This window comes from Bacillus sp. FSL M8-0071 (assembly GCF_037975455.1).
GTDB lineage: Bacteria > Bacillota > Bacilli > Bacillales > Bacillaceae > Bacillus > Bacillus subtilis.
In genome coordinates this window covers 2658609-2886075 of record NZ_CP150256.1, presented here as the reverse complement: position 1 = coordinate 2886075, position 227467 = coordinate 2658609, and the positions used below count along the sequence as shown (strand labels likewise).

At 44.2% G+C, this 227467-nt stretch carries 250 protein-coding genes, 1 tRNA gene, 3 pseudogenes, 1 riboswitch and 4 other annotated features (2 of these 259 only partly in view); of the genes and pseudogenes, 216 read left to right on the top strand and 38 right to left on the bottom strand.

What is annotated here, in order from left to right; all coding sequences use genetic code 11:
* Positions 1–330 carry the end of a metal-dependent hydrolase gene (locus MKX71_RS14995; protein WP_003245964.1) on the top strand. Its footprint begins 354 nt before the window's first position, so the window shows 330 of its 684 coding nt (coding positions 355–684); its start codon lies beyond the left edge, outside the window; its stop codon occupies positions 328–330.
* 50 nt (positions 331–380) lie between these two features.
* On the opposite strand, the gene ytlI is transcribed toward MKX71_RS14995, so the two are convergent.
* Positions 381–1307 (bottom strand): LysR family transcriptional regulator YtlI, encoded by a 927-nt coding sequence (gene ytlI / locus MKX71_RS14990; protein ID WP_151262371.1) that lies wholly within the window; start codon positions 1305–1307, stop codon positions 381–383.
* A 152-nt stretch (positions 1308–1459) separates the two neighbouring features.
* Here ytlI and snaA point away from each other — a divergent pair, with 152 nt between their 5' ends.
* From snaA to MKX71_RS14925, 13 genes are all read left to right on the top strand, one after another.
* The gene (snaA, locus tag MKX71_RS14985) at positions 1460–1996 is read left to right on the top strand and encodes an N-acetyltransferase SnaA (RefSeq protein ID WP_015251464.1); all 537 of its coding nucleotides are present in this window, start codon (positions 1460–1462) and stop codon (positions 1994–1996) included.
* 13 nt (positions 1997–2009) lie between these two features.
* A complete protein-coding gene (gene tcyJ, locus MKX71_RS14980; protein WP_339231274.1) occupies positions 2010–2819 on the top strand; it encodes a sulfur-containing amino acid ABC transporter substrate-binding protein TcyJ in 810 nt (269 codons plus the stop codon).
* Between the two features lie 13 nt (positions 2820–2832).
* Complete coding sequence (gene tcyK, locus MKX71_RS14975; RefSeq protein ID WP_029726404.1) at positions 2833–3645, top strand: sulfur-containing amino acid ABC transporter substrate-binding protein TcyK; 813 nt, start codon at positions 2833–2835, stop codon at positions 3643–3645.
* A 21-nt stretch (positions 3646–3666) separates the two neighbouring features.
* The gene (gene tcyL / locus MKX71_RS14970; protein ID WP_004399112.1) at positions 3667–4386 is read left to right on the top strand and encodes a sulfur-containing amino acid ABC transporter permease TcyL; all 720 of its coding nucleotides are present in this window, start codon (positions 3667–3669) and stop codon (positions 4384–4386) included.
* A 29-nt stretch (positions 4387–4415) separates the two neighbouring features.
* Positions 4416–5123, top strand: a complete 708-nt coding sequence (gene tcyM, locus MKX71_RS14965; RefSeq protein WP_019712895.1) for a sulfur-containing amino acid ABC transporter permease TcyM — start codon at positions 4416–4418, stop codon at positions 5121–5123.
* Positions 5120–5899 (top strand): sulfur-containing amino-acid ABC transporter ATP-binding protein TcyN, encoded by a 780-nt coding sequence (gene tcyN / locus MKX71_RS14960; protein WP_004398701.1) that lies wholly within the window; start codon positions 5120–5122, stop codon positions 5897–5899. Before tcyM ends, tcyN begins: the two co-directional genes overlap by 4 nt.
* Entirely contained in the window at positions 5896–6900 is a 1005-nt protein-coding gene (locus MKX71_RS14955; protein WP_339231273.1) for an LLM class flavin-dependent oxidoreductase, read from the top strand. Before tcyN ends, MKX71_RS14955 begins: the two co-directional genes overlap by 4 nt.
* Positions 6901–6914: 14 nt before the next feature.
* Positions 6915–7196 carry a glutaredoxin family protein gene (locus tag MKX71_RS14950; protein WP_076458255.1) on the top strand — a complete coding sequence of 94 codons (282 nt, stop codon included), beginning with the start codon at positions 6915–6917 and terminating at the stop codon, positions 7194–7196.
* Positions 7193–8521, top strand: a complete 1329-nt coding sequence (locus MKX71_RS14945) for an LLM class flavin-dependent oxidoreductase (protein WP_004398733.1) — start codon at positions 7193–7195, stop codon at positions 8519–8521. Before MKX71_RS14950 ends, MKX71_RS14945 begins: the two co-directional genes overlap by 4 nt.
* Before the next feature lie 46 nt (positions 8522–8567).
* The gene (ribR, locus tag MKX71_RS14940) at positions 8568–9260 is read left to right on the top strand and encodes a riboflavin kinase (RefSeq protein WP_220396782.1); all 693 of its coding nucleotides are present in this window, start codon (positions 8568–8570) and stop codon (positions 9258–9260) included.
* A 17-nt stretch (positions 9261–9277) separates the two neighbouring features.
* Positions 9278–10528, top strand: a complete 1251-nt coding sequence (gene sndA / locus MKX71_RS14935) for an S-alkyl-N-acetyl-metabolite deacetylase SndA (protein WP_282915604.1) — start codon at positions 9278–9280, stop codon at positions 10526–10528.
* A gap of 18 nt (positions 10529–10546) precedes the next feature.
* Positions 10547–11449, top strand: a complete 903-nt coding sequence (locus MKX71_RS14930) for a sulfite exporter TauE/SafE family protein (protein WP_339231272.1) — start codon at positions 10547–10549, stop codon at positions 11447–11449.
* Between the two features lie 175 nt (positions 11450–11624).
* A complete protein-coding gene (locus tag MKX71_RS14925) occupies positions 11625–12944 on the top strand; it encodes a CBS domain-containing protein (RefSeq protein WP_004398641.1) in 1320 nt (439 codons plus the stop codon).
* Between the two features lie 18 nt (positions 12945–12962).
* Here MKX71_RS14925 and MKX71_RS14920 read toward each other — a convergent pair whose 3' ends face one another.
* Positions 12963–13265, bottom strand: coding sequence for a YtpI family protein (locus MKX71_RS14920; RefSeq protein ID WP_033884129.1), 303 nt, complete (start codon positions 13263–13265; stop codon positions 12963–12965).
* Positions 13266–13395: 130 nt separating this feature from the next.
* Here MKX71_RS14920 and nrnA point away from each other — a divergent pair, with 130 nt between their 5' ends.
* Positions 13396–14337 carry a bifunctional oligoribonuclease/PAP phosphatase NrnA gene (gene nrnA / locus MKX71_RS14915; protein ID WP_004398971.1) on the top strand — a complete coding sequence of 314 codons (942 nt, stop codon included), beginning with the start codon at positions 13396–13398 and terminating at the stop codon, positions 14335–14337.
* Positions 14338–14354: 17 nt separating this feature from the next.
* Here nrnA and MKX71_RS14910 read toward each other — a convergent pair whose 3' ends face one another.
* The 3 genes from MKX71_RS14910 to ytrH form a co-directional block, all read right to left on the bottom strand.
* Entirely contained in the window at positions 14355–14546 is a 192-nt protein-coding gene (locus tag MKX71_RS14910; protein ID WP_003229407.1) for a hypothetical protein, read from the bottom strand.
* 101 nt (positions 14547–14647) lie between these two features.
* On the bottom strand, positions 14648–15151 hold the full coding sequence (ytrI, locus tag MKX71_RS14905; protein WP_003229408.1) for a sporulation membrane protein YtrI: 504 nt from the start codon (positions 15149–15151) through the stop codon (positions 14648–14650).
* On the bottom strand, positions 15148–15489 hold the full coding sequence (ytrH, locus tag MKX71_RS14900) for a sporulation membrane protein YtrH (protein WP_003229410.1): 342 nt from the start codon (positions 15487–15489) through the stop codon (positions 15148–15150). Before ytrH ends, ytrI begins: the two co-directional genes overlap by 4 nt.
* 139 nt (positions 15490–15628) lie before the next feature.
* Between ytrH and dnaE the strand changes: the two genes are divergently transcribed.
* The 7 genes from dnaE to MKX71_RS14865 all read left to right on the top strand — a co-directional run bounded on the left by dnaE (position 15629) and on the right by MKX71_RS14865 (position 25933).
* Positions 15629–18976, top strand: a complete 3348-nt coding sequence (dnaE, locus tag MKX71_RS14895) for a DNA polymerase III subunit alpha (RefSeq protein WP_339231270.1) — start codon at positions 15629–15631, stop codon at positions 18974–18976.
* 136 nt (positions 18977–19112) lie between these two features.
* Complete coding sequence (maeB, locus tag MKX71_RS14890) at positions 19113–20345, top strand: NADP-dependent malic enzyme (RefSeq protein ID WP_014664951.1); 1233 nt, start codon at positions 19113–19115, stop codon at positions 20343–20345.
* 334 nt (positions 20346–20679) lie between these two features.
* Complete coding sequence (gene accD / locus MKX71_RS14885) at positions 20680–21552, top strand: acetyl-CoA carboxylase, carboxyltransferase subunit beta (protein WP_003223544.1); 873 nt, start codon at positions 20680–20682, stop codon at positions 21550–21552.
* Complete coding sequence (accA, locus tag MKX71_RS14880; protein ID WP_003229417.1) at positions 21537–22514, top strand: acetyl-CoA carboxylase carboxyl transferase subunit alpha; 978 nt, start codon at positions 21537–21539, stop codon at positions 22512–22514. Before accD ends, accA begins: the two co-directional genes overlap by 16 nt.
* A 183-nt stretch (positions 22515–22697) precedes the next feature.
* Positions 22698–23657, top strand: a complete 960-nt coding sequence (gene pfkA, locus MKX71_RS14875) for a 6-phosphofructokinase (RefSeq protein ID WP_003237788.1) — start codon at positions 22698–22700, stop codon at positions 23655–23657.
* Between the two features lie 42 nt (positions 23658–23699).
* A complete protein-coding gene (gene pyk, locus MKX71_RS14870) occupies positions 23700–25457 on the top strand; it encodes a pyruvate kinase (protein WP_004398560.1) in 1758 nt (585 codons plus the stop codon).
* Between the two features lie 92 nt (positions 25458–25549).
* Positions 25550–25933 carry an FxsA family protein gene (locus tag MKX71_RS14865; protein WP_015251477.1) on the top strand — a complete coding sequence of 128 codons (384 nt, stop codon included), beginning with the start codon at positions 25550–25552 and terminating at the stop codon, positions 25931–25933.
* 32 nt (positions 25934–25965) lie between these two features.
* On the opposite strand, the gene ytvI is transcribed toward MKX71_RS14865, so the two are convergent.
* Entirely contained in the window at positions 25966–27081 is a 1116-nt protein-coding gene (ytvI, locus tag MKX71_RS14860) for a sporulation integral membrane protein YtvI (RefSeq protein WP_004399115.1), read from the bottom strand.
* A 96-nt stretch (positions 27082–27177) separates the two neighbouring features.
* On the opposite strand from ytvI, the gene MKX71_RS14855 reads away from it, so the two are divergent.
* From MKX71_RS14855 to coaE, 10 genes and pseudogenes are all read left to right on the top strand, one after another.
* Positions 27178–27642 carry a DUF441 domain-containing protein gene (locus tag MKX71_RS14855; RefSeq protein ID WP_015251478.1) on the top strand — a complete coding sequence of 155 codons (465 nt, stop codon included), beginning with the start codon at positions 27178–27180 and terminating at the stop codon, positions 27640–27642.
* A gap of 334 nt (positions 27643–27976) precedes the next feature.
* Positions 27977–29095, top strand: coding sequence for a citrate synthase (gene citZ / locus MKX71_RS14850; protein WP_004398810.1), 1119 nt, complete (start codon positions 27977–27979; stop codon positions 29093–29095).
* A gap of 164 nt (positions 29096–29259) precedes the next feature.
* The gene (gene icd / locus MKX71_RS14845; RefSeq protein ID WP_014477637.1) at positions 29260–30531 is read left to right on the top strand and encodes an NADP-dependent isocitrate dehydrogenase; all 1272 of its coding nucleotides are present in this window, start codon (positions 29260–29262) and stop codon (positions 30529–30531) included.
* Positions 30532–30574: 43 nt separating this feature from the next.
* Positions 30575–31513, top strand: a complete 939-nt coding sequence (gene mdh / locus MKX71_RS14840; protein ID WP_003237775.1) for a malate dehydrogenase — start codon at positions 30575–30577, stop codon at positions 31511–31513.
* Between the two features lie 211 nt (positions 31514–31724).
* The gene (gene phoP / locus MKX71_RS14835; RefSeq protein WP_003229442.1) at positions 31725–32447 is read left to right on the top strand and encodes a two-component system response regulator PhoP; all 723 of its coding nucleotides are present in this window, start codon (positions 31725–31727) and stop codon (positions 32445–32447) included.
* Positions 32440–34179: a sensory box histidine kinase PhoR gene (phoR, locus tag MKX71_RS14830; RefSeq protein WP_163189526.1), complete on the top strand. Its 1740-nt coding sequence runs from the start codon at positions 32440–32442 to the stop codon at positions 34177–34179. Before phoP ends, phoR begins: the two co-directional genes overlap by 8 nt.
* A gap of 243 nt (positions 34180–34422) precedes the next feature.
* On the top strand, positions 34423–37065 hold the full coding sequence (gene polA / locus MKX71_RS14825) for a DNA polymerase I (RefSeq protein ID WP_339231268.1): 2643 nt from the start codon (positions 34423–34425) through the stop codon (positions 37063–37065).
* 22 nt (positions 37066–37087) lie between these two features.
* Complete coding sequence (gene mutM, locus MKX71_RS14820) at positions 37088–37918, top strand: DNA-formamidopyrimidine glycosylase (protein ID WP_134818964.1); 831 nt, start codon at positions 37088–37090, stop codon at positions 37916–37918.
* A 148-nt stretch (positions 37919–38066) separates the two neighbouring features.
* Positions 38067–38717: pseudogene (gene ytaF, locus MKX71_RS14815) on the top strand (sporulation membrane protein YtaF); the annotation flags it as partial.
* A 15-nt stretch (positions 38718–38732) separates the two neighbouring features.
* Positions 38733–39326, top strand: coding sequence for a dephospho-CoA kinase (gene coaE, locus MKX71_RS14810; protein ID WP_167408350.1), 594 nt, complete (start codon positions 38733–38735; stop codon positions 39324–39326).
* A 41-nt stretch (positions 39327–39367) separates the two neighbouring features.
* Here coaE and ytbE read toward each other — a convergent pair whose 3' ends face one another.
* Together ytbE and MKX71_RS14800 are read right to left on the bottom strand one after the other, a co-directional pair.
* Positions 39368–40210, bottom strand: a complete 843-nt coding sequence (gene ytbE / locus MKX71_RS14805; RefSeq protein WP_003229455.1) for an aldo/keto reductase YtbE — start codon at positions 40208–40210, stop codon at positions 39368–39370.
* Positions 40211–40233: 23 nt separating this feature from the next.
* The gene (locus tag MKX71_RS14800; protein WP_015251485.1) at positions 40234–41421 is read right to left on the bottom strand and encodes an MFS transporter; all 1188 of its coding nucleotides are present in this window, start codon (positions 41419–41421) and stop codon (positions 40234–40236) included.
* 183 nt (positions 41422–41604) lie between these two features.
* Between MKX71_RS14800 and MKX71_RS14795 the strand changes: the two genes are divergently transcribed.
* From MKX71_RS14795 to thrS, 9 genes are all read left to right on the top strand, one after another.
* Positions 41605–41985: a winged helix-turn-helix transcriptional regulator gene (locus tag MKX71_RS14795; RefSeq protein ID WP_003229458.1), complete on the top strand. Its 381-nt coding sequence runs from the start codon at positions 41605–41607 to the stop codon at positions 41983–41985.
* A 205-nt stretch (positions 41986–42190) separates the two neighbouring features.
* The gene (locus MKX71_RS14790) at positions 42191–43213 is read left to right on the top strand and encodes a glyceraldehyde-3-phosphate dehydrogenase (protein WP_003229459.1); all 1023 of its coding nucleotides are present in this window, start codon (positions 42191–42193) and stop codon (positions 43211–43213) included.
* Between the two features lie 238 nt (positions 43214–43451).
* Positions 43452–43832, top strand: coding sequence for an adenosylmethionine decarboxylase (speD, locus tag MKX71_RS14785; protein WP_003223584.1), 381 nt, complete (start codon positions 43452–43454; stop codon positions 43830–43832).
* Between the two features lie 273 nt (positions 43833–44105).
* Positions 44106–44564 (top strand): transcriptional regulator NrdR, encoded by a 459-nt coding sequence (gene nrdR / locus MKX71_RS14780; protein ID WP_003223586.1) that lies wholly within the window; start codon positions 44106–44108, stop codon positions 44562–44564.
* Between the two features lie 114 nt (positions 44565–44678).
* Positions 44679–46097, top strand: coding sequence for a replication initiation membrane attachment protein DnaB (dnaB, locus tag MKX71_RS14775; RefSeq protein WP_124058832.1), 1419 nt, complete (start codon positions 44679–44681; stop codon positions 46095–46097).
* Between the two features lie 27 nt (positions 46098–46124).
* Positions 46125–47060 (top strand): primosomal protein DnaI, encoded by a 936-nt coding sequence (gene dnaI / locus MKX71_RS14770; RefSeq protein WP_014480531.1) that lies wholly within the window; start codon positions 46125–46127, stop codon positions 47058–47060.
* Positions 47061–47093: 33 nt separating this feature from the next.
* On the top strand, positions 47094–47735 hold the full coding sequence (locus MKX71_RS14765; protein WP_032726573.1) for a TVP38/TMEM64 family protein: 642 nt from the start codon (positions 47094–47096) through the stop codon (positions 47733–47735).
* Positions 47736–47813: 78 nt separating this feature from the next.
* A complete protein-coding gene (ytxC, locus tag MKX71_RS14760; RefSeq protein WP_021480288.1) occupies positions 47814–48659 on the top strand; it encodes a putative sporulation protein YtxC in 846 nt (281 codons plus the stop codon).
* 394 nt (positions 48660–49053) lie between these two features.
* Positions 49054–50985: a threonine--tRNA ligase gene (thrS, locus tag MKX71_RS14755; protein ID WP_014480529.1), complete on the top strand. Its 1932-nt coding sequence runs from the start codon at positions 49054–49056 to the stop codon at positions 50983–50985.
* Positions 50986–51023: 38 nt separating this feature from the next.
* On the opposite strand, the gene MKX71_RS14750 is transcribed toward thrS, so the two are convergent.
* Entirely contained in the window at positions 51024–51806 is a 783-nt protein-coding gene (locus tag MKX71_RS14750; RefSeq protein ID WP_339231267.1) for an HAD family hydrolase, read from the bottom strand.
* A 166-nt stretch (positions 51807–51972) separates the two neighbouring features.
* Between MKX71_RS14750 and lytS the strand changes: the two genes are divergently transcribed.
* The 4 genes from lytS (at position 51973) to lrgB (ending at position 55747) form a co-directional block, all read left to right on the top strand.
* A complete protein-coding gene (lytS, locus tag MKX71_RS14745) occupies positions 51973–53754 on the top strand; it encodes a two-component system sensor histidine kinase LytS (RefSeq protein ID WP_033884115.1) in 1782 nt (593 codons plus the stop codon).
* Positions 53732–54457, top strand: a complete 726-nt coding sequence (lytT, locus tag MKX71_RS14740; protein ID WP_019712907.1) for a two-component system response regulator LytT — start codon at positions 53732–53734, stop codon at positions 54455–54457. The genes lytS and lytT overlap by 23 nt, the downstream gene beginning before the upstream one ends.
* Positions 54458–54589: 132 nt before the next feature.
* The gene (gene lrgA / locus MKX71_RS14735) at positions 54590–55030 is read left to right on the top strand and encodes an antiholin-like murein hydrolase modulator LrgA (RefSeq protein WP_014477620.1); all 441 of its coding nucleotides are present in this window, start codon (positions 54590–54592) and stop codon (positions 55028–55030) included.
* A gap of 21 nt (positions 55031–55051) precedes the next feature.
* Complete coding sequence (gene lrgB / locus MKX71_RS14730) at positions 55052–55747, top strand: antiholin-like protein LrgB (protein ID WP_033884113.1); 696 nt, start codon at positions 55052–55054, stop codon at positions 55745–55747.
* 31 nt (positions 55748–55778) lie between these two features.
* On the opposite strand, the gene MKX71_RS14725 is transcribed toward lrgB, so the two are convergent.
* Complete coding sequence (locus MKX71_RS14725) at positions 55779–56441, bottom strand: hypothetical protein (RefSeq protein WP_339231266.1); 663 nt, start codon at positions 56439–56441, stop codon at positions 55779–55781.
* A gap of 255 nt (positions 56442–56696) precedes the next feature.
* Positions 56697–56827, top strand: a sequence feature (ribosomal protein L20 leader region).
* Positions 56828–56885: 58 nt separating this feature from the next.
* Here MKX71_RS14725 and infC point away from each other — a divergent pair.
* Genes infC through MKX71_RS14705 form a run of 4 tightly spaced genes read left to right on the top strand, consistent with a single transcriptional unit; the run spans position 56886 to position 58337 of the window.
* Positions 56886–57407, top strand: a complete 522-nt coding sequence (gene infC, locus MKX71_RS14720) for a translation initiation factor IF-3 (RefSeq protein WP_010886591.1) — start codon at positions 56886–56888, stop codon at positions 57405–57407.
* Positions 57408–57419: 12 nt separating this feature from the next.
* Complete coding sequence (rpmI, locus tag MKX71_RS14715) at positions 57420–57620, top strand: 50S ribosomal protein L35 (RefSeq protein ID WP_003222418.1); 201 nt, start codon at positions 57420–57422, stop codon at positions 57618–57620.
* A 31-nt stretch (positions 57621–57651) separates the two neighbouring features.
* Positions 57652–58011: a 50S ribosomal protein L20 gene (gene rplT, locus MKX71_RS14710; protein WP_003222420.1), complete on the top strand. Its 360-nt coding sequence runs from the start codon at positions 57652–57654 to the stop codon at positions 58009–58011.
* Positions 58012–58067: 56 nt separating this feature from the next.
* Positions 58068–58337: a DUF1294 domain-containing protein gene (locus tag MKX71_RS14705; protein ID WP_003229490.1), complete on the top strand. Its 270-nt coding sequence runs from the start codon at positions 58068–58070 to the stop codon at positions 58335–58337.
* A gap of 15 nt (positions 58338–58352) precedes the next feature.
* Here MKX71_RS14705 and ysdB read toward each other — a convergent pair whose 3' ends face one another.
* Positions 58353–58745, bottom strand: coding sequence for a sigma W pathway protein YsdB (gene ysdB, locus MKX71_RS14700; RefSeq protein ID WP_003229493.1), 393 nt, complete (start codon positions 58743–58745; stop codon positions 58353–58355).
* Between the two features lie 183 nt (positions 58746–58928).
* On the opposite strand from ysdB, the gene MKX71_RS14695 reads away from it, so the two are divergent.
* The 14 genes from MKX71_RS14695 to MKX71_RS14630 all read left to right on the top strand — a co-directional run bounded on the left by MKX71_RS14695 (position 58929) and on the right by MKX71_RS14630 (position 74267).
* On the top strand, positions 58929–60014 hold the full coding sequence (locus MKX71_RS14695) for a M42 family metallopeptidase (RefSeq protein ID WP_003229495.1): 1086 nt from the start codon (positions 58929–58931) through the stop codon (positions 60012–60014).
* 195 nt (positions 60015–60209) lie between these two features.
* Positions 60210–61181 carry an arabinan endo-1,5-alpha-L-arabinosidase AbnA gene (gene abnA / locus MKX71_RS14690; RefSeq protein ID WP_339231265.1) on the top strand — a complete coding sequence of 324 codons (972 nt, stop codon included), beginning with the start codon at positions 60210–60212 and terminating at the stop codon, positions 61179–61181.
* 177 nt (positions 61182–61358) lie between these two features.
* Positions 61359–62849 carry an L-arabinose isomerase gene (araA, locus tag MKX71_RS14685; protein WP_041851079.1) on the top strand — a complete coding sequence of 497 codons (1491 nt, stop codon included), beginning with the start codon at positions 61359–61361 and terminating at the stop codon, positions 62847–62849.
* 13 nt (positions 62850–62862) lie between these two features.
* Positions 62863–64545, top strand: coding sequence for a ribulokinase (araB, locus tag MKX71_RS14680; protein WP_080529649.1), 1683 nt, complete (start codon positions 62863–62865; stop codon positions 64543–64545).
* A gap of 16 nt (positions 64546–64561) precedes the next feature.
* Complete coding sequence (gene araD, locus MKX71_RS14675) at positions 64562–65251, top strand: L-ribulose-5-phosphate 4-epimerase (RefSeq protein WP_003229501.1); 690 nt, start codon at positions 64562–64564, stop codon at positions 65249–65251.
* Positions 65229–66047, top strand: a complete 819-nt coding sequence (gene araL / locus MKX71_RS14670; protein WP_339232048.1) for a sugar-phosphatase AraL — start codon at positions 65229–65231, stop codon at positions 66045–66047. Before araD ends, araL begins: the two co-directional genes overlap by 23 nt.
* The gene (gene egsA, locus MKX71_RS14665) at positions 66044–67228 is read left to right on the top strand and encodes a sn-glycerol-1-phosphate dehydrogenase (protein WP_339231263.1); all 1185 of its coding nucleotides are present in this window, start codon (positions 66044–66046) and stop codon (positions 67226–67228) included. The genes araL and egsA overlap by 4 nt, the downstream gene beginning before the upstream one ends.
* Before the next feature lie 30 nt (positions 67229–67258).
* Entirely contained in the window at positions 67259–68560 is a 1302-nt protein-coding gene (locus MKX71_RS14660; protein WP_069322808.1) for an ABC transporter substrate-binding protein, read from the top strand.
* 35 nt (positions 68561–68595) lie between these two features.
* Positions 68596–69537 (top strand): sugar ABC transporter permease, encoded by a 942-nt coding sequence (locus MKX71_RS14655; RefSeq protein ID WP_003229507.1) that lies wholly within the window; start codon positions 68596–68598, stop codon positions 69535–69537.
* A complete protein-coding gene (araQ, locus tag MKX71_RS14650; protein WP_014480513.1) occupies positions 69538–70383 on the top strand; it encodes an arabinose ABC transporter permease AraQ in 846 nt (281 codons plus the stop codon).
* A gap of 18 nt (positions 70384–70401) precedes the next feature.
* Positions 70402–71904: an alpha-L-arabinofuranosidase AbfA gene (gene abfA / locus MKX71_RS14645; protein ID WP_069322806.1), complete on the top strand. Its 1503-nt coding sequence runs from the start codon at positions 70402–70404 to the stop codon at positions 71902–71904.
* Positions 71905–72056: 152 nt separating this feature from the next.
* Positions 72057–73853: a carbon starvation protein CstA gene (gene cstA / locus MKX71_RS14640; protein WP_014477607.1), complete on the top strand. Its 1797-nt coding sequence runs from the start codon at positions 72057–72059 to the stop codon at positions 73851–73853.
* The gene (locus MKX71_RS14635; RefSeq protein WP_100506469.1) at positions 73796–73984 is read left to right on the top strand and encodes a hypothetical protein; all 189 of its coding nucleotides are present in this window, start codon (positions 73796–73798) and stop codon (positions 73982–73984) included. Before cstA ends, MKX71_RS14635 begins: the two co-directional genes overlap by 58 nt.
* Complete coding sequence (locus MKX71_RS14630) at positions 73899–74267, top strand: VOC family protein (protein WP_339232047.1); 369 nt, start codon at positions 73899–73901, stop codon at positions 74265–74267. Before MKX71_RS14635 ends, MKX71_RS14630 begins: the two co-directional genes overlap by 86 nt.
* 38 nt (positions 74268–74305) lie before the next feature.
* Here the strand turns inward: MKX71_RS14630 and MKX71_RS14625 are convergent, their stop codons facing one another.
* The 4 genes from MKX71_RS14625 to sspI all read right to left on the bottom strand — a co-directional run bounded on the left by MKX71_RS14625 (position 74306) and on the right by sspI (position 78542).
* On the bottom strand, positions 74306–75640 hold the full coding sequence (locus tag MKX71_RS14625) for a (Fe-S)-binding protein (RefSeq protein ID WP_224912968.1): 1335 nt from the start codon (positions 75638–75640) through the stop codon (positions 74306–74308).
* Positions 75637–77049 (bottom strand): glycolate oxidase subunit GlcD, encoded by a 1413-nt coding sequence (gene glcD, locus MKX71_RS14620; protein ID WP_339231261.1) that lies wholly within the window; start codon positions 77047–77049, stop codon positions 75637–75639. The genes MKX71_RS14625 and glcD overlap by 4 nt, the downstream gene beginning before the upstream one ends.
* A 102-nt stretch (positions 77050–77151) precedes the next feature.
* Complete coding sequence (locus MKX71_RS14615) at positions 77152–78258, bottom strand: CdaR family transcriptional regulator (RefSeq protein WP_339231260.1); 1107 nt, start codon at positions 78256–78258, stop codon at positions 77152–77154.
* Positions 78259–78326: 68 nt separating this feature from the next.
* Complete coding sequence (gene sspI / locus MKX71_RS14610) at positions 78327–78542, bottom strand: small acid-soluble spore protein SspI (protein ID WP_003229525.1); 216 nt, start codon at positions 78540–78542, stop codon at positions 78327–78329.
* Between the two features lie 118 nt (positions 78543–78660).
* Here sspI and MKX71_RS14605 point away from each other — a divergent pair, with 118 nt between their 5' ends.
* Entirely contained in the window at positions 78661–79407 is a 747-nt protein-coding gene (locus tag MKX71_RS14605) for an RNA methyltransferase (protein WP_003246182.1), read from the top strand.
* Positions 79408–79473: 66 nt separating this feature from the next.
* Here MKX71_RS14605 and MKX71_RS14600 read toward each other — a convergent pair whose 3' ends face one another.
* Positions 79474–79680: a hypothetical protein gene (locus MKX71_RS14600; RefSeq protein WP_339231259.1), complete on the bottom strand. Its 207-nt coding sequence runs from the start codon at positions 79678–79680 to the stop codon at positions 79474–79476.
* Positions 79681–79761: 81 nt separating this feature from the next.
* On the opposite strand from MKX71_RS14600, the gene pheS reads away from it, so the two are divergent.
* Together pheS and pheT are read left to right on the top strand one after the other, a co-directional pair.
* A complete protein-coding gene (pheS, locus tag MKX71_RS14595) occupies positions 79762–80796 on the top strand; it encodes a phenylalanine--tRNA ligase subunit alpha (protein WP_003229529.1) in 1035 nt (344 codons plus the stop codon).
* 15 nt (positions 80797–80811) lie between these two features.
* Positions 80812–83226 (top strand): phenylalanine--tRNA ligase subunit beta, encoded by a 2415-nt coding sequence (gene pheT, locus MKX71_RS14590; protein WP_339231258.1) that lies wholly within the window; start codon positions 80812–80814, stop codon positions 83224–83226.
* 35 nt (positions 83227–83261) lie between these two features.
* Here pheT and rnhC read toward each other — a convergent pair whose 3' ends face one another.
* Positions 83262–84200 carry a ribonuclease HIII gene (rnhC, locus tag MKX71_RS14585; protein WP_015251512.1) on the bottom strand — a complete coding sequence of 313 codons (939 nt, stop codon included), beginning with the start codon at positions 84198–84200 and terminating at the stop codon, positions 83262–83264.
* A 133-nt stretch (positions 84201–84333) separates the two neighbouring features.
* Between rnhC and zapA the strand changes: the two genes are divergently transcribed.
* From zapA to MKX71_RS14515, 14 genes are all read left to right on the top strand, one after another.
* The gene (gene zapA, locus MKX71_RS14580) at positions 84334–84591 is read left to right on the top strand and encodes a cell division protein ZapA (protein WP_003229534.1); all 258 of its coding nucleotides are present in this window, start codon (positions 84334–84336) and stop codon (positions 84589–84591) included.
* 6 nt (positions 84592–84597) lie between these two features.
* Complete coding sequence (locus MKX71_RS14575; protein WP_003229537.1) at positions 84598–85131, top strand: CvpA family protein; 534 nt, start codon at positions 84598–84600, stop codon at positions 85129–85131.
* Between the two features lie 73 nt (positions 85132–85204).
* Positions 85205–86917 (top strand): DNA polymerase/3'-5' exonuclease PolX, encoded by a 1713-nt coding sequence (gene polX / locus MKX71_RS14570; RefSeq protein ID WP_003229538.1) that lies wholly within the window; start codon positions 85205–85207, stop codon positions 86915–86917.
* A gap of 20 nt (positions 86918–86937) precedes the next feature.
* Positions 86938–89295: an endonuclease MutS2 gene (locus MKX71_RS14565; protein ID WP_339231257.1), complete on the top strand. Its 2358-nt coding sequence runs from the start codon at positions 86938–86940 to the stop codon at positions 89293–89295.
* 14 nt (positions 89296–89309) lie between these two features.
* Positions 89310–89714 carry a DUF350 domain-containing protein gene (locus MKX71_RS14560; protein ID WP_003237674.1) on the top strand — a complete coding sequence of 135 codons (405 nt, stop codon included), beginning with the start codon at positions 89310–89312 and terminating at the stop codon, positions 89712–89714.
* 189 nt (positions 89715–89903) lie between these two features.
* The gene (gene lcfA / locus MKX71_RS14555) at positions 89904–91586 is read left to right on the top strand and encodes a long-chain-fatty-acid--CoA ligase LcfA (RefSeq protein ID WP_015251514.1); all 1683 of its coding nucleotides are present in this window, start codon (positions 89904–89906) and stop codon (positions 91584–91586) included.
* Between the two features lie 104 nt (positions 91587–91690).
* A complete protein-coding gene (gene fadR / locus MKX71_RS14550) occupies positions 91691–92275 on the top strand; it encodes a fatty acid metabolism transcriptional regulator FadR (RefSeq protein WP_015251515.1) in 585 nt (194 codons plus the stop codon).
* A gap of 14 nt (positions 92276–92289) precedes the next feature.
* On the top strand, positions 92290–93066 hold the full coding sequence (locus tag MKX71_RS14545; RefSeq protein ID WP_003229549.1) for an enoyl-CoA hydratase: 777 nt from the start codon (positions 92290–92292) through the stop codon (positions 93064–93066).
* 14 nt (positions 93067–93080) lie between these two features.
* Positions 93081–93854: an electron transfer flavoprotein subunit beta gene (etfB, locus tag MKX71_RS14540; protein WP_004398765.1), complete on the top strand. Its 774-nt coding sequence runs from the start codon at positions 93081–93083 to the stop codon at positions 93852–93854.
* A gap of 35 nt (positions 93855–93889) precedes the next feature.
* Positions 93890–94867: an electron transfer flavoprotein subunit alpha gene (etfA, locus tag MKX71_RS14535; protein WP_230488316.1), complete on the top strand. Its 978-nt coding sequence runs from the start codon at positions 93890–93892 to the stop codon at positions 94865–94867.
* Positions 94868–95081: 214 nt separating this feature from the next.
* A complete protein-coding gene (gene abfB, locus MKX71_RS14530) occupies positions 95082–96569 on the top strand; it encodes an alpha-L-arabinofuranosidase AbfB (RefSeq protein ID WP_015483534.1) in 1488 nt (495 codons plus the stop codon).
* Between the two features lie 322 nt (positions 96570–96891).
* On the top strand, positions 96892–97206 hold the full coding sequence (gene trxA / locus MKX71_RS14525) for a thioredoxin (protein WP_003222500.1): 315 nt from the start codon (positions 96892–96894) through the stop codon (positions 97204–97206).
* 135 nt (positions 97207–97341) lie between these two features.
* Positions 97342–99114, top strand: coding sequence for an excinuclease ABC subunit UvrC (gene uvrC, locus MKX71_RS14520; RefSeq protein WP_131227805.1), 1773 nt, complete (start codon positions 97342–97344; stop codon positions 99112–99114).
* Positions 99115–99178: 64 nt separating this feature from the next.
* Positions 99179–99358, top strand: a riboswitch (Lysine riboswitch).
* Between the two features lie 125 nt (positions 99359–99483).
* Positions 99484–100710 (top strand): aspartate kinase, encoded by a 1227-nt coding sequence (locus MKX71_RS14515; protein ID WP_003229564.1) that lies wholly within the window; start codon positions 99484–99486, stop codon positions 100708–100710.
* A gap of 43 nt (positions 100711–100753) precedes the next feature.
* On the opposite strand, the gene MKX71_RS14510 is transcribed toward MKX71_RS14515, so the two are convergent.
* Positions 100754–101200 (bottom strand): YslB family protein, encoded by a 447-nt coding sequence (locus MKX71_RS14510; protein WP_003222508.1) that lies wholly within the window; start codon positions 101198–101200, stop codon positions 100754–100756.
* A gap of 292 nt (positions 101201–101492) precedes the next feature.
* On the opposite strand from MKX71_RS14510, the gene sdhC reads away from it, so the two are divergent.
* From sdhC to MKX71_RS14485, 5 genes are all read left to right on the top strand, one after another.
* Positions 101493–102101 carry a succinate dehydrogenase cytochrome B558 gene (gene sdhC / locus MKX71_RS14505; protein WP_003222512.1) on the top strand — a complete coding sequence of 203 codons (609 nt, stop codon included), beginning with the start codon at positions 101493–101495 and terminating at the stop codon, positions 102099–102101.
* 33 nt (positions 102102–102134) lie between these two features.
* Positions 102135–103895: a succinate dehydrogenase flavoprotein subunit gene (gene sdhA, locus MKX71_RS14500; protein WP_015714474.1), complete on the top strand. Its 1761-nt coding sequence runs from the start codon at positions 102135–102137 to the stop codon at positions 103893–103895.
* A gap of 2 nt (positions 103896–103897) precedes the next feature.
* Complete coding sequence (gene sdhB, locus MKX71_RS14495) at positions 103898–104659, top strand: succinate dehydrogenase iron-sulfur subunit (protein WP_003229569.1); 762 nt, start codon at positions 103898–103900, stop codon at positions 104657–104659.
* A gap of 59 nt (positions 104660–104718) precedes the next feature.
* Positions 104719–105162, top strand: coding sequence for a thioesterase family protein (locus tag MKX71_RS14490; RefSeq protein WP_015251520.1), 444 nt, complete (start codon positions 104719–104721; stop codon positions 105160–105162).
* Positions 105163–105277: 115 nt separating this feature from the next.
* Complete coding sequence (locus MKX71_RS14485; RefSeq protein WP_063335833.1) at positions 105278–105460, top strand: LuxR C-terminal-related transcriptional regulator; 183 nt, start codon at positions 105278–105280, stop codon at positions 105458–105460.
* A gap of 11 nt (positions 105461–105471) precedes the next feature.
* On the opposite strand, the gene MKX71_RS14480 is transcribed toward MKX71_RS14485, so the two are convergent.
* The 3 genes from MKX71_RS14480 to MKX71_RS14470 all read right to left on the bottom strand — a co-directional run bounded on the left by MKX71_RS14480 (position 105472) and on the right by MKX71_RS14470 (position 107791).
* Complete coding sequence (locus MKX71_RS14480) at positions 105472–105948, bottom strand: ImmA/IrrE family metallo-endopeptidase (protein ID WP_041339338.1); 477 nt, start codon at positions 105946–105948, stop codon at positions 105472–105474.
* A 138-nt stretch (positions 105949–106086) separates the two neighbouring features.
* A complete protein-coding gene (locus tag MKX71_RS14475) occupies positions 106087–107124 on the bottom strand; it encodes a hypothetical protein (RefSeq protein ID WP_041339340.1) in 1038 nt (345 codons plus the stop codon).
* 283 nt (positions 107125–107407) lie between these two features.
* Positions 107408–107791, bottom strand: coding sequence for a helix-turn-helix transcriptional regulator (locus tag MKX71_RS14470; protein WP_041339342.1), 384 nt, complete (start codon positions 107789–107791; stop codon positions 107408–107410).
* 172 nt (positions 107792–107963) lie between these two features.
* Between MKX71_RS14470 and MKX71_RS14465 the strand changes: the two genes are divergently transcribed.
* From MKX71_RS14465 to MKX71_RS14175, 59 genes are all read left to right on the top strand, one after another.
* Positions 107964–108215, top strand: a complete 252-nt coding sequence (locus MKX71_RS14465) for a helix-turn-helix transcriptional regulator (RefSeq protein ID WP_339231256.1) — start codon at positions 107964–107966, stop codon at positions 108213–108215.
* A gap of 53 nt (positions 108216–108268) precedes the next feature.
* Complete coding sequence (locus tag MKX71_RS14460) at positions 108269–108409, top strand: hypothetical protein (RefSeq protein WP_017696669.1); 141 nt, start codon at positions 108269–108271, stop codon at positions 108407–108409.
* 46 nt (positions 108410–108455) lie between these two features.
* On the top strand, positions 108456–109184 hold the full coding sequence (locus MKX71_RS14455; RefSeq protein ID WP_339231255.1) for a phage regulatory protein/antirepressor Ant: 729 nt from the start codon (positions 108456–108458) through the stop codon (positions 109182–109184).
* Between the two features lie 56 nt (positions 109185–109240).
* On the top strand, positions 109241–109810 hold the full coding sequence (locus MKX71_RS14450) for a helix-turn-helix transcriptional regulator (RefSeq protein WP_041339348.1): 570 nt from the start codon (positions 109241–109243) through the stop codon (positions 109808–109810).
* Positions 109807–110064, top strand: coding sequence for a YqaH family protein (locus MKX71_RS14445; RefSeq protein ID WP_041339350.1), 258 nt, complete (start codon positions 109807–109809; stop codon positions 110062–110064). Before MKX71_RS14450 ends, MKX71_RS14445 begins: the two co-directional genes overlap by 4 nt.
* Before the next feature lie 129 nt (positions 110065–110193).
* Positions 110194–110394, top strand: coding sequence for a hypothetical protein (locus MKX71_RS14440; RefSeq protein ID WP_041339353.1), 201 nt, complete (start codon positions 110194–110196; stop codon positions 110392–110394).
* 102 nt (positions 110395–110496) lie between these two features.
* The gene (locus MKX71_RS14435) at positions 110497–110685 is read left to right on the top strand and encodes a hypothetical protein (protein ID WP_017697385.1); all 189 of its coding nucleotides are present in this window, start codon (positions 110497–110499) and stop codon (positions 110683–110685) included.
* Positions 110685–111635, top strand: coding sequence for a YqaJ viral recombinase family protein (locus tag MKX71_RS14430; protein ID WP_172480863.1), 951 nt, complete (start codon positions 110685–110687; stop codon positions 111633–111635). Before MKX71_RS14435 ends, MKX71_RS14430 begins: the two co-directional genes overlap by 1 nt.
* A 2-nt stretch (positions 111636–111637) precedes the next feature.
* A complete protein-coding gene (locus tag MKX71_RS14425; protein ID WP_339231253.1) occupies positions 111638–112480 on the top strand; it encodes a recombinase RecT in 843 nt (280 codons plus the stop codon).
* Positions 112481–112644: 164 nt separating this feature from the next.
* Positions 112645–113337, top strand: a complete 693-nt coding sequence (locus MKX71_RS14420) for a DnaD domain protein (protein ID WP_339231252.1) — start codon at positions 112645–112647, stop codon at positions 113335–113337.
* Positions 113222–114160, top strand: coding sequence for an ATP-binding protein (locus tag MKX71_RS14415; protein ID WP_339231251.1), 939 nt, complete (start codon positions 113222–113224; stop codon positions 114158–114160). Before MKX71_RS14420 ends, MKX71_RS14415 begins: the two co-directional genes overlap by 116 nt.
* Positions 114157–114300 carry a hypothetical protein gene (locus tag MKX71_RS14410; RefSeq protein ID WP_041339368.1) on the top strand — a complete coding sequence of 48 codons (144 nt, stop codon included), beginning with the start codon at positions 114157–114159 and terminating at the stop codon, positions 114298–114300. Before MKX71_RS14415 ends, MKX71_RS14410 begins: the two co-directional genes overlap by 4 nt.
* A 93-nt stretch (positions 114301–114393) precedes the next feature.
* A complete protein-coding gene (locus MKX71_RS14405) occupies positions 114394–114780 on the top strand; it encodes a YopX family protein (RefSeq protein WP_339231250.1) in 387 nt (128 codons plus the stop codon).
* Positions 114767–115225, top strand: a complete 459-nt coding sequence (locus MKX71_RS14400) for a DUF1064 domain-containing protein (RefSeq protein ID WP_017697392.1) — start codon at positions 114767–114769, stop codon at positions 115223–115225. The genes MKX71_RS14405 and MKX71_RS14400 overlap by 14 nt, the downstream gene beginning before the upstream one ends.
* A gap of 119 nt (positions 115226–115344) precedes the next feature.
* Entirely contained in the window at positions 115345–115512 is a 168-nt protein-coding gene (locus MKX71_RS14395) for a hypothetical protein (RefSeq protein WP_268475332.1), read from the top strand.
* Between the two features lie 81 nt (positions 115513–115593).
* Positions 115594–115797, top strand: a complete 204-nt coding sequence (locus tag MKX71_RS14390) for an XtrA/YqaO family protein (protein WP_069703708.1) — start codon at positions 115594–115596, stop codon at positions 115795–115797.
* A gap of 35 nt (positions 115798–115832) precedes the next feature.
* The gene (locus MKX71_RS14385) at positions 115833–116117 is read left to right on the top strand and encodes a hypothetical protein (protein ID WP_339231249.1); all 285 of its coding nucleotides are present in this window, start codon (positions 115833–115835) and stop codon (positions 116115–116117) included.
* Entirely contained in the window at positions 116114–116641 is a 528-nt protein-coding gene (locus MKX71_RS14380) for a hypothetical protein (protein ID WP_174229449.1), read from the top strand. Before MKX71_RS14385 ends, MKX71_RS14380 begins: the two co-directional genes overlap by 4 nt.
* Positions 116638–116895, top strand: a complete 258-nt coding sequence (locus MKX71_RS14375; protein WP_199680930.1) for a hypothetical protein — start codon at positions 116638–116640, stop codon at positions 116893–116895. Before MKX71_RS14380 ends, MKX71_RS14375 begins: the two co-directional genes overlap by 4 nt.
* A gap of 3 nt (positions 116896–116898) precedes the next feature.
* Entirely contained in the window at positions 116899–117723 is an 825-nt protein-coding gene (locus MKX71_RS14370) for a DNA adenine methylase (RefSeq protein ID WP_339231248.1), read from the top strand.
* Positions 117724–117832: 109 nt separating this feature from the next.
* On the top strand, positions 117833–118408 hold the full coding sequence (locus tag MKX71_RS14365) for a dUTP diphosphatase (protein ID WP_339231247.1): 576 nt from the start codon (positions 117833–117835) through the stop codon (positions 118406–118408).
* The gene (locus tag MKX71_RS14360; protein WP_282894190.1) at positions 118408–118794 is read left to right on the top strand and encodes a YopX family protein; all 387 of its coding nucleotides are present in this window, start codon (positions 118408–118410) and stop codon (positions 118792–118794) included. Before MKX71_RS14365 ends, MKX71_RS14360 begins: the two co-directional genes overlap by 1 nt.
* On the top strand, positions 118791–118979 hold the full coding sequence (locus MKX71_RS14355; RefSeq protein ID WP_169058009.1) for a hypothetical protein: 189 nt from the start codon (positions 118791–118793) through the stop codon (positions 118977–118979). The genes MKX71_RS14360 and MKX71_RS14355 overlap by 4 nt, the downstream gene beginning before the upstream one ends.
* A gap of 197 nt (positions 118980–119176) precedes the next feature.
* Positions 119177–119347 carry a hypothetical protein gene (locus MKX71_RS14350; protein ID WP_015715374.1) on the top strand — a complete coding sequence of 57 codons (171 nt, stop codon included), beginning with the start codon at positions 119177–119179 and terminating at the stop codon, positions 119345–119347.
* A 92-nt stretch (positions 119348–119439) separates the two neighbouring features.
* Positions 119440–119568 carry a hypothetical protein gene (locus tag MKX71_RS14345; RefSeq protein WP_015715375.1) on the top strand — a complete coding sequence of 43 codons (129 nt, stop codon included), beginning with the start codon at positions 119440–119442 and terminating at the stop codon, positions 119566–119568.
* 13 nt (positions 119569–119581) lie between these two features.
* A complete protein-coding gene (locus MKX71_RS14340; RefSeq protein WP_159377047.1) occupies positions 119582–120097 on the top strand; it encodes a sigma-70 family RNA polymerase sigma factor in 516 nt (171 codons plus the stop codon).
* A 125-nt stretch (positions 120098–120222) separates the two neighbouring features.
* A complete protein-coding gene (locus tag MKX71_RS14335; RefSeq protein WP_015715377.1) occupies positions 120223–120366 on the top strand; it encodes a hypothetical protein in 144 nt (47 codons plus the stop codon).
* Between the two features lie 238 nt (positions 120367–120604).
* Complete coding sequence (locus MKX71_RS14330) at positions 120605–120817, top strand: transcriptional regulator (RefSeq protein WP_015715379.1); 213 nt, start codon at positions 120605–120607, stop codon at positions 120815–120817.
* 139 nt (positions 120818–120956) lie between these two features.
* The gene (locus MKX71_RS14325) at positions 120957–121220 is read left to right on the top strand and encodes a hypothetical protein (RefSeq protein ID WP_144527329.1); all 264 of its coding nucleotides are present in this window, start codon (positions 120957–120959) and stop codon (positions 121218–121220) included.
* Positions 121221–121472: 252 nt separating this feature from the next.
* Positions 121473–121703, top strand: coding sequence for a hypothetical protein (locus MKX71_RS14320; RefSeq protein WP_032722294.1), 231 nt, complete (start codon positions 121473–121475; stop codon positions 121701–121703).
* A gap of 45 nt (positions 121704–121748) precedes the next feature.
* Entirely contained in the window at positions 121749–122507 is a 759-nt protein-coding gene (gene terS, locus MKX71_RS14315) for a phage terminase small subunit (RefSeq protein WP_212036221.1), read from the top strand.
* Entirely contained in the window at positions 122497–123705 is a 1209-nt protein-coding gene (locus tag MKX71_RS14310) for a PBSX family phage terminase large subunit (protein ID WP_163136160.1), read from the top strand. The genes terS and MKX71_RS14310 overlap by 11 nt, the downstream gene beginning before the upstream one ends.
* A gap of 4 nt (positions 123706–123709) precedes the next feature.
* Entirely contained in the window at positions 123710–125095 is a 1386-nt protein-coding gene (locus tag MKX71_RS14305; protein WP_213397246.1) for a phage portal protein, read from the top strand.
* A gap of 10 nt (positions 125096–125105) precedes the next feature.
* On the top strand, positions 125106–125345 hold the full coding sequence (locus tag MKX71_RS14300; protein WP_159377043.1) for a hypothetical protein: 240 nt from the start codon (positions 125106–125108) through the stop codon (positions 125343–125345).
* 97 nt (positions 125346–125442) lie between these two features.
* On the top strand, positions 125443–126024 hold the full coding sequence (locus MKX71_RS14295; RefSeq protein ID WP_043856989.1) for a DUF4355 domain-containing protein: 582 nt from the start codon (positions 125443–125445) through the stop codon (positions 126022–126024).
* An 11-nt stretch (positions 126025–126035) separates the two neighbouring features.
* Entirely contained in the window at positions 126036–126977 is a 942-nt protein-coding gene (locus MKX71_RS14290) for a phage major capsid protein (RefSeq protein ID WP_017696635.1), read from the top strand.
* A 29-nt stretch (positions 126978–127006) separates the two neighbouring features.
* Entirely contained in the window at positions 127007–127135 is a 129-nt protein-coding gene (locus MKX71_RS14285) for a hypothetical protein (RefSeq protein WP_306373091.1), read from the top strand.
* Positions 127136–127146: 11 nt separating this feature from the next.
* Positions 127147–128025 carry a phage minor head protein gene (locus MKX71_RS14280; protein WP_137200888.1) on the top strand — a complete coding sequence of 293 codons (879 nt, stop codon included), beginning with the start codon at positions 127147–127149 and terminating at the stop codon, positions 128023–128025.
* Between the two features lie 14 nt (positions 128026–128039).
* Complete coding sequence (locus MKX71_RS14275) at positions 128040–128375, top strand: phage head-tail connector protein (protein WP_043856986.1); 336 nt, start codon at positions 128040–128042, stop codon at positions 128373–128375.
* 4 nt (positions 128376–128379) lie between these two features.
* Complete coding sequence (locus MKX71_RS14270) at positions 128380–128883, top strand: hypothetical protein (RefSeq protein ID WP_085186912.1); 504 nt, start codon at positions 128380–128382, stop codon at positions 128881–128883.
* The gene (locus MKX71_RS14265) at positions 128883–129272 is read left to right on the top strand and encodes a hypothetical protein (protein WP_032722285.1); all 390 of its coding nucleotides are present in this window, start codon (positions 128883–128885) and stop codon (positions 129270–129272) included. The genes MKX71_RS14270 and MKX71_RS14265 overlap by 1 nt, the downstream gene beginning before the upstream one ends.
* On the top strand, positions 129229–129699 hold the full coding sequence (locus MKX71_RS14260; RefSeq protein WP_032722284.1) for a hypothetical protein: 471 nt from the start codon (positions 129229–129231) through the stop codon (positions 129697–129699). Before MKX71_RS14265 ends, MKX71_RS14260 begins: the two co-directional genes overlap by 44 nt.
* Before the next feature lie 5 nt (positions 129700–129704).
* Positions 129705–130736: a DUF3383 family protein gene (locus MKX71_RS14255; RefSeq protein ID WP_137200884.1), complete on the top strand. Its 1032-nt coding sequence runs from the start codon at positions 129705–129707 to the stop codon at positions 130734–130736.
* A 14-nt stretch (positions 130737–130750) separates the two neighbouring features.
* A complete protein-coding gene (locus MKX71_RS14250; RefSeq protein WP_015715395.1) occupies positions 130751–131146 on the top strand; it encodes a hypothetical protein in 396 nt (131 codons plus the stop codon).
* A gap of 97 nt (positions 131147–131243) precedes the next feature.
* Positions 131244–131540, top strand: coding sequence for a hypothetical protein (locus tag MKX71_RS14245; protein ID WP_017696627.1), 297 nt, complete (start codon positions 131244–131246; stop codon positions 131538–131540).
* A 158-nt stretch (positions 131541–131698) separates the two neighbouring features.
* Positions 131699–136357: a transglycosylase SLT domain-containing protein gene (locus tag MKX71_RS14240; RefSeq protein WP_339231245.1), complete on the top strand. Its 4659-nt coding sequence runs from the start codon at positions 131699–131701 to the stop codon at positions 136355–136357.
* A complete protein-coding gene (locus MKX71_RS14235; protein ID WP_015715399.1) occupies positions 136358–136912 on the top strand; it encodes a LysM domain-containing protein in 555 nt (184 codons plus the stop codon).
* Between the two features lie 13 nt (positions 136913–136925).
* Positions 136926–137282 (top strand): hypothetical protein, encoded by a 357-nt coding sequence (locus MKX71_RS14230; RefSeq protein WP_032722280.1) that lies wholly within the window; start codon positions 136926–136928, stop codon positions 137280–137282.
* A complete protein-coding gene (locus MKX71_RS14225; protein ID WP_015715401.1) occupies positions 137269–138234 on the top strand; it encodes a hypothetical protein in 966 nt (321 codons plus the stop codon). Before MKX71_RS14230 ends, MKX71_RS14225 begins: the two co-directional genes overlap by 14 nt.
* Positions 138234–138581: a Gp138 family membrane-puncturing spike protein gene (locus tag MKX71_RS14220; RefSeq protein WP_041339442.1), complete on the top strand. Its 348-nt coding sequence runs from the start codon at positions 138234–138236 to the stop codon at positions 138579–138581. The genes MKX71_RS14225 and MKX71_RS14220 overlap by 1 nt, the downstream gene beginning before the upstream one ends.
* Positions 138578–138934: a hypothetical protein gene (locus MKX71_RS14215; protein WP_015715403.1), complete on the top strand. Its 357-nt coding sequence runs from the start codon at positions 138578–138580 to the stop codon at positions 138932–138934. The genes MKX71_RS14220 and MKX71_RS14215 overlap by 4 nt, the downstream gene beginning before the upstream one ends.
* Positions 138918–140102, top strand: coding sequence for a baseplate J/gp47 family protein (locus MKX71_RS14210; RefSeq protein ID WP_339231244.1), 1185 nt, complete (start codon positions 138918–138920; stop codon positions 140100–140102). Before MKX71_RS14215 ends, MKX71_RS14210 begins: the two co-directional genes overlap by 17 nt.
* A complete protein-coding gene (locus MKX71_RS14205; RefSeq protein ID WP_015715405.1) occupies positions 140099–140728 on the top strand; it encodes a hypothetical protein in 630 nt (209 codons plus the stop codon). The genes MKX71_RS14210 and MKX71_RS14205 overlap by 4 nt, the downstream gene beginning before the upstream one ends.
* A gap of 12 nt (positions 140729–140740) precedes the next feature.
* Entirely contained in the window at positions 140741–142351 is a 1611-nt protein-coding gene (locus MKX71_RS14200) for a pyocin knob domain-containing protein (protein ID WP_252498712.1), read from the top strand.
* Between the two features lie 17 nt (positions 142352–142368).
* A complete protein-coding gene (locus MKX71_RS14195) occupies positions 142369–142830 on the top strand; it encodes a hypothetical protein (protein ID WP_134975239.1) in 462 nt (153 codons plus the stop codon).
* A complete protein-coding gene (locus tag MKX71_RS14190) occupies positions 142820–143014 on the top strand; it encodes an XkdX family protein (RefSeq protein WP_268285474.1) in 195 nt (64 codons plus the stop codon). The genes MKX71_RS14195 and MKX71_RS14190 overlap by 11 nt, the downstream gene beginning before the upstream one ends.
* A 39-nt stretch (positions 143015–143053) precedes the next feature.
* On the top strand, positions 143054–143476 hold the full coding sequence (locus MKX71_RS14185) for a holin family protein (RefSeq protein WP_339231242.1): 423 nt from the start codon (positions 143054–143056) through the stop codon (positions 143474–143476).
* 46 nt (positions 143477–143522) lie between these two features.
* On the top strand, positions 143523–144350 hold the full coding sequence (locus MKX71_RS14180) for an N-acetylmuramoyl-L-alanine amidase (protein ID WP_339231240.1): 828 nt from the start codon (positions 143523–143525) through the stop codon (positions 144348–144350).
* Positions 144351–144450: 100 nt separating this feature from the next.
* A complete protein-coding gene (locus MKX71_RS14175) occupies positions 144451–144645 on the top strand; it encodes a hypothetical protein (protein ID WP_339231239.1) in 195 nt (64 codons plus the stop codon).
* Here MKX71_RS14175 and MKX71_RS14170 read toward each other — a convergent pair.
* The gene (locus tag MKX71_RS14170) at positions 144633–145571 is read right to left on the bottom strand and encodes a hypothetical protein (protein WP_213400013.1); all 939 of its coding nucleotides are present in this window, start codon (positions 145569–145571) and stop codon (positions 144633–144635) included. The genes MKX71_RS14175 and MKX71_RS14170 overlap by 13 nt on opposite strands.
* Before the next feature lie 137 nt (positions 145572–145708).
* A complete protein-coding gene (locus MKX71_RS14165) occupies positions 145709–146044 on the bottom strand; it encodes a YolD-like family protein (protein ID WP_339231236.1) in 336 nt (111 codons plus the stop codon).
* A 132-nt stretch (positions 146045–146176) separates the two neighbouring features.
* On the opposite strand from MKX71_RS14165, the gene MKX71_RS14160 reads away from it, so the two are divergent.
* The 9 genes and pseudogenes from MKX71_RS14160 to MKX71_RS14120 all read left to right on the top strand — a co-directional run bounded on the left by MKX71_RS14160 (position 146177) and on the right by MKX71_RS14120 (position 152728).
* Positions 146177–147700 (top strand): recombinase family protein, encoded by a 1524-nt coding sequence (locus MKX71_RS14160; RefSeq protein WP_041339462.1) that lies wholly within the window; start codon positions 146177–146179, stop codon positions 147698–147700.
* A gap of 31 nt (positions 147701–147731) precedes the next feature.
* Positions 147732–147818 (top strand): annotated as a pseudogene (gerE, locus tag MKX71_RS14155) (spore germination transcription factor GerE); the annotation flags it as partial.
* Between the two features lie 243 nt (positions 147819–148061).
* Positions 148062–148502 (top strand): MarR family transcriptional regulator, encoded by a 441-nt coding sequence (locus MKX71_RS14150; protein ID WP_003229573.1) that lies wholly within the window; start codon positions 148062–148064, stop codon positions 148500–148502.
* Positions 148503–148509: 7 nt separating this feature from the next.
* Positions 148510–149328 carry a glutamate racemase gene (gene racE, locus MKX71_RS14145; RefSeq protein ID WP_015251521.1) on the top strand — a complete coding sequence of 273 codons (819 nt, stop codon included), beginning with the start codon at positions 148510–148512 and terminating at the stop codon, positions 149326–149328.
* Positions 149329–149442: 114 nt separating this feature from the next.
* On the top strand, positions 149443–150543 hold the full coding sequence (gene gerM / locus MKX71_RS14140; RefSeq protein ID WP_161476816.1) for a spore germination protein GerM: 1101 nt from the start codon (positions 149443–149445) through the stop codon (positions 150541–150543).
* 110 nt (positions 150544–150653) lie between these two features.
* A complete protein-coding gene (gene rph / locus MKX71_RS14135; RefSeq protein ID WP_019712911.1) occupies positions 150654–151391 on the top strand; it encodes a ribonuclease PH in 738 nt (245 codons plus the stop codon).
* A gap of 12 nt (positions 151392–151403) precedes the next feature.
* A complete protein-coding gene (locus MKX71_RS14130; RefSeq protein WP_015251523.1) occupies positions 151404–152000 on the top strand; it encodes an XTP/dITP diphosphatase in 597 nt (198 codons plus the stop codon).
* 15 nt (positions 152001–152015) lie between these two features.
* Positions 152016–152525 (top strand): metallophosphoesterase, encoded by a 510-nt coding sequence (locus tag MKX71_RS14125; protein ID WP_339231234.1) that lies wholly within the window; start codon positions 152016–152018, stop codon positions 152523–152525.
* Between the two features lie 129 nt (positions 152526–152654).
* Positions 152655–152728, top strand: a tRNA-Arg gene (locus MKX71_RS14120).
* Positions 152729–152792: 64 nt separating this feature from the next.
* On the opposite strand, the gene MKX71_RS14115 is transcribed toward MKX71_RS14120, so the two are convergent.
* The 3 genes from MKX71_RS14115 to cotQ form a co-directional block, all read right to left on the bottom strand.
* Positions 152793–153614, bottom strand: a complete 822-nt coding sequence (locus MKX71_RS14115; protein ID WP_339231233.1) for a YsnF/AvaK domain-containing protein — start codon at positions 153612–153614, stop codon at positions 152793–152795.
* A gap of 183 nt (positions 153615–153797) precedes the next feature.
* Positions 153798–154253, bottom strand: a complete 456-nt coding sequence (locus MKX71_RS14110) for a GNAT family N-acetyltransferase (RefSeq protein WP_106073640.1) — start codon at positions 154251–154253, stop codon at positions 153798–153800.
* A 168-nt stretch (positions 154254–154421) separates the two neighbouring features.
* Positions 154422–154757, bottom strand: coding sequence for an inner spore coat protein CotQ (gene cotQ / locus MKX71_RS14105; RefSeq protein ID WP_015714470.1), 336 nt, complete (start codon positions 154755–154757; stop codon positions 154422–154424).
* Positions 154758–155202: 445 nt separating this feature from the next.
* Positions 155203–155449 (top strand) — a binding site (T-box leader).
* A gap of 121 nt (positions 155450–155570) precedes the next feature.
* Between cotQ and ilvB the strand changes: the two genes are divergently transcribed.
* The 13 genes from ilvB to yihA all read left to right on the top strand — a co-directional run bounded on the left by ilvB (position 155571) and on the right by yihA (position 172661).
* The gene (ilvB, locus tag MKX71_RS14100; protein ID WP_085187359.1) at positions 155571–157295 is read left to right on the top strand and encodes an acetolactate synthase large subunit; all 1725 of its coding nucleotides are present in this window, start codon (positions 155571–155573) and stop codon (positions 157293–157295) included.
* Positions 157292–157810 carry an acetolactate synthase small subunit gene (gene ilvN / locus MKX71_RS14095; protein ID WP_004399096.1) on the top strand — a complete coding sequence of 173 codons (519 nt, stop codon included), beginning with the start codon at positions 157292–157294 and terminating at the stop codon, positions 157808–157810. Before ilvB ends, ilvN begins: the two co-directional genes overlap by 4 nt.
* Before the next feature lie 23 nt (positions 157811–157833).
* Positions 157834–158862 carry a ketol-acid reductoisomerase gene (gene ilvC, locus MKX71_RS14090; RefSeq protein WP_003222549.1) on the top strand — a complete coding sequence of 343 codons (1029 nt, stop codon included), beginning with the start codon at positions 157834–157836 and terminating at the stop codon, positions 158860–158862.
* The gene (locus MKX71_RS14085; protein ID WP_033882922.1) at positions 158849–160405 is read left to right on the top strand and encodes a 2-isopropylmalate synthase; all 1557 of its coding nucleotides are present in this window, start codon (positions 158849–158851) and stop codon (positions 160403–160405) included. The genes ilvC and MKX71_RS14085 overlap by 14 nt, the downstream gene beginning before the upstream one ends.
* A gap of 20 nt (positions 160406–160425) precedes the next feature.
* Positions 160426–161523: a 3-isopropylmalate dehydrogenase gene (leuB, locus tag MKX71_RS14080; protein ID WP_014477570.1), complete on the top strand. Its 1098-nt coding sequence runs from the start codon at positions 160426–160428 to the stop codon at positions 161521–161523.
* Between the two features lie 49 nt (positions 161524–161572).
* Positions 161573–162991 (top strand): 3-isopropylmalate dehydratase large subunit, encoded by a 1419-nt coding sequence (gene leuC / locus MKX71_RS14075; protein WP_339231230.1) that lies wholly within the window; start codon positions 161573–161575, stop codon positions 162989–162991.
* Between the two features lie 12 nt (positions 162992–163003).
* The gene (leuD, locus tag MKX71_RS14070) at positions 163004–163603 is read left to right on the top strand and encodes a 3-isopropylmalate dehydratase small subunit (protein WP_029318194.1); all 600 of its coding nucleotides are present in this window, start codon (positions 163004–163006) and stop codon (positions 163601–163603) included.
* Positions 163604–163721: 118 nt separating this feature from the next.
* A complete protein-coding gene (ddcA, locus tag MKX71_RS14065) occupies positions 163722–164726 on the top strand; it encodes a DNA damage checkpoint antagonist DdcA (RefSeq protein ID WP_015483530.1) in 1005 nt (334 codons plus the stop codon).
* A 227-nt stretch (positions 164727–164953) separates the two neighbouring features.
* Complete coding sequence (gene tig / locus MKX71_RS14060; RefSeq protein WP_014480469.1) at positions 164954–166228, top strand: trigger factor; 1275 nt, start codon at positions 164954–164956, stop codon at positions 166226–166228.
* 271 nt (positions 166229–166499) lie between these two features.
* Complete coding sequence (gene clpX, locus MKX71_RS14055) at positions 166500–167762, top strand: ATP-dependent protease ATP-binding subunit ClpX (RefSeq protein ID WP_003229613.1); 1263 nt, start codon at positions 166500–166502, stop codon at positions 167760–167762.
* 151 nt (positions 167763–167913) lie between these two features.
* Positions 167914–169572, top strand: a complete 1659-nt coding sequence (gene lonB / locus MKX71_RS14050) for an ATP-dependent protease LonB (protein WP_004398923.1) — start codon at positions 167914–167916, stop codon at positions 169570–169572.
* Between the two features lie 180 nt (positions 169573–169752).
* Positions 169753–172077 (top strand): endopeptidase La, encoded by a 2325-nt coding sequence (gene lon / locus MKX71_RS14045; RefSeq protein ID WP_003229618.1) that lies wholly within the window; start codon positions 169753–169755, stop codon positions 172075–172077.
* Positions 172074–172661 (top strand): ribosome biogenesis GTP-binding protein YihA/YsxC, encoded by a 588-nt coding sequence (gene yihA / locus MKX71_RS14040; protein ID WP_003229621.1) that lies wholly within the window; start codon positions 172074–172076, stop codon positions 172659–172661. The genes lon and yihA overlap by 4 nt, the downstream gene beginning before the upstream one ends.
* Before the next feature lie 21 nt (positions 172662–172682).
* On the opposite strand, the gene MKX71_RS14035 is transcribed toward yihA, so the two are convergent.
* Positions 172683–173180, bottom strand: coding sequence for a hypothetical protein (locus tag MKX71_RS14035; RefSeq protein ID WP_003229624.1), 498 nt, complete (start codon positions 173178–173180; stop codon positions 172683–172685).
* 228 nt (positions 173181–173408) lie between these two features.
* Between MKX71_RS14035 and hemA the strand changes: the two genes are divergently transcribed.
* The 8 genes from hemA (at position 173409) to cotN (ending at position 182578) form a co-directional block, all read left to right on the top strand.
* Positions 173409–174776, top strand: a complete 1368-nt coding sequence (gene hemA, locus MKX71_RS14030; protein ID WP_004399038.1) for a glutamyl-tRNA reductase — start codon at positions 173409–173411, stop codon at positions 174774–174776.
* Between the two features lie 7 nt (positions 174777–174783).
* A complete protein-coding gene (locus MKX71_RS14025) occupies positions 174784–175614 on the top strand; it encodes a cytochrome c biogenesis protein (protein WP_003222575.1) in 831 nt (276 codons plus the stop codon).
* 32 nt (positions 175615–175646) lie between these two features.
* Positions 175647–176591: a hydroxymethylbilane synthase gene (hemC, locus tag MKX71_RS14020; protein ID WP_010886587.1), complete on the top strand. Its 945-nt coding sequence runs from the start codon at positions 175647–175649 to the stop codon at positions 176589–176591.
* Positions 176581–177369: a uroporphyrinogen-III synthase gene (hemD, locus tag MKX71_RS14015; protein ID WP_042975049.1), complete on the top strand. Its 789-nt coding sequence runs from the start codon at positions 176581–176583 to the stop codon at positions 177367–177369. The genes hemC and hemD overlap by 11 nt, the downstream gene beginning before the upstream one ends.
* The gene (gene hemB, locus MKX71_RS14010) at positions 177366–178340 is read left to right on the top strand and encodes a porphobilinogen synthase (RefSeq protein ID WP_339231229.1); all 975 of its coding nucleotides are present in this window, start codon (positions 177366–177368) and stop codon (positions 178338–178340) included. The genes hemD and hemB overlap by 4 nt, the downstream gene beginning before the upstream one ends.
* 29 nt (positions 178341–178369) lie before the next feature.
* The gene (hemL, locus tag MKX71_RS14005; protein ID WP_033882929.1) at positions 178370–179662 is read left to right on the top strand and encodes a glutamate-1-semialdehyde 2,1-aminomutase; all 1293 of its coding nucleotides are present in this window, start codon (positions 178370–178372) and stop codon (positions 179660–179662) included.
* A gap of 130 nt (positions 179663–179792) precedes the next feature.
* Entirely contained in the window at positions 179793–181520 is a 1728-nt protein-coding gene (gene spoVID, locus MKX71_RS14000; protein ID WP_069703828.1) for a spore coat morphogenetic protein SpoVID, read from the top strand.
* Positions 181521–181552: 32 nt separating this feature from the next.
* Positions 181553–182578 (top strand): spore coat protein CotN, encoded by a 1026-nt coding sequence (gene cotN, locus MKX71_RS13995; RefSeq protein ID WP_069703829.1) that lies wholly within the window; start codon positions 181553–181555, stop codon positions 182576–182578.
* 18 nt (positions 182579–182596) lie between these two features.
* On the opposite strand, the gene MKX71_RS13990 is transcribed toward cotN, so the two are convergent.
* Positions 182597–182788: a hypothetical protein gene (locus MKX71_RS13990; protein WP_003222590.1), complete on the bottom strand. Its 192-nt coding sequence runs from the start codon at positions 182786–182788 to the stop codon at positions 182597–182599.
* A gap of 165 nt (positions 182789–182953) precedes the next feature.
* Positions 182954–183176, top strand: a binding site (T-box leader).
* Positions 183177–183235: 59 nt separating this feature from the next.
* On the opposite strand from MKX71_RS13990, the gene valS reads away from it, so the two are divergent.
* The 16 genes from valS (at position 183236) to rpmA (ending at position 197662) form a co-directional block, all read left to right on the top strand.
* Entirely contained in the window at positions 183236–185878 is a 2643-nt protein-coding gene (gene valS, locus MKX71_RS13985; RefSeq protein ID WP_004398606.1) for a valine--tRNA ligase, read from the top strand.
* 59 nt (positions 185879–185937) lie between these two features.
* Entirely contained in the window at positions 185938–187230 is a 1293-nt protein-coding gene (locus tag MKX71_RS13980; RefSeq protein ID WP_003229640.1) for a folylpolyglutamate synthase/dihydrofolate synthase family protein, read from the top strand.
* A gap of 139 nt (positions 187231–187369) precedes the next feature.
* Positions 187370–188116, top strand: a complete 747-nt coding sequence (locus MKX71_RS13975; protein ID WP_010886586.1) for an A24 family peptidase — start codon at positions 187370–187372, stop codon at positions 188114–188116.
* A 133-nt stretch (positions 188117–188249) separates the two neighbouring features.
* A complete protein-coding gene (spoIIB, locus tag MKX71_RS13970; RefSeq protein ID WP_004398782.1) occupies positions 188250–189248 on the top strand; it encodes a stage II sporulation protein SpoIIB in 999 nt (332 codons plus the stop codon).
* Between the two features lie 152 nt (positions 189249–189400).
* The gene (locus tag MKX71_RS13965; RefSeq protein WP_004398496.1) at positions 189401–189970 is read left to right on the top strand and encodes a Maf family nucleotide pyrophosphatase; all 570 of its coding nucleotides are present in this window, start codon (positions 189401–189403) and stop codon (positions 189968–189970) included.
* A gap of 36 nt (positions 189971–190006) precedes the next feature.
* Positions 190007–190702: a DNA repair protein RadC gene (gene radC / locus MKX71_RS13960; protein WP_003246034.1), complete on the top strand. Its 696-nt coding sequence runs from the start codon at positions 190007–190009 to the stop codon at positions 190700–190702.
* A 91-nt stretch (positions 190703–190793) separates the two neighbouring features.
* A complete protein-coding gene (gene mreB / locus MKX71_RS13955; protein WP_003229650.1) occupies positions 190794–191807 on the top strand; it encodes a cell shape-determining protein MreB in 1014 nt (337 codons plus the stop codon).
* A gap of 30 nt (positions 191808–191837) precedes the next feature.
* Entirely contained in the window at positions 191838–192710 is an 873-nt protein-coding gene (gene mreC, locus MKX71_RS13950; RefSeq protein WP_009967915.1) for a rod shape-determining protein MreC, read from the top strand.
* Positions 192707–193225, top strand: a complete 519-nt coding sequence (gene mreD / locus MKX71_RS13945) for a rod shape-determining protein MreD (protein WP_004398811.1) — start codon at positions 192707–192709, stop codon at positions 193223–193225. Before mreC ends, mreD begins: the two co-directional genes overlap by 4 nt.
* A gap of 52 nt (positions 193226–193277) precedes the next feature.
* The gene (minC, locus tag MKX71_RS13940; RefSeq protein WP_004398901.1) at positions 193278–193958 is read left to right on the top strand and encodes a septum site-determining protein MinC; all 681 of its coding nucleotides are present in this window, start codon (positions 193278–193280) and stop codon (positions 193956–193958) included.
* Position 193959: 1 nt separating this feature from the next.
* On the top strand, positions 193960–194766 hold the full coding sequence (gene minD / locus MKX71_RS13935; RefSeq protein ID WP_004398624.1) for a septum site-determining protein MinD: 807 nt from the start codon (positions 193960–193962) through the stop codon (positions 194764–194766).
* Between the two features lie 149 nt (positions 194767–194915).
* The gene (spoIVFA, locus tag MKX71_RS13930; protein ID WP_004398684.1) at positions 194916–195710 is read left to right on the top strand and encodes a stage IV sporulation protein SpoIVFA; all 795 of its coding nucleotides are present in this window, start codon (positions 194916–194918) and stop codon (positions 195708–195710) included.
* Entirely contained in the window at positions 195703–196569 is an 867-nt protein-coding gene (gene spoIVFB, locus MKX71_RS13925) for a stage IV sporulation intramembrane metalloprotease SpoIVFB (RefSeq protein ID WP_339231228.1), read from the top strand. The genes spoIVFA and spoIVFB overlap by 8 nt, the downstream gene beginning before the upstream one ends.
* A gap of 57 nt (positions 196570–196626) precedes the next feature.
* Positions 196627–196702: a sequence feature (ribosomal protein L21 leader region), on the top strand.
* A gap of 13 nt (positions 196703–196715) precedes the next feature.
* Positions 196716–197024 carry a 50S ribosomal protein L21 gene (gene rplU, locus MKX71_RS13920; protein WP_003229668.1) on the top strand — a complete coding sequence of 103 codons (309 nt, stop codon included), beginning with the start codon at positions 196716–196718 and terminating at the stop codon, positions 197022–197024.
* Between the two features lie 2 nt (positions 197025–197026).
* Positions 197027–197365, top strand: a complete 339-nt coding sequence (locus MKX71_RS13915; protein ID WP_003229669.1) for a ribosomal-processing cysteine protease Prp — start codon at positions 197027–197029, stop codon at positions 197363–197365.
* 12 nt (positions 197366–197377) lie between these two features.
* A complete protein-coding gene (rpmA, locus tag MKX71_RS13910) occupies positions 197378–197662 on the top strand; it encodes a 50S ribosomal protein L27 (protein ID WP_003222623.1) in 285 nt (94 codons plus the stop codon).
* Positions 197663–197782: 120 nt separating this feature from the next.
* Here rpmA and MKX71_RS13905 read toward each other — a convergent pair whose 3' ends face one another.
* Entirely contained in the window at positions 197783–197905 is a 123-nt protein-coding gene (locus MKX71_RS13905; RefSeq protein WP_003229671.1) for a hypothetical protein, read from the bottom strand.
* 77 nt (positions 197906–197982) lie between these two features.
* On the opposite strand from MKX71_RS13905, the gene spo0B reads away from it, so the two are divergent.
* The 4 genes from spo0B to pheA are packed head-to-tail and all read left to right on the top strand — an operon-like array spanning position 197983 to position 201259.
* Positions 197983–198561 (top strand): sporulation initiation phosphotransferase Sop0B, encoded by a 579-nt coding sequence (gene spo0B, locus MKX71_RS13900; RefSeq protein ID WP_004399131.1) that lies wholly within the window; start codon positions 197983–197985, stop codon positions 198559–198561.
* 33 nt (positions 198562–198594) lie between these two features.
* Positions 198595–199881 (top strand): GTPase ObgE, encoded by a 1287-nt coding sequence (gene obgE, locus MKX71_RS13895; RefSeq protein WP_003246161.1) that lies wholly within the window; start codon positions 198595–198597, stop codon positions 199879–199881.
* Between the two features lie 60 nt (positions 199882–199941).
* Positions 199942–200385, top strand: coding sequence for a transcriptional regulator ThrR (gene thrR, locus MKX71_RS13890; RefSeq protein WP_003222630.1), 444 nt, complete (start codon positions 199942–199944; stop codon positions 200383–200385).
* Between the two features lie 16 nt (positions 200386–200401).
* A complete protein-coding gene (gene pheA / locus MKX71_RS13885) occupies positions 200402–201259 on the top strand; it encodes a prephenate dehydratase (protein WP_014477545.1) in 858 nt (285 codons plus the stop codon).
* Between the two features lie 23 nt (positions 201260–201282).
* Here the strand turns inward: pheA and MKX71_RS13880 are convergent, their stop codons facing one another.
* Both MKX71_RS13880 and nifS read right to left on the bottom strand, forming a co-directional pair.
* The gene (locus tag MKX71_RS13880; protein ID WP_004398582.1) at positions 201283–201825 is read right to left on the bottom strand and encodes a transcription repressor NadR; all 543 of its coding nucleotides are present in this window, start codon (positions 201823–201825) and stop codon (positions 201283–201285) included.
* Positions 201785–202972, bottom strand: a complete 1188-nt coding sequence (gene nifS, locus MKX71_RS13875) for a cysteine desulfurase NifS (RefSeq protein WP_029318183.1) — start codon at positions 202970–202972, stop codon at positions 201785–201787. The genes MKX71_RS13880 and nifS overlap by 41 nt, the downstream gene beginning before the upstream one ends.
* A gap of 102 nt (positions 202973–203074) precedes the next feature.
* On the opposite strand from nifS, the gene nadB reads away from it, so the two are divergent.
* The 6 genes from nadB (at position 203075) to MKX71_RS13845 (ending at position 209434) form a co-directional block, all read left to right on the top strand.
* Positions 203075–204670 carry an L-aspartate oxidase gene (gene nadB / locus MKX71_RS13870; protein WP_339231227.1) on the top strand — a complete coding sequence of 532 codons (1596 nt, stop codon included), beginning with the start codon at positions 203075–203077 and terminating at the stop codon, positions 204668–204670.
* A complete protein-coding gene (nadC, locus tag MKX71_RS13865) occupies positions 204624–205493 on the top strand; it encodes a carboxylating nicotinate-nucleotide diphosphorylase (RefSeq protein WP_216996092.1) in 870 nt (289 codons plus the stop codon). The genes nadB and nadC overlap by 47 nt, the downstream gene beginning before the upstream one ends.
* Positions 205480–206586 (top strand): quinolinate synthase NadA, encoded by a 1107-nt coding sequence (gene nadA, locus MKX71_RS13860; RefSeq protein WP_339231226.1) that lies wholly within the window; start codon positions 205480–205482, stop codon positions 206584–206586. The genes nadC and nadA overlap by 14 nt, the downstream gene beginning before the upstream one ends.
* Positions 206587–206702: 116 nt before the next feature.
* Entirely contained in the window at positions 206703–207866 is a 1164-nt protein-coding gene (gene safA, locus MKX71_RS13855) for a SafA/ExsA family spore coat assembly protein (RefSeq protein ID WP_216999813.1), read from the top strand.
* A gap of 146 nt (positions 207867–208012) precedes the next feature.
* Positions 208013–208609, top strand: a complete 597-nt coding sequence (gene sgpA / locus MKX71_RS13850; protein WP_003245996.1) for a spore germination protein SgpA — start codon at positions 208013–208015, stop codon at positions 208607–208609.
* Between the two features lie 102 nt (positions 208610–208711).
* Positions 208712–209434, top strand: a complete 723-nt coding sequence (locus MKX71_RS13845) for a YebC/PmpR family DNA-binding transcriptional regulator (protein WP_339232046.1) — start codon at positions 208712–208714, stop codon at positions 209432–209434.
* 40 nt (positions 209435–209474) lie between these two features.
* On the opposite strand, the gene MKX71_RS13840 is transcribed toward MKX71_RS13845, so the two are convergent.
* From MKX71_RS13840 to MKX71_RS13825, 4 genes and pseudogenes are all read right to left on the bottom strand, one after another.
* Entirely contained in the window at positions 209475–210929 is a 1455-nt protein-coding gene (locus tag MKX71_RS13840) for an alanine/glycine:cation symporter family protein (RefSeq protein ID WP_339231224.1), read from the bottom strand.
* A 163-nt stretch (positions 210930–211092) separates the two neighbouring features.
* Positions 211093–211233 carry a hypothetical protein gene (locus MKX71_RS13835; protein WP_029727127.1) on the bottom strand — a complete coding sequence of 47 codons (141 nt, stop codon included), beginning with the start codon at positions 211231–211233 and terminating at the stop codon, positions 211093–211095.
* A gap of 6 nt (positions 211234–211239) precedes the next feature.
* Positions 211240–211608 (bottom strand): DUF5412 family protein, encoded by a 369-nt coding sequence (locus tag MKX71_RS13830; RefSeq protein WP_173614414.1) that lies wholly within the window; start codon positions 211606–211608, stop codon positions 211240–211242.
* Positions 211609–211611: 3 nt separating this feature from the next.
* Positions 211612–211686, bottom strand: a pseudogene (locus MKX71_RS13825) (hypothetical protein); the annotation flags it as partial.
* 84 nt (positions 211687–211770) lie between these two features.
* Here MKX71_RS13825 and MKX71_RS13820 point away from each other — a divergent pair.
* Positions 211771–211893 (top strand): hypothetical protein, encoded by a 123-nt coding sequence (locus MKX71_RS13820; RefSeq protein WP_003229707.1) that lies wholly within the window; start codon positions 211771–211773, stop codon positions 211891–211893.
* A gap of 45 nt (positions 211894–211938) precedes the next feature.
* Here the strand turns inward: MKX71_RS13820 and MKX71_RS13815 are convergent, their stop codons facing one another.
* A complete protein-coding gene (locus MKX71_RS13815) occupies positions 211939–212586 on the bottom strand; it encodes a phosphotransferase (RefSeq protein ID WP_003222655.1) in 648 nt (215 codons plus the stop codon).
* Between the two features lie 237 nt (positions 212587–212823).
* Here MKX71_RS13815 and iolG point away from each other — a divergent pair, with 237 nt between their 5' ends.
* The 9 genes from iolG to yajC all read left to right on the top strand — a co-directional run bounded on the left by iolG (position 212824) and on the right by yajC (position 220272).
* Complete coding sequence (iolG, locus tag MKX71_RS13810; RefSeq protein WP_339231223.1) at positions 212824–213849, top strand: inositol 2-dehydrogenase; 1026 nt, start codon at positions 212824–212826, stop codon at positions 213847–213849.
* 70 nt (positions 213850–213919) lie between these two features.
* A complete protein-coding gene (locus MKX71_RS13805) occupies positions 213920–215227 on the top strand; it encodes an MFS transporter (protein WP_003246197.1) in 1308 nt (435 codons plus the stop codon).
* A gap of 47 nt (positions 215228–215274) precedes the next feature.
* Positions 215275–215787, top strand: coding sequence for a sporulation cell-cell signaling protein BofC (gene bofC, locus MKX71_RS13800; protein ID WP_003229715.1), 513 nt, complete (start codon positions 215275–215277; stop codon positions 215785–215787).
* Positions 215788–215925: 138 nt separating this feature from the next.
* Positions 215926–216531, top strand: coding sequence for a Holliday junction branch migration protein RuvA (gene ruvA, locus MKX71_RS13795; RefSeq protein WP_003229717.1), 606 nt, complete (start codon positions 215926–215928; stop codon positions 216529–216531).
* 10 nt (positions 216532–216541) lie between these two features.
* Positions 216542–217546 carry a Holliday junction branch migration DNA helicase RuvB gene (gene ruvB / locus MKX71_RS13790; protein ID WP_268749767.1) on the top strand — a complete coding sequence of 335 codons (1005 nt, stop codon included), beginning with the start codon at positions 216542–216544 and terminating at the stop codon, positions 217544–217546.
* Complete coding sequence (locus tag MKX71_RS13785; RefSeq protein WP_003222669.1) at positions 217539–217739, top strand: DUF2905 domain-containing protein; 201 nt, start codon at positions 217539–217541, stop codon at positions 217737–217739. The genes ruvB and MKX71_RS13785 overlap by 8 nt, the downstream gene beginning before the upstream one ends.
* 29 nt (positions 217740–217768) lie before the next feature.
* Entirely contained in the window at positions 217769–218797 is a 1029-nt protein-coding gene (gene queA, locus MKX71_RS13780) for a tRNA preQ1(34) S-adenosylmethionine ribosyltransferase-isomerase QueA (protein WP_003229723.1), read from the top strand.
* 26 nt (positions 218798–218823) lie between these two features.
* Entirely contained in the window at positions 218824–219969 is a 1146-nt protein-coding gene (gene tgt, locus MKX71_RS13775) for a tRNA guanosine(34) transglycosylase Tgt (RefSeq protein ID WP_003229725.1), read from the top strand.
* 36 nt (positions 219970–220005) lie between these two features.
* Positions 220006–220272 carry a preprotein translocase subunit YajC gene (gene yajC / locus MKX71_RS13770; RefSeq protein WP_004398708.1) on the top strand — a complete coding sequence of 89 codons (267 nt, stop codon included), beginning with the start codon at positions 220006–220008 and terminating at the stop codon, positions 220270–220272.
* 56 nt (positions 220273–220328) lie between these two features.
* Here the strand turns inward: yajC and MKX71_RS13765 are convergent, their stop codons facing one another.
* Entirely contained in the window at positions 220329–220718 is a 390-nt protein-coding gene (locus MKX71_RS13765; protein WP_339232043.1) for a TIGR04086 family membrane protein, read from the bottom strand.
* A 197-nt stretch (positions 220719–220915) separates the two neighbouring features.
* Between MKX71_RS13765 and MKX71_RS13760 the strand changes: the two genes are divergently transcribed.
* Entirely contained in the window at positions 220916–221572 is a 657-nt protein-coding gene (locus MKX71_RS13760; RefSeq protein WP_160221714.1) for a DUF421 domain-containing protein, read from the top strand.
* A 3-nt stretch (positions 221573–221575) separates the two neighbouring features.
* On the opposite strand, the gene spoVB is transcribed toward MKX71_RS13760, so the two are convergent.
* The gene (gene spoVB, locus MKX71_RS13755) at positions 221576–223132 is read right to left on the bottom strand and encodes a stage V sporulation protein B (protein ID WP_014480435.1); all 1557 of its coding nucleotides are present in this window, start codon (positions 223130–223132) and stop codon (positions 221576–221578) included.
* Positions 223133–223247: 115 nt separating this feature from the next.
* On the opposite strand from spoVB, the gene comN reads away from it, so the two are divergent.
* The 5 genes from comN to recJ all read left to right on the top strand — a co-directional run.
* A complete protein-coding gene (gene comN / locus MKX71_RS13750) occupies positions 223248–223544 on the top strand; it encodes a post-transcriptional regulator ComN (protein WP_004398498.1) in 297 nt (98 codons plus the stop codon).
* Positions 223545–223582: 38 nt separating this feature from the next.
* Positions 223583–225796, top strand: coding sequence for a protein translocase subunit SecDF (secDF, locus tag MKX71_RS13745; protein WP_339231220.1), 2214 nt, complete (start codon positions 223583–223585; stop codon positions 225794–225796).
* 157 nt (positions 225797–225953) lie between these two features.
* A complete protein-coding gene (locus tag MKX71_RS13740) occupies positions 225954–226451 on the top strand; it encodes a cation:proton antiporter regulatory subunit (RefSeq protein WP_015251565.1) in 498 nt (165 codons plus the stop codon).
* A gap of 75 nt (positions 226452–226526) precedes the next feature.
* A complete protein-coding gene (locus tag MKX71_RS13735) occupies positions 226527–226850 on the top strand; it encodes a lipopolysaccharide assembly LapA domain-containing protein (RefSeq protein WP_003229740.1) in 324 nt (107 codons plus the stop codon).
* Positions 226851–226916: 66 nt separating this feature from the next.
* Positions 226917–227467 carry the 5' end (the start) of a single-stranded-DNA-specific exonuclease RecJ gene (gene recJ, locus MKX71_RS13730; protein ID WP_046381236.1) on the top strand. 1810 nt of this gene lie beyond the right edge of the window, so the window shows 551 of its 2361 coding nt (coding positions 1–551); the start codon lies at positions 226917–226919; its stop codon lies off the right edge, out of view.

The following is a 227467-nucleotide window of genomic DNA, read 5'->3' as shown; positions in this document are numbered from 1 at the left end:
ACGATCACTTACACAGGCATGCCTGCCGGTATTTTGCTGACTGTAGAAGATAAAACGATTTTCCACGCGGGCGATACGGCACTTTTCTCTGATATGAAACTCATTGGCGAATTGAATCATATCGACCTTGCTTTCCTTCCGATTGGCGATAACTTTACAATGGGGCCTGAAGACGCCAAGCTTGCTGCTGAATGGCTGCGCGCAAAACAGGTCGTGCCGGTGCATTACAATACATTCCCGGTCATCGAACAAGACCCAGAAGCATTCGCTGACAGCCTGCCGGGCGGAGTCGGCAAAGTCATGTCGGTCGGTGAGACGATCGAGCTTTAAACCGTGAAACCATCTCCTGATGAATCAGGAGGTGGTTTTTATTTTTTCAGTTATCCTGTAATGGTCTTATCAGAGGTTCCTTCCAATTCTTTGCTGCGCTGCTGAAAACGTTTGGTTATCCGGGCGATCAAGTCCTTCGTGGCGCGGTCAAAATGAACTTCTTTTTGATTTGTCAACAGCCCTATGGGCGGGGTGATATCCAGGTTCAGAATTGGAATGACTTTAGTGCCGTTGAACGGTTTAGAATGTGCGGTGCTGGTAAAGATTGAAATTCCGATGTTTTCACGTACGTAATATTCATGTGACATGCTGCTTGTGAGCTCCATTTTTTTGTAGCGATTCCCGAGTTCTCTATGTAAATGCTGTTCAATTTGTAAGCGAATGGGGCAATTGGCGGGCGTAAATATGAAGCGCTCTTCTGCTAAATCAGACAAATGGACAGCCTTCTTCTCAGCGAGCGGATGTTGATCAGATACAATCACATTTAATGTGTCATAAAAAAATGGATGGTAGTAATTTTCAAGAATCAGCTCCGGCTCGCCGCAGATTGCAAAATCAATCGTCCCGTCTAAGAGCTTTTGACTGCAGGTATTGGCGTCATCAACCTTGATATTAACCGTTATCTTTGGGTAATCCATTAAGAAATCCTTTAAAATCTCGGGGAATATCAGACTGGCGGTTGGCTCTGAAACCCCTATGTTGATAATGCCTGCCTCTTCTTCCTTTAAGTCGGAGAGGTTGTGTTTAAGCGCCTCGTATTGCATCAAAAGATCTCCTGTTCGTTCATAAAAAAGCTTCCCTGCTTTTGTCAACTGCAGGCTTTTTCCTCTTTCAAACAGCAGTACGCCTAAATCCTGCTCCAATTGCTTCATACGCATCGATATCGTCGGCTGGGAGTAGTTGAGTATTTCTGCAGCTTTATAGAAGCTTCCAAATTTTACAATCGTATGAAACGTTTTGATTGAGCGTAACTCCAATGTGCTCCCTCCTGTTTTTCATCATTAAAATTACTGAAGTGAAGGTTTACTTTTTTTGATTAGTCAAAGATCAGAGTATGCTTTATAGTATAAACAATAAAAGCTTAGTAAACAAATAGGAATTATATATTTTGTGAAGAGGAGTGACAAAAATGAGTGAGGATATTTTTCGACTGGCAACTGTTGAAGATGCATCGGAGCTGTTGAAACTGGTTAACAGCGCATTTCAGCCCATTCGGCAGCTGGATATTGATTGGCCATCCACGAGAGCTGATATCCAAATGGTATCAGAAAATATTGAACATCATTCAGCGATTGTGCTGGAGCGGGATGGGAAGCTGATTTCAACGATTACAATCAGGTTCCCGTGGGAGAGTGAGACGCCTCCTTCAAAATATCCGTTTGTGTGGTGGTTTGCGACACTGCCGGAATATAAAGGGCAAGGCGCCGGAAGTAAGCTGCTTACGTATGTTGAAGAAAAAGTGCTTCGAGATATGCTGAAGGCTCCTGCGCTGACACTCGGCACATCCGCGCGCAAGCATCCTTGGCTTGCTGACATGTACAGAAGGAGAGGGTATGAAGTGTATTTTGAGCAGGAAAAAGACGGGGACATAGGTGTGATGATGCACAAGGTTCTGATTCCGGAACGATTTAACCCAACGCTTTTAGGTGCGCCCAGCTGGGCATGATGTGAGGCAGCCTATGAATAAGCGTAAAGTATTGGTTTTGCTGCTGTCAGTGTTTGCATTACTTGGCGGGGGATGTTCGCAAACAAATAACAAAACAGATCGTCAGGCTCAAACAGTCATAATCGGCACTGGAAAAGATTTTCCGAATATTGCGTTTTTAAATGAAAAAGGCGATTTGACCGGGTATGACATTGAAGTGATGAAAGCCATCGATAAGGAGTTGCCTCAATATACATTTGAATTTAAAACGATGGATTTCTCAAATTTGCTGACGAGTCTCGGAAATAAAAAAATTGATGTGATTGCGCACAATATGGCCAAAAATAAAGAACGAGAAAAGCGTTTTTTGTATCATAAAGTCCCATATAACTACTCGCCGATGTACATCACGGTGAAAGAGGATAATCACAAGATTCATACATTAAAAGACTTACACGGAAAAACAGTCATAGTTGGCGCCACGTCAAATGCGGCAGATTATATTACAAAGTACAACAAAACGCACGGCAGCCCGATTCATTTGAAATATGCGGGACAGGGAAGCAATGACACCGCCAATCAAATTGAAACCGGGCGCGCAGATGCAACGATAGCTACACCGTTTGCCGTCGATTTTCAGAATAAAACGCACGCCTTCCGCCAAAAGACAGTCGGTGACGTGTTATTAGATACCGAGGTGTACTTTATGTTTAATAAAGGCAGCCAAACCTTGGCGGATGACACGGATCAAGCGATTAAAAAGCTGGAGAAAAACGGAACGCTAAAAAAACTAAGCCGAAAATGGCTCGGGGCAGATTATTCAAAATCAAGTTTTGAAAAATAAATGGGGCGATGAGATGAAAACGAAAGCAGCATTCATGGCAATATTATTTTCGCTTATAACAGTTCTGTCAGCTTGCGGTGCAGGCAGTCAAACGACGGGAGCCGGGCAAAAGAAGGTACAGACGATCACGGTCGGAACTGGAACCCAATTTCCGAATATTTGCTTTATCGATGAAAAAGGCGATTTAACCGGTTATGATGTCGAACTGATCAAAGAGCTTGATAAGCGCCTGCCACATTATAAATTCACATTTAAAACGATGGAATTTTCCAACCTGCTTGTCAGCCTCGGACAGCATAAAGTCGATATCGTGGCACATCAAATGGAGAAAAGCAAAGAGCGTGAGAAAAAATTTCTGTTTAACAAGGTTGCTTACAACCATTTTCCTTTAAAAATTACTGTGCTTCAAAATAACGATACGATCCGTGGAATTGAAGACTTAAAAGGAAAACGGGTGATTACGAGTGCAACCTCCAACGGAGCGCTTGTACTGAAAAAATGGAATGAGGATAATGGACGGCCGTTTGAGATTGCCTATGAGGGCCAAGGCGCAAATGAGACTGCGAATCAGCTGAAATCGGGGCGTGCGGACGCAACGATCTCAACGCCTTTTGCAGTAGACTTTCAAAACAAGACGAGCGCTATTAAAGAAAAAACCGTCGGTCATGTGCTTTCAAATGCCAAAGTGTATTTTATGTTTAACAAAAATGAACAAACGTTAAGTGACGATATTGATAAAGCCTTACAGGAAATCATTGATGACGGAACGCTGAAAAAACTCAGTTTAAAATGGCTTGGTGACGACTATTCCAAAGAGCAGTATTAGGTGAAAAGAGAGGGAGCAGTGATGGAAAAAGCGTTTGATATGAACATGATTGGAGATTTTGTGCCGACGTTAACCGCTTATTTACCGGTTACATTATACATTTTAACACTGTCCTTGCTTTTCGGTTTTGTATTAGGACTCTTTCTGGCACTGCCCCGCATCTACAATATTCCAATTGTAAATCAATTGGCAAAAGTGTATATCTCATTTTTCAGGGGAACGCCTATCATGGTGCAGCTTTTCATCGTGTTTTACGGAATCCCGGCGCTTACGGGGCTTATCGGGATTGATACATCAAAAATGGACCCGTTTTATGCTGCTGTCGCAACCTACGCGTTAAGCAATGCAGCCGCAGCCGCAGAAATCATTCGAGCGGGGGTGGGCAGTGTAGATAAAGGCCAAACGGAAGCGGCGTACAGTATTGGCTTAAGCGGTAGTCAGGCCTTCAGGCGAATCGTTCTGCCCCAGGCACTTGTCCAGGCGTTTCCGAATATGGGAAACATGGTGATCAGTTCCTTAAAAGATACATCTCTAGCTTTTTCAATAGGTGTTATGGATATGTCCGGAAGGGGCCAAACACTGATTACCTCAAGCAACCATTCTCTTGAAGTTTACATTGCGTTATCGATTGTTTATTATGCTGTAGCGGTTTTATTCGAATGGTTCTTTCGAGTGGCAGAAAAACGAATCAAGAAGAATCAAACAAGGATTGTCACTGTTTTTGACATGAACATACATTGATATATTTCTTCGGATGAGGGGGGAGAAGATTGCAATTTGACTTTCCATTTATCGTTTCCGCCATGAAAGAAATGGTAAAGACCATTCCTCTGACATTGATGATGGCTGTTTTGCCGATTGTGTTTGGATTTCTCGTGGCTCTTGGAAATATAATTGTTAGAATTTTTAGAATTAAGGGCTTGGTGGCTTGCTCAAGGTTTTATGTGTCTTTCTTTCGAAGTACACCTGCAATTCTTCACATTATGTTGATTTATTTAGGGATACCGCCTGTTGCAGATCAAGTCAGCAGTTTTTTTCATCTCGGCTGGTCCGCCAATGAGATACCGGTCTCCATGTTTGTCATCATGGCCTTGTCTTTAACTGCCGGAGCTTATCTCACAGAAATCATCCGGTCGGGCATTTTGGCGATGGATACCGGACAGGTCGAAGCGGCTTATTCAATCGGCTTGACATACAGCCAAACCTTTCGGCGTGTAATATTGCCGCAGGCGCTGATGGTTTCCATCCCAAACTTCACAAATTTGGGTATCGGCTTTTTGCATACCACCTCTATCGCGGCTATAGTGGCTGTCCCAGAGATTACAGGGACGGCGACTATCGTTGCTTCTGATAATTATGCATTTTTAGAAGCGTTTATCGGAGCAGCGATTATCTATTGGGTGCTGACTCTAATCCTAGAATCCGTAAATGGAGTATTAGAGAGAAAGGCAGCCAGATTTCAAGGAGGCACTTTATGATTGAGATTAAAAATATCCATAAACAGTTTGGCATCCACCATGTATTAAAAGGGATAAATCTCACGGTACGCAAGGGAGAAGTTGTGACGATTATCGGGCCGAGCGGATCAGGGAAAACCACCTTTTTACGGTGCCTGAATTTATTAGAACGTCCAGACGAAGGGATCATTTCTATACATGACAAAGTGATTAATTGCCGCTTTCCGTCCAAAAAAGAGGTTCACTGGCTCAGAAAACAGACGGCAATGGTATTTCAGCAATACCACCTGTTTGCTCACAAAACGGTGATTGAAAATGTCATGGAGGGCTTGACGATTGCCCGGAAAATGAGAAAACAAGACGCGTATGCCGTAGCGGAAAATGAACTGAGAAAGGTCGGGCTTCAAGATAAATTGAACGCTTATCCGAGTCAGTTATCGGGAGGACAAAAGCAGAGGGTAGGGATAGCAAGGGCGCTTGCCATTCATCCTGATGTGCTGCTGTTCGATGAGCCGACGGCAGCGCTTGACCCGGAGCTGGTCGGTGAAGTGCTTGAGGTAATGCTGGAAATCGTGAAAACCGGAGCCACCATGATTGTTGTTACACATGAAATGGAGTTTGCAAGAAGGGTCTCTGATCAAGTTGTTTTTATGGATGAAGGAGTCATTGTTGAACAAGGAACCCCGGAGGAAGTCTTCCGCCATACCAAAAAAGACAGAACGAGGCAGTTTCTCCGCCGTGTTTCGCCGGAATATTTATTTGAACCAAAAGAACACATAAAGGAGCCGGTGATATGATCCGCTTAAGTATTTTAGACCAAAGCTTGATTGGTGAAGGGGAGACAGCAGCTGATACATTACAGCATACAGTGAAATTGGCACAAATGGCTGAAGAATGTGGATATCACCGATTTTGGGTGGCCGAACATCACAACAATGATGAGATTGCAGGGTCTGCACCCGAGGTTCTTTTAGGCTATCTTGCTGCAAGCACAAGAAAAATTCGTTTAGCATCAGGCGGAGTGATGCTGCAGCATTACAGCTCTTATAAAGTAGCGGAGCAATTCCATCTTCTATCAGCGTTAGCTCCCGGCCGTATAGATCTTGGAGTGGGCAAAGCGCCCGGCGGGTTTCAGCTGTCCACAGACGCGCTGCAGGCCGAATATAAAAAACCGGTGCGTCAGTTTGATGAAAAACTGGAGGAGCTTACTCATTTCGTTCGGGATGATTTTCCTGATACCCACCGCTATGCCGCATTGCGTCCTAGGCCGCAGGTTGATCGGAAGCCGGGTATTTTTCTATTGGGAGGAAGCACAGAGAGTGCCATTTCTACTGCAAAACTGGGAATCTCTTTTGTCTTTGCTTACTTTATTAACGGTGAAGAGGAAGTGCTGAAGGAAGCCCGCCGAGCATTTGACGCGCATCTCCCGCCAGGATCTGAGGCTGAATTTCATCTTGCCCCCGCTGTTTTTGCGGCACATACAAAAGAAGAAGCGGAAAAACATATTGTGTCGCGTGAATCGATAAAAGTGGTTTTGAAAGACGGGCGTAAGGTCAACGTCGGTTCCCGCGAACAGGCTGAGGCCTATCTGGAAAACGTCACAGAGCCCTATGACATCATCGTGCAAAAAACCGGGATTATTGCCGGAACAAAGGAAGAAGTGGCAGAAGAATTAACACGTTTATCAGGCACATACAAAATCAATGATTTTGTTATTTTTACACCTATCAAAAATGCTGTAGAAAAACAGCTGTCTTATCAGCTGCTGAGCGATGCAGTTTTAGCTGCAAAACGTTAAGGAGGGACAGAAGAATGAGTGATGTTGTGAACATTGTGGTTTGGAGTAAAAAAGGCTGTTCGTATTGTGAGGAAGTCAAGAATTATTTGAATGAAAAAGGGTTCCCGTTCCAAAATATCGATGTTTCAGAGAAAGAGGAACTTCGGGATATTTTACAGGTGAAATATGGGGTGCGCCATGTGCCTGTGGTCGAAATCGGGCGCGGCAATCAGTATCAAGGGATAACTGAAATCGGCATTGAACACCTTGATCTTGCACTTGCTAATCATGCACAGATAAAGGAGGCAAAAAGATGACACGTGCAGATTTTATTCAGTTTGGAGCCATGATTCACGGTGTCGGGGGAACAACTGACGGCTGGCGTCATCCCGATGTTGATCCCTCGGCCAGCACGAATATTGAATTTTACATGAAAAAGGCGCAAACAGCTGAAAAAGGTTTGTTTAGTTTTATTTTCATTGCAGACGGCTTATTTATTTCTGAAAAATCGATTCCTCATTTTTTAAACCGTTTTGAACCGATCACCATTTTATCTGCGCTGGCATCGGTTACCAAAAATATTGGTTTAGTAGGGACGTTCTCTACATCTTTTACTGAGCCATTCACTATCTCCAGACAATTGATGTCGCTGGACCATATCAGCGGGGGCAGGGCCGGCTGGAATCTGGTTACTTCGCCGCAGGAAGGAGCGGCGCGCAACCATAGTAAGTCTAATTTGCCAGAACACACTGAACGTTACGAGATCGCACAAGAGCATTTGGATGTTGTGCGCGGGCTGTGGAATTCCTGGGAGCATGACGCATTTATACACAATAAGAAAACAGGGCAGTTTTTCGATCAGGCGAAGCTTCATCGCCTGAATCATAAAGGAAAGTATTTTCAAGTAGAGGGGCCCTTGAATATCGGGCGCTCTAAGCAGGGAGAGCCTGTAGTGTTTCAAGCGGGTTCATCAGAAACAGGCCGGCAGTTTGCTGCTAAAAATGCGGATGCGATTTTTACCCATTCCAATTCATTAGAAGAGACAAAAGCGTTTTATGCGGATGTGAAAAGCCGAGCTGCTGATGAAGGGCGTGATCCTTCAAGTGTGCGGATTTTTCCAGGGATCAGCCCGATTGTGGCAGATACGGAAGAAGAGGCGGAAAAGAAGTATCGTGAATTTGCAGAATTGATACCGATTGAAAATGCTGTTACTTATTTGGCCCGTTTTTTTGATGATTATGATCTGAGTGTTTACCCGTTGGATGAGCCATTTCCCGATATTGGCGATGTGGGAAAGAATGCGTTTCAAAGCACAACAGACCGGATTAAGAGAGAAGCAAAAGCCAGAAATCTGACATTGCGGGAGGTAGCACAGGAAATGGCTTTTCCACGGACTCTATTCATCGGAACACCAGAGCGTGTCGCATCCTTAATTGAAACTTGGTTCAACGCTGAGGCGGCGGATGGGTTTATCGTTGGGTCGGATATACCGGGAACACTTGATGCTTTTGTAGAAAAGGTGATTCCGATTCTTCAAGAAAGAGGGCTTTATCGTCAAGATTATCGCGGCGGGACATTGCGGGAAAATCTCGGTCTTGGCATTCCGCAGCATCAATCCGTTTTACATTCATCACATCATTAGGTTTCGTCTGATCGAATGCGGAAGCTGAGAGAGGGGGCTGACTTTTTTGACGATCATTGCCGGTACGGTTGTGAAAGGAAAACAATTAGGCAGAAAGCTTGGATTCCCCACGGCAAATGTAGATGCAAAAATGCATGGGCTGCGTAATGGAGTTTATGGAGTTCTGGCGACAGTCAATCACCAATTTCATTTAGGGGTTATGAATATCGGTGTGAAACCGACGGTGGGCTCTAACCTTAAAAGGACATTGGAGATTTTTTTGTTTGACTTTCATAGAGACATCTATGGAGAAAAAATCGAATGCAGCATTCTCTTTAAAATTAGAGAAGAAAGAAGGTTTGATGCTTTGGAGTCGTTAACAAAGCAAATTAAAAAGGATATTTCGTGCGTTGCAAAACGCTTTGAGCTGATTGGGATTATGGCACCGAACAAAAAAGAAAGCCTGCTTTCCCATCAAGAGTTAAATCTTCCGGATCTCTGTTTTTACAAGAAATGTAATAACCTATATGGCGTCAACCGAGGCGTATACAATGTCATTGATAACTGGTTTTTTGAGTACGGAATTACACAAGTAGCTTACAGGCGCATTTATATTTTATCTTTTTTAAGCTTTTTGAAAGAAGATAATCCGAAAGTTTCCAGCAAGTATATAAGATTTGGGGCGGGCGGTCTTGCTGATAAATTGAACCGATTTATTTCATCTTATGTTGAAGAGTCTGAAGAAAATATATTGGGATAGGGAAAGGAGCGGAACATATGTCTTTGGATTATTGGAGAAATATAGAAGGCTCCTATCCATATCAGACTACAGGAAATGACATCCTGAAGTTGAAAGGGGAGTATAATCCCGTAAATCTCTCAACGCTAGAAAAGCAGCTCATCGGCATTCGCCGGCACCTGCACCAATATCCTGAACTGTCAAAAGAAGAATTTGAAACAACTGCTTTTATAAAAAAATGCCTTAAAGAAAAGGGGATACAGATTCGCCCTACTGCTCTAAAAACGGGTGTGTTCGCAGACATAGCAGGGGAGTCAGAAGGTCCGGCGATTGCTTTGAGGGCTGATATTGACGCCTTGCCAATTGAAGAAAAAACAGGATTGCCTTATGCGTCTAAACATAAAGGGATCATGCATGCGTGCGGTCATGATTTTCATACGGCAGCGCTTCTTGGTGCGGCCTTTTTATTGAAGGAAAATCAAGACAGTCTGAAAGGAAAGATTCGTTTATTATTTCAGCCGGCAGAGGAAGCGGGTGCAGGCGCTGCAAAAGTGATAAAGGACGGCCAACTGGATGGCATTGATGCGGTTATTGGCCTTCACAATAAACCGGATATCGCGGTTGGGACTGTAGGGTTAAAAACAGGCCCGCTTATGGCTGCTGTTGACCGATTTAAAGTAAAGATAGAAGGGAAAGGCGCTCATGCAGCATTGCCGCATAATGGTTTTGATCCAATTGTCGGCGCTTCTCAGCTTATTGTCGCCCTGCAAACGATTGTGAGCAGAAATGTAAACCCGCTGCAAAGCGCGATTTTAACCGTAGGGAAAATCAACGGCGGCAGCACTTGGAATGTCATTCCGGATACAGTTGTCATTGAGGGCACTGTTCGTACATTTGATTCAGAGGTTCGTAATCAAGTGAAACAGCGTTTTTTGGCAGTCACAGAGCAGATTTCTGCCGCTTTCTCGTTAAAGGCAAATGTGAAGTGGCATTCCGGACCGCCGCCGCTTTGTAATGATGAGGCAATTACGGGGCTGGTGCGAGACGCTGCGCATAAAGCGAAACTTCAAGTCATTGATCCCGCCCCATCAACCGCGGGGGAAGATTTTGCTTATTATCTTGAGCATATTCCGGGATCCTTTGCGTTTTTTGGAACAGACGGTGATCATGATTGGCACCACCCTGCATTTACAATTGATGAAACTGCCATTATCAAAGCCTCTTATTTTTTATATGAAAGCGCCAAGAGATTGTTAGATTCGAATGAAGAGTCAAAAATATCTGATTGATATAGATGGGGTGTTCTGATGAAGAAATTAATCGTTTTTGCATTTATTGGTTTATTGTCGCAGTTAATAGACGGTTCGTTAGGTATGGCTTATGGGGTTACCTCAACTTCTTTGTTATTGGCGTTTGGCATCACACCTGCTGTGGCTTCAGCTTCTGTCCATTTAGCGGAAGTCGTAACGACTGCCGCATCGGGAGTGTCGCATATTAAATTTGGCAATGTTGACAAACAAACCGTTTATCAGCTTGTCATTCCCGGCTCTATAGGCGCTTTTTTAGGCGCGGCATTCCTTAGCCAATTACCTGGAGATGTGGCGACACCCTATATTTCTTTGTTTTTGCTCCTTCTGGGCGGATATGTATTGATCAGGTTTTTATTTCAATATAAGCCGGCTCTTGAGAAGAAGCATGTGCCGTTAAACCGAAAACAATCCATCCCATTGGGCGTGATCGCTGGTTTTGCAGATGCCACAGGTGGAGGCGGCTGGGGACCGGTGACCACGCCGATTTTATTATCCCGCAAAGGCTTGAGCCCGAGGAAAGTTGTCGGGACTGTAGACACAAGTGAATTTGCCATCGCGGTATCTGCAACTGCCGGTTTTCTTATTTCATTAGGATGGGAGGACGTCAATTGGTTATGGGTGTTTTCACTAATGGCCGGCGGAATTATCGCTGCCCCTATCGCAGCATGGCTGGTGCAGAAGTTTCATCCGCAATTGATGGGTGTGCTTGTAGGAGGGTTTATTATTCTGGTAAATGCCAGAACATTAATAAATGAATGGATCGCAAACACAGCTGTTTATCCATTGATCTATACGGTCATAGGGGCGATATGGCTATTCGCAGTTTTATTTGTTTTATCTAAAATAGGGAATCGAAATATTGTTAAGACAGCGGTTGATGTCCATTTAAAAGAAAAATAAAGGTTTTTCCGCTTTGCGATGTAAAAGGAGCCACGGGGTCCTTGCGCTTGACTGGAACGAAATCAACGCTGTAAGAAGCCGGTCGGGCTTCTTTTTTATTTTCCAGCCTCATTGCGTATAAATCCTTTGAAACCTTATAATAAAAACAAGAAGACTGTCCTTAGAGGTGAAAGGCTTGGCAACGAAGCATGAACAAATTTTAACGTATATCGATTCACTGCCTGTCGGTGAAAAAATTTCTGTCCGAAGAATTGCAAAGGAAATGAAAGTAAGCGAAGGAACCGCGTACAGAGCGATCAAGGAAGCAGAGAATAAAGGGTTTGTCAGCACAATTGAACGTGTGGGCACAATCAGAATTGAACAAAAGAAAAAAGAGAACATTGAAAAGCTTACCTATGCAGAGGTTGTAAATGTTATAGACGGACAAGTGCTCGGAGGCAGGGCAGGGCTCCATAAGACATTGAATAAATTCGTCATCGGCGCGATGGAGCTTGACGCGATGATGCGTTACACCGCAGCGGGGAATCTTTTGATTGTCGGAAACAGAATCAATGCACACAGGCAGGCGCTTGAAGCGGGCGCGGCCGTATTGGTGACCGGAGGCTTTAACACGGATGACAGCATTGTGCAGCTGGCAGATGAGCTTGAACTGCCGATTTTATCCACGAGCTATGACACCTTTACAGTTGCCGCGATGATTAACCGGGCAATATATGACCAGCTGATCAAAAAAGAAATTGTTTTGGTGGAGGACATCCTAACACCTGCTGACCGCACGGTATATCTTTCGCCTAAGGATAAACTTGAAAAATGGTATGAGAAAAATTTTGAAACGGGGCACGGCCGCTTTCCGGTTGTCGACGATCAAATGAAAATCCATGGCATTCTGACATCAAAAGATATTGCTGGCCATGACCGAAATGCATCTATAGAAAAAGTCATGACCAAAAATCCCGTCACGGTTATTGGGAAAACATCTGTCGCTTCAGCTGCGCAAATGATGGTATGGGAAGGGATCGAAGTGCTTCCCGTCACTGACGGCCACCAAAAACTCATCGGCATGATCAGCCGCCAAGACGTATTGAAAGCTCTTCAAATGATTCAAAAGCAGCCGCAGGTCGGGGAGAAGCTTGATGATATCGTTTCAAGGGGGTTTAAAGATGAGGGTGATGATAAAGAAGATCAAACGGTTTACGAGTATGAAGTCACGCCGCAAATGACAAATCAGCTTGGAACCATTTCTTATGGCGTATTTACGACCATTTTGACGCAAGCGGCAAACCGATTTTTGCGCTCGAAAAAACGCGGCGAACTCGTCATAGAGAGCATCACCATCTTCTTTTTGAAGCCTGTGCAGATGGAATCAGTCATCGAAGTCAAACCTCGCATCTTGGAGGCTGGCAGAAAGTTCGGGAAAATGGAAGTGGAAGTGCACAGCCAAGGTCATATCGTGTCTAAAGCGATGCTGATGGTTCAGCTGATGGAAAGAAGCTAAGGGACGTTCAGGCGCCCCTTACGCGTGATCTCTTTCAGCTTCTTTGGCGTGAAGGGGATTGTAATGCCTAAAGGCTTTATAACCTGCCCAAGCGCTTCCTGCTCCTATGACGATAAAGATACCGCCGATTATTAACGTTAATACTGAATGGAATAATATCATTTGGTTGAGCCCGTAGAACAGGACTAGTGACCCTAAGGCCATGCTTGATTTTGCTGAACATATTTCTTTTGCCAAAGATGGCTTTGCCCGTACGCCTTTTACTTTATAGTACACATAAAAGCAGGCGGAAAGCCCAATCAAAAAAACAAGAACCAGCATAAATGAAATCCTCCATCGTAAAAGTTTACAAACCCATTTTATACAAAAACGGGCTTGGTTTTGACGTTATTTTTCTTTTCCGTCGGCAGAGAATGTGATTTAATGAATAAAAACAATAAAGGAGTATCAAATGAAAACAGAATTGATCAGAACCATATCATTATATGACACGATTATCTTACATAGACATGTGCGTCCTGATCCGGATGCCTACGGATCACAGTGCGGGCTTACGGAAATCCTGCGTGAAACATATCCTGAAAAAAATATTTTTGCGGTTGGCACGCCTGAACCGTCCCTTTCCTTCTTATATTCCCTTGATGAGGTGGACAATGAAACATATGAAGGCGCACTTGTCATTGTCTGCGATACGGCAAATCAGGAAAGAATCGATGATCAGCGTTATCCTTCAGGCGCCAAACTAATGAAAATCGACCACCATCCGAACGAAGATCCATACGGTGACCTTCTCTGGGTCGATACAAGCGCCAGCTCAGTAAGTGAAATGATTTACGAGCTGTATTTAGAAGGAAAAGAGCACGGCTGGAAGCTGAATACGAAAGCGGCAGAGCTGATCTACGCCGGCATTGTTGGAGATACCGGACGCTTTTTATTTCCGAATACCACTGAAAAAACATTAAAATATGCAGGCGAGCTCATTCAGTATCCATTCTCTTCCTCAGAGTTATTTAATCAATTGTATGAAACAAAACTGAATGTGGTGAAGCTTAACGGCTTTATCTTTCAAAATGTGTCTTTGTCCGAAAACGGGGCGGCTTCTGTTTTCATCAAAAAGGATACGCTTGAAAAATTCGGCACAACGGCTTCTGAAGCGTCGCAGCTTGTCGGGACGCTCGGCAATATCTCAGGTATTCGCGCCTGGGTGTTTTTCGTAGAAGAAGACGATCAAATCAGAGTCAGATTCCGTTCGAAGGGGCCTGTCATTAACGGACTTGCCCGGAAATATAACGGCGGAGGGCATCCGTTAGCTTCAGGCGCCTCTATTTACAGCTGGGATGAAGCTGATCGTATTTTAGCTGATCTGGAAACATTATGTAAAGAACACGAGTAGAGGGGAGACCCTCTCTCTTAGTGTTCATCTGTGACGGGGATGAACCAGCAGCCGAAATCAGTAAGGTCCTCGTAGACTTGGAGATTGTGTGATTGAAGTTCTTTTTTGATGAGGGAAGCGAGTGAGTTTGTTTCGGCATACGCAGAAAAACCTTGTCTGAGACGGGCTGCTTGATCTTTTGCTAACTGACGGTCACTGTAAACCTCCATTTCCCTTCCTCCTTCCTTTCGCCATTAAGCCTCACATATAGTTTATAAAAAAGAATGGGAAAAAGCGACAGAAGTTTGGAGAATTTAAAAAAAATCCATAATTATGTGGCGAAAGATATTTCAAGTTCCACTGTCAGCCTCGTATAAATAATCAATTCTCTGACGGTTGCCTCGTATTTTTTTTCATTGATCATATAGACTTTATTTTCAATTGTCCGCTTCAAGAGATCCTTTGTTTGATAGACGCTCTCTATGTCTTTTGTAATCACCTCTGAAATATCATCCTTTACATGCTCCTCGAATTTCGTTTTATCCGGCTGTGATATTTTATATTTATCCCCATTCAGCAATTTGACGCTGACGCTTTGAATCAGCAGTTTTCTTTTATTATCTTCATTCAGTTTATGGAGATCTTCCTGATAGATCGAAATTTGATTGTTCAAGTCTTTTACATGCTCTTTTTGCTTTTCGATGAGGCTGACCTGCTCCTCTTGGAATGTTCCGTAAGTAAACAGGAAAAAGAACCAGCTAATTACGGCTCCGCACATCATTCCCGCGAAAAAACGCTGCCATCCCGGTTTTTTGTAATGCTGGGGGACCCTCATGAAGAAAGATGCTCCTGGGTCAGCCATGATATAATAAGCCAGCCGCTTTGCGCGCCTCCCATGGCCGAAATAATTAAAAGAAGCTGTTTAAAGATATCTCTCGTATTGCCTTCGAGTATGCCGCGTTCAAAGCTGTATACCGCATCAAAGGTGCCTCCGATAGCTGCGACAAGCGCCCATATTTTTAACCGGTTGGCAAGCTTTGTAATGGCTGTAAGCGGGGGTTCGCCTGCCAAATATGCTCCGAGCCCTCCAATGAGTGCGCCCCCGATCAGCACCCCTAACGCAATGAAGTAGCTATTGATAAAATTCACCATAAATCCTGCTTCCTGATCCATCTTTATCACCTCACCTTTTATATCATATTGAGCTTTCAGGACAAGTATGATGATGAGTCAAAAAAGAACATTTGTTTCTTTTGGAAACCGGCCTTATAATGAGGGAAGAAATGAATCGTAATGAGAAAGAGGTGATAGCATGTCTTTTGTTCACCTGCAAGTGCATAGCGGGTATAGCCTGCTAAACAGCGCCGCGGCTGTGGAAGAACTCGTCAGTGAAGCTGACAGGCTCGGATATGCGTCTTTGGCGCTGACAGATGATCATGTCATGTACGGAGCTATTCAATTTTATAAAGCTTGCAAGGCGAGAGGGATCAACCCAATAATCGGTTTGACGGCTTCTGTTTTTACAGATGACAGCGAGCTTGAAGCATACCCGCTCGTCCTGCTGGCAAAATCAAATACAGGCTATCAAAACCTGCTGAAAATCAGCAGCGTTCTGCAATCTAAATCAAAAGGCGGACTGAAGCCGAAATGGCTTCACAGTTATCGAGAAGGGATTATCGCAATAACGCCCGGCGAAAAAGGATATATTGAAACGCTTCTTGAAGGAGGGCTGTTCGAACAGGCTGCTCAAGCCTCGCTGGAATTTCAGTCTATATTCGGAAAGGGAGCTTTTTATTTCTCCTATCAGCCTTTTAAAGGGAATCAAGTCTTGTCTGAGCAGATTCTAAAGCTATCAGAAGAAACGGGTATCCCTGTTACGGCCACAGGCGATGTGCATTACATAAGGAAGGAAGATAAGGCTGCCTACCGTTGTTTGAAAGCGATTAAAGCGGGGGAAAAACTGACGGATGCACCCGCTGAAGATTTGCCTGATCTCGATTTGAAACCACTCGAAGAAATGCAAAACATTTATCAAGAGCATCCCGAGGCACTGCAAGCTTCTGTAGAGATCGCGGAACAATGCCGGGTTGACGTCAGTCTCGGGCAGACCCGTCTACCGTCTTTTCCGACCCCAGACGGAACGTCCGCTGATGATTATTTAACGGATATCTGTATGGAGGGACTCCGCAGCCGTTTCGGCAAGCCTGATGAACGATACCTTCGCCGTCTTCAATATGAGCTTGATGTTATCAAGCGGATGAAGTTCAGCGATTACTTTCTGATCGTGTGGGATTTTATGAAGCACGCCCATGAAAAAGGGATTGTTACAGGACCGGGAAGGGGTTCTGCGGCAGGTTCTCTTGTGGCATATGTGCTGTATATCACAGATGTTGACCCGATTAAGCATCACCTTCTATTTGAAAGATTTTTAAATCCCGAACGCGTCAGCATGCCGGATATTGATATTGACTTTCCCGATACTAGAAGGGATGAAGTCATTCAATATGTTCAGCAGAAATACGGTGCGATGCACGTCGCACAGATTATCACCTTTGGAACACTTGCGGCAAAGGCGGCGCTCCGGGACGTCGGCAGAGTATTCGGCGTCAGCCCGAAGGAGGCAGATCAGCTTGCAAAACTCATTCCTTCAAGACCGGGAATGACGCTGGATGAAGCGAGACAGCAGTCACCGCAGCTGGATAAGCGGCTTCGGGAGTCAAGCCTGCTTCAGCAAGTCTATTCAATTGCCCGGAAAATAGAAGGGCTGCCAAGGCATGCATCAACCCACGCAGCGGGCGTTGTCCTGAGTGAAGAACCGTTAACAGATGTTGTTCCGCTTCAAGAAGGGCATGAAGGGATCTATTTAACGCAATACGCGATGGACCATCTTGAAGACTTGGGCCTTTTAAAAATGGATTTCTTAGGTTTGAGGAATCTGACACTTATTGAATCCATCACTTCAATGATTGAAAAAGAAGAAAATATTAAAATAGATCTTTCAAGTATTTCCTACAGCGATGACAAAACGTTCTCCTTGCTGTCAAAAGGGGATACGACAGGCATTTTCCAGCTTGAATCTGCAGGGATGAGAAGCGTCTTGAAACGGCTGAAACCTTCGGGCCTAGAAGATATTGTGGCGGTCAATGCACTGTACCGGCCGGGTCCGATGGAAAATATTCCGTTATTTATCGACCGTAAACACGGCCGGGCGCCTGTTCACTATCCTCATGAAGATTTAAGGAGCATTTTGGAAGATACATATGGCGTCATTGTGTATCAGGAACAAATTATGATGATTGCTTCCCGTATGGCGGGGTTTTCTTTAGGCGAAGCGGACCTATTGAGAAGGGCGGTCAGCAAAAAGAAAAAAGAAATCCTGGACAGAGAGCGAAGCCATTTTGTTGAAGGGTGCTTAAAAAAGGAGTATTCTGTAGACACTGCAAATGAGGTCTACGATTTAATCGTCAAATTCGCAAACTATGGCTTTAACAGAAGCCATGCGGTGGCATACAGCATGATCGGGTGCCAGCTTGCGTATTTGAAAGCTCATTATCCGTTATATTTTATGTGCGGATTGCTGACAAGCGTCATTGGCAATGAGGATAAAATCTCTCAATATCTTTACGAAGCAAAGGGGAGCGGGATTCGTATCCTTCCTCCGTCAGTGAATAAAAGCAGTTTTCCGTTTACAGTTGAAAACGGATCTGTCAGATACAGCCTCCGCGCGATAAAAAGTGTAGGCGTCTCAGCAGTCAAAGATATATATAAAGCAAGAAAAGAGAAACCATTTGAAGATCTTTTCGATTTCTGCTTTCGCGTGCCGTCAAAAAGCGTAAATCGCAAAATGCTTGAAGCACTTACCTTTTCTGGTGCGATGGACGAATTCGGCCAAAACCGGGCCACGCTGCTCGCATCCATTGATGTTGCTTTGGAACATGCTGAGCTATTCGCCGCGGACGATGACCAAATGGGATTGTTTTTAGATGAATCGTTTTCAATTAAGCCGAAGTATGTGGAGACGGAGGAGCTTCCTCTGGTGGATTTACTTGCGTTTGAAAAGGAAACGCTTGGCATTTATTTTTCAAATCATCCCCTCTCCGCCTTCCGAAAACAGCTCACTGCGCAAGGAGCAGTCTCCATTCTGCAGGCTCAGCGGGCAGTCAAAAGGCAGCTTTCACTAGGCGTTCTGCTGTCGAAGATCAAAACGATTCGGACGAAAACAGGTCAAAACATGGCGTTTTTAACGCTCAGTGATGAAACCGGCGAGATGGAAGCCGTAGTCTTCCCTGAACAATTCAGACAGCTTTCTCCCGTTTTAAGAGAAGGCGCTCTTTTGTTCACTGCGGGGAAATGTGAAGTTAGACAAGATAAGATCCAATTCATCATGTCCCGGGCAGAGTTATTAGAAAATATGGATGCAGAAAAAGCGCCATCGGTTTATATAAAAATAGAAAGCAGTCAGCACAGCCAGGAGATCCTGGCAAAGATTAAGCGCATTTTGCTGGAGCATAAAGGGGAAACAGGCGTTTATCTCTATTATGAAAGGCAAAAACAGACGATTAAGCTACCTGAGTCGTTCCATATCAATGCAGATCACCAGGTGTTATATCGCTTAAAAGAGCTGTTGGGTCAAAAAAACGTCGTTTTAAAACAGTGGTAACGATTCGCTTTTTGTTATACAATTGGAGCAATTATGTGATCCTGTTTAAATATTCAGATAGATTTACTCCGCAGAATGCAGCAATCAACGCAGCAGTATACGAATCAAAAAATATCCATAAGGAGTGTTTAGGAGAATGTCATTAAGAGAAGAAGCATTACACCTGCATAAAGTCAACCAGGGGAAACTGGAGTCTAAATCAAAAGTAGAGGTCAGAAATGCGAAAGATTTAAGCCTCGCGTATTCTCCGGGTGTTGCAGAACCGTGTAAGGATATTCATGAAGACATTAACAAAGTATATGATTACACAATGAAGGGGAACATGGTAGCAGTTGTAACTGACGGTACAGCTGTGCTTGGCCTTGGAAACATCGGCCCTGAAGCGGCGCTTCCTGTTATGGAAGGGAAAGCAGTTCTTTTCAAAAGCTTTGCGGGCGTAGATGCGTTCCCGATTGCTTTAAACACAAACGATGTTGATAAAATCGTTGAAACTGTAAAATTGCTGGAACCGACATTTGGCGGCGTCAACCTTGAAGATATTGCAGCGCCAAACTGCTTTATCATTGAAGAGCGCCTCAAAAAAGAAACAAACATCCCGGTTTTCCATGATGATCAGCACGGTACTGCCATTGTAACCGTAGCAGGTCTTGTGAACGCGCTGAAACTGTCTGGAAAATCCATGTCATCCATTAAAGTTGTCGCAAACGGCGCGGGTGCGGCTGGCATTGCGATTATCAAGCTTCTTCATCATTATGGCGTTCGCGACATTGTGATGTGCGATTCCAAAGGGGCCATTTATGAAGGGCGCCCGAACGGCATGAACGATGTCAAAAATGAAGTGGCGAAGTTCACGAACCAAGACCGCAAAGACGGTTCTCTGAAAGATGTCATCGTTGATGCTGACGTATTTATCGGTGTCTCTGTAGCAGGCGCGCTAACAAAAGAAATGGTTCAAAGCATGGCAAAAGATCCGATTATCTTTGCAATGGCAAATCCAAATCCGGAAATCATGCCGGAAGATGCGCGTGAAGCCGGAGCAAGCGTTATCGGAACTGGCCGTTCTGACTTCCCGAACCAAGTAAACAATGTTCTTGCATTCCCAGGTATTTTCCGCGGAGCGCTTGATGTGCGTGCCACTCATATTAACGAGGAAATGAAAATCGCAGCGGTTGAAGCCATTGCTTCACTGGTTTCAGAAGATGAGCTTAGCGCAGACTATGTCATCCCTGCACCGTTTGATAAACGTGTTGCGCCTGCTGTTGCGAAGGCTGTGGCAAAAGCTGCGATGGAAACAGGTGTTGCAAGAATCACTGTTGACCCTGAGGAAGTCGCAGAAAAAACAAGAAAACTTACGATTATTGGTGAATAATTTTAATTCATTCCAAAAATGGCAGCGCGTTGGCGGAGACCGACGCGCTGTTCTCAAGTTAAACTGACGGCTGAATTTTTTTTAGGGGGTTAGCCTTAAAAAAATTTCAGCCGGGTTTAACATTATTTTTGAATACGCTGTCAACCTTGTCGTTTCAACACCTTATCTGATTTCATACAAGCCTTTCCGAGCACGTCATCGAATAAAAAGTTGTCGAATTGAGGATGACAGCGTTTGACAAAAAAAGTACAATAGTTTCGGTAAAGTTATTAGCAAGTCTATCTGTTTGATGACATGCGGTGAAGAGAACCCTTCACAAAAGGGAGGTAATCATTTGTTAAAGGATATATTCACGAAAAAGAAAAAGTATGCTTCCGTACCGTCTGATCAAGCGAAGCACGATGTTCCGGAAGGCATTATGACAAAATGTCCTAAGTGTAAAAAAATCATGCTCACTAAAGAGTTGGATAAAAATATGCGGGTATGCATGAACTGCGATTATCATTTCCCAATGAACGCAAAACAGCGTATCGAAAGCTTGATGGATGAACAATCCTTTGAGGAATTTAATCAGGGAATGCTCTCGGAAAATCCGCTTGGTTTCCCGGGATATCTGGAAAAGCTTGAAAAAGATCGCGAGAAAACATCCTTAAACGAGGCTGTTGTGACAGGCAAGGGCACCATCGGCGGACACCCGGCTGTTGTCGCCGTCATGGACTCTTCATTCAGAATGGGCAGCATGGGTTCAGTCGTCGGTGAAAAAATCACGCTTGCGATTGAAAAAGCAAAAGCTGATAAAGTTCCGTTTATTATTTTTACGGCTTCAGGCGGTGCTAGAATGCAGGAAGGCGTATTAAGTTTGATGCAGATGGCTAAGACAAGCTCTGCGTTAAAACTGTTCAGTGAAGAACAGGGTCTTATTATTTCAGTAATGACGCATCCGACTACCGGGGGCGTATCAGCAAGCTTTGCATCCCTTGGCGATTACAATTTCGCTGAGCCTGGCGCGCTGATCGGTTTTGCTGGAAGACGGATTATTGAACAGACAATAGGAGAAAAACTGCCTGAGGACTTCCAAACGGCTGAGTTTTTATTAAAACATGGACAGCTTGATGCGGTTATTCATCGCGACGATATGAAAAAAACGTTAGAAAATCTGCTGGATATGCATCAAACAGGAGGTGACATTGAGTGGCTCCAAGATTAGAATTTGAAAAACCGGTGATTGAACTGCAAACCAAAATCGCCGAACTAAAAAAATTCACCCAAGATTCCGATATGGATCTAAGTGCGGAAATCGAACGGCTCGAAGACCGTCTCGCTAAGCTTCAGGATGATATTTACAAAAATTTGAAGCCGTGGGACCGGGTTCAAATCGCGCGTCTGGCGGACCGTCCGACAACTCTTGATTATATCGAACACCTGTTTACCGACTTTTTTGAATGTCACGGAGACAGAGCGTACGGGGACGATGAAGCCATTGTCGGCGGGATTGCGAAGTTCCACGGCCTCCCTGTAACGGTAATCGGGCATCAGCGCGGCAAAGACACGAAGGAAAACCTAGTCCGCAATTTTGGGATGCCGCATCCAGAAGGCTACAGAAAAGCGCTTCGTCTGATGAAACAGGCTGACAAATTTAACAGACCAATTATCTGTTTTATTGATACGAAGGGGGCATACCCTGGACGAGCAGCTGAAGAAAGAGGACAAAGTGAAGCTATTGCCAAAAACCTGTTTGAGATGGCCGGCCTTCGAGTGCCTGTTATCTGCATCGTCATCGGTGAAGGCGGAAGCGGCGGAGCCCTTGGTCTGGGTGTAGGCAATCACTTGCATATGCTGGAAAACTCTACTTATTCTGTTATTTCTCCGGAAGGTGCCGCGGCACTTTTATGGAAGGACTCCAGTCTTGCTAAAAAAGCAGCAGAAACAATGAAAATCACTGCGCCGGATTTAAAAGAATTAGGTATTATAGATCATATGATTAAAGAAGTAAAAGGCGGAGCGCACCATGATGTGAAGCTGCAGGCAAGCTATATGGACGAAACCCTTAAACAATCGTTAAAAACTTTGCTGAAGCTGAGCGAAGAAGAATTAGTTCAGCAGCGCTATGAAAAATATAAAGCAATTGGCAAAGTCTCGGTTGAAGATCAATATATCGGGGTAAACTAAATAAACGTGAAGCCTTTGGCTCACGTTTATTTTTTGTGACATTCCTTAAATTTTATTTAAAAACAATTTATTTAATTGTATAATAGGTAAGGTTTCATAGGGAGGATGGAGATCCCTTTTCATTGTTTTTAGGGCAATGATCATGTTATGTTTAATCATATATGTTGCTGAGGTGAATGGAGAATGAAACGTATAGGGGTATTAACGAGCGGCGGGGATTCCCCGGGAATGAACGCAGCAGTTCGCGCAGTAGTCAGAAAAGCGATCTATCATGACGTTGAAGTTTACGGTATTTACAACGGATACGCGGGATTGATCAGCGGAAAGATTGAAAAGCTTGAACTCGGATCAGTAGGCGATATTATACATCGTGGAGGAACTAAGCTTTATACGGCAAGATGTCCTGAATTCAAAACAGTTGAAGGCCGTGAAAAAGGGATAGAAAACTTGAAGAAGCTTGGTATTGAAGGCCTTGTTGTTATCGGCGGAGACGGTTCATATATGGGTGCGAAAAAATTAACGGAACACGGGTTTCCATGTGTAGGTGTACCGGGTACAATTGATAATGACATTCCGGGCACTGATTTTACAATCGGTTTCGATACAGCTTTAAATACAGTAATTGACGCAATTGATAAGATTCGCGATACAGCGACTTCTCATGAACGTACATATGTAATCGAAGTAATGGGCCGTCATGCCGGCGATATCGCATTGTGGGCCGGTCTTGCAGGGGGAGCGGAATCGATCTTAATCCCTGAGGCAGACTATGACATGCACGAAATCATTGCCCGCTTAAAACGCGGCCACGAACGCGGCAAGAAGCACAGTATTATTATTGTTGCCGAAGGTGTAGGCAGCGGTGTTGAATTCGGGAAACGCATTGAAGAAGAAACAAATCTTGAAACTAGGGTATCTGTATTGGGCCATATCCAGCGCGGAGGTTCTCCGAGTGCTGCTGACCGTGTGTTAGCAAGCCGTCTCGGCGCATATGCAGTTGAACTGCTGCTTGAAGGAAAAGGCGGACGCTGTGTAGGTATACAAAACAATAAGCTTGTAGACCATGATATTATAGAAATACTTGAGACAAAACACACAGTTGAGCAAAACATGTATCAGCTTTCAAAAGAACTGTCTATCTAATGTACAGCTGAAGGCTGAAGATTTCAGAAGGAAGTGAACCAAATGAGAAAAACTAAAATTGTTTGTACCATCGGTCCGGCAAGTGAAAGTATTGAAATGCTTACGAAATTAATGGAGTCAGGAATGAACGTGGCTCGATTAAACTTTTCTCACGGAGATTTTGAGGAGCACGGTGCAAGAATTAAAAATATCCGCGAAGCAAGCAAAAAACTTGGCAAGAACGTTGGAATTCTGCTTGATACAAAAGGTCCTGAAATCCGCACACATACAATGGAAAACGGCGGTATTGAGCTTGAAACAGGCAAAGAGCTCATTATTTCAATGGACGAGGTTGTAGGAACAACAGATAAAATTTCAGTGACATATGAAGGTTTAGTCCATGACGTTGAACAAGGTTCAACGATTCTGTTAGATGACGGCCTTATCGGTCTTGAGGTACTTGATGTAGATGCCGCTAAACGCGAAATTAAAACAAAAGTATTAAACAACGGAACACTCAAAAATAAAAAAGGTGTTAACGTACCGGGCGTAAGTGTCAATCTTCCGGGGATTACTGAAAAGGATGCGCGAGACATCGTTTTCGGTATTGAGCAAGGAGTAGACTTCATCGCACCATCTTTCATTCGACGTTCCACGGATGTGCTCGAAATCCGTGAGCTTCTTGAAGAGCACAACGCTCAGGATATTCAAATCATCCCTAAAATCGAAAACCAAGAGGGCGTTGACAACATCGATGCGATTCTCGAAGTGTCTGACGGCTTAATGGTTGCACGCGGAGACTTAGGTGTGGAAATTCCAGCTGAAGAAGTGCCGCTTGTGCAAAAAGAACTGATCAAAAAATGCAACGCGCTGGGCAAACCTGTTATTACAGCGACTCAAATGCTTGACAGCATGCAGCGCAACCCGCGTCCGACTCGTGCGGAAGCAAGTGACGTTGCAAACGCGATCTTCGACGGAACAGATGCGATCATGCTTTCTGGTGAAACTGCTGCCGGAAGTTACCCGGTTGAAGCAGTTCAAACAATGCATAACATCGCGTCCCGTTCTGAAGAAGCATTAAATTATAAAGAAATTCTCTCAAAACGCAGAGACCAAGTGGGCATGACAATTACAGACGCAATTGGACAATCTGTCGCACATACGGCGATTAACCTGAATGCTGCTGCGATCGTAACGCCGACAGAAAGCGGCCATACAGCACGTATGATTGCAAAATACCGTCCGCAGGCTCCGATTGTTGCGGTTACTGTAAATGACTCTATTTCCAGAAAGCTTGCCCTCGTATCTGGCGTATTCGCGGAAAGCGGCCAAAATGCGAGCTCAACAGATGAGATGCTTGAGGATGCTGTCCAAAAATCATTGAACAGCGGAATTGTAAAACACGGCGATCTTATCGTTATTACAGCTGGCACTGTCGGTGAGTCCGGCACTACGAACTTAATGAAGGTTCATACTGTCGGCGATATCATCGCTAAAGGCCAAGGCATTGGACGCAAATCAGCTTACGGTCCGGTTGTCGTTGCACAAAATGCAAAAGAAGCTGAGCAAAAAATGACTGACGGTGCGGTACTTGTTACCAAAAGCACTGACCGTGATATGATTGCATCCCTTGAAAAAGCGTCTGCTCTTATTACAGAAGAAGGCGGTTTGACTAGCCATGCTGCGGTAGTCGGGTTAAGCCTTGGCATCCCGGTTATCGTGGGTCTGGAAAATGCGACATCTATTTTGACAGATGGCCAGGATATTACAGTTGACGCTTCCAGAGGCGCAGTCTATCAAGGCCGTGCGAGCGTTCTTTAATTACAGGTGAAAATGGAAGGGGAATCCCTTCCTTTTCTCTTTATCATGCCTTTTGTTGAACAGAACGTGTTACACGTGTGGGGGGCTTGGATATGAGATTTTTGTTTTTGCTTTTTATTGTGTTTCCGGCAATAGAAATCGGCATATTCCTATTTTTAGGCAAGCTGATTGGCATTTTACCGACAGTTCTATTCATGATTCTGACTGGCATTATCGGCGCAGCAGCTGCAAAAAAACAAGGAACCGAAGTGTATTATAAGGTTCAGCGTGATCTTCAATATGGCAAAATGCCGGGAGAAGCGATTGCTGACGGTCTGTGCATTTTCATTGGCGGTCTATTGCTGATGCTTCCGGGCTTTTTATCAGATTTGGCCGGCGCCTGTCTTCTTATCCCGTTTACCCGCGGCTGGTGTAAGCCGATTCTGTTCAAATGGCTGAGAGGTATGTCGAAGAATAAGCGGATCATCATCAAATAAAAAACGGCAGCCATGAAAAAACGGCTGCCGTTTTATTTTTGCTGAACGGTGATATAGGACCATATTTCTTTTAATGCGCCTGTTGTGATGAAAGCTTGGATGATGACGAGTACAGCCGGTCCCGCAATCAGTCCTAAAAACCCGAATAATTTAAAGCCGGCAAACAGGGCGATGAGTGTTGCCAGCGGATCGATCCCGATAGATTTACTTAGTATCTTGGGCTCTGTCAGCTGCCGCTGAATAAGAACGACGAGGTACAGGATACCAATTCCGATTGCTTGGGGCAGCTGGCCCGTAATCGATAAATACAAAATCCAGGGCACAAATACGGAGCCGGCACCTAAGTAAGGGAGAAGATCTACAAGCCCGATTAAAAAAGCAATTGTTGCGGCGTGTTCAACCTTTAAGAGAGAAAGGCCGATAAATACAATCACCATCGTGATGAAAACGAGGACGGCTTGTGCTTTGATAAAACCAGTCATTGCTTTTTTTAATTCGCTGCTGATTGCTTTGCTGTTAGCTGTCACACGATCCGGCAGAATTAAAACAAGCATGGCTTTCAGCTTATGCCAATCCTTTGTCATAAAAAAGGTTGCCAGAAGAGAAAAAATCAGAACCGCCGCCGTATTGGGAAGAAGAGCGAAAAATCTCGGGATCATCTCTAGAATGTGGGACAGCAGGAGCCCGGCATTTTTAGCGGCAGAATCACCGAGTGTCTGGATATGAGTGACGATGGAAGCCTGCTGGTTCGTTTCCAATTCTTGAAACAAAAGAGTTAACTCGTTATAGAGCGGCTGAATATGAGTGGTAAACAATTTTTCGCAATATGAAATAAACGTGCTGATATGCGGAGGCAGCGTTTTTGCTAGATAGGCTGTTCCCGTTACGATTTCGGCTACCAGAATGGTGAGGACGCCGAAGGCTGCGAGCAGAAAAAAAGCAAGAACGCCCAGAACATTTATCGTTCGGGGGAATCCTGTCACTTTGTCCAAATAATCGACAACAGGATGAATCACTGAAGAAAGAATAAGGGCGATCAGGAACGGATAAGTTAACGGAAACGAATAATAGGCCGCAGCTATCGACCCTGCGGTCATTGATATGACAAAGAGGGTTCTGAAAAAAATAGTGATATAAGATTGATTCACGAAAACGGTCCTCCTCTCGTCAGCATGTCCTATTTTTTATATGTATTCACGCTGCGGCTGAATATGAATACATTCATCTTAAAGGAGGGATGGCATGTGTTTACACAAGCGAATTTATTTTTAATTTTACTCTTGGCTATCGCACTTATCGCAAAAAACCAATCATTGCTCTTTGCTGTATCCGTCCTTTTGATCATCAAAATCGTTGGGCTTGATCAGAAATTATTTCCGACCATCCAGTCAAAAGGCATTAACTGGGGTGTGACCATTATTACCATCGCCGTTCTTGTCCCGATTGCCACGGGAGAAATCGGATTTAAGCAGCTTGGAGAAGCAATGCGGTCTTCCTACGCATGGATCGCCCTTGGAGCGGGGATCGCAGTGGCGCTGATTGCAAAAAACGGCCTGGCCCTGCTTGAAAATGATCCGCATATTACAACTGCTCTCGTGATCGGGACCATTCTTGCAGTCGCGCTTTTTGGAGGAGTTGCGGTGGGGCCGCTGATCGGAGCGGGGATTGCTTATTTAGCCATGCAGATCGTAAAACTGTTCACTTCATAAAAAAAAGCGGCCTTAAAGCCGCTTTTTTTTTATGCAAAAACCCGCAAATAAAGGCGTTTTTTCGGGGAAATCACAGAATGAAAAAAAAAAATTATAGGTAAACATTTAACAAATGTCTGATTATTGTTTATAATGAGAATAGGCTTAAACTTAAATAAGCTTATAAGAATTTGTTATGTTCTTTCATAAGCAAAGGGTTTTAGTTCCAGCAGCCAGTAAAATGTAAGCATTTTCTTTTTGGGGGAGAGAAATACTTGCATCGTGCTTTTTAAGTAAGCCTCATGTTTTTACAACACTCTTAAAGGGGAAATTTATTGAAAAGGAGATGTTATATATGACAGCGACACGCGGTCTTGAAGGGGTTGTAGCAACAACATCATCTGTTAGTTCTATTATTGATGATACCCTTACATATGTGGGGTATGATATCGATGATTTGACAGAGAATGCAAGTTTTGAAGAAATCATCTACTTGCTTTGGCATCTAAGGCTGCCAAACAAAAAAGAGCTTGAAGAGTTAAAGCAGCAGCTTGCAAAGGAAGCTGCCGTTCCGCAAGAAATTATTGAGCACTTCAAATCTTATTCCCTCGAAAATGTTCATCCCATGGCTGCTCTTCGGACAGCAATTTCATTACTAGGCCTGCTTGACAGCGAGGCTGATACCATGAACCCGGAAGCCAACTACAGAAAGGCGATCCGCCTTCAGGCAAAGGTGCCTGGCCTGGTTGCAGCGTTTTCCAGAATTCGCAAGGGTCTTGAGCCTGTTGAACCGAGAGAAGATTACGGTATTGCGGAGAATTTTCTTTACACATTAAACGGTGAAGAGCCTTCACCAATTGAAGTTGAAGCCTTCAACAAAGCATTGATTTTACATGCTGACCATGAGCTGAACGCGTCAACGTTCACAGCGAGGGTCTGCGTCGCAACACTTTCTGACATCTATTCAGGCATTACTGCAGCAATCGGCGCGCTGAAAGGGCCTCTTCACGGCGGAGCGAATGAAGGCGTTATGAAAATGCTGACAGAAATCGGTGAAGTGGAAAACGCTGAGCCGTACATCCGCGCTAAACTTGAAAAGAAAGAAAAAATCATGGGATTCGGCCACCGTGTGTATAAGCATGGTGATCCGCGCGCGAAGCATCTGAAAGAAATGAGCAAGCGCCTGACCAACCTGACAGGCGAAAGCAAATGGTATGAGATGTCGATTCGTATAGAAGACATCGTCACATCAGAGAAAAAGCTTCCGCCTAACGTTGATTTCTATTCGGCTTCTGTATATCACAGCCTCGGTATTGACCATGATTTGTTTACACCGATTTTTGCTGTAAGCAGAATGTCCGGCTGGCTCGCTCATATTCTTGAGCAGTATGACAACAACCGTCTGATCCGCCCGCGGGCAGATTACACAGGCCCTGACAAACAAAAATTCGTTCCGATTGAAGAAAGAGCCTAAAGAACCATTGGAGGCTGGCTTGCGTCAATGAGGTTAGCCTCTTGTTCAGAACATCAAAATTGGGTTACACTTTAAATTGAATGTTAGGAAAAATCATTTTATTTTCTATATAAGAAAAATAAAATGTTTTCTAAATATGAATTACATACTGGGAGGTTTTTATTGTGGCACAAGGTGAAAAAATTACAGTCTCTAACGGAGTATTAAACGTACCAAACAACCCGATTATCCCATTTATCGAAGGAGACGGAACCGGTCCTGATATTTGGAACGCGGCTTCGAAGGTTTTGGAAGCAGCAGTAGAAAAAGCATACAAAGGCGAAAAGAAAATTACATGGAAAGAAGTTTACGCCGGAGAAAAGGCTTATAATAAAACAGGTGAGTGGCTCCCTGCTGAAACATTAGATGTGATCCGCGAATATTTCATCGCGATTAAAGGCCCGTTAACGACACCTGTCGGCGGCGGTATCCGTTCTTTGAACGTAGCGCTCAGACAAGAGCTTGACCTATTCGTCTGCTTAAGACCTGTAAGATACTTTACTGGAGTGCCGTCACCGGTAAAACGCCCTGAAGATACTGATATGGTCATCTTCCGTGAAAATACAGAAGATATTTACGCAGGCATCGAGTATGCAAAAGGCTCTGAAGAAGTGCAAAAGCTTATCAGCTTCCTTCAAAATGAGTTAAACGTCAACAAAATCCGTTTCCCTGAGACATCAGGTATCGGCATTAAGCCTGTTTCAGAAGAAGGAACAAGCCGCTTGGTCAGAGCTGCCATTGATTATGCGATCGAGCATGGCCGCAAATCTGTAACGCTTGTTCACAAAGGAAACATCATGAAGTTCACAGAAGGCGCGTTCAAAAACTGGGGCTATGAACTTGCTGAAAAAGAATACGGAGATAAAGTCTTCACATGGGCTCAATATGACCGCATTGCTGAAGAAGAAGGAAAAGACGCTGCCAACAAAGCGCAAAGCGAAGCGGAAGCAGCAGGAAAAATCATTATCAAAGACAGCATTGCTGACATTTTCCTTCAGCAGATCTTAACGCGTCCAAACGAGTTTGATGTCGTTGCGACAATGAACTTGAACGGAGATTACATTTCTGATGCTCTTGCTGCGCAAGTCGGCGGAATCGGCATTGCTCCTGGAGCGAACATCAACTACGAAACAGGACATGCGATTTTCGAGGCGACGCACGGAACGGCTCCTAAATATGCAGGCCTTGATAAAGTAAACCCATCTTCAGTTATTCTTTCAGGCGTTCTGCTTCTTGAGCATTTAGGATGGAACGAAGCGGCTGATTTGGTTATCAAATCTATGGAAAAAACAATCGCTTCCAAAGTCGTAACTTACGATTTTGCTAGATTAATGGACGGGGCGACTGAAGTGAAATGCTCAGAGTTCGGAGAAGAACTGATCAAAAACATGGACTAAGCAAGGAAAAAGCCTAAAACTAGCCATAAAGGAGAAGAGAGACATGGGAAATACTCGTAAAAAAGTTTCTGTTATCGGAGCAGGTTTTACCGGAGCTACAACTGCATTTTTAATCGCTCAAAAAGAGCTGGCAGACGTTGTTCTTGTTGACATTCCGCAATTGGAGAACCCGACAAAGGGAAAAGCGCTTGATATGCTTGAAGCAAGCCCAGTTCAAGGCTTTGACGCAAAAATTACGGGAACATCTAATTACGAGGATACAGCTGGCTCTGACATTGTTGTCATTACAGCCGGTATCGCAAGAAAACCTGGTATGAGCAGAGATGATCTGGTCTCTACAAACGAAAAGATTATGAGAAGCGTTACGCGGGAAATCGTGAAATATTCTCCTGACTCTATTATTGTGGTGCTGACAAATCCTGTTGATGCAATGACATACGCGGTGTACAAAGAATCAGGCTTCCCTAAAGAGCGTGTAATCGGCCAGTCCGGTGTGCTTGATACGGCAAGATTCAGAACATTTGTGGCAGAGGAATTAAACCTGTCAGTGAAAGATGTGACTGGTTTCGTACTCGGCGGACACGGTGACGATATGGTTCCGCTTGTGCGTTATTCTTATGCTGGCGGTATCCCGCTTGAAACTCTTATTCCGAAAGAACGGATTGACGCAATTGTGGAGCGCACTAGAAAAGGCGGAGGCGAAATCGTGAATCTTCTTGGAAACGGAAGCGCGTATTATGCGCCTGCGGCTTCTCTGACAGAAATGGTCGAAGCGATCTTGAAAGATCAGCGCCGCGTCCTTCCTACAATTGCTTATCTTGAAGGGGAATACGGCTATGAAGGCATCTACCTTGGTGTTCCTACAATTGTAGGCGGCAACGGTCTTGAGCAAATCATTGAACTTGAACTGACAGACTATGAAAGAGCGCAGCTGAATAAATCAGTTGAATCTGTCAAAAATGTCATGAAAGTATTATCCTAATAAAAAGAGAGAAAGGCTTGCTTAATACAGCCTTTCTCTTTTTACTATAAATGAAAGCGTTATCATAAACGTCTTTATTTCTTTTAAAAATGATGTAAAAGGCGAATTGTCGGAATGTCCTGCTTTCGCTAAAATAAAATCATGAAACATGTTAAGATGACATAAAATAGAGAAATAGGATGTCGGGGAATTATAATACTGGAGGCACAGCATGAACAAGAAAATTTTAGTTGTGGATGATGAAGAATCTATTGTTACTCTTTTACAGTACAATTTGGAACGGTCAGGCTATGATGTCATTACCGCCTCGGATGGGGAAGAAGCACTCAAAAAAGCGGAAACAGAGAAGCCTGATTTGATTGTGCTTGATGTGATGCTTCCAAAATTGGACGGAATCGAAGTATGCAAGCAGCTGAGACAGCAAAAACTGATGTTTCCCATTTTAATGCTGACAGCGAAGGATGAGGAATTCGACAAAGTATTAGGGCTTGAGCTCGGTGCTGATGATTATATGACCAAGCCGTTCAGTCCAAGAGAAGTAAATGCGAGAGTCAAAGCGATTTTAAGGCGTTCGGAAATAGCTGCGCCCTCTAGTGAGATGAAGAACGATGAAATGGAAGGCCAGATCGTAATCGGCGATCTGAAAATCCTGCCTGATCATTATGAAGCGTACTTTAAAGAAAGTCAGCTTGAACTAACACCGAAAGAATTCGAACTGCTGCTCTATTTAGGCAGACATAAAGGCAGAGTTCTGACAAGAGATCTGCTGCTGAGCGCAGTCTGGAATTATGATTTTGCCGGAGATACGAGAATTGTTGATGTGCACATCAGCCATCTTCGCGACAAAATTGAAAACAATACCAAAAAACCGATCTACATTAAAACGATTAGGGGATTGGGGTATAAACTGGAGGAGCCAAAAATGAATGAATAAATACCGTGTGCGCCTTTTTTCTGTATTCGTTGTCTGTATGATTCTGGTGTTTTGTGTTCTCGGGCTGTTTTTACAGCAGCTTTTTGAAACATCTGATCAAAGGAAAGCAGAGGAACACATTGAAAAAGAAGCAAAATACTTGGCTTCGCTTCTTGATGCCGGCAATCTGAATAATCAAACAAATGAGAAAATCATTAAAGATGCAGGCGGCGCGCTTGATGTGAGCGCATCCGTTATCGATACAGACGGCAAGGTGCTGTATGGGTCTAACGGGAGAGCGGCTGATTCCCAAAAGGTGCAGGCGCTTGTTTCTGGCCATGAGGGTATTCTGTCAACAACAGATAACAAGCTTTATTACGGACTTTCACTTAGAAGCGAAGGGGAAAAAACAGGATATGTGCTACTTTCCGCCTCTGAAAAAAGCGACGGCTTAAAAGGCGAATTGTGGGGGATGCTGACGGCCAGTCTTTGTACCGCATTTATCGTCATTGTTTATTTTTATTCCAGCATGACCTCACGTTATAAAAGGTCAATTGAGTCAGCGACAAATGTAGCCACAGAACTCTCTAAGGGCAACTACGATGCACGGACGTACGGCGGCTATATTAGGCGTTCTGATAAGCTAGGACATGCGATGAACAGCCTTGCCATTGATCTGATGGAAATGACGCGAACGCAGGAAATGCAGCGGGATCGGCTGCTGACAGTCATTGAAAACATTGGCTCCGGGCTGATTATGATCGACGGAAGAGGCTTTATTAATCTCGTAAACAGGTCTTACGCCAAGCAGTTTCATATCAATCCGAATCATATGCTGCGCCGTCTTTATCACGATGCATTTGAACATGAAGAAGTGATCCAGCTTGTCGAAGACATTTTTATGACGGAGACAAAGAAATGCAAGCTGTTAAGACTTCCGATCAAAATAGAACGGCGTTATTTTGAAGTGGACGGCGTTCCGATTATGGGGCCGGACGATGAATGGAAAGGAATTGTGCTTGTTTTCCATGACATGACGGAAACAAAGAAATTAGAGCAGATGAGGAAGGATTTTGTGGCCAATGTTTCTCATGAGCTGAAAACACCGATTACGTCCATAAAAGGGTTTACGGAGACGTTATTGGACGGGGCGATGGAAGACAAAGAGGCGCTTTCTGAATTTCTCTCTATTATTCTTAAGGAAAGCGAAAGGCTTCAGTCTTTGGTTCAGGATTTGCTCGATCTCTCAAAAATCGAGCAGCAAAATTTCACGCTCAGTATCGAAACGTTTGAGCCGGCCAAAATGCTTGGTGAGATTGAAACGCTTCTGAAGCATAAGGCGGATGAGAAAGGCATCTCCTTGCAACTGAATGTCCCGAAAGACCCTCAATATGTATCTGGTGACCCGTACAGGCTGAAACAGGTATTTCTTAATCTCGTAAACAATGCGTTAACCTACACGCCTGAGGGGGGCTCCGTGGCTATCAATGTAAAGCCCAGAGAAAAAGACATTCAGATTGAGGTTGCCGATTCTGGAATCGGAATTCAGAAAGAAGAAATTCCGCGCATCTTTGAACGCTTTTACCGCGTAGATAAAGACAGAAGCAGGAATTCGGGCGGAACCGGACTGGGCCTTGCAATTGTCAAGCATTTAATAGAGGCTCATGAAGGGAAAATTGATGTCACAAGCGAGCTTGGACGGGGAACTGTCTTTACCGTGACGCTGAAACGGGCCGCTGAAAAGTCCGCCTAATGTTTACAAAGGTTTAACAATATCTTCATGCACTGTTAAACCTATGCTGGTAGGATGTAGTAGAACCCCTTCATCCAAGGAGCCAATTTTGACGGCGGGAACCTATTTGTGTTCCCGTCCTTTTTTGTGTCTTCTCTTATAGTTCACGTATTTTCCTTTCAAATTGAACTTTGTTAAAATAAGAGGAGCTAATGACTATGTAAGAGATGAATGGAAGCCTGAGGCTTCTTAGGAGGAAATTGAATGACGGAACGAAAAAAATTAGTGCTTGTAGACGGAAACAGTCTGGCTTACCGGGCGTTTTTTGCATTGCCGCTGTTAAGCAATGATAAAGGTGTTCATACAAATGCCGTATACGGCTTTGCGATGATTTTGATGAAAATGCTTGAGGATGAAAAACCGACGCACATGCTGGTTGCGTTTGATGCCGGGAAAACAACATTTCGTCACGGCACATTTAAAGAATATAAAGGCGGCAGACAGAAAACCCCGCCTGAGCTTTCCGAACAAATGCCGTTTATCCGCGAGCTGCTGGATGCCTACCAGATCAGCCGCTATGAACTGGAACAATATGAAGCGGATGATATTATCGGCACACTGGCCAAATCGGCTGAAAAAGACGGATTTGAAGTTAAGGTTTTCTCAGGAGATAAGGATTTAACACAGCTGGCAACGGACAAAACGACAGTTGCCATTACGAGAAAGGGAATTACCGATGTTGAATTTTACACACCGGAGCATGTCAAAGAGAAATACGGGCTTACGCCTGAACAAATCATTGACATGAAGGGTCTGATGGGCGATTCCTCAGATAATATTCCGGGTGTGCCCGGCGTCGGAGAAAAGACTGCGATTAAGCTTTTAAAACAATTTGATTCCGTTGAAAAGCTGCTGGAGTCCATTGACGAGGTGAGCGGAAAGAAATTGAAGGAAAAGCTTGAGGAGTTTAAGGATCAAGCATTGATGAGCAAGGAGCTTGCGACAATTATGACGGATGCTCCGATTGAGGTATCTGTTTCCGGCCTGGAATATCAAGGCTTTAATCGTGAACAGGTCATTGCCATCTTTAAAGATCTTGGCTTCAACACGCTTCTTGAACGGCTTGGAGAAGACAGTGCAGAAGCAGAACAGGATCAATCGTTGGAAGACATTAATGTCAAAACAGTCACAGACGTGACAAGCGATATATTGGTTTCTCCATCCGCATTTGTCGTTGAACAGATTGGCGATAATTATCATGAAGAGCCGATTCTCGGATTTTCGATCGTAAATGAAACGGGAGCTTATTTCATTCCGAAAGACACTGCCGTTGAGTCTGAGGTGTTTAAAGAATGGGTGGAAAATGACGAGCAGAAGAAATGGGTCTTCGACAGCAAGCGGGCTGTTGTCGCTTTGCGCTGGCAGGGCATTGAGCTGAAAGGAGCCGAGTTTGATACGCTCCTTGCGGCTTATATCATCAACCCGGGCAATTCATATGACGACGTTGCGAGTGTGGCTAAGGATTACGGCTTGCATATCGTTTCAAGTGATGAATCAGTTTATGGAAAAGGAGCAAAACGAGCAGTGCCGTCAGAAGACGTACTGTCTGAGCACCTTGGCCGCAAAGCGTTAGCGATTCAAAGCCTTCGGGAAAAGCTCGTTCAGGAGCTGGAAAACAACGACCAGCTTGAACTGTTTGAAGAGCTGGAAATGCCTCTTGCGCTTATTCTCGGCGAAATGGAATCAACTGGCGTCAAAGTCGATGTTGACCGTTTAAAACGGATGGGTGAAGAACTGGGTGCGAAGCTGAAGGAATATGAAGAAAAAATCCATGAGATTGCGGGAGAGCCGTTTAACATCAATTCTCCGAAACAGCTAGGCGTCATCTTATTTGAAAAGATCGGCCTTCCTGTCGTAAAGAAAACGAAAACAGGCTATTCTACGTCTGCCGATGTGCTTGAAAAGCTGGCTGACAAGCATGATATTGTCGACTATATTTTACAGTACAGACAAATTGGCAAGCTTCAATCAACATATATCGAAGGGCTTTTAAAGGTGACGAGACCGGATTCGCATAAAGTGCACACGCGATTTAACCAGGCCTTAACGCAAACTGGTCGTCTCAGCTCGACTGATCCGAACCTGCAAAACATTCCGATCAGGCTTGAGGAAGGGCGGAAAATTCGCCAAGCTTTTGTGCCGTCTGAAAAAGACTGGCTCATTTTTGCAGCCGATTATTCACAAATCGAGCTGCGGGTGCTTGCCCATATTTCAAAGGATGATAATCTGATCGAAGCTTTTACAAATGATATGGATATTCACACGAAAACGGCAATGGATGTGTTCCATGTCGCTAAGGATGAAGTGACATCTGCGATGAGACGCCAGGCGAAAGCGGTCAACTTTGGCATTGTTTACGGGATCAGCGATTACGGTCTGTCACAGAACCTCGGCATTACCCGGAAGGAAGCGGGAGCATTTATCGACCGCTATCTGGAAAGCTTCCAAGGCGTAAAAGCGTACATGGAAGATTCAGTACAGGAAGCGAAGCAAAAAGGATACGTAACAACGCTTATGCATCGCCGCCGCTACATCCCTGAGCTGACGAGCCGGAACTTTAATATCCGAAGTTTTGCAGAGCGGACGGCCATGAATACGCCGATTCAAGGAAGCGCCGCTGATATTATCAAAAAAGCCATGATTGACATGGCTGCCAAGCTGAAAGAAAAACAGTTGAAAGCAAGGCTTCTGCTTCAAGTACACGATGAATTGATTTTTGAGGCGCCAAAGGAAGAAATTGAAATTCTTGAAAAGCTTGTTCCTGAAGTGATGGAGCATGCGCTTGCATTAGATGTGCCGTTAAAGGTGGACTTTGCATCAGGCCCATCTTGGTACGATGCGAAATAAACAGAGATAGGAAGTGATGGATGTGCCGGAATTACCAGAAGTTGAGACGGTCCGGCGCACTCTGACCGGGCTTGTAAAGGGAAAAACAATCAAATCGGTAGAGATCAGATGGCCGAATATCATCAAACGGCCTGCCGAACCGGAGGAATTTGCGCGAAAACTAGCAGGAGAAACGATACAGTCCATCGGAAGACGGGGAAAGTTTTTACTGTTTCATTTAGATCATTATGTTATGGTTTCTCACCTTCGAATGGAAGGAAAATACGGTCTTCATCAAGCCGAGGAGCCTGACGATAAACACGTGCATGTCATATTCACGATGACGGATGGAACCCAGCTCCGGTACAGGGATGTGCGGAAATTTGGAACCATGCACTTATTTAAACCGGGAGAAGAAGCGGGCGAGCTCCCGCTTTCTCAGTTAGGTCCGGAGCCGGATGCAGAAGAATTTACGAGTGCGTATTTAAAAGACCGGCTTGCGAAAACAAACCGCGCTGTCAAAACAGCCCTACTGGATCAAAAAACGGTAGTTGGACTAGGGAACATTTATGTGGATGAGGCTCTTTTCAGAGCGGGTGTTCATCCCGAGATAAAAGCAAATCAATTATCAGATAAAACAATCAAAATCCTTCACGCTGAAATCAAAAACACTCTGCAGGAGGCGATTGATGCGGGCGGAAGCACAGTCCGTTCATATATCAACTCCCAAGGGGAAATCGGAATGTTCCAGCTGCAGCATTTTGTCTACGGAAAAAAAGACGAGCCATGCAAAAATTGCGGAACGATGATTTCGAAAATTGTCGTTGGAGGAAGAGGCACGCATTTTTGCGCAAAGTGCCAGAAAAAAAAGTAGCATAATGCTTCATCGTCCAAGCTGTCGGTGCATATATCAGTAACTCTGTAATGGAGGATGCCATTTTCGAAACACGGATTTTTCACTTTCCCATATATATGATTGTGATGAATCCCGGGCATTTCACATCTGATACAAGAGCACCAACAGAAAGGAAGAAACGGATATGCAAATGGTTTCTATACTGCTGCTGGCGTTGGCTGTCAGCTTGGACAGTTTTTCAGTCGGATTTACGTACGGATTGAGAAAAATGAAAATACCGTTTAAAGCGATTTTGGTTATCGCCTGCTGTTCCGGTGCTGTCATGTTTATATCCATGCTGATCGGAAGCTTTCTCACGAAGTTTTTTCCTGTATATGTGACGGAGAAGCTTGGCGGTTTGATATTGGTTGGAATCGGTGCGTGGGTTCTGTACCAATTCTTCAAACCGGCAAAAGATAAAGAATACCTCTTGCATGAAAAAACACTGCTTAATTTAGAGGTTCGGTCATTAGGGATTGTGATTCATATTTTGAGAAAACCCATGAGTGCGGATATCGACAAATCGGGTGTGATCAATGGAATTGAGGCGGTCTTATTGGGATTTGCCTTATCGATTGATGCCTTTGGAGCAGGTATAGGCGCAGCCATTCTCGGTTTTTCACCGATTGTGATGAGCATCGCCGTGGCAATCATGAGCTCGCTGTTTGTATCAATTGGAATCAATGCCGGCCATTTTCTGTCTAAGTGGAAATGGATCGATAAAATGGCGTTTTTGCCGGGGCTTCTATTAATCACGATTGGGCTCTGGAAATTGTAAAAAGGAGTGGATCTCTTGACCTTAATCATTGGTTTAACGGGAGGAATAGCTAGCGGCAAAAGCACGGTAGCCAATATGCTGATTGAAAAAGGAATAACAGTTATAGATGCAGATATCATTGCAAAACAAGCGGTAGAAAAAGGGATGCCGGCCTACCGGCAAATCATTGACGAATTCGGTGAAGACATACTGCTCTCAAATGGCGATATAGACCGAAAAAAGCTTGGAGCGCTGGTATTTACAAATGAACAAAAGCGTCTCGCTTTAAATGCAATTGTTCATCCCGCAGTCAGGCAGGAAATGCTCAATCGCCGTGATGAAGCCGTTGCAAATCGGGAGGCATTTGTTGTATTGGATATCCCGCTATTGTTCGAAAGCAAATTGGAATCATTGGTTGATAAAATTATCGTGGTCAGTGTGACAAAAGAGCTTCAACTGGAACGTCTGATGAAGCGCAATCAGCTGACGGAAGAAGAAGCAGTCAGCCGTATCCGCTCTCAAATGTCCTTAGAGGAAAAAACAGCAAGAGCAGATCAAGTCATCGATAACAGCGGCACGCTTGAAGAGACCGAAAGGCAGCTTGATGAAATCATGAACAGCTGGGCATAATACAAAAAACACCGTTCATATTGAACGGTGTTTTTTTGCCATTAAAAATCAAAGTTGTCCGGATCAGGACCGACTCGCAAGTTTTCATTCAGTGCATCGATTCGGTTCATGTCATCCTGCGTTAATTCAAAGTCAAATACGCTTGCATTTTCTTTAATGCGGTGTTCCTTCGTTGATTTAGGAATCGTAATGATGCCATGCTGCAGATCCCAGCGCAAAATAATTTGTGCGACAGATTTATTGTATGTTTGAGCGATGTCAGCCAATACAGGGTGATCCAGCAGCTGCCCCTGCATTAAAGGTGACCAAGCCTCCATCTGGATGCCCTGATTTTGGCAGTATCTTATCAACTCTTTTTGTGTGAGGCGCGGGTGAAATTCCACTTGGTTAATCATAGGCTTAATTTCAGCTGCCGTCATCAGATCTTCAAGATGGTGAATTTGGAAGTTGCTTACGCCAATCGCTTTGATACGGCCTTCTTTATACAGCGTTTCAAGCGCTCTCCAAGCTTCTTTATACTTTCCTTCTACAGGCCAGTGGATGAGGTATAGATCCAAATAATCCAGACCGAGTTTGGATAGGCTTGTTTCAAACGCGGCGAGTGTTTCTTCGTAGCCTAAATCCGCATTCCATACTTTCGATGTGATAAACAGATCCTCTCTTGAAATGCCTGCTTCTTCAATGCCTTCCCGAATCCCTTCTCCAACGCCAGCTTCATTTCCATAGATAGCTGCAGTATCAATACTGCGGTACCCGTGAACAATGGCAGTTTTAACTGCGTTTACCAGTTCAGATCCTTCTTCCACTTGGAACACGCCGAGGCCGAACCAAGGCATTTCTACCCCATTATGAAGTGTTGCTTTTGCTTGTAAATGTGTTGTCATGTTCATTTCCTCCTTTAAAATTGTCAGGCTTCCTGCCGATCTCGTTTTTCCATTAAGCGGCTCCAGCCTGTTAAAATGACTGCACCGACCACCATTAATCCGCCTATCCAAGCGGTATGAATCAATCCGATTGAATCGGTGATCACACCGCCAAGGTATGACCCAAGCGCGATTCCTGCATTAAAGGCAGCGATATTCATCGCGGATGCGACGTCAACTGCACTCGGGACAAAACGCTCAGCCAGCATGACGACATACACCTGAAGGCCGGGCACGTTCATAAAGGCCAGCAATCCCATACAGAGAATGGTAATGAGCCCTGCTGTTTGATACGGGGCTGTAAATGTCAGTACGAATAGAACAATTGCTTGTACGATAAACATATAGAATAAAGCGGCAATCGGATTTCGGTTTGACAGCTTTCCGCCAATCATATTGCCGATAGCAATAGCTATTCCGTATCCGAGCAGAATCACTGCAACAGTCCCGGCTTTGAAGCCTGTTACTTCCTGAAGCAGGGGAGACAGATACGTGAACACAACGAATGTTCCTCCGTATCCAAGCGCTGTAATGACAAATAAAAGCAATAACCGGCTGTTTGTCACAAGCTTCAATTGATCCCGCATCGTTGTTTTCGTCCCTTTTCGTAATTTGGACGGTACAAGAATACCATTTGTAATGAAAGCAATGATTCCGACGGCGATAATGACCATAAAGGCGAAACGCCAGCCGAACTGCTGGCCGATAAATGTCCCAAAAGGAACTCCGGTTACAGTTGCCACAGTGAGGCCAGTAAACATAATTGAAATCGCGCTAGCCCTTTTATCTTCCGGGACAATATCCGCTGCGATTGTCGAACCGATCGACATAAACACACCGTGCGAAAATGCCGATATCACACGTGCTGCTAGTAAAATCCCGATGCTTGAAGCGGTTGCTGCCATCGTATTACCGGCAATAAAAATAAACATGATCCAAAGCAATAGTGTCTTACGCGACATGCTTGAGGTCAATGAAGTTAATATAGGTGCCCCAAATGTAACGCCGAGCGCATAAAGGGAAACGGTTAATCCTGCTGTCGTGACTGGAATATGCAGGTCATCAGCAATGAGCGGCAAAAGGCCGACACTGATAAATTCAGTTGTCCCTATTGCGAATGCACTTACGGCCAAAGCCAGTAGTGCAGGAATACTGCTTTTGGCTGAAGTCATGATGTTCCTCCTTTGTAAGATGTGTTGTATGATTGAAATTCTGCCGAGTAAGCTATATAAATAAAAAAGAGCAGATTCAAATCAGCCGGCAAATGTGATTATGAAACATATCGTTAAGAAATAAAAGTACGTACTTTGAAGTGCTATAGTCACTTTTTGGTGCCTGTGAGGAGAATGGATTGTATGGAGAAGAAAAAATATAACATTTCTGTTGAAGCGACTCTTGAAGTGATTGGAGGGAAATGGAAATGCGTCATTTTATGCCATCTGACGCACGGAAAAAAACGTACAAGCGAATTAAAACGCCTAATGCCCAATATCACGCAAAAAATGCTGACTCAGCAGCTGCGCGAGCTGGAAGCGGACGGTGTCATTAACCGAATCGTATATAATCAAGTTCCTCCCAAAGTGGAATATGAGCTCAGCGAATACGGCCGCAGCTTAGAAGGAATTTTAGATATGCTGTGTGCTTGGGGAGCGAATCATATTAACAGAGTATACGGGGATACATTTTCTGTGCTAGAAGAAAGTGTGCTCAATGATAAGTTAAAACAGGAATCATAAAGCATGAGGGCAGTCAGTGCGGAGCGCTGGCTGCTTTTTGGTTCTTACGCCTGATATTCTGTGCAAGAAAACATAAGATGCATCATAAATTAGCGTTATAATCGTTGATTTTTATCAATATGTACTGGCGAATTTGTTTTAATGTGTTATACTAATTTTAGATAGTAACAAATTAGGATGGCATAATTGATAAGGGGTGTCCAACATGAAGGTAAAAGTAGCGATCAACGGGTTTGGAAGAATCGGAAGAATGGTTTTTAGAAAAGCGATGTTAGACGATCAAATTCAAGTAGTGGCCATTAACGCCAGCTATTCCGCAGAAACGCTGGCTCATTTAATAAAGTATGACACAATTCACGGCAGATACGACAAAGAGGTTGTGGCTGGTGAAGACAGCCTGATCGTAAATGGAAAGAAAGTGCTTTTGTTAAACAGCCGTGATCCAAAACAGCTGCCTTGGCGGGAATATGATATTGACATAGTCGTCGAAGCAACAGGGAAGTTTAATGCTAAAGATAAAGCGATGGGCCATATAGAAGCAGGTGCAAAAAAAGTGATTTTGACCGCTCCGGGAAAAAATGAAGACGTTACCATTGTGATGGGCGTAAATGAGGACCAATTCGACGCTGAGCGCCATGTCATTATTTCAAATGCGTCATGCACGACAAATTGCCTTGCGCCTGTTGTAAAAGTACTGGATGAAGAGTTTGGCATTGAGAGCGGTCTGATGACTACAGTTCATGCGTATACGAATGACCAAAAAAATATTGATAACCCGCACAAAGATTTGCGCCGGGCGCGGGCTTGCGGTGAATCCATCATTCCAACAACAACAGGAGCGGCAAAGGCGCTTTCGCTTGTGCTGCCGCATCTGAAAGGAAAACTTCACGGCCTCGCCTTGCGTGTCCCTGTTCCGAACGTCTCATTGGTTGATCTCGTTGTTGATCTGAAAACGGATGTTACGGCTGAAGAAGTAAACGAGGCATTTAAACGCGCTGCCAAAACGTCGATGTACGGTGTACTTGATTACTCAGATGAACCGCTCGTTTCGACTGATTATAATACGAATCCGCATTCAGCGGTCATTGACGGGCTTACAACAATGGTAATGGAAGACAGGAAAGTAAAGGTGCTGGCGTGGTATGACAACGAATGGGGCTACTCCTGCAGAGTTGTTGATCTAATCCGCCATGTAGCGGCACGAATGAAACATCCGTCTGCTGTATAAAATAAGGTCATGGACACATTTTAAAGAAAAAACCCTTAACAGCATATTTCTGAAAAAACGCACCTTGCAAATTAGACTTAAACACAGTATACTATTTTTCGTGAACTTCTTGCTTGAGACTGTTTCGGAATTACTTAAAGGGTTAGGACCTCTCCGGACTAACTTTCCCCCGTGGTAAATGGCCGACCCAGTTGTTGGAATTTCACTTTTTAATTCTTGTTAAGGGGGGTCCATGACTATGGAAACAATGGGGCGTCACGTTATCTCCGAGCTATGGGGATGCGATTTTGATAAGCTGAATGACATGGATTTTATTGAAAAAACGTTTGTAAATGCTGCTCTAAAATCAGGTGCTGAGGTGCGCGAGGTTGCATTTCACAAATTTGCACCGCAAGGCGTAAGCGGAGTTGTGATTATTTCTGAATCACACTTAACGATTCACAGTTTTCCTGAGCACGGATATGCGAGCATTGATGTTTATACTTGTGGAGACTTAGATCCTAATGTCGCTGCTGATTACATTGCAGAGGCATTACATGCTGATACAAGAGAAAACATTGAAATACCAAGAGGAATGGGGCCTGTGCAAATTAAACAGGCGCAAGCGAAAGTACTATAAAGTAAATTGCGAACACAAAGGGAGCTGAAGCTAGAAAGCCATTATGCGCTTTTTAGCTTATGCTCCTTTTATTTTTATAAAGAAACGAGAGTGTCAGCTTTTTCTTTTTTCATTTTTTTTGTAAAATAAGAAAGAGATTTTCACAAACCACCTAATGCTATAGAAACAAATTTAACAACGGCTCTCCCGACAGATGCTGTCACATCTATTTTTAAAAGGCGGAGGCTGCCGAAAATACATTGCAGGGAACGATATAGTTGGGAGCTGATTTTATTGAAATGTCCTTCATGCCAGCATAACGGAACACGAGTCCTTGATTCACGGCCTGTGGATGACGGAAAGTCGATTCGCCGAAGACGCGAGTGCGAATCCTGCCACTACCGGTTTACGACCTTTGAGAAAGTGGAGGAAACCCCGCTCATCGTCGTGAAAAAAGAAGGTGTGCGTGAGGAATTCAGCAGAGAAAAAATGCTGCGCGGCCTCATAAAAGCATGTGAAAAAAGGCCTGTTTCACTCAAAACGCTTGAAGACATGTGCTTTGATATTGAAAAAGAGCTTCGCAATCAAGGCTGCTCCGAGGTGAAGAGTGAGCTCGTCGGAGAAATGGTCATGGACCGGCTGGCTAAGATTGACGAAGTCGCATATGTGCGGTTCGCGTCCGTCTATCGGCAGTTTAAAGATATAAACGTCTTTATCGACGAATTAAAAGACTTAATAAAGAAAGAGCGTTAAAAGAGCTAAGAGGATTCTTCTAGCTCTTTTCTCATGTGCAAAATTGGCATTTGATAGATATAAGAAACGGTGTAAAATGAAAGGTAGAAACAAATTCGGAAGGTTTGAGAATGTATGGCTGACTATTGGAAAGATGTACTGCCTGTAGACCCGTATGTGGTTAAAAGCAGATCGATGCTGCAGGATATTGACAGACAAATTATTACACAACTGTACCAGCCCTTAATCGGCCCTGTTGCATTCTCTCTTTATATGACATTGTGGGGAGAGCTTGAACAAAACCGTCTGTGGGGCGGAGAGTCCACACATAGACAGCTGATGGGGATGACACAGTCCAACTTAAAAACGATCCATCAGGAACAGGGGAAGCTCGAGGGCATCGGATTGCTGAAAGTATATATGAAAGAATCCGAGCGGCAGGAGCGCCTCTTTATATATGAACTCCTTCCGCCGCTCAGACCAAATGAATTTTTTGAAGACGGAATGCTGAATGTTTTTCTGTATAATAGAGTCGGAAAAACGAAATATCAGCAATTAAAACAATTTTTTACGCACCCGGCCATTTCAGAAGATGCGAAGGACATTACGCGGCCGTTTAATCACGCGTTTGAATCGCTGCAGCCGAGTGAATGGAAGCTCACATCCGATATGGAGGAAACGGTAAGGCTTGCCGAGGGGACCGAGTATACTTCTGTCGGACAGGCTCCGTCCTATACCATAACGGAGGATGTGTTTGATTTTGATTTGTTTTTAGCAGGACTTTCTGAGACGATGATTCCGAGAAAAGCGATGACCCAGCAGGTGCGGGACACAATCAAAAAGCTTTCTTATCTGTACGGAATTGACCCTTTGCAAATGCAAAATGTTGTGATGAGCGCAATTGATGAGCGTGACGTCATTACGACGGAGGCATTAAGAAAAGCGGCGAGCGACTGGTATCAAATTGAAAGAAACGGACAGCTGCCCGATTTGGTGGAAAAAACACAGCCGGTGCATCTGCGTGAAGGCGAAAAACCGGCAGAAGAGGATTCTCTGGATGGGAAGCTGATCGCATTGCTGGAGGCGATTTCCCCGAAGAAGCTTCTGCAGGACATTGCTGACGGAACAGAGCCGTCAAAAGCTGATCTGAAGATCATAGAAGAAATTATGTTCGAACAGAAGCTCGAGCCAGGCGTCACAAATGTGTTAATTTATTATGTCATGCTGAAAACCGACATGAAGCTGTCAAAAAACTATATCCAAAAAATCGCTTCGCATTGGGCACGCAAAAAGGTAAAAACGGTCAGGGAAGCGATGAAGCTCGCAATAGAAGAAAACCGCCAGTATCTTGAATGGGCTGAAGGAAAAACAAAGTCTTCGAAACGAAACCAAAAAGTGATTCGTGAAGAAAAGCTTCCTGATTGGATGACAGAAAAGGAAACAGCGTCCGATTCAGAATCCGGACAGCAGAAGCTGCATCCGCAGGATTTGGAAGAACAGAAGAAAAAGATGATGGAAGAAATGCAAAAACTGAAAAAATACTCTGCCTATTAAAGACAGAGATGCGGGGTGAAGGAATAGATGGAACCAATCGGCCGTTCCCTGCAGGGCGTAACCGGCAGGCCGGATTTCCAAAAACGTCTTGAACAAATGAAGGAAAAAGTCATGAAAGATCAAGATGTTCAAGCATTTTTGAAGGAAAACGAAGAAGTGATTGACCAAAAAATGATCGAAAAGAGCTTAAATAAGCTTTATGAATATATTGAACAAAGCAAGAATTGCTCCTATTGTTCGGAAGATGAAAACTGCAACAATTTGTTGGAGGGCTACCATCCGAAACTTGTTGTCAATGGGCGGTCTATTGATATCGAGTATTATGAATGTCCAGTCAAACGGAAGCTCGACCAGCAGAAGAAACAAAAGTCTCTTATGAAAAGCATGTATATCCAGCAGGATCTTCTTGGAGCGACGTTCCAGCAAGTTGATATCAGTGACCCGAGCAGGCTCGCGATGTTTCAGCATGTTACAGACTTCCTGAAAAGCTATAATGAGACGGGAAAAGGGAAAGGATTATATTTATACGGGAAATTTGGGGTAGGAAAAACGTTTATGCTCGCTGCAATTGCCAATGAGCTGGCGGAAAAAGAGTACTCCTCCATGATTGTCTATGTGCCTGAATTTGTGAGAGAGCTTAAAAATTCGCTGCAAGACCAGACATTGGAAGAGAAGCTCAATATGGTAAAGACCACACCCGTATTGATGCTTGATGACATCGGAGCAGAATCAATGACAAGCTGGGTAAGGGATGAAGTCATCGGAACGGTGCTTCAGCACAGAATGTCCCAGCAGCTGCCAACGTTCTTTTCTTCTAATTTCTCACCTGACGAGCTGAAGCATCATTTTACGTATTCGCAGAGGGGAGAAAAAGAAGAAGTAAAAGCTGCAAGATTAATGGAGCGGATATTATATTTGGCTGCTCCGATCCGCCTTGACGGAGAAAACCGCCGACATCCATAATTGCTGTGGTTCAAAGGGGAAGGAACTGAGGGTATGAAACGAAAAACCGCTGTCAAATGGCTGGCAATGCTTGCAGGTGCTGGTTTACTCTATTGGGGAAATAAAACGTATTTGAATGTATCGCCGAAAGAAATCAGGGTATGGGTATTGTCGTTCGGAGTCTTTGCACCTCTGATGTTTATCGGGATATCCATCGTCAGGCCACTTGTTTTATTTCCGGTGTCTGTTATTTCAATAGCTGGCGGACTTGCGTTTGGCCCGCTTCTCGGCACGCTTTATACGTTATTCGGTTCGATGTGCGCTTCAGCTGTTTCGTTTTTTGCGGCCGGTTTGTTTTCGGCGAAAAAGAACGGGCATTACGAAAGGCTTGAAGCCATACAGAAGCAAATGGAGGATAACGGATTTTTCTATATCTTTTTTTTGAGAATCCTGCCGATCAATTTTGATTTCGTCAGCTATGCGGCAGGCCTTTCCAATGTCAAAGCGCTGCCGTATTTTGCGGCGACGGCTGTGGGTATCATTCCTGGGACGATTGCGCTTAATGTGCTGGGTGCGAGCTTTTTGGCTGGCAATCTGCCCGCTTTCTTTCTTGTCCTAGCTCTGTATATCGTGTTTATCTCGCTGCCATTCATCCTCAGAAAGAAAATGCAAAACTTGTTCCAAGAATCAAATTAAGATTTGCCAATGACCTTTACGTCTATTTTAAAAACATCCCCCATATACTTGTAACAGATGCCGTAAGGGGGGACAAACATGCTTGAAATAATCTTTGAAGATGACCATGATGCAGCCGCTTTTTTACATCTCATTCAGCATTCGGACGATCGGAACAATATCATTGTCCGTGAAGGCATACGAAAAATCGGGATTGAAAAAGCGAATCCGGCTTTTCCTATTCAGCGTTTTATGGAGCCGATTCTGGTCAAATTTTTTTTGGAATGCAAAGAAGACGAGCATATGCTGTCATTGATTGAGGAAACGTATTGTTTCACGGACCAGGATGAACAGCAGCAAATCCTTCAGCTCGCACACAGTATTATTGAAGGTGAAGCAGACGATCTTCCGTTTGAGCCGCTGAAGCTTTCACGGAAACAATCTATTTTGGATGAACTCCAAACGATCTGTTTAGAGGAAGGAGTATTTTACATTCGCTCCTTTCAGACCTTCCGACTTGGATCATACTATAAGCAGCTGAGAGATATTACAGAAGCAGCGATTGATGAATATAAGATGGAACAGGAATATCAAAATTTTATTCAAACACTCAGAGACTATGTGAACGCCAAACAGCCGCGAATCAAAAAAGTGCATATTGTCCATGATGGTTCCTTTACATTATGGGAGCTGCGCTATGTGCCGGAACGGGAAAAAATGAAATACATAGACAGAAGATTTGTCCGGGATCATCCTATGTATATTGATTCTCATTTGCTCGCGCCGCTGATTTCCATTGCGCCTGATGAAGTCGTGCTTTATACCGACCAGCCCGAGCACATGATGGCAAGGACCATTCAAAACGTATTTCAAGAGAGAGTGGAAATGCTCCCGCTGCATGCTTTTACAGATGCAGAAATACCGGTGAAGCACTCGGAAGGATGAGGGCCGGCAGCCTGTCTATATAAGGCTGTCGGTTTAAAAAAAGGAAACGCGATCGTGTTGATTTTTTGGATTGAACAATTTATAATACATAGGAGATTAAGAAAGACACACGTATTGATAAGGACACGAAGGAATGATACCGGCTCAAAGAGAGGGAAGCCCTGGCTGCAAGCTTCCCAGCTAAGGACCATTCGCTTTACCGCCTTTGAACTTCAGCTGTGAACCTCTTGAAAAGGAACAGTAATGGCTGACGGGAACTCCCGTTACAGAGCTTAGAGCCGCAGGTGCCGTATTGGCTTTGCGGAAAAAAGGGTGGAACCACGATTCCGTTTATTCAACCTCGTCCCTTTCATAGGGGGCGGGGTTTTTATATGCAAAAAAAGGAGTGACAAAGATGTCAGATATGGTAAAAATCACATTTCCTGATGGAGCAGTCAAGGAGTTTGCGAAAGGAACAACAACAGAAGATATCGCGGCATCCATCAGTCCGGGATTAAAGAAAAAATCATTAGCCGGAAAACTGAACGGAAAAGAAATCGATTTGAGAACGCCGATCAATGAAGACGGTACAGTGGAAATCATTACAGAAGGCTCAGAAGAAGGTCTTCAAATTATGCGCCACAGTACGGCTCACTTGCTGGCTCAAGCGATTAAACGCATCTACAAGGATGTTAAATTCGGCGTCGGTCCGGTTATCGAAAACGGGTTTTACTACGATGTAGAAATGGACGAAGCGATTACACCGGAGGATCTGCCGAAAATCGAGAAAGAAATGAAAAAAATCGTTAATGCGAACCTTCCGATCGTTCGAAAAGAAGTCAGCCGTGAAGAAGCGAAAGCCCGTTTTGCGGAAATCGGCGACGACCTGAAGCTTGAACTATTGGATGCGATTCCTGAAGGAGAAACCGTTTCGATCTATGAGCAAGGCGAATTCTTTGACCTGTGCCGCGGCGTCCACGTTCCTTCAACCGGAAAAATCAAAGAATTTAAGCTGTTAAGCCTTGCAGGCGCATACTGGCGCGGCGACAGCAAAAACCAAATGCTTCAGCGCGTATATGGTACAGCTTTCTTCAAAAAAGCTGATCTTGAAGAGCATCTTCGTATGCTAGAAGAAGCGAAAGAACGCGACCACAGAAAGCTCGGCAAAGAATTAAAGCTGTTTGCGAACTCTCAAAAAGTCGGACAAGGCCTGCCGCTTTGGCTGCCAAAAGGCGCGACAATCCGCCGCGTCATCGAGCGCTACATTGTCGATAAAGAAATCAGCCTCGGCTATGAGCACGTATACACACCTGTGCTAGGCAGCAAAGAGCTGTATGAAACATCAGGACACTGGGATCATTATCAGGAAGGCATGTTCCCTCCGATGGAAATGGACAATGAAACACTTGTATTGCGTCCGATGAACTGTCCGCACCATATGATGATTTACAAACAAGACATTCACAGTTACCGCGAGCTTCCGATTCGTATTGCAGAGCTTGGAACGATGCACCGCTATGAAATGTCAGGTGCGCTGTCAGGGCTTCAACGGGTACGCGGAATGACGTTAAATGATGCACACATCTTTGTGCGCCCGGATCAAATTAAGGATGAGTTTATCCGTACAGTCCGTTTAATCCAGGATGTTTATGAAGACTTCGGTTTAAGTGATTACACATTCCGTCTGTCTTACCGCGATCCGGAAGATACAGAGAAATATTTTGATGACGATGAAATGTGGAACAAAGCGCAATCCATGCTGAAAGAGGCAATGGACGAAATCGGCCACGACTATTACGAAGCAGAAGGTGAAGCGGCATTCTACGGCCCTAAACTTGATGTTCAGGTGAAAACTGCGATCGGAAAAGAAGAAACACTGTCTACGGTTCAGCTTGATTTCTTATTGCCGGAACGTTTCGACCTGACATACATCGGTGAGGACGGCAAGCAGCACCGTCCGGTTGTCATTCACAGAGGTGTCGTTTCAACAATGGAACGCTTTGTTGCCTTCTTAATCGAAGAACACAAAGGCGCGCTGCCGACATGGCTTGCACCGGTTCAGTTCCAAGTCATCCCGGTTTCTCCGGCTGTGCATTTAGACTACGCGAAAAAAGTGCAGGAACGCCTGCAACGTGAAGGCCTGCGTGTTGAAGTCGACAGCCGCGATGAAAAAATCGGCTACAAAATCCGTGAAGCGCAAATGCAAAAAATCCCGTACATGCTGGTGGTCGGTGACCAAGAAGCAGAAAACGGAGCGGTAAACGTGCGTAAATACGGAGAACAGAACTCTGAAACCATTTCACTTGATGAGTTTGTGAAAAAGGCAGTAGCTGAAGCGAAAAAATAAAATAAAAAGCATGATCTCGTTGAAGAGATCATGCTTTTTTATTTCTCTAATATAGGAAACAAATCATGAAGGCTGCTGATGATGTAATCAGGCGTTACGTCAGTTTCGTTTTTCTTATCCGTCCGGTTGATCCAAACGGTTTTGATTCCGGCTCTTGAAGCGCCTAAAATATCAGTATTCAAATTATCGCCGACCATGATGGCATCGTCTTTTTCAATATTCATCAGTTTAAGGCAGTGTTCAAAAATTGAAACATCCGGCTTGCCCTTGCCGAATGCGCCCGAGATGACGATTTCATTGAAGTAAGGAGCGAGCTCAGGTACGCCGGCAAGCTTCTCCTTTTGCAGACTCGGATCGCCATTTGTCAAAAGCAATAATTCATACTTGCCTTTTAATTGATCGAGTACAGCAAAAGTTTCATCATATACAAACGGGCGTTTTCTGCGCTCTGCCGCAAAAAACTCTCCCAAGTATTCGCCATATGTAGGATCATCGATCCCAAGCGCTTTCAGTCCGTTTGTCCATGCATTTCTTCTGTACTCCGGCACAATCTTGTTCAGCTTTTGAAAGCCTTCACTGATTGGCTCTGAGAAATTGGACCACAGTCCTTCAAACGGGTTAATGCCGATCATCACTGTATATGGATACGTCTCATATGACATGTACAATTCTCTCGCCGCTTCGCGAACAGCTGCTTCGAATTCCTCAGGGGCAAGGCCATATTTTTTCTCCGCCTGTAAGCAAGTTTCTGCAAATGTTGTTCTGACGCTTTTCTCGTCCCAAAGTAGTGTATCATCTAAATCAAAAAATACGGCTTTCATGATCTTCTCCTCTGCTTCAGATTCAAATCTTTCTGCCAAAAGGCTCATGTTTTATTTTACAATAGATAAAAGCCTTGTGAAATATGTTTTCAGAGGATTTTAAAAAAACAGTCAGCCGTAAAACGAAAACATGCTAGAATGAAAACGGAAAGAACAGGTGACATGAATGATTCATTTAATGATTATGATGCTGGAGAGAGTGGGGATTATTGTTATATTAGGGTTCATTCTCGCCCATACGAAACTTTTCAGACAAGCTCTTCAGAATCAGGACGGCTATAAAGGAAAAGCGATTTTAATTTCTATTTTTTCTCTTTTCAGCATCATCAGCAATTATACAGGCATCGAAATTCAAAGAAATATGATTGTAAACAATGACTGGGTGTTTACGATAGATCCATCGGGCTCTATCGCGAATACCCGTATTTTGGGCGTGGAAATCGGGGGCCTTCTCGGAGGTCCTTTTGTAGGGGCTGGGATCGGTATACTTGCGGGCCTGCATCGTTTTTCACTCGGTGGCAGCACGGCCTTAAGCTGTGCCGTCTCATCTATTTTAGCGGGTGTTCTTGCAGGCTTGATCGGCAGGTATTTTACGAAGCGATATCGAATGCCGACACCGCGCATCGCCGCTCTTGTGGGAATCGGCATGGAGTCACTGCAAATGATCATTATTTTGCTGATGGCAAAGCCGTTCAGTGACGCCTGGGAGCTTGTCAGCATGATCGGAATTCCGATGATACTCATCAATGGAACAGGCAGTTTTATTTTTCTGTCTATTATTCAAGCGATCATTCGCAAGGAAGAACAGGCAAGAGCTCTCGAAACGCATCGAGTGCTGACGATTGCTGATCAGACACTTCCATTTTTTCGCCAAGGATTAAATGAAAACTCCTGTAAAAGTGTAGCGGCTATTATCCATAAGCTGACAGGAACAGATGCGGTGTCTCTCACTGATAAAGAAAAGATCCTTGCGCATGTCGGTGCGGGAATGGATCACCACATCCCATCGAAAAGTTTGATCACCGGCCTGTCCAAAAAGGTGATTAAAACAGGGCATATTATGAAGGCGATTTCGCAGGAAGAGATTGAATGCACGCATGCTGAATGCCCTTTGCACGCTGCAATTGTTCTGCCGCTGACATCGAACGGCAATACAATCGGCACCTTGAAAATGTACTTTAAAAGCCCGGCAGGCCTGAGTCAGGTAGAGGAGGAACTTGCCGAGGGGCTGGCCATGCTGTTTTCGACACAGCTTGAGCTTGGGGAAGCAGAGCTGCAAAGCAAACTTCTCAAGGATGCTGAAATTAAAGCGCTTCAAGCACAGGTGAATCCGCATTTTTTATTTAATGCGATCAACACGATTTCTGCGCTATGCCGTACAGATGTTGAAAAAACCCGTAAGCTCCTATTGCAGCTCAGTGTTTATTTTCGTTCAAACCTTCAAGGAGCGAGACAGCTGCTGATTCCGCTCTCAAAGGAGCTGAACCATCTAAACGCCTATTTGTCATTAGAACAGGCGCGTTTTCCCGGGAAATATAAAATTGAGCTTAAGATCGACACAAGACTGGAGCAGATTGAAATCCCTCCGTTTGTTTTGCAGGTGCTTGTCGAGAACGCGCTTCGGCACGCGTTTCCGAAAAAACAAGACATATGCAAGGTTACAGTCTGTGTCTTATCTGATAATGCATCCGTCTATATGAAGGTGGCGGATAACGGACGCGGAATTCCGCCGGACGTCTTGCCGGAACTGGGAAAGAAACCGTTTCCGTCTAAGGAGGGAACCGGTACAGCGCTTTATAACCTAAATCAGCGGCTGATCGGTTTATTCGGACAGCAGGCTGCACTGCATATCAGCAGTGAGGTTCATAAAGGGACAGAGGTTTCCTTTCAAGTGCCAATGCAACAGATGAAAGAGGGAGAAGAACATGCTCAGGGTGTTAATAGTTGATGATGAGATGCTGGCAAGAGATGAACTGGCTTACTTGCTTAAGCGGACCAATGAGGAAATGGAAATCAATGAAGCGGAAAATATCGAATCCGCTTTTGACCAAATGATGGATCAAAAACCTGATTTGCTGTTTCTAGACGTTGATTTATCCGGAGAAAACGGTTTTGATATCGCAAAGCGATTGAAGAAAATGAAGCATCCTCCTGCTGTTGTGTTTGCGACAGCGTATGACCAGTATGCGCTCAAAGCGTTTGAGGTGGACGCTCTTGATTATTTAACCAAGCCTTTCGATGAAGAAAGAATTCAGCAAACGCTGAAAAAATATAAAAAAGTCAATCGGGATATTGTAGAAATAGAGCAAAACAGCCATGCGGGCCAGCACAAGCTCGCGCTATCTGTGGGGGAATCGATTGTGATTGTGGATACGAAGGACATTATCTATGCCGGAACAGAAGATGGTCATGTCAATGTAAAAACCTTCGATCATTCTTATACGGTCAGCGATACACTCGTTGTGATTGAGAAAAAGCTGCCGGATTCTGATTTTATCCGCGTCCATCGGAGCTTTGTCGTGAATACCGAATATATTAAAGAAATTCAGCCATGGTTTAATTCAACGTATAATCTGATCATGAAAGACGGATCGAAAATACCGGTCAGCCGGACATATGCGAAGGAATTGAAAAAGCTGCTCCATATTTGATGGGCGGCTTTTTGCATTTCAGCCATTTGATTCTGCAACTCAGACCCGCTATTCGGCATGTTATCTTGTAAGCGCTTTATAACAGGGATTCTTATTTATAATGAGGGTACCAAAGAGAAAGAGGTGAAGAAAATGAGTGCTAAAAAAGTGTACGGGTTTTTAACACAAGCATTTATTTTTGCCGTCATTATGCTGGTTTCAAATATGATTGCCGCTATTGTCCCAATACCTATCCCGGCATCGGTTGTAGGGTTGGTCTTATTATTTCTCCTATTATGTTTGAAAGTCATTAAACTGGAACAAGTGGAAACGCTCGGAACGTCTTTAACCTCTCTGATCGGATTTTTATTTGTTCCGTCAGGTATATCTGTTATGAATTCGCTTGGTGTGATGCAGCAATACGGCCTGCAAATTGTTCTTGTCATTCTGCTCGCAACGATTATTTTGCTGGGGGCTACGGGATTGTTTTCTCAGCTGATTCTGTCACTGAGCGGAAAACGCAAAACCGCAGCGGACATGAAAACAAAAACAGTGCAAAGCCCGCAGAACAATAACGAACTCGTTCACCATTAAGGGAAACAGGAGGTTCTTCACATGGAAAGCACAATGAGTCCTTATTTTGGGATTGTCGTATCACTTGCTGCATTCGGCATCGGCACCTTTTTATTTAAGAAAACGAAAGGCTTCTTCCTTTTCACTCCTTTGTTTGTTGCCATGGTGCTGGGGATCGCATTTTTAAAAATCGGCGGTTTTTCCTACGCGGATTATAATAACGGGGGAGAGATCATTAAGTTTTTCCTTGAACCGGCAACGATCGCATTTGCAATTCCTTTGTACAAACAAAGAGATAAGCTTAAAAAATACTGGTGGCAAATCATGGCCTCCATTATTGCCGGCTCTATCTGCTCTGTCACGATTGTTTATCTGCTCGCTAAAGGCATTCATCTCGATTCGGCCGTAATGAAAAGCATGCTTCCGCAGGCGGCTACAACGGCAATTGCGCTTCCTTTATCAAAAGGCATCGGGGGCATCAGCGACATCACAGCCTTTGCGGTCATCTTTAACGCTGTCATCGTATATGCGCTCGGAGCATTGTTCTTGAAGGTGTTTAAAGTGAAAAACCCGATTTCTAAAGGATTGGCTCTTGGAACATCCGGACATGCACTTGGTGTAGCGGTCGGGATTGAGATGGGAGAAGTTGAAGCTGCGATGGCAAGTATTGCTGTTGTCGTAGTAGGAATGGTAACGGTTCTGGTCATCCCTGTGTTCGTGCAGCTGATCGGAGGATAAGCCAAGGCTGAATGCCTTGGCTTTTTTTATTTTATGGTGCGTCTTCGGGATCGATATACCCTTGTTTAATGCCCCATTCTACTTGATCGTCATGCCACTTTTTTCGTTCTTCATAACCATAACCATCGTCATCAGGAAGCTCTGAAGCTGGCTGTTGAATGGTTTTATCTGTCTGACTCGAGGAAGATGGTGGATCTTGACTATTAGATGAGGGTGCCTCAGTCTGCTGCCGTTGTGCCTGCGTTTGCCGCTTTTTCTCAGCGTTCGCTTTCTGCTCTTTTTGGATTGCTGCCTGCCGCTGTCTTTCAAGTTCAGCTTGTCTTTCCGCTTCGGCTAATCGCTGTCTCTCTGCAGCCTGCTGCTCTGCTAATCGCTGTCTCTCCGCTTTTTCCTCCTGCTGTTTCTTTCGTTTCGCCTCCCGCTCTTTTTCAAGCTTTTTCTCAGCGGCGATTTGTCTTTGCTTTTCAGCTTCCTCTTTTGCCTTCCGCTTTCCTAACTCAGTAGCGAGTGGACTTTCGAACTTCATGTCCAATGAAACGGGTTTTAGTTTTTTTAGCTCTTTCTCCAGCCCCTTTTGAGGAAATGCTGCAGTTGTCTTAACAGTTTCGACTTTTGATTCGGAAGATGTGCTGCTATTCGAGCAACCGGTTAATATCAATGTGAAAAATAAAGCAAGCTGTATCAGTTTGTTCATGTGTCAGGCTCCCTTCTGCTTCTTATATCGGTCAGAGATTAACTTTGTTTTACATTTCTTCCTGTCGGTGGTTTTGTTGTAAATTGCGAAATAAGGGGGGAATTGTTGGTTCTTTGCATTTTGGTGAGCTGAAAGATTTTCTTTTTCTCTCTTGCGCTCATAGAAAACCCATGTTACAATGTAAAAGTTGTTCCGGATAAGTCGTCCTTGACTAAAGATCCGGTATTGTGTAGAATAGTTATTGAATTGAATATAAATCACAAGCAGAAGCACCCGCTTCTCACCTGATTGACACATGCATGTAGTTGGCAGGTTGACCGTACATTTTTATTGATACAGATGTTCGTAGTGTGGGTGTTTTATAATGCCCACACTTTTTGTTTGCCTGCAAAATGCATTCAAAATGAGTTGTGAATCAATTCGAAGAAACTATGGAGGTGGCTCATTATTAGCAAAGATCAATTGGTTAATGAGGGTATCCGTGCACGTGAGGTCCGTTTAATCGGACAAAATGGCGACCAGCTTGGAATCAAGTCCCGTCAGGAAGCACTTGAAATCGCCGGCCGCGCAAATCTTGACCTTGTGTTAGTTGCAGCGAATGCAAAACCGCCTGTCTGCCGAATCATGGACTACGGTAAGTTCCGATTTGAGCAGCAGAAAAAGGAAAAAGAAGCACGCAAGAATCAAAAAATCATTAACTTAAAAGAAGTTCGGTTAAGTCCGACAATCGATGAGCATGACTTTAACACGAAATTGCGCAATGCGATTAAATTCCTTGAAAAAGGCGATAAAGTGAAAGCTTCTATCCGCTTTAAAGGACGCGCAATCACTCATAAAGAAATCGGTCAGCGTGTATTAGACCGTTTCTCCGAAGCATGTGCTGAGGTTGCGACAGTCGAAACAAAACCAAAAATGGACGGCCGCAGCATGTTCTTAATGCTCGCACCGAAAAACGAAAAGCAATAAGGAGGAAATCCCATGCCAAAAATGAAAACTCACCGCGGATCTGCTAAACGTTTTAAAAAGACAGGTTCTGGGAAGTTAAAACGTTCTCACGCGTACACAAGTCACTTATTCGCCAACAAATCTCAAAAGCAAAAGCGTAAGCTTCGCAAGAGTGCTGTTGTAAGCGCAGGAGACTTCAAACGTATCAAACAAATGCTTGCTAACATCAAGTAATCGGATAAGGAACAATTAGGAGGGAAATTCAATGCCAAGAGTAAAAGGCGGAACTGTTACACGTAAGCGTCGTAAAAAGGTTCTTAAATTAGCAAAAGGTTATTTCGGTTCAAAACATACATTATACAAAGTAGCTAACCAGCAGGTCATGAAATCTGGAAACTATGCTTTCCGTGACCGTCGTCAGAAAAAACGTGATTTCCGTAAACTTTGGATCACTCGTATCAACGCAGCTGCTCGCATGAACGGCCTTTCTTACAGCCGTTTAATGCACGGTCTTAAGCTTTCTGGTATCGAAGTAAACCGTAAAATGCTTGCTGATCTTGCTGTAAACGATCTTACTGCATTCAATCAGCTTGCTGATGCTGCTAAAGCTCAATTAAACAAGTAATCATATAGAGCCGCTCTCCAGCAGAGCGGCTTTTTCTATATAAAGGATGAGGCAACATGATTATTGCTGCTTATTTGGTGTTGATTAATCTGTGCGGTTTTTGGGTGATGGGCATTGACAAACGCAAAGCGCAGCAGCACAAGTGGAGAATTTCTGAAGACCGGCTGTGGCTGATAGCCATCGTGTTTGGAGCGCTCGGTGTCTGGCTTGGCATGCAAACCTTCAGACATAAAACGAAACACGCTTCTTTTAAGTACGGAGTACCGCTTCTTCTGGTAATAGAAGCGATTCTCATCGCTATTTACTACAGCCCGTTTGATTTATAAAAAGCAGAAAAGCGTTTAACGCTCTTCTGCTTTTTTTGCGAGTTTAATGGGCTGGTCCCAGTCAATCTTACAATTTGGATATCGTTCCAGCACTTTTTCTTCAATGTTCTCAAAATCTTTTGCAGAGAAATGTTTCAGCTTCTCAGGAGATTCTGTCCAGACAAAGATCGTGTGAATAAACAGCGGATGATCCTTGGAAGGAATATGCTTTTCTCCCTCAAAAAGCACGCCTTTATACGTCAGCTGAAAATTCTTCCGGGTATTGTTTTGTTCATCAATAATATAAAAATGTTCTTTTGATTGGGCCAGCTTAAGCCTTCTCTTAGGATTCGCGACATATTTGACCACGGCATAAATACAATAAGCAAAAAGTGCAAGCAAAATAATCCTTAGAACCATGACAAACATTGTGTGAAGGCACCTCCCTTATGGTGATGATCTGATGTAATACGAAAAGCATAGAAAAAGGTTTCACTTTTTCTAAAAGAAAGCTGTAAAAACATATACCCGATTTTCAAGTGAAATAGTCGTATGGTTAGCGCCATGTTTTGTATAATAAGAATGCAGGACTGATGAAGGAGGGTTTGGAACATGGCAAAATTAGATGAAACATTGACCATGCTGAAAGATTTAACAGATGCAAAAGGCATACCGGGCAATGAAAGAGAAGTAAGGCAAGTGATGAAATCATACATAGAACCATTTGCTGATGAGGTGACAACAGATCGCCTGGGCAGTTTAATTGCCAAAAAAACTGGTGCAGAAAACGGCCCGAAAATTATGATCGCCGGACATTTGGATGAAGTCGGCTTTATGGTGACACAAATCACAGATAAAGGCTTTATCCGTTTTCAAACCGTTGGCGGCTGGTGGGCTCAGGTTATGCTTGCCCAGCGCGTCACCATTGTCACAAAAAAAGGAGAAATCACAGGGGTTATCGGATCTAAGCCGCCTCATATTTTGTCTCCTGAAGCAAGAAAAAAATCAGTGGAAATAAAAGACATGTTTATTGATATTGGAGCTTCAAGCCGGGAAGAAGCCTTGGAGTGGGGTGTACTTCCGGGAGATATGATCGTTCCGCATTTTGAATTTACGGTCATGAACAATGAAAAATTCCTACTCGCAAAGGCCTGGGACAACCGCATCGGCTGTGCGATTGCTATTGATGTGTTAAGAAACTTACAAAACACAGATCATCCAAATATAGTGTATGGCGTCGGAACCGTGCAGGAGGAAGTCGGGCTGAGGGGAGCGAAAACGGCTGCACACACCATTCAGCCTGATATTGCGTTTGGTGTTGATGTAGGGATAGCAGGAGACACGCCTGGCATTTCCGAGAAGGAAGCGCAGAGCAAAATGGGCAAAGGCCCGCAGATTATCGTTTACGATGCATCCATGGTCTCTCACAAAGGTTTGCGCGATGCAGTTGTAGCCACTGCGGAGGAAGCCGGCATTCCGTACCAATTTGATGCCATTGCCGGCGGCGGAACTGATTCGGGTGCCATCCATTTGACGGCAAATGGCGTTCCTGCGCTGTCCATTACCATTGCAACCCGCTACATTCATACGCACGCGGCCATGCTGCATCGTGATGATTATGAAAACGCGGTAAAGTTAATTACAGAAGTCATTAAGAAGTTAGACCGAAAAACGGTTGACGAAATTACGTACCAATAAAGATACGGAAGAATCCGCCTATTGAGGTGGATTCTTTTTTTTGTCTGTACAAATTACAGCATAGTGACTACAATAAAGGGGATACCGAAAATTTCCTGAACATGACGATATACGATACGCAGTCGATTTGACAGGAAGGGAGGATAAATAATCTAATTTGTAAGCGCTTTCTAAAATAAAGGAGGTTGAACAAAATTGAAAAAGAAAAAAACATGGAAACGCTTCTTACACTTTTCGAGTGCAGCTCTGGCTGCAGGTTTGATATTCACTTCTGCTGCTCCCGCAGAGGCAGCGTTTTGGGGTGCATCCAATGAGCTGCTTCATGACCCGACTATGATTAAAGAGGGGAGCTCATGGTATGCGCTCGGAACAGGGCTTACTGAAGAACGGGGACTGCGGGTTTTGAAGTCTTCAGACGCTAAAAATTGGACCGTACAAAAATCCATTTTCACTACACCGCTATCGTGGTGGTCCAATTATGTGCCGAATTATGGCCAAAACCAGTGGGCGCCGGACATCGAATACTATAACGGCAAGTACTGGCTATATTATTCCGTTTCTTCTTTTGGAAGCAATACATCTGCCATTGGCCTGGCATCTTCAACAAGCATCAGTTCGGGGGGCTGGAAGGACGAGGGCTTGGTGATCCGTTCGACAAGCTCAAATAATTATAACGCCATTGATCCGGAGCTGACATTCGATAAGGATGGCAACCCGTGGCTTGCATTCGGCTCGTTTTGGAGCGGCATTAAGCTGACTAAGCTCGATAAGAGTACAATGAAGCCTACAGGCTCGCTCTATTCGATTGCAGCTAGACCGAATAATGGAGGTGCCTTAGAAGCTCCTACTCTTACGTATCAAAATGGATATTACTATTTAATGGTTTCATTTGATAAATGCTGTGACGGGGTAAACAGTACGTACAAAATTGCTTACGGAAGATCCAAAAGCATTACAGGCCCTTATCTTGATAAAAGCGGAAAAAGCATGCTTGAAGGCGGAGGTACCATTTTGGATTCGGGCAATGACCAATGGAAAGGACCTGGAGGCCAGGATATTGTGAACGGAAACATTCTTGTTCGCCATGCCTATGATGCCAATGACAATGGCATTCCGAAGCTTCTCATCAATGATTTGAATTGGAGCTCGGGCTGGCCGTCCTATTGAATCAAAAAGCCGGGCTCTGCCCCCGGCTTTTTTTAAAAGAAAAGATTGACAGTATAATAGTCAATTACTATAATAAAATTGTTCGTACAAATATTCATTTATAGGTTTATTTTCTATCATTAGTACGTATCTTTTGTATTTGAAAGCGTTTTATTTTATGAGAAAGGGGCAGTTTACATGCTTCAGACAAAGGATTATGAATTCTGGTTTGTGACAGGAAGCCAGCACCTATACGGGGAAGAGACGCTGGAACTCGTAGATCAGCATGCTAAAAGCATTTGTGAGGGGCTCAGCGGGATTTCTTCCAGATATAAAATCACTCATAAGCCCGTCGTCACTTCGCCGGAAACCATTAGAGAGCTGTTAAGAGAAGCGGAGTACAGTGAGACATGTGCTGGCATCATTACATGGATGCACACATTTTCCCCTGCAAAAATGTGGATAGAAGGCCTTTCCTCTTATCAAAAACCGCTTATGCATTTGCATACCCAATATAATCGCGATATCCCGTGGGGTACGATTGACATGGATTTTATGAACAGCAACCAATCCGCGCATGGCGATCGAGAGTACGGTTACATCAACTCGAGAATGGGGCTTAGCCGAAAAGTCATTGCCGGCTATTGGGATGATGAAGAAGTGAAAAAAGAAATGTCCCAGTGGATGGATACGGCGGCTGCATTAAATGAAAGCAGACATATTAAGGTTGCCAGATTTGGAGATAACATGCGTCATGTCGCGGTAACGGACGGAGACAAGGTGGGAGCGCATATTCAATTTGGCTGGCAGGTTGACGGATATGGCATCGGGGATCTCGTTGAAGTGATGGATCGCATTACGGACGACGAGGTTGACACGCTTTATGCCGAGTATGACAGACTATATGTGATCAGTGAGGAAACAAAACGTGACGAAGCAAAGGTAGCGTCCATTAAAGAACAGGCGAAAATTGAACTTGGATTAACCGCTTTTCTTGAGCAAGGCGGATACACAGCGTTTACGACATCGTTTGAAGTGCTGCACGGAATGAAACAGCTGCCGGGACTTGCCGTTCAGCGCCTGATGGAGAAAGGCTACGGGTTTGCCGGTGAAGGAGATTGGAAGACAGCGGCCCTTGTACGGATGATGAAAATCATGGCTAAAGGAAAAAGAACTTCCTTCATGGAAGATTACACGTACCATTTTGAACCGGGAAATGAAATGATTCTGGGCTCTCACATGCTTGAAGTGTGTCCGACTGTCGCTTTGGATCAGCCGAAAATCGAGGTTCATCCACTTTCGATTGGCGGCAAAGAGGACCCTGCGCGTTTTGTATTTAACGGCATCAGCGGTTCTGCGATTCAAGCTAGCATTGTTGATATTGGCGGGCGTTTCCGCCTTGTGCTGAATGAAGTCAACGGCCAGGAAATTGAAAAAGACATGCCGAATTTACCGGTTGCCCGTGTTCTCTGGAAGCCGGAGCCGTCATTGAAAACAGCAGCGGAGGCATGGATTTTAGCCGGCGGTGCACACCATACCTGCCTGTCTTATGAACTGACAGCGGAGCAAATGCTTGATTGGGCGGAAATGGCGGGGATCGAAAGTGTTCTCATTTCCCGTGATACGACAATTCATAAACTGAAACACGAGTTAAAATGGAACGAGGCGCTTTACCGGCTTCAAAAGTAGAGGGGGATGTCACATGGCTTACACAATAGGGGTTGATTTTGGAACTTTATCAGGAAGAGCAGTGCTCGTTCATGTCCAAACAGGGGAGGAACTTGCGGCTGCTGTAAAAGAATACAGGCATGCTGTCATTGATACCGTCCTTCCAAAAACGGGTCAAAAGCTGCCGCGTGACTGGGCGCTGCAGCACCCTGCTGATTACCTCGAAGTCTTGGAAACAACCATTCCGTCTTTACTCGAACAGACGGGCGTTGACCCGAAAGACATTATCGGGATTGGAATTGATTTCACGGCATGTACGATCCTTCCTATTGACAGCAGCGGGCAGCCGTTATGCATGCTGCCTGAATATGAAGAGGAGCCGCACAGCTATGTGAAGCTCTGGAAGCATCATGCGGCCCAAAAACATGCTGATCGGCTCAATCAAATCGCGGAAGAAGAAGGAGAGGCTTTTTTACAGCGGTACGGAGGAAAAATTTCATCAGAATGGATGATTCCAAAGGTCATGCAAATTGCCGAGGAAGCGCCTCACATTTATGAAGCGGCTGACCGGATCATCGAGGCTGCAGACTGGATCGTGTACCAGCTGTGCGGCTCGCTCAAGCGAAGCAATTGTACCGCAGGGTATAAAGCGATGTGGAGTGAAAAAGCGGGGTATCCGTCAGATAATTTCTTTGAGAAATTAAATCCTTCAATGAAAACGATTACAAAGGACAAATTGTCAGGTTCTATTCATTCAGTAGGAGAAAAAGCCGGCAGTCTGACTGAAAAAATGGCAAAGCTGACAGGGCTTCTCCCGGGAACGGCTGTTGCGGTTGCCAATGTGGACGCTCATGTTTCGGTACCGGCGGTCGGCATTACAGAGCCAGGGAAAATGCTGATGATTATGGGAACCTCGACGTGCCATGTTCTACTTGGTGAAGAGGTGCATATCGTTCCAGGAATGTGCGGCGTTGTGGACAACGGAATTCTCCCGGGCTATGCGGGATATGAAGCCGGGCAGTCCTGTGTCGGCGATCATTTTGACTGGTTTGTGAAAACATGTGTCCCGCCAGCTTATCAAGAGGAAGCAAAGGAAAAAAACATTGGCGTTCATGAGCTGCTGAGTGAGAAAGCAAACCATCAAGCGCCTGGTGAAAGCGGCCTGCTTGCTTTAGATTGGTGGAATGGAAACCGTTCAACTCTTGTTGATGCAGATTTAACAGGGATGCTGCTTGGCATGACACTGCTGACGAAGCCTGAAGAGATTTATAGAGCGTTAGTTGAAGCGACAGCTTACGGAACCCGGATGATTATCGAAACATTCAAAGAAAGCGGTGTTCCGATTGAGGAACTGTTCGCAGCCGGCGGAATAGCTGAGAAAAACCCGTTTGTCATGCAGATTTATGCGGATGTGACAAACATGGACATTAAAATCTCTGGTTCACCGCAAGCACCAGCCTTAGGATCTGCCATTTTCGGCGCGCTTGCAGCAGGCAAAGAAAAAGGCGGCTACGATGACATCAAAGAGGCAGCGGCGAACATGGGAAAACTGAAAGATATAACTTATACGCCAAATGCCGAAAACGCCGCGGTTTATGAAAAATTGTACGCTGAATATAAAGAGCTGGTTCATTATTTCGGAAAAGAAAACCATGTCATGAAACGTCTGAAAACGATCAAAAATCTTCAATTTTCATCTGCCGCCAAAAAGAATTGATAAAGGGTGATGGAGCATGCTTGAAACATTAAAAAAAGAAGTGCTGGCTGCCAACCTGAAGCTTCAAGAGCATCAGCTGGTAACCTTTACGTGGGGAAATGTCAGCGGCATTGACCGTGAAAAAGAAAGAATTGTCATCAAACCTAGCGGAGTCGAATACAGCGACCTGACAGCCGATGACTTGGTTGTTTTGAACCTTGATGGAGAGGTCGTCGAAGGCTCGCTTAAACCTTCTTCAGATACACCTACCCATGTTTATCTATATAAAGCCTTTCCGAATATCGGGGGAATTGTCCATACCCATTCTCAATGGGCGACAAGCTGGGCGCAATCGGGCAGAGACATCCCTCCGTTAGGCACGACCCATGCTGATTATTTTGACAGTGCGATTCCATGTACTCGAGAAATGTACGATGAAGAAATCATTCATGACTACGAACTGAATACAGGAAAAGTCATAGCGGAAACCTTTCAGCATCATAATTACGAACAGGTGCCGGGTGTGCTCGTGAATAATCACGGACCGTTCTGCTGGGGCACTGACGCCTTAAATGCCATTCATAACGCAGTTGTATTAGAAACGGTTGCCGAAATGGCCTATCACTCCATTATGCTGAACAAGGATGTAACCCCAATCAATACAGTCCTGCATGAAAAGCATTTTTATCGAAAACACGGAGCAAATGCGTATTATGGCCAGTCATGATACGCCTGTGTCACCGGCTGGCATTCTGATTGACTTGGACGGTACTGTATTCAGAGGAAATGAGTTGATCGAAGGAGCAAGAGAAGCGATCAAAACGCTTAGGAGAATGGGAAAGAAAATCGTCTTTTTAAGCAACCGGGGGAATATCTCCCGTGCCATGTGCAGAAAAAAACTTCTTGGCGCGAGGATTGAAACGGACGTAAACGACATTGTTCTGTCATCAAGCGTGACAGCGGCTTTTCTGAAAAAACATTATCGTTTTTCAAAGGTATGGGTGCTTGGGGAGCAAGGCTTGGTTGACGAGCTGAGGCTGGCCGGTGTGCAGAACGCGAGCGAACCGAAGGAAGCGGATTGGCTCGTGATCTCCCTTCATGAAACGCTCACGTACGACGATTTAAATCAAGCCTTTCAAGCGGCTGCCGGCGGCGCTCGTATTATCGCTACAAACAAAGACCGCTCTTTTCCGAACGAAGACGGAAATGCCATTGATGTGGCTGGAATGATTGGGGCGATAGAGGCTTCCGCACAAGCGAAGACTGAACTTGTTGTCGGAAAACCGTCATGGCTGATGGCGGAGGCTGCCTGTACAGCAATGGGGCTGTCCGCACATGAATGCATGATTATAGGAGACAGCATTGAATCTGACATTGCGATGGGGAAGCTTTATGGCATGAAAAGCGCCTTAGTGCTAACTGGTTCTGCGAAACAGGGTGAACAGCGTTTGTACACGCCGGATTATGTGCTGGATTCTATTAAGGATGTAACCAAATTGGCTGAGGAGGGGATTCTGATATGAATCGTATCGCAGCTGACGTTCAGCGTGCTTTTGAAAACGCCGGAGAAAAGACGTTGCCTATAAAAGTTGAAGAAATTGTTCTCGGTAAGCAAGCAGCTGATTCGCTTTTGGATTATGTAAAACGAAAAAACAATCAACATATTGTCCTTGTCTGCGACGCGAATACACACCGCATTGCAGGAATTGATTTAGAAAACCGACTGAATCAAGCAGGATTTCAGGCCGAGTGCCTGATCATTCCAGAAAATGAAGCTGGAGATGTGACAGCTGATGAACGATCGCTCATTCATGTGCTGATCCATACGAAACAAACAACGGATGTCATGATCGCAGTCGGTTCGGGCACGATTCATGATATCGTCCGCTTTGCAGCGTTTCAAAGAGATTTGCCGTTTATTTCTTATCCGACTGCTCCATCTGTAGACGGTTTTACATCAGCAGGGGCGCCGATTATTTTATACGGTACGAAAACAACCATTCAAACGAAGGCCCCGTCTGCACTGTTCGCTGATCTGGATCTATTAAAAGCGGCACCGCAGTCAATGGTGGCGGCTGGATTTGGTGACATGCTCGGTAAAATAACGTCTTTAGCAGATTGGGAAATATCCCGGCATCTTGCCGGCGAGCCTTATTCGCCAGCAGGAGCTAAGATTGTTCAGGAGGCGCTTGCTGCCTGCATTGAACACACAGAAGACATTGCGATGAAAACGGAAACTGGCATACGGGTTTTGATAGAGTCTTTACTTGTATCGGGGCTTGTCATGCTGGCATTAGATCATTCCCGCCCGGCATCAGGCGGCGAGCATCATATTTCACATTGGATTGAAATGGAGTTAATGGAGAAAAAACGGCCTCAGATTCTTCATGGGGCAAAGGTGGGCTGTGCCGCTGTTTTATTAACTGACACATACAGAAAGCTCGCTCAGGATGACGGGCTGAACGAATTTTCACCAAGCCGCCGGGAAGCCATCCAATCGGCTTATCAAACACTCCCGAAAGGAGAAGTGCTGGCTGATTGGCTGAGATCAGCCGGAGGCCCTGCGTATTTTGACGAAATCGGTGTCGGGCAGGATTCCGTCAAGAATGCCTTCAGACACGCGCACACCTTAAGAGACCGCTGCACCGGATTAAGAATCATTAATGAAAACAAAACGCTGATCAACCATGGTCTATATGAATAGCCCGCACCTCGAATGGAAGGGGTAACGCAGATGAAAAAAATGACTGTCTGTTTTCTTGTGCTCATGATGTTGCTGACATTACTCATTGCCGGGTGTTCAGCAGAAAGATCATCCGGGAAGTCGGGTGAAACCGAGCTGACCTTTTGGACATTTAACGGGCTTCATGAGCAGTTCTATGTAGAAATGGTGAAGGAATGGAATGAAAAATATCCTGACCGCAAAATTAAGCTGAATACGGTCGTTTATCCGTATGGACAAATGCACGATAACTTGTCTATCTCCTTAATTGCAGGAGAAGGCGTCCCTGATATTGCCGATGTCGAATTGGCCCGTTTTTCAAACTTTTTGAAGGGCTCTGACATACCGCTTGCCGACTTGACTCCGCTGATTGAAAAGGACCGCGATAAATTCGTTGAGGCGCGGCTGACCCTGTACAGCAAAAACGGCAAGCTTTACGGACTCGATACGCATGTAGGAACAACAGTCATGTTTTATAACATGGATGTTATGAAGAAAGCCGGCGTCAATCCTGACGATATTAAAACATGGGATGATTACCATAAAGCCGGACAGAAAGTGCGCAAAGTGACCGGGAAGCCGATGGGAACGGTGGAAACAAATGATTCCGGAACGTTCTTATCTATGATTTCACAGCAAAACTCAGGCTATTTTGATAAAAACGGCAAGCTGATCCTCAATAATGACACCAACGTAAAAACACTTCAATATTTAAAAGACATGATCAATGATAAAACGATGATTCCTGCGCCGGGCGGCGGGCATCACAGTGAAGAATACTACGGCTTTATGAACCAAGGAGGAGCTGCTTCAGTCCTCATGCCGATTTGGTATATGGGAAGATTTATCGATTATATGCCTGATCTGAAAGGGAAGATTGCCATCAGACCGCTCCCGGCATGGAAAGAGGGAGGCGACCGCTCGGCAGGTTTGGGCGGTACGGCAACCGTTGTGCCGAAGCAAGCCAAGCATGTTGAGTTAGCAACAGAGTTTTTAGCCTTTGCGAAGGGCTCTAAAGAAGGAAACAAAAAGCTCTGGAGCGTACTCGGCTTTGACCCGCTTCGCTGGGATGTCTGGAGCTCCAAGGAATTGAAAGAGAAAAACAAATACACGGATTACTTCCAAAACGGAACAGGCATTTTTTCCGTGCTGCTCGATATCAAGGATGAAATCAATCCGATTTATTTACATGAGGATTTTGCCAAGGCTTCAGACCTTGTCAACAGAAGCGTGTTGTTCGACGCACTTAAATCTCAGCAAAAAACGCCTAAACAAGCCTTGGACAGAGCGGCAGGTGAACTGAAACAGAAATAGAATCCCATTCAAAAAGTGAAAGCGGGGAGGTTCTCATGAAACCTGTGAAAACAGGAACGGTTCATCCCGTTCCTTCAGCTGCGAAACAATCAGGCTGGCGAGATCTATTTTATTCAAAAAAAGCGGCGCCCTATCTGTTTACAGCGCCATTCGTTTTATCCTTTCTCGTATTTTTTCTATACCCCATCATTAGTGTCTTCATCATGAGCTTCCAAAGAATTTTGCCGGGAGAGGTGTCCTTTGTCGGATTGTCTAATTATACAGCGCTAAACAACCCGACGTTCTATACCGCCCTTTGGAATACGCTGGAATACACCTTTTGGACGCTGATCGTGCTGATTCCTGTCCCATTGCTTCTGGCCATATTCCTGAATTCTAAGCTGGTCAAATTTAGAAATATATTTAAATCAGCACTATTCATCCCGGCATTGACCTCCACCATTGTCGCGGGGATCATTTTTCGGCTGATCTTCGGAGAAATGGAAACGTCTCTGGCCAATTCCATCCTACTCAAACTCGGCTTTTCACCTCAGAACTGGATGAACAATGAACATACCGGCATGTTTTTGATGGTGCTGCTTGCTTCATGGAGATGGATGGGAATCAACATCCTTTACTTTTTAGCTGGTTTGCAAAATGTGCCGAAAGAGCTGTACGAAGCCGCTGATATAGACGGCGCGAATACAATGAAAAAATTTCTGCACATCACGCTGCCGTTTCTCAAGCCTGTAACCGTATATGTGCTGACCATCAGCATCATCGGCGGCTTCAGGATGTTTGAGGAAAGCTACGTCCTTTGGCAGAATAATTCCCCGGGTAATATTGGTCTGACGCTTGTCGGATATTTGTATCAGCAGGGGCTTGCCTACAACGAAATGGGGTACGGAGCAGCCATCGGCATCGTGCTTTTGATTGTGATCCTTGTTGTCAGCCTGATTTCATTAAAGCTGTCAGGCTCGTTTAAGGGGGAGGGATAAATGTTGCGGCACAGTCCTCAGTTCAGCGTTTACAGAATCGCGCTAACCCTGTTTTTTATTATGCTGAGCCTATTGTATCTTTTTCCGATTTTCTGTTTGCTTTTAGGATCATTAAAGCCCTCATCTGAGCTTTTGCGTGTGGGGCTCAATCTCGACATTGATCCTAAAGTAATGAGTCTTGATAATTATACATTTCTGTTTAACGGCGGAAGCATTTATTTCAAATGGTTTTTTAACAGTCTTGTACTTGGGCTTTTCACAACCATGCTCACCCTGTTTTTTTCTTCGATGATCGGGTACGGGCTTGCGGTTTATGATTTTAAGGGAAGAAATATCATCTTTGTTCTTGTGCTGATTATTATGATGGTTCCGCTGGAAGTGATGATGCTTCCTCTGTTTAAGCTTACTGTCGGACTGCATTTGATCGATTCATATACGGGTGTCATATTGCCGTTTATCGTTTCACCTGTTGCCGTTTTCTTTTTCAGGCAATATGCTCTTGGCCTTCCAAGAGATCTGCTGGACTCTGCAAGGATGGACGGCTGTACGGAATTCGGCATCTTTTTCAGGATTATGGCACCGCTGATGAAACCGGCTTTCGGTGCGATGATTATCCTTCAGTCCTTAAACAGCTGGAACAACTTCTTGTGGCCGCTGATTGTGCTTCGGTCGAAAGAAATGTTTACGCTTCCAATAGGGCTGTCCAGCTTGCTGAGCCCTTATGGAAATAATTACGACATGCTTATATCCGGCTCAGTATTTGCGATTTTGCCGGTGATTATCATTTTCTTGTTTTTCCAAAAGTACTTTATCTCCGGCCTGACGGTAGGGGGAGTCAAAGGTTAATGAAGGAGGAAACGTGTGATGAAAAAAGCGCGAATGATTGTAGACAAAGAATATAAAATCGGTGAAGTAGATAAACGGATTTATGGCTCGTTTATCGAACATATGGGTCGTGCGGTATATGAAGGCATATACGAGCCTGATCACCCTGAAGCGGATGAAGATGGATTTAGAAAAGATGTCCAGTCGCTGATCAAAGAATTACAGGTTCCCATCATCCGCTATCCGGGCGGAAACTTTTTATCCGGATACAACTGGGAGGACGGTGTCGGACCAGTCGAAAACCGCCCGAGACGGCTTGACTTGGCATGGCAAACGACAGAAACCAATGAAGTGGGAACAAATGAATTTTTATCTTGGGCAAAAAAGGTGAACACTGAGGTCAATATGGCCGTCAACCTTGGCACAAGAGGCATAGATGCCGCCCGTAATCTCGTTGAATATTGCAACCATCCGAAAGGCTCTTACTGGAGTGATTTAAGAAGATCGCATGGCTATGAACAGCCGTATGGCATCAAAACATGGTGCTTAGGAAACGAAATGGATGGACCATGGCAGATCGGCCACAAAACAGCTGATGAATACGGACGGCTTGCCGCAGAGACAGCAAAGGTCATGAAGTGGGTTGACCCATCAATTGAACTCGTTGCCTGCGGCAGCTCAAACAGCGGTATGCCGACCTTTATCGATTGGGAAGCGAAGGTGCTTGAGCATACGTATGAGCATGTCGACTATATCTCTCTTCACACTTACTACGGAAACCGGGATAACAATCTGCCAAACTACTTGGCACGTTCTATGGATTTGGATCATTTTATCAAATCAGTCGCTGCGACCTGTGACTATGTAAAAGCAAAAACACGCAGCAAGAAAACAATCAATCTTTCTCTGGATGAATGGAACGTCTGGTACCACTCAAATGAGGCTGATAAAAAAGTCGAGCCGTGGATCACTGCGCGTCCGATTTTAGAGGATATTTACAATTTTGAAGATGCCTTATTAGTCGGCTCTCTGCTCATTACGATGCTGCAGCACGCAGACCGTGTGAAAATTGCGTGTCTTGCACAGCTTGTCAATGTCATCGCGCCGATCATGACGGAAAAAGGCGGAGAAGCATGGAGACAGCCGATTTTCTATCCATACATGCATGCTTCTGTTTACGGAAGGGGCGAGTCACTGAAACCGCTTATTTCTTCTCCTAAGTACGATTGTTCTGATTTCACTGATGTGCCATATGTTGATGCTGCTGTTGTGTACTCTGAAGAGGAAGAAACACTCACTATTTTTGCGGTAAACAAGGCTGAGGATCAGATGGAGACGGAGATTTCGCTCAGAGGCTTTGAATCCTACCAAATCGCAGAGCACATCGTACTTGAGCATCAGGATATCAAAGCAACAAACCAGTATAACAGAAAAAATGTCGTTCCGCATTCCAACGGATCATCGTCTGTCAGCGAAAACGGCTTAACTGCTCATTTCACGCCGCTTTCCTGGAATGTGATCCGCCTGAAAAAACAGTCATAAGAATAAGCAAAGCCGGAGAGAAATCTCCGGCTTGTCTTTCAACTGCCACGAGCCGGCCCGTTCAAGCCGGCTTTTTGTATAGGAAAAAATGACCGCTTTTCACCATAAAATTATGATATATTTATGAAAAACAGCAAAGGGGATGGGAGAAAATGAATGCGGTTACAATTGTGATAGCATCAATGTGTATTTTGGCTATTGCCTATCGTTTATACGGAACATTTATGATGGTGAAGGTGCTCAAAGTGAATGATGACAAGCCAACACCTGCTCATGCGCTTGAGGATGGGAAAGACTATGTGCCTACAAATAAATGGGTTTCGTTCGGCCACCACTTTGCCGCGATCGCAGCGGCCGGGCCGCTGGTCGGACCAATTCTGGCGGCGCAGTTTGGCTATTTGCCGGGATTATTGTGGCTGTTAATCGGGGCGGTAATTGGGGGAGCCGTCCATGATATTGTGGTGTTGTTTGCATCGATGCGCAAAAACGGAAAATCGCTGTCGGAAGTGGCGAAGGATGAGCTTGGCCCTGTTGCAGGATTTTGTACAGGACTGTCCATGCTGTTTATCATCACGATCACAATGGCGGGCCTGTCGATGGTTGTCTTGCATGCGCTTGAACGTAATCCATGGGGAACATTTGCGGTAGGGATTACGATTCCGATTGCGATGGGTGTGGGCTTATTTTATAAGAAAACGGGAAATTTAAAGCTCGCTTCAACGGTCGGCTTTCTCTTTTTAATGGCAGGAGTCTTTATTGGTCCATGGGTACAGACTACCGCGCTCGGTGACTTTTTAACGCTAGATACGAAAACGCTTGCAATCGCGCTTCCTGTTTACGCGTTTTTTGCGGCTGCGCTTCCCGTTTGGCTGCTTCTTGCTCCACGTGATTATTTAAGCAGCTTTATGAAAATCGGTGTTTTTATCGCTTTGATTGTTGGTGTGTTTGTCGTCAATCCGTCCATTCCGTTCCCTGCGTTTACAGAATTCGTAAAAGGCGGCGGGCCGGTGCTGGCAGGACCTGTCTGGCCGTTCATCTCAATAACCATCGCCTGCGGGGCGATCTCTGGGTTCCATGCCTTTGTCGGTTCAGGAACGACACCGAAAATGCTGAATAAATGGAGTGATATGAAGCCGGTTGCGTTTGGCGCAATGCTTGTTGAGTGTCTTGTCGGCATCATGGCGCTGATTGCAGCGACCGCTTTACAGCCTGCTGATTACTTTGCGATTAACAGCACGCCTGAGGTTTTCCGTACGCTTGGCATGAATGTCGTACATTTGCCTGAATTGAGCAGGGAAATCGGTTTGGACTTAGAAGGAAGAACAGGGGGAGCCGTCACGCTTGCGGTAGGGATGACTTATATTTTTACCGGAATGCCGTTTTTCAGCCATTTGGCCTCATACTTTTTCCAATTTGTCATTATGTTTGAAGCGGTCTTTATTTTAACAGCGATTGACGCCGGCACACGTGTCGCCCGTTATTTGATCCAGGACTTCTTCGGGGAGGTGTATAAGCCGCTGAAGAAAACAGACTGGATTCCGGGCTCTGTATTTGCCAGCGCGCTTGCCTGTTTGATGTGGGGGTACTTGCTGTATTCAGGAGATATCGGTTCCATTTGGGCGCTCTTCGGCGTTTCTAATCAGCTGATGGCTTCAGTGGGGCTGATTATCGGAGCGACGATCGTGCTGAAAATCGCCGATAAACGCCGGTACATTCTGACCTGTCTTATCCCGCTTGCCTATTTATATGTCACTGTCAATTATGCGGGCTATTGGATGGTGCGCAATGTGTATCTCAATCCTGAAGCAGCAGGATATAGTGTATTGAATGGCGTATTATCTATCATCATGCTGGTGTTAGGCTTCATCATTATCGTGGCGGCTGTGAAAAAATGGGCGCAGATGTGGAAAGATCCGAGCTTAAGGATGGAAGCGTCTATACCGGGCTAGAAGGACTATTGAAAATGCTGAGAGGGGTTGGCAATGAATCTATCAATGAAATATCTTATTCTATACGTATCGGACAGCAAGCGGGCTATTCATTTTTACCGGGATATTTTAGGACTGCCGATTCGTGCTAAACACGGCACGTATGTCGAATTTGATACAGGGTCTACGATATTGGCGCTTAATACCCGGGAAAGCGCCAGAGACATCACGGCGCTGGACATTCCGGATACATCTGCTTCAAACACATTTGAAATCGGGTTTGTTACTGAAAATGTAGAAGCGGTCATCAAAAGGATGAGAGAACAAGGCGTATCGATTATCGGGGAGCCGAAAGTGAAACCATGGGGGCAGACGGTCGCCTATATCGCTGATCCGGATGGACATTATATCGAAATTTGCAGTCCGATGGAATAACGCACAAAAGCCCAAAACAATATCTGTTTTGGGCTTTCTCATGATGTTTTGTGCCCGGCTGCTTCCAATAGCAAATCAGCCAGGTGAACGGCTCTGACTTTACCGCTTAGTCCTTCGCGTTCAATGCCGAGCTTCATTTGCAGCAGGCAGCCGGGATTTGCTGTTACAATGAGGATTGCTTCGGTTGCTTTGACGGCAGCCATTTTACTGTCCAGTATTCTCATAGACATTTCAGCTTCGACGATGTTGTAAATTCCCGCTGACCCGCAGCAGCTGTCTGCTTTCTCCATTTCTTTGAATTCCGCCCCTTTGATGCTTTTAAGAAGCTGGCGGGGCTCGAGTGACGTATGCATCACATTTCTTAGATGACATGAATCTTGGTAGGTAACGACCTGAGGCGTCTCGAGTGCTAGATCCATTTGATGGAAATCGAGTTCAACCAAAACAGAAGAAAAATCCTTCAGCTTTTGAACAAAAGCGGCAGCCCGTTCCGACCACTCAGGGTCATCCTTCAGCAAATGATCATATTCAGTGAGAAAGGCTCCGCATCCTCCTGCGTTTGTAATGACTGCATCCACGTCTAATGCTTCGAAAGCAGCGATATTTTGTTTCGCGAGCTCTTTCCCTGTGTTTTTTTCACCGCTGTGTCCATGAAGCGCCCCGCAGCAAGCCTGTTCAGGCGGAATGACAATGTCGCAGCCTGCCAGCTGTAAAAGCTTCAATGTGGCGTTATTGGTCGGTAAAAACATTGTATCCATTAAGCAGCCCGAAAAAAAGGCGACCCGTTTTTTCATGGGGCCAATGGAAGGCAGGAAACGCGGCCGATGTTTCATGTCTTTGCTTTTTGGAACATCAGGAAGAACAGCTTCCATCGTCCGCAAATGCTCAGGCAGGACCCGAAGCATACCGGTTTTACGCACAGCGGTTTGCAGTCCTGAACGCTGATACAAACCGATAAGGCTTACAGCTGAGCGCATGCGGTTTTGATGCGGAAACAGCTCGTGAAAAGCCGTCTTTCGAATGACACGTGTGCCGAGCGAGTGTTTTTTGTTTTGGTGGATAATATCTCTGGCTTCCTCAAGCAGCTGTCCGTATTTCACGCCTGACGGGCATACAGGTTCACAGGCGCGGCAGCCGAGGCAAAGTGACAGCGACCGTTCGACATCTTCATCCGGTTCAATCATACCGTCGGCTACGGCTTTCATTAAGGCGATGCGCCCACGCGGAGAGTGTGTTTCCTGAAATCCCGATTCGATATAGGTCGGACAGGAAGGAAGACAGAAGCCGCAGCGCATACAATTTAATAACTCGCCTTCATCCATACGCTCTTTAAATTCATTTTGGATCTGTTTCATTTCTTTTTCTGTTGTCATCTTTCCGCCACCACACGTTTTCTGGCATCTTTCGCAAACATTTTGCCGGGATTTAATATGTTCCGGGGGTCAAATGCCGCTTTCAACGCTTTCATCGCATCAATGCCTTCTTTTTTCAGCTTCATTTCCAAGTAAGGCGCTTTCATTTCCCCGACTCCGTGCTCTCCGGTTATCGTCCCGCCAAGTTCAATCGCTTTCTCAAAAATCTCGGCAAAAGCCTGTTCGACACGTTCCATTTCATCCTTATTTCTTATGTCTGTCGTGCATGTCGGGTGAAGGTTCCCGTCTCCCGCATGACCAAAGGTGCAGATGGAAATATCATATTTAGCAGCAATATCATTAATCGCTTTAACCATATTGGCGATTTCTGAGCGAGGAACGGTCGCATCCTCTAAAATCGTCGTCGGTTTGAGGCGGGCTAGGGCAGAAAGTGCAGAACGCCGGGCTTCAGTCAGGGCAAACGCTTCCTCCTCTGTTTGTGCGGTCTGAACGGAAACGGCGTCGCCTTTTTTGCAGATCGCCTCAATCTTTTCCATATCCCGTTCAACAGTTTCAAATGGCCCGTCTTGTTCAATTAACAGAACTGCTTTTGCGCTTGTCGGAAGTCCGATTTTGGCATAATCCTCAATCACCAATAGTGTAGGCTGATCGAGAAATTCAAGCGTAGCGGGTATAATTTTTGCGGCAATAATGTCCGATACCGTTTGAGCAGCGGCATCGATGTTTTCATAAAGGGCAAGCAGCGTCTTCTTTGTTTCCGGCTTTGGAACGAGCTTGACGATTGCCTCTGTCACAATGCCGAGTGTTCCTTCTGAGCCGACAAAAAGACGTGTGAGATCGTATCCGGCCACATCCTTTGCGAGTTTTCCGCCGGTGCGGATGATGTCACCATTTGCGAGCACAACCTCCAGTCCAATAACATAGTCGCGGGTGACGCCGTATTTTAATCCGCGGAGCCCGCCGGAATTTTCATTGATGTTTCCGCCCATGGTTGATATTTTCATAGAACTCGGGTCAGGCGGATAAAACAAACCTTTGCTTTCAATCGCGCGGATCATATCCAGCGTAATGACGCCCGGCTGAACTGTGGCAGTTAAATTTTCTTCATCAATTTCAAGAATCTGGTTCATGTGCTTAAAGAGAAGCACAAGTCCGCCTTCAGTCGGGCACGTGCCGCCGCACAGGTTTGTCCCTGATCCTCTTGGAACGATCGGCACTCGATGTTCGCTGCAAATTGTTAAAATGCGTGATACTTCATCAGTATTCCTCGGAGCAATCACGGCATCAGGCATAGACTGATACTGAGGCGTCGCATCATATGAATAGACGAGACGGCCGGCATTCGAGTCATCAAAGTTTTCTGGTCCGGAGACCCCAATCAGCTGCTCCTTTACATCCTTGGTGATCATTTCACCCATCCCCCTGTCAAAAAACGCTTCCAATCTATTGTAAAAGAAAAAAAGCAAAGCCTTCCATGGAGAAACATACAAAAAATGAAACTGAAACTCTCTCTATTTTGTATCTTGATCTAAAAAATAGAGTGCGACGTACATCGTGACGACGTCCTCGGTACGGTCAAAACGTAAACCCGTCAGCTGTTCAGCCTTAGCCAGACGATAACGCAATGTATTGATATGAATATGCATATCTTCTGCGGTTTGTTTCAAAGACAAATCGTGATGAAAGAAAGTCCGTATCGTATTCATAAGTTCCTGATGCTCTAGCGCCTCTCCTAATACTCTTTGCGGAAATTCGTTTCGGGTTCCCGGGCTGATCTCCGTCAGACACATATCAAGCTTCAGATCCTCTTCAAATATGGGCGTTTTTCGCTTAAGGCTGACAGCCAGCGCTTTTTCCGCTTGCTCGTATGAATCTGTCAGGCTGGAGCTTGCGACAGCCCTTCCGGCGCCAGCTGCTGTATATTGGCTGCTTGCGGTATTGGCAAACGAACAAATGTGAAGGATCTTCCGTAAAAGCTGATCCCTTTGTTCATGCTGCGGCACTTCATGATTAATCAAAATCCGTTCATTTCCCCACCTGATGAACAAATCCGCAGGGTACGATGATTTCCAGCTGCGTGCCATTTGTTCAATATCATGACGTGACCACTCATACCCCTGAATAAGAATCATTTGGCGCCGGGAAGAAAGGTCAACACCAAGAAGCTGAGCTTTCTCAAGAAAACTGGGAGACCACTCCTTTAGTTGCAGCCAATCGATCATAAAGGACTCCAGCATTCTCTCACGCCACTGGGATTGCTCTAAGTGCCGCGATTCCTTAATGAACAGTTCTGTCATTTTTCGAAGCAGTTCTCCGAATGGCTGAATCTCTGCAGGCTCACCTGTCAGCCCGAAGACGGCAATCACATCATGGTCAAAAAATACAGGGAGGTTTATGCCTGCTTTCACTCCTTTTAACCTTGTTTCATCTTCTTTTGTAATAATCACGCTGCGTCTTTCTTTTGCGCAGATAAGCGCTCCCTCATGAAATTGTCCGACACGCTCATCGTTTGTGCCTGCCATAATAAGACCGTCCGTGTTTACAATAATGACTTCACGTTCGTACATTTTTTTAACTTCAGCAATAATTTTTTTCGCTAATAACGGCTGTAAAAACATGGCGTTCCCCCTCATCATGTTTTTATTATATAAGAAAAAAACCGGGCGCTGTCACCCGGTTTCATGTCTTATTCGGCGGGTTTTAATCCGCCTTCAAGCGTTTTCAGCATTTCGTTTTTCTCACTTTCGGATGCGTGCTGCCAAATGACTTCGAATAAAACGCCGAGCCCTGGAAGCATTTTTTCTTCACCGCTTTGAATCGCATCTACGATTGTATGCTCAAGCTGCTCCTGATTATTGCCGGTGACATTGGCAATGACGGCATGACGTAAATTAAGATCCATGTAAAACGCTCCTTTTTCTAAAATGTAATACGTATATTCTAACCCTGCACCTGGTTTATTATGTGCTGTTCTTGCGATATAATAACATCATGTTAAAAAAAGGAGCGCCACATAGACAGTGAAACAAATAGAATCGGCAAAAAACCAAAAAGTGAAGGATTGGAAAAAGCTTCACACAAAAAAAGAACGAACAAAAACAAATACATTTCTGATAGAGGGAGAACACCTCGTTGAAGAGGCGTTGAAAAGCCCGGGCATTGTGAAAGAAATCCTTGTAAAGGATGAAACGAGGATTCCTTCAGATCTTGAGACTGGTATCCAGTGCTATATGCTGAGTGAAGATGCGTTTTCAGCTGTGACTGAAACCGAAACGCCGCAGCAGATTGCCGCTGTGTGCCATATGCCTGAAGAAAAGCTGGCAACGGCACGCAAGGTGCTGCTGATTGACGCTGTTCAAGATCCGGGAAACCTTGGCACAATGATTCGAACGGCTGATGCGGCCGGTTTGGATGCGGTTGTACTCGGTGACGGCACGGCGGACGCCTTTAACGGAAAAACACTGCGATCTGCTCAAGGATCTCACTTCCATATTCCTGTTGTGAGAAGAAACCTGCCTTCATATGTGGACGAATTGAAGGCAGAGGGCGTAAAAGTATACGGCACGGCGCTGCAAAACGGAGCGCCTTACCAGGAGATTCCTCAGTCTGAATCCTTTGCGCTCATTGTAGGAAATGAAGGTGCAGGGGTGGATGCTGCATTGCTGGAAAAAACGGATTTGAACCTGTACGTGCCGCTTTACGGACAGGCTGAATCACTAAACGTTGCGGTTGCGGCTGCCATCCTCGTGTATCACTTGCGAGGATAGTGTTGCGCCAAGCGTTGGATTTCTCTATAATAGAACATAATATTTCAAAAACCGTGACAGAGGACCTCAATTTTTGATCAACTGCTTTCCAGGGAGAAAATGCCGCTGACTGAGAGCATTTTTAACGCAGCCGGAAATTGGCTTCACCTCTTGAGTTGTCGCCGGGACCGCGTACACTGCGCGTAAAGGTGAACCGGAATCTGATTCCGTTATGTCAATGAAGCTGACGACAGCATCAGTATGTCTGAAATAAGGGTGGTACCGCGGCCACAACTCGTCCCTTGTACAAGGGACGGGTTTTTTTTATTTTCCAAAGACATATGACGGTTTGTTTACATAAAAGGAGGATGCAAAATGGAAGAAAAGCTAAAACAGCTGGAACAAGAAGCTTTAGAACAAGTAGAAGCGGCAAGCTCATTGAAGGTTGTCAATGATATTCGGGTGCAATATCTCGGAAAAAAAGGGCCGATTACAGAAGTGCTGCGCGGAATGGGCAAGCTTTCTGCTGAGGAACGTCCAAAAATGGGGGCGCTCGCGAACGAAGTAAGGGAGCGTATTGCCAATGCGATTGCTGACAAAAACGAGAAGCTTGAAGAAGAGGAAATGAAACAGAAGCTTGCAGGACAGACAATTGACGTCACGCTGCCGGGGAACCCTGTTGCAGTCGGCGGCCGTCATCCGCTCACTGTTGTCATTGAAGAAATTGAAGATTTATTTATCGGGATGGGCTACACAGTCGAGGAAGGGCCAGAGGTTGAAACGGATTACTACAACTTCGAATCGCTCAATCTTCCGAAAGAACACCCTGCGCGCGATATGCAGGACAGCTTTTACATCACAGAGGAAACTTTGATGAGAACGCAAACTTCTCCTGTCCAAACACGGACGATGGAAAAGCATAAAGGCAAAGGTCCCGTTAAAATCATTTGCCCGGGTAAAGTATATCGCCGTGATAACGATGATGCGACGCACTCTCACCAATTTATGCAAATTGAAGGGCTTGTCGTTGACAAAAACATCAGCATGAGTGATTTAAAAGGAACGCTTGAACTCGTTGCGAAAAAAATGTTCGGGCAAGACCGTGAAATCAGACTCCGCCCAAGCTTCTTCCCGTTTACTGAGCCTTCAGTAGAAGTGGATGTGACATGCTTTAAATGTGGTGGGAACGGCTGCTCAGTCTGTAAAGGAACAGGCTGGATTGAAATCCTAGGCGCCGGAATGGTTCACCCGAACGTGCTTAAAATGGCTGGCTTTGATCCGAAGGAATATCAGGGCTTCGCATTCGGAATGGGTGTTGAGCGCATCGCGATGCTGAAATACGGCATTGATGATATTCGCCACTTCTATACAAACGATGTCAGATTTATTTCGCAGTTTAAACAGGCGTAAGAGGAGGATGCAAGGATGTTTGTTTCTTATAAATGGTTAGAGGATTATGTTGATTTAAAAGGCATGGACCCGGCTGTTCTTGCTGAAAAAATTACAAGAGCCGGTATTGAGGTTGAAGGAATTGAATACAAAGGAGAAGGCATCAAGGGCGTTGTCATCGGCCATGTGCTGGAGCGCGAGCAGCATCCGAATGCTGATAAACTGAATAAGTGCCTTGTGGATATTGGAGCGGAAGCCCCTGTACAAATCATTTGCGGCGCGCCGAATGTGGATAAAGGACAAAAAGTCGCGGTTGCAACAGTCGGAGCGGTGCTGCCGGGCAATTTCAAAATCAAAAAAGCCAAGCTTCGCGGTGAAGAATCAAACGGCATGATCTGTTCCTTACAGGAGCTTGGTATCGAAAGCAAACTTGTGGCGAAGGAGTATGCAGAAGGCATTTTCGTATTCCCGAATGACGCTGAAACAGGAAGCGATGCCTTAGCGGCTTTACAGCTTGACGATGCGATTCTTGAGCTGGGTTTAACGCCAAACCGCGCGGATGCCATGAACATGCTTGGTGTTGCTTACGAGGTTGCGGCGATTTTAGACACTGAGGTAAAGCTTCCGCAAACGGATTACCCGGCTGCTTCAGAACAAGCGTCTGATTACATTTCAGTCAAAATTGAAGATCAAGAAGCGAACCCGCTGTACACTGCAAAAATCATTAAAAATGTCACGATTGCTCCGTCACCGCTTTGGATGCAGACAAAGCTGATGAATGCAGGCATTCGTCCGCACAACAACGTCGTTGACATCACAAATTTTGTCCTGTTGGAATACGGACAGCCGCTTCATGCGTTTGATTATGACAGATTTGGCTCTAAGGAAGTCGTAGTAAGAAAAGCAGCTGAGAATGAAATGATCGTAACACTTGATGATCAAGAACGTAAGCTGTCTGCCGATCACCTTGTCATTACAAACGGAACGAAAGCGCAGGCCGTTGCCGGTGTCATGGGAGGAGCAGAGTCAGAGGTTCAGGAAGATACGAAAACGATTTTGCTTGAGGCTGCGTATTTCAACGGGCAGACGGTTCGCAAGGCTTCCAAAGACCTTGGTTTGAGAAGTGAATCAAGCGTAAGATTTGAAAAAGGAATTGATCCGGCGCGCGTACGTCTTGCAGCAGAACGGGCTGCGCAGCTGATCCATCTGTATGCCGGCGGTGAGGTGCTTGCAGGAACAGTTGAGGAAGATCACCTGACAATCGAAGCAAATAACATTCACGTATCTGCTGACAAAGTGAGCAGCGTTCTAGGCCTGACGATCAGTAAAGAAGAACTGATCAGCATTTATAAACGTCTCGGTTTTACGGTCGGTGAAGCGGGTGAACTTCTCGTTGTGACTGTCCCATCACGCCGCGGCGACATTACAATAGAAGAGGATTTAATCGAAGAAGCGGCAAGACTGTACGGCTACGATAACATTCCGTCTACGCTTCCTGAGACAGCGGGGACTACAGGCGGATTAACGGCATATCAGGCAAAACGCCGTAAAGTCAGACGCTTCCTTGAAGGCGCAGGCTTATCACAAGCCATCACTTACTCACTGACAAACGAGAAGAAAGCGGCAGCGTTTGCGATTGAAAAATCACTGAATACTGTGCTTGCGCTTCCAATGAGTGAAGAAAGAAGCATTCTCAGACACAGTCTTGTTCCGAATCTGCTTGATTCTGTTTCTTACAACCTTGCGAGGCAGACTGACTCAGTTGCACTGTACGAAGTTGGCTCCGTTTTCCTGACGAAGGAAGAGGACACAAAACCTGTTGAAACAGAACGCGTAGCAGGAGCTATTACCGGATTATGGCGCAAGCAGCTATGGCAGGGTGAAAAGAAACCAGTTGATTTCTTTGTTGTCAAAGGAATTGTGGAAGGGCTGTTAGACAAACTCAACGTCCTAGACAGCATTGAATTTGTACAGTCTGAACGCAAACAGCTGCATCCGGGCAGAACAGCGAACATTTTATTGAATGGTTCTCTGATCGGCTTCATCGGCCAAGTCCATCCTTCATTGGAAAAAGAACTGGATATAAAGGAAACATACGTATTTGAGCTCGATCTTCATGCGTTGCTCGCGGCAGAAACAGCACCTCTTGTTTACACGGCGATTCCGAAATATCCGTCTGTGACACGTGATATTGCTCTTGTAACAGATAAAACCGTCACAAGCGGACAGCTCGAGAGCGTCATTAAAGAGGCCGGGGGCAAGCTTCTGAAAGAGGTAACCGTATTTGACGTATACGAAGGAGAGCATATGGAGGAAGGCAAGAAGTCAGTCGCTTTCTCACTCCAGTATGTCAACCCTGAACAAACACTGACTGAAGAAGAAGTGACAAAGGCGCACAGCAAAGTGCTGAAAGCGTTAGAAGACACATATCAAGCTGTTTTAAGAGGCTGATAAAAAAGCTTGCAGAGAAATCTGCAAGCTTTTTTCTATGAGCGTTTTTTATCAGCAAGGCGCTGCGCTTTTTGCGTATTGGCGAAATGGAGTTTTGTAAAGGTTCTGAGTGCAGATGCCCCTTTTTTGAGGATCAGCTTGGCGGCCGCTTCATCGACGTGCGGACCGGCTCCTTTCGGAAGTGTCATTCCTGCCTCGCGTGACAGTTTATCCATTTCCATTAAAAATGAATATCTTGCAATGATTGAAGCAGCGGCGACAGCCAAGTGAATACCTTCAGCTTTTGTGCTAAAATAGGTCCGCTCCTTCACAATGTCTCTGCCCTTTAAATGATTGAAGTAGACGCCTGGCTCAGCGAATTGGTCAATCAAAATGGCCTCAGGCTTTATTCCATCCATTTTCCTTAATAAATGGGTGATCGCCTGATTGTGCAGCAATGCTTTCATTTTCCCTTGGCTCATGCCTTTTTCCTGCATGCTGTTATACTTTTCATTTTTTAAAACCAGCAGGCTATATGGAATAGTTTTGATCAGGTTTCGGGCAATCTCGATGATTTGCGGATCTTTTAAATCTTTAGAATCCTTAACACCGAGTTCCTTCATTAAAGGAAGCATGGTTTTGTCGACGTACGCACATACAACCGTCATTGGGCCAAAGTAATCTCCGGTTCCGACTTCGTCAGAACCGATAACAGACATTCCGGCGATATCTGCCGGAGGGGCATAGCGGGGATCAGCCGGCTTTTTGGCCATTTTCTTCTTTTCCGGCTCTGCTGTTCCCCAGCGCGCGGATTCTGCCGCTGCGTTTTTGCCTTGAAACAAGACCTTGCCGGATTGATATGCTGTAATGGTACAGCCGGGCGGTTTCGCCTGAAAAACGGCTCCCTGCGGAACAGAGGCTGTAAGCGAACCGCTGTATGTCATTTTCATTTGGTCAATAGCAGACAACGATACTTTTATCACTGAATGGGACACGTAATAATCTCCTTTTTTTACACTTTTCGCTGTATATACCAGTGTATCATAACAGCGGGAGGCTCGTCTTTCCATTCATTTAATAAACGTGTTATGATAAGAACTAGGATTCTCGCGGAATGGAGGAGAAACGTTGTCTGACGGCAAAAAAACAAAAACAACCGTTGACATTTACGGCCAGCACTTCACGATTGTCGGTGAAGAAAGCAGAGCCCATATGAGGTATGTCGCCGGAATTGTTGATGATAAAATGAGAGAAATCAATGAAAAAAATCCATACCTTGATATAAATAAACTTGCAGTGCTGACAGCGGTAAATGTGGTGCACGATTATGTCAAATTACAAGAGAAATGTGAAAAACTGGAGCGTCAGCTTAAAGAAAAGGATTGAACAACTATGCTAGATATCATCATCTTAATCTTGCTCCTGATGGGGACTTTACTGGGGTTAAAACGCGGTTTTATCCTGCAGTTTATCCGCTTGACGAGCTTTATTTTATCAATTGCCTTTGCGGCTTTATTCTATAAAAACGTGGCACCGCATTTACATTGGATTCCCGCACCCGATTTTTCAGCGGGACAGCCGGCTCTTTCTTTTTTTACGGGGAATTTGGAAGCAGCGTACTATAATGCGATTGCGTTTATCGTTTTATTTATCATTGCTAAAATCTTACTGAGAATCATCGGCTCGTTCCTGAGTATTGTAGCCGGCATTCCGGTGATTAAACAAATCAACCAGATGCTGGGAGCCGTTCTCGGTTTTCTAGAAGTCTATTTATTTACATTTGTGCTGCTGTATGTCGCATCCGTTCTGCCGGTAGACGCGTTGCAGCAAATGATGGGGCAATCGTCTCTCGCAAATGTGATCATTAACCATACACCGTACTTGTCAGGGCTTTTACAAGAGCTGTGGACACAGTACGGGGCATAAAAAAACTTCTCTTGTCCGGAGAAGTTTTTTTCAAGTATGATGGAAACATATGTGAACGTCTGGGGGTTATGATATGCATAAAAAAGATATTATCCGGCTGCTTGAAACCATTGCAGTCTATATGGAACTCAAAGGGGACAACCCGTTTAAAGTATCCGCCTTCCGAAAAGCGGCGGCAGCTCTGGAACAGGACGACCGAAGCTTATCAGAAATGGACGATATGATGTCGCTGTCCGGCATTGGAAAAGGAACGTACAGCGTCATTAAAGAGTATATAGATGAAGGAAAGTCAAGCACGCTCGAATCGCTTCAGAAAGAAGTGCCGGAAGGACTCGTGCCTTTATTGAAGCTGCCGGGGCTCGGCGGCAAAAAAATCGCAAAGCTGTATAAAGAGCTCGGCGTACACGATGCAGAATCTCTGAAGGAAGCCTGTGAGCAGCAAAAGGTCCAGGGTCTTGCGGGCTTCGGCAAAAAATCGGAAGAAAAAATATTACAGGCGCTCGGGGAAGCCGGAAAACAGCCTGAACGGTTCCCGATCGGCTACGCCCTCCGGATCGCGCGGGAAATTGAGGAGCATCTTTCTCAATTTACGCATATCATCAAATTTTCTCGTGCCGGAAGTCTCCGCAGAGCGCGGGAAACGGTGAAGGATCTGGATTATATCATTGCTACAGATCATCCGGCTGAAGTAAGAGAGCAGCTTCTTGAGCTGCCAAACATCAAAAGCGTGATCGCAAGCGGAGATACGAAGGTGTCCGTCATCCTTTCCTTTGAATATGAAACAAGCGTCGATTTCCGTCTTGTGACGGAAGAGCAGTTTCCGACAACCCTCCATCATTTTACGGGATCAAAGGATCACAATATTAAGATGCGCCAAATCGCCAAAGAACGCGGCGAGCGGATCAGTGAATACGGCGTTGAGACAGTTGAAACTGGAGAGATCAAAACATTTCCGAGTGAACGTGAATTTTATGCGCACTTCGGCCTGCCGCTGATTCCGCCGGAAATTCGTGAAAGCGGACAGGAAGTGGAAACCTACAGCGACAGCATTGAACTGATAGAGCTCGGGCAAATCAAAGGTGATCTCCACATGCACTCAACGTGGAGCGATGGCGCATTTTCGATCAGAGAGATGGCTGAAGCCTGCATCAAAAAAGGCTATCAATACATGGCGATCACCGATCACTCACAATATTTAAAGGTCGCCAACGGGCTTACTGCAGAAAGACTTAAGCAGCAGGCAAAAGAAATTGACGCGCTGAATGCAGAGTTTGAAAACTTCCGTATTTTGAAAGGCGTTGAGATGGATATCCTGCCTGACGGTACGCTCGATTATGATGACGATGTGCTTGCGGAAATGGATATCGTTATTGCATCGATTCATTCCAGTTTTAATCAGCCGGAACACGTGATTATGAAACGGCTTGAGACGGCACTGACAAACAAGCATGTTGACATTATCGCACACCCGACCGGGCGCCTTATCGGCAGACGGGCCGGTTACGAAATCGATATTGATCAGCTGATTGAGCTTGCGAGGAAAACAAATACGGCGCTTGAACTCAACGCCAACCCTGCGCGCCTTGATCTGCGCACAGAGCATTTAATGAAAGCAAACGAACAAGGGGTTACATTGGTGATTAATACTGATGCCCATAATATTGAGATGTTAGACGATATGAAAACTGGCGTTACTGCCGCGCGCAAAGGATGGACGGAAACGAAAAACGTTCTGAATGCCCGGTCGCTTAAAGACGTAGAGGCATTTCTGAAGCGCAACGATTAAGTAAGGAGGCTCACACAATCGTGCAGCAAAAAGTATTATCAGCTCTTGAATTTCATAAAGTGAAAGAACAGATTATTGGGCATGCCGCTTCATCGCTCGGAAAAGAAATGCTTCTCGAGCTTAAGCCTTCTGCTTCTATAGACGAAATCAAAAAACAGCTGGATGAAGTAGACGAAGCTTCTGACATTATCCGGCTGAGAGGCCAAGCGCCATTTGGCGGCCTTGTAGATATCAGAGGAGCGTTAAGACGGGCGGAAATCGGCAGCGTTCTCAGTCCTTCTGAATTCACTGAAATCTCAGGCCTGCTTTATGCAGTTAAACAAATGAAACATTTTATCACGCAAATGGCTGAAGACGGTGTCGACATTCCGCTGATCCATCAGCATGCTGAACAGCTTATCACGCTGTCCGATTTAGAGCGGGACATTAATTCCTGCATCGATGATCACGGAGAAGTGCTTGATCATGCATCGGAAACATTAAGAGGAATCCGCACACAGCTCAGAACACTCGAATCAAGAGTCAGAGACCGGTTAGAGTCGTTGCTGCGTTCCTCTTCCGCATCGAAAATGCTGTCTGATACGATTGTTACGATTCGGAATGACCGCTTTGTGATCCCGGTCAAACAGGAGTACAGATCCAGCTATGGAGGAATTGTGCACGACACCTCATCCTCTGGTGCGACACTATTCATTGAACCGCAGGCGATTGTAGATATGAACAATTCCCTTCAGCAGGCGAAAGTGAAAGAAAAGCAAGAAATTGAACGGATTTTGCGTGTGCTGACAGAGAAAACGGCAGAGTATACAGAGGAGCTATTTCTAGATTTGCAAGTGCTGCAGACGCTTGACTTTATTTTTGCAAAAGCTAGATATGCAAAAGCGGTTAAAGCGACAAAACCGATTATGAACGACACCGGCTTTATCCGTTTGAAAAAAGCCCGCCATCCATTGCTTCCGCCTGATCAGGTTGTTGCCAATAACATCGAGCTTGGCCGCGATTTTTCAACCATTGTCATCACAGGGCCAAACACCGGGGGGAAAACAGTCACCCTTAAAACGTTAGGCCTGCTAACCTTAATGGCGCAGTCAGGTCTTCATATCCCGGCAGATGAAGGGTCAGAAGCGGCAGTATTTGAGCACGTATTCGCTGATATCGGTGATGAACAGTCGATTGAGCAAAGTTTAAGTACGTTCTCATCCCATATGGTGAATATTGTCGGCATTTTAGAACAGGTCAATGAAAACAGCCTTGTGCTTTTCGATGAACTTGGTGCAGGGACAGATCCGCAGGAGGGGGCGGCCCTCGCCATGAGCATCTTGGATGACGTGCATCGCACCAATGCACGAGTGTTAGCTACGACGCATTATCCGGAATTGAAGGCATACGGCTATAACAGAGAAGGCGTCATGAATGCCAGCGTTGAATTTGACATCGAAACGCTGTCACCGACCTATAAACTTTTAATTGGTGTGCCGGGTCGAAGCAATGCTTTCGAAATTTCAAAACGCCTCGGGCTTCCGGACCATATCATCGGGCAGGCGAAGTCAGAAATGACGGCCGAGCATAACGAAGTCGATACGATGATTGCGTCGCTGGAACAAAGCAAAAAACGTGCGGAAGAAGAGCTTTCTGAGACAGAATCAATCAGAAAAGAAGCGGAAAAACTGCATAAAGAGCTGCAGCAGCAAATCATCGAGCTTAACAGCAAAAAAGACAAAATGCTTGAAGAGGCAGAACAGCAGGCTGCTGAAAAAGTAAAAGCGGCAATGAAAGAAGCCGAGGACATTATTCATGAATTGCGCTCCATAAAAGAAGAACACAAATCCTTCAAGGATCACGAGCTGATTAACGCGAAGAAACGGTTAGAAGGCGCTATGCCTGCTTTTGAAAAGTCCAAGAAACCGGAAAAGCCGAAAACGCAAAAACGCGACTTTAAGCCTGGCGACGAGGTGAAAGTCCTCACTTTCGGGCAAAAAGGAACATTGCTCGAAAAAACAGGCGGCAATGAATGGAATGTCCAAATCGGTATTTTAAAGATGAAAGTAAAAGAAAAAGATCTGGAGTTTATCAAATCAGCTCCGGAGCCAAAAAAAGAAAAAATCATTACAGCGGTCAAGGGAAAGGACTATCACGTATCGCTTGAACTTGATCTCCGCGGCGAACGCTATGAAAATGCCCTAAGCCGGGTTGAAAAATACTTGGATGATGCGGTGTTAGCCGGATATCCAAGAGTGTCAATCATCCACGGAAAAGGAACCGGCGCTTTAAGAAAAGGCGTACAGGATCTTCTGAAAAACCACCGCAGCGTCAAAAGTTCCCGTTTCGGTGAAGCAGGTGAGGGAGGATCAGGCGTTACGGTTGTTGAACTAAAATAAAAGGGAGTATGGCCATGAGTGATTTTTGGGAAAACGAGCTTGTGGAAATCGCGGCATATTACAGTGTCGCGGTTCTCTGCCTCGTCCTCTTTTTGACTGTGTTTGAGCTGGTGACGGCTTATAAAAACTGGGAAGAGATTCAAAAAGGAAATCTTGCGGTGGCAATGGCGACCGGCGGAAAAATTTTGGGGATCGCAAACGTATTTCAGCATTCCATCTCCCAGCATAATTCGCTGCTGCAAATGATCGGCTGGGGCGTTTACGGGTTTGTTATGCTTCTGATCAGCTACTTTATTTTTGAGTTTTTGACTCCGCGGTTTAAAATTGATCAGGAAATCGAAAATGATAACCGGGCTGTCGGCTTTATTTCATTTGTCATTTCTGTCGGGCTTTCATTTGTGGTGGCAGCCGGAATATAAGGGGACGGAGAATAAATGGAAAAGCTTGCAAAAGTACTGCTCGCCGCGGCGGGAATCTTTTTGTTAATTGGTCTTATATATCTGTTCATATTATGAGAAAAAGAAAGATTTACCTTTCTTTTTCTTTTTTTTGCCGTCCATCTGCTATAATGATAAGGTGGAACTCTAAAATCGAAAGGGGGAGGTTTTATGCAGTCTCAAAAGCCGTGGCTTGCCGAGTATCCCAACGATATCCCGCATGAGCTCCCGTTGCCGAATAAAACCCTGCAATCCATCCTGACAGACTCCGCCGCACGATTCCCTGATAAAACCGCAATATCGTTTTATGGAAAAAAACTCACCTTTCATGACATTCTGACGGATGCTCTTAAACTTGCAGCTTTTTTGCAGTGCAATGGCCTGCAAAAAGGAGACAGAGTGGCTGTTATGCTGCCCAATTGCCCGCAAACAGTGATTTCTTATTATGGCGTCTTGTTTGCCGGTGGCATCGTGGTGCAGACGAATCCGCTTTATACCGAGCATGAGCTTGAATACCAGCTTAGAGATGCTCAGGTAAGTGTAATCATCACCTTAGATTTGCTTTTCCCGAAGGCAATAAAAATGAAAACGTTATCAATAGTCGACCAGATTTTGATAACCAGCGTAAAAGACTATTTGCCTTTTCCGAAGAATATTCTTTACCCGCTGACGCAAAAACAAAAAGTGCATATCGACTTTGACAAAACAGCTAACATTCACACGTTCGCTTCCAGTATGAAGCAGGAAAAAACTGAACTCCTGACAATCCCGAAGATCGATCCTGAGCATGATATCGCTGTCCTCCAGTATACCGGAGGAACAACCGGAGCTCCAAAAGGGGTCATGCTCACGCACCAAAATATTTTGGCAAATACTGAAATGTGCGCCGCTTGGATGTATGACGTGAAAGAAGGCGCTGAAAAAGTGCTGGGCATCGTCCCGTTTTTTCATGTCTACGGACTGACGGCAGTCATGAACTATTCGATTAAACTAGGCTTCGAAATGATTCTTCTTCCTAAGTTTGATCCGCTCGAAACACTGAAAATCATCGACAAACACAAACCGACGCTCTTTCCTGGCGCACCGACAATTTACATTGGCCTTTTGCATCACCCCGAATTGCAGCATTATGATCTGTCATCCATTAAAAGCTGTCTTAGCGGATCAGCCGCGCTCCCCGTGGAGGTAAAGCAGAAATTTGAAAAGGTGACTGGCGGAAAGCTTGTGGAAGGCTATGGTTTGTCTGAGGCATCCCCAGTGACGCACGCCAACTTTATCTGGGGAAAAAACAAGCCGGGCAGTATCGGCTGTCCTTGGCCGAGTACGGACGCTGCGATCTATTCTGAAGAGACGGGTGAGCTTGCCGCTCCGTATGAGCATGGAGAAATCATTGTAAAAGGTCCGCAAGTCATGAAAGGATACTGGAATAAACCAGAGGAAACCGCCGCAGTGCTGAGAGATGGCTGGCTGTTCACCGGGGACATGGGCTATATGGATGAAGAAGGCTTTTTCTATATTGCTGACAGGAAGAAGGATATCATCATTGCCGGAGGTTACAATATTTACCCGCGTGAGGTAGAAGAAGCGCTTTATGAACATGAAGCCATCCAGGAAATTGTTGTCGCAGGCGTTCCCGATTCCTACAGGGGAGAAACAGTAAAAGCATTTGTCGTATTAAAGAAAGGCGCAAAAGCCGATACAGAAGAACTGGACGCTTTTGCGAGATCACGTCTAGCTCCCTATAAGGTGCCCAAAGCCTATGAGTTCAGAAAGGAGCTGCCGAAAACGGCGGTGGGAAAAATTTTAAGAAGGCGTTTACTTGAAGAAGAAACCGAAAATCATCATATCAAATAAAAAAAGAGAACGCCTATGAATAAACTTGACAAACCTGAAAATCCTTCTTATCATGAAATTATGAATGAATAGTCATTCATTTCTATAGGAAGGAACGATGAACATTGAAGCAAAAACGGCCAAAGTATATGCAGATTATTGATGCAGCAGTAGAAGTCATTGCAGAAAACGGCTACCACCAGTCACAGGTATCCAAAATTGCCAAACAAGCCGGGGTAGCGGACGGCACCATCTATCTCTATTTTAAAAACAAAGAAGATATTTTAATTTCTCTTTTCAAAGAAAAAATGGGTCAATTTATTGAGCGGATGGAAGAGGACATTAAAGAAAAAGCAACAGCGAAAGAGAAATTGGCGCTTGTGATTTCAAAGCATTTTTCCCTTTTAGCGGGTGACCATAATCTCGCCATTGTCACGCAGCTTGAGCTCCGCCAAACCAACTTGGAGCTGCGCCAAAAAATCAACGAAATATTAAAAGGCTACTTAAATATTTTGGATGGCATTTTGACGGAAGGTATACAATCAGGCGAAATAAAAGAAGGCCTCGATGTCCGCCTCGCCCGGCAGATGATTTTTGGAACGATTGACGAAACTGTGACAACTTGGGTGATGAATGACCAAAAGTACGATCTCGTTGCGCTTTCAAACAGCGTTTTAGAATTATTGGTATCCGGAATTCACAATAAGTAAAGGAGTTCTGTCCTATGAATGCAATTTCACTTGCGGTTGATCAATTTGTGGCAGTCTTGACGATTCACAATCCGCCGGCAAACGCGCTTTCAAGCCGGATATTAGAAGAGCTGTCTTCCTGTCTTGATCAATGTGAGACAGATGCAGGCGTACGAAGCATTATCATTCACGGCGAGGGAAGATTTTTCTCAGCCGGCGCTGATATTAAAGAATTTACATCGCTTAAAGGCAATGAGGATTCCTCATTGCTCGCTGAGCGCGGCCAGCAGTTAATGGAGAGAATCGAAAGTTTTCCAAAACCGATTATCGCAGCGATTCACGGCGCTGCTCTCGGAGGCGGGCTGGAGCTTGCAATGGCCTGTCACATCAGAATCGCGGCAGAAGATGCTAAGCTGGGGCTCCCGGAGCTTAATCTCGGTATCATTCCAGGTTTTGCGGGGACACAGCGCCTTCCGAGATATGTCGGTACAGCCAAAGCACTGGAGCTCATCGGATCAGGAGAACCGATATCCGGAAAAGAAGCGCTTGATCTCGGACTTGTCTCAATTGGAGCGAAAGATGAGGCAGAAGTGATTGAAAAAGCAAAAGCACTTGCCGCTAAGTTTGCAGAGAAAAGCCCGCAAACGCTGGCATCTTTGCTTGAACTTCTTTATTCCAACAAGGTGTATTCCTATGAAGGCAGCTTAAAGCTTGAAGCAAAGCGATTTGGGGAAGCATTTGAGTCAGAGGACGCCAAGGAAGGCATCCAGGCATTTCTCGAAAAAAGAAAGCCTCAGTTCAAAGGCGAATAAAAGGGGATATGATCATGAATCTATTTGTACTGATGAAACGGACGTTTGACACAGAAGAAAAAATCGTCATTGAAACAGGAAAGATTCAGGATGACGGAGCGGAATGGATCATTAATCCATATGATGAGTACGCGATAGAAGAAGCCATCCAGCTGAAGGAAAAGCATGGCGGCACGATCACCGCTGTCACGGTCGGCGGTGAAGAAGCGGAGAAAGAATTGCGTACGGCGCTTGCCATGGGTTGTGACCAAGCTGTTTTAATCAACATAGAAGATGATCTTGATGAACCCGACCAATATTCCATTTCTCAAGTTTTATACCACTATATGAAGGATCAGGAGTTTGATTTGATTCTCGGCGGAAATGTTGCCATTGACGGAGGATCAGGACAAGTGGCGCCTCGGCTTGCCGAGCTACTGGACATTCCGTGTATCACTACGATCACCAAACTCGAAATCAACGGCACTGATGCAGAAGCAGAAAGAGACGTCGAAGGGGATGTTGAAAAAATCAAAACGACGCTCCCATTGCTTGTCACAGCTCAGCAGGGCTTAAACGAGCCGCGCTATCCATCGCTTCCGGGAATTATGAAGGCTAAGAAAAAGCCGCTTGAAGAGCTTGAACTTGATGATCTTGACCTGGACGAAGAGGATGCCGAACCAAAGCTGAAAACCATTGAACGTTTTCTGCCGCCGAAAAAAGAAGCCGGGAAGCTTCTCCAAGGTGAGCCTGCTGAACAGGCAAAAGAGCTTGTTTCATTGCTCCGCAGCGAAGCTAAAGTCATTTAAAGCTTGGACATTCAAAGAAACAGGGGGATGTTAGAATGGGAAAAAAAGTGATCGTGCTTGGAGAAATACGCGATGGGGAATTGCGGAATGTCACCTTTGAAGCAATAGCTGCAGGAAGAACCATTTCAGGAGATGGGGAAGTCATCGGTGTTCTCATCGGTGAAAATGTACAAAGCATTGCACAAGAGCTTATTCATAACGGAGCAGATAAAGTTCTTACCGCTGAGGACCCGAAGCTGAAAACATACACGGCAGACGGGTACAGCCAAGTCATGAGAGGTGTTATCGAGCAAGAAAATCCTGATTCAGTCATCTTCGGGCATACGGCAATGGGCAAGGATCTTTCACCGAAGCTTGCTGCCCGGCTGCAAACAGGCTTAATTTCTGATGCTATAGATGTAAGCGTTACCGGAGGGAATGTTGTGTTCACACGGCCGATTTACTCGGGGAAAGCTTTTGAACGCGTCATTTCAACCGATCCGATGATCTTTGCAACAATTCGCCCCAATAACATTCAAGCTTCAGAAAAAGACACCAGCAGATCGGGGAGCATCGAAAGCATTGATGTTTCTCTTACTGACCTCCGCACTGTTATCCAAGAGGTCGTGAAAAAAACAGCTGACGGCGTTGATCTCTCCGAAGCAAAAATTATCGTTGCGGGCGGCCGAGGAGTCAAAAGCAAGGAGGGATTTCAGCCTCTGCAGGAGCTTGCAGAGGTGCTAGGGGCCGCAGTCGGGGCTTCTCGCGGGGCATGTGACGCTGATTATTGCGATTATGCTCTCCAAATCGGGCAGACCGGGAAAGTCGTCACTCCGGATTTGTACATTGCATGCGGCATTTCCGGCGCCATCCAGCATTTGGCCGGCATGTCAAACAGCAAAGTGATCGTCGCCATCAATAAAGACCCCGAAGCCGATATCTTTAAAATAGCGGATTACGGCATCGTCGGTGATTTATTTGAAGTTGTCCCGTTATTAACTGAGGAATTCAAACAGTTGAATATACACTCATAAAGGAAATCCCGGACTTTAAAAGTCCGGGTTTTTATATCTGTAAATACATACGTACAAATATAAATGATATAGAAAATATCGTTGACATGTACGAACATATATAATATGGTTACTTTAAAAGCGCTTACATTCATGCTGACTCCTCAGGCAAACGACAGATCACATATTTGACTGTGGTGCTTTTCATATCCGTATGAAAGGAATGATCAGAGGCATGTCTGAACATCAAGCAGTGATTCAAACAGATATCGTAAAAGGAACCATTAACAAAAATATATACGGTCATTTTGCTGAGCATTTAGGAAGAGGGATTTATGAGGGGATCTGGGTCGGAACGGACTCAGACATCCCCAATATCAACGGGATACGAAAGGACGTGCTGGAGGCGCTCAAACAGCTGCACATTCCTGTCCTCAGGTGGCCGGGCGGGTGTTTTGCGGACGAATACCATTGGGCAAACGGTGTCGGTGACCGTAAGACAATGCTGAACACTCACTGGGGCGGTACAATTGAATCAAATGAATTCGGAACGCATGAATTTATGATGCTTTGCGAGCTGCTTGAATGTGAGCCATATATTTGCGGCAATGTCGGAAGCGGAACCGTTCAGGAAATGGCGGAGTGGATTGAGTATATGACATTTGAAGAAGGCACGCCGATGTCAGACTGGAGAAAACAAAATGGAAGAGAAGAGCCTTGGAAGCTGAAATATTTCGGCGTGGGTAATGAAAATTGGGGCTGCGGCGGCAATATGCATCCCGAATACTACGCAGATCTGTACCGGCGTTTTCAGACTTATGTCCGCAATTACAGCGGGAATGACATTTATAAAATTGCAGGCGGAGCAAATGTGGATGATTTTAATTGGACGGACGTGCTTATGAAAAAAGCCGCTGGCCTGATGGACGGGTTGAGTCTTCATTATTACACGATTCCGGGGGATTTCTGGAAGGGCAAAGGATCAGCCACAGAATTCACGGAAGATGAGTGGTTTATTACGATGAAAAAAGCCAAATACATCGATGAATTGATTCAAAAACACGGCACGATCATGGACCGGTACGATCCGGAGCAGCGGGTCGGGCTGATTATTGATGAATGGGGCACTTGGTTTGATCCCGAGCCAGGCACGAATCCCGGTTTCTTATATCAGCAAAACACCATTCGTGATGCACTGGTGGCGGCTTCTCATTTCCACATTTTCCATCAGCATTGCCGCCGGGTGCAAATGGCCAACATCGCCCAAACAGTAAACGTTCTACAAGCGATGATTTTGACTGAGGGCGAGCGGATGCTTTTGACACCGACGTACCATGTATTCAATATGTTTAAGGTGCATCAGGACGCTTCTCTTTTAGCCACAGAGACAATGTCTGCCGACTATGAATGGAACGGTGAAACGCTTCCGCAAATCAGCATTTCAGCGTCGAAACAAGCTGAAGGCGATATCAATATCACAATTTGCAACATCGATCACCAAAACAAAGCGGAGGCGGAAATCGAGCTGAGAGGCCTACACAAGGCAGCGGACCATTCCGGAGTCATTCTTACGGCAGAAAAAATGAATGCGCATAACACGTTTGACGATCCTCATCATGTCAAACCGGAATCCTTCAGGCAATACACGCTCAGCAAAAACAAACTGAAAGTAAAACTCCCGCCAATGTCAGTCGTCTTACTTACGCTGCGTGCTGATTCTTAATCGCGCAAGAGCGCCGGAGCTTCATGCCGGCGCTCTTTTTCAGGTTTTAAAACAGCTCCGGCAGGGCATGGTAAAGTACATGACAGTGAAGAGGAGATGTGATCTTATGCTTCGTACCATTTTAATGATTATTGGGGCAATTGTAGTGATCGGGGCCATTATCAGATTTGTGTTTTAAAAAAAGAGCATATCCCATTCAACCATATAAAAATGAGTAAACCGGCTGTGATCAGGAAAAAATAATTTGTAAGCATTAAAATAGCGTGAACGAATGGGAGATGCTATACTAAAAATCATCATTTCACATTGGAGGAATTCAATAATGGCTATCGTAAAAGCAACTGATCAATCTTTCTCAGCTGAAACAAGCGAAGGCGTCGTACTGGCAGACTTCTGGGCTCCTTGGTGCGGACCTTGTAAAATGATTGCACCTGTTCTTGAAGAATTGGATCAAGAAATGGGAGACAAACTGAAAATCGTAAAAATCGATGTAGACGAAAACCAAGAAACTGCCGGAAAATACGGCGTTATGAGCATCCCGACTCTTCTTGTGTTAAAAGACGGCGAAGTAGTTGAAACTTCAGTCGGCTTCAAACCAAAAGAAGCGCTTCAAGAGCTTGTAAACAAACATCTTTAATTTTCCGCTGCTTACATGCCAGAGCGATTCCGATTGAGGGATCGCTTTTTTTATTCGCCAATTGTGAACCATAGAGAAAAACAAACGTTCGTGTTAAACTGGAAATAAAGGATTAAACATAAGGAAGGGTAACATATGAACAAACAACTGAAAGAAAAACTCGCCCTCCTTCCTGATCAACCGGGTTGTTATCTCATGAAGGACCGGCAGCAGACTGTGATCTACGTAGGGAAAGCAAAAGTGCTGAAAAACAGAGTGCGCTCCTACTTCACCGGTTCTCACGACGCGAAAACCCAAAGGCTTGTGACGGAAATCGAGGATTTTGAATATATTGTGACGTCCTCCAATCTTGAAGCGCTTATTTTAGAAATGAATCTGATCAAAAAGCATGATCCGAAATACAACGTCATGCTCAAAGACGACAAAACCTATCCTTTCATAAAACTCACCCATGAACGCCACCCAAGGCTGATTGTCACCCGCAATGTCAAAAAAGACAAAGGGCGCTATTTCGGGCCGTATCCGAATGTACAGGCAGCAAGGGAAACAAAAAAACTGCTCGACCGTCTGTATCCTCTCAGAAAATGCTCCAAGCTCCCGGACAGAGTGTGCCTTTACTATCATCTGGGCCAATGCCTCGCTCCGTGCGTAAAGGATATTTCCGAAGAGACGAACAGAGAGCTGGTTGAAAGCATTACACGTTTCTTAAGGGGCGGCTATAATGAGGTCAAAAAAGAGCTTGAAGAGAAAATGCATGAAGCTGCTGAGAATCTTGAGTTTGAACGAGCAAAAGAGCTTCGTGACCAAATTGCCCATATTGAATCAACGATGGAAAAACAAAAAATGACGATGAACGATCTAGTCGACCGTGATGTATTCGCGTATGCGTACGATAAGGGCTGGATGTGCGTGCAGGTCTTTTTCATCCGCCAAGGGAAGCTCATTGAACGCGATGTCAGCATGTTCCCGCTTTATCAGGAAGCAGATGAAGAGTTCCTCACGTTCATCGGGCAGTTCTATTCAAAAAACAACCACTTCCTTCCGAAGGAGATTTTAGTTCCGGACAGCGTAGATCAATCCATGATCGAGCAGCTGCTGGAAACAAACGTTCACCAGCCGAAGAAAGGCCCGAAAAAAGAACTGCTCATGCTTGCCCATAAAAATGCGAAAATCGCATTGAAAGAAAAATTCTCTTTAATCGAACGGGACGAGGAGCGTTCAATCGGGGCAGTGCAGAAACTAGGTGAGGCATTAAATATTTATACGCCGCACAGAATTGAAGCGTTTGACAACTCAAACATACAGGGGACAAACCCGGTTTCCGCGATGATTGTGTTTATCGATGGCAAACCATACAAAAAGGAATACCGCAAATATAAAATCAAAACTGTTAGAGGGCCGGATGATTACGGTTCTATGAGAGAGGTTGTCAGAAGACGCTATACGAGAGTGCTTCGTGAGAATCTGCCGCTGCCCGATCTGATTATCATTGACGGAGGAAAAGGGCAGATCAACGCAGCAAGGGATGTCATTGAAAATGAACTCGGCTTGGATATCCCGATCGCCGGTCTAGCGAAAGATGAAAAACACAGAACCTCAAATTTACTGATCGGTGAGCCGCTGGAGGTAGTGTATCTGGAACGAAACAGCCAGGAATTTTACCTCCTGCAGCGCATTCAGGACGAGGTGCACCGTTTTGCAATCAGTTTTCACAGGCAAATCCGCGGAAAAAGCGCGTTTCAATCCGTTTTGGACGACATCCCGGGTATCGGAGAGAAAAGAAAGAAAATGCTGTTAAAGCATTTCGGTTCCGTTAAAAAAATGAAGGAAGCAAGCCTTGAGGACATCAAAAAAGCCGGTGTTCCCACAGCGGCGGCTCAGCTCCTTTACGACAAATTGCAAAAATAATGTTGTCCTTTTAAATAAGATCTGATAAAATGTGAACTAATTTCATAGTTAGATCGTGTTATATGGTGAAGATAGAGGTGCGAACTTCAAGAGTATGCCTTTGGAGAAAGATGGATTCTGTGAAAAAGGCTGAAAGGGGAGCGTCGCCGAAGCAAATAAAACCCCATCGGTATTATTTGCTGGCCGTGCATTGAATAAATGTAAGGCTGTCAAGAAATCATTTTCTTGGAGGGCTATCTCGTTGTTCATAATCATTTATGATGATTAATTGATAAGCAATGAGAGTATTCCTCTCATTGCTTTTTTTATTGTGGACAAAGCGCTCTTTCTCCTCACCCGCACGAACCAAAATGTAAAGGGTGGTAATACATGGGTCTTATTGTACAAAAATTCGGAGGCACTTCCGTCGGCTCAGTCGAAAAAATTCAAAATGCGGCAAACCGCGCAATTGCAGAAAAACAGAAAGGCCATCAAGTCGTTGTCGTCGTTTCAGCAATGGGAAAATCCACTGACGAATTGGTCAGCCTTGCAAAAGCTATTTCTGACCAGCCGAGCAAACGCGAAATGGATATGCTGCTGGCGACAGGCGAGCAGGTCACGATTTCACTCCTTTCAATGGCATTGCAGGAAAAAGGCTATGACGCTGTGTCTTATACTGGCTGGCAGGCGGGAATCCGTACGGAGGCCATTCACGGAAACGCCAGAATTACAGATATCGACACTTCGGTTTTAGCAGACCAGCTTGAAAAAGGAAAAATTGTCATTGTTGCAGGATTCCAAGGCATGACAGAGGATTGTGAAATTACGACATTGGGCCGGGGCGGTTCAGATACAACAGCAGTTGCTTTGGCTGCCGCTTTAAAAGCTGATAAATGTGACATATACACAGACGTGCCAGGCGTGTTTACAACCGATCCGCGCTATGTGAAATCAGCGAGAAAACTTGAGGGCATCTCATACGATGAAATGCTTGAGCTTGCCAATTTAGGCGCCGGTGTTCTTCATCCGAGAGCAGTTGAGTTCGCGAAAAATTACCAAGTGCCGTTAGAAGTGCGTTCAAGTACAGAAACCGAAGCGGGAACATTAATTGAGGAGGAATCATCCATGGAACAGAATTTAATTGTCAGAGGCATTGCATTTGAAGATCAAATCACTAGAGTAACCATTTACGGGCTGACTAGCGGCCTGACAACTTTGTCTACTATTTTTACAACACTTGCCAAAAGAAACATAAACGTGGATATCATTATCCAAACGCAGGCCGAGGACAAGACTGGAATTTCCTTCTCTGTCAAAACAGAAGATGCAGACCAAACCGTTGCGGTGCTTGAAGAGTATAAAGACGCGCTGGAATTTGAGAAAATCGAGACAGAAAGCAAATTGGCTAAAGTATCTATTGTTGGATCCGGCATGGTCTCAAATCCTGGTGTAGCGGCTGAAATGTTTGCTGTACTGGCGCAAAAAAACATTTTAATCAAAATGGTCAGCACATCTGAAATCAAAGTGTCAACAGTCGTAAGCGAAAATGACATGGTGAAAGCAGTCGAGTCGCTTCACGATGCATTTGAGCTTTCAAAGCACCCTTCAGCTGTGTAATGACAATCAAAAAGGCGGGACTATGCAGTCACCGCCTTTTTGATTACACTGGGTCTTTCATATCCCATTTCACAGTCAGAACCACTTTATCGGCTCTCTTTTTCACTTGTTCATATGATTCGGCAATCTGATCATTCATCAATTGAATTTGTTCAGCGATAAAACCAGCCTCCAGCTGAAAGCAAGGTTCTTTCTGATGTTTAAGCCGGTTGGAAATGATCGGCCCTTCAAGTTCAAATTCAAGCTCCTGTTTTTTAGCGCTTACGTTGGTGAGGGTTCCCCAGCCCGCTTCTTCAAAGAAGGCCGGAAATTCCTCCCATGATTCAAGAGGAAACTTACGGGCGAGATGTTTTCCTGCCCAATACATCATGGAAGAGTAATCTTGGCCAAGCATATCTGGGAGAACGATCTCTCGTATTAGTTCGTAGGCATAGGCGTTCATTTCAATTTCTTTTAGGTTGTCAATAGATGCTTCAAATTTAGACTTCATATCTGTCTCCCCTCTCTCCTGCGTATATTATAGCTCAAACAGGGGGGAGGATTACAGAATGATCCTGTAATTCTTATGAAAAATTAAGCAAGAAATATATATTGATAAAATAAAATTTTTCAATCAACTAACCAATTCGGAAAATTATAATTTATGTACGCGTTTTCTTGACGCCCTTTTGAGGGAGGAGTAAAATGAAATTGTCAATAAATCTTAATAAAGTGCTTACAATTGAAAGAAGTGGGGGAAGAGATTTAGCACATTTCGCACTTATCAAACAGGGGGTAAAGTAATGTCTGGGAACAGAGAGTTTTATTTTCGAAGATTGCATTCCTTGCTTGGCGTCATACCGGTCGGCATCTTTCTTATTCAGCATTTAGTCGTCAACCAGTTTGCCGCAAGGGGCGCTGAAGCATTCAATAGCGCTGCTCATTTTATGGATAGTCTGCCTTTCAGGTATGCCTTGGAAATTTTTATTATCTTCTTACCATTAATTTATCATGCAGTTTATGGTGTGTACATAGCGTTTACTGCGAAAAATAACGCAGGTCAATACAGCTACATGAGAAACTGGCTATTCGTCCTGCAGCGTGTAACCGGTATCATCACCCTCATTTTCGTCAGCTGGCACGTGTGGGAAACCCGCATTGCCGCACAAATGGGCGCTGAGGTCAATTTCGACATGATGGCGAATATTTTGAGCTCTCCGGCTATGCTTGGTTTTTACATTGTCGGTGTTTTATCAACAATTTTCCACTTCTCGAACGGTTTATGGTCTTTCGCTGTTACATGGGGCATCACGGTAACGCCTCGTTCTCAAAGAATTTCGACATACGTTACGCTGATTATTTTTGTTGCACTGTCATACGTAGGCTTAAAAGCGATTTTCGCATTTGTTTAAGAGTACTAGATTACTAGAGGGAGAGGGGCTATCATGAGTCAATCAAGCATTATCGTAGTCGGCGGGGGTCTTGCCGGCCTCATGGCGACAATTAAAGCAGCGGAATCAGGAATGGCGGTTAAGTTGTTTTCCATCGTTCCTGTCAAACGTTCTCATTCGGTTTGTGCGCAAGGCGGCATAAACGGAGCGGTCAATACAAAAGGGGAAGGTGACTCTCCGTGGGAACATTTTGATGACACGGTATACGGGGGAGACTTTCTTGCCAACCAGCCGCCGGTCAAGGCGATGTGTGAAGCGGCGCCTTCAATCATCCACTTATTAGACCGGATGGGCGTCATGTTTAACCGGACGCCTGAAGGCCTGCTTGATTTCCGCCGATTCGGGGGTACACAGCACCACAGAACTGCTTATGCTGGTGCGACGACGGGACAGCAGCTGCTTTACGCACTGGACGAGCAAGTGCGCAGATACGAAGTTGCGGGTCTGGTCACAAAATACGAAGGCTGGGAATTCCTTGGCGCTGTTTTAGATGATGACAGAATCTGCCGCGGAATTGTTGCACAAAACCTGACAAACATGCAAATTGAATCCTTCCGTTCAGACGCTGTCATTATGGCGACGGGCGGACCGGGAATCATCTTTGGAAAATCAACGAACTCCATGATTAATACAGGATCTGCTGCATCAATCGTTTATCAGCAGGGAGCGTATTATGCAAACGGAGAATTCATTCAAATCCACCCGACAGCCATACCGGGCGATGACAAACTAAGACTGATGAGTGAATCAGCGCGTGGTGAAGGCGGGCGCGTGTGGACATATAAAGACGGCAAACCATGGTATTTCCTGGAGGAAAAATATCCGGCATACGGAAACCTGGTGCCGCGTGATATTGCGACACGCGAAATATTTGATGTGTGTGTGAACCAGAAGCTCGGCATTAACGGTGAAAACATGGTATATCTCGATCTGTCTCATAAAGATCCGAAAGAGCTTGATATTAAGCTTGGCGGCATCATTGAGATTTATGAGAAATTCATGGGAGACGACCCGCGTAAGCTTCCAATGAAAATCTTCCCGGCGGTCCATTATTCTATGGGCGGTTTATGGGTGGATTACGATCAAATGACAAATATCCCTGGACTGTTTGCGGCTGGGGAATGTGATTATTCTATGCACGGCGGCAACCGCTTGGGAGCGAACTCCCTGCTGTCTGCGATTTACGGAGGCATGGTGGCCGGTCCGAATGCGGTGAAATATGTAAACGGCTTAGAATCTTCAGCGGAAGACATGTCTTCATCTTTATTCGACGCTCACGTTAAGAAAGAAGAAGAAAAATGGGCTGATATTATGAGTATGGACGGAACCGAAAATGCCTATGTTCTTCACAAAGAGCTCGGTGAGTGGATGACGGCGAACGTAACGGTTGTCCGCCATAATGACAAGCTTCTGAAAACGGATGACAAAATTCAGGAGTTAATGGAGCGCTTCAAAAAGATCAACATCAATGACACGACAAAATGGAGCAACCAGGGAGCGATGTTCACACGCCAGTTCTCGAACATGCTTCAGCTTGCGAGGGTGATTACCCTTGGCGCATACAACCGTAATGAAAGCCGGGGCGCCCATTATAAACCGGATTATCCTGAACGTAATGATGATGAATGGCTCAAAACAACAATGGCTAAACATGTAAGCCCGTATGAAGCGCCGGAATTTGAGTATCAGGATGTCGATGTATCACTGATAACGCCTCGGAAACGGGATTACTCGAAGAAGAAGGTGGCGAAATAATCATGAGTGAACAAAAAACCATACGATTTATTATCACACGTCAAGATACAGCTGACAGCACGCCTTATGATGAAGAATTTGAGATTCCATACCGCCCGAATCTGAACGTCATTTCCGCTCTGATGGAAATCCGCCGGAATCCGGTTAATGTCAAAGGTGAGAAGACAACCCCTGTCACATGGGATATGAACTGTCTTGAGGAAGTATGCGGCGCATGTTCAATGGTTATAAACGGAAAACCCCGCCAGTCTTGTACGGCGCTTATTGACCAGCTTGAACAGCCAATCCGTTTAAAACCAATGAAAACATTCCCAGTCGTTCGTGATTTGCAGGTTGATCGCAGCAGAATGTTTGATTCATTGAAAAAAGTTAAAGCATGGATACCGATTGACGGTACGTACGATTTAGGACCGGGGCCGAGAATGCCAGAAAAACGCCGTCAATGGGCATATGAATTATCAAAATGCATGACATGCGGCGTCTGCCTCGAAGCTTGCCCGAATGTGAACAGCAAATCGAAGTTCATGGGGCCTGCACCGATGTCGCAAGTCCGCCTGTTTAACGCGCATCCGACAGGCGCCATGAATAAATCTGAACGATTAGAAGCATTAATGGATGAAGGCGGCCTTGCAGATTGCGGCAACTCGCAAAACTGTGTTCAATCCTGTCCGAAGGGGATTCCGCTTACCACTTCGATTGCAGCCTTGAATAGAGATACAAACTTACAAGCGTTCCGCAATTTCTTCGGAAGCGACAGAGTATAAGAAGAAAAACCTCTTCCGCATGGGAGAGGTTTTTTTAAACAATAAGGAGATGAAAAAAGATGAAGCTTCCCGCTTATATTGATATGCCGTTTCAAGAATGGAAAACATCCTTTTCTTTTTTCAATGAGGTATCCGTAAGATTTTCGGAGACAGACATGTTTGGGCATATGAATAATGTAACCCCTTTTATATATTTTGAGGAGGCGCGGATTTCTTATTTTAAAAAGTTGAATATGATGAGTGAAAACAAACAGACCATGACAGTCGTGGCAAGCCAGCAATGCGATTATTTGCGCCAAGTCATGCCTTATGAAGAGTTGCGCATCTATGTGAAAACAAGCGCAGTCGGCAGTTCATCTCTTACCTTGCACTATCTCGGAGAGAACCTCGAAGGCGAGCCCTGCTTCACCGGGGCAGTCGTGATGGTTCAAGTCTCAAAGGAAAGCGGCAAGGCTGTCAGCTGGACAGATGAGGAGAAAGAAACGCTTCTTCATACACGATAAACTAATTATCTTGTAAACGTCACCTCCTGCGCCCTTCTTACATATGATATCTCGACTATATCAAAACCCATTCGTTTCTGATTCGCTCTCACCTTAGCAAGGAGGGTTACAATACTTGAAGGAGAAAGAATTTCAATCGAAGCCGCTGCTAACGAAAAGAGAAAGAGAAGTGTTCGAATTGCTCGTTCAAGATAAGACAACAAAGGAGATTGCAAGCGAGCTATTTATCAGTGAGAAAACCGTTCGAAACCATATTTCAAATGGTATGCATATCGTTCGCAAACTAAGAGCCCTTTAGAGGCTCTTTTTTTATATGATGAGTCGTTTTTTATTGAAGTACATATTGATGCGGGTCATCGCAAATGACTCTGGAACCTTAAAGGCATCGGCAATGACTTGAACTGCGTCGTATAGATTACGGGGGATGTCCATTGCTCGGAGCATGAAAGTAGGTATACAAAAGTGATAAGCAAAATAATTGGCCTGGTACTCTAAATATCGTTTCCACGAAGCGGGCATGATCTTATCATCATTCATGTGTCTAAAATCATGGCAAACCTCATGAGCAAAATCCAGCCACTGTTCCTGTCGTGTCTTTCGTGAATCTAAAGAAATTGTATACATGCCGTTGAATCGCAGAGCAAAACTCGTTTCCGGATTGTAAACAATTAAGATGTCCAATCCTTGCGCAATACGATCAAAGTTTATTTCCTCTGGCTTTGTAATGTTGATGTCTCTGTACAGCTGTTCAATCCAATCTTCTAAATGGCTGTTAGTATATCTCAAAGATGAAACCTCCCTCAACTAACCAAAAATGAGACTTTTATCATGGGTTTTATTGTATCTTATCACCTATTTTAACAAATAGAAACAAACGTACGTTCTCTTTTTAACGAAAAGAAAAGCCCCCTTTAGGGGCTCAACTTAATTTGAGTCTTTTTTCTTAGCTTCTTCAAAACTCAAGATATTAAAATCAAGTCTTTTCTCGCTGCCTAAATCCTCATAAGTTTTTGCATCACTTGGAGGAGAAATGATCATTTTCAAGCTACTGATATCTTTTGAATTATCTTTAAGTATCCACCATGCCTGGCCTTCTTTTTTAACTTTCCCTAAGAAGTCTCCGCCTACTTCACCCATTAATCCCATTTCAGATTCGAGCTGTTCTCCTGTATTTGTGACAATAACGGCTTGGTTAGGGTCAAACGTTACGTCCTTAGAAGAAGTGTTTTCGGCCTTCATATCGACAACAATAGCCCTAACCTTATCTTGATCATTAAAATAAAGTGATTTTGCATCATCATCTGGTTGAATTTCGAGAACGTCGACACTGTTAATATAAAGCTTCATACTGCCCATAGTAACAGGTTTTATAGGAGTGTCTTTACCGTCAATTCCGACCTCGTCGTTATATCCAACGCCGATATCTTTAACGTGGCCCAGTCCTTCAATATCACCTTCGCCAGTTTTTTCAAACTGCTCTTTTAGTGCAGCATCTTGTTTAGCTTGCTCTTTTTCTTTATCAATTTTATCGACGTAAACGGCTTTCACTTTAGGAAGGGCACTTCCTTCAGCTCGGCCTTCATATGTACCATAAATTTTAACCGTATCGTTTAGTTTGAACTTATCAGCGCTTTTATTGCTTACTGTGTAAACTTCTGATCCATCGCTATTTTTACTTACAGTAAACTCAACATTTTTAGAAACTGTATCCCCATCATCATTGACGTTATCGGCATAAGTAACATCGCCTTCAATGACAATTTTTGTCCCTTTCTTAATGCCGGCGCTATTTACTTTTTCATAGGCATATGATTTTGCATCTTTTTTAAACTGGTCCTCAGCACTAAGTGAGCTTGTCTTGCTTGAAGAAGATTTTTCATTACTACTTGAAGAGTCAGAACTACATGCAGCTAAAGAAAAACTGAGAGTCAATGCTCCAATACCTAATAACCATTTTTTCAATTGTAATTTCCCCTTTTATAATGAAGTGCAATCTCTTTCTTTATATCGACTAAATAAAGGTTTTTTTTACTTTTTCTCTCTGTCATCTGATTAAAAAACCCTGAATGTTCTACCTCAAAATTTGCGGTTGAATGCAGAAATAACCTCACGGATCACCTCAAAAATTGAGGTTGAAATGATTTCAACTGAATAGTTTACCTCAAATTTTGAGGCGAAGTGTTCAGCATTAATTAAACTAAACTAAACAATAATAATAAATAAAGATAAAGAGATCGTAATGTAATTATTTTTTGTTCCCGTTTTTAATATCTCCGGGTTGTCGACCTGATTTTAATTGCTCAGCGATAATTCTTTGAGCTGCTTCTAAAATTGAAGCTGTTATTTTTCCATCAGCAGCAGCTACCAGAGTGTCAGGATCTTCAAGAATCTTTCTTGCTTGTTCGTTGAAGATTTCATCTTGAGTCTCCTGGTTTTCTCCTCTCAAAAGAAAATCAATGGTGACGTTATAGTAGTCAGCAATTTTTATTAGAGTCTCATGATCAGGCTCTCTTTTTCCTTGCTCATATGAAGCATAGGTTGTACGCGCAATACCTAATTTATCTGCTACTTCTTGTTGCTTCATCTTCTTTTCTTCTCTTAATTTCTTTATTTTGGTTGAAAAGTTCATATTTTATCGCCTCTCACATTTTGTGGCACTAAGAACATTATAACTACACAATAAGCGTAGTATATTGAATTACTCGAAAAGAGTATTTTTTTTAGAGAAAGGGGTTTACAATACTCTAAATGCGTAGTATATTATATTCAACGACACGAAATGAGTAGTGGAGGTGAAAGGAATGACCACTAAATCAAAACAGCGTGAATGGCTAAAGTGTCATCGTTTAAACAAAGGATTAACTCAAAAAGACGTTGCTGATAAAGCGAAAATAGCACGAACTACTTACGCTTCAATTGAACAAGGCGAGCGTAATGCGGGAGTTCAAACAGCCAAGTCTATAGCAAAAGTTCTTGATTTTAATTGGACTCTTTTTTTTGATGATTCGGTACGCGTTTCGAGTAGTGAGCGTGTTGCAGCACATTCTGCTTAATTTCTTGGTTAGTCCAACTGTCCAACACGAATACACTGACGTGAGGTGATCACATGGCGAAACAAACTAAGAAAAAAACAACAAACATCAAGATGGGCAAAGAATATTACGGAACGATGGACAGAGAAGAGTGTTTCCGTAAAGCTCTTGAGCCGTACTTCACTTCTAAAAAAGAATTAAGACTTCACGCTTAATTATCTGCTTCACCTTTTTTTGGTGGACAAGCAAGGAGGTAACAGCATGAATCAAATTGTTTTTATTGAAGGCAACCAAGCCGTAACAGACAGCCTAACAGTGGCTGAGGTATTCGGAAAACGACACGCCGATGTAATAAAAAGCATTGAAACACTGAATTGCTCTAAAGAATTTACTGAACGAAATTTTTCGTTGAGTGAATATGAAGATCCAACAGGACGATCATTGAAAAAATATCTGATCAAACGTGATGGACTCGCATTTTTGGTTTTTGGTTATACGGGTGCAAAAGCAGCAGTGTTCAAAGAAAAATATATTGCTGAATTTAACCGGATAGAAGCCGAGCTTCAAAAAATGACTCAACCGTCCTACATGATCGAAGATCCAGTCAGCCGGGCAAAGCGATGGATCAGCGAGCAGGAAGAACGGCAGCAACTTGAACAAGCATTGAAGATTCAGGAACCATTGGTCAACTTTGCACAGAGTTGCATGGCGGCTGAAAAATCATTGCTTGTAAGAGAACTGGCAAAGCTTGCTTCGAAAAACGGCATCATGATTGGTGAAAAGCGACTGTTTCAGAAGCTGCGCGAATGGAAGATGATCATGGCCAACAAGAATGAGCCATACCAGGAATACATCGAGCGAGGTTTCTTTGAGATCGCACAGGGGGTGCGCCAAGTAAACGGTACGCCGAAATCCTGGCTGACAATGCGCATCACTCCGAAGGGACAAGCCTTCATCATCAATAAGCTGAAAAAACAGCAAGCCAGCTAGTTCCTTCATTACTTAAATTTTACCAAATAATTCCCCGTGAAACAGGAGGCGAACATATGTCGAACAACCCGTATAAACTCGATAATTTACCAAAAATTATGAGAGAGGTTAGAAAGACAATGGGATTTACTCAATTTCAATTAGGGCAGTTACTTGGCGGCAAAGATCAACGGTATGTATCAGACGTTGAAAATGGCCTGACCACACTAACGCCTGAACTTTGCATCAAATGGTTTGAGATATGCGGCGCTTATGAGCACATTGACCTTGTACATTACTTGTTCCGGCTTCATCCGAGGGCAACAGCCCCAGTCGATCCGGCGCTGAACGTCAGCCCCAGTAAAGCCCTGATCAATTTTATGAAACAGACAAAGGAATCCCTTGAGGCTGCTGAAAATATCGCGCTCTGGTTGGCGAATGAACGCCCCGGCCGTATTGAGGCGCTACCGATGGCGGATCTTAAAGAGATTCTTGACCTTGGTCCAGCTGTAGACACTCTCTTTTATGCTTTATCTCGAAGTCATGGTCTGAAAATGCAGGAGCTTGCAGACAAATGGACGCGAAAAGCGTTAATGGATCAGGTTGCTATGTCAAAACAAGAGGAAAGGAAGGCAATGCTCGTATGAAACTCAACCAATTTTTGAAGTCAGATGAAGAAGTCGTAAAACGGAAAACTGATTCAGTTGAAAGTTTGGCTGAACTATTACTGGACTCTTTGGAAGAAGGCGACTACGAGGAAGCTTTAGACATCCTTGGCAGTATCAAAGCAAACATTGAGGATCTTAAACGGATTTCAAATAAGGGACGCTTATATGATGCAGCGATAAGGCTGAAACAGCGTGGGATTGATTTATCAGTGGTACGCAGGAGCTTAGGATGATGGTTCACTTTGTTCATAAACCAGCGACAGCGTTGGAGGTCCGAGCGTGGTGTGAAAGAATCCGAAATCATAGCGAACTGCACTTGATTTGGGATGAACGTACAGCAAATTACAGAAAGGAGAATATGAATGATCGAAAATCCAATGATCCTAAACAATTGGCACGACAAGCTGACTGAGCCAGAAACACCAAAGGATTTTTTCGGGGATGAAGTAACGCCTTTCGACGATTATGTGATAGATAGCGCTGAGGGTGAAGTCATCTTGAGGGAAAACCTTGAGCGGTACTTAAAGGAGCATCTTGGTTTTGAATTTAAAAATGAGCAATAAAAAAGCCCACTTGGCAGAGTGGACTTAATTAAAGGCTATCTGAAAACTCATATATCAATATTCTACCAGATAGCCTCAAGAAAATCAATGGAGGTTTTATACATGGCTAAAGCAGTTAAAGTGGCGTTCAGCGAGCGTGCGGAGGATCAGCAACGTTTGAGACAGGTCGGCGGTTCAATTGTATTCGCCAAAAACGGTAAAGCGCAGTTTAGTTTCCCTTCAATGGATCACTACCGGGAATGGCAGCGGCTTGGTGCGGAAGCTTACAAAAGAAAGGTGGGGCTGCTCTGATGCAAGCAGAGGTTTTCGCTTCGACAGCGGACATGAGTCGGGACGAATGGCTTCTTGAGCGACGGAAAGGCATCGGCGGTTCAGATGCTTCTGTAATTTTAGGCATAAACAAATGGCAAACACCGTTTGAATTATGGTTAGACAAAACAGGTCAAGTGCCTGTGAGTGAATCAGGAAGTGAGGCAGCCTACTTCGGTTCACTTCTTGAAGATATCGTTGCTAAAGAGTTTGAGATACGTAGCGGAAAAAAAGTAAGGCGCAGAAAAGCAATGCTCAGGCATCCCAAGCATGATTTTATATTGGCAAACGTTGATCGAATGATTGTTGGCGAAAAAGCCATTTTGGAGTGCAAAACCACATCGGCATACAACCTGAAAGAGTGGGAAGATGACGAGATTCCTGACAGCTATATTGTTCAGGTCCAACACTATCTAGGAGTGCTAGGACCAGAATATAAAAAAGCATATTTTGCTGTACTGATCGGCGGCAATAAATTCGTTTGGAAAGAGATTGAGCGCGATGACGAGCTCATTGCAATGATCTTTCAGGCTGAGATTGAATTTTGGAATGAAAAGGTCTTAGGCGGAAAGGCTCCGGTTCTTGACGGTTCGAGTGCTGCAGAAGAATATCTCAAGCAACGTTATGCCGAGGCAGAAGGCGGCAAAGTCGTTGATCTCACATCTGATAATAAAACACGCATTCAGCAGTATTTGCATCTGAAAGAACAGATAAACGAACTTACATTGCAGGCAAAGGAATTAGAAAACCAAATCAAACACGAAATGAAAGAAGCAGAATACGGCTTCATCGGAAACTATCAAACTAGCTGGAAGTCAGTTTCAACGAACCGGATCGACAGCAAGAAACTGAAAGAGCAGTTTCCAGATGTATACGAGAAAGTCACAAAAGAAGTGCAATTCAGACGCTTTGGAATTAAGGAGGTTAGCTGAATATGGCTACAATTCAAACGCTTAAAAACAACATTCAGAAGAAACAAAACAGTGCCCCAGGACAACAGCAAGGAACAACGATGAAGGGTCTGCTTTCTTCTCCGGCAGTCATGAATCGATTCGAAGAAGTTCTGGGGAAAAGGGCGTCTCAATTCACAGCGTCAATCTTAAGCCTATACAACAGTGAAAGTACTCTTCAAAAGGCAGATCCTATGAGTGTAATTTCATCGGCTATGGTGGCGGCAACGCTTGATTTGCCAGTGGATAAGAACTTGGGTTATGCCTGGATCGTTCCGTATAAAGGCCGCGCGCAATTTCAGCTTGGTTACAAAGGATACATTCAGCTTGCTTTGCGGACGGGCCAATATAAATCTATCAATTGCATACCGGTTCATGAAGGAGAATTGCAAAAGTGGAATCCGTTGACCGAAGAAATTGATATTGATTTTGAAAAGCGGGAATCAGATTCGGTTATTGGTTACGCTGCTTATTTTGAGCTTTTAAATGGATTCCGAAAAACTGTCTATTGGACAAAGGCTCAAGTTGAGAAACACAAAAAGAAATTTAGTAAGTCGGACTTCGGCTGGGGCAAGGACTGGGATGCGATGGCACTCAAAACCGTTCTAAAATCCATGCTCAGCAAGTGGGGGATACTCTCCGTTGAAATGCAAAAGGCAGTTATTGAGGATAACGAGGAACGAGAGCGCATTGACATCACTGACGAAATGTCTGAGCCAGAAATCATTGACGCAGAAGTATCAGAGGAAAAACCAAGCGCGCAGGATGCTGATCCTTTTGACGGTAAGCCTGTAGACATCAGCGAAGATGACCTCCCATTTGATTAAGGTCGGCATCCCCTTCTGTTACAAGTGGCTAGCGGAAGGGGCGCCAAATCGCGCGCAGCTGTTCCGTGCTTATGTCGAAGGCTATCTCAGAACAAATGAACCTGGCTTACGTTTAGTCCGCATCAGCGGAATGACAGCACTGTGTGAAAGGAAGTAGGTGAGCCATGAACTACCTGAAAGAAATGAACAGCTTCATGAATTGGCTAGAAACGAATCCGTTGTCTGCTACAACTCAAGCATTATGGTTTCATCTTTTGCACATCAACAACAAGGCAGGGTGGCGGGAGTGGTTTACCACTTCAAATACCACTTTGCAAGCAAAGATTGAGATTTCCGAAAACACGTTGATCAAACACCGAAAGATGCTGATTGATCTTAAAAGAATCGAATATAAGCCGCAGGGGAGGAAGGCAGGGCAATACAGGCTGATCTCATTTGAAACGCCTGTAACGGAGCAGGAACCATCTGAAAAGCCTGTTCCTGAACCGGCACCACAAGAAACGCAGGAGGTTGATCCCAAAATGAAAAATGCTTTTGAGCTATTTGAAAATAAGGTCGCTCGTTCTATTGGTACCATCGAAGCGCAAAGAATCGGCTACATGGTGGACGATTACGGCGAAGAGAAGGTCATCGAGGCAATGAAAAAGGCTTTCAGAAATAAAGGCAGCAACGTTGGCTTGAACTACATTGAGGCGATCCTGTCCAACCCATTAAGCCAAAAGAGAAAGGAGAAACAACAGTATGGCAATAAACAAAGCAGTCAGTATAGACACAGCGTTCCAAGCAATGATGAAGGGTCTTCAAGCAAGATCGCGTTCTTGGGAAACAGAACAGGCCGCATCAGAAGAAAAGGTTGAATATGAGTGCTCCGAGTGCAAGGATCGCGGCGTTGTGATTTATCGGGTTCACAAGGATACAAAATGGAATTTAGACAAACAGCTTGATCTATTAGTGCCTGAGAGCATGGTGCCGGAAGACGAATTTCTTTCAGGGAGGGTTTGTGCGCCGGATAAGGCCCGGGAATGGAAAACGACGTATTCCAAACAATGTGAGTGTGTGAAACAAAAGAAAATAGCGAAGCTCATGGCAGCCAGCGGCATTACAGAAAAGTTCGAAAAGCTGTTGTTTGGCAACTTCAAATTAGATGGCAAACCCCAAATGATTAAAGATGCCTATGAATGTGCGGTCGAATACTTCAAAGACTTTGAAAAGATCAAGGGAGAGCGTGCCAATAGTATTGCTCTGCTGGGACAGCCGGGCAGCGGTAAAACCCATCTGTTAACGGCCATCATGAACAATCTCATTAAGAAGAAATCAACTCACTGCCTGTACTTCCCTTACGTTGAGGGCATGAGTGACCTGAAAAATGACTTTGACCAGCTGGAAACAAAGCTGAATGCCATGAGAAAAGCAGATGTGCTGTTCATTGATGACTTATTCAAGCCAGTTGATGGGAAGCCAAGGGCAACTGAATGGCAAGTCGAACAGATCCAGTCAGTTGTGAATTATCGCTACCTGAACCATAAGCCTCTGCTGGTTTCTTCTGAGCTCACAACGGACGAGTTGCTGGACATTGACGAGGCGCTGGGGTCACGGATTTACCAGATGTGCAAGTATTACACGGTGATCATTCAGGGCAACCGGATGGAATTAAATCATAGATTGGGTGATTGGGATTGAACAAGAAAACGAACGTTATCGGATCCAAAGGAATGTATTTGTTCGGACCTGCTGAACAGAAGGGCGGCAAGGATCTCACACCAGCTATTAGGGTGCTTGAGGAAAAGATCAGACAAATGGAGCTGATGCGCAGTGCTTAAAGCGGTGATCCTGCTGCCGGCCATTATACTAACGGCGCCAGCAAAAGAAAAGCAGATTCAGCAATGGGAAGAAAATGACGGGAGGTAAGGAGAATGAGGGAAATCAAGTTTCGCGCTTGGTATGGAGAAAATATTGGTATGTTAACACCGCAATTCAACGGTGATATAAATGAAATTTTTGCGCAAAAGAATGGCATTTATATGCAATACACCGGATTGAAGGACAGAAACGGGCGGGAGATTTATGAAGGGGATATTTTGCAAATTAGCAATAAAGAAAACAAAGATTATCACATGGAAGTATTATGGAGGGGTCAAGGGTTTGGTTACAGGATCATAAGAAATGAAACAAAACGCTCAGGTTATATTGTTGGTCATCATTCAGAAAGAGGGTTGAATTTTTACAACGGGGCGTCAGAAGTTATCGGCAACATTTACGAAGATCCTGAGCTTTTGGAGGCATCACATGCCAGCAAATAAGTACGGCGCCAGGAAAACACAGGTGGACGGCATCACGTTCGATAGCCGGGCCGAAGCCAAATACTATGAGCAGCTGAAATGGCTCAAGGTGAGCAAGCAGATCAAAGATTTTAAGCTACAGCCACGGTTCCTGCTGCAAGAGGCATTCAAAAAGAACGGCAAAACTTTTCGGAAGATTGAATATATTGCAGACTTTGAGGTTCATAACTTGGACGGCAGCATCGAGATCATTGACATCAAGGGCGTGGAAACAAAGGAATTCGCCATCAAACGCAAGTTGTATGAGCGGCTTTACGATACGCCACTCAAGGTGCTGGCTCTGGATAAGTCACTCGGCTTCATCGAGCTGGACGAGCTGAAAAAACTCAAAAGAAAGGCGGGAAAGTCCACTGTTAAACGTGGTAATCGCAGACGATCGGCCGTTGTGGGTGCAGGAAGAAGATAAGCTCATGGCCTGTATGACACGTTGCTCTCAGTTTAAGGCATGCGCCAGCCGAATGGGTTCTGATTGCAAGAAGCTCGGCGGCACGGAAATTCCCAAAATCAATTCAGGAGGTAGATACCATGGATCAGCAAAGCATCAATCCTTACAAGCCAGGACCGGTTGAAGAATGGAAGATGACGCCGGAACAGCTGGCGGAATACGTGAAAAAGCATCCGATCGTTTACCGGGAGGATTTGAAACCATCGCCAGCATTCACGATGGCCGGATGGAAACCGGACCACTATTAAACACAAAAAAAGCACCGAAGCGTTAGCCCCGGAGCTTTGATATGAACTGGTACTTCTATCATAGCACAGGGGGCGCTAAGAATGTACAACCCAAGAGAAATTAATTTAAGCAAAGATACAACAATCCAACAGGCAATCGAGCCGGGCAAAATACAAATTCTTATTTTAGATGGGAAAGAGGGCACTGCACATGTCCTTGAAGCCCCAGAACACGGAGAAACAATCATTCAAACAATTAAGGGCGGTCTGTCTCGTTTAGATTATAGGATCGGCCACAAATTCTAATAGCAGGGGCTTTCCCCTGCGGGGGAGGAACGGATATGAAAGAGAGAATCGAACGTCTTAAAAAACTGACATACATTCCTCAGAAGGAAATTGCTTGGCTTATTGAGCAAGCTGAACTGGCTGTTAAGCAACGGGAAATCATCGAGGAAAACCATCGCCAGCAGGAAGTAACGGTTCATCAGTTCCGGCAGGCTCAAAAGGACATTCAGCATCTAAGCGGGGATAGGAAACGATACAAACAGGCATTAGAGAAGATCATTACCAATCTCAATTTTGCGATACAAGTTGCTCAAAATGAATTGGAGGGTGATGTGAAATGAACAAAGATATTCAATTTTTGAAAGAGCTTCAAAATGAATTGAAAACACAGGATCATGACTCTCAAGCTGCACCCCGATTTTGGTCTGTAGGGGATTATAAATGGATTCGGACTTCAGAGGATAATGCGGAACGCTTTTCTGTTTACATCCCTGAAGATGGCGAATCTTATGAACTGGAAAGTTATCTAAAAGACATCAAGGAGAATGATGAATTGTCTTCAGAAGCGTTAGAAGCGATGGAAGATATAGATTGTGAAGTTTCCGCATTAGATTGGATACATGATTATGTTGACAGTGGCGCTGATCTGATACCAGAAACAGAGGTTCATCACATCTATCAAAATACAATGTTTCTAACTAAAGCGGAGGCAAAACAGCACATAAAACAAAATCATTACCACTATACGAAAAAGGTTCATACGTACGCTATGACAGCTTGGAGGGCACCAAAAGTTGAACGGTTGCTTAAAATTCTTGAAACGTTTGATTGGGATTCGCTTGGGAAAGAAGGTGCTGCAGAATGATTCCTTTACAAGTCGAGTTGCAGCGAGCAGTCAAAGCCACGAAGGACGAAGCGATGACAGTTGAGCAGGCGGCGGAATATTTGAAAGTGCATCCAGATTACATACCGGTGCTTGTGGCAAAGTCAGACGATCTGAAAATGATCGGTGATGAAACAATCATTGTGAAGCGTGATAAGACAAATGGCTGGCTCATTGGGGCGATGGTTGTGGTTTTATTCTTTGCAATTGCGGTTCTGCCGGGGATAGGGGGGTAAGGCATGGCGAGATCACCTTTAATCTGGTTCGGTGGAAAAGCCAAATATGCCGAACACATCATAAATAAAATGCCTGCCCATAAGGTGTACGTTGAGCCTTTCGGCGGGGCAGCTCATGTAATTGCGAATAAACCGAAAATGGGACATGAGGTATATAACGATATTGACGGACATGTAGTGAATTTTCTAATGCAAGTCAGGAAGGATCCAAAAGCGATGCAAAAGGCATGCGAATCTATTCCATACAGTCGGGCGCTCTATGAGAAATGGAAAACTGAGGACTACCCGTCAAATGACTTTGATCGTGCTGTCAGGTGGTTTTACATGAATCGTTCCGGCATTAGTAAGGGAAACGCAGAAGAAGTTCCACAAACTGGATGGAGGCACAGCACGCAAAGCGGCCAGAACCCAGCGGGCGGGTACATAAGCGCCTGTACTGCCTTCCAGTCCTTCGCTAACCGCATGAAGGGCGTCATGATCGAATGTAAGGATTTTCGAAACATCATTGAGAAATACGATAGCCCTGATACTTTGTTTTATGTTGATCCTCCATATGTTGGCCGTGAGAAGTTTTACGCTGGCGGCTTCACGGAAGATGATCACCGGGAACTGGCCCGGCTGTTAAACCAGGTCAAAGGTAAAGTGATCCTCTCTTACTATGATGATCCTTTAATACTCGAGATCTACCCGAATTGGGCGACAGAAACCTTTTCAGCGTACAAGCAGGTTGTTGGTGGATCCGGAAAAGACCGAGGGACCGAAGAAATGTTGCTCTTCAATTATAAAATCACTCAACTCAGTCTGTTTGATTGTGAGGCGCGGCCATGATCGAATACAGCTGCCCTGAATGTGGTCACAACGAATTAGATATAAAAATCCGCCCAGATGCACGCTGCCCGAAATGCGGCTGCAGCATGGGCGTTGAGGAGGAAATAGCATGAATCTACAAAAAATGTTCGAAATGCAAAAGGCGCTTGATGAACGGATCATCAAAGAGAAGGGGCTGGAAGGTCAGGACTTACTGCCAAATACTTATGTCGCTCTTACAACGGAATTAGGCGAATTTGCTAATGAGGGGCGTTGGTTCAAGCATTGGAGTAATGACCGGGAGCCGCGCACCTGTGTGATAAATAAAAAAGGAGAAACCGCAAAAGAATATTACAAGAATCCTTTACTTGAAGAATACGTGGACTGCCTTCACTTCTTCTTATCAATAGCAATAACACGAGGCTGGCAGGTCGAGTTACTTCAGTTACCAGAGGAAGCATTTTCTGATTTCATGAAGGATGGTTTTGAGGGGGGACTTTCTGGGGCGTTCTTAGAAATGCAGTGGTATCTTATGAACTCTCAAATGTATAAGAGTGAAGAAACGAAGAAGGAAAACTTTCGTTTAGCGTGGTGTTTGTTCTTGGCCTTTGGCGTCGCTGGATTCGGTCTGAATTTTGAGCAGATCGAAGCTGCATACATGGACAAAAACGCCGTCAATCATCAGCGGCAGCAGGAGGGGTATTGATGAACACAGCATACAGAGTTTGGGACGGCGAGCAGATGCATTATTGGAATGATGAAGGGCTGAGCCTTGAAATAAAAATGGATGAATGGATTTTATGGCGTGAAGAAGGAAGGGGATGCAGGGTTAGTATCGCAGAAAGCGGAGACGGGGAATCCGTTCTCATGTGGCATATAGGGTTATTGGATAAGAACAATAAAGCTATTTATGAATACGACATCGACATGATAGACGATGAACCGATGATCGTGGCACGTGCAGGGGGTAAATTTGGTCTTAAAATTCCCGGAGATTTTAATTATCACATTGACGATTGTATAGATTGGGAAGAATGCAACATCGGCGGAGATGTTTATCAAAATCCTGAGTTATTGGAGGGCGCGGAGTGAGTGAATACACAGAATGCCCGGAATGCGGGAATGATCAGCTTATCGAGTATGGAGAAATGGCAATCGAGTATGAAAGGTCACACAAAACAGGAAAGCTTTTGAAACGGTCTAAAGATGGAATGTCCACATGGTGTGCATTGAAATGCCGTTGTGGTTGGGATAATTATTCCGAAGGATATGAGTAAGGAGGGCGCGGAGTGAAATTCACATTAAGAATATTGGCTGTTATCTTGTTTCTGTTAATCTCTGATTCTATAGGTATAATTCTGGCGTATTATTTCGACAATCCGAGTTTGAGATTAAACTGTGTGTCAGTTACTGCGGCGATCAGTGGGTACTTAGTTCGTGGATGGTGGCCGCCGGAAGAGAAGGAGGGCGCGGAATGACAAAAGATGAATTGCATAGCTACTATTGCGAGGATTGTGAAGAATGGACATATATCGAAGAGCTTAAATATCCAAATGGTGTTCATTGTGCACACTGTGGAACGGAAGGTGTTTCTATAAGCTCGGAAGATTACAACAGATTGAAATGGGCATCAGAACAAAACTAAATAAGTCCAAGATGGAAAGCCTGCGGACACTGAACTTACAGCTTAAGCGCTGTTTGTTTGGTGTCCGTTTTTTATTTGAGCGGAGGGATGACATGAAACAGGAAAAGAAAAAGCCCAATAAAAACGCGCAGGAGCGTTCTGAACGGTTTTGGCGGCAAATGATGGGGCAAGACAGGCAAACACTCAGAAGAGGCAAAGGCGGCGCTTTTAAGCGTAAATAAGAGGAGGATAAACATGCAGGATTTAATCATTGAATACAAAAGAGCGTTAAAAGAAGCGAGAAAGATGTACCGGGCTTTCTCGGAAACACCAGAAATGGAAATGACAGCAGAACAAAAGAATGACAAGAAAATCATTGGCAGTATGATCAGCGATATTGAATTCACTCTTGAATGGCTGCAGAACGGGAGACAACCAGGAGCACGCCGGGGAGCTGACAGGAGGGACGTTTACCAAAGAACGATTCTTGCTGATCCTCGTATCATTGATGCGATGCCAGAAGAATATGCGATCAATCAGGAGCCAGAAGGAGAGGTAAGCGACTGGGACAAAGAAAGAATTGCTGATGCCCTTTCTGTCCTTACTGAAAGAGAGAAGGACATTTTCATCATGCACACTGTGCAAAACATGTCTTTCGAAGAGATCGCCCAGCTGCTGGACATTAAAAAAGGAACAGTGCAGAAAAACATTGAGCGTTCTCGTTTGAAAATGAAAAATAGAGCAGAACACAGCCTATTCTGTTTAGCATGAATAGGTTGCTTTTTGTCTAAAAACAATATTTTTTGGTAAAAAACCTAAATTTTCTCTGTATTTATATTGACGGTGGTAAATATAACTGATATAATTAAAGTATCGAAAGGAGGTGTTAAAAGAGCATGGAAATGGTTGAAATTATCCTTCGGGACTTGGCTTGGCTGGTTGCAATCCTCACCGGAATTACAACGATGGTCAAGAACATCAAGGAAATGAAGGATAACAAAAAACGACGTTCTCCCGCCAAGAAGAAACGTCGCAAATAAGTCACCGAGGGGATTCACTTCCCCTCACCTTATTATAACACTTTGAGTTCCATGCTCAAACAAATGAAAAAATTAGTAGACGGGTCAACTGTAATATTCTTTGTTCTGTTCGTGACAGTGTTTGCAAACTTTGACTATGATCATCTTGGTACTTTGGATATCATTACAATGGTTTTGGCTCTTGCCTGGTTGGTAATCACTATTATTAATATTATCCTTAGATGGAGGAACACGCGGAATGACTAGGTTTGTTTTTGAAAGTATTGACGAGCTGAGAGAATTTATGGACAAAGAAGTCATAACGACATCTGAAGCCATTGAGATTATCGGATGCAGCCGGCAGAACCTCAAGCAGCTGGTGGATTACAAAACATTGATTCCGATTAAAACAACAAATAGAGATCGCCTATTCTTGAGAAAAGACATTGAAGGCTATAAAAAGAAACGTTGATTGCACCCGCAGCTAAAGGGTGCTTTTTTTGTCTTACGACTGCCACCTATTTATGAAGGGCGCTTTCGTTCGACAAATTTCGCAAATAGTTCCTTTGTCACACTCCTTAACCGATAATATGGTGGGGGAGGTGAATAATTTGGAAAATTTAATTCAATCCGTTGATTGGAAGTTTATTGATCAACATTCGAATGCTATTTTTTTGATTGAAGAAAACAGCTGTATTGAAATTACGGAAGAATTTAAGAAAGAAGAAATGCTATTAACAAACAGTTTCGTTAGATATAACGTGAACCAATACAATAGTTTCGGTTCTGTAAGTTATTATAAGATTGTTGAAAAGTTGTTGTCACCAAAAGAAAATTTGCTTATTTTTGCAGAAAGAACCTCAAGACAATTATAAAATCTCAGAAAGCATCCTTCGGGGTGCTTTTTTATGTTCTCTGTAAACCGGGTCCAGTGATTCTCAGATCAGACTATTGGCGGCTGACAGCCTCTGAGTATGGGCTTGGTTTAGAGAGAATATGAAGGAGGAATAGCATGGAGACAATTTATGCACACCCGTTTATGACAATGGGATTTATTTTTTGGATTGCAGTCTGTATTCACGGGATAACCTTCAATACCAAAAAGGATTGATGAAGGCGGGAGCTATATGAGTAATGTGAAGAGAGTCTTTCCTGGTCCTACTAACGGACTGATTAATTGGATGGAGCAGAACTTTCATGAGATAGATGGCTATGTCGCTACTTTCAACATGAAGGATGGCACCACAATGACAATACATGACACGGAAACATATGTGCAGGCTGTGGGACTTGCGGAAATAGGGAAAGACACTATTCATCAGCTTGCACACGATGACGAGTTCATCCCGAGAAAATAATCTCCAAAACAAACACGAATCAGAAGGGGGCGGCGGTGAATGTAGATGCCCGAAAAGCACATTCAGGCGTATAAGGATTACGTCAAAGGCATGAAATACAAAGACCTTGCCGAAAAGTATGGGGTGTCGGTGAACACCATCAAATCGTGGAAACAGCGGCACGGTTGGGAAAGAAAAAAGGGTGCATCCATTTCAAAAAGTGTGCACACAAAAAAAGGCGGACAGCCCGGCAACAAAAATGCAATAGGAAACAAAGGCGGCGCGGCTCCGGCAGGCAATCAAAACGCTGTGACTCACGGCTTTTTCTCTAAATTCCTGCCAGAAGAAACGCTTGAGATCATGGAAGAGATTCAGGAGCGTTCGCCTGCTGACATGATATGGGATCAAATTCAGATTCAATATGCAGCCATTATCCGGGCGCAGCGCATTATGTTCGTGCAGGATAAAGATGATCTTGCGAAAGAGCTGAAAAAGGCGAAATACGTTTATCAACCTCAAGAGGACGAAGATGGCAACGAGTATTTTGAAAAGTCTATTGCTGAAGAAGAGCTTGAAATACAATTTGCTTGGGATCGTCATGCAACCTTCCTAAATGCTCAATCTCGGGCAATGGGAGAGCTAAGGGGTTTGATCAAGCAGTTTGACCAGCTGGCTCACGAAGCAGACGAGCGGCGCCTTAAATTGGAGCAAATGCGCTTGAATATCGAGAAGGCCAAGAAAGATATTGATGGAGATAACGGAAACTCTCAAGAAAATGAAGTTGCTGCCATGCTTCGGAAGATGGTGAAACCTCATGGAACTTAACTCTAAGCAACAAGAGGTATGGAATAGCTTTATTGAAGAACAGCCGAAAATCTTAATATGCAGCGGGGCGAAAAGGGCAGGAAAAACATTCGTGCTCCTTTTGACGTTCCTCGGGCATATCAGCAAATATCAAAACATGGGGCTTTCCTTTATCATTGGCGGGGCAACTCAGGCTTCTATAAAGCGGAATATCCTAAATGATTTAGAGCTGATCCTGGGGAAAGAATTGCGCCTTGATAAAGCGAATGCCGTTGAGATATTCGGAAACCGTGTTTATTGCTTTGATGGTGCAAATGCAGACTCATGGAAAAAGGCACGGGGTTTCACATCAGCTGGCGCATTCCTAAACGAAGCGACTGCCCTGCATGATTCATTCGTGAAGGAAGTCATTTCTCGTTGCTCCTATAAGGGTGCAATGGTCATGATGGATACAAACCCTGAAAACCCGATGCACACCGTCAAAACGGACTATATCGACAAAGACGGGCAGCGGCTGAAAAACGGTCGGCTGAATATCCGTTCTTTTCACTTCTCGTTGTTCGATAACAACTTTCTTGATCCTGAGTATGTCGAAAGTATTGTTGCTTCAACGCCAAGCGGCATGTTTACGGACAGGGACATTTACGGCTATTGGGTTGCGCCAGAAGGCGTGATATACAAGGATTTCAAAAAAGACATACACTATATCAGTTCTAAAGAATTGGGAAATAGAAAAGTCAACTTCACTAAATACTTTGCTGGCGTTGACTGGGGATATGAGCACCCGGGTTCTATTGTCGTAATTGGACAAGATGACCAAGGGTGTTTTTATTTGCTCGAAGAACATTGCAAGCAGCACGAAGAGATTGACTACTGGGTGAAGGTAGCGAAGGACATCAAAGAGCGGTACGGAAACATTAATTTCTATTGTGATACAGCTCGGCCTGAACACATTGTACGTTTTCGCAGAGAGAAGCTACGTGCGTTAGATGCTGATAAGGCAGTTGTTTCAGGTATCGAAGAAGTGGCACGGCTGTTCAAACGGGATCTGTTTTTTATTGTTGAAGATAAAGTTAGTCGCTTTAAAAAAGAGATCTTTATGTATGTTTGGAATCCGAATACAGGCGAGCCGGTTAAAGAGTGGGACGATGTGCTCGACTCTATACGTTACGCCATTTATACACACAACAAACCTATGAGACGCAAAGGAAAGGGGTGAGAACATGAACAAGTTCTTGAATTATCTTCGGAATAATGAGATTGACGGCACCATCATTGATCAGATCATAACCGAGCATAAGCCGATTAAAGAAAAAGCCATAGCTCAGTATGAACGTTATAAAACAAGCGTTGCTGGTGTTCCGATCTTACAGCGTGAGGCAGCTCAGTTCGAGAATTTTGAAACAGGAGCGGTACGGCGTATTGACCACCTGGTAAACAATCGCCTCAATAATGCTTTTGATGCCGAGATAGTGGATACAAAGGTTGGGTATATGTTTGGTCATCCAATCTCTTACGAGACAGAGAAAGATGGGGAAAACAAAAACACAGCCTTGGCAGAGCAAATCAATCGGTTTAATACCGTGAATAACATTGCTGATGCCGATAGCGAATGGGGTAAGAAAGCGGCCATCAGTGGTTATGGTGCTAGGCTTGCGTATATTGCTCCTGACGGCTCGGAAAGAGTTGCGAATGTTAACCCTTGGGAAGCTGTTTTCATCACTGAGAATGACATCACAGAGCCTTCTTTTGCGCTGAGATATTATACAGTCTTTGACTGGGTTAACAATGACAGCGTTCAGCGTGAAAAAGTAACATTTTATGATGATAAGAAAGCTTATTTCTTTGAAAAAAGAGAAGGCAACTGGAAATTGATTGATAAGAAGCCCCACATGTTTGATTATTGCCCTTTGTTCGGATTGCCTAATAATGATGAACAGATGGGCGATGCGGAAAAGGTGATCCAACTTATAGATGCATACGATCGCACTCTTTCAGATGCATCAAACGAAATTGAACAGCTACGGCTGGCGTATTTGATTTTAAAGGGCGCTGGTATGGATGATGAAGATATCCAGCAACTGAAAAAGAACGGTGTTTTTGAATTGCTCGGGAAAGATGATGACGTGAAATTCCTGACAAAAGACATTAACGACACCATGATCGAAAACCACCTGAACAGGCTTGAAGAAAACATTCTCCGTTTTGCAAAGTCGGTCAATTTCTCTGATGAATCATTCGGCGGGAATGTGACAGGCGTTGCAATGAAATACAAGCTTATGGCCCTTGAGAATAAGTGCATCACAATGGAGAGGAAAATGACTGCTGCCCTTCGGTATCAGTACAAATTGCTTTGCTCTGCATGGGCGAAAAAAAGCAACGTGAAACCTGATGATTATTTGAAGGTCTGGTTCTCATTTAAACGGAATCTGCCGTCAAATATCCTTGAAGAAGCCGAGATTGCTGCAGAACTAAAAGGTCAGGTAAGCGAAGAAACACGGCTATCCATGCTTTCTTTCGTTGATGACGTTCAATATGAGATTGAGAGAATGAAAGCTGAACAAGATGCCTATGATCTTGATGATGAAAAGGACAATGATGACAGTTGAGGTGTAAAAATTGACGTTCTTTGAAGTTGAATACACAAGTGATGATTATTATGACTGTTATCCCCATAAGGTAGGAATCTATCCAACATTTGAAAAAGCTATGGAGAAAGCAACTGAGTTGTCAAATACAGAATACCCACCTGCTGAAATAGATATATGGCAATGGGAATTAGCGAAAAATGAATACAATACAACGAGAAACTGGCATAAGAATCGACATGATGATGACTTCAAAGAGGTTGCAAAGTGATCATCTGTATTTGTCCTGAGCATGACTTTAAAAAGGCTTATTTTTCATGCACTCATAACAGGCGCGCACTGTAGAGGGCGAAGGAGGAAGAAACGTAATGCCAACTTTAGAAGAAGTGAAAAAATTTCTCGAAGAAAATAAAGACAATGAACAAGTAAAAGCATTTGTGGGAGAACTTTCGGCCGTATCAGCAGATAAGGTGGAAGGGTTCCTTGAAACTGAAGAGGGAAAACGATTCATTCAGCCACGACTGGATTCCTACTTCACAAAAGGTCTTGCAACATGGAAGGCAAACAATTTGGATAGCATCGTTGAAGAGAAAATCCGTGAACGGAATCCGGATAAATCTCCGGCTGAATTAGAAATTGAGAAGCTCAAAAAACAAATAGAAGATGCAGAAAAAGCAAGAAATCGTGAAGCATTGGTTAATAAAGCCTTAAATGTAGCGGATGAAAAGAAGCTGCCTAAAGGAGTTATTGACTATTTTATTGGCGAAGACGAGGAAACAACACTTGCCAATCTCAGTAAGTTTGAAGAGACATTCAATGCAGCAGTTCAGAATGCCGTAGATATCAAGTTTAAAGAGAGCGGCACTAACTTCGAAAAAGGTGATCCAACACCAGCTGGCGGGGCGGTTGATATTGGGGCACTCGCTAACCAAGCAAATATCAGAAAATAAGGAGGGCTATTATGCCAACATTTAATCCCAAAACAGTATTACTACAAGATGCAGTAACTGGGAAAATCCCAGAAGAACAAGCAGAAATTGTGTTGAAAGAATTTATGCAGACATCTGCAATCACACAGCTTGCTAAATATGAACCGATGACAAAACCGGTAAAGACATTCACGTACTTAGCAGAAGGACCTGGCGCTTACTGGGTTGGTGAAGGTGAACGCATTCAAACAAGCAGCGCCAAATGGCTCACAGCAAAAATGACATCGAAGAAACTTGCGGTTATCATTCCAGTTTCAAAAGAATTCTTACGCTACACAGTTGCTGACTTCTTTACTCAAATGCAATCAGCTATTAGAGAAGCTTTTGCAATCAAGTTTGACCAAGCCGCACTGTTTGGGGTGGGATCGCCTTTTGAGACAGGTGTATCAATCATGGAAAGAGTCAACAAGTCTGGCCAAAAGATCACATCTGGTACTGGCGCGGGTTCAGGGGCAACTGTTTATGACGATCTCGCTGCAGTAATGGCGCTTGTAGAAGATGCAGACAAAGATCCTGATGCATTTACAACTATTAGACGTTTCCGTCAAAAGTTACGCGCTGCAAAAGATAATAACGGGCTGCCACTATTTAACCAAGTGACAGCAGATGCAACACCTCAAGCTCTTGGGTTGCCTATTGGGTTTGTTGACAGCAAATCATGGGATAAAACAAAAGCTGACCTTATTACAGGGGCTTGGGACTATGCGCGTTATGGTATTCTTCAGGACATTGAATATACCATTTCTCAGGATGCAACGTTGACAACAACTGTAGATGAAGCCGGCGAACCTCTAAACTTATTCGAGCGTGACATGTTCGCACTTCGAGCAACTATGGAAGTCGGATTCACTACTCTTGCAGAGGATGCCTTTGCAGCTTTAGTCCCTGCTGTTGATGGAGGTGCCACTGCCTAATGGTTAGGATCAAAAAAGGAAGAGACTCTTTGGAAGTGACTGAACGTGCTTTCGAGGTAGTTTATAAGGGGCTTGGCTATAAGCTGGACAAGGGCACAAGTAAAAAAGAAGCCGAGGACACACAAGAGTCTAACGCCAAAGAAACAGCCGAAGAGTAGGAGGGTAAGCGGTGGATAAAGAACAAACTGAAAAAGAGCTTTTGAAGCCGTTGAACCGTAAAACTAAGGAATTCTTACGGAAACTCAAGCGGCTTTTTCAGCGTGCTTCAAAAGATGTGCTGTCAAAGCTGACTGCGTTATTCGTCAAGCTTGATCAGATCGAAGAACCGACACTTGCTGACGCTAATCGACACGGTGATCTAAACCGTATCAAACGGGAAATCACATCGTTGATTAGTGATCTTTCAGCGAAAGTTAAAGCTATGATAATAGAATTTCTTGAAGAAACCTACGAATCATCTTACAGCTGGCTGATCCTTGGCGTTCTGGCTGCGTTAGGGATAAAACTTGTGCAGCCAAAAGCAACACTAAATCAGCCGAATTTGCCTGCTGAATGGGCTCCTAAAGACGTTCGGCAGGCCATTAAAAGTAAACAAATGGACAAAGCCATTGAAACTGATCGCAAAAAGACAATACAGCAGATTAACAAGACAATCGAACGCGGTTTTATTGAGCGGAAACGCTTTGCTCAGATAGCGAAGGAGCTGCAGACAGATGTCGGGCTGAGTTACAGCCGATCGAAGCGCATAGCCAATACAGAAATGCATCGCACAAGGGAAAAAGCAACGCTTGACGCTGCTAAAAAAGCTCAGTCACGGGGCATCAACATGAAAAAGACCTGGCACAACGTTGGGGATGAAAGAGTACGTGAGACAAAACATGCGGATCATGTCCATTTAGAAGGGCAGGAACGCATGGTCAATCAGTTGTTTGATCTTGGCATTAATAAAAATGGTGTTCATGTAACAGCAGAAGCGCCGGGGCAAAGCGGTGATCCATCAAATGATATTAATTGCCGATGCTTTGCGACATATGAACCGGTTCTTTGAAAGGAATGAGAGAAATGGACTTGGCAGAATTAAAAGTCAGGTTAGGGATTCCAGCTGATGACACATCCCAGGATGCAAAGCTACAAATAGACCTTGCAGACGCGATTTCTTTCGTTAAGGAGGAGTGCAATAACTCTTTTGTCGGTCCAGATGGGGTTGAATCACTACCAGGCCCAGTGAAGAAAGGAATTGCTCTCATGATTGAAATTGATCGGGACAGCCCGAAAGGTGTTCAGTCTGAATCAATTGGCGGAATGAGCAAGACATACACGGCGGATGACGTAAGGTATAAACCAGCACTTGATTTTTTTCGGCCATACAAAAAAATTCGTTTTAAACCACTGAGGTGATCAAATGGCACGTAGAAACATTCGGGTACGAGATAGAAACCGTATTCCAGAAGTCATAAGAAACCTCGGTTCTGTCGGTAAGGTGAAAGTTGGAATCCTGGACAGTGAGCGGCAAATGATCGCGGCTGTTCATGAATTCGGCTGCCGTATTGCTGTAACTGATCGAATGAGGAACTACCTTGCTGCAAAAGGGCTGTACCTCAAGAAAGAAACTCAATATATCAACATTCCAGAGCGTTCATTTATCCGTGCTGGATGGGACGAGAACGAGGAAGAGATCGTTCAAAAGGTAGAAGATCTGGTCAATAGAGCGTTAGAAAATGGCGACTCAATGAATGACATTATGGAAACAGTCGGCCTGCTTGCGAAAGGGCGGCTTCAAGTGTATGCCCGAGACTTGCGGAACCCGGCAAACCATCCATTTACAACCGAAGAGAAAGGCTCTTCAAATCCATTGGTCGATACCGGGGAAATGATTGGCTCTATGGATTATGAGGTTGAAAGCTGATGGGTAATCATTTCATTTTTTCTGATCTGATTAAGCGGTACAGCGTTGATTTTACATTGCTTATTCCATCTGAAGAGGGTTCATACGATGATCTTGGCGAATGGGTGCCACCGAAGCCGACAAAATCAGACGAAAGAGGGGCAATAGTTCCTTTACAGTCTCAATTGATCTATCAATCTGGCGGCCGGCTTACATCTATGGACAGGCAGCTATTTATCAAGAATGAAATTCCTCTGAAAGCTCAGGTGCTTTTTGGTGGTGCCACCTTTGATATTGAAGCAATGACGCCTTATGGGACATATGCCGATTTCAACAGCTATATCTTAAAGGCGGTGATCAATTCAGATGGACTACAACAACATAATACAAACAGTTCTGGGACTGATTAGAGAGAAAACAGGCCATGTCGTTATCGTTGCAAATGGTACAGGGAAACAACCTGTCTATCCTTTTTGTACGTATACCGTGACATCCCCGTATTTGCCCCAACATAGAGGCATTGAAGAACAGGGAGTGTTAACGGAAGACATCGAGCTTGTTTTCTCTTTTACATGGGTTTCAAACAGCCATATTGAGGCCATTTCTCTTGCTCAACAAACAGCAGCGTACTTCAAAACAGCTGAAGCACGTCAAAAGCTTCATGATAATGGGCTGGCATGGGTCAGGAACGACGGTTTCGGTAATCGAGATACATTTATCACGATTGACACAGAACGCCGTCATGGCTTTGATACGCGCTTTAGAACGCGTGTCACTCATGGAGAAGCAAATGCAGAGGTTTTCGACTCTGTACGAATTGAAAATACAGGAGGGTAATTCATATGCCACTTAGTGACGTTACAGTCAAAATTGACTTAGTGAAACCGTCCAGCCTTAAAGGATTGGGAACACCTCTGATTCTTGCGAAGGTAGACGGCCACAACACATATAAAGAATATGGCTCATTAGAAGCTATTAAGGCAGACTATCCGGAAACAACAGCAGCATATAAAAAGGCTGCGGCTATCTTTGCCCAGGGCGACAATGCACCGTCAAAGGTTGCCATCGGTACGTATGGAGGCAGCACAGAAACGCCAGAAGAAGGAGCGACTACACAAGCAACATTCTCCATTCGGAATGCGTTTGACGAGTATTTCGACAAGGACTGGCACTTCTTGATCCTTGCTGATGCTACAGCGGACGAAAGAATGGAAGCGGCAAAAGCGATGGAAGAGAAATCATATAAATTTGTAGTTTTACAGGTAACTGACCGGGAAGAAGTTGCTTCTTACAAAGGCAAGGATCGCACAATCGTTTTCTATCACCCGTTAAATGACGAGCATCCGGACGCTGGCCTTGTTGGTTCGGTTGCTTCACATACAGTGGGATCAGTAACTTGGAAATTTAAAAATATCGTTGGCATCACGCCTCAAGATATTAAGGCAGACGAGTTGAAAAAGCTGCATACAGAAGGGGCTATTGCTTATGTAACCAAAGCGGGCCACAACGAGACATCCGAGGGCATTACTGCATCCGGGGAATATATCGACGTGCTGCACGGCAAAGATTGGGTGAAATTGAATATTGAAACCTCAATACAATCAGCATTCTCAAACAACGGCAAAATCCCGTTCTCGAATGCTGGTTTTTCATTGCTGAGTGTACAGGTTACAAACGTTCTGCAAACAGCCTTTGCAAATGGCATTGTTGCAGAAGATGCAGACGGGCAGCCAGTGTATTCAATCAGCACAAAAACCCGTGATCAAATCACAGATGAAAACAGAAAAAATCGTATATACGACGGCCTGTCATTTACTTTTGAGCTGGCTGGCGCGGTTCATTCTGCTGAAATCACTGGTGAAATCTCAATTTAAGGAGGATCTAAACAATGGCAGCATACGTTTATGATGCAAATGAAGTCAACACGAACATTGACGGGAAAATCGTAACCGGTTATTCCGAGGGCACAATGGTTTCGTGTTCCAAAGATGAAGAAAAGTTCTCGACGAAAGTCAGCGCCAAGGGTGATGTCAGTGTTGCGACGAAAAACAACCCACTCGGAACCATCACACTGACTCTTTCCATGGGGTCACCATTCGTGCCATACCTGAACAAACTGGCAAATACAGCTCAAACATTCCCTATCTGGGTTACGGGCGGACAGGAAAAAATCGGTGGCACAGAAGCGATGGTCAAAAAGCCTGCTGATGCTGAATTCAGTGACGAGATTGGAGATCGTGAGTTCGAGATTCAAGTCTTTGACTATACAGTATTGGAACAGTAATTAAGCTATGGCAAAAAAGAAGAAATCAAACGCAAAGAAGCAGTCCAATAGGGCTGCTTTTCAATATATGCAAACCAAACAAGCGGAGGGAAAACCTATGTCAAAATTCGGTAAACAAAAGAAAGTAACTATCCAAGGAACTGAGTACACTCTTCAACACCCGGGAACACGTCGTTCAATTGAATTTAACGATGAAGCTATCAATATCAATACAGGGATGTTTTCGTCTGCCAAACTGTATGAACTGTACATGAAAGAAGTAGTTGTTGAACCGAAAGTAAGCTATGACTATTTTGATAAAAAACCTGGTTTCCTTGAGCTGATGAAAGAGGTTCAAACCTTTCTTAGCGCCGAAACCGAAGCCGAAACAGTTCTACAAAAAGAAGGCGAGTGACAACTGGCCTATGTATCGGCTCGTGATGTCTGAGAAGTTTTCCTTCTCAGAGGTCGCGGCGATGGATCTCGACACGCTGCTGGAAGCAAACGCGGCCCTCGACATCCATATTGAGCAAGAAAACAAGAGGAACAAGAAGAAATGAGGGGGTATGAACGTTGTCAGACGCATTGAGAAGTACGCATATTGACGTTGAATTGAACGTTGATACCTCCACTCTAGAAAGAGCAAATCAGCAAATAGATAGACTAGTTGATCATGTCGGCGATGCTGGCGGCAGTTTTTCACAGATGCGTACACGGATGGCTCAGGTTCAAAGACAACAGCGGAATTTTAGAGACATCCATATGAGTATGATTTTAGACAACTCATCGTTGCAAACTGCCAGCCAAACAATTGAACGGCTAGGGCCTCAAATCGACTTAGTTACATCCCGTTTGAGCCAGCTGAATACTCAGGTACAAGAGACAAGCCGACTTATTCAAAGCCTTCCGTCTGATGTCAATATCAATGTTGATCAGACTTCTATAACAAATGCCAATGAATCAATTGATCGACTCAGGCAGAATTTGAATAACGTCGATATGAGCCGTATCGGTACGCCTGCAGCAAACGTTACACAGCAGAACACGCAAAGCATTCAGAATAACGTGGCTGCGGTGGCTGTCCCGGCCCCAGATTATAGGGGAATCCGGCAGTATAGTCGTGAAATGGACTTCTTGCGCGGCTCAACTCGTGGACTGGAAGCCGATACGATGCAAATGCTCAATGAGATGCGTCGAGCTTGGAATGAAGAAAGATACGGTATGAACGGTTTCCGGAATGAAATGATCCGGGCTCAATATGGTTTCTTTCAGTTAGGGAACCAGATGGACAGCTGGTCTGGAACCAATCAGCAATTTATGGATGAAGTGTACAGGCTAGGACGTGCTCACAAGCAAGTAACAGACAACATGATGAAAAACAACAAAATGATGCGCATGAGCATGCTGCAGACTGTAGGGACATTAATGGCTCGGTCCACACAATCTGAGAAGATCGCGGCGAACTATGACCGAATGGGAAACCCGTTATATCAAGTTAATAAAGCGGGGCTTTCCGTATCGAATACGCTTGAGAACATGGCGAAGCAGGGTACTGCTGCGCATTTGGCTCTGAAAATGCTCGGGCCTACTGCCAACATGAAAGAGTTAAACGATATGACAATGATGATCACTCAGGGTTATATGCGTTTTCAAATGGTTGCGATGGGCGCAGCTATTACAAACTTTTTCATGTTCCAAGGGCTTCATAAAGCAGCAACACAAACAGTTCCCGGCTATTCAAAGGCATGGGAAGAGATGTGCAGCACACTACTGAAAGCCATTCAGCCAGCAATTGAAGTGTTTGCGGCGTTTGCGATGGCGATATACAAGGGCATTACAGCCGTTGCGAAGCTGGTCATTCAGTTTAATGAGGCGCACCCTGTACTCTCGAAAATGATTCAAGGATTTATGCTTCTCATCCCTGTTTTAACCCTACTTTTATCGCCACTAGCGATAGGGGTAGGGTTAGTTAATGGGTTCCTTGGAGCTCTCAGCAGTTTGTGGATGTTCATTGGTCCAGTTGTAACCGGGCTGGCTGCTATGTCAGGCACGGTGTATGTCGTTGCGGGGGCCATCGTTCTCCTTGTAACCGGCATTTATTTGCTGTACAAGAATTTCGATAAGCTTCAGGAGAGATTCAAGCCAGCCACAGACGCGATGAAACGCTTTGCTAACATGGGGAAATCGGCGGTTGTCGGTGCGTTCCATACGATGATCAAAGAAGCGGAGGGTCTGAAGCCTGCATTCATGAAAGGATTCAAGGACGCACAAAACGTGGCGATTACAGCCATTCATAAAATGCAAGCTGAATCCTTGAAATTATGGGATCGTCTCGGTGAATCGCATCCACAGTTAGTGGCTGGAATTGAGTCGGCCTATAAAACGGCTGTGAAAACCGTGTCAGGCTTCATTCATAATGCCGGAAAGACAGTCTCTGATTTCTTCGGAAAAGGGCTGTCAGACGGTCTAAACGGCATCGTAAAAGGATTCATGGAGCAGTTGAAAGTCGGTCTTTCCAGTTTTAAAGGAATGGTTTCTCTGGTTGCTCCGTTTGTCGCGGCGATCGGACTTGCATTCCTTGGAGTGTCAGGGCCAATCGGTGTGGCTGTCGGTGCTATTTTGAGTGTTGCTGGTGCCTTATATCGCATGCAACAAACAAACCAAAATGTAAGCCAGGCCTTAAAGACAGCATGGACATCGGTACAATCTGTTCTAACGATTGTATTTCAGGCATTGCAGCCAATCATCAACACGATTCAACAGTCTTTCGGGCAATTGGTCGCGCAATTGACGCCACAGTTTCAGCAGCTGGCCGGACAACTTCAGCAGGCTTTCGTTCAAATAGGCGGCACGCTTGTTTTGTTTGCTGCAGCTATCTCGCAAACGTTCCAGACAATCGGTCCGCAAATCATGCCACTGATTCAGCAATTGCTTTCAGCTTGGATGCAGTTGTCGGGTACTTTATGGACAAGTGTCTTGCAAATAGCAAGCAGCATCCTGCCGTTACTTGTTCAAGGCTTCCAGACAATTTTCCCAGTCATTCTGAGCGTAATTAATGCAGTGCTGCCAATCATTATTCAATTGATAGGCAGTTTCTCAGGAATCCTTGTTTCAATTGTGCAAAATGCCTTACCGATTTTGGTCCAGATGATTCAGCTTGCGTTCCCGTTGATCCTGAGCATTGTGCAACAAGCTCTTCCGATTGTTTTGCAATTGATTCAGCTATTAGGTTCATCCATCGGACAAATAGCGGTTCAAGTGCTCCCGTTAATTTTATCAGCGGTGCAGCAAGTGTTCCCGATTATTAAACAGGTCATCATGGCTGTTCTTCCAATCGTGGCTCAATTGCTTACTGTAGCGGCAACAATCATTTTACAGTTGGCGCAAGCAGCACTTCCTATTTTGATTCAAGTTGTGCAGCAGGTATTCCCGCAGATCATGCAAATCATACAAGCGGTACTTCCGATTGTTGTTTCTCTTTTGCAATTTCTGGCGAATATCATTACAACTGTGGTCATTCCGGCGATCCGTTTCATCCTAAATATCGTGACTGCTGTGTTCCCGGTTGTGCTCTCAATAATTCAAGTTGCACTTAAAAATATCATTGCGATTATTCAGGGTGCAATCGGCATTATTATGGGAATAGTGAAGGTTTTCAAAGGCTTATTCACTGGGAATTTCCGTATGATGTGGGACGGAGTGAAGCAAATTTTTTCTAGTGCTGTCGGCATGGTGAAAAAGCTTGTAAGCAATATGGGTTCAGCAATCACTGATAGATGGCTTTATATAAAAAATAAAGTCGCGTTATTGGCGCTTGATTTACGTCAGAAAGTTATGGATCGTTTCAATGATTTAGTCGAAGGGGCCAAGAAATTACCGGGCAGAATCGGTGATGGAATTAAGAACATGGCTCATAAGGCTGTGTCTGGTGTGACTAGCTTAGCGAACAAACTTGCCGGAGCACTCGGAAAAGGCGTAAATGGTGTAATCGGCGGAGTAAACTGGGTCCTTGATAAGATCGGTTTGAAAGATAAGCATATCCCAAAATGGGAAGTACCTAAATATGCACATGGAACCGGAGGACACCCCGGAGGCCCAGCGATACTGGGAGACGGTAAAGGGGCAAACGCTGGCCCTGAAATGTATCGGACTCCATCAGGTCATGTGGGACTCAGCCCTGCAACTGATACGCTGATGAATCTTCCGAAAGGCACTGAGGTATTATCTGCAAAACAAACAAGGGCTGCTTTAGCGGGAGTTCCGGCTTACGCAAAAGGCACAGAAGGAAATATATTCACAAAAGCATGGAATGGTGTAAAATCCGTTGCCGGCAAAGTGAAAGATGTTGCTCTTGATGTTTTTGATTACATCGGACACCCATCTAAGCTTTTAACAAAAGTCTTAGAAAAAATGGGTGTCTCTGCACCTTCTATGGCTGGCTCGTTCGGTGATATCGCAAAAGGGGCTTTTAACTTTGTCAAAGATAAGGCCGTTGGTTTTGTTAAAGGCAAAATGTCCAGTTACGCTGAAAGCTTTTCAGGTGGCGGCTCAAAAGCCGTCAAAAAGTGGGTAGCTCAAGCGCTATCAATCAAGGGCCTTGGCTCTGAATATGCTGGCGCACTTGAAACCATTGCCATGAAAGAATCAGGCGGGAATCCTAATGTCGTGAACAATTGGGATTCGAATGCGAAAGCTGGCCATCCATCACAAGGGCTTATGCAGTTTATACCAAGTACATTCAACGCTCACAAGGAACCGGGTCACGGAAATATCAAAAATCCAGTTGACCAGATCCTTGCTGCTATCAACTATTTGAACAGCAGATACGGCGGTATTTTAAAACACCCTGGGCTCGTTTCTATGGCTCATGGTGGGCCGTATAGAGGTTATGCGACAGGTGGAGTCATTAACAGCCCACAAGTTGCTGCGCTTGGTGAAAACGGCTTTAGGGAGTATGTCATCACAACTGAGCCACGATACAGAAACCAATCACTCGGAATGTATGCTGCACTCGGTCGGGAGCTTGGCGCGGATACTGGTTACACACCAGAAAAGGCTGCTACAAGCTCAAACAGTTCATCTGTCAATATCACGTTTAACCCGTCGATCAACGTAAAAGTTGAGGGCGGCAGTGAAGGGGCAGAAACAAAGGTGAAAAAGGCTGTAACTGAAACATTTGACGAAGTTTTCGACATGCTGAAGTCGCTTTATCCACCAGAGGGGGCTTATTAATTGGCGAAGCTCGGAAAGATTAATCTTGTAAACGAAAAGGAATCTGACGGCGCGGATGTGGAGGTTACTTCATATCCCGTTGAAAAAGGGGTCCCGATCACGGACCATGTACAAAGAAAGCCAGAGACGACAACAGTCTCTGGCTATTTATTAGGCAAAACAGCAAATAGTGATTATGAATATCTGAAAAAGCAGGCTTATGCTGGAACTCTTTTGACTTATACCGGGCGTAAGGTTGCTAAAAATGTGATCATCACAAAGATAGATCGCGACACAGGCGATTACACAAACGGTTTTGCTATTTCAATTGAGTTGCAAGAAATCCGTATTGCAAAAAGCCCGTGGGTCAAAAAGAAAGTGAAAACAGCCGGGAAAAAGAAGAAAGCCAGCAAGAAGAAAACAAAAAAATCCAGCAAGCTATACCACAAGGTCAAGAAGGGTGACACTTACTGGGGATGCGCTCGTAAATACGGCACCACTGTAAATGCTTTGCGTCGGTTGAATCCCTGGCCGGATCGAAGAATTCCGATAGGGGTCAAAATGAGGATCAGATGAAGGAGGGAAAGGCGTGGCATCGAGAGATTACATTCCTTTTGACAAAGAGGACATACCACAGCAGTTTGAATTTGATTTAGCAGATGACACGTTCATTTTGCGTATCAATTACAACCAGACAGACGATAGTTTCTCACTTGATTTATACGATCAGGACATGGAACCAATCGTGCTGGGTGAAAAATTGATTTTGAACGTCCCTTTGTGGGAAGACATTGTAAACGAGAAGCTGCCGGCACCCTCCTTAATCCCTATGGATGAATCGAATACAGAAACACGGGTTACATACGAGAATTTTATGCAAACCGTGTTTCTTTATATTGATGATGTCTCGGACGATGCGGAGGGAGAAGACGATGGCGACGAATAAAATGCTGTTTGGGCGCGTCGTTAAGGTCACGATAGATAACGGCAGTTCACAAACCACTTTCGATTATAAGGACTTAGAGATTCATTTTGAGGTCCCGTTTGATGATGACTTCAAACCGAATGAAACAAAGGTTGAAATATACAACCTAAGCAAAGATTCAATCAGCAAAATTAAAAAAGGCAGCACTATCACTGTTCAAGCTGGTTATAAAGACGATTACGGTGTTTTAACTATCGGTAAAGTTACCAAGGTGCTGAATAATTGGGACGGTTTGAATAAGGTAACGGCCATCTATTCAAAAGATGGCGATGATTACACCCATATGAAAGTGACCACTGAAAACGCTGATCCTGCTGAAAAATATTACGTGAAAAAGCGGTACAAGCTCGCAAAGCCTGTGGTGACTTATAAAAAAGACAAGAACGGCCGGACATATAAAACGGTCCGAAATTATGGCACTCGAACAGAGGTCAGATACCGTAAGAGATACATGAAAATCACGTTCAAGGCTGGCACAACCTCAAGGCAAATTGTCGATAAGCTTCTGCGTGTGCTCGGTATTAAAGTGAAAAATATCATTCTGCCAAAAAATAAAGTTTATAAAAAAGGCTATCGTGTCACTGGATTGATTGAAAACAATCTTGAAGAGGTCATTCATGATGCTGGGGCAGTCATGTATTATCGGCGCGGCCGTCCTGTTATTCGGCCACTCAGTCAAGGGGATGACGAACGTTTCAAGCTCGAAGAGGCAACAGGACTTGTGGAAACGCCTGAACAATTTGAGGAAGATGATCTCAAAGGGTATAAGGTGAAGTGCCTATTGCAGCATCGTATCGCAGTTGCTTCAATCATAGAAATAAACAGCAAGACAGCGAAAGGAAAATATCGTGTGAAAGATGGCTCTCATTCCTTTGACGGTAAAGACTTTTTCACAGAATGTAGGGTGATTTAATGAGTAAAGCGACAAAGTTCTTTGACGGATTCGAACAGCGGATAAAACAATCAATCCATACAACGGCGCCAGCACGGGTTGTAAATTACAATGCTGAGAAACACACTGCCGATCTGAAATTGCTGTTTCAAACCAATGATGGTGAGTATCTACATGAATACCCTTTAATCGAGCATGCGCCTGTTTTGAAACACGTCGAAGCTGATATTAAAGTAGGGTCCTGCGTGTTTGTTTCGTTTGCTGAACGTTCGCTGGATAACCTGGACGGCAATAAAACCTTTGATCCGGATTCGAGGCGCACACACAGTATAAATGATCCAGTTGTCATAGGAGTGTGGGAAGGATGAAAACTCTCAAGCTTAAAGACGGGGATCTTTGTTTTGAAAATGGTGAGTTACAAATGGTTGAGGGTGATGCTGAGCTGGCTCAATCAGTAGAAATGATCCTTAGAACAAGTTTAGGAGAGTTTGAGCTTGATGAACATGTCGGCCTTGATCGCAGCAACATTTTAAGAAAGCAGTTTGATCAAGAAGAAGCGCAATATGACATTATAAATGCCATTTCTCAAGAAGAGCGTATTGCCAGTGTGGAATCGGTGAACTTTTTAATGGATAAAGAGTCTCGCAGTCTTGCAGTGCATGTGAAAATGACAAAAGAGGATGAAGAAACAATTGAGATAGGGGGTGTTGATCTTGCTTGATGAAACGGGCTTTCAACGGCAAACCTATTCCGAGCTTGTTGATAGTATGGAGGACCGGGCTCGGGAACAATTCGGGGAGGATGTAAACACATCCAGTAAAACGCCATTAGGAATTATTATTCGTATCTTTGCTTGGTTTCTGGCCGGCTTGTGGGATATTGCAGAAAGGGTTTATAACAGCGGCTTTGTCAGTAAGTCTGAGGGCGTGCAGCTCGATCGTCTTGGCAGCAACTCAGGTATCACGCGGGAGCCAGCTGCGGAGTCAGTTGTGACTCTGTCCTTTACTGGAGAACCCGGCATCGTAATTGAAGAACAAACTCAGTTTACTACGGAATCAGGCATCTATTTTGAATTGATTGAAGATGTTGTAATTGAGGCTAATGGGACAGGCTCAGGGACGGCTGTCTCGCTTTCTAAGGGCGTTATAAACAATGTTGCGGCAAATACCATTACCGTGCAGGCAGAGCCCTCAGAGGGCGTGTATTCAGTTACAAATCCGGAACCATCGGCAGGCGGTGCCGACGAGGAGACAGATTCGGAATTCCGGGCACGAATAAAGAAATCAGTTGAGGGCAGTTCAGCATCTACAAACGGAGGTATTATTTCAGCCCTGCTAAACGTGTCAGGCGTCAGATCGGCGAATATTGTTGCCAACAATACCATGCAGACCGATGCGGACGGCAACCCACCAAAAAGCATTCATGCTTATGTTCTGGGCGGTACAAAAGATGATGTTGCGCAAGCACTGTTTGACAGTGTTGCTGCAGGAATTGAAACGGTCGGGGAGCAAGTTGTCACCATAAATGACGCCAGCGGACTTGACCATGCCGTCAAATTTGATTTTGCAAGAGAAGTCAAAATATATCTGCAGCTGGATTTAAAAACAAATGCTTCTTTCCCTATTGATGGAGTAAGTCAGATCAAAAACAACCTCGTTTATAAGATCGGGGGAATTGATGCAAACGGCTCTTACTATACCGGCTCACAAATGGGCGATGATGTTATATTGTCGCAGTTGTTCAACGCGGTATATCAAGTAGATGGTGTCTCTGATGTAACAATCAGGATGGGGAAAGATGCGACAAACCTTTCACAGTCAAACATTGAAATTGAACCTAAAGAGGTTGCCCAGGTACATTTTGATGAAATCGTGGTGAATCTCATATGATTAAAGACTTAATAGGAAAGCTGACCGATGCCTTTTTGAAAGATGAAAAGAGCAATATCGGAAAGCTTTTTTTAATTGTCGATGAACAGCTGACAGCACTTAAAAGCGCGCTAACCACAGCTGAGAACTGGCGGGATATTGATGCGGCAAAAGGAAAGGCTCTGGATCTACTTGGTGACAACGTGTCACAGGATCGGGGCCGTGCGACTGATGAAATTTATCGTGTGCTTATTCGCGGCAAGGTTGCCAGAAATGTTTCAGATGGCACCACAAACCGGATCATTGAAGCTTTAGCCAAAACACTGAACTGCAAGCCAAGTGAAATCCACATTGTCAGCAGCAAGGAAAATAATGAAGATGAACCGGCTGCCATTATCGTAAAAAAGGCACCCATTGAGGCTTTGAGCAAAGTTGGAATGAGTGCAACACAGTTTTCGAATATCGTTCAAAAAACAGTTGCTGCAGGCGTGCGGGTGGCTTATGTAGATTTAAACGGCACCTTTCGTTTTTCGTCCTCTGCTAACTCTATAGAAACGAGTCAATATGGATTTTCAACAGACGGGACAGATGGGGGAACACTCGGCGGAATTTTTCAGCCTGAAGATGATTACCCTTTACCGATTTAAGGAGTGATTTTTATGCCTTTTACAAAAGAATTGCCTGAATGGGGGAACGCCGGGCAGAGGCCCCCGCAGTCCTCCATTGATGAAGGATACAAACCAATGGATCATCCCCCTGCGGATTGGTTCAACTGGTATCAGTATACGGCCTATCATGCACTAAAGGAATTGCAAGAGATCGGAGCAACACAAGATGACGTTTCCACTGCTTTAAAAACAGCAAAAGCTTATACAGATGAATTTGCTGCACGTAGGGATAACCCCAACCAAGTCACAAAGGCCCAAGTAGGTTTAGGAAACGTAGACAACGTGCAACAAGCAACAAAAACAGAATTCAACGCACACAATACAGATTCCACACGCCATATCACGGCCACAGAGCGTTCAAATTGGAATGCGAAGGAAACGACTACAGGGGCGCAAAACAAAGCTGATACAGCCGAAAAAAATGCAAAAACGTATACTGATCAACACATTAATGATAAAAGCAACCCTCATGGGGTGACAAAAGATCAAGTCGGGCTCGGTAATGTTACCAATGACAAACAGGCAACCAAAACGGAGTTTGACGCACATAACTATAACCAGATTCGTCATATTTCTGATGCAGAGCGAACCAAGTGGAATGCGGCTCAGTTATCAAAATTAACACAAGACAATGGTTTGATGAAAAACTTGTCAGGCGTGGATTTCAATACTGTTATTGAAACAGGGTTTTATTATATGACTTCAGCTTCAACGGCACTGAATGCCCCTGTGAATAGCAATGGTTATTTATTGGTTTACAACTACGGCACTTATCCATATCAGGAATTCACAGCATATACCAGTGCAACAACCTCTATACCTGATAATCGGCGGAAATTCATAAGAAATAAGGTGAGTGGATCAGAAAACTGGACACCTTGGATGGAGATTGAATATTCCGAAGGAGCCCAAGCAAAGGTCAATACTCATGAAAATAAAACAGACATTCATGTAACGAAAGAAGATAAGAACAAGTGGAATAGTGGACAACTCTATCAATTGACAACCCAAACCGGTCAGCGAATAAAAATAACTAAAGGACAGAACCTTTTTGATTATCCGACTGGTTTTTATTTTGGGGCAGGTGTTGTGAATCATCCAGGGGATGATGATGCTGCTTGGTACTATTATGATATTACAGATGTTCCTGCCGATCTTGCCCCACCTCAAGGGTTAAAGAAAATTGTCGCAACAAGATCCTATGATAACCGTACATGGATTGGAACAAAGCATAAAGAGGGAGAATTCACTGGGTGGCGAGAGGTTGTTACAGACTTAGATTTTATAGAGACGCCGTGGGTAAATGTTCCATACAAAAACGGAGCAACTTCAGGTGATAGACCTTTACAATACCGTAAAGTCGGAAACACGTTGCATCTTAATGGTCATGTTCTTACTGATAGGGAGGTTGTTTTTGCGAGCATCCCGTCTTCAAGCGCCCCGAGCAAAGGAATTGTCAAAATGGTTGCAACCAGCGGCACGACCGGTTATAGCAAGATTATTATATATGCATCTGGTGATATGAAACTAACAGGTATAATGGCAACTACTGAGTCAAAGGTAAATGGATATTATATAGATTTAGTTGTACCTCTAACATAAAGAAAGGAGGGATAAGCATGAAATTAATATACCCATATGGTGAGGATAAAATCTATTTAGGAAGGCCGGTTGAGTTACAACTTGATAGGGAGACAGGAAGGTATAATATCCCGGCGAATGCTACTGATATTCCTCCCGAAATAAATGGTGAGGGTATGTGGCGGCCTTTATTTGATGAGGAAAAACAAACATGGGTTGAAACTGCTGATGAAGAATACAAAGAGCAGCTAAAACAAGGCAGTATTCCTGAAACCAATCCTATAGAAGAACAGCTTGCAACACTTGGACAGCAGTTGGCAGACGAAAAACTGGCAAGAAAACAGGCTGAGCTGGCTCAAAATGCTTTAGGCGTACAATTGACTGCGGAAGTGCTAGCAAGAAAAGAAGCAGAAACTTTGAATCAATCTTTAGGTGAGCAAGTTGCATCTTTAAAATTAGATGTTCTCTATTTAAAGGGAGGAATGACAAGTGAATCTTAATTTCTGGGTATTTGCGTTGTTCTACAAATGGGCCACAACAGCCATGGTAAAGCAGGCTATGGCATTTAACGATTGTTCCGTTGAGGACATGAAAGAAGGTGTTCAGGCACAATACATTACACATGACCAATACCAGGAAGTAACTGGTCAACCATACGAGGAAACGACAGAAGCCAGTCAATAAGGCTTTTTTATTTTGCCTCTAAGGAGGTGATAACAAGAAATGGAGGAAACGACTGTGTTTATTAATTTTGAAACATTGGATTTAGCGAGGATCTATCTGTTTGGAGGTGTGAAATATCTCGATTTATTACTGGTCCTCAGCATTATAGACGTTATAACAGGCGTAATCAAGGCGTGGAAATTTAAGAAGCTGCGGAGCCGAAGCGCTTGGTTTGGTTACGTCAGGAAAATGCTCAGCTTTTTGGTGGTTATTGTGGCAAACATTATTGATACAATTCTCAATCTGAACGGTGTTCTCACATTTGGGACCGTTCTTTTTTATATCGCCAATGAAGGGCTTTCCATTACAGAGAACCTGGCACAGATCGGCGTTAAGATTCCGGCTGCAATTACGGACCGACTTCATGTAATTGAAGAAGAAAACGAACAAACAACAAAAAAAGATGAAAAAGCGGCTGGGTAATCCAGCGGCTCTTTTTATTTCAAAAACAGAATAGGAGAGATCATTTATGACAATCGCAGTGAAAAAGAACCTTGTATCAGAAGCAAAATACGCTTTAAAATGCCCTAATCCAATGATCGCGGAGTACATCACCATCCACAACACGTACAATGATGCATCAGCTGCGAACGAAGTCAGCTACATGATTGGAAACACCAGTTCAACGAGTTTTCACTTTGCAGTTGATGATAAAGAGGTTATTCAAGGATTGCCGTTAAATCGCAATGCATGGCACACAGGCGACGGCACAAACGGTCCCGGGAACCGTAAGTCTATCGGCGTTGAAATCTGCTACAGCAAGTCGGGAGGCGCTAAATACTACGCTGCTGAAAAGTTGGCTATCAAGTTTGTGGCGCAGCTACTTAAAGAACGCGGCTGGAGTATTGATCGTGTGCGGAAACATCAAGACTGGAGCGGAAAGTATTGCCCGCATCGCATCTTATCGGAAGGGCGCTGGAATGAAGTTAAAGCGGCGATTGATGCTGAATTAAAGGCACTTGGTGGCAAATCATCCAGCAAGAAAACAACTTCATCCAAAACAGTAAAAAAATCAAGCTCTAGCTCAAGCAAAAAGAAATCATCTTTTAATCTGCCTTCCGGCATTTTCAAAGTGAAAAGCCCGTTGATTCACAGCAGTGCAGTTGAACAGATTCAAACAGCGCTGGCGGCATTGCATTTCTATCCGGATAAGAAAGCCAAAAACTTCGGTATTGATAGTTATTATGGTCCTAAAACTGCAGACGCAGTAAGACGATTCCAATTGATGAATGGACTAACTCCTGATGGCATTTACGGGCCAAAAACAAAGGTGAAAATGGAAGCTTTGTTGAAATAAGAAAAAGGAAAAGCTCCTTTTGCGAGGAGCTTTTTCACATTTCACTTTTGTATGAATAAAATGGTTTATGATATGATAATTTAAAACTGAGGTGAAAAAAATGTTTAAATTTGGTCGTAACGTTATAAAACAAGCAATTGATCAGATGAATCATTTAAATGACCAGTTCGATAAAACTCAAAAAAATAACAGGATACGCATGGAAGCTCGAAGTAATAATTTAGACAACAAATTTGAAGAGTTCGATAAAATAAGAAAACAAAGAAGAGAGTTATTTAAAAATCATTCAAAATAAATCGCAATTGGGCTAACGATATTATCGCCTACGCTAATAAGTTGCATTGAGCCTAATGCAACATCAAGAAATAAATTTGGCATTTTATAAAATTCGTCAGGTTTTAATTCATCAAAGTTAAAACCATTGAATACCTTTTGTTTTTTCGAAGTAAAACGACCAAGTAATTTAACTTTCCTATTGTTTTCTGATCTTAGTGCAAGAGAAGTTGTAGATTCCCGCAAACTTGAATTTTTAATTATCCCTGCATTCTTCCCTATTTTAATAAAAGAATGATCCTCAAAAATATCAGACAAAAAATCACTGAAAGCGTGAAGTTGTTTTAATGTCAAGAGAGTCGGCTTAACAGATTCATGGACCTTTACAACTATTGTAGCTAATTCCATTAATTCACGATCTTTAGCTGTCGGTTTACTTTTATTTGTTATTTTTTTTGCTTCTTGATATGTCATTGTAGAATCAGCGATTTCTGCTAATAATAGATTTTCCATTTTTTCAGGATTGCTAAACCTCTTAATTAGGGAAAAATCATTGAATCTTAATTCAGATTCAATGATAAAAAAGTCACCCTCTTTTAAATCAGAATCTGTCTTTTTCAACAACCCTGCTTCATCTAGTTTATCCATTAATAATGATAAAGAATAATCGTGAAAAGACTTATTCAAAATGTCTTTTTCTCCTTCTAAAAAAGAACGCGATTCATGAAACCCTTCTTGTGCATCAGCACCTAATTTTCCATTCAAATTAAGTGATACTAGACCTAATCTAGCGCCAACTTCAGCTTTTTTTCCATTTGAAAAATTAGAACCATCACTTTCGGTTTTTTGAGTATCACTATGATGAGAAATGTCTGTTGTAAGCCCTTGATCAATTTGTGCTAAATTTGAGTTCATTAGTTCAGTGTCTAAATAAAGTATTTCTTTCATTATAATCCCCCTTTTAACAAGGATAATTATACCATGGCATTTTTATGAAGGGATGAAAAATATTCAGTTTTTACTAGATTTTGCACATAAAAAAGCCTATCTCGTTGAGATGGCTTTAATCTTGTATAAACAGGTTTCTATTCTTTTATATTTACAGAAACAATAGAAATATATGCGATAAAATTTGTATCACCTTTTAAATCCTTCACATGTAGCCTCTGTTTCACTTCATCTATGTAATGAACATGTCCTATTACTTCTTCGATAAAACCGTCTCTGTATACACGGATGACCAGAACCGAGTTAAATTCCATCGCCTCGCAAATAACACGAGCCATTTCTTCCAGTTGGTATTCATCTAGGATGGGTTTTTCAATTTTTTGGGCGTGTTTCTTCCTATTTAATAGCCCGGACCTTTGCTCAGGCAAAATAAATTTTTGTTCCCATCTTTTGTCGTAAATACCCTCGTTCATTCTGATCAACTCCTTGAACAAATTATACAGGAACAAATGTTCGAAAATCAACCGGAAAAGTATAGGAGGTTCGTAATCATTATGCTATAATCACACTAAAATGTACCAAATGCAAAATAATGGGGTGGTTTAGTGTTCTTCAAAGAGACAGAAACACAGGAGATCATCAAATATGAAGATTACCCTTATGCAGTTTACGCACGGGTTTCCTCAGAAAAAGATGAACAGGTGACATCAATAGCCAACCAAATTGATATTTGTCATCATTGGATTGAGAAAAATAATTACGAATGGAAAGATGAAGCAATCCAATTAGATGATGGGATAAGCGGGACAGTGCTGCTTGATCGAAAAGCAATGCAACTCATTTTAGATAAGGCGCAAAAAAGAAAGCTGAAGATGGTTGTTTTTAAATCAATCAGCCGGCTTGCACGTGATCTTAAAGATGCCCTTGAAATTCGAGAGGTTTTATTGGCTCACGGTGTAAGAGTTGTGACGCTTGAAGAGGGCTACGATAGCCTATATGAAGGCAAAAACTCAATGAAATTTGAAATGTTTTCAATGTTTGCAGCCCAATACCCTCAAACAATTTCAGTGGCAGCCAGTGGGGCACTAGCAGCAAAAGCCCGCCGTGGTGAACATTCCGGCCGTGTACCTTTTGGATTTAAGAAAGAAGGTAAATTCCTAGCTATCAATGAAGAAGAAGCAAAAGTCGTACGTTTTATTTTTGATCTTCATAATAATCATGGATATGGACATAAAAGGATCGTTCTCAAGCTTAACGAAGAATTGGCACTTGGAAACATTGTAAAGCCTCAAAAGACTGAGTTTTGGCAGCTGTCTACAGTACAAACGATTTTAAAGAATCCTATTTATTGTGGCGTGTTTATTGCCAATAGACATACTCAAGTCAAAATAGGGGGACGGAAAAAATTTATCCGCAACCCAAAAGAAAAATGGACTGTTTACAAAGACTGGTGTCCTAAGATCATATCAGAAGAAGAGTATGAGAAAGCTAATAACAAAGAACACAAGATGCGTAAAAAGCGTTTTAACCCTCGGAATGAGCTAAGAGGAATGATGAAATGTGGTGTGTGCGGTTGCAATATGGTTGTGCTGCCGTCGTACAAATACAATCAGAAACGTGAGAAGAAAGAGTTTAATTATTTAAAGTGTAGCGCCTATAGACGAGGTGGAACTGCTCTTTGTGTAAACCATGCTCCGATGCAATATAAGGACTTGCGGGCTTTTGTTATTAAAACACTGAAACAAAAGGGCAAGAAGTTAAAACTGGATGTAAAGTCTGATTTTGAAGAGCAGAAGAAAAACCGGATCAAGCGAACGAAAATAGAAATTGAAAACGCAGAAAACAAGAAAAAACGTCTAATCGAATTGTACTTGGAAGATCAGTTGATCACTAAGACGGAATTCCAGGCGAAGCGAAAAGAGCTTGAAGAACAAATTGAAAAACTGAACGATAAGCTGTTCATGCTTGAGCGTGAGGAAGAAGAAACAATCGACATATCAAATATAAAGAATGCATTCGCGCAGCTGGAAAGAACTGATCAGGATTTATTCGAAGCATTTTCAGCGCTTATTGATAAACTTGTAATATACGAGGATGGAACAGTCGATTTCCATTATAAATTCAAGTGATTATTATTGTTGTAGTTTGCGATAGATATGCATATCGAATGCCATGCAGAAATTGGGTGTGAAAGGGCGTTCGCAAGCCGTTGTTGAGCTTCTTAGAATGGGTGAGCTAGAGCTTTAATCCTTGCCGGTATTCCTTCTTTTGGAAGGAGCCGGTTATTGCTGTTTGTTTGGAACATTCGAAACCATATTTGGAATGCTGTGCAAAACGTAGGCAAGTCATAAATTAAATTTTATTTCTTGATGTTGTTTGACTAAAGTCCTCTATTTCTCTCCTGCGAGTCTTGCATTTTCTTCAAAAAAGAAGGAAAATAGACACGGAACGCTTTTGTGCGTAAGAGATCCTTGAGTGAGGGATGGACAAATGACATCAAAACCTTTGGAGCATGTTGCGGATATTGAAAAGTCACTCCGCCACATTGCCGCGATCATTAAGCAAAAAGGACGAGAAATCCTTAATCAATATGCGATTACGCCGCCGCAATTTGTCGGCTTGCAATGGCTTTATGAACTAGGAGATATGACAATCGGTGAATTATCGGGCAAAATGTATCTGGCATGCAGCACGACAACGGACTTAATCGACCGCATGCAAAAAAATGAGCTTGTTGAGCGGGTCAAGGACCCGGCGGACAGACGTGTCGTCCGGATACATCTGCTGCCTGAAGGAGAACGGATTATCCAAGAGGTCATTACAAAAAGACAGGAATATCTGCGTGATATGTTCGAATCGTTTACAGATGAAGAAATAGCCATCTTCGAAAAATCTTTGATGAAACTGCAGCATGAAATGAAGAGAAAATGAGGCGATTTTGTTGGAACAACCAATAGGAGTCATTGATTCCGGGGTTGGCGGTTTAACCGTTGCGAAGGAAATCATGAGACAGCTACCTAAAGAAAATATTATCTACGTCGGGGATACGAAACGGTGTCCTTATGGGCCGCGCCCTGAAGAAGAGGTGCTTCAATATACGTGGGAGCTGACGAATTATTTACTCGAAAACCACCACATCAAAATGCTCGTGATCGCCTGTAACACAGCAACAGCGATCGCATTGGATGACATCCAGCGAAGCGTCGGTATACCGGTGGTCGGAGTGATCCAGCCTGGTGCGAGAGCAGCGATAAAAGTGACGGATAATCAGCATATCGGTGTCATCGGCACAGAGAATACGATTAAGAGCAATGCATACGAAGAGGCGCTTTTGGCATTAAACCCTGATCTGAAGGTTGAAAACCTCGCCTGCCCGCTGCTTGTGCCTTTTGTAGAAAGCGGGAAGTTTCTCGACAAAACAGCAGACGAGATTGTCAAAACCTCGCTGTATCCGTTAAAAGACACATCGATTGATTCGCTGATTTTAGGCTGCACCCACTATCCCATTTTGAAAGAAGCCATTCAAAGATATATGGGAGAACACGTTAACATTATTTCGTCCGGCGATGAAACAGCCCGGGAAGTCAGCACGATTCTCTCGTATAAAGGGCTGCTGAACCAGTCTGCGAATGCCCCGGATCATCAGTTCCTGACAACAGGGGCGCGTGATCAGTTTGCAAAAATCGCAGACGATTGGTTTGGCCATGAAGTCGGCCATGTGGAATGCATCTCACTGCAAGAACCGATTAGAAGATAGTTTTCCCCGCAACGGTATGTTGCGGGTTTTTTTCTGTTTTGCCGGAATTCTTCGGTCTATTTCCTAAAGAGGCTCGTATACATAATAGTACAAACATCCTTAGGAGGGAAAAGTATGCTGAAAAAAGGACCTGCAGTCATTGGTGCCACTTGTCTCACCTCTGTCTTGCTTTTATCCGGATGCGGTTTGTTTCAATCTGATAAGGCAGCCGAGGAAATTGATCCGCCTCAAGACGTTACATTCGTGAACGATGAAGCGGGTGCCAATTCAAATACAACAGCAGCCAAAAAAACAGAAAGTGAAAAAAGCGATACCGCAAAAGCGGATCAAGCCTCATCTACTGTCATGAGGGAGCTTTATCTCATTGATAAAAACGGATATGTTGTTGCGCAAACGCTGCCTCTCCCTAAAAGTGAGAGCACGGCTAAGCAGGCGCTTGAATACCTCGTACAGGGCGGGCCTGTGTCTGAAATTCTTCCGAATGGCTTCAGAGCTGTATTGCCGGCTGACACCACCGTTAACGTTGACATCAAAAAAGATGGAACCGCGATAGCTGATTTCTCTAATGAGTTCAAAAATTATAAGAAAGAAGACGAACAGAAAATCGTTCAATCTGTGACGTGGACGCTGACGCAATTTAGTTCGATAGATAAAGTGAAGCTGAGAATAAACGGGCATGAACTGAAGGAGATGCCTGTAGGAGGGACGCCGATCTCAGATGATTTAAGCCGCAAAGACGGCATTAATTTGGAAACAGCCGGTGTAAATGATCTCACTGCTACCCATCCGCTGACAGTCTACTATTTGGCAGAAAATGAAGACAGTGAATACTACGTGCCGGTGACCAAACGAATCGACAATTCGGAAAAAGACGACGTTACGGCAGCCATCAATGAATTGGCTAAAGGGCCGAGCAAGGTGAGCGGGCTGTTAACAGACTTCAGTGAAGATGTAAAGCTGGTCAGCAAACCGAAAATCAAAGACGGGCGCGTGACGTTGGATTTCAATCAATCTATATTCGGCAGCGCCGATGAGAAGACGAAAATGATTTCTTCAGAAGTGCTGAACAGCATTGTGCTGACGTTAACGGAGCAGCCGGATGTAAAAAGCGTCTCTGTTAAAGTGAACGGAAAATCAGAGCTGGTAAATGAAAAAGGCGAAAAGCTCACAGAACCGGTCTCCAGACCATCTCAAGTGAATACGGGTAGTTTTTAAATTGGGATTTTTGATATACTAGAAAGAAAGAGGTTAGCGTTCCGGCTGCCTCTTTCTTTATTCAATTCCGGGACAAAAATGGTTTATGTACATACAATCGGAGGTAAAACATGAGACATGACGGAAGACAACACGATGAGCTGCGTCCAATCACATTCGATCTGGATTTTATTAGCCATCCGGAAGGTTCTGTTCTAATAACATCGGGAAATACTAAGGTAATCTGCAACGCGTCTGTTGAGGACCGCGTACCGCCGTTTTTGCGGGGCGGAGGGAAAGGCTGGATTACAGCAGAGTACAGCATGCTGCCGCGGGCAACAAACCAAAGAACAATCAGAGAATCTTCTAAGGGGAAAATTTCCGGCAGAACAATGGAGATCCAACGCCTGATCGGCCGCGCGCTTCGAGCTGTTGTAGATCTGGAGAAGCTCGGTGAACGGACGATTTGGATTGACTGTGATGTCATTCAAGCTGATGGAGGAACTAGAACAGCTTCCATTACAGGCGCATTTCTTGCTATGGCGATTGCGATTGGCAAGATGATCAAAGCAGGAACAATCAAGACAAATCCGATCACTGATTTTCTTGCTGCGATCTCTGTTGGAATTGATAAGGAACAGGGAATTTTGTTAGATTTAAATTATGAAGAAGATTCCTCTGCTGAAGTTGACATGAATGTCATCATGACAGGCAGCGGCCGTTTTGTGGAACTGCAGGGAACCGGGGAAGAGGCGACTTTTTCTAGAGAGGATCTGAACGGTCTTCTGGGTCTTGCGGAAAAAGGAATCCAAGAGCTGATTGACAAGCAAAAAGAAGTGCTGGGTGATTCTCTGCCAGAACTGAAATAAAGACAGAAAGGCTTGATCATCATGAAAGAAGCAATTATTGCGACACATAATCCGGGAAAAGTGAAGGAATTCAAAGAAATTCTTGAGCCAAGAGGCTATGATGTCAAATCTTTAGCTGAAATTGGATTCACAGAAGAAATTGAAGAAACAGGCCATACATTTGAAGAAAATGCCATTCTGAAAGCGGAAGCTGTTGCCAAAGCAGTGAACAAAATGGTGATTGCGGACGACTCCGGTCTATCCATCGATAATCTTGGCGGCAGACCCGGGGTTTATTCAGCCCGCTATGCAGGGGAACAGAAAGACGACCAGGCAAATATCGAAAAAGTGCTCAGCGAGCTGAAAGGTATCGAAAAAGAACAGCGCACCGCCCGTTTCCGCTGCGCACTGGCCGTGAGTATTCCCGGAGAGGAAACAAAAACAGTCGAAGGCCATGTTGAAGGGTATATTGCTGAAGAACCGAGAGGAGAATATGGCTTTGGCTATGACCCAATTTTTATCGTGAAAGATAAAGATAAGACAATGGCTGAACTGACAAGTGATGAAAAAAATAAAATCAGCCATAGGGCTGACGCGCTTAAAAAGCTGTCTAAGCTTTTGGAGGCATAAGGAGGAAGCTTGTACATGAACGTGCTGATTATCAGTGACAGCCATGGGCTTGAAGAAGAACTCCAAACCATTGCGAAACGGCATGAGGCAGAAGTTGATCTCATGATTCATTGCGGGGACTCTGAGCTTGAAACGAGGCATCCTGCATTGGAGCCTTATGCGGTTGTAAAAGGCAATTGCGATTTTGCCGGCGATTTTAAGGACGAGCTTCTTCTGACTGCCGGCTCAAGAAAAATACTGGTCACACACGGCCACCTTCACGGTATAAAACAGACCTTGTTAAACGTATACTATCGTGCAGAGGAGCTCGGAGCGGATGTTATCTGCTTCGGGCATTCGCACATCGCGGGCAGCGAAGTGCTGCGCGGAAAACTGATGATTAACCCAGGCAGCATCCGGCTTCCGAGGGTGCGCAGGACAGAAAGCTATGCTATACTGACATTAGAAAATGATGTTGCGTCAGTCCGTTTTTACGACCAAGCAGGCAATGAAATTGAGGATCTGCAAAATCGAGTCACACTATGAAAATGTCATGAGGAAGAAAATTTTCTTCCTCATGAAAAAAATTCTAAAAAACCGTTGACTTATTATTGCATCCCATATATAATAAATCTTGTCGCTGATAGTTAAAGCGAAAAACAAAAAACAAAACGTGTCCCAGTAGCTCAGCTGGATAGAGCAACGGCCTTCTAAGCCGTCGGTCGGGAGTTCGAATCTCTCCTGGGACGTACCAAAAGAAAAACCTCAAATCCATTTAGGATTTGAGGTTTTTTTGTTGTCGTCTTATGATTTTCATTTGTTATTTAACGGATCATCATCCAAGCCGTCAACTTTTCCTTCTTTATTCAGACGAGGTTCTTCTTTTTTCACAGTTTCAGAAATATGTTCATTTTCTTCAACAGTGCGTTTGCCGACAACCACTTCATCAGTGACAACCGGTTTTTTAGTCACTTCAAGCTTTTCCTCAACGATTGGAACTCTAATCTCTTCCGAATCGTTGACGGGAGCAGCGTCCGTTTTATTTTCATCCACTGGACGGCGTTCGACATAAATTTCATCATGTCTCACAGGAATGTCCATATCTCTTTTTTCTGTTTTCACTTCTTTTCCTATTTCTACTTCGCCGGTTTGAACGTCTTCCTTATCGACCTTCAGCTGTTCTTCCCGGAGCGGCATCGTTTTTTCTTCTTTCGTTGTATAATCCAATTCATTTGTGCTTGAAAAGCCGCCTGAAAGGGCATTGCCGTTATCAATAGGAGCATTTACATTTGCATCTGTATCGACGGCTACCAGAAGTTTTCCGTCATCCAAATCTTCTTGATACTTGTCTATTTCATCAGTTTTAATTTCCAAGTCGGATAATGCTTTGCTGTGTGTAGAAGTATCATCCATTGTGAAATAATCTTTCAGTTTATCGAAAAAAGATTCAGATTCGTCCTGATGTGCATCGATGGCTTGATTGACTTCTGTTCCTGTACGTGACTCCAAATAATCTGTATCTCGCCGGCTTGTCACAACAGAAATGTCATCAGAATCATAGCCTTTTGTGAGTAAGCCTTCAATCGCTGCGATGGTTTCCTGCGGAGTTTCATATACACCAACTATGCTTTTCATATCAATCTCCTCCTTTATGAATTTGCATGATATCGTTCATGTCGTTTGTAATTCCCGCTGTTCTTTGAATTAAACAAAATTGAAAACATTGGCGTGTATCATAAAGGTGAAAAATGTGTGAATATAAAAAAAGATAGATAAGACAGACCTTCCCCTGCACTTATCTATCCTTATAAAATCGTCTCACATTTCCTTAGTCATAAACACACTGTTTGGATCTTCACTGTAGTCTGCAAACGGTTCACAGTACTGAAAAACGAAGCTTTCATACAATTTTCTTGCCGGCTCAAATGAAGCCATTGAACCCGTTTCTAAGCTTAACCGCTCATAGCCTCGCTTCTCGGCTTCTTCAATGATGTGCTGGAGAACTTGTTTGGCAACGCCTTTTCTTAAATGTGATGCAGATGTTCGCATTGATTTGATTTCTCCATGCCGGGTGTCCAGTTCTTTTAGCGCTCCGCAGCCAGCTAGTTCATCACCTTCCCATGCGCTCCAAAATGTTATTTCAGGCCCTCTTAGTTTTTCTAAACCTAAGGCATGAATGCTTTCTGGCGGGGACATAAGCGTCATGCTATGTAAATGCTCATTCACCAGTGAAACCACCTGACGTCCAGTTAAATCGTCTATTTTTATATGCAATTTTATGCCTCCTCGAAAACTTACGGATTGTGCAGAATATCGTTCAATTCATCTAAATCATATTCCATCCTGTTTCCAAATATAAAGACAGAAAATGTGACTGTATTTGTGAAGTCGTTTTAAAACAATAAAAGGACCGCAATAGATGTTCGGCCCTTGTGGTCTTCTTTAATATCTAAAGCCTCCGTGTACGCCTGGCGCCCCGCTGAATCCGCCGGCATGTATCGCTGGAGCACTTAAGCTGCCGCCATGGCCGCTAAAGCCTGCACCTGAAAATTGCTGTCCGTAAAACCCTGAAGCGTATGGGAATGAGGAGTACATTCCAGAGGGAGTGGTTAACGGGCTGTATGCCTGACTGAACGGCTGTCCGTATCCGTAGCCTCCAAATGGCTGCTGGCTTTGCTGGTAGAAGGCAGGGGTAGCAGGATAATACTGCTGCGGAAAGTTGGGGAAGCTTGGAAAGCCCGCAGGAAATCCTTGCATGTCTGCAAATGATTTATTCATCGTATCACCTTTTCTTTGCAAGATACCATTAATGTATGCCGAGGAATAATAGGGGTGCCTATCCGAAATTGAAATGGATTGCAAGATGATCTGTCAGACTCAATCCATATACGAACCATAGCGTGTTATAAAATCTTACATATTTATATAAAATTAAATAATTCTGGTTTATTCTTGATAGATTAATAAAAAAATTATAAAAACTTTTAACATTTGCAATTCCTTTTGTACCAATAATGAAAGCGTATACAATATAGATTGATTAATCAAAATTGTCTAATAATTTTAAAAAATGCTGTTGACACTGCGTCCAAAGCGGCGTAATATGAGTTCAACAAAAGATAAACGCAAGCTTCACAAGCGAAAATCATCGCAGTATGATTCTAAAAAGTGAAAAACAAACGACCTTCTTGAACAGCTGGAAAACCGTTCCGAAGGCTGAATATGAAAAGCGCAGATGAGGATAAGTAGCCTTGAAAAAGCTTTCCACAGAGAACCGGGTTAGCTGAGAACCGGCGAAGCTTTACAAGGTGAACTCGCCTCAGAGTGCCAGTCTGAAATGACAGTAGGACTTGGCCGGGTGAACTTGATTCACTCGTTACTAAAGCGGATAGAAATATCCATGAGACGGCCGATTAACAGGCCGTAAACAAGGGTGGTACCGCGGAAAGAAAAGCCTTTTCGCCCCTTTTAGCTATCGCAGTTACTGCGCGGCTGATTGTGGGCGGAAGGGCTTTTTTTATTGAATAATCAGCTATATAGCTAATGAAAAGATGATCTTTAAAGGATGAAAATCCAAAAGGAGGAACTAAAATGGGGACTAATGTACAGGTGGATTCAGCATCTGCCGAATGTACACAGACGATGAGCGGAGCATTAATGCTGATTGAATCATTAAAAAAAGAGAAAGTAGAAATGATCTTCGGTTATCCGGGCGGGGCTGTGCTTCCGATTTACGATAAGCTATACAATTCAGGGTTGGTACATATCCTTCCCCGTCACGAACAAGGAGCAATTCATGCAGCGGAGGGATACGCAAGGGTCTCCGGAAAACCGGGTGTCGTCATTGCCACGTCAGGGCCGGGAGCGACAAACCTTGTTACAGGCCTTGCTGATGCCATGATTGATTCATTGCCGTTAGTCGTCTTTACAGGGCAGGTAGCAACCTCTGTAATCGGGAGCGATGCATTTCAGGAAGCAGACATTTTAGGGATTACGATGCCAGTAACAAAACACAGCTACCAGGTTCGCCAGCCGGAAGATCTGCCGCGCATCATTAAAGAAGCGTTCCATATTGCAACAACTGGAAGACCCGGACCTGTATTGATTGATATTCCGAAAGATGTAGCAACAATTGAAGGAGAATTCAGCTACGATCATGAGATGAATCTCCCGGGATACCAGCCGATAACAGAGCCGAATTATTTGCAGATCCGCAAGCTTGTGGAAGCCGTGAGCAGTGCGAAAAAACCGGTGATCCTGGCGGGTGCGGGCGTACTGCACGGAAAAGCGTCAGAAGAATTAAAAAATTATGCTGAACAGCAGCAAATCCCTGTGGCACACACCCTTTTGGGACTCGGAGGCTTCCCGGCTGAGCATCCGCTTTTCCTAGGGATGGCGGGGATGCACGGTACTTATACAGCCAATATGGCCCTTCATGAATGTGATCTATTAATCAGTATCGGCGCCCGTTTTGATGACCGTGTCACAGGAAACCTGAAACACTTTGCCAGAAACGCAAAGATTGCTCACATCGATATTGATCCAGCTGAAATCGGAAAAATCATGAAAACACAGATTCCTGTAGTCGGAGACAGCAAAATTGTCCTGCAGGAGCTGATCAAACAAGACGGCAAACAAAGCGATTCAAGCGAATGGAAAAAACAGCTCGCCGAATGGAAAGAAGAGTATCCGCTCTGGTATGTAGATAATGAAGAAGAAGGTTTTAAACCTCAGAAATTGATTGAATATATTCATCAATTTACAAAAGGAGAGGCCATTGTCGCAACGGATGTAGGCCAGCATCAAATGTGGTCAGCGCAATTTTATCCGTTCCAAAAAGCAGATAAATGGGTCACGTCAGGCGGACTTGGAACGATGGGATTCGGTCTTCCGGCGGCGATCGGCGCACAGCTGGCCGAAAAAGATGCTACTGTTGTCGCGGTTGTCGGAGACGGCGGATTCCAAATGACGCTCCAAGAACTCGATGTTATTCGCGAATTAAATCTTCCGGTCAAGGTAGTGATTTTAAATAACGCTTGTCTCGGAATGGTCAGACAGTGGCAGGAAATTTTCTATGAAGAACGTTATTCAGAATCTAAATTCGCTTCTCAGCCTGACTTCGTCAAATTGTCCGAAGCATACGGCATTAAAGGCATCAGAATTTCATCAGAAGCGGAAGCAAAGGAAAAGCTGGAAGAGGCATTAACATCAAGAGAACCTGTTGTCATTGACGTGCGGGTTGCCAGCGAAGAAAAAGTATTCCCGATGGTGGCTCCGGGGAAAGGGCTGCATGAAATGGTGGGGGTGAAACCTTGAAAAGAATTATCACATTGACTGTGGTGAACCGCTCCGGGGTGTTAAACCGGATCACCGGTCTATTCACAAAAAGGCATTACAACATTGAAAGCATTACAGTTGGGCACACAGAAACAGCCGGCGTTTCCAGAATCACCTTCGTCGTTCACGTTGAAGGAGAAAATGATGTTGAACAGTTAACGAAACAGCTCAACAAACAGATTGATGTGCTGAAAGTCACAGACATCACAAATCAATCGATTGTCCAGAGGGAGCTGGCCTTAATCAAGGTTGTCTCCGCACCTTCAACGAGAACAGAGATTAATGGAATCATAGAACCGTTTAGAGCCTCTGTCGTTGATGTCAGCAGAGACAGCATCGTTGTTCAGGTGACGGGTGAATCTAACAAAATTGAAGCGCTTATTGAGTTATTAAAACCTTATGGGATTAAAGAAATCGCGAGAACAGGTACAACGGCTTTTGCGAGGGGAACCCAGCAAAAGGCGTCATCCAATAAAACAATATCTATTGTATAAAACATAACAAGGGAGAGATTAAAATGGTAAAAGTATATTATAACGGTGATATCAAAGAGAACGTATTGGCTGGAAAAACAGTAGCGGTTATCGGGTACGGTTCGCAAGGCCACGCACATGCCCTGAACCTTAAAGAAAGCGGAGTAGACGTGATCGTCGGTGTTAGACAAGGAAAATCTTTCACTCAAGCCCAAGAAGACGGACATAAAGTATTTTCAGTAAAAGAAGCGGCAGCCCAAGCCGAAATCATCATGGTTCTGCTTCCGGATGAGCAGCAGCAAAAAGTATACGAAGCTGAAATCAAAGATGAATTGACAGCAGGAAAATCATTAGTATTCGCTCATGGATTTAACGTGCATTTCCATCAAATTGTTCCTCCGGCGGATGTAGATGTATTCTTAGTGGCCCCTAAAGGCCCGGGACACTTGGTAAGAAGAACATATGAGCAAGGAGCTGGCGTACCTGCATTGTTCGCAATCTATCAAGATGTGACTGGAGAAGCAAGAGACAAAGCCCTCGCTTATGCTAAAGGAATCGGCGGCGCAAGAGCTGGCGTATTAGAAACGACATTTAAAGAAGAAACAGAAACAGATTTGTTCGGTGAGCAAGCAGTTCTTTGCGGCGGATTAAGCGCGCTTGTCAAAGCCGGATTTGAAACATTAACTGAAGCAGGTTATCAGCCTGAACTTGCATACTTCGAGTGCCTTCATGAGCTGAAATTAATCGTAGACCTTATGTACGAAGAAGGACTTGCAGGAATGAGATATTCAATCTCTGACACCGCACAGTGGGGAGATTTCGTATCAGGTCCTCGCGTTGTGGACGCTAAAGTAAAAGAATCTATGAAAGAAGTATTAAAAGATATCCAAAACGGTACATTCGCAAAAGAGTGGATCGTCGAAAACCAAGTAAACCGTCCTCGTTTCAACGCTATCAATGCAAGCGAGAACGAACATCAAATCGAAGTAGTGGGAAGAAAGCTTCGTGAAATGATGCCGTTTGTGAAACAAGGCAAGAAGAAGGAAGCGGTGGTCTCCGTTGCGCAAAATTAATTTTTTCGATACGACGCTTCGTGATGGTGAACAGTCCCCTGGAGTGAACTTGAATACACAGGAGAAACTTGCCATAGCTAAGCAGCTCGAAAGACTCGGGGCAGATATCATTGAAGCGGGATTTCCCGCTTCGTCCCGAGGTGACTTTTTAGCTGTTCAGGAAATCGCAAGAACCATTAAAAATTGTTCAGTAACTGGTCTGGCCCGTTGTGTAAAAGGTGATATTGATGCTGCTTGGGAAGCGTTAAAAGAAGGTGCTCATCCGAGAATACATGTTTTTATCGCTACATCGGACATTCATTTGAAGCACAAGCTGAAAATGACACGTGAGCAAGTCATTGAAAGAGCGGTTGAAATGGTGAAATACGCAAAAGAACGTTTTCCGATTGTGCAATGGTCAGCTGAAGATGCCTGCCGCACTGAACTGCCGTTTCTAGCAGAAATCGTCGAAAAAGTGATTGACGCAGGCGCCAGTGTTATCAATCTTCCGGACACTGTCGGCTACCTGGCTCCGGCGGAATACGGAAATATCTTTAGATATATGAAGGAAAACGTTCCGAACATTCACAAAGCAAAGCTTTCAGCCCACTGTCATGATGATTTGGGAATGGCAGTCGCAAACTCTCTTGCTGCGATTGAAAATGGCGCTGATCAAATCGAATGTGCTGTGAACGGGATCGGTGAAAGAGCCGGAAACGCGGCATTAGAGGAAATTGCCGTAGCCCTCCATACCAGAAAAGATTTCTACCAAGTCGAAACAGGCATTACACTGAACGAGATTAAGAGAACAAGTGATTTAGTAAGCAAACTGACAGGCATGGCTGTCCCGCGCAACAAAGCGGTTGTTGGAGATAATGCATTTGCTCATGAATCAGGCATCCATCAGGACGGCTTTTTAAAGGAAAAATCGACTTATGAAATTATTTCACCGGAGCTTGTCGGCGTAACCGCAGATGCGCTTGTCCTAGGTAAACATTCCGGACGCCACGCATTTAAAGACCGGTTGACTGCTTTAGGATTCCAATTTGACAGTGAAGAGATTAATAAATTCTTTACGATGTTCAAAGAGTTGACTGAGAAGAAAAAAGAAATCACTGATGAGGATCTTGTTTCTCTTATTTTAGAAGAAAAAGTAACAGATCGCAAGATTGGGTATGAATTTCTTTCTCTGCAAGTACATTACGGAACAAGTCAGGTCCCTACGGCTACTCTATCTTTGAAAAATCAAGAAAACGCACAGCTTATTCAGGAAGCTGCAACTGGAGCTGGAAGCGTGGAAGCAATCTACAATACGCTTGAGCGCTGCATCGATAAGGATGTGGAGCTCTTAGACTACCGCATTCAGTCTAACAGAAAAGGCGAAGATGCATTTGCCCAGGTGTATGTAAGAGTTTTGGTGAACGGAAAAGAATCAGCAGGGCGGGGCATAGCGCAAGACGTATTAGAAGCATCAGCGAAAGCTTATTTGAACGCAGTCAACCGTCAATTGGTTTTCCAGTCGAATATGAGCGGATTGAAAAACCACACAGCTGTCGGATCATAAAAGAAAGGAGAACGGTTAACTTGAAGAAACGTATTGCTCTATTGCCCGGAGACGGGATCGGCCCTGAAGTATTAGAATCAGCGACAGACGTACTGAAAAGTGTTGCCGAACGCTTTAACCATGAATTTGAATTTGAATATGGCCTGATTGGAGGGGCGGCTATTGATGAACATCATAACCCCCTCCCGGAGGAAACCGTTGCTGCTTGTAAAAATGCAGACGCGATATTGCTTGGTGCTGTCGGCGGACCGAAATGGGATCAAAATCCTTCGGAACTGAGACCGGAAAAAGGGCTGCTCAGCATCAGAAAACAGCTTGATTTGTTTGCGAATTTACGGCCTGTGAAGGTATTTGAAAGCCTTTCTGACGCTTCGCCTTTGAAAAAAGAATATATAGATAATGTTGATTTCGTTATCGTTCGTGAGCTCACAGGCGGCTTGTATTTCGGCCAGCCGAGCAAACGTTATGTAAACACTGAAGGTGAGCAGGAAGCAGTAGATACACTGTTTTATAAGAGAACGGAAATTGAACGAGTGATCAGAGAGGGCTTCAAAATGGCGGCAGCCAGAAAAGGCAAAGTGACCTCTGTAGATAAAGCGAATGTTCTTGAATCAAGCCGGCTGTGGCGTGAAGTGGCTGAGGACGTTGCACAAGAGTTTCCTGATGTGAAGCTTGAGCACATGCTTGTGGATAACGCGGCCATGCAGCTAATTTATGCACCGAATCAATTTGATGTCGTGGTGACTGAAAATATGTTCGGTGATATTTTAAGCGATGAAGCGTCCATGCTTACAGGCTCGCTCGGAATGCTCCCGTCAGCCAGCCTATCAAGCTCTGGTCTTCATCTGTTTGAACCTGTTCATGGCTCCGCGCCTGATATTGCCGGTAAAGGGATGGCAAATCCGTTCGCAGCCATATTGTCAGCGGCAATGCTTTTGAGAACATCTTTCGGGCTTGAAGAGGAAGCGAAAGCTGTAGAAGATGCGGTAAACAAAGTCTTGGCTTCTGGGAAAAGAACAAAAGATTTGGCACGGGGTGAAGAGTTCAGCAGCACTCAGGCCATTACAGAGGAAGTTAAGGCAGCAATCATGAGTGAAAATACAATTTCTAATGTGTGACAGCTTACGTTAAGCGGTCTTAGCTCTAGGTAGAGGGAGGAAATAAAAGATGATGCCTCGAACAATCATCGAAAAGATTTGGGATCAGCATATTGTAAAACATGGTGAGGGAAAGCCGGATCTTCTCTATATTGATTTGCACCTCATTCATGAGGTGACGTCTCCTCAGGCATTTGAAGGTTTGAGACAAAAGGGAAGAAAGGTCAGAAGACCCCAAAATACATTTGCGACAATGGACCACAACATCCCGACTGTCAATCGTTTTGAGATAAAGGATGAAGTTGCGAAACGCCAAGTAACGGCGCTTGAAAGAAACTGTGAGGAATTTGGCGTGCGCCTTGCCGATCTTCACAGTGTGGATCAAGGGATTGTCCATGTCGTCGGCCCTGAACTGGGCTTAACGCTTCCAGGGAAAACGATTGTGTGCGGTGACAGTCATACATCAACACATGGCGCTTTCGGCGCTCTTGCATTTGGAATCGGGACGAGTGAAGTTGAACATGTCCTTTCCACACAGACACTTTGGCAGCAGCGTCCAAAAACACTGGAAGTGCGCGTAGATGGAACGCTTCAAAAAGGGGTAACGGCAAAGGATGTCATCCTTGCTGTCATCGGCAAATACGGTGTGAAATTCGGCACAGGCTACGTCATTGAATACACTGGGGAAGTATTCAGAAATATGACGATGGATGAACGAATGACTGTTTGTAACATGTCAATTGAAGCAGGAGCAAGAGCAGGTTTGATTGCACCTGATGAGGTGACGTTTGAATATTGCAAAAATCGCAAGTACACGCCAAAAGGCGAAGAATTTGCCAAGACCGTAGAGGAATGGAAGGCGCTGCGCACAGACCCGGGCGCTGTTTATGATAAATCTATCGTCCTTGACGGCAACAAAATTTCCCCTATGGTGACATGGGGCATTAACCCGGGAATGGTTCTTCCTGTCGATTCTGAAGTTCCTGCGCCGGAAAGCTTTTCTGCAGAAGATGATAAAAAAGAAGCGATTCGCGCTTATGAATATATGGGACTGACTCCTCATCAGAAAATTGAAGACATTAAAGTGGAGCACGTATTTATCGGTTCCTGCACGAATTCCCGCATGACTGACCTTCGCCAGGCTGCTGACATGATCAAGGGGAAGAAGGTAGCTGACAGCGTAAGGGCCATCGTCGTGCCCGGATCCCAAAGCGTGAAGCTTCAGGCTGAAAAAGAAGGGCTTGACCAGATTTTCTTGGAAGCTGGATTTGAATGGAGAGAGTCAGGCTGCAGCATGTGTTTGAGTATGAATAATGATGTTGTTCCTGAGGGAGAGCGCTGTGCATCAACCTCTAACCGCAACTTCGAGGGCAGACAAGGAAAAGGTGCAAGAACACATCTCGTCAGCCCGGCAATGGCTGCGATGGCTGCCATTCACGGACACTTCGTTGATGTCAGAAAGTTTTATCAGGAAAAAACAGTTGTGTAAGGAGTGCGCGAGATGGAACCTTTGAAATCACATACGGGGAAAGCAGCCGTATTAAATCGGATCAATGTGGATACAGACCAGATTATTCCTAAGCAATTTTTGAAGAGGATTGAAAGAACAGGCTACGGGCGTTTTGCATTCTTTGACTGGAGATATGATGCGAATGGTGAACCGAACCCTGAATTTGAATTAAACCAGCCTGTTTATCAAGGAGCTTCCATTTTAATAGCAGGAGAAAACTTCGGCTGCGGGTCATCGCGTGAACATGCTCCGTGGGCACTTGATGATTATGGGTTTAAAATTATCATTGCGCCGTCATTTGCTGATATTTTCCATCAGAACTGCTTTAAAAACGGCATGCTTCCGATCCGCATGCCATATGACAATTGGAAACAGCTTGTCGGCCAGTATGAAAACAAGTCATTGGAAATGACTGTTGACCTTGAAAAGCAGCTGATTCATGACAGTGAAGGCAATCAAATTTCATTTGAAGTTGATCCGCATTGGAAAGAGATGCTGATTAACGGATATGATGAAATTTCCTTAACGCTGCTGCTGGAGGATGACATTAAGCAATTTGAATCACAAAGAAGCTCTTGGCTTCAAGCCTGAAAAAGCGGCCGGTATTTGTCCGGCGGCTTTTTTTGCCTGATGAAACCTTTCATTTCTTGTGTTTGTTCACAGGTGTTGATACACTTGAACAAAATAAATGCCTGAAAGGAATATAGGTATGACGCATGACAAGAAGAACGCAAAAATTATTCCTTTTCCTCATCTGAAAGACCGCCTTGTGGAAAAAGGGATGTCATCACTAAAGGAAAAAAAGTATCAAGAAGCGCTTGAACTGTTTTCAGAAGCGATGAAATATGATGATACTGAATCCGATCTTCACTTAGGGATGGCCATCTGCTTTTTAGAGCTGGGCGAGCTGGAAGAGGCAAAAAGCGTGTGCGAGAAGATGCTCAAAGAAGGTTATGGCCATTATTTTACGGTTTTGCAGGTGTACATGACCATCTTAATTCAGCTCAAAAAATACGAGGAAGTCAAAAGCACCATTGAAGCCGTTTTGGAAGAAAATCAGCTACCGGCAGAAAGCGCCGAGCAATTTTATAAGCTGCTGGATTTCAGCCGGAAAATGACCGATCCGGATCGTGAGGACGAGGCTTGGGCCGAAGAATATGAGGATACAATTGACACCGAGAAAGTGCTGGCAAGCCCTGAGGAGCAAATGAATCTCATTCATTCCTTAAAAGACCGTAACGTAGCAAAGTATACAGGATTGCTCAAAACAATCCTCCAAGACCCCTCAGCCCACCCGATTATCAAAACGATGATTGTCATGCTGTTGGCTGAGCATGAGTACAGTAAACCTGTGCACATTAGCAAATTTGGCGAGTCGTTGACAATTGAACCATCTGAGATTGTTCCGCCTGATGCCGCCCCGATTCTGCACCGTGTTCTCAGGGTGCTGGATGAGACACTTGGAAATGAAAATCCAACCTTATATGCGGCAGTAGAAGAATTGTGGAGAAGACATTTATACGTTTTATATCCGTTCCAGCCGAAATTGCTGTCGGCTGACCTTTGGGCGGCTGCCCTGCATAAAGTCGGTTACGAGATGCACGGAATTGAAATTGAAAGCGAAGAACTTCATATGATGTATGAATTTACCGACAGAGAACTCGATGAAGCTTGCACAATGTTAAAAGATATTGAAGAAATTTCTTATTTGTAAATCGCGCCATATAGTTGAAAGCGCTATGTGTTATGTTATAATATAGTGGTTGTATTTGTGTATAACGGGTTATAAGAAATACGGTTGGACAGGCTTTGCAGTTCATTATTAACATCTATACATAATGATTCTGATCTTTGGCAGCTTTGTTTTTGTTGGACGAAGCCGAATGATTGCTTTAGAATGGAAGACCGACACAACCTGAATAGATTTTTGGAGGGAAACACATGTCTGTAAAATGGGAAAAACAAGAAGGCAACGAAGGCGTTTTAACGGTTGAAGTTGATGCTGAAACGTTTAAAACAGCACTTGATGATGCATTTAAAAAAGTAGTAAAACAAGTTTCAATTCCTGGATTCCGTAAAGGTAAAATTCCTCGCGGATTATTCGAACAGCGCTTTGGCGTAGAAGCTCTTTACCAAGATGCTTTGGATATTCTTCTTCCTGTAGAATACCCTAAAGCGGTTGAAGAAGCTGGAATCGAGCCTGTAGACCGTCCTGAAATCGATGTTGAAAAAATCGAAAAAGGCGAAAGCTTAATCTTCACTGCGAAAGTAACAGTAAAACCTGAAGTGAAGCTTGGCGACTACAAAGGCTTAGGCATTGAAAAAGACGACACAACTGTAACTGACGAAGATGTTCAAAACGAACTAAAAGCGCTTCAAGAGCGTCAAGCTGAGCTTGTTGTAAAAGAAGAAGGCGCTGTTGAAGAAGGAAACACAGTTGTTCTTGATTTCGAAGGATTCGTTGACGGCGAAGCATTCGAAGGCGGAAAAGCTGAAAACTACTCTCTAGAAGTAGGTTCTGGTTCATTCATCCCTGGCTTCGAAGATCAATTAGTTGGCCTTGAAGCAGGTGCTGAGAAGGATGTTGAAGTGACATTCCCTGAGGAGTACCACGCTGAAGATCTTGCAGGCAAACCAGCTGTGTTCAAAGTGAAAATTCACGAAATCAAAGCGAAAGAGCTTCCTGAGCTTGACGATGAATTCGCAAAAGATATCGATGAAGAAGTGGAAACACTCGCTGAATTAACTGAAAAAACTAAGAAACGTTTAGAAGAAGCAAAAGAAAACGAAGCTGACGCTAAATTGCGTGAAGAGCTTGTTCTGAAAGCTTCTGAAAATGCTGAAATCGATGTGCCTCAAGCAATGGTCGATACTGAGCTTGACCGCATGCTGAAAGAATTCGAACAGCGTCTGCAAATGCAAGGCATGAACCTTGAGCTTTACACTCAATTCTCAGGCCAAGATGAAGCTGCGTTAAAAGAGCAAATGAAAGAAGATGCTGAAAAACGCGTAAAATCTAACCTGACTCTTGAGGCGATTGCGAAAGCGGAAAACCTTGAAGTATCAGATGAGGAAGTTGATGCTGAGCTTACTAAAATGGCTGAAGCATACAACATGCCTGTTGAAAATATTAAACAAGCCATCGGTTCTACTGACGCGATGAAAGAAGATTTAAAAGTTCGCAAAGCAATTGATTTTCTTGTAGAAAACCGTTAATATGGTGCATAATAATAGTACTAATAAAACAGGGCGCGAATCATTCGTGCCTTGTTTTGTACAATTATGAGTTATCTCTTTTTCTTGGGGCAATATAGTTAATGCAGGGCTGTTTTTTGTCATACATATAGAATGTGCAAGTCAGAAACACATTGTTACCGTCTTTTTGGAAAGTATGGTAAAATGCAATACATACTCGTTCGTTTCAAGAATCATTTTCTTTTGCTCTGCCGGTAAAAGAAAAAGTGAGACAAGATTAAGGGGTGAAAGAATGTTTAAATTTAACGAGGAAAAAGGACAATTAAAATGCTCGTTCTGTGGAAAAACACAAGATCAGGTTCGAAAGCTTGTAGCTGGACCTGGTGTATATATATGTGACGAATGTATCGAACTCTGCACTGAAATTGTAGAGGAAGAACTCGGAACAGAAGAAGAAGTAGAATTTAAAGACGTACCAAAGCCTCAGGAAATTCGCGAAATTTTGAATGAATATGTCATCGGCCAAGATCAAGCGAAGAAATCACTTGCTGTTGCTGTGTATAACCACTATAAGCGCATTAACTCTAACAGCAAAGTTGATGATGTTGAGCTCTCAAAAAGTAATATTTCATTAATCGGCCCTACGGGAAGCGGTAAAACCCTTCTGGCGCAAACATTGGCTCGCATTTTAAATGTGCCGTTTGCGATTGCGGACGCTACATCTTTGACTGAAGCTGGATACGTGGGTGAAGATGTAGAGAATATTCTCTTGAAGCTCATCCAAGCTGCTGATTATGATGTGGAAAAAGCCGAAAAAGGCATTATCTATATTGATGAAATCGATAAAGTGGCTAGAAAATCTGAAAACCCGTCTATCACACGTGATGTGTCAGGTGAGGGTGTACAGCAGGCATTGCTTAAAATTCTTGAGGGTACAGTGGCAAGCGTACCGCCTCAAGGTGGACGTAAGCATCCTCATCAAGAATTCATTCAAATTGACACAACAAATATTTTGTTCATTTGCGGCGGAGCTTTCGATGGTATCGAACAAATCATCAAACGCCGTTTAGGCCAAAAAGTGATTGGATTCGGTGCCGACAATAAAGCTGCTGATCTTGAGAAAGAAGATCTTCTTTCAAAAGTGCTTCCTGAAGATTTGCTCCGTTTCGGGTTAATTCCTGAATTTATCGGACGTCTTCCGGTTATTGCAAGCCTTGAAAAGCTTGACGAAGAAGCATTGGTTGCCATCTTAACAAAACCGAAAAACGCTCTAGTTAAGCAATTCAAGAAAATGCTTGAGCTTGACAACGTTGAGCTTGAGTTTGAAGAAGAAGCGCTTTCTGAAATTGCTAAAAAAGCAATTGAACGCAAGACTGGAGCACGCGGACTCCGTTCCATCATTGAAGGCATCATGCTTGATGTGATGTTTGAGCTGCCTTCTCGTGATGACATTGAAAAATGTGTAATCACCGGGGCAACTGTGACACACGGAGAGCCTCCTCGCCTCTTATTAAAAGACGGCACTGAGGTAAGCCAAGATAAAACATCTGCATAAAGATAAGCACAAACCTCCTGAGTGGTAACACTCAGGAGGTTTTTTTGCATGCAACTCTTCCGGAAAAACGTTTATTCCCGTCTTCTATGGGAGATACTAGCAATCAGAGGAATGAATTGGATACATAAATTGTTTTTCAGGAGGGACCACCATGAGTTGGACAGGGATCGCGTTATTTATTCAGCTGTTTTTTGGGATCATCATCGGTTTGTATTTTTGGAATTTGCTTAAAAATCAAAGGACACAAAAGGTCACGATAGATAAAGAATCAAAGAAGGAAATGGAGCAGCTTCGGAAAATGCGCGCTATCAGCTTGTCCGAGCCATTATCTGAGAAGGTCCGCCCCAAAAGCTTTAAAGATATCGTCGGACAGGAAGACGGCATTAAAGCATTAAAGGCGGCTTTATGCGGGCCAAATCCTCAGCATGTGATTGTCTATGGGCCACCGGGAGTTGGGAAAACGGCTGCTGCGCGGCTTGTGTTGGAAGAAGCAAAAAAACATAAACAATCACCGTTTAAAGAGCAGGCTGTCTTTGTGGAACTCGATGCGACAACAGCCCGTTTTGATGAAAGAGGAATTGCCGATCCGCTCATCGGCTCTGTCCATGACCCGATATACCAAGGGGCCGGAGCGATGGGACAGGCTGGGATTCCGCAGCCGAAGCAGGGAGCTGTCACCCATGCCCATGGCGGTGTGCTGTTTATTGATGAAATAGGGGAGCTGCATCCTATTCAAATGAATAAAATGCTGAAGGTGCTTGAGGACAGAAAAGTCTTTTTAGATAGTGCGTATTACAGTGAGGAAAATACACAAATTCCGAATCATATTCATGATATTTTTCAAAATGGGTTGCCGGCTGATTTTCGCTTGATTGGCGCGACCACGAGAATGCCAAACGAAATTCCGCCAGCTATCCGGTCCCGCTGTTTGGAGGTTTTTTTCCGCGAGCTTGAAAAGGACGAGTTGAAAACGGTTGCCAAAACAGCAGCGGATAAAATTGAAAAAAATATCTCCGAAGAAGGACTGGATCTTTTGACCAGCTACACGCGGAACGGGCGGGAAGCCGTCAATATGATTCAAATCGCAGCGGGGATGGCTGTAACGGAGAATCGAAAGGACATTACGATTGAGGATATTGAATGGGTCATTCACTCCAGTCAGCTTACTCCAAAGCACGAGCAAAAAATCGGTGTTGAACCACAGGTTGGCATTGTAAATGGGCTTGCAGTCTATGGGCCTAACAGCGGATCGCTTCTGGAAATCGAAGTAAGTGTAACCGCGGCTCAAGATAAAGGATCAATTAACATCACAGGAATAGCTGAAGAAGAAAGCATCGGCAGCCAATCAAAATCGATCAGGCGAAAAAGCATGGCGAAGGGTTCGGTTGAAAATGTATTAACCGTGCTCCGGACAATGGGAATGAAGCCTTCTGATTATGATATTCACATCAATTTCCCAGGTGGGATTCCGATTGATGGGCCGTCAGCAGGCATTGCGATGGCGGCGGGGATTTTCTCGGCGATACACAAAATTCCTATTGACAATACCGTTGCGATGACGGGCGAAATCAGCCTGAACGGTCTTGTGAAACCCATCGGAGGCGTCATTCCGAAAATAAAAGCGGCCAAGCAGTCCGGTGCGAAAAAGGTGATTATCCCATATGAAAATCAGCAGGCCATCTTAAAGCAGATTGACGGGATCGAGATTATTGCAGTGAAGACGTTCCAAGAAGTGCTTGATGAAATTTTGGTGAATCCGCCAACGGAACAAAAACCGTTTCATATCGAAATCAATAAAGAATCCGTTTAAACCCTATTTTGATAATAGGGTTTTTTTCATGAAGGACATCTTTTCCTTTTTCATATCAGAAAGAAAGGGTATACTACGAGGAGACTGTTTTATAGAAAATGGAACCATGCCGTTTATTGTACAAGGATGAAAAAGTTGTATTATAATGGTTCATACTAAAGTCACGGAGGTGTCAGTCACATGGCAGAAGAATTAAAACGCAGCATCCCGCTCCTCCCTTTAAGAGGTTTATTAGTGTACCCGACGATGGTTTTGCATTTAGATGTAGGACGTGACAAGTCGGTTCAGGCTCTTGAACAGGCAATGATGCATGATCATATGATATTTTTAGCCACTCAGCAGGATATTTCGATAGACGAACCTGGTGAAGACGAGATTTTCACTGTCGGCACCTATACAAAAATTAAGCAAATGCTGAAGCTTCCGAACGGTACGATTCGTGTGTTGGTGGAGGGCCTCAAGCGCGCCCATATCGTCAAATACAATGAACACGAGGATTACACGTCGGTTGACATTCAACTTATTCATGAAGATGATTCAAAAGATACAGAAGACGAAGCATTGATGCGGACTTTGCTAGACCACTTTGATCAGTACATAAAAATTTCTAAAAAAATCTCGGCCGAAACGTACGCTGCGGTTACTGATATCGAAGAGCCGGGGAGAATGGCAGACATCGTTGCTTCTCATCTGCCCCTTAAACTAAAGGATAAGCAGGATATTTTAGAAACGGCTGATGTCAAAGACAGGCTGAACAAGGTCATTGATTTTATTAATAATGAAAAAGAAGTGCTGGAGATTGAGAAAAAAATCGGCCAGCGCGTCAAACGTTCGATGGAGCGTACGCAGAAGGAATACTACTTGCGTGAACAAATGAAGGCGATCCAAAAAGAGCTTGGCGATAAAGAAGGCAAAACTGGCGAAGTTCAGACGCTGACGGAAAAAATCGAAGAAGCAGGCATGCCTGATCATGTGAAGGAAACAGCGCTTAAAGAATTGAACAGATATGAAAAAATTCCGTCAAGTTCTGCGGAAAGCTCTGTGATCCGCAACTATATCGACTGGCTGGTTGCTCTTCCGTGGACGGATGAAACAGATGATAAGCTTGATTTGAAAGAAGCAGGACGTCTCTTGGACGAAGAGCACCACGGGCTTGAAAAAGTAAAAGAACGTATTTTAGAATATTTGGCTGTCCAGAAGCTGACCAAATCCCTGAAAGGCCCGATTCTCTGTTTGGCAGGACCTCCAGGTGTCGGAAAAACGTCTTTAGCCAAATCAATTGCAAAAAGCTTGGGACGCAAATTCGTCAGAATCTCACTCGGAGGAGTACGGGATGAATCAGAGATACGCGGACACAGACGGACCTATGTCGGAGCAATGCCTGGACGTATTATTCAAGGGATGAAAAAAGCGGGCAAGCTGAATCCGGTCTTCTTATTAGACGAAATTGACAAAATGTCATCTGATTTTAGAGGAGACCCATCATCCGCTATGCTTGAAGTGCTTGATCCAGAGCAAAACAGCAGCTTCAGTGATCACTATATTGAAGAAACCTTTGATTTATCCAAAGTGCTGTTTATCGCAACGGCGAACAATTTGGCCACAATCCCGGGCCCGCTCAGAGACAGAATGGAAATTATTAATATCGCAGGCTACACAGAAATAGAAAAACTTGAAATCGTAAAGGATCACTTGCTTCCAAAGCAAATCAAAGAACACGGGCTGAAGAAAAGCAACCTGCAGCTGCGTGATCAGGCGATTCTTGATATTATCCGCTACTATACGAGAGAAGCTGGTGTGAGAAGCCTTGAACGCCAGCTTGCCGCGATTTGCCGTAAAGCTGCAAAAGCCATTGTTGCTGAAGAGCGAAAACGGATTACGGTTACTGAGAAGAACCTTCAAGACTTTATCGGAAAACGTATTTTCAGATATGGACAAGCTGAGACAGAGGATCAGGTTGGTGTAGTGACAGGGCTTGCTTATACAACCGTTGGCGGAGATACGCTGTCGATTGAAGTATCGCTTTCTCCGGGGAAAGGGAAATTAATCCTGACAGGAAAGCTCGGAGATGTTATGAGAGAGTCTGCTCAGGCTGCATTCAGCTATGTGCGATCCAAAACAGAAGAACTTGGCATTGAACCTGACTTTCATGAGAAGTATGATATTCATATACATGTACCAGAGGGTGCGGTGCCAAAAGATGGTCCGTCAGCCGGTATTACGATGGCAACAGCGCTTGTTTCTGCTTTAACGGGACGGGCGGTTTCGCGTGAAGTCGGCATGACTGGGGAAATCACGCTTCGCGGGCGCGTGCTGCCGATCGGCGGCTTAAAGGAAAAAGCGCTTGGCGCACATAGAGCGGGATTAACGACCATTATTGCGCCTAAAGATAATGAAAAAGATATAGAGGATATTCCGGAAAGCGTCAGGGAGGGGCTGACATTTATATTGGCGTCCCACTTAGACGAGGTTTTGGAACATGCCTTAGTAGGAGAGAAGAAATGAAAGTCACAAAGTCAGAAATCGTGATCAGTGCAGTAAAACCGGAACAGTACCCTGAAGGGGGGCTTCCGGAAATCGCATTGGCCGGAAGATCGAACGTAGGAAAATCGTCTTTTATCAATTCATTAATCAATCGCAAAAATCTTGCGAGAACGTCATCAAAGCCGGGAAAAACACAAACGCTTAATTTCTACATTATCAATGATGAGCTGCATTTTGTGGATGTGCCGGGCTACGGTTTTGCCAAAGTGTCAAAGTCTGAGCGTGAAGCATGGGGGAGAATGATTGAAACCTATATCACGACACGCGAGGAATTAAAAGCTGTGGTGCAGATCGTTGATTTGCGGCATGCGCCATCTAATGATGATGTACAGATGTATGAATTCTTAAAGTATTACGGCATTCCTGTTATTGTTATCGCTACAAAGGCGGATAAGATCCCGAAAGGCAAATGGGACAAACACGCAAAGGTTGTCCGACAAACATTAAATATTGATCCGGAAGACGAGCTGATCCTCTTTTCTTCAGAAACGAAAAAGGGAAAAGACGAAGCTTGGGGAGCGATCAAAAAAATGATAAACCGGTAGAGGATCCTCTACCGGTTTTATTTATCGTATAGATTTTTTTCGTTTTATCAATAATAACAATAAACTGATTCCAATAAAGACAAACGGCCAATACTCCTTCAGAAGCGCTGTTGGAATATGCGCAGACTCAAGCCATGCCATAATTTGTTTGAAAAAGTACAAAAACAGGGAAAAACAAATCATCGACACAGCTTCATATACATATTCTTTTTTTTGAACGGTTGAAACGAGAAGTGAGAAGCCGATCATAAAGAGGAGCATTTCAAAATCATCCGGCCACCATACCCACTTCGGCTTGGCAAAAAAGTGTAAACCGATCCCGAAGAGAAGCAAACCGATAAAAAAATGGGGTGTAACGGCTTCTTTTTTTCCTTGATATACAAAGGCTGCGCCTAACAGCATGAGGAGAACAGGCCATTGATCCTGCCCTGAAAACAGTTCGGCTTGGCCGCTTTCTAGCCATGCATATACAGAAGCGGCAAGCAGCAGACAAGGGAATAAAATTGATTTTTGTTTCATGATATCACCTTCTTGTTTTTTAGAGCTGATGTGTAGTAAATTTCTGCTGTTTTTGGTATTGTCAATAGGAATGCTTCTTTTCCCTGAAGCTTTTTCTAATATAGCATAAGAATTTTAAAATCTGTTCACATTTTGTGAAAGAAACTATGTTATAATTATTATAAATAATGAGTTCTATGTTAGAATGATTATAAATTAAGATTGGGTGTTGGGGGTGTAATTAGAGCGATGCATATACTTGTTGTGGGAGTAGATTATAAATCCGCCCCTATTGAGATACGTGAAAAAGTAAGTTTTCAGCCGAATGAGCTGGCAGAAGCAATGGTGCAGCTGAAAGAAGAGAAAAGCATTCTTGAAAACATCATTGTCTCAACCTGCAACCGCACTGAAATTTATGCGGTAGTCGACCAGCTCCATACCGGCCGTTATTATATAAAAAAGTTTTTAGCTGATTGGTTTCAATTAAGCAAAGAAGAGCTGTCACCGTTCTTAACGTTTTATGAGAGCGATGCCGCTGTTGAGCATTTATTCCGTGTAGCCTGCGGACTTGACTCTATGGTGATTGGCGAAACGCAGATTCTCGGACAGGTACGCGACAGCTTTAAAACAGCTCAGCAAGAAAAAACGATCGGGACTATTTTTAATGAGCTGTTTAAGCAGGCGGTTACAGTGGGCAAGCGAACTCACGCCGAAACAGACATTGGCTCAAATGCGGTGTCAGTAAGCTATGCTGCAGTTGAACTTGCCAAAAAAATCTTCGGAAATCTTTCAAGCAAGCACATATTGATTCTCGGTGCGGGAAAAATGGGCGAGCTTGCTGCGGAAAACCTGCACGGACAGGGAATCGGCAAGGTCACTGTCATTAACCGAACATACTTGAAAGCGAAGGAGCTTGCAGACCGTTTTTCAGGTGAAGCAAGAAGCTTGAATCAGCTTGAAAGCGCGCTTGCGGAGGCTGATATTTTAATCAGTTCAACCGGTGCAAGTGAATTTGTCGTGTCCAAAGAGATGATGGAAAACGCGAATAAGCTTCGCAAGGGACGTCCGCTGTTTATGGTCGACATTGCCGTGCCTAGAGATCTTGATCCGGCGCTGAATGATCTTGAAGGTGTTTTTCTTTATGATATCGACGATCTGGAAGGCATTGTAGAAGCGAACATGAAAGAGCGGAGAGAAACAGCTGAAAAAGTTGAACTGTTAATTGAAGAAACCATTGTGGAATTTAAACAATGGATGAATACACTTGGTGTTGTGCCGGTTATTTCTGCATTGCGCGAAAAGGCGCTTGCCATCCAGTCAGAAACGATGGACAGCATTGAGCGTAAGCTACCTCACTTAAGCACAAGAGAGAAAAAACTGTTGAACAAACACACCAAAAGTATTATTAACCAAATGCTTCGTGATCCGATTTTAAAGGTGAAAGAGCTTGCGGCAGATGCTGATTCTGAAGAAAAGCTCGCGTTGTTTATGCAGATTTTTGATATTGAAGAAGCTGCGGGCCGTCAAATGATGAAAACCGTTGAAAGCAGCCAGAAGGTCCACTCTTTTAAGAAGGCTGAATCAAAAGCGGGCTTTAGCCCACTTGTAAGTGAGTGAAAGCTGAATGATTGATACTGCAATGGCAAGACTTAATGAGGGGACAATCGTCATTTACGCGTTAAGTGTACTCTTTTATTTTATAGATTTTCTTCAACACAACCGGAAGGCTGGAAAAATGGCCTTCTGGTTGCTTTCTATTGTCTGGACTCTGCAAACCGTGTATTTGGCCTATTTTATGTGGGTGACGGGGCGGTTTCCGGTATTAAATGTGACAGAGGCACTTTATTTTTATGCCTGGGTGCTTGTCACGCTGTCACTTGTACTGACAAAGCTTTTACGTGTTGACTTTATCGTGTTTTTTACAAATGTTATAGGATTTTCTATGATCGCCATTCACACATTTTCACCGACAGAGCAGCAGTCAGCTGCTTTTTCCGGGCAGCTTGTATCCGAGCTTTTGGTGATTCATATTACAATGGCGATTCTTTCATACGGCGCTTTTTCCCTTTCTTTCGTTTTTTCTGTGCTATATATGTTTCAATATCATCTGCTGAAAAAGAAAAAGTGGGGAAAATGGCTGTTGAGAATAGAAGATTTATCTAAGCTTGATTATATGGCGTATGTTTTAAATGTCATTGGGGTTCCGATGCTGCTGCTGAGTTTGATTCTCGGCGTCATTTGGGCGTATGTCTCACTAGAAACGCTGTATTGGTTTGACGCCAAAGTGCTTGGTTCGTTTGTCGTCCTGCTGCTGTACAGCTATTATCTTTATATCAGGCTGATTAAGGAGCTGCAAGGAAAGGTCGCAGCACTGTGGAATACGGCTTGTTTTCTGGTGCTGATGATCAATTATTTCCTGCTTGGAAGCCTGTCGCAATTCCATTGGTTCAGTTAAACGATGTCCCAAGCAGATTCGGGAGGAAAGAAATGATGAGAACGATTAAAGTAGGTTCCAGACGGAGCAAACTCGCTATGACTCAAACAAAATGGGTTATTCAAAAACTGAAGGAAATCAATCCTTCGTTTGCTTTTGAAATTAAAGAGATCGTGACAAAGGGCGACCGGATTGTCGATGTTACACTCTCAAAAGTGGGTGGAAAAGGGCTTTTTGTCAAAGAAATTGAACAGGCGCTTTTAAACGAAGAGATTGATATGGCAGTGCACAGCATGAAGGACATGCCTGCTGTTTTGCCTGAAGGCCTTGTGATCGGCTGTATTCCTGAACGGGAGGACCCGCGTGATGCCCTTATTTCAAAGAATCGCGTAAAGCTTTCAGAAATGAAGAAAGGTGCTGTCATTGGCACAAGCAGTTTAAGAAGAAGCGCGCAGCTTTTGATTGAGCGCCCTGACCTTACAATTAAATGGATTAGAGGTAATATAGATACAAGACTTCAAAAGCTGGAAACAGAGGATTATGACGCGATTATTTTAGCGGCTGCCGGACTTTCTAGAATGGGGTGGAAGCAAGATGTCGTAACCGAATTCCTTGAGCCTGAGCGCTGTTTGCCTGCTGTGGGGCAGGGAGCACTGGCGATTGAGTGCCGAGAATCGGATGAAGAGCTGTTGGCGTTGTTTTCTCAGTTTACAGATGAATATACAAAACGGACTGTCTTAGCGGAACGTGCTTTTTTAAACGCGATGGAGGGCGGCTGCCAGGTTCCGATCGCGGGCTACTCCGTGTTAAATGGACAGGATGAAATTGAAATGACAGGTCTTGTCGCTTCACCTGACGGCAAAATCATTTTTAAAGAAACCGTCACCGGAAACGATCCTGAGGAAGTAGGAAAGCGCTGTGCCGCTCTTATGGCTGACAAAGGAGCAAAAGATTTAATTGATCGTGTAAAACGGGAGCTTGATGAGGATGGAAAATGATTTTCCGTTGAAAGGAAAAACAGTGCTTGTCACCCGGAATAAGGCACAGGCAACATCATTTCAGCAAAAAGTGGAGGCGCTTGGCGGTAAAGCGGTTTTAACCTCTTTGATTACGTTTCGCCGCGCTTTGCCGAATGATGTTGCGGAACAGGTAAGAGAGGATCTTGCCGCGCCAGGCTGGCTTGTTTTTACAAGTGTGAACGGGGCAGACTTCTTTTTTTCTTATCTGAAGGAAAATCAGCTTATTCTCCCTGCGCATAAAAAAATTGCAGCCGTCGGTGAAAAAACCGCCCGCCGTTTAAAAACGCATAACGTATCGGTTGATGTGATGCCACAGGAGTATATTGCTGAACAATTGGCTGACGCTCTTAAGCAGCATGCTGAACCGGGGGAGCCCATTACCGTGATGAAAGGGAATTTGTCACGTGATGTGATAAAACAAGAGCTTGTCCCGCTCGGTTTTGAAGTAAAGGAATGGGTTCTCTACGAAACGATTCCGGATGAAGAAGGCATTGAGGCACTGAAAGACGCTGCGGGTCAATATTCCTTTGACTATGTAACATTTACGAGTTCATCAACCGTACATACGTTTATGCATGTCTTGGGAGAAGAATTAAAAAAGTGGAAGGCGAATGGGACGGCCTGTATCAGCATTGGACCTTTAACAAATGATGCCCTTCTGACGTACGGCATCACATCGCATACGCCTAATACATTTACAATAGATGGCATGCTTGAATTAATGTGCAGCATGTCAAGAGAGGAAGAGAGAATATGAGTCAATCATTTAATAGACACCGCCGCCTGCGGACATCAAAAGCAATGAGAGAAATGGTAAAGGAAACACGTTTGCATCCATCAGATTTTATTTATCCGATTTTTGTCGTTGAAGGGCTGGAAGGCAAAAAAGCTGTTCCGTCAATGCCTGATGTTTACCATGTATCATTAGATTTATTGAAGGATGAAGTAGCGGAGCTGGTCAAACTGGGCATTCAATCTGTTATCGTGTTCGGCATCCCGGAAGAAAAAGATGATTGCGGAACACAAGCGTACCATGATCACGGAATTGTCCAAAAAGCCATCACAGAAATTAAAGAACACTTCCCTGAAATGGTTGTTGTCGCTGACACGTGCCTGTGTGAATATACAGACCACGGCCATTGCGGACTTGTCAAAGACGGGGTCATCCTCAATGATGAATCGCTGGAGCTTTTGGCGCAGACAGCTGTCAGCCAAGCGAAAGCAGGTGCGGATATCATTGCGCCATCAAACATGATGGACGGATTTGTTACAGTGATCAGAGAAGCGCTTGATAAAGAAGGATTCGTCAATATTCCCATCATGTCTTACGCTGTGAAATATTCTAGCGAGTTTTACGGTCCGTTCCGTGATGCAGCAAACAGCACACCGCAATTCGGAGACCGCAAAACATATCAGATGGACCCTGCCAACCGTATGGAGGCACTCCGCGAAGCACAATCAGATGTCGAGGAAGGCGCGGACTTTTTGATTGTCAAACCTTCGCTTTCTTATATGGATATCATGCGTGACGTAAAAAATGAGTTTACTTTTCCGCTCGTCGCTTATAATGTAAGCGGAGAGTATTCAATGGTGAAGGCTGCAGCGCAGAACGGCTGGATCAAAGAAAAAGAAATTGTGTTGGAAATTTTGACAAGCATGAAGCGCGCGGGTGCCGACCTGATTATTACGTATCATGCGAAAGACGCAGCGAAATGGCTTGCGGAGTAATTTTATTCAGTTGACAGGAGTTGAGGCAGATGAGAAGCTATGAAAAATCAAAAACGGCTTTTAAAGAAGCGCAAAAACTCATGCCGGGCGGTGTGAACAGTCCCGTTCGCGCATTTAAATCGGTAGACATGGACCCGATTTTTATGGAGCGCGGAAAAGGCTCGAAAATCTTTGATATTGACGGGAATGAATATATTGACTACGTCTTGTCATGGGGGCCTTTAATTTTAGGGCATACAAATGACCGCGTCGTAGAAAGCCTCAAAAAAGTGGCTGAATACGGGACAAGCTTCGGTGCTCCGACTGAAGTAGAAAATGAACTGGCTAAGCTCGTCATTGATCGTGTGCCATCTGTAGAAATTGTACGAATGGTAAGCTCCGGAACAGAGGCTACAATGAGTGCCCTCCGTTTGGCAAGGGGCTATACGGGCCGCAACAAGATTTTAAAATTTGAGGGCTGCTACCACGGACACGGCGATTCTCTCTTGATTAAAGCTGGTTCAGGTGTTGCCACTCTCGGTCTGCCTGACAGCCCGGGGGTGCCTGAAGGCATTGCGAAAAACACCATCACCGTTCCGTACAATGATTTAGAAAGTGTAAAGCTTGCTTTCCAGCAATTCGGTGAAGACATTGCAGGAGTCATTGTAGAGCCAGTTGCCGGAAATATGGGTGTTGTTCCGCCGCAAGAAGGTTTCCTGCAGGGTCTGCGTGATATCACTGAGCAGTACGGCTCCCTGCTGATTTTTGATGAAGTGATGACTGGCTTCCGGGTCGATTATAACTGCGCTCAAGGCTACTTCGGCGTAACGCCTGATCTGACTTGTTTAGGAAAAGTAATCGGGGGCGGACTTCCTGTCGGCGCTTATGGCGGAAAGGCAGAAATCATGGAGCAGATCGCTCCAAGCGGCCCGATCTATCAAGCTGGTACATTGTCAGGCAACCCGCTTGCGATGACGGCTGGCTTAGAGACATTGAAACAGCTGACACCTGATTCCTACAAGAAATTCATCAAAAAAGGCGACAGACTGGAAGAAGGAATTTCAAAAGCCGCCGAGGCTCATGGCATTCCGCATACCTTTAACCGTGCAGGTTCGATGATCGGTTTCTTCTTTACAAACGAACCAGTCATCAATTATGAAACGGCGAAATCATCTGATTTGAAGCTGTTCGCAAGCTATTATAAAGGGATGGCAAATGAAGGGGTATTCCTTCCGCCATCACAATTCGAAGGTCTTTTCCTCTCAACGGCCCATACTGATGAAGATATTGAAAACACAATCCAGGCAGCTGAGAAAGTATTTGCTGAGATCAGCCGCAGATAAGAGTGAAAACCGGTATCAAGGACTCCTTGTGCCGGTTTTTTCGTGCTCTGCCACTCATATTTTCTCCAGTTCATACATACACCTTTAGTGACATCTAATTTTAAGGATTAGATGAAAGGAGGATATGAACTTGCCGCAAAATCATCGATTGCAATTTTCTGTAGAAGAATCGATCTGTTTCCAAAAAGGACAGGAAGTTTCTGAACTGCTTTCTATTTCATTAGATCCTGATATTAGGGTTCAGGAAGTAAATGATTATGTATCAATCATAGGATCGCTTGAACTTACAGGTGAGTACAACATAGATCAAAACAAACATACCGAAGAGATTTATACAGATAAGCGGTTTGTTGAACAAGTCAGAAAGAGAGAGGATGGAAGTGCGGAACTGACTCACTGTTTTCCTGTGGATATTACCATTCCGAAAAATAAAGTGAGCCATTTACAGGATGTCTTCGTCTTTATTGACGCATTTGACTATCAATTGACGGATTCGCGCATTTTAACAATTCAAGCTGATTTAGCGATCGAAGGGCTTTTGGACGATACGCAAGACAAAGAGCCGGAGATACCTTTATATGAAGCTCCTGCGGCATTCAGGGAGGAAGAGCTTTCAGAGCCGCCGGCACATAGTGTAGTAGAAGAACCGGGTGCATCATCGGCAGAGGAAGCAGTTCTTCAGCATGAACCGCCAGCCGAACCGCCAGAACTTTTTATCTCGAAAGCGGGGCTCCGTGAAGAACTGGAGACAGAAAAAGCAGAATCTGAGCCGCCTGAATCGGTTGCTTCAGAACCAGAGGCCAGAGAAGATGTGAAAGAGGAAGAAGAGTCAGAAGAGCTTGCTGTGCCGGAAACGGAGGTTCGTGCTGAATCGGAAACAGAAGAATCTGAGCCAGAACCTGATCCTTCAGAAATAGAGATTCAAGAGATCGTTAAAGCAAAAAAAGAAACGGCAGAGCCGGCAGCTGCAATAGCGGATGTTCGTGAAGAAGCAGACTCTCCAGCGGAGACTGAGCTTCGTGAACACGCTGGAGCAGAAGAATCGCCTGCTTTGGAAGCTGAGCTTCATTCAGAGACTGTGATTGCAGAGGAAAAAGCGGAAACAACAGTGTCTCCTAATCATGAATATGCGCTGCGCCAAGAGGCTCAAAAGGAAGAAGCGGCTCAATCGGATCAGGCTGATCCTGCGCTTTGCCAAGAAGAGGCGGAACCGGATGAAGCTTTGGAGAGTGTATCAGAGGCCGCTCTCTCCATAGAAGATAGCAGAGAAACAGCTTCAGCTGTATATATGGAGAATGACAATGCCGATTTACATTTCCATTTCAATCAAAAAACAAGCTCGGAGGAGGCATCTCAAGAAGAATTGCCTGAACCGGCATACCGTACCTTCCTGCCTGAACAAGAAGAGGAGGATTCTTTTTATTCAGCGCCTAAGCTGCTGGAGGAGGAAGAACAAGAGGAAGAGAGCTTCGAAATTGAAGTGAGAAAAACACCATCAGCTGAAGAGCCTAAGGAAGAAACACCTTTTCAATCCTTCCAGCTGCCTGAATCTTCTGAGACTGAAAGGAAGGAAACGGATGCTGTTCCTAGGGTTGCTCCTGCTGCTGAAACGAAGGAACCTCAAACAAAGGAAAGTGATAATTCTCTTTATTTAACAAAACTCTTTACAAAAGAAGCGGATGAGTTTTCGAGAATGAAAATTTGTATTGTGCAGCAGGAAGATACGATCGAGCGTTTATGCGAACGGTATGAAATTACATCCCAGCAGCTGATCAGGATGAATTCTTTAGCCTTGGATGATGAATTAAAAGCAGGACAGATTCTCTATATTCCTCAATATAAAAATAGCCATGCGTAAACCGTAAGTGATCGGAAAATGTGGTGAATGAAATGGAAGATACCCAATCGGTTCTTCAGGAATACGGACTGACTGCTCAATTTATTGAGCCTGTCAGTCCTCTTGTTTGGAAAGTGTATACAGACTACGGCATATTTGCCCTAAAAAAATTGAAAGAAGGTCGCGGCAAGCATTTTACAGATCATATGGTGGCGATTGAGGAAAAAGGCTTTCGTTCATTCGTTCCCGTTTACAGAACAAATAGCGGTGAGTTTTTCTCAGCAGGCATACAATACGGAGATACCTACTATTTAATGCCTTGGCTCCAATTTGACCAAGAGGAAGAACGGGATCAAAAACATGCTTATTTATTTAGGGAAACAGCCCGTCTTCACGAGAGAACTGCACAGGAACTAAAGGTTAGACGTGATGAGATTGAACGTTATTACGGGCAAATGAAAAAAAAGTGGGAACAAGATAAAATTTTCTATGAGCAGTTTGTGGATAGAGCGGAGAAGGAATGGTACCTTTCTCCTTTTGAACTCCAGGCCATAACCTATTTTTCTGAAACCATTTCCGCGGTGAACTTTGCGCTGGAACGGCTGGAGGACTGGTATGAGTCCGCAAAGGAAAAGGACGTTTCAAGGGTTGTAATGAACCACGGCAGCCTGTCTATACACCATTTTCTGTATAATGATGCCGGGACCGGATATTTTACAAACTTCGAAAGAGCATCTGTCGGTCCGCCGCAAAACGACCTGCTCGGCTTTTATACAAAAATGTTCAGAGGCTTTCCGAAAGCTTGTCCGGAATGCGTCGAATGGTTTTATGGATATACGAAATCATTCCCTTTGCGTGAAGCGGAAGTCAGCCTTTTTCTCAGCTATATGGCATATCCGGCAGCCATGTACAAGGTGCTGAACGGTTATCAAACTGGGAAAAGACAGCATGAAAAAGAGGAATGTACACAATTATTAAAGGCTTATTGGCAAATGAAAAACATAGAGCCGTTTGTGATGAAAATTCATCAGATTGAACAAGAGAAAAAATTTCAGGCTGAAAACGAGTCCACGTCTTAATGGCGCGGACTTGTTTGTTTATATCCATTCTAAATGAAGGGCGCAAGCTAAAAAGATTAGGATTGCGAGCAGCAAAACATCAAAGGTTGTCGGAAAGAAAATGGTTCTGATTCCTTGAAAAATCGTAATGGGAATAATCACTTGTGCGGATACAAGCCGAATTTGCCTTACCCATGGCGGCAGCGAATAAGAGCTGAAACGTTTCTTCACGGTGCATCCTCCTCTACGCATTTACAAGCATCATATGTAAACTTGGGCAATAGGTGCCTGCCCATCTGTATAGAAAGCGGTGTTTTTGGAAAAGATGATTGACGAATCAAAAACACTTTTACTATAATAAAGAACATAAATAATGTATACAATGAGCTGATAAATACACCTGCTTAGAACGGGAAGAGTACAAAAAAGGCGCATGCAGAGAGAGAAGCCGTTTGCTGAAAGGCTTCTTATGTTGTCTGATTGGAAGGTCGCCCGGGAGCATAATTTCTTGAAAGAAGAGTAGAGAAATTCGGGAAACACCCGTTATCCGTTATAAGTGCATGAACTGATTGAGTTCATGAAAAAAGGTGGTACCGCGAAAGAGCTTTTCGTCCTTTTACAGGGATGAAGAGCTCTTTTTTCGTTCTCAGCCATTTTTAAACATGCTGGAGGGTTATGATGGAAACGAATGAACAAACAATGCCGACGAAATATGATCCGGCAGCGGTTGAAAAAGACCGATATGATTTTTGGCTAAAAGGCAAATTTTTTGAAGCGGGCAGTGACCAGACAAAAGAGCCATACTCTGTTGTCATCCCGCCGCCAAACGTAACAGGGAGACTTCACCTTGGCCACGCATGGGACACAACGCTGCAAGACATTGTAACAAGAATGAAACGCATGCAGGGCTATGATGTGCTGTGGCTTCCTGGCATGGACCACGCCGGCATCGCGACACAGGCTAAAGTGGAGGCGAAACTTCGTGAAGAAGGCAAATCCCGCTACGATTTAGGCCGTGAAAAATTCCTCGAAGAAACGTGGAAGTGGAAGGAAGAATATGCTGACTTTATTCGCAGCCAGTGGGCGAAATTAGGTCTTGGCCTAGATTATTCCCGTGAACGTTTTACGCTGGATGAAGGCTTGAGCAAAGCGGTAAGGGAAGTATTCGTTAAGCTTTATGAAAAAGGCCTGATCTACAGAGGCGAATATATTATTAACTGGGACCCAGCGACAAAAACAGCCCTATCCGACATTGAGGTGATTTACAAGGATGTTCAAGGCGCATTCTATCATATGAGCTATCCGCTTGCTGACGGTTCAGGCTCAATTGAAATTGCGACGACACGTCCTGAAACAATGCTCGGTGATACAGCTGTTGCCGTTCACCCTGAAGACGAGCGCTATAAACACCTTATCGGAAAAACGGTGATCCTGCCGATTGTAAATCGTGAAATTCCGATTGTCGGTGATGACTATGTTGATATGGAATTTGGTTCAGGTGCCGTGAAAATTACGCCTGCTCATGATCCGAACGACTTCGAGCTTGGCAACCGCCACAATTTAGAACGCATCCTTGTCATGAATGAAGATGGCACGATGAATGAAAATGCGCTCCAATATCAAGGTATGGATCGTTTTGAATGCCGCAAAAAGCTCGTGAAAGATTTACAGGAGGCGGGAGTTCTCTTCAAGATCGAGGATCATATGCACTCTGTCGGCCATAGTGAACGAAGCGGGGCTGTTGTGGAGCCTTATCTTTCTACACAATGGTTTGTGCGCATGCAGCCGCTTGCTGATGCAGCGATTGAGCTGCAAAAAAAAGAAGAAAAGGTCAACTTTGTGCCTGACCGTTTCGAAAAAACGTATTTACACTGGATGGAAAATATCCGCGACTGGTGTATCTCCCGTCAATTGTGGTGGGGCCATCGTATTCCTGCCTGGTATCATAAAGAAACAGGCGAGCTATATGTCGGACTTGAAGCGCCGGAAGACAGCGAAAATTGGGAACAGGATACAGACGTACTGGATACATGGTTCAGTTCTGCGCTATGGCCTTTCTCCACAATGGGCTGGCCTGATGTAACGGCTGAAGACTTTAAACGCTACTATCCGACAGATGTTCTCGTGACAGGGTACGATATCATTTTCTTCTGGGTATCACGCATGATTTTCCAAGGCATTGAATTTACAGGCGAGCGCCCGTTCAAAGATGTTTTAATCCACGGCTTAATCCGTGACGAGCAAGGCCGGAAAATGAGTAAATCTCTTGGCAACGGTGTCGACCCGATGGATGTGATTGACAAGTACGGAGCCGATTCTCTGCGTTATTTCCTTGCGACTGGAAGCTCTCCTGGCCAGGATCTGCGCTTCAGCTATGAAAAAGTGGAATCGACCTGGAATTTTGCCAATAAAATTTGGAACGCCTCCCGTTTTGCATTAATGAATATGGATGGCATGACGTACGATGAGCTTGATCTGTCAGGTGAAAAGTCAGTCGCTGACAAGTGGATTTTAACGCGATTAAATGAAACGATCGAGCACGTGACCCAGCTTGCTGACCGATATGAATTTGGTGAAGTAGGACGCCATTTATATAACTTTATTTGGGATGATTTCTGTGATTGGTATATTGAAATGGCGAAGCTTCCGCTTTATGGAGAAGACGAAGCGGCTAAGAAAACTACCCGTTCCATCCTTGCTTACGTACTTGATCAAACGATGCGTCTGCTCCATCCGTTTATGCCATTCTTAACGGAGGAAATTTGGCAGCACCTTCCTCACCAAGGGGAATCGATTACAGTAAGTCAATGGCCTGCAGTAGTGCCGGAGCATACCGATACTGAAGCGGCAGCTGACATGAAGCTTCTTGTTGAGCTGATCCGTTCTGTGCGCAATATCCGCAGTGAAGTCAATACGCCAATGAGCAAGCAGGTTGAACTGTACATTAAAACAAGCACAGACGAAATAGCGTCCCGCCTCGAAGCGAACCGTTCATATGTTGAACGCTTTACGAATCCGAGCGTGCTTAAAATCGGCACCGATATTGAGGCTGTTGATAAGGCGATGACGGCCGTTGTCTCAGGAGCAGAGGTTATTCTTCCGCTTGAAGGCTTAATCAATATTGATGAAGAAATTGCCCGTCTGCAAAAAGAATTTGATAAACTGACAAAAGAAGTTGAGCGTGTCCAAAAGAAACTTGGAAATGAAGGATTTATGAAAAAAGCGCCTGCACACGTAATTGATGAAGAACGTGAAAAAGAAAAAGATTATGTGGCGAAGCGTGACGCTGTTCAAAAACGAATGGCTGAGCTGAAGGGTTAATGAAAAGCCGGGGCGGTTTCTAGAGAAACCGCCTTGTCTTATAAAAGAGGGGATTATCATTGTTTACTGCATATCAAGATGCGCGCAGCTGGATTCACGGGAGGCTGAAATTCGGGGTGAAGCCCGGACTTGGTCGAATGAAACAGCTGATGGCGCGGTTAGGACATCCTGAAAAAAAAATCCGAGCGTTCCACGTCGCAGGAACAAACGGTAAAGGATCAACTGTCGCTTTTATCCGTTCTATGCTGCAGGAAGCCGGATATACGGTTGGAACATTTACATCGCCTTATATTATTACGTTTAATGAACGGATCAGCGTAAACGGGATACCGATTTCAGATGAGGAATGGACAGCACTCGTCAATCAAATGAAACCGCACGTTGAAGCCCTTGATCAAACGGAATACGGACAGCCGACAGAATTTGAAATTATGACAGCTTGTGCATTTTTATATTTTGCAGAGTTTCATAAGGTCGATTTTGTTATTTTTGAAACAGGTCTGGGCGGTAGATTCGATTCTACTAATGTGGTTGAACCGCTCTTAACTGTGATTACAAGCATCGGACACGATCATATGAACATTTTGGGAAACACCATTGAAGAAATTGCAGGAGAAAAGGCCGGCATTATTAAAGAAGGTATTCCAATCGTTACAGCAGTTACCCAGCCGGAAGCTTTACAGGTCATCCGCCATGAAGCCGAACGGCATGCTGCGCCGTTCCAGTCATTGCATGATGCATGTGTTATTTTCAATGAAGAGGCTCTGCCTGCAGGAGAACAGTTTTCATTCAAAACGGAAGAGAAATGCTATGAAGATATTCGGACATCTCTGATTGGCACCCATCAAAGACAAAATGCTGCTTTGTCCATTTTGGCTGCGGAGTGGCTCAATAAGGAGAATATCGCCCATATCAGTGACGAAGCGTTAAGGAGCGGGCTTGTGAAGGCTGCTTGGCCGGGACGGTTAGAGCTTGTTCAGGAACATCCTCCGGTATATTTAGACGGTGCGCATAACGAAGAAGGTGTTGAAAAGCTGGCGGAAACGATGAAGCAGCGTTTCGCCAATTCACGCATTTCTGTGGTGTTTAGCGCGTTAAAGGACAAACCGTATCAGAACATGATTAAAAGACTGGAAACCATTGCTCATGCGATTCATTTTGCTTCTTTTGATTTCCCGCGTGCTTCCCTTGCAAAAGATCTCTATGATGCAAGTGAAATCAGCAATAAAAGCTGGAGTGAAGATCCAGACGATGTAATCAAATTCATAGAAAGTAAAAAGGGCTCAAATGAAATTGTGCTGATTACCGGATCTCTTTACTTTATTTCTGACATTCGAAAAAGGTTGAAATAAAAGCATCCGGCTCCGGCAGAATCAAAAAAAGATTCTGCCGTTTTTTTCATGTGTAAAATTGAATATTCCCAATTGGAGCTCAGGATGTCCATTTTGCTACAATCCATACCAGAACTCAATGAGTAAAGGTGTGTTGTCTATGCTATCCATTCTTTTTATCTTCGGGCTTATCCTTGGTTCTTTTTACTATACGGCCGGGTGCCGTATCCCCTTACATCTATCTATTATTGCGCCCCGTTCATCATGCCCGTTTTGCCGGCGAACATTAACTCCTGCAGAATTAATTCCCATCCTGTCATTCCTATTTCAAAAAGGTAAATGTAAAAGCTGCGGGCATAGGATTTCTTTTATGTATCCCGCAGCAGAGCTTGTGACAGCGTGTTTATTTGCCGCCGCAGGAATACGCTTTGGCATATCGCTGGAACTGTTTCCCGCTGTGGTGTTTATCTCTCTTCTCATTATTGTTGCAGTGACAGATATTCATTTTATGCTGATTCCAAATCGAATATTGATTTTCTTTCTTCCCTTTTTGGCGGCCGCGAGATTGATTTCTCCGCTTGATTCCTGGTATGCAGGCCTGTTAGGTGCGGCAGCCGGATTTTTGTTTCTGGCTGTAATTGCCGCAATCACCCATGGGGGAGTAGGGGGAGGAGATATTAAATTATTTGCGGTGATTGGCTTTGTGCTTGGTGTGAAAATGCTGGCAGCTGCCTTTTTCTTTTCAGTTTTGATAGGTGCATTATATGGAGCGGCAGCTGTTCTGACTGGTAGACTCGCTAAAAGGCAGCCGCTTCCCTTCGCCCCCGCTATAGCCGCAGGGAGCATTTTAGCCTATTTATACGGTGACTCTATCATTTCTTTTTATATCAAAATGGCATTGGGCTGACTGCTGAAAAATTTGACGAACGTTTTTTGGACAAGGCGACAAAAGTCTTGTTCTTTTTTTCTTTGCCTGTGCTAAAGTGTGTAGCATGAAAAGCCGACAAGAACGGTCAAGCAAATGAAGGGAGGAAGCGGAATTGAAAAAAAGAAAGAATAAAAAAAACAGTAAAGCCGCAGAAAAAGCCCTCAAGGTGACGATTAATGGAAAAGAAGAGACGGTTTACGAACAAGAGACGCCTGAGACAGAGGCGAATAAAAGCATGACATTTTCAAATTGGGAGGAAAAAAGACAGGCAGAACAAGAGGTTGCGGCATCCCAGGAACACCCTGATGAAGATGAATTCAATTGGGATTCCGAGGAGGACAAGGTGTTTAAAGAGGACCCTAAAGTTGTTCCTCCTTTTCAAAAGAAAAAAACAAAGCTTTACGCAAAAGGAAAGACCGGGGCTGCCAAACCGGTAAAAAGAGTGGCCGCGACGATTGCCTTCGCGGCTGTCATTGGCACTGGATTAGGGTTATTCGCGTTAAACATATCGGGGAATAAAGAAGCGTCAGCACCGGCCTCTTTAGAGGATTCTTTAGGCAGCCAAACGGCAAAAGCAGGGGATACTTCTGCTGATAAACAAACCTCAGGCGCAGAAAAACAAGCGGCACAAACTGAAGGTACATACAAAACATACGCTGTGCAAGCCGGAAAATTTTCAAATGAAAAGGGCGCCGAAACGTTAACAGAACAATTGACCGAAAAAGGATATTCCGCCGTGTCACTGTCAAAGGATGACGGGTATACGTATGTCATCGCGGGCTTAGCAAGTGAAAAGGAGGTCTCACAGCAGTTAGGACAGGTTTTAATCGACAGTGATTTTGAAGCCTGGGGAGGCAAGGAGCTTTCCTTATCAATAGAGTCAGATATGACAGATTCTTTTAAGGAAACAGCGGAGCTTGCAGCAAAGGCGATTCTCGACGAAGACATTACAAAAGCGAGTGTAGAGAAAATAGAAAAGTCGCTTGGTGAAACAAAAGCGTCAGAAACAGGAGAGAAAAAAGCGATTTTGCAGGCTTTAAAGGAATTAGAGGATCCAAGTGCTGAAGCCGGGTGGAAGGCTCAGCAGGAGCTGTTAGCCGTCGTAAAATAAGAGATAGTGCCCTGAGCCTTCGTCCTTTAGTGACAGGCTTTTTTTATTTTGTCATGAAAAAGTTATTTTTCTGAAATTGTGACAAGCCTCGTGATTTGGTAGGATAAACGAGTATCTTTTTTTCTTAAGCAAACCCTGAAAGGATGACGAACATGACAAAACCGCTAATACTTGCATCACAATCTCCGCGCAGGAAAGAACTCCTCGATCTTCTCCAGCTGCCCTACTCCATTATTGTCAGTGAAGTAGAAGAAAAATTAAATCGAAACTTTTCACCAGAAGAAAACGTCCAATGGTTGGCAAAACAAAAAGCTAAGGCTGTAGCTGATCTCCACCCGCATGCAATCGTTATCGGTGCTGATACAATGGTATGCCTTGACGGCGAATGTCTTGGCAAACCGCAGGATCAAGAAGAAGCTGCTTCTATGCTGCGGAGGCTTTCAGGCCGAAGTCACTCAGTAATAACCGCGGTCAGCATTCAAGCTGAAAATCACAGCGAGACTTTTTATGATAAGACAGAAGTTGCGTTTTGGTCCCTCAGTGAAGAAGAGATTTGGACATATATTGAAACAAAAGAGCCGATGGATAAAGCAGGTGCATACGGCATCCAAGGAAGAGGCGCGCTTTTTGTAAAGAAAATAGACGGAGATTATTATTCAGTCATGGGCCTTCCTATATCAAAAACAATGAGAGCTCTTCGCCATTTTGATATAAGGGCATGACGGTTCTATAAACGGGAAGGGAAAGAAAAGGAGTGCTTGGTCATACACGATCTGCCATTAAAACTCAAAGATTTCCCAATGAAAGAAAAGCCAAGGGAACGGCTCCTGAAAGTCGGAGCCGAGAACTTAGCGAATCATGAACTTTTGGCTATATTATTGCGGACAGGGACTAAACACGAATCTGTTTTGGACCTGTCAAACCGGCTGCTGCGCTCATTTGACGGGCTGCGCCTGCTCAAGGAAGCATCGGTTGAAGAGCTGTCAAGCATCCCGGGAATCGGTATGGTAAAAGCGATTCAAATACTGGCAGCAGTTGAGCTTGGAAGCCGGATTCATAAATTAGCCAACGAAGAACATTTCGTTATTCGCTCCCCGGAAGACGGCGCTAATCTTGTCATGGAGGATATGCGCTTTTTAACCCAGGAGCATTTTGTCTGTTTATACTTAAATACAAAAAATCAAGTCATCCATAAACGCACCGTATTTATCGGAAGCCTGAATTCATCTATTGTCCACCCGCGAGAGGTGTTTAAAGAAGCGTTTAAACGATCTGCCGCTTCCTTTATCTGTGTTCATAATCATCCTTCTGGAGATCCGACGCCGAGCAGGGAAGATATTGAAGTGACAAGACGGCTGTTTGAATGCGGAAACCTGATTGGCATCGAGCTGCTTGACCATTTGGTGATCGGGGATAAAAAATTTGTGAGTTTAAAGGAAAAAGGATATTTGTAACACTTTTTTTTTCGTCGAATTAAGCTATAATAGAGTTTATGAGTTTTTCCCTTTAGGGTATTTTTGCTTTAAGAAAGGAAGATACATACATATGTTTGGAATTGGTGCTAGAGACCTTGGTATAGATCTTGGAACTGCGAATACGCTTGTTTTTGTAAAAGGAAAAGGAATTGTTGTGAGAGAGCCGTCAGTTGTCGCTTTGCAGACGGATACGAAATCGATTGTCGCTGTCGGAAATGATGCGAAAAATATGATTGGACGGACACCGGGCAACGTGGTGGCTCTTCGCCCGATGAAAGACGGCGTTATCGCTGATTATGAAACAACGGCGACGATGATGAAATATTACATCAATCAGGCCATAAAAAATAAAGGCATGTTTGCCAGAAAACCATATGTAATGGTATGTGTCCCATCAGGCATTACAGCTGTTGAAGAACGCGCTGTTATCGATGCGACAAGACAGGCGGGAGCGCGTGACGCGTATCCGATTGAAGAGCCTTTTGCCGCAGCAATCGGAGCCAATCTGCCAGTTTGGGAACCGACTGGAAGCATGGTTGTTGATATCGGGGGCGGTACGACAGAAGTTGCGATTATTTCCCTCGGAGGCATCGTAACGTCTCAGTCAATCCGTGTAGCCGGTGATGAGATGGATGACGCGATTATCAACTACATCAGAAAAACGTACAATCTGATGATCGGTGACCGTACGGCTGAAGCGATTAAAATGGAAATCGGATCTGCAGAAGCTCCTGAAGAATCCGACAACATGGAAATCCGCGGCCGCGATTTGCTCACAGGTTTGCCGAAAACAATTGAAATTACAGGAAAAGAGATTTCTAACGCTCTACGCGACACTGTATCTACAATTGTCGAAGCAGTGAAGAGCACACTCGAAAAAACACCGCCTGAGCTTGCAGCAGATATCATGGACAGAGGTATAGTGTTAACCGGCGGCGGAGCGCTTTTGCGCAATTTGGACAAAGTCATCAGCGAAGAAACAAAAATGCCGGTCCTTATCGCCGAAGATCCGCTTGATTGTGTAGCGATCGGAACAGGGAAAGCACTGGAGCACATCCATCTTTTCAAAGGGAAAACTAGATAATCGGGAGTTCAATAGAAGAGGTGTAACACGATGCCGAATAAGCGGTTAATGCTATTACTTCTGTGTATTATCATATTGGTGGCTATGATTGGATTTTCGCTGAAGGGCGGCCGCAATACCACCTGGCCTGAGAAAGTGATCGGCGATACGACGGGAGTATTTCAAAATATTTTTCATACGCCTGCCGAATTTTTTGCAGGAATATTTGAGAACATCAATGATTTAAAAAACACATACAAAGAAAACGAGCGTCTAAGAGAAAAACTTGACGGACAGACACAATATGAAGCCAAGCTTCAAGAGCTTGAAGAAGAAAACAAATCCTTGCGTGACGAGCTTGGCCATGTCAAATCGATTAAAGATTACAAGCCGATTTTAGCAACGGTCATCGCCAGAAGCCCTGATAATTGGGCGAAACAGGTCACCATTAACAAGGGGACTCAGCAAAACGTAGCGAAAGATATGGCCGTTACAAACGAAAAAGGCGCATTAATCGGCAAGATCAAAAGCTCCGGACTTAACAATTTTACGTCTGCTGTTCAGCTTTTAAGCGATACTGACCGCAATAACAGAGTCGCGACAAAAATTTCCGGAAAAAAAGGCAGCAAAGGCTACGGCTTGATCGAAGGATATGACAAAGAGAAAAAACGTCTTAAGATGACAATTATTGAGCGTAAGGATAAACAAGACGTGAAAAAAGGCGATCTTATTGAAACATCAGGGACAGGCGGTGTTTTCCCAGAAGGGCTGACAATCGGTGAAGTGACTGATATCGAGTCAGATTCCTATGGATTAACGAAGGTTGCTTATGTAAAACCTGCGGCTGACCTTACAGATTTAAATAATGTGATCGTTGTTAACCGTGACGTGCCGACTGTCGATACAGAGGAGGAAGGATCGTGAAACGTTTCCTTCTCCCTTTCGTTATGATGCTTGTTTTTTCTGCGGAAAGCATTTTTACAGATTTGGTGCATTTTCCTTTCGTTACAGATGACCAAGTGCTCGCCCCGCGTTTTTTGATGCTTGTATTGATATTCATGTCGGCTTTTATCAACCAAAAACACGCGATGATTTACGGATTTATTTTTGGCTTTCTATATGACATGAACTATACAAGTCTATTAGGCGTTTACATGTTTGGTTTTGCAGGGCTATGCTATTTGGCTTCAAAAGCGTTTAAAGTGTTGCATACAAACGCATTTGTAGTGATATTGATAGCAGTTCTGGCTGTCTGTCTGCTCGAATTTTACGTATTCGGCATTCAGTCTTTGATTCATAAAGACATTATGACGTTTAACGGATTTGTGCTTGACCGGTTTATACCGACAATTTTATTAAATATTGCAGCAGCTCTTATTCTTGTTCTGCCATTTAGATTGTTTTTTATGAGTCTAAAGAAAGAATTGAGAGATGAGTAAAAAGGATTTTATCTTTTTTTGACGAAATGAGTATGTTGTTGAGGTGAATATTGTGAAGACCAAAAAGCAGCAATATGTAACAATAAAAGGAACAAAGAATGGACTAACATTGCATCTGGATGATGCGTGTTCTTTTGATGAGCTTCTCGATGGTCTTCAGAATATGCTGTCAATTGAACAATATACCGATGGAAAAGGCCAGAAAATCAGCGTTCATGTTAAGCTGGGAAATCGCTTTTTATATAAGGAGCAAGAGGAACAGCTAACCGAATTGATTGCGTCAAAGAAAGATTTGTTTGTTCATTCTATTGACAGTGAAGTCATTACTAAAAAAGAAGCACAGCAGATAAGAGAGGAAGCCGAAATTATTTCTGTTTCAAAAATTGTCCGTTCAGGCCAAGTGCTGCAGGTAAAAGGCGACTTGCTCCTGATCGGTGACGTGAATCCCGGCGGAACAGTCAGGGCCGGAGGGAACATTTTTGTTCTGGGCTCACTGAAAGGAATTGCGCATGCTGGATTCAATGGAAATAATCAAGCGGTCATCGCCGCCTCTGAAATGCTTCCGACACAATTAAGAATCAATCATGTGTTAAATCGCTCCCCAGACCACATTCAAAAAGGGAACGAAATGGAATGTGCTTATTTAGATACAGACGGAAATATGGTCATTGAACGCCTTCAACATTTGGCTCATTTAAGACCTGATCTAACAAGGCTTGAGGGAGGAATGTGAATTGGGTGAGGCTATCGTAATAACTTCGGGAAAAGGCGGAGTAGGTAAGACAACAACATCTGCGAACCTCGGTACCGCCTTAGCCATTTTAGGGAAGCGCGTATGCTTAGTAGATACTGATATAGGACTGCGCAACCTTGATGTTGTAATGGGTCTTGAAAATAGAATTATTTACGATCTGGTAGACGTTGTAGAGGGCAGATGCAAAATGCATCAGGCGCTCGTAAAAGACAAACGTTTCGATGATCTGCTCTATTTAATGCCCGCTGCTCAAACGAGCGATAAGACAGCTGTTGCTCCTGAACAAATTAAAAACATGGTCCAAGAGCTCAAACAGGAATTTGACTATGTCATCATAGACTGTCCTGCCGGAATCGAGCAAGGGTACAAAAATGCCGTTTCCGGAGCTGATAAAGCGATTGTGGTCACTACGCCTGAAATCTCAGCTGTTCGTGATGCTGACCGTATTATAGGACTGCTGGAGCAAGAGGAAAATATTGAACCGCCGCGGCTCGTTGTTAACAGAATCAGAAATCACCTGATGAAAAACGGTGACACGATGGATATCGACGAAATCGTACAGCATCTGTCGATCGATTTGCTCGGAATCGTGGCTGATGATGATGAAGTCATTAAAGCTTCCAATCATGGCGAACCGATTGCGATGGACCCTAAAAACCGCGCTTCCATTGCATATCGCAATATTGCCCGCCGCATCTTAGGTGAATCTGTTCCTTTACAGGTGCTTGAAGAGCAAAACAAAGGAATGATGGCTAAGATTAAGTCATTTTTCGGAGTAAGATCTTAATGTGATAGAATCAAAGAGAAGAATCTGACAAAGCATATGCTGTGTCAGGTTTTTTTTGTTTTTGCCTGCTTTGTTCTTGACTAAACCGAATATTTGCCATGGACAAGACATATGATGTACAAACCCAACGAATGCAAAGGATGATGGCAATGAGTCACAGAGCAGATGAAATCAGAAAACGATTAGAGAAAAGAAGAAAGCAGCTTTCCGGCTCAAAACGTTTCTCTACTCAGACAGTTTCTGAAAAGCAGAAACCCCCGTCCTGGGTGATGGTAACGGATCAGGAAAAGCATGGAACACTTCCGGTCTACGAAGATAACATGCCAACATTCAACGGAAAACACCCATTGGTGAAAACAGATTCAATTATCCTGAAATGTCTTCTGTCGGCCTGCCTTGTTCTCGTTTCAGCTATAGCCTATAAAACAAACATTGGACCCGTCAGTCAGATTAAACCCGCCGTAGCCAAAACCTTTGAAACTGAATTTCAATTTGCTTCAGCAAGCCATTGGTTCGAAACCAAATTCGGAAATCCGCTTGCTTTCCTGGCTCCTGAACACAAAAATAAGGAACAGCAGATTGAAGTAGGCAAAGATCTGATCGCGCCTGCATCCGGGAAAGTACAGCAGGATTTTCAGGACAATGGGGAAGGAATTAAAGTCGAAACAAGCAGTGATAAGATTGATAGCGTAAAAGAAGGCTATGTGGTTGAAGTCAGCAAAGACAGCCAAACGGGACTGACGGTTAAGGTGCAGCATGCTGACAACACCTATAGTATCTATGGCGAGCTCAAAGATGTGGATGTTGCTTTATATGATTTTGTGGATAAAGGCAAAAAGCTCGGTTCGATTAAGCTTGATGATCATAATAAAGGGGTCTATTATTTTGCCATGAAAGACGGCGATAAATTTATTGATCCGATTCAGGTGATTTCATTTGAATAAATGGCTCGACCTTATCTTAAAGATCCATGTGCATCCTTTTCTTTGGATTATTGCGGCGCTGGGCTTGCTCACAGGCCATATGAAAGCATTATTATGTCTGCTCCTGATTGTATTGATTCATGAGCTGGGGCATGCTGCTCTGGCTGTGTTTTTTTCTTGGAGAATCAAGCGTGTTTTTTTGCTGCCGTTTGGCGGAACGGTCGAAGTGGAAGAGCACGGGAATCGGCCGTTAAAGGAAGAGTTTGCGGTCATTATTGCCGGACCTCTTCAGCACATCTGGCTTCAGTTTGCCGCCTGGATGCTTGCAGAAGTCTCAGTGATTCATCAGCATACCTTTGAACTCTTCACCTTTTATAATCTTTCTATCTTATTTGTCAATTTACTGCCGATCTGGCCGCTGGATGGAGGAAAACTGTTATTTTTGTTGTTTTCCAAACAGCTGCCTTTTCAAAAGGCTCACCGGCTTAATCTAAAAACGTCGCTCTGCTTCTGCCTGCTGCTCGGGTGCTGGGTTTTATTCGTGATTCCTCTGCAAATCAGCGCATGGGCTTTGTTTGTCTTTCTGGCTGTTTCCTTGTTTGAGGAATATCGGCAAAGGCACTATATCCATGTGAGATTTCTCCTCGAAAGGTATTACGGAAAAAACAGGGAGCTTGAGAAACTTCTGCCGCTGACAGTAAAGGCGGAGGATAAAGTCTATCATGTGATGGCCGAGTTCAAACGTGGCTGTAAGCATCCGATTATTATAGAAAAATCAGGCCAAAAGCTCAGCCAGCTTGACGAGAATGAAGTGCTGCACGCTTACTTTGCCGATAAGCGGACGAATTCTTCCATGGAGGAACTGCTTCTGCCCTACTAAAACTGATTGACAAACGCCTTGTATTTTGGTATATTTTTTAATGTTATGGATGTAGCACCATTGCTACAACCGCTCAGTACAGGTGTTAAGAGCTTTTACAGCCCCCTGGTATCTGGCGAGTCTTAGTCTAATAGGAGGTGCAGAGAATGTACGCAATCATTAAAACAGGCGGTAAACAAATCAAAGTTGAAGAAGGCCAAACTGTTTACATCGAAAAACTTGCTGCTGAAGCAGGTGAAACAGTTACTTTTGAAGACGTTTTGTTTGTTGGCGGAGACAACGTGAAAGTCGGCAACCCTACAGTTGAAGGCGCAACAGTAACGGCTAAAGTTGAAAAACAAGGCCGCGCGAAAAAAATCACTGTTTTCAGATACAAACCAAAGAAAAACGTTCATAAAAAACAAGGTCATCGTCAGCCTTACACTAAAGTGACGATCGAAAAAATCAACGCGTAAGCATGATTCAGGCAACAATCAGAAGGTCTCATGATAAAGGCATATTGTCTTTTGAAATGACGGGCCATGCGAATTTTGCTGAACATGGACAAGATCTTGTTTGTGCCGGAGTGACAGCCGTTGTGTTTGGGGCCGTTAACGCGGTCATTGTGCTCGCGGGCTTCGAGCCGCTTCTTGATATAGGAGAGGACGGGGGTTATTTTTATTTTGAATTCCCTGAATCTCTTGATCCAGAGGCACGCCAAAAAGCTCAGCTGCTGATTGAAGGCATGATTGTTTCGCTGGAGACAATCGAACGGGATTACAAAGACAACTTGCGTGTGACCACAAACATAATATAGGAGGTGAGCTACATGCTTAGATTAGATCTTCAGTTTTTCGCTTCTAAAAAAGGAGTAGGTTCTACAAAGAACGGACGTGACTCTGAGGCTAAACGTTTAGGTGCTAAACGTGCTGACGGTCAATTCGTAACAGGCGGTTCTATCCTTTACCGTCAACGCGGAACAAAAATTTACCCAGGTGAAAACGTGGGCCGCGGCGGAGATGACACTCTATTTGCGAAAATCGACGGAACTGTTAAATTCGAACGTTTCGGCCGTGACCGCAAAAAAGTGAGCGTATATCCTGTAGCTCAATAATGATTCAAAAAACTCCGGTCGATGATGACTGGAGTTTTTTTTGCAATATGCGGAGTAAACACCTAGAATGAAATGCAGAGTATGTGCGAGCAGACCCCGCCAAGAATGAGAATAAACATCTCAAACCCACTGGATATGTTCCCCAAGCAGTAATACATAAAATGTTCTGCCTGGCTGCAAATCAACCAAAGCCAGAAAAAAGGAACATGATATTTCTGGGAAAAACAATTGTTTTTCTAACAAAGCCTTCTCTGTTATAATTCATAATACACACTTATACAGACTCCTAAATAAGAAATTAAATGATTGGGAGTGCGAAAATGAAGGATGTTTCAAAAAATCAAGAAGAAAATATAAGCGACACGGCATTAACAAACGAACTGATTCATCTGCTTGGCCATTCCCGGCATGATTGGATGAATAAGCTGCAGCTGATTAAAGGAAACTTAAGCTTACAGAAGTATGACCGTGTCTTTGAAATGATTGAAGAAATGGTTATAGACGCAAAGCACGAATCAAAGCTCTCAAACCTGAAAACACCGCATTTGGCGTTTGATTTTCTTACGTTTAATTGGAAAACCCATTATATGACGCTTGAATATGAAGTTCTCGGAGAAATTAAGGATTTGTCGGCTTATGATCAAAAGCTGGCGAAACTGATGAGAAAGCTGTTTCATCTGTTTGATCAAGCAGTCAGCAGAGAGAGTGAAAATCATTTAACGGTTTCGCTTCAAACGGATCATCCTGACAGACAGCTGATTCTGTACCTTGATTTTCACGGCGCCTTTGCCGATCCATCTGCTTTTGATGATATTCGGCAGAATGGATATGAGGACGTTGATATCATGCGTTTTGAAATCACGAGTCACGAATGTCTGATTGAAATTGGGTTGGACTAGCGGAGTTTTTAACGGTTTAGAACGGAGGACATTATGTTTGTAGATCAGGTCAAAGTATATGTAAAAGGCGGCGACGGCGGCAACGGTATGGTTGCGTTTCGCCGTGAAAAATATGTGCCGAAAGGCGGCCCTGCCGGCGGTGACGGAGGAAAGGGAGGAGACGTCGTTTTTGAAGTAGATGAAGGTCTCCGCACCCTGATGGATTTTAGATACAAAAAACACTTTAAAGCGATTCGCGGCGAGCATGGCATGTCCAAAAACCAGCACGGGCGAAATGCTGATGATATGGTCATTAAAGTTCCGCCGGGCACCGTTGTGACAGACGATGATACAAAACAGGTCATCGCTGATTTAACAGAGCACGGACAGCGGGCTGTCATTGCAAGAGGCGGAAGAGGAGGAAGAGGGAATAGCCGCTTTGCTACACCGGCTAATCCCGCGCCTCAGCTTTCAGAAAACGGCGAGCCGGGAAAAGAACGCTACATTGTTCTTGAATTAAAAGTGCTTGCAGATGTCGGACTTGTCGGGTTCCCGAGTGTGGGAAAATCTACTTTGCTGTCTGTTGTCTCATCTGCAAAACCGAAAATTGCGGACTATCACTTTACAACGCTTGTCCCGAATCTCGGCATGGTTGAAACGGATGACGGACGCAGCTTTGTCATGGCTGATTTGCCAGGGCTGATTGAAGGCGCACACCAAGGCGTCGGACTGGGCCACCAGTTTTTGCGCCATATTGAACGGACGAGGGTTATTGTTCATGTCATTGACATGTCAGGCTTAGAAGGCCGTGATCCATATGATGATTATCTTACGATTAACCAGGAGCTGAGCGAGTACAATCTGCGTCTCACTGAGCGTCCGCAAATTATCGTTGCAAATAAAATGGACATGCCGGAGGCTGCGGAAAATCTCGAAGCCTTTAAAGAAAAGCTGACGGATGATTATCCGGTATTCCCGATCAGTGCGGTGACAAGAGAAGGTCTGCGTGAGCTTCTGTTTGAGGTTGCCAATCAGCTTGAGAACACACCGGAATTCCCGCTGTATGACGAGGAAGAGCTTACACAAAACCGTGTCATGTACACGATGGAAAATGAAGAAGTGCCATTTAACATTACACGCGATCCAGACGGTGTATTTGTGCTTTCAGGAGACAGCCTTGAGCGGTTATTCAAGATGACTGATTTCTCACGTGATGAATCGGTTAAACGGTTTGCAAGACAGATGCGCGGAATGGGTGTTGATGAAGCACTCAGAGAACGCGGAGCCAAGGATGGAGATATAATCAGGCTTCTGGAATTTGAATTTGAATTTATTGATTAATCAATGTTGGCTGAAAAGAGAGCCTGGTGCCAGGCTCTCTATTTTAAAGGGGGGATGCAAATGAAAGAGGAGACATTTTATCTTGTCCGTGAAGATGTATTGCCCGATGCAATGAGAAAAACATTAGAAGTCAAAAAGCTGCTTGATCGAAAAAAAGCAGATTCAGTAGCAGATGCCGTTCAAAAGGTCGATTTAAGTAGAAGTGCGTTTTATAAATACAGGGATGCTGTTTTTCCATTCTACACCATGGTAAAAGAACAAATTATCACACTTTTCTTTCATTTGGAGGATAGGTCAGGTGCGTTATCTCAGCTTCTTCAGGCGGTAGCTGATTCTGGAAGCAACGTTCTTTCCATTCACCAGACCATTCCGCTTCAAGGCAGAGCAAATGTGACACTGTCTATCAGTACGTCGGCAATGGAAGAAGACATTCATACATTAATGAATAAGCTCAGGAAGTTTGATTTTGTAGAAAAGGTTGAAATATTAGGTTCAGGTGCATAAGGGAGAGAAAATCGTCATGAAAGTCGGTTATTTAGGTCCAGCAGCTACATTTACACATCTAGCAGTCAGTTCTTGTTTTCAAAACGGCGCCGAACATGTTGCTTACCGCACCATTCCGGAGTGTATAGATGCAGCCGTTGCAGGCGAAGTTGATTTTGCTTTTGTTCCTTTGGAAAATGCTTTAGAAGGATCTGTTAATCTAACAATAGACTATTTAATACATGAACAGCCTTTGCCAATCGTGGGTGAAATGACGTTGCCGATTCACCAGCACTTGCTCGTCCATCCCTCAAGAGAGAATGCATGGAAAGAGCTCGACAAAATTTACTCACATTCACACGCGATTGCGCAATGCCATAAATTTCTTCATCGACATTTTCCTTCCGTTCCATATGAATACGCCAATTCTACCGGGGCGGCAGCAAAGTTTGTCAGTGACCATCCCGAGCTGAATATCGGGGTCATTGCCAATGATATGGCAGCTTCTACATACGAATTAAAAATCGTGAAACGGGATATACAGGATTATAGGGACAATCATACAAGATTTGTTATCCTGTCTCCCGATGAAAACATATCTTTTGAAGTGAATTCAAAATTGAGCTCTAGGCCCAAAACGACCTTAATGGTCATGCTGCCGCAGGATGATCAGTCCGGGGCGCTGCATAGAGTGCTGTCTGCATTTTCTTGGAGAAATTTAAACCTGTCAAAAATTGAGTCACGTCCGACTAAAACCGGATTAGGCCATTATTTCTTTATTATTGATATTGAAAAAGCGTTTGATGATGTATTGATTCCAGGGGCCATGCAGGAGCTTGAAGCGCTCGGCTGCAAAGTGAAGCTCCTAGGTGCATACCAGTCTTACCAATTATAAAAAAGCCCTCTAGAGGGCTTTTTTTAGTCTTTAATTAAAATGCCGGCTTCTTCGAGGGCTTGGCAAGCTTGATCGATGCGATGTTCATCAGGTGCTGTCAGTGTATGCAGGTGCACGCCGTCGGTCAGCTGTGATAAGTAGGCAGCATTCGTAGAATTGATTTTTTTAATGAAATGGCTAACTTCCTTCCGGGTGCCTACTTGGATGGCTGCAGTTAAATCTCCATACACGGGATGCTCGATTTTTACGTCTTTTACTGTAACGCCTTCGTCGACGATGAGCTGCAGTTCCTCTTCTGTCCGTTCAGGACCGTGCAGACATGCTATGATTCTTTCTGCCTGCTGGTGCTGCTGAGCGGCTGCATCCATGTATACATATCCTTGGCTTGTGGCGATAATCGGTACATTTTTCGCTTTCAAGAGCGATATATCCTGTACAATAACCTGTCTTGAAACGTTCGCTTTTTTTGCGAGTTCTCCTCCTGTCAGCGGTGATTTAGATTCCTTCAGCCACAGAAGAAGCTGGTCACGCCTGTTGGCGCCCATTAGCTTTAATTCTTCGGTCAATATCAAATTCTCCTTTCTTTTGTTCCCAAAGCACTGTAAACGTATGTAATAACTGTTTCAGCTGTTCAGCTGTTGTATGCCTGCCAAAAGAGATGCGGATAAATTGCAGAGCTTCTTGTTCGGTTTTTCTTAATGCTTTCATTGTTTCAGACGGACCGTGGTAACCTGCAGAACAAGCGCTGCCGGTTGAAATGCAAATATTACTCCGATTACATTCTAACATAACATATTGTCCTTCAAATGAGTGAAAAAAACACCCTATAATATGCGGAAGACATTCTGCTTGCGAAGTGTCTGCCGCAAGGGTTACAGGGAGAGACCGAATACGGATTTGGTCTAGAAAGTATGTTCTTAATGCCTCATTGCGGGATATCTGTTTTTCCATTTCGCTTACGATCAATTCTGCAGCGGCAGTGAAGGCACCGATCCCGGGAACATTTACGGTGCCGGCTCTGAATCCGTATTCGTGAGTAGTCAGAGGATAAATGGGTTTCCAAGGGACATCCGGTCGGATATAGACCGCCCCTACTCCTTTAGGACCGTGGATTTTATGGCTGGACATTGAGAGTGCATCTACTCCCAGATTTTTTGTATTGATCGGGATCTTTCCAAACGTTTGAACAGCGTCGCAATGAAGAAGAATCCCCTTATTGTGCAGGTATGAAGACAGGCGTTGAATGGGCTGAATGATCCCGGTTTCAGAATTTGCATGCTGAATAGATACAAGGCCTGTATCCGGCCGGATATGGGCTAGTAATATTTCCTCGGTAATAAGCCCGTATTCATTCGGTTCAATGACTGTTACATCATACCCCTGCTGTTCCAAAAAAGCAGCGCAATTATGAATGGACTGATGCTCCATGGCAGTCGTAATAAAATGTCTTTTCGTTTTTGGCAGGCCGTTTAGCAATGATTGAATGGCCAGAAAATTGGATTCAGTGCCGCCGCTTGTAAAATAGATGCCGCTTGCTTCTCCGCCAATGATGTTGGCGATTTTTTCACGGCAGTACTCCAGTATGTGCTTTGCTTTTCCTCCTGCATCATGCAGGCTGCTGGCATTTCCGTACATATCCATACTAAGCTTCTGATATACAGTAAGGGCTTCCTCACAAATAGGCGTTGTCGCTGCATAATCTAAATAAATCATCCGGTCTTCCTCCATCCGTTCTCCATAAAAAACTCTTGAGTTTATTTTATCCTTGTGTAAATATAGGTGTCAAGACAGGTGTAAACAACAGGAGGATGGCATATGTCTAAAAAGACGATTGCAGTCATCGGTTCAGGGGCGGCGGCACTTTCCTTAGCTGCAGCTTTCCCGCCCTCATACGAAGTGACTGTTATCACAAAAAAAAGCGTCAAAAACAGCAATTCTGTCTATGCACAAGGCGGGATTGCTGCGGCCTATGCAAAAGATGACTCGATTGAAGCCCATCTGGAGGATACGTTATACGCAGGGTGCGGCCATAATAATCTAGCTATTGCAGCAGACATTTTACATGATGGAAAAATGATGGTTCAAAGCCTATTGGAGCGTGGATTTCCATTCGACCGCAATGAACGAGGCGGTGTTTGTCTTGGAAGAGAAGGGGCCCACTCATACAACCGCATATTTCATGCAGGCGGAGACGCAACAGGCAGGCTGCTTATCGATTATTTGCTCAAACGGATCAACAGCAAAATCAAGTTAATCGAGAATGAAACGGCAGCAGATTTGCTTATAAAGGGCGGACGATGTATCGGCATCATGACAAAAGACAGCAAAGGGCGGCTCAAGGTAAGGCACGCAGACGAAGTTGTGCTGGCTGCCGGCGGCTGTGGAAACCTGTTTCTTCACCATACGAATGATCCCACTGTCACAGCTGACGGTCTTTCTCTGGCTTACCGGGCCGGAGCGGAATTAACGGATTTGGAGTTTACTCAGTTTCACCCGACACTGCTTGTGAAAAATGGTGTTTCCTACGGGCTTGTTTCAGAAGCTGTCAGAGGGGAAGGCGGATGTTTAGTAGACGAAAACGGCCGCAGGATTATGGCTGAACGACATCCTTTAGGTGACCTCGCTCCAAGAGATATTGTCTCACGGGTTATTCACGAAGAAATGGCAAAAGGAAATCGCGTTTATATAGACTTCAGTGCGATTTCTGATTTTGAAACGCGTTTCCCTACCATCACCGCTATTTGTGAAAAAGCAGGGGTTGATATTCACAGCGGAAAAATTCCTGTTGCTCCGGGAATGCATTTCTTAATGGGAGGTGTTTCAGTTAATCGCTGGGGAGAAACGACAGTGCCGGGGCTTTATGCGATTGGCGAGACAGCATGCTCCGGTTTACATGGAGCAAACCGGCTTGCAAGCAATTCTTTATTGGAAGCGCTGGTATTTGGAAAAAGGGCAGCAGAGCATATTATCCAAAAACCGGTTTATAACAGGCAATATCAATCAGGGCTAGAAACCAGTGTCGTCTACGAGGTGCCGGATATAGAGGTGTATGAACTGCAAAGCAAAATGACAAGCCACATGTCTATTCTGCGGGAACAAAGCAGTTTGATTGAGCTTAGCATCTGGCTTCATACGCTGCCTTTTCAGGAAGTAAATGTGAAGGATATCACAATTCGGCAGATGGAACTTTCTCATTTATGGCAAACTGCAAAGCTGATGACGTTTTCTGCGCTTTTGCGGGAGGAAAGCAGAGGGGCTCACTTCCGCACCGATTTTCCTCATACTGAGGTGAGCTGGCAAGGAAGACAAATTGTCCATACAAAAAAAGGAACGAAGATCAGAAAAAACGAGGGGATTTGGAACAATGAATCATTTACAGCTGAAAAAATTACTGAATCACTTTTTTCTTGAGGATATTGGGACAGGGGATCTTACATCGCAGTCTATTTTTGGAGAACAGAGCTGTGAAGCGGAGATTGTTGCAAAGTCAGAGGGTATTTTTGCAGGAGCAGCGATCATAAAAGAAGGCTTTTCGTTATTGGACGAAAATGTTCAAATCATTTTACACAAAAAAGATGGGGACATGTTGCATAAAGGTGAAGTGATTGCCGAGTTACACGGTCCCGCAGCTGCGCTCCTTTCAGGAGAGCGGGTCGTATTAAATCTTATTCAGAGGCTGTCAGGAATTGCGACAATGACAAGAGAGGCTGTTCGGTGTCTGGATGATGAACAGATTAAAATTTGTGACACGAGAAAAACAACACCGGGGCTCAGAATGCTGGAGAAATATGCTGTCAGAGCCGGCGGCGGGTATAATCATCGATTCGGTTTGTATGACGGCATCATGATTAAAGATAATCATATCGCAGCATGCGGTTCTATTTTAGAGGCGTGCAAAAAAGCCCGTCAGGCCGCAGGGCACATGGTAAATATCGAGGTGGAAATTGAAACGGAGGGACAGCTGCGGGAAGCAATTGCAGCTGGCGCGGATGTCATTATGTTTGACAACTGTCCGCCTGATACGGTCCGTCATTTTGCAAAGCTCACACCGGATCATATAAAAACTGAAGCCTCCGGCGGGATTACGTTAGAATCTTTGCCTGCTTTTAAAGGGACGGGTGTGAATTATATTTCATTAGGATTTCTGACTCATTCCGTCAAAAGTTTAGATATCAGCATGGATGTTTCGTTATCAAATGAATCTGTGGAGGAATGCCGTTATGTCAATTCTTGATGTGATCAAACAATCGAATGATATGATGCCCGAAAGTTATAAAGAACTATCGAGAAAGGATATGGAAACGCGCGTTGCCGCCATTAAGAAAAAGTTCGGCAGCAGTCTCTTTATACCAGGCCATCATTATCAAAAGGATGAAGTGATACAATTTGCTGACCAAACAGGCGACTCCCTGCAATTGGCCCAAGTAGCGGAAAAAAACAAAGAAGCGGATTATATCGTATTTTGCGGCGTTCACTTTATGGCAGAAACCGCCGATATGCTGACAAGTGAGCAGCAAACGGTCGTCCTGCCAGATATGAGAGCTGGATGTTCTATGGCTGACATGGCTGACATGCAGCAGACCAATAGGGCATGGAAGAAGCTTCAGCATATATTTGGAGATACGATCATACCTTTAACTTATGTGAACTCCACTGCGGAGATCAAGGCATTCGTCGGAAAGCATGGCGGAGCAACTGTGACTTCTTCGAATGCGAAAAAAGTGCTTGAATGGGCGTTTACACAGAAAAAAAGAATTTTATTTTTGCCTGATCAGCATTTAGGGAGAAATACGGCTTATGATCTGGGCATTGCGCTTGAAGATATGGCTGTGTGGGACCCGATGAAAGATGAATTAGTAGCTGAATCCGGGCATACGAATGTGAAAGTGATTTTGTGGAAAGGGCATTGCTCTGTTCACGAGAAATTCACCACTAAAAATATCCATGATATGAGAGAGCGAGACCCCGACATTCAGATCATTGTGCACCCGGAATGCTCACACGAAGTCGTGACACTAAGCGATGATAACGGATCAACGAAATATATTATCGACACAATCAATCAGGCTCCGGCGGGAAGCAAGTGGGCAATCGGGACAGAAATGAATCTTGTTCAGCGGATCATTCACGAGCATCCAGATAAACAAATCGAATCACTCAACCCTGACATGTGCCCTTGCCTGACAATGAACCGAATTGATTTGCCGCATTTGTTGTGGTCGCTGGAACAAATTGAAAAAGGAGAACCTTCAGGCGTCATCAAGGTGCCAAAAGCCATTCAGGAAAATGCACTCCTTGCCCTGAATCGAATGCTTTCGATCACGTAGATCAGAAATATTTTCCCTTCCTTTACTCATAACTTCTTTTGTTCAGGCATATGTTGTGAAGAAACATATTGTAATCACAGCTGAACTGTTCACGTTTTGCATAGGAGGGGAAAACGTTGAAAATCCATATCGTTCAAAAAGGCGATTCGCTCTGGAAAATAGCTGAAAAGTACGGAGTCGATGTTGAGGAAGTGAAAAAACTCAATACACAGCTTAGCAATCCAGACTTAATCATGCCTGGAATGAAAATAAAAGTGCCGTCAGAAGGAGTCCCGGTCAGAAAAGAGCCAAAAGCGGGCAAAAGTCCTGCGGCCGGGAGTGTGAAGCAAGAACATCCATATGCGAAAGAGAAGCCTAAATCCGTTGTCGATGTAGAAGACACAAAGCCGAAAGAAAAGAAGTCCATGCCGTATGTCCCGCCGATGCCTAATTTGCAGGAAAATGTGTACCCTGAAGCTGATGTGAACGATTATTATGATATGAAACAGCTTTTCCAGCCTTGGTCGCCTCCTAAACCGGAGGAGCCGAAAAAACATCATGACGGAAATATGGATCATATGTATCATATGCAAGACCAATTTCCACAACAGGAGGCTATGAGTAATATGGAAAATGCAAATTATCCGAATATGCCTAATATGCCAAAGGCGCCAGAGGTAGGCGGTATAGAAGAGGAAAACGTTCATCACACAGTTCCGAATATGCCGATGCCGGCTGTTCAGCCTTATTATCATTATCCGGCTCATTTCGTACCGTGTCCGGTGCCTGTTTCGCCAATTCTTCCAGGATCAGGATTATGCTATCCGTACTATCCGGCACAGGCTTTTCCAATGCATCCGATGCATGGATACCAGCCAGGCTTTGTATCGCCTCAGTATGACCCGGGTTATGAAAACCAGCATCATGAAAACAGTCATCACGGACATTACGGTTCATACGGTGCGCCGCAATACGCATCTCCGGCTTATGGATCTCCGTATGGACATATGCCGTATGGCCCTTATTACGGCACTCCCCAAGTAATGGGAGCATACCAGCCTGCTGCGGCTCATGGTTACATGCCATACAAAGATCATGACGACTGCGGCTGTGACGGTGATCATCAGCCATATTTCTCTGCAACTGGCCATTCGGGAATGGGAGCTTATGGAAGCCCTAATATGCCATATGGCACAGCTAACCCAAATCCAAACCCATATTCGGCAGGAGTTTCTATGCCAATGACGAATCAGCCTTCTGTAAACCAAATGTTTGGCCGGCCGGAAGAAGAAAATGAGTGATCGTTCGGAACGATGTAAATCGTTCCTTTTTTTGTTTTCAAGCAGATCACTGCCAAATGGAGAGAACTGACACGCTTAATATGCCCCCATACGCACATGATAAAAGCGAGCAAACATGCTCAATTCGTCCACGGGGGGTTTTTCCATTGGGTAAAAAAATGACGATCGCTAGCTTGATTCTAATGACAGCCGGCTTAACAGCATGCGGAGCAAACGATAATGCTATGAATGATACGCGCAATAACGGCAATACCCGTCCAATCGGATATTATACAAATGAAAATGACGCCGATAGACAGGGAGACGGAATCGACCACGATGGTCCTGTTTCTGAATTAATGGAGGATCAGAACGACGGTAACCGAAACACCACGAATGTAAATAACCGTGACCGTGTTACTGCTGACGATCGTGTTCCTTTGGCAACTGACGGAACATATAACAACACGAATAACCGAAACATGAATCGGAATGCAGCGAACAACGGGTATGACAACCAAGAAAACAGAAGACTGGCTGCAAAAATTGCCAACCGTGTGAAACAAGTGAAAAACGTCAATGACACACAAGTTATGGTATCGGATGACCGAGTAGTTATCGCAGTCAAAAGCCACAGAGAGTTCACAAAGTCTGACAGAGATAATGTCGTAAAAGCAGCGCGCAACTATGCAAATGGCCGTGACGTCCAGGTATCAACAGATAAAGGGCTGTTCAGAAAACTTCATAAAATGAACAACCGCTAGGAAGGAAGGGCTGCCGGAAGTGATATTCGGCAGCCTTTTTCTTTGCATCAGCGAACAATCCCCATTAAAGTGTACATAGAAAATGTAAAAGAAGGTGAAAACATGGCAGGCCATTCCAAGTGGAAAAACATTCAAAAAAGAAAAAATGCACAGGATGCAAAGCGCGGGAAAATATTTATGAAGCTGGCAAAAGAAATCTATGTGGCAGCGAAAGAAGGCGGAGCGGATCCAGAAGCAAATTCAGCATTGCGTCTTGTCATCGAAAAAGCAAAAGGCGCCAATATGCCGAATGAAAATATAGATCGGGCCATTAAAAAAGCTGCGGGAGGCCAAGACGGAAGCAGCTATGAAGAAATCACCTATGAAGGCTACGGCCCTTCAGGGATTGCCGTCATGGTTGAATGCGTAACAGATAATAAAAACCGAACGGCGTCAAATGTGCGGACAGCCTTTAATAAAAATGGCGGAAGTCTGGGAGAAAGCGGATGTGTAGCCTTTTTATTTGAACGAAAGGGGTTCATTACGATAGACCGTACTGAACGGCAAATAGAAGAAGATGAGCTCATGCTTGATGTGCTTGAAGCAGGAGGAGAAGAGCTGCGAATTGAAGAAAACCTATATGAGGTTTTCACAGAGCCTGAGCGTTTTGAAGAGGTGAAAACAGCCCTCGAATCGAAATATCTAATTACTTCGGCGGAGGTGACCATGCTTCCCAATACCTATGCAGAAGCCGATGATCAGGCTGTTGAGAAGCTGGAAACATTAATAGACGTCCTTGAAGATGACGATGATGTTCAAGAAGTGTATACAAACTATCGCTCATAAAAAACCGGCACGATGTCAAATCGGGCCGGTTTTAGTATGTTCAGGAGACACGTTCACTTTCATGAGTGTATTCTTTCTCCCAGAAATCAGCGTTTTTGATACCCAGCGCTTTTGGATCAAAGACCGGGTCTAAGCCCTGCTTCTTTTGGCGCTCATAATCCTTTAAAGCAAGGAGCGCCGGCTTGGCAAGCAGCACAATGGCAATGACGTTCAGCCATACCATAATGCCAAGCCCTGCATCCCCTAATGCCCAAGCAAGTGAAGCTGTTTTCACAGTACCATAGAACGTGGCGGCTAAAATAATCAGTTTTAAGCCAAGCATCGCCCATTTGCTTTCTCTGCCTCGTGCTAAATAGGCGATATTTGTTTCTGCGATGTAGTAATACGCCATAATTGTTGTAAAAGCGAAGAAGAATAAAGCGATGGCAACAAAGCCTGCACCGAATCCGGGAAGAACACTGTCAATTGCCGCTTGTGTGAAACCAGGTCCTGCTTCTACGCCTTTAAGCTGGTGAACGATAAAGGAACCATCTGCAGCCTGGGTATTGTACATGCCGGTAAACAAGATCATGAAAGCTGTAGCGGAACATACAAACAAGGTGTCAATATAAACAGAAAATGCCTGAACCAGTCCCTGCTTGACCGGATGAGAAACCTCTGCAGCGGCTGCCGGATGCGGGCCTGTTCCCTGGCCGGCTTCGTTTGAGTAAATGCCACGTTTAACGCCCCAGGAAATCGCCATGCCGATCAAGCCGCCAAAAGCGGAATCCAATGCAAAGGCGCTTTTGAATATTAATGAGATCACAGCAGGCAATTCAGACACATTCATGACAATAATAATCAAAGACAGCAGGATATATCCAATGGCCATAAATGGAACAATCATTTGCGCCGCATTGGCAATTCGTTTGACGCCGCCAAAAATAATGAACCCTAATAATAAAACCAGACCACACCCTGTGACGAAAGGAGAGATGCCGAATGCATTTTGGATCCCAGCCGCAATGGAGTTGGACTGTACGCCCGGCATTAGAAAGGCCATTGCAATAAGGGCAGCAGCGGCAAATAAGACGGCAAACCACTTAATGCCTAAGCCTTTTTCTATATAATAAGCAGGGCCGCCCCGATATTGACCGTCTTGTTTCACTTTGTAAATTTGAGCAAGCGTTGATTCTACAAAGGCACTCGCCGCCCCGATAAAGGCAATCACCCACATCCAGAACACTGCACCGGGTCCGCCGAATGCAATTGCTGTCGCCACTCCCGCGATGTTTCCTGTGCCCACACGGCCGGACAGCGCAATCGATAACGCTTGGAAAGATGAAACGCCGGCTTCAGAGCTCTTGCCTTTGAACATCTGAACAATCATTTCTTTTAAATGTCGGACTTGTAAAAAACGGGTCATAATTGAAAAGGCGAATCCAATTCCCAATAAAATATAAATGACGGGCGTACTCCATAAGACCGCATTCAAACTAGCAACAAAATCTGCCATCAAGCTTCCCCCTCACTTCAAATTCGAATACATGTATAAAAAGGATTTTGGTCTAATCGAACTATTTCTACAATCGATTTGTCACATTATATGACCTGTAATTATCAATAAGAAGAGGAAGGGAAAAAGAAAAAACGCGGCGTATCGACTACGCTGCGTTTTTCTACAGAGGCAAACTTATGGCAATTGTTATAAAATCCTTCAGCAACAAATAGCCTAGTTCAGTCAAACCGTATATAAAGGATAAAGCAATCACAAAATGATTGAAATGCTTGTCATCATTTGTTCCGTTCATCTTATTCATGTTTCATCACCTCACTGACGCCTGCGGCGGTTCTTCACGGATCCAATGATCATCTTTTCGCCAATCATACGTTTCACCAGTATCAAGATGTAAAGTCTGATTGCCGATTTTCACTGTATTGTGATTGATCCACGTCACTGCTGGGCGGCTGTCCGGGTAATTCCAGTAGATTGTTCTCTTGACAAGTGTTTTTTCATTTACAAGTTCACCTCTGGCTGCATCTAAGCTCAAGGTGTTTTCGGATACATAAGTGTTTAACGTATAGCTGCCGTCCGGCGATTCAACCGATTGGACGAGATTGCCTTTCGGAACGTTTTTTAGTGAAAATAACATCCAATAGATGGCGCCGCCGAAGAAGACCAGCAGGGCAAACATAATAAGCGGGATGTTGCTGCGTGTCTTAATGTGACTCTCTCCCTTTTTTTCTCTCATTTTACTATATATCGGATTCATATGATCTTTACATTTCTTTAAAATTACCTTAATAAAGCAATGATAAGATGAAATAAAGCCAATAAAGGGTGAGGGGAGACAGAAATGGAAAAAACGTATTGTCATTCCGGCGAGAAGGACCCAGAAGCGGTCTACTTAACTGTGAGAGGCTATCGAATTAAGCTGTCGCCTGAACAAATGAAACTGATTTCTGCCGTCAGAAAGTAAAAAATACATGATAAAGGCAGCCGCTTGTGCGGCTGCCTTTTTGATTTAAGAATATTTTCTTTTCCGCTGTGCGAAATGCTTTTGAAACCAATCTTTCTTATATAAAAATGCGATGATCTCCAGCCAAAAACCCGGAATCTTTTTGGGGAATATCGGTTTTTTGTAGAGTGCATGATATGCGGATTTTAAGTCGTCCCACTGCGTGCATGTTTTTGTCTGCTCAAATCTCGCAACATCAATCACCCGCACCGCCCCGGTTTCTGTCAATATCAGATTCCGCAAATGGATATCTGACGGGTTCAGGCCGGCAGCCCGGGCGTCAGAAAGTGCTTCTTCAACCTGCTGAATCATGTCATCACTGATCGCAATGCCTTTCTTCAGACAGTTATAAAAGGTTTCACCTTTAATATATTCCATGAGAATAAATGAATCGCCAGTTTCGTAAATGTCAGGATAGAATGCGGACCCGGCTAATTTTTCATAGATCGCTGCTTCTTTGACTGCTGTCGCTTGATATTCCGGAAAAAATACTTTCAGCGCCATTTTTCGATCGCCTTCTGTTAAGGCAAATACATAGGCGCTTCTTCCCTTGCCGATTAGTGTTAATTCCTCGGATTTCTCTTTGACTTTATCAAATCTGCTGTTCTTGCGGTATATGACGGAATGGGCCAGTGCCTCTGCTTTTGTCAGCATTTCATTCACCTTCTTTGCTCTATTTTATGCAGCTGTTTATAGGAAAATCATAAACTGTTCAGGAAAAAGAGCCTAATTCTAGTGTATCTGGTCTTGAAGAAGAAGGCTACTTATAAGCATGAATTGTGATAAAAGAGACATAGAACGTTTAATTTCCATTCTTGAAAAGCGCTTACAAATGGGATAGTATTAATTTTAAATAAAGCGCTTTCGTGAATGATCAAGGGGGAAGAAGCCATGACAAAACAGATTGTGACAGGGATTATCGGTGCAGGCCGCATCGGCAAACTTCATGTTCAAAATATAAGCCGGATTCCTCACATGAAAATAAAAGCAGTCTCTGACATTCAGGCAAGCCGTATAAAAAGCTGGGCCGACAGTCATCAGATTGAATACATAACCTCTGATTATCGTGATTTATTACATGATCCTGATATTGATGCTATTTTTATTTGCTCTCCTACAGCCGTACATGCACAGATGATCAAAGAAGCAGCCGAGGCGAAAAAGCATATATTTTGTGAGAAGCCCGTTAGTTTCTCTCTGGACGAAACGAGTGAAGCGCTTGCGGCTGTCCGGAAACACGGTGTAACACTTCAAGTCGGATTTAACCGCCGCTTTGATCCTCATTTTAAGAAAATCAAAACGATTGTTGAAAATGGTGAAATCGGTACACCTCATTTATTAAAAATCACGTCCCGGGACCCAGAACCCCCGAATATAGATTATGTCCGTACGTCAGGCGGATTGTTTATGGATATGTCGATCCATGATTTTGATATGGCCAGATATATTATGGGAAGCGAAGTGACGGAAGTGTATGCCAAAGGGGCAGCTTTGGTGAATCCTTCTTTTGCGGAGCTGGGTGATATTGATACAGCTGTTATTACACTGACTTTTGAAAACGGTGCTATGGCTGTGATTGATAACAGCCGCCAAGCTGTGTACGGATATGACCAGCGGGTTGAGGTTTTCGGGACGAAAGGCTCTGCAGCGGCTGACAATAGCAGGCCGACAACGGTTGAGGTGTCAACAGCTGATTTTGTGATGAAGGATAAACCGCATTTCTTTTTCCTTGAACGCTATAAGGATTCATATGAGGAGGAGATTCTCCGTTTTGCAGAAGCGATCGGCACAAACCAGGAGACTCCCTGCACCGGCAATGACGGTTTACAGGCCGGAAGGATCGCCAGAGCAGCACACCAATCGCTTGCTTTTGGCATGCCTGTCAGCATTGAGCACACTGAAAAAATCGCTTTTTAATCTAACAGGATTACAATTCAGCAAGCTTGGGTATATACTCCATTGATACTTTAAGTAGGCGGTGGAGAAAATGAATACAGTACATGCTAAAGGAAATGTTTTGAACAAAATCGGAATTCCTTCTCACATGGTTTGGGGTTATATTGGCGTTGTCATCTTTATGGTTGGAGACGGCCTCGAACAAGGCTGGCTGTCTCCTTTTCTCGTTGATCATGGTCTCAGTATGCAGCAATCCGCATCGTTATTTACCATGTACGGCATTGCTGTCACCATCTCAGCTTGGCTTTCAGGAACGTTTGTCCAAACTTGGGGGCCGAGAAAAACGATGACTGTCGGATTGCTTGCATTTATCCTCGGTTCGGCCGCTTTTATCGGCTGGGCGATTCCTCATATGTATTATCCGGCTCTCTTGGGCAGCTATGCTCTTAGAGGCTTGGGATATCCGCTGTTTGCATACTCTTTTCTCGTATGGGTGTCATACAGCACCTCTCAAAATATTCTTGGCAAAGCCGTCGGCTGGTTTTGGTTTATGTTTACGTGCGGCCTTAACGTGCTCGGCCCGTTCTATTCCAGCTATGCAGTTCCGGCCTTTGGAGAAATCAATACGCTTTGGAGCGCTTTACTGTTTGTGGCGGCAGGCGGAATTCTTGCCTTATTTTTTAACAAAGATAAATTTACTCCGATACAAAAACAAGATCAGCCGAAATGGAAAGAACTGTCGAAGGCATTTACGATTATGTTTGAAAACCCTAAGGTAGGCATCGGCGGAGTGGTCAAGACGATTAATGCGATAGGACAATTTGGATTTGCCATCTTTCTTCCTACTTATTTAGCACGATACGGGTATTCGGTTTCGGAATGGCTGCAAATATGGGGGACGCTGTTTTTTGTGAATATTGTGTTTAATATCATTTTCGGTGCAGTCGGAGATAAACTTGGCTGGCGCAATACGGTCATGTGGTTTGGCGGTGTCGGATGCGGTATTTTTACGCTGGCGCTGTATTACACGCCTCAGCTGATCGGGCATCAGTATTGGGTGCTCATGATTATCGCCTGCTGCTACGGCGCGGCTTTAGCAGGATACGTCCCATTAAGCGCGCTTTTGCCTACGCTTGCACCTGATAATAAAGGTGCTGCCATGTCAGTGTTGAATTTGGGATCTGGTTTATGTGCGTTTATCGCGCCGGGCATCGTGAGTCTTTTCATTGGGCCGCTCGGTGCAGGCGGCGTGATTTGGATCTTTGCGGCATTGTATTTTTTCAGTGCCTTTCTGACGCGATTCTTGACAATTTCTGAGCAAAGCACAGATGTGTATACGGAGGAACGGTTTGTCAGGGAAAATGTGCAGACAAATTTTGATAAAACGGTTAAGCAGTAGCCTCTTTGGTCAAACTAATCATAAACGTGTGCAAAGAGGTGTAGAGGGTGAAACGATTCAGCACGGCGTATCTTTTGCTGGGCATTCTTTGCTCAGCGGCAGTATTTTTAATAGGAGCTCCTTCCCGCGCACTTGGCGCGGAAGTGGAGCACTATGAGCCGCTGCAGGTGCATGTGCAGCTTGAAAAGGTGTATTTGGACGGCGATGTCAGCATTGAGCATAAGCATGAAAAAGTGTTTTCTATGGATGATTTTTGGGCAGCTTATGCCGGGTGGACGCTTGTGGAACAAAAAAAGGGATATGTGCTCTTCCGGAAGCAAATGGACGATATATCTCCGCTCAGCAAAGTCAACGGGTATATCGGTGTATCGGATAATGGAGTGATTTCCACTTTTCATGGGCGGCCTGAGCCAGCTTCCGAACCAATTCAGTCTTTTTTTCAAATTGATTTAGAAAGGCTGGAAAGCCATATGCAAAAAAATCTGCTGAAAGGCATTCCATTTCGGACAAAAGCGGAGTTTGAGGATGTCATCGAACATATGAAGACATACAGCGGGTAACGTCCGCTGATTGAAGACATGTATTCATGTCTTTTTTTTCGTGAAAGAATGAGAGAGAAGCGAACATATGTTAACTTTTCTATAAGACTTTGGCTGTTTTTATGGTACAATGAAGAACAGTCAAAGAGGTGAATTTGCGTGATTGAATTTGTTAAAGGGACGATTGATTATGTATCTCCCCAATATATTGTCATAGAGAACGGCGGCATCGGCTATCAGATTTTCACGCCGAATCCGTTTATATATAAGGAGAGAAGCCAGGAAACGATTTTTACATACCATCATATCAGAGAGGATGCTTTTTCGCTTTACGGTTTTTCAACAAGAGAGGAGAAGGCGCTCTTTACAAAGCTGTTAAACGTGACCGGAATTGGCCCGAAAGGAGCACTTGCCATCTTGGGCTCGGGTGATCCCGGAGCGGTCATCCAAGCAATTGAAAATGAGGATGAAGCTTTTTTGGTCAAGTTTCCTGGAGTAGGAAAGAAAACCGCACGCCAGATTATTCTAGATTTAAAAGGAAAGCTGGCAGATGTTGTGCCTGAAATGATTGAAAATCTGTTTAATCATGAAGAAAGGCTTGAAAAGCAAACAGCGGAAACGGCTCTTGAAGAAGCACTTGAAGCCCTCAGGGTTCTCGGATATGCTGAAAAAGAAATCAAAAAGGTGCTTCCTCACCTTAAAGAAGAAATTGGGCTGACAACAGACCAATATGTGAAAAAAGCATTACAAAAACTATTAAAGTAAGGTGATGTTCATGGATGAACGGCTCGTCTCAAGTGAAGCAGACAACCATGAATCAGTGATAGAGCAAAGCCTGAGGCCGCAAAATCTGGCACAGTATATCGGGCAGCATAAGGTAAAAGAAAATTTGCGCGTGTTTATAGATGCGGCGAAAATGAGACAGGAGACGCTGGATCATGTTCTTCTGTACGGGCCGCCCGGACTCGGAAAAACAACGCTTGCTTCGATTGTTGCTAATGAAATGGGAGTGGAATTGCGGACGACATCAGGGCCTGCGATTGAAAGGCCTGGTGATTTGGCTGCTATATTAACGGCGCTGGAACCGGGAGATGTATTATTTATTGATGAAATACATAGGCTGCACAGATCGATCGAAGAGGTGCTTTATCCTGCAATGGAAGACTTTTGCCTGGACATTGTGATTGGCAAAGGCCCATCTGCCCGCTCGGTTCGGCTCGACCTTCCGCCTTTTACGCTGGTGGGAGCCACGACGAGGGTGGGGCTTTTGACGGCTCCTTTAAGAGACAGATTCGGCGTCATGTCTCGCCTTGAGTACTATACACAAGAAGAACTGGCGGATATTGTCACAAGAACCGCTGATGTATTCGAGGTTGAGATTGATAAACCGTCGGCTCTTGAAATTGCAAGAAGATCGAGAGGGACGCCCCGCGTGGCGAACCGCCTGCTGAGAAGGGTGCGCGATTTCGCCCAAGTGCTGGGTGACAGCAGGATTACGGAAGACATTTCTCAGAATGCGCTGGAGCGGCTTCAGGTTGACCGTCTCGGTTTGGATCATATTGATCATAAGCTGCTGATGGGCATGATCGAAAAATTCAACGGCGGCCCAGTAGGCCTTGATACGATTTCAGCTACCATCGGCGAGGAATCGCATACGATTGAAGACGTATATGAACCATATCTGCTGCAAATTGGATTTATACAAAGAACGCCGCGTGGAAGGATCGTGACACCGGCCGTTTATCATCATTTCCATATGGAGGCTCCCCGATATGACTGAATTTCCTAAGATCATTATGATTCTTGGTGCTGTTTTGCTTATTATCGGAGCAGTTTTGCATTTTGTCGGCAAGATGCCGGGAGATATTTTTGTAAAAAAAGGAAATGTTACGTTTTTCTTCCCGGTTGTCACTTGTATTATTATAAGTGTGGTATTATCAATTTTGCTTAATCTTTTTGGCAGAATGAAATAACAAAAGACTAGAATAAAGGTGAAATCATCATGAAAGTCGATTTATTTGATTTTGAACTACCAGAACGTTTAATTGCACAAGTACCGTTGGAGCAGCGTGATGCTTCAAGGCTGATGGTGCTCGATAAACATACAGGAGAGCTTACTGACAGCTCGTTTAAACACATTATCAGCTTCTTTAACGAAGGCGATTGTCTAGTCCTGAACAATACCCGGGTACTGCCTGCGCGGTTATTCGGCACAAAAGAGGATACCGGCGCGAAAGTGGAACTTCTTTTGTTGAAACAGGAAACCGGTGATAAATGGGAAACACTTGCCAAACCGGCGAAACGGGTGAAAAAAGGAACTGTTGTCACATTTGGAGACGGAAGATTGAAGGCAATCTGCACGGAAGAGCTTGAGCACGGCGGCAGAAAGATGGAATTTCAATATGACGGTATTTTCTACGAGGTGCTTGAATCCCTTGGAGAGATGCCGCTCCCTCCATATATCAAAGAACAGCTTGATGACAAAGAGCGCTACCAGACAGTGTATTCAAAAGAAATCGGCTCTGCTGCTGCGCCTACAGCTGGCCTTCACTTCACGGAAGAAATCTTACAGCAGCTGAAAGACAAAGGCGTGCAAATTGAGTTCATCACACTGCACGTAGGCCTTGGAACGTTTCGCCCTGTGAGTGCCGATGAAGTGGAAGAGCATAATATGCATGCAGAGTTTTATCAAATGTCAGAAGAAACGGCTGCAGCCTTAAACAAAGTAAGAGAAAATGGCGGTCGGATCATTTCTGTCGGCACGACCTCGACACGCACGCTTGAGACGATTGCCGGGGAACATGACGGGCAATTTAAAGCATCAAGCGGCTGGACATCTATTTTTATTTATCCGGGCTATGAATTTAAAGCCATTGACGGAATGATTACAAACTTCCATTTGCCGAAATCGTCATTGATTATGCTGGTCAGCGCGCTTGCTGGAAGAGAAAACATTCTGCGTGCCTATAACCATGCAGTGGAAGAGGAATACCGTTTCTTCAGCTTCGGAGACGCGATGCTGATTATATAATTTGAGAACAGGAGGCCTCATCAAAAGTGGCTGAACAACCAATACGCTATGAATTTATAAAAGAATGCAAACAAACAGGAGCGCGGCTGGGCAAAGTGCATACGCCTCACGGCTCCTTCGAAACGCCGGTTTTTATGCCGGTCGGCACACTGGCGACAGTCAAAACAATGTCGCCTGAAGAGCTGAAAGCAATGGATGCAGGCATCATTTTGAGCAACACTTATCATCTATGGCTTCGTCCGGGCCAAGACATTGTCAAAGAAGCGGGCGGGCTCCATAAATTTATGAACTGGGACCGCGCAATTTTAACAGATTCAGGCGGTTTTCAGGTCTTTTCTTTAAGCAAGTTTCGTAATATAGAGGAAGAGGGTGTCCATTTCCGCAATCATCTAAATGGAGACAAGCTGTTTTTATCTCCGGAAAAAGCGATGGAGATCCAAAACGCACTCGGCTCTGATATTATGATGGCGTTTGATGAATGCCCGCCATACCCGGCGGAGTACGACTACATGAAGAGGTCAGTTGAACGGACAAGCCGCTGGGCGGAACGCTGCCTGAATGCCCACAATCGTCAGGATGAACAAGGGCTGTTTGGTATTGTACAAGGCGGAGAATATGAAGATCTGCGGACACAAAGTGCGAAGGACTTGATTTCGCTTGATTTTCCGGGATATGCTATAGGCGGATTGTCTGTAGGTGAACCGAAGGATGTCATGAACCGTGTACTCGAATTCACAACACCGCTCTTGCCGAAGGATAAACCGAGATATCTGATGGGAGTAGGTTCTCCGGACGCACTGATCGACGGAGCGATCCGCGGGGTCGATATGTTTGACTGTGTGCTGCCTACACGGATTGCAAGAAACGGCACAGTGTTTACTGCTGAAGGACGACTCAATATGAAAAATGCGAAATTTGAAAGAGACTTCCGTCCGATTGATGAAGAGTGTGATTGCTATACATGTAAAAACTACACTCGCGCGTACATTAGGCACTTGATTCGCTGCAATGAAACATTCGGCCTTCGATTAACAACTTACCATAACCTTCATTTTCTGTTACACTTAATGGAGCAGGTAAGACAGGCTATTCGCGAGGATCGTCTGGGTGATTTCAGAGAAGAGTTCTTTGAGCGTTACGGCTATAACAAGCCAAATGCGAAAAGCTTCTAAATAAACATAACAGGCTTACAGAAAGGGGTGAAAATGATGACTGGCACTTTAGGTACATTGGTTCCTATTATTTTAATGTTTGCGGTCCTTTACTTCTTGCTGATTCGTCCTCAGCAAAAGCAGCAAAAGGCTGTACGCCAAATGCAAGAGGAACTGAAAAAAGGCGATTCAGTAGTGACAATCGGGGGATTGCACGGTACTGTTGACTCTATCGACGAAAGCAAAGTCGTAATTAAGACTGGTGATAACACACGTCTTACGTTCGACCGCCGCGCGATCAGAGAAGTTTCTGCTGCTGAATAACAGCAGGAGCTATACATAGCAAACAAAAAAGAGCGGGCAAGTGAGCCCGCTCTTTTTTATGTGGAAGACCTGTTTCCCCTCATGTTCACGCCGAAAATTCCGCCCAGCATGCACACCCCTAAAAATCCCAGATGGAAGATCAGCTGTTCTGCTGTAAATGTCTTTCCGAATCCTAAATACTGAAACAATAAGATAATCAGAGAAAAACTTATGGCAGTCAATGCTCCAATCATCCAGCCTCTTTCCTTGCCTTTCCCGCCTGAAATGAACCCGCCGATAAATAAAGAGAGAAATGAGGTAGCTGTGATCAGCCAGTTAAATGATGATTCTTCCAGCGAGGTTGCGGTCAATAAAAGTGAAACGGCCAAACTTGTCAGGAGCATGGCTGAAAATATGGCGATTAAGCCGTAAAGAATGCCTTTTCCAACTTGTTTCGTTTCCTCCATGATTGTCTCCTCTCTGCCTGTATTAAAAGGCTTCTGTTCTTTTTGTTCAAAACCGTCAGACATGCTGATGGCTCGTCTTTGTAAAAATGTATTCCCTTATCCCATGAATTAGACGTAAAAGCTTTGTGAAATGCAATCGGTTTTTCTTACATAAATTGATCATTTTGTTGCAACCTATAATGAGTTGGAGGTGCATAATGGAAGAGCTTCTCACTATTGCGTTTCGCACAGTCGTATTGTATTTTGTGATATTGGTCATTTTTCGTTTCATGGGCAAACGGGAGATCGGAGAGCTTAGTATTTTAGATCTCGTTGTCTTTATCATGATGGCTGAAATTGCCGTTTTAGCCATAGAAAACGTAGACGATCATCTATTTCATACCATTTTGCCAATGCTTGTATTAATGATCATTCAAGTGACTTTGGCATACTTTTCTTTAAAAAACCGAAAAGTCCGCCAGCTTCTTGACGGTAAGCCGACCATAATTATCAAATATGGAAAAATTGACGAAGAAGCCATGAAATCACAGCGTTATAATTTTGATGATTTAATGGTTCAGCTCAGAGAAAATAGCATCGACAGAGTAGCTGACGTATCATTTGCTATTTTAGAGCCGTCGGGCAAACTGACTATTGTTAAGAAAGAAAACAGCGGAGAGCATCGGCAGCTCGAAATGCCGCTCATTATAGACGGCTTCATTCAAACAGAAAACCTGTCCAGAATCAGTAAAGATAGAAAATGGCTGCTTGAAAGTTTGCAAAAACACGGATACACAAACCCTTCAGATATTTCATTTTGCTCGTTTACAGACGGAGAATTATTTATTGACGAAAAAGATGGGTACCGCACGTGACTATTATCGGATGATCAGACGTCCGATAATGGGAATGCGGCGAAGCTCATCTTTTTTAATTAAACGGAAAACGAGCAGGAGGATCATATAAATGGCGGCGCTCACTGCAATCCATCCGGCTAGATTGACAGCCTCAGATGCTCCAAAGCTTATATAATGTTTGATGGCGGAGCTGATGAATCCGCAAATTACAATAACAGCGAAGCTGAGCGCGTACTCCTTGATTTTGATGCTGATCGGCAGCACTTTGCTTACGGTTGCTGCGTGCAATAGCGTGACGAGCACCATGCCTGTCACAATGGCTAATGCCGCGCCCATAATGCCAAGAGAAGGCCTTGTGGCAAGGACAAAAATAAGGCCTGTTTTGACTAGCGCTCCGATTAAGCTGTTCATCATCGCAGCTCCTGCCAAATTAAGCGCCTGCAGAACAGCTTGAAGCGGGCCTTGAAAATAATAAAGCAGAAAAAACGGGGCCATCACTTTTATAAATACAGCTGCGCCTGAAGAACCGTACATCACTCTCATCAGCTCATCCGCAAATACAAATAAAATAACAACTGAAATGCCTCCGCTGAGCAGACAGAGACGCATCGCCTGTTCCAAGCGGTATTCCACCACCTGCAATTTTTTCTGCTCCATTCCTTCACTGATCGCAGGAACAAGCGCGGTCGACAAAGAATATGTAATAAAGCTGGGCAGAGTCAGCAGCGTCATGGCAAAGCCGGTCAGTTCCCCGTATTGCTTTGTTGCGGCAACTGTTGCCACACCGGCGATGGCAAGGCTTTGAGCGACGACGATTGGCTCGAAAAACCAAGAGAGGTTTCCGATAAAGCGGCTCCCGGTTGTTGGAAGGGACACGCTCATTAATTGGGTAAAGGTTTGTTTTCCGTTTTTAATTGACTGGAAAAAATGTTTTCTGATTTTAATTGTCTTTTTATACTTAAAGCAAACGAATAAATAAAGAAGTGATGCCAGTTCCCCTGCCACTGAGGATAGCATTGCCCCCGCTGCTGCATATTCAATTCCGTAAGGGAGAAAAATCGTCGTGCAGACAGCCACGAGTGAAATGCGGACAACCTGTTCAAGGACTTGTGACATAGCAAGCGGGTTCATATTCTGTTTTCCTTGAAAGTATCCCCTCAGCACACTCGATATAGCAATAATCGGCACAACCGGCGTAATGGCCAAGAGCGGATACAGTGTTCGCTTATCTGTCAGCATCGTTTCAGCCATAACCGGGGCGAAAAACAGAAACAGCGGTGTAAAGATGAGGCTGAGCACTCCCGTGATGGTCAGAGACATGACTAAAATATTTTTCGTTTTTTGATGATCTCCGCGCGCACTGGCTTCAGCGACTAGCTTGCTGATCGCGACCGGCAGACCGAATTGAGTTAATGTAGTGGCCAAGAAGAAGGTAGGCGCCGCCATCATGTAAAGCCCGACTCCTTCTTCACCGATAAAACGGGCGATAACCACCCGGTTGACAAACCCGAGCATTCTTGTAACCATTCCTGCTGCGATAAGGATAAGAGTGCCCTTTAAAAACGTCTGTTTCGCCATTTTTACCCCCTGCCTTCTCAAACTACCTGGAATCATATACAATAAAGATATGCGTATATGTCGTCCAAGCATGACAAGTCTTCTTGAAAAACAATAAAAAAGGAGCGTGGAATTCGTGGAGAAGCATCCAGCCGATCTATATAAAGACCACGTCAGGCCGTTTCTTTACAGCAAACTGGAAGAGTTTAAGATTCTCGGGTATGATGATGTTGAACTCGAAAGTTTGTGGTCATACTTAACAGATAAGAAGTGGAAAAAGAAAACGGAACTGAGCATTTATGAACTGGCGAGTGATATTTTATCAGTGAAAATTGGCGAATTTATGAACTATGCAACCGTTGAGTCATTTAAAACGTCTAATTGGCTGGGCAGTGAAGAGGGCCAGGAAGCATTGGAAGAACTGCTGAGATAGCAGGTTGATTCGCACAGGTTTAAGGGAGGATATACATAATGAAAAAAGGACGCTTGATTGCGTTTTTCCTTTTCGTTCTATTGATCGGCACGGGCTTGGGCTACTTTACGAAGCCTGCCGCTAACAATATTACGTTAGGGTTGGATTTGCAAGGCGGATTTGAGGTGCTGTATGATGTACAGCCTGTAAAAAAAGGTGACAAAATCACAAAAGACGTTCTGGTCAGCACAGTAGAGGCATTGAACCGCCGGGCCAATGTTCTCGGTGTCAGCGAACCGAACATCCAAATTGAAGGGAATAACCGGATTCGCGTTCAGCTCGCTGGTGTGACAAACCAAAACAGAGCGCGTGAAATTTTGGCGACTGAAGCGCAGCTTTCTTTCAGAGATGCAAATGATAAGGAACTGTTAAACGGTGCTGATCTAGTCGAAAACGGCGCTAAACAAACTTATGATAGCACAACAAATGAGCCAATTGTCACGATTAAGCTGAAAGACGCTGATAAATTTGGTGAAGTGACCAAGAAGGTCATGAAAATGGCGCCAAACAACCAGCTTGTCATTTGGTTGGATTATGATAAAGGTGATTCCTTTAAGAAAGAAGTTCAAAAAGAGCATCCTAAATTTGTATCCGCTCCAAATGTAAGTCAGGAACTAAATACAACTGATGTAAAAATTGAAGGTCATTTCACAGCTCAAGAAGCGAAAGATTTAGCCAGCATTTTAAACGCAGGCGCACTTCCTGTGAAACTGACTGAAAAGTATTCGACATCAGTAGGCGCGCAATTCGGCCAGCAGGCTCTCCATGATACGGTGTTTGCCGGTATTGTCGGTATCGCAATTATTTTCTTATTTATGCTTTTCTATTACCGTCTGCCGGGATTAATCGCGGTGATTACGCTGTCTGTTTATATCTACATTACACTCCAGATCTTTGACTGGATGAATGCCGTACTCACGCTTCCGGGAATTGCCGCTCTCATTTTAGGTGTCGGGATGGCTGTTGACGCCAACATTATTACCTATGAGCGGATTAAAGAAGAGCTCAAGCTAGGAAAGTCAGTCCGCTCTGCCTTCCGTTCAGGAAACAGACGGTCATTTGCGACGATTTTTGACGCGAATATTACAACCATTATTGCAGCGGTTGTGCTCTTTATCTTTGGGACAAGCTCTGTTAAAGGGTTTGCGACAATGCTGATCCTATCGATTTTGACAAGCTTTATCACTGCCGTTTTCTTATCGAGATTTCTCCTCGCTCTCCTTGTGGAAAGCAGATGGCTTGATCGGAAAAAAGGCTGGTTTGGTGTCAATAAGAAACATATCATGGATATTCAGGATACGGATGAAAATACAGAGCCGCATACGCCATTCCAAAAATGGGATTTCACGAGCAAACGCAAATACTTCTTTATTTTCTCCAGTGCGGTCACGGTTGCCGGGATTATTATCCTGCTTGTGTTCAGGCTGAATCTTGGCATTGACTTTGCAAGCGGTGCACGGATTGAAGTACAAAGCGGCCATAAGCTGACGACAGAGCAAGTTGAAAAGGACTTTGAATCTCTTGGTATGGACCCTGATACTGTAGTTCTGTCAGGCGAAAAGAGCAATATCGGTGTTGCTCGTTTTGTCGGGGTGCCAGATAAAGAAACCATAGCAAAAGTAAAAACGTATTTTAAAGACAAATACGGGTCTGAGCCAAATGTCAGCACAGTTTCACCGACAGTGGGTAAGGAGCTGGCAAGAAATGCGCTGTACGCAGTTGCTATAGCTTCTATTGGCATCATTATTTACGTTTCAATCCGATTCGAATACAAAATGGCGATTGCTGCCATCGCCTCATTGCTATATGACGCATTCTTTATCGTCACGTTCTTCAGTATTACAAGGCTTGAGGTAGATGTTACGTTCATCGCGGCCATCTTGACGATAATCGGGTATTCCATTAACGATACAATCGTTACATTTGACAGGGTCCGCGAGCATATGAAAAAGCGTAAGCCGAAAACATTTGCCGATCTGAACCATATAGTAAACCTGAGCCTGCAGCAAACCTTTACACGTTCAATTAACACTGTATTAACTGTTGTGATTGTTGTTGTGACATTGCTGATCTTTGGAGCATCTTCTATTACTAACTTCTCAATTGCTTTATTGGTCGGGCTGTTAACAGGCGTTTATTCTTCTCTATACATTGCCGCACAAATTTGGCTTGCATGGAAAGGAAGAGAACTGAAAAAAGATTCGGCGCAATAAAAAATATCAGGCTGTCCTCTGCAGGGCAGCCTGTTTTTTGAAGTTTCATTGAACTTAAAATAGACATTTGCTATAATGACATACGCTTACATTTAAACATATATATGGTGTTAAAAGTGTTTATGACTGGTTTTCAGATATGTAGGAGGGTTTATATATGAGGGTTCGCGAATCAGAGCTGCCGGGCATAGGACAAAAAGTTGAAATGATTACTAGAAACCGTGATAAAATTTCAATTATCATTCATCATGACGGACGGAGAGAGCTTTACTATTTTGACCAAAACGACCATGAGGAATGTGTTGCCTCCGTGCAGTTTGATGACGCTGAAGCAAGGCAAATGTCTGCAATTCTTGGCGGAATGGCATATAAACCGAAAGCATTAGAACAGGTCGAGTCAGCCCTTGATGATTTGATTATAGAGTGGTGTAAAGCAGAGGCGGGAGCGCCTGCCATTCATCAGACGATTGGTGATTTGAATGTGGGTCAGGAATATCATGTGACGGTCATTGCAATTGTTAAAAAGAATCAGGATAAACAACTGAATCCGAGCTCTGAAACAGTCATTGACGAAGGCGATACACTTGTGATTTCCGGTGAGGGAACCGGACTGAAGAGGCTGATCCGGGAAAAATTAACAGCGAAGGGATCTTAACCCAGTGTTAAGCCATGTTTAAAACCAGTCTTGATGGGGAAAGTTACCTCAATAAGAAGTTTGGGGGAAAAGAGAATGAATAAACAATGGACCATTATTTTCGCACTTATTTTCACCTTAATTGTCGCTATTTTCGCAGTCATTAATGTTCGATCCGTAGAAGTTGATTACCTGTTTGGAAGATCAGAATGGCCGCTCATTCTTGTTATTTTGGGCTCAGTTTTAATGGGAGCGCTGATCGTATTTTCTGTCGGCATTTTTCAGGTAATGAAATTGAAGCGGGAAATAAAAACCTTGCGGAAAGAAAATAGAACAGCAATACATAAACAAGAGGATACTCATCTTGCTGATCAGACTGACACACAGGATGCATCAGCCATGATTGAGAAAAAAGACTAGTTTTCGAATATTATTTGAAACCCCTCAGCCTGCTCTAGTATAATAGGGTGGTTGAGGGGTGAATTTATGTTAGCGTCAAAAATGCGATGGGAAATCCAGCGACCAGATCAGGATAAGGTCAAATCACTCACAGAACAATTGCATATAACACCTCTTGTTGCGTCCCTGCTTGTAAAAAGAGGCTTTGATACGGCAGAAAGCGCTAGGCTGTTTTTACATACAAAGGATGCCGATTTTTATGATCCTTTTGAAATGAAAGGCATGAAAGAAGCGGCAGATCGAATAAAACAGGCGATTTCACAACAAGAAAAGATTATGATATATGGCGATTATGACGCCGATGGGGTTACAAGTACGTCAGTGATGCTTCACACGCTGCAAAAACTGTCGGCTCAAGTTGATTTTTATATACCTGACCGTTTTAAAGAAGGATATGGACCTAATGAACAGGCGTTTCGTTCGATTAAAGAACGGGGCTTCTCTTTGATCATTACGGTTGATACAGGAATTGCCGCTGTGCATGAAGCGAAGGTGGCAAAGGAACTCGGACTGGATGTCATCATTACCGATCATCATGAACCGGGACCGGAGCTTCCGGATGTCCGTGCGATCGTCCA

What these genes read in the sequence shown, in the direction of transcription:
- snaA (WP_015251464.1), top strand. Translation starts at nt 1,460, where the DNA reads ATGAGTGAGGATATTTTTCGACTGGCAACTGTTGAAGATGCATCGGAG.
- tcyJ (WP_339231274.1), top strand. Translation starts at nt 2,010, where the DNA reads ATGAATAAGCGTAAAGTATTGGTTTTGCTGCTGTCAGTGTTTGCATTA.
- tcyK (WP_029726404.1), top strand. Translation starts at nt 2,833, where the DNA reads ATGAAAACGAAAGCAGCATTCATGGCAATATTATTTTCGCTTATAACA.
- tcyL (WP_004399112.1), top strand. Translation starts at nt 3,667, where the DNA reads ATGGAAAAAGCGTTTGATATGAACATGATTGGAGATTTTGTGCCGACG.
- tcyN (WP_004398701.1), top strand. Translation starts at nt 5,120, where the DNA reads ATGATTGAGATTAAAAATATCCATAAACAGTTTGGCATCCACCATGTA.
- MKX71_RS14955 (WP_339231273.1), top strand. Translation starts at nt 5,896, where the DNA reads ATGATCCGCTTAAGTATTTTAGACCAAAGCTTGATTGGTGAAGGGGAG.
- MKX71_RS14950 (WP_076458255.1), top strand. Translation starts at nt 6,915, where the DNA reads ATGAGTGATGTTGTGAACATTGTGGTTTGGAGTAAAAAAGGCTGTTCG.
- MKX71_RS14945 (WP_004398733.1), top strand. Translation starts at nt 7,193, where the DNA reads ATGACACGTGCAGATTTTATTCAGTTTGGAGCCATGATTCACGGTGTC.
- sndA (WP_282915604.1), top strand. Translation starts at nt 9,278, where the DNA reads ATGTCTTTGGATTATTGGAGAAATATAGAAGGCTCCTATCCATATCAG.
- MKX71_RS14930 (WP_339231272.1), top strand. Translation starts at nt 10,547, where the DNA reads ATGAAGAAATTAATCGTTTTTGCATTTATTGGTTTATTGTCGCAGTTA.
- MKX71_RS14920 (WP_033884129.1), bottom strand. Translation starts at nt 13,265, where the DNA reads ATGCTGGTTCTTGTTTTTTTGATTGGGCTTTCCGCCTGCTTTTATGTG.
- nrnA (WP_004398971.1), top strand. Translation starts at nt 13,396, where the DNA reads ATGAAAACAGAATTGATCAGAACCATATCATTATATGACACGATTATC.
- MKX71_RS14910 (WP_003229407.1), bottom strand. Translation starts at nt 14,546, where the DNA reads ATGGAGGTTTACAGTGACCGTCAGTTAGCAAAAGATCAAGCAGCCCGT.
- ytrI (WP_003229408.1), bottom strand. Translation starts at nt 15,151, where the DNA reads ATGAGGGTCCCCCAGCATTACAAAAAACCGGGATGGCAGCGTTTTTTC.
- ytrH (WP_003229410.1), bottom strand. Translation starts at nt 15,489, where the DNA reads ATGGATCAGGAAGCAGGATTTATGGTGAATTTTATCAATAGCTACTTC.
- dnaE (WP_339231270.1), top strand. Translation starts at nt 15,629, where the DNA reads ATGTCTTTTGTTCACCTGCAAGTGCATAGCGGGTATAGCCTGCTAAAC.
- maeB (WP_014664951.1), top strand. Translation starts at nt 19,113, where the DNA reads ATGTCATTAAGAGAAGAAGCATTACACCTGCATAAAGTCAACCAGGGG.
- pfkA (WP_003237788.1), top strand. Translation starts at nt 22,698, where the DNA reads ATGAAACGTATAGGGGTATTAACGAGCGGCGGGGATTCCCCGGGAATG.
- pyk (WP_004398560.1), top strand. Translation starts at nt 23,700, where the DNA reads ATGAGAAAAACTAAAATTGTTTGTACCATCGGTCCGGCAAGTGAAAGT.
- MKX71_RS14865 (WP_015251477.1), top strand. Translation starts at nt 25,550, where the DNA reads ATGAGATTTTTGTTTTTGCTTTTTATTGTGTTTCCGGCAATAGAAATC.
- citZ (WP_004398810.1), top strand. Translation starts at nt 27,977, where the DNA reads ATGACAGCGACACGCGGTCTTGAAGGGGTTGTAGCAACAACATCATCT.
- mdh (WP_003237775.1), top strand. Translation starts at nt 30,575, where the DNA reads ATGGGAAATACTCGTAAAAAAGTTTCTGTTATCGGAGCAGGTTTTACC.
- phoP (WP_003229442.1), top strand. Translation starts at nt 31,725, where the DNA reads ATGAACAAGAAAATTTTAGTTGTGGATGATGAAGAATCTATTGTTACT.
- phoR (WP_163189526.1), top strand. Translation starts at nt 32,440, where the DNA reads ATGAATAAATACCGTGTGCGCCTTTTTTCTGTATTCGTTGTCTGTATG.
- polA (WP_339231268.1), top strand. Translation starts at nt 34,423, where the DNA reads ATGACGGAACGAAAAAAATTAGTGCTTGTAGACGGAAACAGTCTGGCT.
- ytbE (WP_003229455.1), bottom strand. Translation starts at nt 40,210, where the DNA reads ATGACAACACATTTACAAGCAAAAGCAACACTTCATAATGGGGTAGAA.
- MKX71_RS14800 (WP_015251485.1), bottom strand. Translation starts at nt 41,421, where the DNA reads ATGACTTCAGCCAAAAGCAGTATTCCTGCACTACTGGCTTTGGCCGTA.
- MKX71_RS14795 (WP_003229458.1), top strand. Translation starts at nt 41,605, where the DNA reads ATGGAGAAGAAAAAATATAACATTTCTGTTGAAGCGACTCTTGAAGTG.
- MKX71_RS14790 (WP_003229459.1), top strand. Translation starts at nt 42,191, where the DNA reads ATGAAGGTAAAAGTAGCGATCAACGGGTTTGGAAGAATCGGAAGAATG.
- speD (WP_003223584.1), top strand. Translation starts at nt 43,452, where the DNA reads ATGGAAACAATGGGGCGTCACGTTATCTCCGAGCTATGGGGATGCGAT.
- dnaB (WP_124058832.1), top strand. Translation starts at nt 44,679, where the DNA reads ATGGCTGACTATTGGAAAGATGTACTGCCTGTAGACCCGTATGTGGTT.
- dnaI (WP_014480531.1), top strand. Translation starts at nt 46,125, where the DNA reads ATGGAACCAATCGGCCGTTCCCTGCAGGGCGTAACCGGCAGGCCGGAT.
- MKX71_RS14765 (WP_032726573.1), top strand. Translation starts at nt 47,094, where the DNA reads ATGAAACGAAAAACCGCTGTCAAATGGCTGGCAATGCTTGCAGGTGCT.
- ytxC (WP_021480288.1), top strand. Translation starts at nt 47,814, where the DNA reads ATGCTTGAAATAATCTTTGAAGATGACCATGATGCAGCCGCTTTTTTA.
- thrS (WP_014480529.1), top strand. Translation starts at nt 49,054, where the DNA reads ATGTCAGATATGGTAAAAATCACATTTCCTGATGGAGCAGTCAAGGAG.
- MKX71_RS14750 (WP_339231267.1), bottom strand. Translation starts at nt 51,806, where the DNA reads ATGAAAGCCGTATTTTTTGATTTAGATGATACACTACTTTGGGACGAG.
- lytS (WP_033884115.1), top strand. Translation starts at nt 51,973, where the DNA reads ATGATTCATTTAATGATTATGATGCTGGAGAGAGTGGGGATTATTGTT.
- lytT (WP_019712907.1), top strand. Translation starts at nt 53,732, where the DNA reads ATGCTCAGGGTGTTAATAGTTGATGATGAGATGCTGGCAAGAGATGAA.
- lrgA (WP_014477620.1), top strand. Translation starts at nt 54,590, where the DNA reads ATGAGTGCTAAAAAAGTGTACGGGTTTTTAACACAAGCATTTATTTTT.
- lrgB (WP_033884113.1), top strand. Translation starts at nt 55,052, where the DNA reads ATGGAAAGCACAATGAGTCCTTATTTTGGGATTGTCGTATCACTTGCT.
- MKX71_RS14725 (WP_339231266.1), bottom strand. Translation starts at nt 56,441, where the DNA reads ATGAACAAACTGATACAGCTTGCTTTATTTTTCACATTGATATTAACC.
- rpmI (WP_003222418.1), top strand. Translation starts at nt 57,420, where the DNA reads ATGCCAAAAATGAAAACTCACCGCGGATCTGCTAAACGTTTTAAAAAG.
- rplT (WP_003222420.1), top strand. Translation starts at nt 57,652, where the DNA reads ATGCCAAGAGTAAAAGGCGGAACTGTTACACGTAAGCGTCGTAAAAAG.
- MKX71_RS14705 (WP_003229490.1), top strand. Translation starts at nt 58,068, where the DNA reads ATGATTATTGCTGCTTATTTGGTGTTGATTAATCTGTGCGGTTTTTGG.
- ysdB (WP_003229493.1), bottom strand. Translation starts at nt 58,745, where the DNA reads ATGTTTGTCATGGTTCTAAGGATTATTTTGCTTGCACTTTTTGCTTAT.
- MKX71_RS14695 (WP_003229495.1), top strand. Translation starts at nt 58,929, where the DNA reads ATGGCAAAATTAGATGAAACATTGACCATGCTGAAAGATTTAACAGAT.
- araA (WP_041851079.1), top strand. Translation starts at nt 61,359, where the DNA reads ATGCTTCAGACAAAGGATTATGAATTCTGGTTTGTGACAGGAAGCCAG.
- araB (WP_080529649.1), top strand. Translation starts at nt 62,863, where the DNA reads ATGGCTTACACAATAGGGGTTGATTTTGGAACTTTATCAGGAAGAGCA.
- araD (WP_003229501.1), top strand. Translation starts at nt 64,562, where the DNA reads ATGCTTGAAACATTAAAAAAAGAAGTGCTGGCTGCCAACCTGAAGCTT.
- araL (WP_339232048.1), top strand. Translation starts at nt 65,229, where the DNA reads ATGCGTATTATGGCCAGTCATGATACGCCTGTGTCACCGGCTGGCATT.
- egsA (WP_339231263.1), top strand. Translation starts at nt 66,044, where the DNA reads ATGAATCGTATCGCAGCTGACGTTCAGCGTGCTTTTGAAAACGCCGGA.
- MKX71_RS14660 (WP_069322808.1), top strand. Translation starts at nt 67,259, where the DNA reads ATGAAAAAAATGACTGTCTGTTTTCTTGTGCTCATGATGTTGCTGACA.
- MKX71_RS14655 (WP_003229507.1), top strand. Translation starts at nt 68,596, where the DNA reads ATGAAACCTGTGAAAACAGGAACGGTTCATCCCGTTCCTTCAGCTGCG.
- araQ (WP_014480513.1), top strand. Translation starts at nt 69,538, where the DNA reads ATGTTGCGGCACAGTCCTCAGTTCAGCGTTTACAGAATCGCGCTAACC.
- abfA (WP_069322806.1), top strand. Translation starts at nt 70,402, where the DNA reads ATGAAAAAAGCGCGAATGATTGTAGACAAAGAATATAAAATCGGTGAA.
- cstA (WP_014477607.1), top strand. Translation starts at nt 72,057, where the DNA reads ATGAATGCGGTTACAATTGTGATAGCATCAATGTGTATTTTGGCTATT.
- MKX71_RS14635 (WP_100506469.1), top strand. Translation starts at nt 73,796, where the DNA reads ATGGGCGCAGATGTGGAAAGATCCGAGCTTAAGGATGGAAGCGTCTAT.
- MKX71_RS14630 (WP_339232047.1), top strand. Translation starts at nt 73,899, where the DNA reads ATGAAATATCTTATTCTATACGTATCGGACAGCAAGCGGGCTATTCAT.
- MKX71_RS14625 (WP_224912968.1), bottom strand. Translation starts at nt 75,640, where the DNA reads ATGACAACAGAAAAAGAAATGAAACAGATCCAAAATGAATTTAAAGAG.
- glcD (WP_339231261.1), bottom strand. Translation starts at nt 77,049, where the DNA reads ATGATCACCAAGGATGTAAAGGAGCAGCTGATTGGGGTCTCCGGACCA.
- MKX71_RS14615 (WP_339231260.1), bottom strand. Translation starts at nt 78,258, where the DNA reads ATGTTTTTACAGCCGTTATTAGCGAAAAAAATTATTGCTGAAGTTAAA.
- sspI (WP_003229525.1), bottom strand. Translation starts at nt 78,542, where the DNA reads ATGGATCTTAATTTACGTCATGCCGTCATTGCCAATGTCACCGGCAAT.
- pheS (WP_003229529.1), top strand. Translation starts at nt 79,762, where the DNA reads ATGGAAGAAAAGCTAAAACAGCTGGAACAAGAAGCTTTAGAACAAGTA.
- pheT (WP_339231258.1), top strand. Translation starts at nt 80,812, where the DNA reads ATGTTTGTTTCTTATAAATGGTTAGAGGATTATGTTGATTTAAAAGGC.
- MKX71_RS14575 (WP_003229537.1), top strand. Translation starts at nt 84,598, where the DNA reads ATGCTAGATATCATCATCTTAATCTTGCTCCTGATGGGGACTTTACTG.
- polX (WP_003229538.1), top strand. Translation starts at nt 85,205, where the DNA reads ATGCATAAAAAAGATATTATCCGGCTGCTTGAAACCATTGCAGTCTAT.
- MKX71_RS14560 (WP_003237674.1), top strand. Translation starts at nt 89,310, where the DNA reads ATGAGTGATTTTTGGGAAAACGAGCTTGTGGAAATCGCGGCATATTAC.
- lcfA (WP_015251514.1), top strand. Translation starts at nt 89,904, where the DNA reads ATGCAGTCTCAAAAGCCGTGGCTTGCCGAGTATCCCAACGATATCCCG.
- MKX71_RS14545 (WP_003229549.1), top strand. Translation starts at nt 92,290, where the DNA reads ATGAATGCAATTTCACTTGCGGTTGATCAATTTGTGGCAGTCTTGACG.
- etfB (WP_004398765.1), top strand. Translation starts at nt 93,081, where the DNA reads ATGAATCTATTTGTACTGATGAAACGGACGTTTGACACAGAAGAAAAA.
- etfA (WP_230488316.1), top strand. Translation starts at nt 93,890, where the DNA reads ATGGGAAAAAAAGTGATCGTGCTTGGAGAAATACGCGATGGGGAATTG.
- abfB (WP_015483534.1), top strand. Translation starts at nt 95,082, where the DNA reads ATGTCTGAACATCAAGCAGTGATTCAAACAGATATCGTAAAAGGAACC.
- trxA (WP_003222500.1), top strand. Translation starts at nt 96,892, where the DNA reads ATGGCTATCGTAAAAGCAACTGATCAATCTTTCTCAGCTGAAACAAGC.
- uvrC (WP_131227805.1), top strand. Translation starts at nt 97,342, where the DNA reads ATGAACAAACAACTGAAAGAAAAACTCGCCCTCCTTCCTGATCAACCG.
- MKX71_RS14515 (WP_003229564.1), top strand. Translation starts at nt 99,484, where the DNA reads ATGGGTCTTATTGTACAAAAATTCGGAGGCACTTCCGTCGGCTCAGTC.
- MKX71_RS14510 (WP_003222508.1), bottom strand. Translation starts at nt 101,200, where the DNA reads ATGAAGTCTAAATTTGAAGCATCTATTGACAACCTAAAAGAAATTGAA.
- sdhC (WP_003222512.1), top strand. Translation starts at nt 101,493, where the DNA reads ATGTCTGGGAACAGAGAGTTTTATTTTCGAAGATTGCATTCCTTGCTT.
- sdhA (WP_015714474.1), top strand. Translation starts at nt 102,135, where the DNA reads ATGAGTCAATCAAGCATTATCGTAGTCGGCGGGGGTCTTGCCGGCCTC.
- sdhB (WP_003229569.1), top strand. Translation starts at nt 103,898, where the DNA reads ATGAGTGAACAAAAAACCATACGATTTATTATCACACGTCAAGATACA.
- MKX71_RS14490 (WP_015251520.1), top strand. Translation starts at nt 104,719, where the DNA reads ATGAAGCTTCCCGCTTATATTGATATGCCGTTTCAAGAATGGAAAACA.
- MKX71_RS14470 (WP_041339342.1), bottom strand. Translation starts at nt 107,791, where the DNA reads ATGAACTTTTCAACCAAAATAAAGAAATTAAGAGAAGAAAAGAAGATG.
- MKX71_RS14465 (WP_339231256.1), top strand. Translation starts at nt 107,964, where the DNA reads ATGACCACTAAATCAAAACAGCGTGAATGGCTAAAGTGTCATCGTTTA.
- MKX71_RS14460 (WP_017696669.1), top strand. Translation starts at nt 108,269, where the DNA reads ATGGCGAAACAAACTAAGAAAAAAACAACAAACATCAAGATGGGCAAA.
- MKX71_RS14455 (WP_339231255.1), top strand. Translation starts at nt 108,456, where the DNA reads ATGAATCAAATTGTTTTTATTGAAGGCAACCAAGCCGTAACAGACAGC.
- MKX71_RS14450 (WP_041339348.1), top strand. Translation starts at nt 109,241, where the DNA reads ATGTCGAACAACCCGTATAAACTCGATAATTTACCAAAAATTATGAGA.
- MKX71_RS14445 (WP_041339350.1), top strand. Translation starts at nt 109,807, where the DNA reads ATGAAACTCAACCAATTTTTGAAGTCAGATGAAGAAGTCGTAAAACGG.
- MKX71_RS14440 (WP_041339353.1), top strand. Translation starts at nt 110,194, where the DNA reads ATGATCGAAAATCCAATGATCCTAAACAATTGGCACGACAAGCTGACT.
- MKX71_RS14435 (WP_017697385.1), top strand. Translation starts at nt 110,497, where the DNA reads ATGGCTAAAGCAGTTAAAGTGGCGTTCAGCGAGCGTGCGGAGGATCAG.
- MKX71_RS14430 (WP_172480863.1), top strand. Translation starts at nt 110,685, where the DNA reads ATGCAAGCAGAGGTTTTCGCTTCGACAGCGGACATGAGTCGGGACGAA.
- MKX71_RS14425 (WP_339231253.1), top strand. Translation starts at nt 111,638, where the DNA reads ATGGCTACAATTCAAACGCTTAAAAACAACATTCAGAAGAAACAAAAC.
- MKX71_RS14420 (WP_339231252.1), top strand. Translation starts at nt 112,645, where the DNA reads ATGAACTACCTGAAAGAAATGAACAGCTTCATGAATTGGCTAGAAACG.
- MKX71_RS14415 (WP_339231251.1), top strand. Translation starts at nt 113,222, where the DNA reads ATGGCAATAAACAAAGCAGTCAGTATAGACACAGCGTTCCAAGCAATG.
- MKX71_RS14405 (WP_339231250.1), top strand. Translation starts at nt 114,394, where the DNA reads ATGAGGGAAATCAAGTTTCGCGCTTGGTATGGAGAAAATATTGGTATG.
- MKX71_RS14400 (WP_017697392.1), top strand. Translation starts at nt 114,767, where the DNA reads ATGCCAGCAAATAAGTACGGCGCCAGGAAAACACAGGTGGACGGCATC.
- MKX71_RS14395 (WP_268475332.1), top strand. Translation starts at nt 115,345, where the DNA reads ATGGATCAGCAAAGCATCAATCCTTACAAGCCAGGACCGGTTGAAGAA.
- MKX71_RS14390 (WP_069703708.1), top strand. Translation starts at nt 115,594, where the DNA reads ATGTACAACCCAAGAGAAATTAATTTAAGCAAAGATACAACAATCCAA.
- MKX71_RS14385 (WP_339231249.1), top strand. Translation starts at nt 115,833, where the DNA reads ATGAAAGAGAGAATCGAACGTCTTAAAAAACTGACATACATTCCTCAG.
- MKX71_RS14380 (WP_174229449.1), top strand. Translation starts at nt 116,114, where the DNA reads ATGAACAAAGATATTCAATTTTTGAAAGAGCTTCAAAATGAATTGAAA.
- MKX71_RS14375 (WP_199680930.1), top strand. Translation starts at nt 116,638, where the DNA reads ATGATTCCTTTACAAGTCGAGTTGCAGCGAGCAGTCAAAGCCACGAAG.
- MKX71_RS14370 (WP_339231248.1), top strand. Translation starts at nt 116,899, where the DNA reads ATGGCGAGATCACCTTTAATCTGGTTCGGTGGAAAAGCCAAATATGCC.
- MKX71_RS14365 (WP_339231247.1), top strand. Translation starts at nt 117,833, where the DNA reads ATGAATCTACAAAAAATGTTCGAAATGCAAAAGGCGCTTGATGAACGG.
- MKX71_RS14360 (WP_282894190.1), top strand. Translation starts at nt 118,408, where the DNA reads ATGAACACAGCATACAGAGTTTGGGACGGCGAGCAGATGCATTATTGG.
- MKX71_RS14350 (WP_015715374.1), top strand. Translation starts at nt 119,177, where the DNA reads ATGACAAAAGATGAATTGCATAGCTACTATTGCGAGGATTGTGAAGAA.
- MKX71_RS14345 (WP_015715375.1), top strand. Translation starts at nt 119,440, where the DNA reads ATGAAACAGGAAAAGAAAAAGCCCAATAAAAACGCGCAGGAGCGTTCT.
- MKX71_RS14340 (WP_159377047.1), top strand. Translation starts at nt 119,582, where the DNA reads ATGCAGGATTTAATCATTGAATACAAAAGAGCGTTAAAAGAAGCGAGA.
- MKX71_RS14335 (WP_015715377.1), top strand. Translation starts at nt 120,223, where the DNA reads ATGGAAATGGTTGAAATTATCCTTCGGGACTTGGCTTGGCTGGTTGCA.
- MKX71_RS14330 (WP_015715379.1), top strand. Translation starts at nt 120,605, where the DNA reads ATGACTAGGTTTGTTTTTGAAAGTATTGACGAGCTGAGAGAATTTATG.
- MKX71_RS14320 (WP_032722294.1), top strand. Translation starts at nt 121,473, where the DNA reads ATGAGTAATGTGAAGAGAGTCTTTCCTGGTCCTACTAACGGACTGATT.
- terS (WP_212036221.1), top strand. Translation starts at nt 121,749, where the DNA reads ATGCCCGAAAAGCACATTCAGGCGTATAAGGATTACGTCAAAGGCATG.
- MKX71_RS14310 (WP_163136160.1), top strand. Translation starts at nt 122,497, where the DNA reads ATGGAACTTAACTCTAAGCAACAAGAGGTATGGAATAGCTTTATTGAA.
- MKX71_RS14305 (WP_213397246.1), top strand. Translation starts at nt 123,710, where the DNA reads ATGAACAAGTTCTTGAATTATCTTCGGAATAATGAGATTGACGGCACC.
- MKX71_RS14295 (WP_043856989.1), top strand. Translation starts at nt 125,443, where the DNA reads ATGCCAACTTTAGAAGAAGTGAAAAAATTTCTCGAAGAAAATAAAGAC.
- MKX71_RS14290 (WP_017696635.1), top strand. Translation starts at nt 126,036, where the DNA reads ATGCCAACATTTAATCCCAAAACAGTATTACTACAAGATGCAGTAACT.
- MKX71_RS14275 (WP_043856986.1), top strand. Translation starts at nt 128,040, where the DNA reads ATGGACTTGGCAGAATTAAAAGTCAGGTTAGGGATTCCAGCTGATGAC.
- MKX71_RS14270 (WP_085186912.1), top strand. Translation starts at nt 128,380, where the DNA reads ATGGCACGTAGAAACATTCGGGTACGAGATAGAAACCGTATTCCAGAA.
- MKX71_RS14265 (WP_032722285.1), top strand. Translation starts at nt 128,883, where the DNA reads ATGGGTAATCATTTCATTTTTTCTGATCTGATTAAGCGGTACAGCGTT.
- MKX71_RS14260 (WP_032722284.1), top strand. Translation starts at nt 129,229, where the DNA reads ATGGACTACAACAACATAATACAAACAGTTCTGGGACTGATTAGAGAG.
- MKX71_RS14255 (WP_137200884.1), top strand. Translation starts at nt 129,705, where the DNA reads ATGCCACTTAGTGACGTTACAGTCAAAATTGACTTAGTGAAACCGTCC.
- MKX71_RS14250 (WP_015715395.1), top strand. Translation starts at nt 130,751, where the DNA reads ATGGCAGCATACGTTTATGATGCAAATGAAGTCAACACGAACATTGAC.
- MKX71_RS14245 (WP_017696627.1), top strand. Translation starts at nt 131,244, where the DNA reads ATGTCAAAATTCGGTAAACAAAAGAAAGTAACTATCCAAGGAACTGAG.
- MKX71_RS14225 (WP_015715401.1), top strand. Translation starts at nt 137,269, where the DNA reads ATGGCGACGAATAAAATGCTGTTTGGGCGCGTCGTTAAGGTCACGATA.
- MKX71_RS14220 (WP_041339442.1), top strand. Translation starts at nt 138,234, where the DNA reads ATGAGTAAAGCGACAAAGTTCTTTGACGGATTCGAACAGCGGATAAAA.
- MKX71_RS14215 (WP_015715403.1), top strand. Translation starts at nt 138,578, where the DNA reads ATGAAAACTCTCAAGCTTAAAGACGGGGATCTTTGTTTTGAAAATGGT.
- MKX71_RS14205 (WP_015715405.1), top strand. Translation starts at nt 140,099, where the DNA reads ATGATTAAAGACTTAATAGGAAAGCTGACCGATGCCTTTTTGAAAGAT.
- MKX71_RS14200 (WP_252498712.1), top strand. Translation starts at nt 140,741, where the DNA reads ATGCCTTTTACAAAAGAATTGCCTGAATGGGGGAACGCCGGGCAGAGG.
- MKX71_RS14195 (WP_134975239.1), top strand. Translation starts at nt 142,369, where the DNA reads ATGAAATTAATATACCCATATGGTGAGGATAAAATCTATTTAGGAAGG.
- MKX71_RS14185 (WP_339231242.1), top strand. Translation starts at nt 143,054, where the DNA reads ATGGAGGAAACGACTGTGTTTATTAATTTTGAAACATTGGATTTAGCG.
- MKX71_RS14180 (WP_339231240.1), top strand. Translation starts at nt 143,523, where the DNA reads ATGACAATCGCAGTGAAAAAGAACCTTGTATCAGAAGCAAAATACGCT.
- MKX71_RS14175 (WP_339231239.1), top strand. Translation starts at nt 144,451, where the DNA reads ATGTTTAAATTTGGTCGTAACGTTATAAAACAAGCAATTGATCAGATG.
- MKX71_RS14170 (WP_213400013.1), bottom strand. Translation starts at nt 145,571, where the DNA reads ATGAAAGAAATACTTTATTTAGACACTGAACTAATGAACTCAAATTTA.
- MKX71_RS14165 (WP_339231236.1), bottom strand. Translation starts at nt 146,044, where the DNA reads ATGAACGAGGGTATTTACGACAAAAGATGGGAACAAAAATTTATTTTG.
- MKX71_RS14150 (WP_003229573.1), top strand. Translation starts at nt 148,062, where the DNA reads ATGACATCAAAACCTTTGGAGCATGTTGCGGATATTGAAAAGTCACTC.
- gerM (WP_161476816.1), top strand. Translation starts at nt 149,443, where the DNA reads ATGCTGAAAAAAGGACCTGCAGTCATTGGTGCCACTTGTCTCACCTCT.
- rph (WP_019712911.1), top strand. Translation starts at nt 150,654, where the DNA reads ATGAGACATGACGGAAGACAACACGATGAGCTGCGTCCAATCACATTC.
- MKX71_RS14125 (WP_339231234.1), top strand. Translation starts at nt 152,016, where the DNA reads ATGAACGTGCTGATTATCAGTGACAGCCATGGGCTTGAAGAAGAACTC.
- MKX71_RS14115 (WP_339231233.1), bottom strand. Translation starts at nt 153,614, where the DNA reads ATGAAAAGCATAGTTGGTGTATATGAAACTCCGCAGGAAACCATCGCA.
- cotQ (WP_015714470.1), bottom strand. Translation starts at nt 154,757, where the DNA reads ATGAATAAATCATTTGCAGACATGCAAGGATTTCCTGCGGGCTTTCCA.
- ilvB (WP_085187359.1), top strand. Translation starts at nt 155,571, where the DNA reads ATGGGGACTAATGTACAGGTGGATTCAGCATCTGCCGAATGTACACAG.
- ilvC (WP_003222549.1), top strand. Translation starts at nt 157,834, where the DNA reads ATGGTAAAAGTATATTATAACGGTGATATCAAAGAGAACGTATTGGCT.
- leuC (WP_339231230.1), top strand. Translation starts at nt 161,573, where the DNA reads ATGATGCCTCGAACAATCATCGAAAAGATTTGGGATCAGCATATTGTA.
- leuD (WP_029318194.1), top strand. Translation starts at nt 163,004, where the DNA reads ATGGAACCTTTGAAATCACATACGGGGAAAGCAGCCGTATTAAATCGG.
- ddcA (WP_015483530.1), top strand. Translation starts at nt 163,722, where the DNA reads ATGACGCATGACAAGAAGAACGCAAAAATTATTCCTTTTCCTCATCTG.
- tig (WP_014480469.1), top strand. Translation starts at nt 164,954, where the DNA reads ATGTCTGTAAAATGGGAAAAACAAGAAGGCAACGAAGGCGTTTTAACG.
- clpX (WP_003229613.1), top strand. Translation starts at nt 166,500, where the DNA reads ATGTTTAAATTTAACGAGGAAAAAGGACAATTAAAATGCTCGTTCTGT.
- lonB (WP_004398923.1), top strand. Translation starts at nt 167,914, where the DNA reads ATGAGTTGGACAGGGATCGCGTTATTTATTCAGCTGTTTTTTGGGATC.
- lon (WP_003229618.1), top strand. Translation starts at nt 169,753, where the DNA reads ATGGCAGAAGAATTAAAACGCAGCATCCCGCTCCTCCCTTTAAGAGGT.
- yihA (WP_003229621.1), top strand. Translation starts at nt 172,074, where the DNA reads ATGAAAGTCACAAAGTCAGAAATCGTGATCAGTGCAGTAAAACCGGAA.
- MKX71_RS14035 (WP_003229624.1), bottom strand. Translation starts at nt 173,180, where the DNA reads ATGAAACAAAAATCAATTTTATTCCCTTGTCTGCTGCTTGCCGCTTCT.
- hemA (WP_004399038.1), top strand. Translation starts at nt 173,409, where the DNA reads ATGCATATACTTGTTGTGGGAGTAGATTATAAATCCGCCCCTATTGAG.
- MKX71_RS14025 (WP_003222575.1), top strand. Translation starts at nt 174,784, where the DNA reads ATGATTGATACTGCAATGGCAAGACTTAATGAGGGGACAATCGTCATT.
- hemC (WP_010886587.1), top strand. Translation starts at nt 175,647, where the DNA reads ATGATGAGAACGATTAAAGTAGGTTCCAGACGGAGCAAACTCGCTATG.
- hemD (WP_042975049.1), top strand. Translation starts at nt 176,581, where the DNA reads ATGGAAAATGATTTTCCGTTGAAAGGAAAAACAGTGCTTGTCACCCGG.
- hemB (WP_339231229.1), top strand. Translation starts at nt 177,366, where the DNA reads ATGAGTCAATCATTTAATAGACACCGCCGCCTGCGGACATCAAAAGCA.
- hemL (WP_033882929.1), top strand. Translation starts at nt 178,370, where the DNA reads ATGAGAAGCTATGAAAAATCAAAAACGGCTTTTAAAGAAGCGCAAAAA.
- cotN (WP_069703829.1), top strand. Translation starts at nt 181,553, where the DNA reads ATGGAAGATACCCAATCGGTTCTTCAGGAATACGGACTGACTGCTCAA.
- valS (WP_004398606.1), top strand. Translation starts at nt 183,236, where the DNA reads ATGGAAACGAATGAACAAACAATGCCGACGAAATATGATCCGGCAGCG.
- MKX71_RS13975 (WP_010886586.1), top strand. Translation starts at nt 187,370, where the DNA reads ATGCTATCCATTCTTTTTATCTTCGGGCTTATCCTTGGTTCTTTTTAC.
- MKX71_RS13965 (WP_004398496.1), top strand. Translation starts at nt 189,401, where the DNA reads ATGACAAAACCGCTAATACTTGCATCACAATCTCCGCGCAGGAAAGAA.
- mreB (WP_003229650.1), top strand. Translation starts at nt 190,794, where the DNA reads ATGTTTGGAATTGGTGCTAGAGACCTTGGTATAGATCTTGGAACTGCG.
- mreC (WP_009967915.1), top strand. Translation starts at nt 191,838, where the DNA reads ATGCCGAATAAGCGGTTAATGCTATTACTTCTGTGTATTATCATATTG.
- spoIVFA (WP_004398684.1), top strand. Translation starts at nt 194,916, where the DNA reads ATGAGTCACAGAGCAGATGAAATCAGAAAACGATTAGAGAAAAGAAGA.
- rplU (WP_003229668.1), top strand. Translation starts at nt 196,716, where the DNA reads ATGTACGCAATCATTAAAACAGGCGGTAAACAAATCAAAGTTGAAGAA.
- MKX71_RS13915 (WP_003229669.1), top strand. Translation starts at nt 197,027, where the DNA reads ATGATTCAGGCAACAATCAGAAGGTCTCATGATAAAGGCATATTGTCT.
- rpmA (WP_003222623.1), top strand. Translation starts at nt 197,378, where the DNA reads ATGCTTAGATTAGATCTTCAGTTTTTCGCTTCTAAAAAAGGAGTAGGT.
- spo0B (WP_004399131.1), top strand. Translation starts at nt 197,983, where the DNA reads ATGAAGGATGTTTCAAAAAATCAAGAAGAAAATATAAGCGACACGGCA.
- obgE (WP_003246161.1), top strand. Translation starts at nt 198,595, where the DNA reads ATGTTTGTAGATCAGGTCAAAGTATATGTAAAAGGCGGCGACGGCGGC.
- thrR (WP_003222630.1), top strand. Translation starts at nt 199,942, where the DNA reads ATGAAAGAGGAGACATTTTATCTTGTCCGTGAAGATGTATTGCCCGAT.
- pheA (WP_014477545.1), top strand. Translation starts at nt 200,402, where the DNA reads ATGAAAGTCGGTTATTTAGGTCCAGCAGCTACATTTACACATCTAGCA.
- nifS (WP_029318183.1), bottom strand. Translation starts at nt 202,972, where the DNA reads ATGATTTATTTAGATTATGCAGCGACAACGCCTATTTGTGAGGAAGCC.
- nadB (WP_339231227.1), top strand. Translation starts at nt 203,075, where the DNA reads ATGTCTAAAAAGACGATTGCAGTCATCGGTTCAGGGGCGGCGGCACTT.
- nadC (WP_216996092.1), top strand. Translation starts at nt 204,624, where the DNA reads ATGAATCATTTACAGCTGAAAAAATTACTGAATCACTTTTTTCTTGAG.
- nadA (WP_339231226.1), top strand. Translation starts at nt 205,480, where the DNA reads ATGTCAATTCTTGATGTGATCAAACAATCGAATGATATGATGCCCGAA.
- MKX71_RS13845 (WP_339232046.1), top strand. Translation starts at nt 208,712, where the DNA reads ATGGCAGGCCATTCCAAGTGGAAAAACATTCAAAAAAGAAAAAATGCA.
- MKX71_RS13840 (WP_339231224.1), bottom strand. Translation starts at nt 210,929, where the DNA reads ATGGCAGATTTTGTTGCTAGTTTGAATGCGGTCTTATGGAGTACGCCC.
- MKX71_RS13835 (WP_029727127.1), bottom strand. Translation starts at nt 211,233, where the DNA reads ATGAATAAGATGAACGGAACAAATGATGACAAGCATTTCAATCATTTT.
- MKX71_RS13830 (WP_173614414.1), bottom strand. Translation starts at nt 211,608, where the DNA reads ATGTTTGCCCTGCTGGTCTTCTTCGGCGGCGCCATCTATTGGATGTTA.
- MKX71_RS13820 (WP_003229707.1), top strand. Translation starts at nt 211,771, where the DNA reads ATGGAAAAAACGTATTGTCATTCCGGCGAGAAGGACCCAGAAGCGGTC.
- MKX71_RS13815 (WP_003222655.1), bottom strand. Translation starts at nt 212,586, where the DNA reads ATGCTGACAAAAGCAGAGGCACTGGCCCATTCCGTCATATACCGCAAG.
- iolG (WP_339231223.1), top strand. Translation starts at nt 212,824, where the DNA reads ATGACAAAACAGATTGTGACAGGGATTATCGGTGCAGGCCGCATCGGC.
- MKX71_RS13805 (WP_003246197.1), top strand. Translation starts at nt 213,920, where the DNA reads ATGAATACAGTACATGCTAAAGGAAATGTTTTGAACAAAATCGGAATT.
- ruvB (WP_268749767.1), top strand. Translation starts at nt 216,542, where the DNA reads ATGGATGAACGGCTCGTCTCAAGTGAAGCAGACAACCATGAATCAGTG.
- MKX71_RS13785 (WP_003222669.1), top strand. Translation starts at nt 217,539, where the DNA reads ATGACTGAATTTCCTAAGATCATTATGATTCTTGGTGCTGTTTTGCTT.
- queA (WP_003229723.1), top strand. Translation starts at nt 217,769, where the DNA reads ATGAAAGTCGATTTATTTGATTTTGAACTACCAGAACGTTTAATTGCA.
- yajC (WP_004398708.1), top strand. Translation starts at nt 220,006, where the DNA reads ATGACTGGCACTTTAGGTACATTGGTTCCTATTATTTTAATGTTTGCG.
- MKX71_RS13765 (WP_339232043.1), bottom strand. Translation starts at nt 220,718, where the DNA reads ATGGAGGAAACGAAACAAGTTGGAAAAGGCATTCTTTACGGCTTAATC.
- MKX71_RS13760 (WP_160221714.1), top strand. Translation starts at nt 220,916, where the DNA reads ATGGAAGAGCTTCTCACTATTGCGTTTCGCACAGTCGTATTGTATTTT.
- spoVB (WP_014480435.1), bottom strand. Translation starts at nt 223,132, where the DNA reads ATGGCGAAACAGACGTTTTTAAAGGGCACTCTTATCCTTATCGCAGCA.
- secDF (WP_339231220.1), top strand. Translation starts at nt 223,583, where the DNA reads ATGAAAAAAGGACGCTTGATTGCGTTTTTCCTTTTCGTTCTATTGATC.
- MKX71_RS13740 (WP_015251565.1), top strand. Translation starts at nt 225,954, where the DNA reads ATGAGGGTTCGCGAATCAGAGCTGCCGGGCATAGGACAAAAAGTTGAA.
- MKX71_RS13735 (WP_003229740.1), top strand. Translation starts at nt 226,527, where the DNA reads ATGAATAAACAATGGACCATTATTTTCGCACTTATTTTCACCTTAATT.